Source organism: Streptomyces sp. NPDC001668, from assembly GCF_042893155.1.
Lineage (GTDB): Bacteria > Actinomycetota > Actinomycetes > Streptomycetales > Streptomycetaceae > Streptomyces.
Map to the genome: position 1 here is coordinate 55,699 of NZ_JBIAUQ010000006.1, position 228,463 is coordinate 284,161.

At 70.2% G+C, this 228,463-nt stretch carries 209 protein-coding genes, 1 tRNA gene and 7 pseudogenes (1 of these 217 cut by a window edge); 105 read left to right on the top strand and 112 right to left on the bottom strand.

The window, feature by feature from the left end:
- The 6 genes from ACFYZ8_RS19890 to ACFYZ8_RS19915 all read left to right on the top strand — a co-directional run.
- Positions 1–482, top strand: the 3' end of a protein-coding gene (locus tag ACFYZ8_RS19890; protein WP_388537419.1) for a phosphatidylglycerol lysyltransferase domain-containing protein. It extends 1,330 nt beyond the left edge of the window; the window shows 482 of its 1,812 coding nt (coding positions 1,331–1,812); its start codon lies off the left edge, out of view; the stop codon is at positions 480–482.
- A gap of 110 nt (positions 483–592) precedes the next feature.
- Positions 593–1,498: a dihydropteroate synthase gene (gene folP, locus ACFYZ8_RS19895; RefSeq protein WP_388537421.1), complete on the top strand. Its 906-nt coding sequence runs from the start codon at positions 593–595 to the stop codon at positions 1,496–1,498.
- Entirely contained in the window at positions 1,495–1,998 is a 504-nt protein-coding gene (locus ACFYZ8_RS19900; RefSeq protein WP_359030800.1) for a nuclear transport factor 2 family protein, read from the top strand. The genes folP and ACFYZ8_RS19900 overlap by 4 nt, the downstream gene beginning before the upstream one ends.
- 235 nt (positions 1,999–2,233) lie before the next feature.
- A complete protein-coding gene (gene folB, locus ACFYZ8_RS19905; protein WP_359030799.1) occupies positions 2,234–2,593 on the top strand; it encodes a dihydroneopterin aldolase in 360 nt (119 codons plus the stop codon).
- Positions 2,590–3,201 (top strand): 2-amino-4-hydroxy-6-hydroxymethyldihydropteridine diphosphokinase, encoded by a 612-nt coding sequence (gene folK, locus ACFYZ8_RS19910; RefSeq protein ID WP_388537423.1) that lies wholly within the window; start codon positions 2,590–2,592, stop codon positions 3,199–3,201. Before folB ends, folK begins: the two co-directional genes overlap by 4 nt.
- Positions 3,202–3,269: 68 nt before the next feature.
- Positions 3,270–3,755 carry a DUF3180 domain-containing protein gene (locus ACFYZ8_RS19915; protein ID WP_359030797.1) on the top strand — a complete coding sequence of 162 codons (486 nt, stop codon included), beginning with the start codon at positions 3,270–3,272 and terminating at the stop codon, positions 3,753–3,755.
- 25 nt (positions 3,756–3,780) lie between these two features.
- On the opposite strand, the gene folE is transcribed toward ACFYZ8_RS19915, so the two are convergent.
- From folE to dacB, 6 genes are all read right to left on the bottom strand, one after another.
- On the bottom strand, positions 3,781–4,386 hold the full coding sequence (gene folE, locus ACFYZ8_RS19920; RefSeq protein ID WP_359030796.1) for a GTP cyclohydrolase I FolE: 606 nt from the start codon (positions 4,384–4,386) through the stop codon (positions 3,781–3,783).
- A gap of 121 nt (positions 4,387–4,507) precedes the next feature.
- The gene (gene ftsH, locus ACFYZ8_RS19925; protein WP_388537425.1) at positions 4,508–6,541 is read right to left on the bottom strand and encodes an ATP-dependent zinc metalloprotease FtsH; all 2,034 of its coding nucleotides are present in this window, start codon (positions 6,539–6,541) and stop codon (positions 4,508–4,510) included.
- A 185-nt stretch (positions 6,542–6,726) separates the two neighbouring features.
- Positions 6,727–7,287 (bottom strand): hypoxanthine phosphoribosyltransferase, encoded by a 561-nt coding sequence (hpt, locus tag ACFYZ8_RS19930; protein ID WP_020122574.1) that lies wholly within the window; start codon positions 7,285–7,287, stop codon positions 6,727–6,729.
- Between the two features lie 53 nt (positions 7,288–7,340).
- Positions 7,341–8,375 (bottom strand): tRNA lysidine(34) synthetase TilS, encoded by a 1,035-nt coding sequence (gene tilS, locus ACFYZ8_RS19935; RefSeq protein WP_359030794.1) that lies wholly within the window; start codon positions 8,373–8,375, stop codon positions 7,341–7,343.
- Between the two features lie 192 nt (positions 8,376–8,567).
- On the bottom strand, positions 8,568–9,695 hold the full coding sequence (locus ACFYZ8_RS19940; protein WP_359030793.1) for a zinc-dependent metalloprotease: 1,128 nt from the start codon (positions 9,693–9,695) through the stop codon (positions 8,568–8,570).
- 64 nt (positions 9,696–9,759) lie between these two features.
- Complete coding sequence (dacB, locus tag ACFYZ8_RS19945) at positions 9,760–11,397, bottom strand: D-alanyl-D-alanine carboxypeptidase/D-alanyl-D-alanine-endopeptidase (RefSeq protein WP_388537428.1); 1,638 nt, start codon at positions 11,395–11,397, stop codon at positions 9,760–9,762.
- A 79-nt stretch (positions 11,398–11,476) separates the two neighbouring features.
- On the opposite strand from dacB, the gene ACFYZ8_RS19950 reads away from it, so the two are divergent.
- Together ACFYZ8_RS19950 and ACFYZ8_RS19955 are read left to right on the top strand one after the other, a co-directional pair.
- Complete coding sequence (locus ACFYZ8_RS19950; RefSeq protein ID WP_007383738.1) at positions 11,477–11,968, top strand: inorganic diphosphatase; 492 nt, start codon at positions 11,477–11,479, stop codon at positions 11,966–11,968.
- A 101-nt stretch (positions 11,969–12,069) separates the two neighbouring features.
- Positions 12,070–13,737, top strand: coding sequence for a threonine/serine exporter ThrE family protein (locus tag ACFYZ8_RS19955; protein ID WP_388537429.1), 1,668 nt, complete (start codon positions 12,070–12,072; stop codon positions 13,735–13,737).
- A 7-nt stretch (positions 13,738–13,744) separates the two neighbouring features.
- Here the strand turns inward: ACFYZ8_RS19955 and ACFYZ8_RS19960 are convergent, their stop codons facing one another.
- Positions 13,745–14,662: a DedA family protein gene (locus ACFYZ8_RS19960; protein ID WP_388537430.1), complete on the bottom strand. Its 918-nt coding sequence runs from the start codon at positions 14,660–14,662 to the stop codon at positions 13,745–13,747.
- Positions 14,663–14,792: 130 nt separating this feature from the next.
- On the opposite strand from ACFYZ8_RS19960, the gene ACFYZ8_RS19965 reads away from it, so the two are divergent.
- A complete protein-coding gene (locus tag ACFYZ8_RS19965; protein WP_355750649.1) occupies positions 14,793–15,158 on the top strand; it encodes a YbjQ family protein in 366 nt (121 codons plus the stop codon).
- A gap of 7 nt (positions 15,159–15,165) precedes the next feature.
- Here ACFYZ8_RS19965 and ACFYZ8_RS19970 read toward each other — a convergent pair whose 3' ends face one another.
- Entirely contained in the window at positions 15,166–15,936 is a 771-nt protein-coding gene (locus ACFYZ8_RS19970) for a MerR family transcriptional regulator (RefSeq protein ID WP_388537432.1), read from the bottom strand.
- A gap of 117 nt (positions 15,937–16,053) precedes the next feature.
- Between ACFYZ8_RS19970 and ACFYZ8_RS19975 the strand changes: the two genes are divergently transcribed.
- Both ACFYZ8_RS19975 and ACFYZ8_RS19980 read left to right on the top strand, forming a co-directional pair.
- Complete coding sequence (locus ACFYZ8_RS19975; RefSeq protein ID WP_388537433.1) at positions 16,054–17,337, top strand: ion channel protein; 1,284 nt, start codon at positions 16,054–16,056, stop codon at positions 17,335–17,337.
- 30 nt (positions 17,338–17,367) lie between these two features.
- Complete coding sequence (locus tag ACFYZ8_RS19980; RefSeq protein ID WP_388537434.1) at positions 17,368–18,774, top strand: glutamate decarboxylase; 1,407 nt, start codon at positions 17,368–17,370, stop codon at positions 18,772–18,774.
- Between the two features lie 320 nt (positions 18,775–19,094).
- On the opposite strand, the gene ACFYZ8_RS19985 is transcribed toward ACFYZ8_RS19980, so the two are convergent.
- The 4 genes from ACFYZ8_RS19985 to ACFYZ8_RS20000 form a co-directional block, all read right to left on the bottom strand.
- Entirely contained in the window at positions 19,095–19,736 is a 642-nt protein-coding gene (locus ACFYZ8_RS19985; protein ID WP_359030786.1) for a PadR family transcriptional regulator, read from the bottom strand.
- Between the two features lie 21 nt (positions 19,737–19,757).
- Positions 19,758–20,294 carry a DinB family protein gene (locus ACFYZ8_RS19990; RefSeq protein WP_359030785.1) on the bottom strand — a complete coding sequence of 179 codons (537 nt, stop codon included), beginning with the start codon at positions 20,292–20,294 and terminating at the stop codon, positions 19,758–19,760.
- A gap of 121 nt (positions 20,295–20,415) precedes the next feature.
- Positions 20,416–21,876: an aldehyde dehydrogenase family protein gene (locus ACFYZ8_RS19995; RefSeq protein ID WP_388537436.1), complete on the bottom strand. Its 1,461-nt coding sequence runs from the start codon at positions 21,874–21,876 to the stop codon at positions 20,416–20,418.
- A gap of 113 nt (positions 21,877–21,989) precedes the next feature.
- The gene (locus tag ACFYZ8_RS20000) at positions 21,990–22,814 is read right to left on the bottom strand and encodes a helix-turn-helix transcriptional regulator (protein ID WP_359030853.1); all 825 of its coding nucleotides are present in this window, start codon (positions 22,812–22,814) and stop codon (positions 21,990–21,992) included.
- 365 nt (positions 22,815–23,179) lie between these two features.
- Between ACFYZ8_RS20000 and ACFYZ8_RS20005 the strand changes: the two genes are divergently transcribed.
- The gene (locus tag ACFYZ8_RS20005) at positions 23,180–23,680 is read left to right on the top strand and encodes an ATP-binding protein (protein WP_388537438.1); all 501 of its coding nucleotides are present in this window, start codon (positions 23,180–23,182) and stop codon (positions 23,678–23,680) included.
- Positions 23,681–23,771: 91 nt separating this feature from the next.
- Here ACFYZ8_RS20005 and ACFYZ8_RS20010 read toward each other — a convergent pair whose 3' ends face one another.
- The 9 genes and pseudogenes from ACFYZ8_RS20010 to rpmG all read right to left on the bottom strand — a co-directional run bounded on the left by ACFYZ8_RS20010 (position 23,772) and on the right by rpmG (position 27,703).
- Positions 23,772–24,014 carry a DUF397 domain-containing protein gene (locus tag ACFYZ8_RS20010; RefSeq protein WP_123990825.1) on the bottom strand — a complete coding sequence of 81 codons (243 nt, stop codon included), beginning with the start codon at positions 24,012–24,014 and terminating at the stop codon, positions 23,772–23,774.
- Between the two features lie 148 nt (positions 24,015–24,162).
- A pseudogene (locus tag ACFYZ8_RS20015) lies at positions 24,163–24,625 on the bottom strand (SRPBCC domain-containing protein).
- On the bottom strand, positions 24,622–24,990 hold the full coding sequence (locus ACFYZ8_RS20020; RefSeq protein WP_388537440.1) for an ArsR/SmtB family transcription factor: 369 nt from the start codon (positions 24,988–24,990) through the stop codon (positions 24,622–24,624). Before ACFYZ8_RS20020 ends, ACFYZ8_RS20015 begins: the two are co-directional and overlap by 4 nt.
- Before the next feature lie 10 nt (positions 24,991–25,000).
- Positions 25,001–25,156: a VOC family protein gene (locus tag ACFYZ8_RS20025; RefSeq protein WP_388537442.1), complete on the bottom strand. Its 156-nt coding sequence runs from the start codon at positions 25,154–25,156 to the stop codon at positions 25,001–25,003.
- A gap of 126 nt (positions 25,157–25,282) precedes the next feature.
- The gene (gene rpsR / locus ACFYZ8_RS20030) at positions 25,283–25,516 is read right to left on the bottom strand and encodes a 30S ribosomal protein S18 (protein ID WP_359030780.1); all 234 of its coding nucleotides are present in this window, start codon (positions 25,514–25,516) and stop codon (positions 25,283–25,285) included.
- Positions 25,516–26,055: pseudogene (locus ACFYZ8_RS20035) on the bottom strand (GTP-binding protein); the annotation flags it as partial. The pseudogene ACFYZ8_RS20035 and the gene rpsR, both read right to left, overlap by 1 nt.
- A gap of 632 nt (positions 26,056–26,687) precedes the next feature.
- Positions 26,688–27,279: pseudogene (locus ACFYZ8_RS20040) on the bottom strand (GTP-binding protein); the annotation flags it as partial.
- Entirely contained in the window at positions 27,279–27,533 is a 255-nt protein-coding gene (locus ACFYZ8_RS20045) for a type B 50S ribosomal protein L31 (RefSeq protein WP_359030779.1), read from the bottom strand. The gene ACFYZ8_RS20045 and the pseudogene ACFYZ8_RS20040, both read right to left, overlap by 1 nt.
- Before the next feature lie 5 nt (positions 27,534–27,538).
- On the bottom strand, positions 27,539–27,703 hold the full coding sequence (gene rpmG, locus ACFYZ8_RS20050; protein WP_020141033.1) for a 50S ribosomal protein L33: 165 nt from the start codon (positions 27,701–27,703) through the stop codon (positions 27,539–27,541).
- Positions 27,704–27,765: 62 nt separating this feature from the next.
- Here rpmG and rpmB point away from each other — a divergent pair, with 62 nt between their 5' ends.
- The 4 genes from rpmB to ACFYZ8_RS20070 all read left to right on the top strand — a co-directional run bounded on the left by rpmB (position 27,766) and on the right by ACFYZ8_RS20070 (position 29,607).
- Positions 27,766–28,002, top strand: a complete 237-nt coding sequence (gene rpmB, locus ACFYZ8_RS20055; protein ID WP_388537444.1) for a 50S ribosomal protein L28 — start codon at positions 27,766–27,768, stop codon at positions 28,000–28,002.
- Positions 28,003–28,023: 21 nt separating this feature from the next.
- A complete protein-coding gene (gene rpsN / locus ACFYZ8_RS20060) occupies positions 28,024–28,329 on the top strand; it encodes a 30S ribosomal protein S14 (protein WP_359030777.1) in 306 nt (101 codons plus the stop codon).
- A 67-nt stretch (positions 28,330–28,396) separates the two neighbouring features.
- Entirely contained in the window at positions 28,397–28,918 is a 522-nt protein-coding gene (locus ACFYZ8_RS20065; protein WP_388537446.1) for a hypothetical protein, read from the top strand.
- Positions 28,919–29,055: 137 nt separating this feature from the next.
- Positions 29,056–29,607: a DUF4232 domain-containing protein gene (locus tag ACFYZ8_RS20070; RefSeq protein WP_388537448.1), complete on the top strand. Its 552-nt coding sequence runs from the start codon at positions 29,056–29,058 to the stop codon at positions 29,605–29,607.
- On the opposite strand, the gene ACFYZ8_RS20075 is transcribed toward ACFYZ8_RS20070, so the two are convergent.
- A complete protein-coding gene (locus ACFYZ8_RS20075) occupies positions 29,588–30,730 on the bottom strand; it encodes a DUF2786 domain-containing protein (protein ID WP_388537754.1) in 1,143 nt (380 codons plus the stop codon). The two genes, ACFYZ8_RS20070 and ACFYZ8_RS20075, sit on opposite strands and share 20 nt — an antisense overlap.
- Before the next feature lie 157 nt (positions 30,731–30,887).
- Here ACFYZ8_RS20075 and ACFYZ8_RS20080 point away from each other — a divergent pair, with 157 nt between their 5' ends.
- The gene (locus ACFYZ8_RS20080; RefSeq protein WP_388537449.1) at positions 30,888–31,634 is read left to right on the top strand and encodes a Clp protease N-terminal domain-containing protein; all 747 of its coding nucleotides are present in this window, start codon (positions 30,888–30,890) and stop codon (positions 31,632–31,634) included.
- 420 nt (positions 31,635–32,054) lie between these two features.
- The gene (locus ACFYZ8_RS20085) at positions 32,055–33,746 is read left to right on the top strand and encodes a bifunctional 3'-5' exonuclease/DNA polymerase (RefSeq protein ID WP_388537451.1); all 1,692 of its coding nucleotides are present in this window, start codon (positions 32,055–32,057) and stop codon (positions 33,744–33,746) included.
- On the opposite strand, the gene ACFYZ8_RS20090 is transcribed toward ACFYZ8_RS20085, so the two are convergent.
- From ACFYZ8_RS20090 to ACFYZ8_RS20110, 5 genes are all read right to left on the bottom strand, one after another.
- The gene (locus tag ACFYZ8_RS20090; RefSeq protein ID WP_388537452.1) at positions 33,747–37,205 is read right to left on the bottom strand and encodes a BTAD domain-containing putative transcriptional regulator; all 3,459 of its coding nucleotides are present in this window, start codon (positions 37,203–37,205) and stop codon (positions 33,747–33,749) included. It lies immediately after the preceding gene.
- Between the two features lie 363 nt (positions 37,206–37,568).
- Positions 37,569–38,462, bottom strand: a complete 894-nt coding sequence (locus ACFYZ8_RS20095) for a glycosyltransferase family 2 protein (RefSeq protein ID WP_388537454.1) — start codon at positions 38,460–38,462, stop codon at positions 37,569–37,571.
- A 301-nt stretch (positions 38,463–38,763) separates the two neighbouring features.
- Positions 38,764–39,186 (bottom strand): DUF3052 domain-containing protein, encoded by a 423-nt coding sequence (locus tag ACFYZ8_RS20100; protein ID WP_388537456.1) that lies wholly within the window; start codon positions 39,184–39,186, stop codon positions 38,764–38,766.
- Between the two features lie 112 nt (positions 39,187–39,298).
- Positions 39,299–39,496, bottom strand: a complete 198-nt coding sequence (locus ACFYZ8_RS20105) for a hypothetical protein (RefSeq protein ID WP_359030769.1) — start codon at positions 39,494–39,496, stop codon at positions 39,299–39,301.
- 202 nt (positions 39,497–39,698) lie between these two features.
- Complete coding sequence (locus tag ACFYZ8_RS20110; protein WP_388537458.1) at positions 39,699–42,761, bottom strand: protease pro-enzyme activation domain-containing protein; 3,063 nt, start codon at positions 42,759–42,761, stop codon at positions 39,699–39,701.
- 826 nt (positions 42,762–43,587) lie between these two features.
- Between ACFYZ8_RS20110 and ACFYZ8_RS20115 the strand changes: the two genes are divergently transcribed.
- The 12 genes from ACFYZ8_RS20115 (at position 43,588) to ACFYZ8_RS20170 (ending at position 55,271) form a co-directional block, all read left to right on the top strand.
- Entirely contained in the window at positions 43,588–45,528 is a 1,941-nt protein-coding gene (locus tag ACFYZ8_RS20115; RefSeq protein ID WP_388537460.1) for a hypothetical protein, read from the top strand.
- Entirely contained in the window at positions 45,525–46,139 is a 615-nt protein-coding gene (locus ACFYZ8_RS20120; protein ID WP_359030766.1) for an NAD(P)H-dependent oxidoreductase, read from the top strand. Before ACFYZ8_RS20115 ends, ACFYZ8_RS20120 begins: the two co-directional genes overlap by 4 nt.
- The gene (locus ACFYZ8_RS20125) at positions 46,136–46,843 is read left to right on the top strand and encodes an O-methyltransferase (RefSeq protein WP_388537462.1); all 708 of its coding nucleotides are present in this window, start codon (positions 46,136–46,138) and stop codon (positions 46,841–46,843) included. Before ACFYZ8_RS20120 ends, ACFYZ8_RS20125 begins: the two co-directional genes overlap by 4 nt.
- Positions 46,844–46,896: 53 nt before the next feature.
- On the top strand, positions 46,897–47,916 hold the full coding sequence (locus ACFYZ8_RS20130) for an ABC transporter ATP-binding protein (protein WP_388537463.1): 1,020 nt from the start codon (positions 46,897–46,899) through the stop codon (positions 47,914–47,916).
- Entirely contained in the window at positions 47,913–48,692 is a 780-nt protein-coding gene (locus tag ACFYZ8_RS20135) for a hypothetical protein (protein ID WP_359030763.1), read from the top strand. The genes ACFYZ8_RS20130 and ACFYZ8_RS20135 overlap by 4 nt, the downstream gene beginning before the upstream one ends.
- 20 nt (positions 48,693–48,712) lie before the next feature.
- Positions 48,713–49,495, top strand: coding sequence for an ABC transporter permease (locus tag ACFYZ8_RS20140; RefSeq protein WP_359030762.1), 783 nt, complete (start codon positions 48,713–48,715; stop codon positions 49,493–49,495).
- Positions 49,492–50,538: a pyridoxal phosphate-dependent aminotransferase gene (locus tag ACFYZ8_RS20145; protein WP_359030761.1), complete on the top strand. Its 1,047-nt coding sequence runs from the start codon at positions 49,492–49,494 to the stop codon at positions 50,536–50,538. The genes ACFYZ8_RS20140 and ACFYZ8_RS20145 overlap by 4 nt, the downstream gene beginning before the upstream one ends.
- On the top strand, positions 50,535–51,452 hold the full coding sequence (locus tag ACFYZ8_RS20150; protein WP_388537465.1) for an NAD-dependent epimerase/dehydratase family protein: 918 nt from the start codon (positions 50,535–50,537) through the stop codon (positions 51,450–51,452). Before ACFYZ8_RS20145 ends, ACFYZ8_RS20150 begins: the two co-directional genes overlap by 4 nt.
- A gap of 25 nt (positions 51,453–51,477) precedes the next feature.
- Positions 51,478–52,044: an NADPH-dependent FMN reductase gene (locus ACFYZ8_RS20155; protein ID WP_388537467.1), complete on the top strand. Its 567-nt coding sequence runs from the start codon at positions 51,478–51,480 to the stop codon at positions 52,042–52,044.
- Entirely contained in the window at positions 52,041–53,390 is a 1,350-nt protein-coding gene (locus tag ACFYZ8_RS20160) for a M16 family metallopeptidase (protein ID WP_388537469.1), read from the top strand. The genes ACFYZ8_RS20155 and ACFYZ8_RS20160 overlap by 4 nt, the downstream gene beginning before the upstream one ends.
- A gap of 233 nt (positions 53,391–53,623) precedes the next feature.
- Positions 53,624–54,187, top strand: a complete 564-nt coding sequence (locus ACFYZ8_RS20165) for a hypothetical protein (protein ID WP_388537471.1) — start codon at positions 53,624–53,626, stop codon at positions 54,185–54,187.
- A 97-nt stretch (positions 54,188–54,284) separates the two neighbouring features.
- On the top strand, positions 54,285–55,271 hold the full coding sequence (locus ACFYZ8_RS20170) for a hypothetical protein (protein WP_388537473.1): 987 nt from the start codon (positions 54,285–54,287) through the stop codon (positions 55,269–55,271).
- Between the two features lie 651 nt (positions 55,272–55,922).
- On the opposite strand, the gene ACFYZ8_RS20175 is transcribed toward ACFYZ8_RS20170, so the two are convergent.
- The 4 genes from ACFYZ8_RS20175 to ACFYZ8_RS20190 are packed head-to-tail and all read right to left on the bottom strand — an operon-like array spanning position 55,923 to position 59,493.
- Positions 55,923–57,188, bottom strand: a complete 1,266-nt coding sequence (locus tag ACFYZ8_RS20175; RefSeq protein ID WP_388537475.1) for an MFS transporter — start codon at positions 57,186–57,188, stop codon at positions 55,923–55,925.
- Between the two features lie 40 nt (positions 57,189–57,228).
- Positions 57,229–58,560: a condensation domain-containing protein gene (locus ACFYZ8_RS20180; RefSeq protein WP_359030755.1), complete on the bottom strand. Its 1,332-nt coding sequence runs from the start codon at positions 58,558–58,560 to the stop codon at positions 57,229–57,231.
- The gene (locus tag ACFYZ8_RS20185; protein WP_359030754.1) at positions 58,544–58,807 is read right to left on the bottom strand and encodes a phosphopantetheine-binding protein; all 264 of its coding nucleotides are present in this window, start codon (positions 58,805–58,807) and stop codon (positions 58,544–58,546) included. The genes ACFYZ8_RS20180 and ACFYZ8_RS20185 overlap by 17 nt, the downstream gene beginning before the upstream one ends.
- Positions 58,808–58,842: 35 nt before the next feature.
- Positions 58,843–59,493, bottom strand: a complete 651-nt coding sequence (locus ACFYZ8_RS20190; RefSeq protein WP_359030753.1) for a class I SAM-dependent methyltransferase — start codon at positions 59,491–59,493, stop codon at positions 58,843–58,845.
- A 348-nt stretch (positions 59,494–59,841) separates the two neighbouring features.
- Here ACFYZ8_RS20190 and ACFYZ8_RS20195 point away from each other — a divergent pair, with 348 nt between their 5' ends.
- From ACFYZ8_RS20195 to ACFYZ8_RS20220, 6 genes are all read left to right on the top strand, one after another.
- On the top strand, positions 59,842–60,663 hold the full coding sequence (locus ACFYZ8_RS20195; RefSeq protein WP_388537478.1) for a thioesterase II family protein: 822 nt from the start codon (positions 59,842–59,844) through the stop codon (positions 60,661–60,663).
- 139 nt (positions 60,664–60,802) lie between these two features.
- Positions 60,803–61,756, top strand: a complete 954-nt coding sequence (locus ACFYZ8_RS20200) for a beta-ketoacyl-ACP synthase III (RefSeq protein WP_359030850.1) — start codon at positions 60,803–60,805, stop codon at positions 61,754–61,756.
- 64 nt (positions 61,757–61,820) lie between these two features.
- Complete coding sequence (locus tag ACFYZ8_RS20205) at positions 61,821–62,060, top strand: phosphopantetheine-binding protein (RefSeq protein ID WP_359030751.1); 240 nt, start codon at positions 61,821–61,823, stop codon at positions 62,058–62,060.
- A gap of 7 nt (positions 62,061–62,067) precedes the next feature.
- Positions 62,068–65,202: an amino acid adenylation domain-containing protein gene (locus tag ACFYZ8_RS20210; RefSeq protein WP_388537480.1), complete on the top strand. Its 3,135-nt coding sequence runs from the start codon at positions 62,068–62,070 to the stop codon at positions 65,200–65,202.
- 33 nt (positions 65,203–65,235) lie between these two features.
- Positions 65,236–66,264, top strand: coding sequence for a class I SAM-dependent methyltransferase (locus ACFYZ8_RS20215; RefSeq protein WP_359030749.1), 1,029 nt, complete (start codon positions 65,236–65,238; stop codon positions 66,262–66,264).
- Between the two features lies 1 nt (position 66,265).
- Complete coding sequence (locus ACFYZ8_RS20220) at positions 66,266–66,994, top strand: 4'-phosphopantetheinyl transferase superfamily protein (RefSeq protein ID WP_359030748.1); 729 nt, start codon at positions 66,266–66,268, stop codon at positions 66,992–66,994.
- Positions 66,995–67,760: 766 nt separating this feature from the next.
- Here the strand turns inward: ACFYZ8_RS20220 and ACFYZ8_RS20225 are convergent.
- From ACFYZ8_RS20225 to ACFYZ8_RS20245, 5 genes are all read right to left on the bottom strand, one after another.
- A complete protein-coding gene (locus tag ACFYZ8_RS20225) occupies positions 67,761–69,416 on the bottom strand; it encodes a protein kinase (protein WP_389049862.1) in 1,656 nt (551 codons plus the stop codon).
- Positions 69,417–69,491: 75 nt separating this feature from the next.
- Entirely contained in the window at positions 69,492–72,713 is a 3,222-nt protein-coding gene (locus tag ACFYZ8_RS20230) for a type I restriction endonuclease subunit R (protein ID WP_389049863.1), read from the bottom strand.
- 12 nt (positions 72,714–72,725) lie between these two features.
- Positions 72,726–73,952, bottom strand: coding sequence for a restriction endonuclease subunit S (locus ACFYZ8_RS20235; RefSeq protein ID WP_389049866.1), 1,227 nt, complete (start codon positions 73,950–73,952; stop codon positions 72,726–72,728).
- Positions 73,949–75,979: an N-6 DNA methylase gene (locus ACFYZ8_RS20240; RefSeq protein WP_389049868.1), complete on the bottom strand. Its 2,031-nt coding sequence runs from the start codon at positions 75,977–75,979 to the stop codon at positions 73,949–73,951. Before ACFYZ8_RS20240 ends, ACFYZ8_RS20235 begins: the two co-directional genes overlap by 4 nt.
- 57 nt (positions 75,980–76,036) lie before the next feature.
- Complete coding sequence (locus ACFYZ8_RS20245; RefSeq protein ID WP_389049871.1) at positions 76,037–77,743, bottom strand: N-6 DNA methylase; 1,707 nt, start codon at positions 77,741–77,743, stop codon at positions 76,037–76,039.
- 186 nt (positions 77,744–77,929) lie between these two features.
- Between ACFYZ8_RS20245 and ACFYZ8_RS20250 the strand changes: the two genes are divergently transcribed.
- Entirely contained in the window at positions 77,930–79,621 is a 1,692-nt protein-coding gene (locus ACFYZ8_RS20250; RefSeq protein ID WP_389049874.1) for a DUF6119 family protein, read from the top strand.
- 249 nt (positions 79,622–79,870) lie between these two features.
- Positions 79,871–80,797, top strand: a complete 927-nt coding sequence (locus ACFYZ8_RS20255; protein ID WP_389049876.1) for a DUF5655 domain-containing protein — start codon at positions 79,871–79,873, stop codon at positions 80,795–80,797.
- 103 nt (positions 80,798–80,900) lie between these two features.
- On the opposite strand, the gene ACFYZ8_RS20260 is transcribed toward ACFYZ8_RS20255, so the two are convergent.
- Positions 80,901–81,647 carry a DNA-methyltransferase gene (locus ACFYZ8_RS20260; protein WP_389049878.1) on the bottom strand — a complete coding sequence of 249 codons (747 nt, stop codon included), beginning with the start codon at positions 81,645–81,647 and terminating at the stop codon, positions 80,901–80,903.
- A gap of 579 nt (positions 81,648–82,226) precedes the next feature.
- Here ACFYZ8_RS20260 and ACFYZ8_RS20265 point away from each other — a divergent pair.
- From ACFYZ8_RS20265 to ACFYZ8_RS20390, 26 genes and pseudogenes are all read left to right on the top strand, one after another.
- Positions 82,227–83,372: a C40 family peptidase gene (locus tag ACFYZ8_RS20265; protein WP_389049880.1), complete on the top strand. Its 1,146-nt coding sequence runs from the start codon at positions 82,227–82,229 to the stop codon at positions 83,370–83,372.
- Positions 83,373–83,457: 85 nt separating this feature from the next.
- Positions 83,458–83,766, top strand: coding sequence for a DUF6112 family protein (locus ACFYZ8_RS20270; RefSeq protein WP_046913952.1), 309 nt, complete (start codon positions 83,458–83,460; stop codon positions 83,764–83,766).
- Positions 83,766–84,452: a hypothetical protein gene (locus tag ACFYZ8_RS20275; protein WP_389049882.1), complete on the top strand. Its 687-nt coding sequence runs from the start codon at positions 83,766–83,768 to the stop codon at positions 84,450–84,452. The genes ACFYZ8_RS20270 and ACFYZ8_RS20275 overlap by 1 nt, the downstream gene beginning before the upstream one ends.
- 26 nt (positions 84,453–84,478) lie before the next feature.
- Positions 84,479–85,870: an ATP-binding protein gene (locus ACFYZ8_RS20280; RefSeq protein ID WP_389049885.1), complete on the top strand. Its 1,392-nt coding sequence runs from the start codon at positions 84,479–84,481 to the stop codon at positions 85,868–85,870.
- A 139-nt stretch (positions 85,871–86,009) separates the two neighbouring features.
- Positions 86,010–87,482, top strand: a complete 1,473-nt coding sequence (locus tag ACFYZ8_RS20285) for an SCO6880 family protein (protein ID WP_389049886.1) — start codon at positions 86,010–86,012, stop codon at positions 87,480–87,482.
- Positions 87,483–87,516: 34 nt separating this feature from the next.
- Positions 87,517–87,969 (top strand): DUF6238 family protein, encoded by a 453-nt coding sequence (locus ACFYZ8_RS20290; RefSeq protein ID WP_389049888.1) that lies wholly within the window; start codon positions 87,517–87,519, stop codon positions 87,967–87,969.
- Positions 87,970–87,996: 27 nt separating this feature from the next.
- Positions 87,997–89,568 (top strand): ATP-binding protein, encoded by a 1,572-nt coding sequence (locus ACFYZ8_RS20295; protein WP_389049889.1) that lies wholly within the window; start codon positions 87,997–87,999, stop codon positions 89,566–89,568.
- Complete coding sequence (locus tag ACFYZ8_RS20300) at positions 89,565–90,086, top strand: hypothetical protein (RefSeq protein ID WP_389049891.1); 522 nt, start codon at positions 89,565–89,567, stop codon at positions 90,084–90,086. Before ACFYZ8_RS20295 ends, ACFYZ8_RS20300 begins: the two co-directional genes overlap by 4 nt.
- 28 nt (positions 90,087–90,114) lie before the next feature.
- The gene (locus tag ACFYZ8_RS20305; protein ID WP_389049892.1) at positions 90,115–90,813 is read left to right on the top strand and encodes a hypothetical protein; all 699 of its coding nucleotides are present in this window, start codon (positions 90,115–90,117) and stop codon (positions 90,811–90,813) included.
- A gap of 143 nt (positions 90,814–90,956) precedes the next feature.
- Positions 90,957–92,102, top strand: coding sequence for a hypothetical protein (locus ACFYZ8_RS20310; protein WP_389049894.1), 1,146 nt, complete (start codon positions 90,957–90,959; stop codon positions 92,100–92,102).
- Positions 92,103–92,199: 97 nt separating this feature from the next.
- Positions 92,200–92,973, top strand: a complete 774-nt coding sequence (locus tag ACFYZ8_RS20315) for a hypothetical protein (RefSeq protein WP_389049896.1) — start codon at positions 92,200–92,202, stop codon at positions 92,971–92,973.
- 26 nt (positions 92,974–92,999) lie between these two features.
- A pseudogene (locus ACFYZ8_RS20320) lies at positions 93,000–93,444 on the top strand (hypothetical protein).
- 259 nt (positions 93,445–93,703) lie between these two features.
- Positions 93,704–94,981, top strand: a complete 1,278-nt coding sequence (locus tag ACFYZ8_RS20325; protein ID WP_389049898.1) for a hypothetical protein — start codon at positions 93,704–93,706, stop codon at positions 94,979–94,981.
- Between the two features lie 70 nt (positions 94,982–95,051).
- Entirely contained in the window at positions 95,052–95,726 is a 675-nt protein-coding gene (locus tag ACFYZ8_RS20330; RefSeq protein WP_389049901.1) for a hypothetical protein, read from the top strand.
- Positions 95,727–95,842: 116 nt separating this feature from the next.
- Positions 95,843–97,627 (top strand): type IV secretory system conjugative DNA transfer family protein, encoded by a 1,785-nt coding sequence (locus tag ACFYZ8_RS20335; protein ID WP_389049902.1) that lies wholly within the window; start codon positions 95,843–95,845, stop codon positions 97,625–97,627.
- The gene (locus ACFYZ8_RS20340) at positions 97,624–98,640 is read left to right on the top strand and encodes a hypothetical protein (protein WP_389049904.1); all 1,017 of its coding nucleotides are present in this window, start codon (positions 97,624–97,626) and stop codon (positions 98,638–98,640) included. The genes ACFYZ8_RS20335 and ACFYZ8_RS20340 overlap by 4 nt, the downstream gene beginning before the upstream one ends.
- Before the next feature lie 257 nt (positions 98,641–98,897).
- Complete coding sequence (locus tag ACFYZ8_RS20345) at positions 98,898–99,143, top strand: hypothetical protein (protein WP_389049907.1); 246 nt, start codon at positions 98,898–98,900, stop codon at positions 99,141–99,143.
- On the top strand, positions 99,140–100,306 hold the full coding sequence (locus ACFYZ8_RS20350; protein WP_389049909.1) for a DnaB-like helicase N-terminal domain-containing protein: 1,167 nt from the start codon (positions 99,140–99,142) through the stop codon (positions 100,304–100,306). The genes ACFYZ8_RS20345 and ACFYZ8_RS20350 overlap by 4 nt, the downstream gene beginning before the upstream one ends.
- Before the next feature lie 70 nt (positions 100,307–100,376).
- Positions 100,377–100,961 carry a hypothetical protein gene (locus ACFYZ8_RS20355; protein WP_389049912.1) on the top strand — a complete coding sequence of 195 codons (585 nt, stop codon included), beginning with the start codon at positions 100,377–100,379 and terminating at the stop codon, positions 100,959–100,961.
- Position 100,962: 1 nt separating this feature from the next.
- Positions 100,963–101,136, top strand: a pseudogene (locus tag ACFYZ8_RS20360) (DNA cytosine methyltransferase); the annotation flags it as partial.
- Between the two features lie 121 nt (positions 101,137–101,257).
- Positions 101,258–101,536 (top strand): annotated as a pseudogene (locus tag ACFYZ8_RS20365) (DNA cytosine methyltransferase); the annotation flags it as partial.
- A gap of 315 nt (positions 101,537–101,851) precedes the next feature.
- Positions 101,852–102,160 (top strand): hypothetical protein, encoded by a 309-nt coding sequence (locus ACFYZ8_RS20370; RefSeq protein ID WP_389049913.1) that lies wholly within the window; start codon positions 101,852–101,854, stop codon positions 102,158–102,160.
- A 153-nt stretch (positions 102,161–102,313) separates the two neighbouring features.
- Positions 102,314–102,904 (top strand): DUF4913 domain-containing protein, encoded by a 591-nt coding sequence (locus tag ACFYZ8_RS20375; protein WP_389049915.1) that lies wholly within the window; start codon positions 102,314–102,316, stop codon positions 102,902–102,904.
- Complete coding sequence (locus ACFYZ8_RS20380; protein WP_389049917.1) at positions 102,901–103,668, top strand: glycosyl hydrolase; 768 nt, start codon at positions 102,901–102,903, stop codon at positions 103,666–103,668. Before ACFYZ8_RS20375 ends, ACFYZ8_RS20380 begins: the two co-directional genes overlap by 4 nt.
- Entirely contained in the window at positions 103,665–104,153 is a 489-nt protein-coding gene (locus tag ACFYZ8_RS20385; RefSeq protein ID WP_389049918.1) for a hypothetical protein, read from the top strand. Before ACFYZ8_RS20380 ends, ACFYZ8_RS20385 begins: the two co-directional genes overlap by 4 nt.
- Positions 104,150–104,317 (top strand): hypothetical protein, encoded by a 168-nt coding sequence (locus tag ACFYZ8_RS20390; protein WP_389049919.1) that lies wholly within the window; start codon positions 104,150–104,152, stop codon positions 104,315–104,317. Before ACFYZ8_RS20385 ends, ACFYZ8_RS20390 begins: the two co-directional genes overlap by 4 nt.
- A gap of 73 nt (positions 104,318–104,390) precedes the next feature.
- Here the strand turns inward: ACFYZ8_RS20390 and ACFYZ8_RS20395 are convergent, their stop codons facing one another.
- Positions 104,391–104,573 (bottom strand): hypothetical protein, encoded by a 183-nt coding sequence (locus tag ACFYZ8_RS20395; RefSeq protein ID WP_389049922.1) that lies wholly within the window; start codon positions 104,571–104,573, stop codon positions 104,391–104,393.
- Here ACFYZ8_RS20395 and ACFYZ8_RS20400 point away from each other — a divergent pair.
- From ACFYZ8_RS20400 to ACFYZ8_RS20420, 5 genes are all read left to right on the top strand, one after another.
- On the top strand, positions 104,563–104,811 hold the full coding sequence (locus ACFYZ8_RS20400; protein ID WP_389049924.1) for a hypothetical protein: 249 nt from the start codon (positions 104,563–104,565) through the stop codon (positions 104,809–104,811). The two genes, ACFYZ8_RS20395 and ACFYZ8_RS20400, sit on opposite strands and share 11 nt — an antisense overlap.
- Positions 104,812–104,981: 170 nt before the next feature.
- Entirely contained in the window at positions 104,982–105,527 is a 546-nt protein-coding gene (locus ACFYZ8_RS20405) for a hypothetical protein (RefSeq protein ID WP_389049927.1), read from the top strand.
- A gap of 48 nt (positions 105,528–105,575) precedes the next feature.
- A complete protein-coding gene (locus ACFYZ8_RS20410) occupies positions 105,576–106,412 on the top strand; it encodes a winged helix-turn-helix transcriptional regulator (RefSeq protein ID WP_389049929.1) in 837 nt (278 codons plus the stop codon).
- Between the two features lie 174 nt (positions 106,413–106,586).
- On the top strand, positions 106,587–107,477 hold the full coding sequence (locus ACFYZ8_RS20415; protein ID WP_389050079.1) for a DUF317 domain-containing protein: 891 nt from the start codon (positions 106,587–106,589) through the stop codon (positions 107,475–107,477).
- Positions 107,478–107,548: 71 nt separating this feature from the next.
- Positions 107,549–108,037, top strand: coding sequence for a hypothetical protein (locus ACFYZ8_RS20420; protein WP_389049931.1), 489 nt, complete (start codon positions 107,549–107,551; stop codon positions 108,035–108,037).
- Positions 108,038–108,041: 4 nt separating this feature from the next.
- On the opposite strand, the gene ACFYZ8_RS20425 is transcribed toward ACFYZ8_RS20420, so the two are convergent.
- A complete protein-coding gene (locus tag ACFYZ8_RS20425) occupies positions 108,042–108,425 on the bottom strand; it encodes a hypothetical protein (protein ID WP_389049933.1) in 384 nt (127 codons plus the stop codon).
- 102 nt (positions 108,426–108,527) lie between these two features.
- On the opposite strand from ACFYZ8_RS20425, the gene ACFYZ8_RS20430 reads away from it, so the two are divergent.
- The 5 genes from ACFYZ8_RS20430 to ACFYZ8_RS20450 all read left to right on the top strand — a co-directional run bounded on the left by ACFYZ8_RS20430 (position 108,528) and on the right by ACFYZ8_RS20450 (position 110,900).
- A complete protein-coding gene (locus ACFYZ8_RS20430) occupies positions 108,528–108,884 on the top strand; it encodes a DUF317 domain-containing protein (protein WP_389049935.1) in 357 nt (118 codons plus the stop codon).
- 349 nt (positions 108,885–109,233) lie between these two features.
- Positions 109,234–109,446, top strand: a complete 213-nt coding sequence (locus tag ACFYZ8_RS20435) for a hypothetical protein (protein ID WP_133910646.1) — start codon at positions 109,234–109,236, stop codon at positions 109,444–109,446.
- Positions 109,447–109,537: 91 nt separating this feature from the next.
- The gene (locus tag ACFYZ8_RS20440; RefSeq protein ID WP_389049937.1) at positions 109,538–109,867 is read left to right on the top strand and encodes an esterase; all 330 of its coding nucleotides are present in this window, start codon (positions 109,538–109,540) and stop codon (positions 109,865–109,867) included.
- 133 nt (positions 109,868–110,000) lie between these two features.
- Positions 110,001–110,234 carry a hypothetical protein gene (locus ACFYZ8_RS20445; RefSeq protein WP_381208669.1) on the top strand — a complete coding sequence of 78 codons (234 nt, stop codon included), beginning with the start codon at positions 110,001–110,003 and terminating at the stop codon, positions 110,232–110,234.
- A gap of 234 nt (positions 110,235–110,468) precedes the next feature.
- A complete protein-coding gene (locus ACFYZ8_RS20450) occupies positions 110,469–110,900 on the top strand; it encodes a hypothetical protein (RefSeq protein WP_389049939.1) in 432 nt (143 codons plus the stop codon).
- Positions 110,901–111,042: 142 nt separating this feature from the next.
- Here ACFYZ8_RS20450 and ACFYZ8_RS20455 read toward each other — a convergent pair whose 3' ends face one another.
- The 11 genes from ACFYZ8_RS20455 to ACFYZ8_RS20505 all read right to left on the bottom strand — a co-directional run bounded on the left by ACFYZ8_RS20455 (position 111,043) and on the right by ACFYZ8_RS20505 (position 120,395).
- Complete coding sequence (locus ACFYZ8_RS20455; protein WP_389049941.1) at positions 111,043–111,627, bottom strand: DUF6082 family protein; 585 nt, start codon at positions 111,625–111,627, stop codon at positions 111,043–111,045.
- A 360-nt stretch (positions 111,628–111,987) separates the two neighbouring features.
- Positions 111,988–113,229 carry a DUF6236 family protein gene (locus tag ACFYZ8_RS20460; RefSeq protein ID WP_389049944.1) on the bottom strand — a complete coding sequence of 414 codons (1,242 nt, stop codon included), beginning with the start codon at positions 113,227–113,229 and terminating at the stop codon, positions 111,988–111,990.
- Positions 113,230–113,338: 109 nt separating this feature from the next.
- Complete coding sequence (locus ACFYZ8_RS20465; RefSeq protein WP_389049947.1) at positions 113,339–113,734, bottom strand: hypothetical protein; 396 nt, start codon at positions 113,732–113,734, stop codon at positions 113,339–113,341.
- Positions 113,735–113,848: 114 nt separating this feature from the next.
- Positions 113,849–115,618 carry a relaxase/mobilization nuclease domain-containing protein gene (locus ACFYZ8_RS20470; protein ID WP_389049949.1) on the bottom strand — a complete coding sequence of 590 codons (1,770 nt, stop codon included), beginning with the start codon at positions 115,616–115,618 and terminating at the stop codon, positions 113,849–113,851.
- On the bottom strand, positions 115,618–116,076 hold the full coding sequence (locus ACFYZ8_RS20475) for a plasmid mobilization protein (protein ID WP_330348757.1): 459 nt from the start codon (positions 116,074–116,076) through the stop codon (positions 115,618–115,620). Before ACFYZ8_RS20475 ends, ACFYZ8_RS20470 begins: the two co-directional genes overlap by 1 nt.
- Before the next feature lie 203 nt (positions 116,077–116,279).
- Positions 116,280–116,504 (bottom strand): hypothetical protein, encoded by a 225-nt coding sequence (locus ACFYZ8_RS20480; RefSeq protein ID WP_107444253.1) that lies wholly within the window; start codon positions 116,502–116,504, stop codon positions 116,280–116,282.
- 103 nt (positions 116,505–116,607) lie between these two features.
- Positions 116,608–117,666: a DUF2637 domain-containing protein gene (locus ACFYZ8_RS20485; protein WP_389049951.1), complete on the bottom strand. Its 1,059-nt coding sequence runs from the start codon at positions 117,664–117,666 to the stop codon at positions 116,608–116,610.
- Positions 117,663–118,229 carry a WhiB family transcriptional regulator gene (locus ACFYZ8_RS20490; protein WP_389049953.1) on the bottom strand — a complete coding sequence of 189 codons (567 nt, stop codon included), beginning with the start codon at positions 118,227–118,229 and terminating at the stop codon, positions 117,663–117,665. Before ACFYZ8_RS20490 ends, ACFYZ8_RS20485 begins: the two co-directional genes overlap by 4 nt.
- A 117-nt stretch (positions 118,230–118,346) precedes the next feature.
- Entirely contained in the window at positions 118,347–119,054 is a 708-nt protein-coding gene (locus ACFYZ8_RS20495; protein ID WP_389049955.1) for an ATP-binding protein, read from the bottom strand.
- Positions 119,054–120,073 carry a hypothetical protein gene (locus tag ACFYZ8_RS20500; protein ID WP_389049957.1) on the bottom strand — a complete coding sequence of 340 codons (1,020 nt, stop codon included), beginning with the start codon at positions 120,071–120,073 and terminating at the stop codon, positions 119,054–119,056. The genes ACFYZ8_RS20495 and ACFYZ8_RS20500 overlap by 1 nt, the downstream gene beginning before the upstream one ends.
- 1 nt (position 120,074) lies before the next feature.
- Complete coding sequence (locus tag ACFYZ8_RS20505) at positions 120,075–120,395, bottom strand: transcriptional regulator (protein ID WP_389049959.1); 321 nt, start codon at positions 120,393–120,395, stop codon at positions 120,075–120,077.
- Positions 120,396–120,782: 387 nt separating this feature from the next.
- Here ACFYZ8_RS20505 and ACFYZ8_RS20510 point away from each other — a divergent pair, with 387 nt between their 5' ends.
- The 4 genes from ACFYZ8_RS20510 to ACFYZ8_RS20525 all read left to right on the top strand — a co-directional run bounded on the left by ACFYZ8_RS20510 (position 120,783) and on the right by ACFYZ8_RS20525 (position 123,835).
- Positions 120,783–121,223 carry a helix-turn-helix domain-containing protein gene (locus tag ACFYZ8_RS20510; protein WP_389049961.1) on the top strand — a complete coding sequence of 147 codons (441 nt, stop codon included), beginning with the start codon at positions 120,783–120,785 and terminating at the stop codon, positions 121,221–121,223.
- A 300-nt stretch (positions 121,224–121,523) separates the two neighbouring features.
- Complete coding sequence (locus ACFYZ8_RS20515; protein ID WP_389049963.1) at positions 121,524–122,054, top strand: hypothetical protein; 531 nt, start codon at positions 121,524–121,526, stop codon at positions 122,052–122,054.
- Positions 122,055–122,066: 12 nt separating this feature from the next.
- Complete coding sequence (locus ACFYZ8_RS20520; protein WP_389049964.1) at positions 122,067–123,260, top strand: MAB_1171c family putative transporter; 1,194 nt, start codon at positions 122,067–122,069, stop codon at positions 123,258–123,260.
- Positions 123,257–123,835 (top strand): phosphatase PAP2 family protein, encoded by a 579-nt coding sequence (locus ACFYZ8_RS20525; RefSeq protein WP_389049967.1) that lies wholly within the window; start codon positions 123,257–123,259, stop codon positions 123,833–123,835. The genes ACFYZ8_RS20520 and ACFYZ8_RS20525 overlap by 4 nt, the downstream gene beginning before the upstream one ends.
- A gap of 12 nt (positions 123,836–123,847) precedes the next feature.
- Here ACFYZ8_RS20525 and ACFYZ8_RS20530 read toward each other — a convergent pair whose 3' ends face one another.
- The 11 genes from ACFYZ8_RS20530 to ACFYZ8_RS20580 all read right to left on the bottom strand — a co-directional run bounded on the left by ACFYZ8_RS20530 (position 123,848) and on the right by ACFYZ8_RS20580 (position 134,171).
- Complete coding sequence (locus ACFYZ8_RS20530; RefSeq protein WP_389049969.1) at positions 123,848–124,624, bottom strand: phytanoyl-CoA dioxygenase family protein; 777 nt, start codon at positions 124,622–124,624, stop codon at positions 123,848–123,850.
- Positions 124,625–124,963: 339 nt separating this feature from the next.
- The gene (locus ACFYZ8_RS20535; protein ID WP_389049972.1) at positions 124,964–125,614 is read right to left on the bottom strand and encodes an L-threonylcarbamoyladenylate synthase; all 651 of its coding nucleotides are present in this window, start codon (positions 125,612–125,614) and stop codon (positions 124,964–124,966) included.
- 32 nt (positions 125,615–125,646) lie between these two features.
- Complete coding sequence (locus ACFYZ8_RS20540; protein WP_389049974.1) at positions 125,647–126,414, bottom strand: phytanoyl-CoA dioxygenase family protein; 768 nt, start codon at positions 126,412–126,414, stop codon at positions 125,647–125,649.
- On the bottom strand, positions 126,398–127,228 hold the full coding sequence (locus tag ACFYZ8_RS20545; protein WP_389049977.1) for a creatininase family protein: 831 nt from the start codon (positions 127,226–127,228) through the stop codon (positions 126,398–126,400). The genes ACFYZ8_RS20540 and ACFYZ8_RS20545 overlap by 17 nt, the downstream gene beginning before the upstream one ends.
- Positions 127,225–128,019, bottom strand: a complete 795-nt coding sequence (locus tag ACFYZ8_RS20550) for a class I SAM-dependent methyltransferase (protein WP_389049979.1) — start codon at positions 128,017–128,019, stop codon at positions 127,225–127,227. Before ACFYZ8_RS20550 ends, ACFYZ8_RS20545 begins: the two co-directional genes overlap by 4 nt.
- Entirely contained in the window at positions 128,016–128,684 is a 669-nt protein-coding gene (locus ACFYZ8_RS20555) for an HAD family hydrolase (RefSeq protein ID WP_389049982.1), read from the bottom strand. The genes ACFYZ8_RS20550 and ACFYZ8_RS20555 overlap by 4 nt, the downstream gene beginning before the upstream one ends.
- The gene (locus ACFYZ8_RS20560) at positions 128,681–129,085 is read right to left on the bottom strand and encodes a hypothetical protein (RefSeq protein WP_361922683.1); all 405 of its coding nucleotides are present in this window, start codon (positions 129,083–129,085) and stop codon (positions 128,681–128,683) included. The genes ACFYZ8_RS20555 and ACFYZ8_RS20560 overlap by 4 nt, the downstream gene beginning before the upstream one ends.
- A gap of 20 nt (positions 129,086–129,105) precedes the next feature.
- Positions 129,106–130,176, bottom strand: a complete 1,071-nt coding sequence (locus ACFYZ8_RS20565) for an enolase C-terminal domain-like protein (protein ID WP_389049984.1) — start codon at positions 130,174–130,176, stop codon at positions 129,106–129,108.
- On the bottom strand, positions 130,176–132,233 hold the full coding sequence (locus tag ACFYZ8_RS20570; protein ID WP_389049986.1) for a hypothetical protein: 2,058 nt from the start codon (positions 132,231–132,233) through the stop codon (positions 130,176–130,178). Before ACFYZ8_RS20570 ends, ACFYZ8_RS20565 begins: the two co-directional genes overlap by 1 nt.
- Positions 132,230–133,327 carry a hypothetical protein gene (locus tag ACFYZ8_RS20575; RefSeq protein WP_389049987.1) on the bottom strand — a complete coding sequence of 366 codons (1,098 nt, stop codon included), beginning with the start codon at positions 133,325–133,327 and terminating at the stop codon, positions 132,230–132,232. Before ACFYZ8_RS20575 ends, ACFYZ8_RS20570 begins: the two co-directional genes overlap by 4 nt.
- A 151-nt stretch (positions 133,328–133,478) precedes the next feature.
- Positions 133,479–134,171 (bottom strand): HAD family hydrolase, encoded by a 693-nt coding sequence (locus tag ACFYZ8_RS20580; protein WP_389049989.1) that lies wholly within the window; start codon positions 134,169–134,171, stop codon positions 133,479–133,481.
- A gap of 87 nt (positions 134,172–134,258) precedes the next feature.
- Between ACFYZ8_RS20580 and ACFYZ8_RS20585 the strand changes: the two genes are divergently transcribed.
- Together ACFYZ8_RS20585 and ACFYZ8_RS20590 are read left to right on the top strand one after the other, a co-directional pair.
- Positions 134,259–135,029, top strand: coding sequence for a helix-turn-helix domain-containing protein (locus ACFYZ8_RS20585; RefSeq protein WP_389049991.1), 771 nt, complete (start codon positions 134,259–134,261; stop codon positions 135,027–135,029).
- Positions 135,016–135,483, top strand: a complete 468-nt coding sequence (locus ACFYZ8_RS20590; RefSeq protein ID WP_389049993.1) for an NUDIX hydrolase — start codon at positions 135,016–135,018, stop codon at positions 135,481–135,483. The genes ACFYZ8_RS20585 and ACFYZ8_RS20590 overlap by 14 nt, the downstream gene beginning before the upstream one ends.
- 7 nt (positions 135,484–135,490) lie before the next feature.
- On the opposite strand, the gene ACFYZ8_RS20595 is transcribed toward ACFYZ8_RS20590, so the two are convergent.
- The 15 genes from ACFYZ8_RS20595 to ACFYZ8_RS20665 form a co-directional block, all read right to left on the bottom strand.
- Positions 135,491–136,060, bottom strand: a complete 570-nt coding sequence (locus ACFYZ8_RS20595) for an HD domain-containing protein (protein ID WP_389049995.1) — start codon at positions 136,058–136,060, stop codon at positions 135,491–135,493.
- Between the two features lie 132 nt (positions 136,061–136,192).
- The gene (locus ACFYZ8_RS20600; RefSeq protein ID WP_389049998.1) at positions 136,193–139,171 is read right to left on the bottom strand and encodes an RNaseH domain-containing protein; all 2,979 of its coding nucleotides are present in this window, start codon (positions 139,169–139,171) and stop codon (positions 136,193–136,195) included.
- Between the two features lie 93 nt (positions 139,172–139,264).
- Entirely contained in the window at positions 139,265–142,564 is a 3,300-nt protein-coding gene (locus tag ACFYZ8_RS20605; protein WP_389050000.1) for a hypothetical protein, read from the bottom strand.
- Positions 142,561–143,811 (bottom strand): hypothetical protein, encoded by a 1,251-nt coding sequence (locus ACFYZ8_RS20610; protein WP_389050080.1) that lies wholly within the window; start codon positions 143,809–143,811, stop codon positions 142,561–142,563. The genes ACFYZ8_RS20605 and ACFYZ8_RS20610 overlap by 4 nt, the downstream gene beginning before the upstream one ends.
- Positions 143,812–143,864: 53 nt before the next feature.
- Positions 143,865–145,091, bottom strand: coding sequence for an XRE family transcriptional regulator (locus tag ACFYZ8_RS20615; protein WP_389050002.1), 1,227 nt, complete (start codon positions 145,089–145,091; stop codon positions 143,865–143,867).
- Between the two features lie 146 nt (positions 145,092–145,237).
- Positions 145,238–147,208, bottom strand: coding sequence for an ATP-binding cassette domain-containing protein (locus tag ACFYZ8_RS20620; protein WP_389050004.1), 1,971 nt, complete (start codon positions 147,206–147,208; stop codon positions 145,238–145,240).
- Positions 147,209–147,404: 196 nt separating this feature from the next.
- A complete protein-coding gene (locus tag ACFYZ8_RS20625) occupies positions 147,405–148,451 on the bottom strand; it encodes a phosphotransferase enzyme family protein (RefSeq protein WP_389050007.1) in 1,047 nt (348 codons plus the stop codon).
- A 64-nt stretch (positions 148,452–148,515) separates the two neighbouring features.
- Entirely contained in the window at positions 148,516–149,400 is an 885-nt protein-coding gene (locus ACFYZ8_RS20630; protein ID WP_389050009.1) for a phosphotransferase, read from the bottom strand.
- 134 nt (positions 149,401–149,534) lie between these two features.
- Positions 149,535–150,035 carry a LuxR C-terminal-related transcriptional regulator gene (locus tag ACFYZ8_RS20635; protein WP_389050012.1) on the bottom strand — a complete coding sequence of 167 codons (501 nt, stop codon included), beginning with the start codon at positions 150,033–150,035 and terminating at the stop codon, positions 149,535–149,537.
- 34 nt (positions 150,036–150,069) lie between these two features.
- Entirely contained in the window at positions 150,070–151,494 is a 1,425-nt protein-coding gene (locus ACFYZ8_RS20640) for a glutamine synthetase family protein (protein ID WP_389050014.1), read from the bottom strand.
- Positions 151,494–153,026: an amino acid permease gene (locus ACFYZ8_RS20645; RefSeq protein ID WP_389050017.1), complete on the bottom strand. Its 1,533-nt coding sequence runs from the start codon at positions 153,024–153,026 to the stop codon at positions 151,494–151,496. The genes ACFYZ8_RS20640 and ACFYZ8_RS20645 overlap by 1 nt, the downstream gene beginning before the upstream one ends.
- Before the next feature lie 79 nt (positions 153,027–153,105).
- Complete coding sequence (locus ACFYZ8_RS20650) at positions 153,106–154,110, bottom strand: hypothetical protein (RefSeq protein WP_389050019.1); 1,005 nt, start codon at positions 154,108–154,110, stop codon at positions 153,106–153,108.
- Positions 154,111–154,321: 211 nt separating this feature from the next.
- Complete coding sequence (locus tag ACFYZ8_RS20655) at positions 154,322–154,516, bottom strand: hypothetical protein (RefSeq protein WP_191846794.1); 195 nt, start codon at positions 154,514–154,516, stop codon at positions 154,322–154,324.
- Complete coding sequence (locus tag ACFYZ8_RS20660) at positions 154,516–154,956, bottom strand: hypothetical protein (RefSeq protein WP_361922631.1); 441 nt, start codon at positions 154,954–154,956, stop codon at positions 154,516–154,518. Before ACFYZ8_RS20660 ends, ACFYZ8_RS20655 begins: the two co-directional genes overlap by 1 nt.
- A 109-nt stretch (positions 154,957–155,065) precedes the next feature.
- Positions 155,066–156,304 carry a helix-turn-helix transcriptional regulator gene (locus ACFYZ8_RS20665; protein WP_361922628.1) on the bottom strand — a complete coding sequence of 413 codons (1,239 nt, stop codon included), beginning with the start codon at positions 156,302–156,304 and terminating at the stop codon, positions 155,066–155,068.
- A gap of 427 nt (positions 156,305–156,731) precedes the next feature.
- Between ACFYZ8_RS20665 and ACFYZ8_RS20670 the strand changes: the two genes are divergently transcribed.
- Positions 156,732–157,463 carry an HAD family hydrolase gene (locus ACFYZ8_RS20670; RefSeq protein WP_389050023.1) on the top strand — a complete coding sequence of 244 codons (732 nt, stop codon included), beginning with the start codon at positions 156,732–156,734 and terminating at the stop codon, positions 157,461–157,463.
- Positions 157,464–157,480: 17 nt separating this feature from the next.
- On the opposite strand, the gene ACFYZ8_RS20675 is transcribed toward ACFYZ8_RS20670, so the two are convergent.
- Together ACFYZ8_RS20675 and ACFYZ8_RS20680 are read right to left on the bottom strand one after the other, a co-directional pair.
- A complete protein-coding gene (locus ACFYZ8_RS20675; protein WP_389050025.1) occupies positions 157,481–158,125 on the bottom strand; it encodes a DUF6886 family protein in 645 nt (214 codons plus the stop codon).
- A 129-nt stretch (positions 158,126–158,254) separates the two neighbouring features.
- Positions 158,255–159,751: a LacI family DNA-binding transcriptional regulator gene (locus ACFYZ8_RS20680; protein WP_389050028.1), complete on the bottom strand. Its 1,497-nt coding sequence runs from the start codon at positions 159,749–159,751 to the stop codon at positions 158,255–158,257.
- A gap of 762 nt (positions 159,752–160,513) precedes the next feature.
- Here ACFYZ8_RS20680 and ACFYZ8_RS20685 point away from each other — a divergent pair.
- The 8 genes from ACFYZ8_RS20685 to ACFYZ8_RS20720 are packed head-to-tail and all read left to right on the top strand — an operon-like array spanning position 160,514 to position 169,002.
- On the top strand, positions 160,514–161,635 hold the full coding sequence (locus ACFYZ8_RS20685) for a glycosyltransferase family 4 protein (RefSeq protein ID WP_389050030.1): 1,122 nt from the start codon (positions 160,514–160,516) through the stop codon (positions 161,633–161,635).
- Positions 161,632–162,624, top strand: coding sequence for a D-2-hydroxyacid dehydrogenase (locus ACFYZ8_RS20690; RefSeq protein WP_389050032.1), 993 nt, complete (start codon positions 161,632–161,634; stop codon positions 162,622–162,624). Before ACFYZ8_RS20685 ends, ACFYZ8_RS20690 begins: the two co-directional genes overlap by 4 nt.
- Positions 162,611–163,732 (top strand): radical SAM protein, encoded by a 1,122-nt coding sequence (locus tag ACFYZ8_RS20695; RefSeq protein ID WP_389050034.1) that lies wholly within the window; start codon positions 162,611–162,613, stop codon positions 163,730–163,732. The genes ACFYZ8_RS20690 and ACFYZ8_RS20695 overlap by 14 nt, the downstream gene beginning before the upstream one ends.
- Entirely contained in the window at positions 163,729–164,829 is a 1,101-nt protein-coding gene (locus ACFYZ8_RS20700; protein ID WP_389050036.1) for a hypothetical protein, read from the top strand. Before ACFYZ8_RS20695 ends, ACFYZ8_RS20700 begins: the two co-directional genes overlap by 4 nt.
- 15 nt (positions 164,830–164,844) lie before the next feature.
- Positions 164,845–165,660, top strand: a complete 816-nt coding sequence (locus ACFYZ8_RS20705) for a radical SAM protein (protein ID WP_389050037.1) — start codon at positions 164,845–164,847, stop codon at positions 165,658–165,660.
- A 23-nt stretch (positions 165,661–165,683) separates the two neighbouring features.
- The gene (locus ACFYZ8_RS20710; RefSeq protein WP_389050040.1) at positions 165,684–167,411 is read left to right on the top strand and encodes a carbamoyltransferase C-terminal domain-containing protein; all 1,728 of its coding nucleotides are present in this window, start codon (positions 165,684–165,686) and stop codon (positions 167,409–167,411) included.
- On the top strand, positions 167,408–168,013 hold the full coding sequence (locus tag ACFYZ8_RS20715; RefSeq protein ID WP_389050042.1) for an HD domain-containing protein: 606 nt from the start codon (positions 167,408–167,410) through the stop codon (positions 168,011–168,013). The genes ACFYZ8_RS20710 and ACFYZ8_RS20715 overlap by 4 nt, the downstream gene beginning before the upstream one ends.
- A complete protein-coding gene (locus ACFYZ8_RS20720; protein WP_389050043.1) occupies positions 168,010–169,002 on the top strand; it encodes a glycosyltransferase in 993 nt (330 codons plus the stop codon). The genes ACFYZ8_RS20715 and ACFYZ8_RS20720 overlap by 4 nt, the downstream gene beginning before the upstream one ends.
- A gap of 11 nt (positions 169,003–169,013) precedes the next feature.
- Here the strand turns inward: ACFYZ8_RS20720 and gltX are convergent, their stop codons facing one another.
- Both gltX and ACFYZ8_RS20730 read right to left on the bottom strand, forming a co-directional pair.
- Entirely contained in the window at positions 169,014–170,381 is a 1,368-nt protein-coding gene (gene gltX, locus ACFYZ8_RS20725; protein ID WP_389050082.1) for a glutamate--tRNA ligase, read from the bottom strand.
- 140 nt (positions 170,382–170,521) lie between these two features.
- Positions 170,522–170,824: a hypothetical protein gene (locus ACFYZ8_RS20730; protein ID WP_389050045.1), complete on the bottom strand. Its 303-nt coding sequence runs from the start codon at positions 170,822–170,824 to the stop codon at positions 170,522–170,524.
- A gap of 351 nt (positions 170,825–171,175) precedes the next feature.
- Between ACFYZ8_RS20730 and ACFYZ8_RS20735 the strand changes: the two genes are divergently transcribed.
- Entirely contained in the window at positions 171,176–171,301 is a 126-nt protein-coding gene (locus ACFYZ8_RS20735; RefSeq protein ID WP_389050047.1) for a hypothetical protein, read from the top strand.
- A 215-nt stretch (positions 171,302–171,516) separates the two neighbouring features.
- Here ACFYZ8_RS20735 and ACFYZ8_RS20740 read toward each other — a convergent pair whose 3' ends face one another.
- Complete coding sequence (locus ACFYZ8_RS20740) at positions 171,517–172,083, bottom strand: ATP-binding protein (RefSeq protein WP_389050048.1); 567 nt, start codon at positions 172,081–172,083, stop codon at positions 171,517–171,519.
- A 207-nt stretch (positions 172,084–172,290) separates the two neighbouring features.
- Positions 172,291–172,575: a hypothetical protein gene (locus ACFYZ8_RS20745; protein WP_389050050.1), complete on the bottom strand. Its 285-nt coding sequence runs from the start codon at positions 172,573–172,575 to the stop codon at positions 172,291–172,293.
- A gap of 92 nt (positions 172,576–172,667) precedes the next feature.
- Between ACFYZ8_RS20745 and ACFYZ8_RS20750 the strand changes: the two genes are divergently transcribed.
- From ACFYZ8_RS20750 to ACFYZ8_RS20760, 3 genes are all read left to right on the top strand, one after another.
- The gene (locus ACFYZ8_RS20750) at positions 172,668–173,327 is read left to right on the top strand and encodes a helix-turn-helix domain-containing protein (protein ID WP_389050051.1); all 660 of its coding nucleotides are present in this window, start codon (positions 172,668–172,670) and stop codon (positions 173,325–173,327) included.
- Positions 173,324–174,934: a tyrosine-type recombinase/integrase gene (locus ACFYZ8_RS20755; protein WP_389050054.1), complete on the top strand. Its 1,611-nt coding sequence runs from the start codon at positions 173,324–173,326 to the stop codon at positions 174,932–174,934. The genes ACFYZ8_RS20750 and ACFYZ8_RS20755 overlap by 4 nt, the downstream gene beginning before the upstream one ends.
- 228 nt (positions 174,935–175,162) lie before the next feature.
- Positions 175,163–176,005, top strand: a complete 843-nt coding sequence (locus tag ACFYZ8_RS20760; protein WP_389050055.1) for a hypothetical protein — start codon at positions 175,163–175,165, stop codon at positions 176,003–176,005.
- A 914-nt stretch (positions 176,006–176,919) separates the two neighbouring features.
- Here ACFYZ8_RS20760 and ACFYZ8_RS20765 read toward each other — a convergent pair.
- From ACFYZ8_RS20765 to bldG, 14 genes are all read right to left on the bottom strand, one after another.
- Positions 176,920–177,228 carry a recombinase family protein gene (locus tag ACFYZ8_RS20765; RefSeq protein ID WP_389050058.1) on the bottom strand — a complete coding sequence of 103 codons (309 nt, stop codon included), beginning with the start codon at positions 177,226–177,228 and terminating at the stop codon, positions 176,920–176,922.
- A gap of 10 nt (positions 177,229–177,238) precedes the next feature.
- On the bottom strand, positions 177,239–177,871 hold the full coding sequence (locus ACFYZ8_RS20770; protein ID WP_389050060.1) for a hypothetical protein: 633 nt from the start codon (positions 177,869–177,871) through the stop codon (positions 177,239–177,241).
- A 1,000-nt stretch (positions 177,872–178,871) separates the two neighbouring features.
- Positions 178,872–178,945 (bottom strand) — tRNA-Thr (locus tag ACFYZ8_RS20775).
- Positions 178,946–179,052: 107 nt separating this feature from the next.
- Complete coding sequence (locus ACFYZ8_RS20780) at positions 179,053–180,759, bottom strand: alpha/beta hydrolase (RefSeq protein WP_388537482.1); 1,707 nt, start codon at positions 180,757–180,759, stop codon at positions 179,053–179,055.
- Positions 180,760–180,854: 95 nt separating this feature from the next.
- Positions 180,855–182,060 carry a DNA polymerase III subunit delta' gene (locus ACFYZ8_RS20785; RefSeq protein WP_388537484.1) on the bottom strand — a complete coding sequence of 402 codons (1,206 nt, stop codon included), beginning with the start codon at positions 182,058–182,060 and terminating at the stop codon, positions 180,855–180,857.
- A gap of 132 nt (positions 182,061–182,192) precedes the next feature.
- Positions 182,193–185,330: a dTMP kinase gene (gene tmk, locus ACFYZ8_RS20790; RefSeq protein ID WP_388537486.1), complete on the bottom strand. Its 3,138-nt coding sequence runs from the start codon at positions 185,328–185,330 to the stop codon at positions 182,193–182,195.
- A gap of 124 nt (positions 185,331–185,454) precedes the next feature.
- A complete protein-coding gene (gene topA / locus ACFYZ8_RS20795; RefSeq protein WP_388537488.1) occupies positions 185,455–188,283 on the bottom strand; it encodes a type I DNA topoisomerase in 2,829 nt (942 codons plus the stop codon).
- A gap of 259 nt (positions 188,284–188,542) precedes the next feature.
- Entirely contained in the window at positions 188,543–188,740 is a 198-nt protein-coding gene (locus ACFYZ8_RS20800) for a hypothetical protein (RefSeq protein ID WP_359030649.1), read from the bottom strand.
- 307 nt (positions 188,741–189,047) lie between these two features.
- Complete coding sequence (locus ACFYZ8_RS20805; protein ID WP_388537490.1) at positions 189,048–191,384, bottom strand: protein kinase; 2,337 nt, start codon at positions 191,382–191,384, stop codon at positions 189,048–189,050.
- A 194-nt stretch (positions 191,385–191,578) separates the two neighbouring features.
- Positions 191,579–193,105 (bottom strand): methyltransferase, encoded by a 1,527-nt coding sequence (locus ACFYZ8_RS20810; RefSeq protein WP_388537492.1) that lies wholly within the window; start codon positions 193,103–193,105, stop codon positions 191,579–191,581.
- A gap of 183 nt (positions 193,106–193,288) precedes the next feature.
- Positions 193,289–193,888 (bottom strand): small secreted protein, encoded by a 600-nt coding sequence (locus tag ACFYZ8_RS20815; RefSeq protein WP_388537494.1) that lies wholly within the window; start codon positions 193,886–193,888, stop codon positions 193,289–193,291.
- Between the two features lie 215 nt (positions 193,889–194,103).
- On the bottom strand, positions 194,104–196,512 hold the full coding sequence (locus tag ACFYZ8_RS20820) for a sodium-translocating pyrophosphatase (protein ID WP_359030645.1): 2,409 nt from the start codon (positions 196,510–196,512) through the stop codon (positions 194,104–194,106).
- 287 nt (positions 196,513–196,799) lie between these two features.
- The gene (locus tag ACFYZ8_RS20825) at positions 196,800–197,237 is read right to left on the bottom strand and encodes an ATP-binding protein (protein ID WP_359030644.1); all 438 of its coding nucleotides are present in this window, start codon (positions 197,235–197,237) and stop codon (positions 196,800–196,802) included.
- Positions 197,238–197,354: 117 nt separating this feature from the next.
- Positions 197,355–197,696, bottom strand: coding sequence for an anti-sigma factor antagonist BldG (gene bldG / locus ACFYZ8_RS20830; RefSeq protein ID WP_006132569.1), 342 nt, complete (start codon positions 197,694–197,696; stop codon positions 197,355–197,357).
- Between the two features lie 80 nt (positions 197,697–197,776).
- Between bldG and ACFYZ8_RS20835 the strand changes: the two genes are divergently transcribed.
- A complete protein-coding gene (locus tag ACFYZ8_RS20835; RefSeq protein ID WP_388537496.1) occupies positions 197,777–200,374 on the top strand; it encodes a DEAD/DEAH box helicase in 2,598 nt (865 codons plus the stop codon).
- A 40-nt stretch (positions 200,375–200,414) separates the two neighbouring features.
- On the opposite strand, the pseudogene ACFYZ8_RS20840 reads toward ACFYZ8_RS20835, so the two are convergent.
- Positions 200,415–200,615, bottom strand: a pseudogene (locus ACFYZ8_RS20840) (Rv3654c family TadE-like protein); the annotation flags it as partial.
- Here ACFYZ8_RS20840 and ACFYZ8_RS20845 point away from each other — a divergent pair.
- Positions 200,517–200,759, top strand: coding sequence for a hypothetical protein (locus tag ACFYZ8_RS20845; protein ID WP_359030856.1), 243 nt, complete (start codon positions 200,517–200,519; stop codon positions 200,757–200,759). The pseudogene ACFYZ8_RS20840 and the gene ACFYZ8_RS20845 overlap by 99 nt on opposite strands.
- Positions 200,760–200,797: 38 nt before the next feature.
- Here ACFYZ8_RS20845 and ACFYZ8_RS20850 read toward each other — a convergent pair whose 3' ends face one another.
- The 6 genes from ACFYZ8_RS20850 to ssd all read right to left on the bottom strand — a co-directional run bounded on the left by ACFYZ8_RS20850 (position 200,798) and on the right by ssd (position 205,855).
- A complete protein-coding gene (locus tag ACFYZ8_RS20850; RefSeq protein ID WP_388537498.1) occupies positions 200,798–201,163 on the bottom strand; it encodes a TadE family type IV pilus minor pilin in 366 nt (121 codons plus the stop codon).
- Positions 201,150–201,371, bottom strand: a complete 222-nt coding sequence (locus ACFYZ8_RS20855) for a DUF4244 domain-containing protein (protein WP_359030639.1) — start codon at positions 201,369–201,371, stop codon at positions 201,150–201,152. The genes ACFYZ8_RS20850 and ACFYZ8_RS20855 overlap by 14 nt, the downstream gene beginning before the upstream one ends.
- Before the next feature lie 98 nt (positions 201,372–201,469).
- Positions 201,470–202,261 carry a type II secretion system F family protein gene (locus tag ACFYZ8_RS20860; protein ID WP_388537499.1) on the bottom strand — a complete coding sequence of 264 codons (792 nt, stop codon included), beginning with the start codon at positions 202,259–202,261 and terminating at the stop codon, positions 201,470–201,472.
- Positions 202,258–203,364 (bottom strand): type II secretion system F family protein, encoded by a 1,107-nt coding sequence (locus tag ACFYZ8_RS20865; protein ID WP_388537501.1) that lies wholly within the window; start codon positions 203,362–203,364, stop codon positions 202,258–202,260. Before ACFYZ8_RS20865 ends, ACFYZ8_RS20860 begins: the two co-directional genes overlap by 4 nt.
- 68 nt (positions 203,365–203,432) lie before the next feature.
- Positions 203,433–204,749: a TadA family conjugal transfer-associated ATPase gene (locus tag ACFYZ8_RS20870; protein ID WP_388537502.1), complete on the bottom strand. Its 1,317-nt coding sequence runs from the start codon at positions 204,747–204,749 to the stop codon at positions 203,433–203,435.
- Complete coding sequence (ssd, locus tag ACFYZ8_RS20875; RefSeq protein WP_388537504.1) at positions 204,746–205,855, bottom strand: septum site-determining protein Ssd; 1,110 nt, start codon at positions 205,853–205,855, stop codon at positions 204,746–204,748. Before ssd ends, ACFYZ8_RS20870 begins: the two co-directional genes overlap by 4 nt.
- Positions 205,856–206,473: 618 nt before the next feature.
- Here ssd and ACFYZ8_RS20880 point away from each other — a divergent pair.
- Positions 206,474–207,307: an HAD family hydrolase gene (locus ACFYZ8_RS20880; protein WP_388537506.1), complete on the top strand. Its 834-nt coding sequence runs from the start codon at positions 206,474–206,476 to the stop codon at positions 207,305–207,307.
- Between the two features lie 379 nt (positions 207,308–207,686).
- Here the strand turns inward: ACFYZ8_RS20880 and ACFYZ8_RS20885 are convergent, their stop codons facing one another.
- Positions 207,687–208,511 (bottom strand): oxidoreductase, encoded by an 825-nt coding sequence (locus ACFYZ8_RS20885; RefSeq protein ID WP_359030634.1) that lies wholly within the window; start codon positions 208,509–208,511, stop codon positions 207,687–207,689.
- A gap of 100 nt (positions 208,512–208,611) precedes the next feature.
- Here ACFYZ8_RS20885 and ACFYZ8_RS20890 point away from each other — a divergent pair, with 100 nt between their 5' ends.
- Positions 208,612–209,592, top strand: a complete 981-nt coding sequence (locus ACFYZ8_RS20890) for an ATP-binding protein (protein ID WP_388537508.1) — start codon at positions 208,612–208,614, stop codon at positions 209,590–209,592.
- A 37-nt stretch (positions 209,593–209,629) separates the two neighbouring features.
- On the opposite strand, the gene ACFYZ8_RS20895 is transcribed toward ACFYZ8_RS20890, so the two are convergent.
- Positions 209,630–210,907, bottom strand: a complete 1,278-nt coding sequence (locus ACFYZ8_RS20895) for a hypothetical protein (protein WP_359030632.1) — start codon at positions 210,905–210,907, stop codon at positions 209,630–209,632.
- A 296-nt stretch (positions 210,908–211,203) separates the two neighbouring features.
- Here ACFYZ8_RS20895 and ACFYZ8_RS20900 point away from each other — a divergent pair, with 296 nt between their 5' ends.
- On the top strand, positions 211,204–213,675 hold the full coding sequence (locus ACFYZ8_RS20900; protein WP_388537509.1) for a bifunctional SulP family inorganic anion transporter/carbonic anhydrase: 2,472 nt from the start codon (positions 211,204–211,206) through the stop codon (positions 213,673–213,675).
- Between the two features lie 46 nt (positions 213,676–213,721).
- On the opposite strand, the gene ACFYZ8_RS20905 is transcribed toward ACFYZ8_RS20900, so the two are convergent.
- Positions 213,722–214,324 (bottom strand): hypothetical protein, encoded by a 603-nt coding sequence (locus ACFYZ8_RS20905; RefSeq protein ID WP_388537510.1) that lies wholly within the window; start codon positions 214,322–214,324, stop codon positions 213,722–213,724.
- Entirely contained in the window at positions 214,321–214,926 is a 606-nt protein-coding gene (locus tag ACFYZ8_RS20910) for an RNA polymerase sigma factor (RefSeq protein ID WP_388537512.1), read from the bottom strand. The genes ACFYZ8_RS20905 and ACFYZ8_RS20910 overlap by 4 nt, the downstream gene beginning before the upstream one ends.
- Positions 214,927–215,163: 237 nt before the next feature.
- Between ACFYZ8_RS20910 and acs the strand changes: the two genes are divergently transcribed.
- The 5 genes from acs (at position 215,164) to ACFYZ8_RS20935 (ending at position 220,495) form a co-directional block, all read left to right on the top strand.
- Positions 215,164–217,122 (top strand): acetate--CoA ligase, encoded by a 1,959-nt coding sequence (acs, locus tag ACFYZ8_RS20915; RefSeq protein WP_359030628.1) that lies wholly within the window; start codon positions 215,164–215,166, stop codon positions 217,120–217,122.
- A 165-nt stretch (positions 217,123–217,287) separates the two neighbouring features.
- Positions 217,288–218,706, top strand: a complete 1,419-nt coding sequence (gene nhaA, locus ACFYZ8_RS20920; RefSeq protein ID WP_388537514.1) for a Na+/H+ antiporter NhaA — start codon at positions 217,288–217,290, stop codon at positions 218,704–218,706.
- A gap of 73 nt (positions 218,707–218,779) precedes the next feature.
- Positions 218,780–219,286, top strand: a complete 507-nt coding sequence (locus tag ACFYZ8_RS20925) for a phage holin family protein (protein WP_359030626.1) — start codon at positions 218,780–218,782, stop codon at positions 219,284–219,286.
- The gene (locus ACFYZ8_RS20930; protein WP_359030625.1) at positions 219,283–220,224 is read left to right on the top strand and encodes an alpha/beta hydrolase; all 942 of its coding nucleotides are present in this window, start codon (positions 219,283–219,285) and stop codon (positions 220,222–220,224) included. Before ACFYZ8_RS20925 ends, ACFYZ8_RS20930 begins: the two co-directional genes overlap by 4 nt.
- 85 nt (positions 220,225–220,309) lie before the next feature.
- Positions 220,310–220,495 (top strand): hypothetical protein, encoded by a 186-nt coding sequence (locus tag ACFYZ8_RS20935; RefSeq protein ID WP_078936341.1) that lies wholly within the window; start codon positions 220,310–220,312, stop codon positions 220,493–220,495.
- A gap of 22 nt (positions 220,496–220,517) precedes the next feature.
- Here the strand turns inward: ACFYZ8_RS20935 and ACFYZ8_RS20940 are convergent, their stop codons facing one another.
- From ACFYZ8_RS20940 to nth, 3 genes are all read right to left on the bottom strand, one after another.
- Positions 220,518–221,717, bottom strand: coding sequence for a MarP family serine protease (locus ACFYZ8_RS20940; protein WP_359030624.1), 1,200 nt, complete (start codon positions 221,715–221,717; stop codon positions 220,518–220,520).
- Positions 221,718–221,836: 119 nt separating this feature from the next.
- Positions 221,837–222,526: an NUDIX hydrolase gene (locus tag ACFYZ8_RS20945; protein WP_388537517.1), complete on the bottom strand. Its 690-nt coding sequence runs from the start codon at positions 222,524–222,526 to the stop codon at positions 221,837–221,839.
- Positions 222,527–223,343: 817 nt separating this feature from the next.
- Positions 223,344–224,312, bottom strand: coding sequence for an endonuclease III (gene nth, locus ACFYZ8_RS20950; RefSeq protein WP_388537519.1), 969 nt, complete (start codon positions 224,310–224,312; stop codon positions 223,344–223,346).
- Positions 224,313–224,648: 336 nt separating this feature from the next.
- Here nth and ACFYZ8_RS20955 point away from each other — a divergent pair, with 336 nt between their 5' ends.
- Both ACFYZ8_RS20955 and ACFYZ8_RS20960 read left to right on the top strand, forming a co-directional pair.
- Positions 224,649–225,323: a Crp/Fnr family transcriptional regulator gene (locus tag ACFYZ8_RS20955; protein ID WP_015658871.1), complete on the top strand. Its 675-nt coding sequence runs from the start codon at positions 224,649–224,651 to the stop codon at positions 225,321–225,323.
- A gap of 236 nt (positions 225,324–225,559) precedes the next feature.
- Complete coding sequence (locus ACFYZ8_RS20960; RefSeq protein WP_388537520.1) at positions 225,560–226,384, top strand: nucleotidyltransferase; 825 nt, start codon at positions 225,560–225,562, stop codon at positions 226,382–226,384.
- Here the strand turns inward: ACFYZ8_RS20960 and ACFYZ8_RS20965 are convergent.
- Both ACFYZ8_RS20965 and ACFYZ8_RS20970 read right to left on the bottom strand, forming a co-directional pair.
- On the bottom strand, positions 226,377–227,207 hold the full coding sequence (locus tag ACFYZ8_RS20965) for an MBL fold metallo-hydrolase (RefSeq protein ID WP_388537522.1): 831 nt from the start codon (positions 227,205–227,207) through the stop codon (positions 226,377–226,379). The genes ACFYZ8_RS20960 and ACFYZ8_RS20965 overlap by 8 nt on opposite strands.
- A complete protein-coding gene (locus ACFYZ8_RS20970) occupies positions 227,204–228,073 on the bottom strand; it encodes an NUDIX hydrolase (RefSeq protein WP_388537523.1) in 870 nt (289 codons plus the stop codon). The genes ACFYZ8_RS20965 and ACFYZ8_RS20970 overlap by 4 nt, the downstream gene beginning before the upstream one ends.
- Between the last annotated feature and the right edge of the window lie 390 nt (positions 228,074–228,463).

Here is a 228,463-nt window from a genome sequence, read left to right on the forward strand (position 1 = left end):
CGATCCTGCACTTCGTGCCCTGGGGCACCGACGGCGCCTCCCTCGACCTCATGCGCCGGGACCGGGCCGCCGACCCCGGTATGAACGAACTGCTCATCGTCGCCGCCCTCCAGGCGGCCCCGAAGTTCGGCATCACGCGCGTGTCGCTGAACTTCGCCATGTTCCGCTCGGCCCTGGCGCGCGGCGAGAAGATCGGCGCGGGGCCGGTGCTGCGCGCCTGGCGGGGCCTGCTGGTGTTCCTGTCCCGCTGGTTCCAGATCGAGTCCCTGTACAAGTTCAACGCGAAGTTCCAGCCCCGCTGGGAACCCCGCTTCGTCGTCTACCGGGCCTCCGGCGACCTCCCGCGCATCGGCTTCGCCGCCATGCAGGCGGAGGGCTTCGTCAACCTGGCCCTGCCGCTGCCGCGCTTCCTGCGCCGCCGCTCGCACCCCGCACGCACGTGTGCCCACGCGGTCGCCGAACGGGACGTACGAGCGGCGTGACCGGCCGCTCCGGGACAGGCCCGGCCGGAAGCCCCGCCCCTCCTCCAGCCCGGGGGCTTCCGTCCGGGCCGCGCGGCCCCGCGGCCACACGCTGGGCCTAGGCTGAACGCATGAGCAAGCAGAGCGGACGCGGGCGCGTCGCCGGCCTTCCGGAATGGGACCGCTGCGCGGTCATGGGGGTCGTCAACGTCACCCCCGACTCCTTCTCCGACGGCGGCCGCTGGTTCGACACCACGGCCGCCGTCAAGCACGGCCTCGCCCTCGTCGAGGAGGGCGCCGACCTCGTCGACGTCGGCGGCGAGTCCACCCGCCCCGGCGCCACCCGCGTGGACGAGGACGAGGAGCTCCGGCGCGTCGTCCCCGTCGTCCGCGGCCTCGCCGCCGAGGGCGTCACCGTCTCCGTCGACACCATGCGCGCCCGCGTCGCCGAACAGGCCCTCGCCGCCGGCGCGGTCCTCGTCAACGACGTCAGCGGCGGCCTCGCCGACCCCGCGATGATCCCGGTCGTCGCCGAGGCGGGCGCCCCCTTCGTCGTCATGCACTGGCGCGGCTTCCTGGAGGGCGGCAACGTCAGGGGCGTCTACGCCGACGTCGTCGCCGAGGTCGTCGACGAGCTCCACGCGCGCGTGGACGCCGTCCTCGCGGGCGGCATCTCCCCCGACCGTGTCGTCGTCGACCCGGGGCTCGGCTTCTCCAAGGACGCCGAGCACGACCTGGTCCTCCTCGCCCACCTCGACCGCCTCCTCGGCCTCGGTCACCCCCTCCTCGTGGCAGCCTCACGCAAACGCTTCCTCGGCCGTGTCCTCGCCGGTCCCGAGGGGCCCCCGCCGCCCGCGCGGGAGCGCGACGCCGCCACGGCCGCCGTCTCCGCGCTCGCGGCGCACGCCGGCGCCTGGGCGGTGCGTGTGCACGAGGTGCGCGCCACGGCCGACGCGGTACGGGTCGCCCGCGCCGTGGAAGGAGCGCGCACCGAGGGCGCGAGCACCGCGGACAACGGCGGGGAAGGAGCCCGGTGAGCGCCCCCCACACCGACGTGGAGCAGGTGGAAGCCGCCAACACCGCCTTCTACGAGGCACTGGAGCGCGGCGACTTCGAGGAACTGTCCTCGCTCTGGCTCACCCCTGCCGACCTGGGCGTCGACGAGACCTACCACGACCCGGCCGACGTCGGCGTGGTCTCCTGCGTGCACCCCGGCTGGCCCGTGCTGACCGGGCGCGGCGAGGTCCTGAGGTCGTACGCGCTGATCATGGCGAACACCGACTACATCCAGTTCTTCCTCACCGACGTGCACGTCTCCGTGACCGGCGACACCGCCCTGGTGACCTGCACCGAGAACATCCTCAGCGGCGGCCCGGCGCCCGAGGGCGGCGGAGAGCTCGGCCCGCTGGTCGGCCAGCTGGTGGTCGCGACGAACGTGTTCCGCCGCACCGGCGAGGGCTGGAAGATGTGGTCCCACCACGCCTCCCCGGTCCTGGCCGAGAACGACCAGGACGAGGACGAGGACACCCCCTCCTGAACCCGTCGGAACCAAGAAGTGGTTGGAATCACCAACCCCTGGGTAGGGGCGGCTACCAACCCGTGAGCCGCCGGGTTCCCCGGGGGAAACACAGGGTGAAACCTCCGGCCCCCGGCACCGGCCCGCGCCCCGTGGGCCCGGCCGTGTCCGTGCTCGCAGGTAGATTCGTTCGAGGCCGGTCACCCGCCGCACGCGGTCGGACCGGCCGTCACCGACGATTGCAGGAGTGATTCGCGTGGATCGTGTCGCGCTGCGCGGCCTCAAGGCCCGCGGGCACCACGGGGTGTTCCCCAGGGAGCGCGAGGAGGGCCAGACCTTCATCGTGGACGTCGTCCTCGGACTGGACACCCGGCCCGCCGCCGCCGACGACGACCTGACGAAGACCGTGCACTACGGCATCGTGGCGGAGGAGGTCGTGGCCGTCGTCGAGGGCGAGCCCGTCAACCTCATCGAGACGCTCGCCGAGCGCATCGCCCAGGCCTGTCTGAAGCACCAGGGGGTAGAGGAGGTCGAGGTCAGGGTCCACAAACCCGACGCACCGATCACCGTGCCCTTCGACGACGTGACCGTCACCATCATCCGGAGCCGAGTATGACCGCGTCCTTCGCCGCGGGTCACAGCGACCCGACCGTACAGCCGGTGCCGGCCTCCGTCGTGCAGCGGGTGGACGCCGCCGACACCACCCTCCACAACCCCAAGCGCGCCGTGCTCTCCCTCGGTTCCAACCTCGGAAACCGGCTGGAGACCCTCCAGGGAGCCGTCGACGCCCTGGAGGACACGCCCGGCGTCCGCATCAAGGCCGTCTCCCCCGTCTACGAGACGGAGCCGTGGGGCGTGGCCGCCGACAGCCAGCCGTCGTACTTCAACGCGGTGGTCGTGCTGAAGACCACGCTGCCCCCGTCCTCCCTGCTGGAGCGGGCGCACGCGGTCGAGGAGGCCTTCAACCGGGTGCGCGACGAGCGCTGGGGCCCGCGCACCCTCGACGTCGACATCGTCGCGTACGCCGACGTGGTCTCCGACGATCCGCACCTCACCCTGCCGCACCCGCGCGCCCACGAGCGCGCGTTCGTGCTCGTCCCCTGGCACGACGTGGAGCCCGAGGCCCAGCTGCCCGGCCGCGGCCCGGTCGCCGAACTCCTCGACTCGGTCGCGCGAAACGGCGTGGAAGCCCGCAAGGACCTGGAACTCCGGCTGCCCGAATAGCCGTTAAGGTCAAGACGACCACCGTCCGTGGGACCGCCCAAGGACCTCGGGGGAGCTGAAGGGGCACCGTGAGAGAGCTGCGCATCAGGTTGCTGGCCGGCGTCTTCGCCGTGGCCGGACTCCTGTCCTGGGCGGGCGCCCGCCTGTGGAACTCGATCGGGACCCTGCCCAGCGTCCCGCTGGCCGCCCCCATCGTCCTCGCCCTGATCGCCGTGGTCCTCACGGCCACGGCGCTCTCCCTGCGCGCCCGCCTCAAGGCCCAGCGCGAGCGCGTCCCCGAGGCCAAGGGCGTCGACCCCCTGATGGCGGCCCGGGCGGTCGTCTTCGGCCAGGCCAGCGCCCTGGTCGCCGCCCTCGTCTCCGGCATGTACGGCGGCGCCGGCGTCTTCCTCCTGGAGTCCCTCGACATCCCCGCCCGCCGCGACCAGGCCATCTACGCCGGCTTCTCGGTCCTCGCGGGCATCGCGGTGATAGCTGCGGCGATCTTCCTGGAGCGCGTGTGCAAGCTCCCGGAGGACGACGACCGGAACACGGGGGCCGCGTCGGCGGCGTGAAGCCCCCTCACCGGGCGGGCGCGCGTCAGCGGGCCATGATCAGGCTCATCGCCTCGTTGCGCGTCGCCGCGTCCCGCAGCTGACCGCGTACCGCCGAGGTGAGCGTCTTGGCGCCGGGCTTGCGGATGCCCCGCATCGACATGCACATGTGCTCGCACTCCACGACGACGATCACGCCGCGGGGCTCCAGGATCTGCATCAGGGAGTCCGCGATCTGCGTGGTGAGTCGTTCCTGCACCTGCGGCCTGCGGGCGTAGACATCCACGAGCCGGGCCAGCTTGGACAGCCCGGTGATCTTGCCACTGGTGGCCGGGATGTACCCGACGTGGGCGACGCCCCGGAACGGCACGAGATGGTGCTCACAGGTCGAGTACACCTCGATGTCCTTCACGAGCACCATCTCGTCGTGCCCGATGTCGAACGTGGTGGTCAGCACGTCCTCGGGCTTCTGCCACAGCCCCGCGAATATCTCCTTGTAGGCCCGCGCCACCCGTCCCGGAGTCTCCCGCAGCCCCTCGCGGTCCGGGTCCTCGCCGACCGCGATCAGGAGTTCGCGGACGGCGTTCTCGGCTCGCTTCTCGTCGAACTCGCCGATGGAGCCCTCGCTGTCCAGCGTCACGGGGTCGGTCATCTGGTGCCTCGTTCCTAGAGTCCCTCGCGGCCGAAAAACGCCGCGCCCCCCAGGCTAAAACCTGGGGGGCACGGCATCCATTCCGGTCCCGGTGCGGGCACCGGGGCGGGACAGGTGAGCGTCAGCTCTCGGGGCGCTCCTCGGGAACGGCTTCCGTGGCCGGCTCCGACGCGGTGGACTTGGCGGTGGTGATCGCCGGGGTCGCGCCGTTGGCGCCGTTCGTCAGTGCGAGCTCCTTGGGGGAGAGCACCGGCGGACGGGTGGAGGGTGTACGCCGGGAGGAACCGGTCCAGGCCGGCCGCGGCGGACGCTTGACGATGGGGGCGAAGATCTCGGCGATCTGCTCCTTGCCCAGCGTCTCCTTCTCCAGCAGCTGGAGCACCAGGTTGTCGAGGACGTCGCGGTTCTCGACCAGGATCTCCCAGGCCTCGTTGTGCGCGTTCTCGATGAGCTTCTTGACCTCTTCGTCGACCAGCGCGGCGACCTCTTCCGAGTAGTCGCGCTGGTGAGCCATCTCACGTCCGAGGAACGGCTCGGTGTTGTCGCCACCGAACTTGATGGCGCCGAGACGCTCGGTCATGCCGTACTGCGTGACCATCGCGCGGGCCGTCGCCGTGGCCTTCTCGATGTCGTTCGCGGCGCCGGTGGTCGGGTCGTGGAAGACCAGTTCCTCGGCGGCGCGGCCGCCCAGCATGTAGGCGAGCTGGTCGAGCATCTCGTTGCGCGTGGTCGAGTACTTGTCCTCGTCCGGCAGGACCATCGTGTAGCCCAGAGCACGGCCTCGCGAGAGGATCGTGATCTTGTGGACCGGGTCGGAGTTGGGGGAGGCCGCCGCGACCAGGGCGTGTCCGCCCTCGTGGTACGCGGTGATCTTCTTCTCCTTGTCCGACATGATCCGGGTCCGCTTCTGCGGGCCCGCCACCACGCGGTCGATCGCCTCGTCGAGCATCGAGTTGTCGATCAGCTTCTTGTCGCTGCGGGCGGTGAGCAGGGCGGCCTCGTTGAGGACGTTGCTCAGGTCCGCGCCGGTGAAGCCCGGCGTGCGACGGGCGACGGCCGACAGGTCGACGTCGGGCGCGACCGGCTTGCCCTTCTGGTGGACCTTGAGGATCTCCAGACGGCCCTGCATGTCCGGGCGGTCGACCGCGATCTGGCGGTCGAAGCGGCCGGGGCGCAGGAGGGCCGGGTCGAGGATGTCGGGCCGGTTCGTCGCGGCGATGAGGATCACGCCGCCCTTGACGTCGAAGCCGTCCATCTCGACGAGCAGCTGGTTCAGCGTCTGCTCGCGCTCGTCGTGACCGCCGCCGAGGCCGGCGCCGCGGTGGCGGCCGACCGCGTCGATCTCGTCGACGAAGACGATCGCCGGGGCGTTCGCCTTGGCCTGCTCGAACAGGTCACGGACCCGGGAGGCACCGACACCGACGAACATCTCGACGAAGTCGGAACCGGAGATCGAGTAGAAGGGGACACCGGCCTCGCCCGCGACGGCGCGCGCGAGCAGGGTCTTGCCGGTGCCGGGAGGGCCGTACAGCAGTACGCCCTTGGGGATCTTGGCCCCGACCGCCTGGAACTTCGCCGGTTCCTGGAGGAACTCCTTGATCTCCTGGAGCTCCTCGACGGCCTCGTCCGAGCCGGCGACGTCCGAGAACGTCGTCTTCGGGGTGTCCTTGGTGATGAGCTTCGCCTTGGACTTCCCGAAGTTCATGACCCGGGAGCCGCCGCCCTGCATCTGATTCATCAGGAACAGGAAGACGACCACGATGAGCACGAAGGGGAGCAGGGAGAGCAGGATCCCGACGAAAGCGTTCTGCTTCGTCGGCGAGACGGTGTAACCGTCGGGGATCTGCTTCTGCTCGAACTTGCTCTGAAGGTTGTTGGCCAGGGCCACGCCCTGGTCGCCGATGTAGCTCGCCTGGATCTTCGAGCTGCCCTCGACCTTTTCGCCGTCCTTGAGCTGGACCTTGATGATCTGCTCGTCGCCGGTGGTCAGCTTGGCCTGTTCGACCTTGTTGTCATTGATCGCCTGGACGACCTGGCCGGTGTCCACCGTCTTGTAGCCGCCGGACGAGCCGACGACCTGCATCAACACGACCACGGCAAGGACGGCCAGCACGATCCACATGACCGGCCCACGGAAGTATCGCTTCACGTCCATCCATACGGAGCGGTGTCGCCCCGTCCCTCCTGCCATAGTGAGTTTGATAAAGACAGTTCTTCTGACGGTACCCCAGCATCGTGGGCCGAAGCCGCACGGGAGGGCTGGCGAACCCGTCTGCATGCTCCAACGGCGCGAAACCCGCTGGGGTTCCCGATCGTCTTACAGGGCTTGGGCTGTTTGGCTCAGCCGCCGTAGACGTGGGGCGCGAGCGTACCGACGAACGGGAGGTTGCGGTACTTCTCGGCGTAGTCGAGACCGTAACCGACGACGAACTCGTTCGGGATGTCGAAGCCGACCCACTCGACGTCGATGGCGACCTTGGCGGCGTCCGGCTTGCGCAGCAGGGTGCACACCTTGAGCGACTCCGGCTCGCGCGAGCCCAGGTTGGACAGCAGCCAGGACAGGGTCAGGCCGGAGTCGATGATGTCCTCGACGATGAGGACGTGCCTGCCCTTGATGTCGGTGTCGAGGTCCTTGAGGATCCGCACCACGCCGGAGGACTGGGTGCCCGCGCCGTAGGACGACACGGCCATCCAGTCCATCGTGACGGGGGTGGACAGCGCCCGGGCGAGGTCCGCCATGACCATCACCGCGCCCTTGAGCACGCCGACGATCAGGAGGTCCTTGCCCGCGTACTCCGCGTCGATCTTCGCGGCGAGCTCCACGAGCTTCGCGTCGATCTCTTCCTTGGTGATGAGTACCTCTTTGAGGTCGGCACCCATGTCTTTCGCGTCCACCCGCATCACTTTCGGTCGTCCCAGCGGCCGCCCGGCACCCCCGGAGGGGAGCCAAGGGTTCAGCCTTGCCGAATCACCAGTCTGCCACCCTGCCGCTGGGCGACGACTTTGCCCGGGAGATTGATGGCTCCCTGGCCGCGCCAGCCGGTGATCAGCCGGTCGACTTCCTCGATGTGGCGGGCGAACAGCGATCCGGCCGGGGCGCCGGCCTCGATGGCCGCCTGGCGCAGGATGCGGCGGCGCACGGCGGGCGGCAGGGCGTAGAGCTTGGCGCACTCCAGGAGGCCGGCGGCGTCGCGCACGGAGGTCGCGGCCTGGCGGGCCCAGGCGTCGAGGGCGTCGGCGTCGTCGCGGGAGAGCTGGGCCGTGCGCGCGAGGGCCTCGACGACTCCTTTGCCGAGCGCCTTCTCCAGGGCGGGCAGGCCTTCGTGGCGCAGCCGGGAGCGGGTGTAGGCGGGGTCGGCGTTGTGCGGGTCGTCCCAGACCGGCAGGGACTGGACCATGCAGGCCTTGCGGGCGGTCTGCCGGTCGAGTTCCAGGAAGGGGCGGCGGTAACGGCGGTCGGCGCCGGGGCCCCCGGACACGGCCGCCATTCCGGACAGGGAGCGGATGCCGGAGCCGCGGGCGAGGCCGAGCAGGACGGTTTCGGCCTGGTCGTCGCGGGTGTGGCCGAGCAGGACGGCGAGCGCGCCGTGGCGTTCGGCGGCGGCGTCGAGGGCGGCGTAGCGGGCGTCCCGTGCGGCGGCCTCGGGTCCGCCTTCGCGGCCGACGGTCACGGCGGTGGACTCGACGGGGTCCAGGCCGAGTTCGCGCAGCCGGAGGACGACTTCGTCGGCGCGCAGGTCGGAGCCGGGCTGGAGACCGTGGTCGACGGTGACGCCGCCGGCGCGGAGGCCGAGTTTGGGGGCTTCGAAGGCGAGGGCGGAGGCCAGGGCCATGGAGTCGGCGCCGCCGGAGCAGGCGACGAGCACGAGCGGCGACGGCGGGCGCTCGTGCGGCTTCTGCTCGGTTGCGGCATGGTGGTCGTTGAGGATGTCGTGGAGGACGCGGCGGACCGCCAGGCGTATCGCCGCGACCGCAGGATGGGGACCCATGTCCGGTTCCCTTCATGAAGTTTTCGGGGGTGAGCCCGAGGTTCGGTCACTCAGAGTGTGTAGATGGTGACAGAACCGGGGCGTTCCCCGAGCATTGCACGCCTACCCCTGGCTCACGGTCCCTCGGACGGGTGATTGAAGGGGCGTTCGCCTGCCGTCGGCCGGATTCCTCTCACCACTTCCGCGCGCGGCTCACTGCTCGGCCTTGCGGTGCACCCGCGCGACCCAGTCCGCCGGTTTGGCGATCTCCGTCTTGGTCGGGAGTGTGTTCGGAGAGGTCCATACGCGGTTGAAGCCGTCCATGCCGACCTGGTCGACGACGGCCCGTACGAAGCGCTCACCGTCGCGGTACTGGCGGAGCTTGGCGTCCAGGCCGAGCAGTTTGCGCAGGGCCATGTCCAGGCGGGAGGCGCCCTTGGCCCGCCGCTGCTGGAACTTCTCGCGGATCTCGGCGACGCTCGGCACCACGGCCGGGCCCACTCCGTCCATGACGAAGTCGGCGTGGCCCTCCAGGAGGGACATCACCGCGGTGAGGCGGCCGAGGATCTCCCGCTGGGCCGGCGTCTGCACGATCTCCACGAGGGAGCGCCCGCCGTCCTCGTCCTCCTCGCCCTCGGGCCGTCCGCCGGCCAGTGACTGGGCGGCCTCCCGGATGCGCTCCAGGACGGTCATGGGGTCGACCTCGGTCTCCCCGAGGAACGACTGGATTTCGCCCTCCAGGTGGTCGCGCAGCCAGGGCACGGCCGTGAACTGGGTGCGGTGGGTCTCCTCGTGCAGACACACCCACAGGCGGAAGTCGTGGGGCTGGACGTCGAGTTCGCGCTCCACGTGCACGATGTTCGGGGCGACGAGGAGGAGTCGGCCGCCGCCGTTCTCTCCCGCCGGGAGTTCGCGGGTGGCCGGGGCGAAGGTCTCGTACTGGCCGAGGACACGGGACGACAGGAACGACAGCAGCATGCCGAGTTCGACGCCGGTCACCTTGCCGCCGACGGCGCCGAGGACCGCGCCGCCGGGGGTGTTGCCGCGCCGCTCCTGCATCTTCTCCAGGAGCGGTTTGAGGATCTCCCGGAACCCGGCGACGTTCGCCCGGACCCAGCCGGGGCGGTCGACGACGAGTACGGGAGTGTCGTGGACGTCCTCGGTCGCCATCCGGGTGAAACCGCGGACGTGTTCCTCCGAGGCCTTGGCGTGCCGGCGCAGTTCCGCGACGACGGCCCGGGCCTCGTCGCGGCTCACGTCGGGCCCCGGCCGTACGAGCCGGGTCGCGGTCGCCACCGCGAGATTCCAGTCGACCATCTCGGCACCACCGATGCTCGTCATGCGTCAACCGTACGTGAGCGGTCCCGCTTGGGGCAGGCCGCGCGGGAGGGCAACGCGCGCGTGGTCAGCCGCAGCCGCAGGCGGCCAGTGCCGAGGCCGTGCGGTCGAGCGCGCTCTGGGCCGCCGCCGGGTCGGTCGTCTCCGAGGCCAGGAACGCGAAGGCGAGCAGCCGGCCGTCCTGGTCGACGACCGTCCCGGCCAGGGTGTTCACCCCCGTCAGGGTGCCCGTCTTCGCCCGTACGACGCCTGCCGCGCCGTCCGTGTAACGGCTGGTCAGGGTGCCGGTGAAGCCGGCCACCGGAAGCCCGGTGAGGACGGGCCGCAGCTGCGGACGGTCGGGGTCGCCGGCCTTCACCAGCAGGGCGGTCAGCAGGTCGGCGGTGAGCCGGTCGGCGCGGTCGAGTCCGCTGCCGTCGTGGAAGGCGGCGCCGGCGAGCGGGAGTCCGAGTTTTTTCAACTGGGCGCGGATGGCCTTGCCGCCGCCCTCGAAGTCGGCGCGCTGCCCGTCCGCCACGGCGGTCTGGCGGGCGAGGGCCTCGGCGATGTCGTTGTCGCTGTTGGTCAGCATGCGTTCGACCAGGGCGGACAGGGGCGGTGAGGAGACCTCGGCGAGGTTCTCGGCGCGGCCGGTGGCCTTGGAGGGGCCGGGGGACGAGGTCCTGATGCCGTCGTCGGCGAGGAAGCGGGCGAAGGTGCGGGTCGCGTCCGCCGCCGGGTCGCTCACGCGCGCGACGGGCCCGCTGGAGGAGTCGTCGGTGCGGGCCTCGTCCGCCATCAGGGCGCTGACGGGGGCGAGGTTGTCGTTGACCCCGATCGGGTGGATCTCGGGGCCCGCGTAGAGGGTCTTGTCGTAGGAGAGGGTGACCGTGGTGAGGTCCCGCTTCTTGAGGGCCGTGGCGGTCTCCTGGGCCAGTTCGCGCAGGCTCGCCCAGCCGTCGGTCGCGGCGCGGGCGGTGAGCGTGGGGTCGCCGCCGCCGACGAGGACGAGCTCCTTGGTGTCGGGTTCCAGGGCCGCGCGCGTGGTGAGGCGGTGGTCGGCACCGAGGGCGGACAGGGCGGCGACGGCGGTGGCGATCTTCGTGGTGGAGGCGGGGATCAGCGCGGTCCCGGCACCCGCGCCGTAGAGCCGCCTGCCGCCGGCGACGTCCACGACGGACGCCGTGTGGCGGGCACCGAGGGCCGGGTTGCCGAGGAGTGGGCCGAGGACACCGGCGAGGGCTTTTCCGGTGGGGGCCGACTTGACGGTGTTGGCCCCGCCGCCGAGTCCGACGAGCACGGACGCGGCGCTCGGGGCGGGTCGCGGCCCGGCGGCCGTCGTACCGGAACCGGCTCCGTGATCTGTGCCACCCGTCCGCCCGAGCGCGACCGCCCGGTCCCGCTCGGCCGTACGCTGACCCGTGGAGTCCCACGGACCGGCGGCGGTCACCACGGTGGCGGCCAGCGCCAGACCGGCGGTGGCGGCGCCCGCGGTGTACTGCCAGGTCTTGACGGTCCCCGGCCGGGAACCCCCGGTAAGCCGTGTGACCTGCGGTTTCATGGCGGCGGCGGTCCGTGCGAGATAGGGCCGTACGGTGTCCGTGGCCCGGGTCATGCCGGGGCGTACGGCGTCCGCGGCGCGTGCCAGACGCGGTCGTACGGCGTTCGCGGCCCGCACCACATGCGGTCTCGCGGTCCGCCAAAGCCTCGGTTCAGGCACGACCAACAGCCCCTTTCGCGATCACACACCTGCGTGAGGGACACTTAACCACCAGAACTATGTGTTGATCATGGAGGAGCCACCGGTGGAGTTCGACGTCACGATCGAGATCCCGAAGGGTTCGCGGAACAAGTACGAGGTGGACCACGAGACCGGTCGGATCCGCCTGGACCGTCGACTCTTCACCTCGACCGCCTACCCGACCGACTACGGCTTCGTCGAGAACACCCTCGGCGAGGACGGCGACCCGCTGGACGCGCTGGTCATTCTTGACGAGCCGACGTTCCCGGGCTGTCTCATCAAGTGCCGTGCGATCGGCATGTTCCGCATGACGGACGAGGCCGGCGGCGACGACAAGCTGCTGTGCGTCCCGGCGACGGACCCGCGCGTGGAGCACCTGCGTGACATCCACCACGTCTCGGAGTTCGACCGCCTGGAGATCCAGCACTTCTTCGAGGTCTACAAGGACCTGGAGCCCGGCAAGTCCGTCGAGGGCGCCGACTGGGTCGGCCGCGTCGACGCCGAGGCCGAGATCGAGCGGTCCTACAAGCGCTTCAAGGACCAGGGCGGCCACTGAGCCCCGTGTCACGGACGGGCCGCACGCACACGCGTGCGGCCCGTTCGTATGCCCGCGCATACTGAGGCTTACGGAATGTGTCGTTCAGGGAGCGTTACGGAGTGACGGAGGCGGAGCACCGCAAGCCGCAGTCGGACGAGGCGAGGAGTTTCTACGACTCCGAGATCACGTCCGAGTTCGCCCTTCCCGACGGGCTCGCCGTGCCGAGAACCGTCGGCGGTGAGCCGGAGACCACGTCCGAGTTCGCGCTGCCGAAGGGGCTGGACGTGCCGCAGCCGACGGCCGCGGAGCCGGAGGGGTCGGCGTTCAGCATGCCCCGCACCTACAGCGCGAAGGACGCCCCGCCCGCGTTCACCCCGCCGACCGGCATACCGGTGGTCAGCCTGACCAAGGACGTGCCCTGGCAGGACCGGATGCGCACGATGCTGCGGATGCCGGTGGCCGAGCGGCCCGCCCCGGAGACGGTGCAGAAGTCCGAGGACGACACCGGCCCGGCCGTCCCGCGCGTGCTCGACCTGACCCTGCGTATCGGCGAGCTGCTGCTCGCGGGCGGTGAGGGCGCGGAGGACGTGGAGGCGGCGATGTTCGCCGTCTGCCGGTCCTACGGCCTGGACCGCTGCGAGCCGAACGTCACCTTCACGCTGCTGTCGATCTCGTACCAGCCCTCACTCGTGGACGACCCCGTGACGGCCTCCAGGACGGTACGGCGGCGCGGTACCGACTACACGCGCCTCGCGGCCGTGTTCCAGCTCGTGGACGACCTCAGCGACCCCGAGACGGCCATCTCCCTGGAGGAGGCCTACCGGCGGCTCGCGGAGATCCGCCGCAACCGGCACCCGTATCCGACCTGGGTGCTCACCTCGGCGAGCGGGCTGCTGGCGGGCGCGGCCTCCGTGCTGGTCGGCGGTGACCTGCTCGTGTTCGTCGCGGCCATGCTGGGCGCGATGCTCGGCGACCGGCTGGCGTGGCTGTGCGCGGGGCGCGGGCTGCCGGAGTTCTACCAGTTCACGGTCGCCGCGATGCCGCCCGCCGCGATCGGGATCGCGCTGACACTGGCCCACGTGGACGTGAAGGCGTCCGCGGTCATCACCGGTGGGCTGTTCGCGCTGCTGCCCGGGCGGGCGCTGGTGGCGGGCGTCCAGGACGGCCTGACCGGCTTCTACATCACCGCGTCGGCCCGGCTCCTGGAGGTCATGTACTTCTTCGTCGGCATCGTGGTGGGCGTGCTGGTGATGCTCTACGTCGGGGTGCAGCTGGGGGCGCATCTCAACCCGGACGAGGCCCTGTCGACCCAGTCGCGCCCGCTGTGGCAGATCGGGGCGTCGATGCTGCTGTCGCTGACGTTCGCGGTGCTGCTCCAGCAGGAACGATCCACCGTGCTGGCCGTCACCCTGAACGGCGGTGTCGCGTGGTGTGTGTACGGCGCCATGCGCTACACCGGCGAGTTCTCCCCGGTCGCCTCCACGGCCGTCGCGGCGGGGCTGGTCGGCCTGTTCGGGCAGTTGCTGTCCCGGTACCGGTTCGCCTCCGCGCTGCCGTACACGACCGCGGCGATCGGACCCCTGCTGCCGGGATCCGCCACGTACTTCGGGTTGCTGTCGATCGCCGGGAACCATGTCGACGAGGGGCTGGTGTCGCTGTCGAAGGCCGCGGCGCTGGCCATGGCCATCGCCATCGGGGTCAACCTGGGGTCCGAGATCTCCCGGCTGTTCCTGAGGGTCGGCTCGGCGGGGAAGCGGCGGGCCGCCAAGAGGACGCGAGGGTTCTGACGTCCGGTCAGTAGCCCTCGTTGTACGGGTATTGCTGCTGGTTCTGCTGGGGCTGGCGGCCGTACTGCTGGTTGCCGTGGTTCTGCGGGTACTGCTGGGCGTACGGCTGCTGTTGCTGCGGCCGGCCGTACGGCTGCTGCTGCTGAGGCGGCGGCTGCTGGCCGTAGTACTGGTCGTAGCCGTTGTACTGCTGCTGAGGCGGCTGCTGCTCGTCGTCGGACGGGATGCGGCGGAGCTGGGTCGTCGCGTCGTCCATCGGCTGGTACGGCTGCTGGGGCGGGGCCGCCGGGGTCTGCTCCCCCGCCCGCTTCTTCTTGGAGCGTTCGCGCAGGTACTCGATGAGGATCGGGACCACCGAGACCAGGACGATCAGGACCAGGATCGCCTCGACGTTCTTCTTGATGACATCGATCTGGCCGAGCCAGTAGCCGGCGAGGGTGACGCCCGTGCCCCAGGCCACGCCGCCGATGACGTTGTACGTCAGGAAGGTGCGGTACTTCATCCGGCCGGCGCCCGCCACGATGGGGGCGAAGGTACGCACGATCGGCACGAAGCGGGCCAGGACGATGGCCTTGGGGCCGAACTTCTCCATGAACTCGTGGGCCTTCTCCAGGTTCTCCTGCTTGAAGAGCCTGGAGTTGGGGCGGCTGAAGAGCTTCGGGCCGAAGAACTTGCCGATCATGTAACCGACCTGGTCGCCGAGGACGGCGGCCGCCACGATGAGCGCGCACACCAGCCACAGGGGCTGGCTGATGAAGTTCCCCTCCGCCACGAACAGACCCGCCGTGAACAGCAGGGAGTCACCCGGCAGGAACGCGAAGAGGCCCGACTCGGCGAAGACGATCAGCAGGATGCCTGGCAGGCTGAAGGTCTGGATCAGATAGTCGGGACTGATCCACTCGGGGCCGAGCGCGAGCGTGGTCACGGGATTGTGGCTCCTGCTGGTGGGGCGGGCGGGGCGGGCTGCCCAAACGTATCAACGCTGCCGTCGGGGCCCAGGTTCCATGGAGCTCCCCAGGATGCACTGTGCGCCGTCCGGGACAAAGCTGTGAGCCATGGGTATTGACGAATACGGCGGCGGCCAGGGGCCCCGGCCCGATGTGCTCGTGGTGACCACCAACGACGTGCCCGGCCACCGGGTCCAGGAGGTGCTGGGCGAGGTGTTCGGGCTGACCGTGCGCTCCCGGCACCTCGGCAGCCAGATCGGCGCCGGGCTGAAGTCGATGATCGGCGGCGAGCTCAGAGGGCTCACCAAGACGCTGGTGCAGACCCGCAACCAGGCCATGGAACGGCTCGTCGAGCAGGCACGCGCGCGTGGGGCGAACGCCGTCCTGATGTTCCGGTTCGACGTGACGGAGGCGGCGGACGTGGGCACGGAGGTGTGCGCCTACGGCACGGCGGTGGTCCTGACCCGGGAGTAGCCCCGGGTCAGGAGCTCTGGGCGGTGTGCCGGGCCGCGTTCGCCGCGATCGCGTCCCTGAGGTGCTCGGCGAGACCGGGGCGCATGGAGTCGTAGAACGCCTTGAAGCGCTCGTCCGAGACGTACATCTCGCCCAGGCACCGGTGCATCTCGAAGGGGCAGTCGTAGAACCAGCGGCAGATGTGCTGCCGGTGCTCCTCCGCCATGTCCATGGCCGCCGGGGAGGCCGGCGCGTCACCGGCGGCCATCAGGGCGTCGTAGCGCTCGCCCCAGTCGGCGACCTCGGCCTGCATGCGTTTCCAGTCGTCCTTGGTGTAGCCCGCGGTGCGGCGCTGCGACTCGGCGTACGCCTCGGTGTCGCCCCAGCGCTGTTCCGCCTCCTCGGCGTACTGCTCGGGGTCCTTGTCCCCGAACACCTCGAACTTCTCCTCCGGCGTCAGATCGATCCCCATCTTGCGTGCCTCCATGGCGTGTTCGACGGCCGTCGCCATCTTCTGCAGCTTCTCGATCCGGGCGGTCAGCAGTTCGTGCTGCCGGCGCAGGTGCGCGCGCGGGTCCGCGGCCGGGTCGTCGAGCAGGGCGGCGACCTCCTCGAGCGGGAAGCCGAGCTCGCGGTAGAACAGGATCTGCTGCAGCCGGTCGAGGTCGGCGTCGCTGTAGCGCCGGTGGCCCGCGTGGCTGCGCCCGCCGGGCACGAGCAGGCCGATGTCGTCGTAGTGGTGCAGCGTGCGCACCGTGACGCCGGCGAAGCCCGCGACCTGTCCCACGGAGTAGCCCACTTCGTCCGCTCCCTTCTCGGTACGCGCTCCACGGTGGCTCCTCACGCCACGTGAGGTGCAAGCCCGGCACGGACACCTCCGGATGTCACGCCCGTTTTGTCCGCTTATCGTGAGCTGGTGGCCCAGGACACCGAGCAGCAGGCAGCCGCCGCCCCGGCGACCCCGGCGCGCACCCTGCTGCCGTTGATCCTCCCCGCTCTCGTCGTCGGGGTGGGAGCGGGTCTGCTGCTCCTCGGGATCAGCGCGGCGGCCGAGGAGCTCCAGCATGTGCTGTGGCGGAACCTGCCGGACGCGCTGGGAGTGGGCCGCTACTCCGTGCTGTGGATGCTGGTGATGCTCACGGCGACCGGGGTGGCCGTGGGGCTGGTAGTGTGGAAGGTGCCGGGGCACGCCGGGCCGGACCCGGCCACCCTGGGACTCGACGCTCCGGTGCTGCCGCTCACCGTCCTGCCGGGGCTGCTGCTCGCGACCGCCCTGATGCTCGCGGGCGGGCCGAGCCTCGGGCCGGAGAACCCGATCATCGCGGTGAACGTGGCCCTGGCCTTCTGGCTGGGGAGCCGGCTGATCCCCCGGATGCCGCGCGGGCTGTGGCCGGCGCTGGCGGAGGCGGGCACGATCGGCGCGCTGTTCGGGACGCCGGTGGCGGCGGCGCTGGTGATCTCCGAGGCGCTGGCCGGGCGGCAGCTCAGGGGCGCGCTGTGGGACAACGTCTTCGGACCGCTGGCCGCCGCGGCGGCGGGGGCGCTGACGGTCACCCTGCTGGACCATCCGTCCTTCGACCTGCATCTGCCGGCGTTCGGGCACCCCGGCTGGGGCGATCTGCTGGCGGTCCTGGTGGTCGCGTCGGCCGCCGCACTGCTCGGCATGGCGGCCGTGCTGGCCTTCCCGTACGTCCACGGCGCGTTCGCGCGGCTGCGGCACCCGATGGTGGCGCTTCCGGTCGGCGGGCTCGTCCTGGGGCTGCTCGCGGCCGTCGGCGGCCGCCTGACGCTCTTCAAGGGGCTCGACGAGATGGGGGAGCTGGCCGCCGACCCCGAGGGCTGGTCGGCCGGGCAGTTCGCCACCATGACGGTGGTGAAACTGGCCGCGCTGCTCGTCGCCGCCTCCTGCGGCTTCCGGGGCGGGCGGATCTTCCCGGCCGTGTTCGTCGGCGTCGCGTTCGGGCTGTGCGCCCACGCGCTCGTGGACGCCGTACACCCGTCCCTCGGCGTGGCGGCCGGGGTGCTGGGCATGCTGCTCGCCGTCACCCGGCAGGCCTGGGTGAGCCTGTTCGTCGCCGCCGTACTGGTGGCCTCACCCGCGATCCTCGCCCTGTTGTGCGTCGCCTCGCTGCCGGCCTGGCTGCTGGTGACGGGGCGGCCGCAGATGCAGTTGCGCGCGGACGGAACCTCGGTCCGCTGACCGACGTTGATCCCTTCAGGAGGCACGCCCATGGCACTGCACAAAGGGCCCGAGAAGCCCGATGAGCGCCCGCTGTCCGTCAACCCCTTCTACGGCGAGGCCGATCCGGTCGGCGGAATGACCGAGGCCCCGCCCAAGCACCGGCTCCCCACCGCTCCCCTGCCGCCGTCGACCGCCTACCAGGTGGTCCACGACGAGCTGATGCTCGACGGCAACTCCCGGCTGAACCTCGCCACCTTCGTCACCACCTGGATGGAACCGCAGGCCGGGGTCCTGATGGGTGAGTGCCGGGACAAGAACATGATCGACAAGGACGAGTACCCGCGCACCGCCGAACTGGAGCGGCGCTGTGTGGCGATGCTCGCCGACCTGTGGCACGCGCCGGATCCCTCGGCGGCGGTGGGCTGTTCGACGACCGGGTCCAGCGAGGCGTGCATGCTCGCGGGCATGGCGCTCAAGCGGCGCTGGGCCCAGCGCAACGCCGACCGCTATCCCGGCGCCCGCCCCAACCTCGTGATGGGCGTCAACGTCCAGGTCTGCTGGGAGAAGTTCTGCAACTTCTGGGAGGTGGAGGCCCGCCTGGTGCCCATGGAGGGCGACCGCTTCCACCTCGACCCGCAGGCCGCCGCCGAGCTGTGCGACGAGAACACCATCGGGGTCGTGGGCATCCTCGGCTCCACCTTCGACGGCTCCTACGAGCCGATCGCGGACCTGTGCGCGGCCCTGGACGCCCTCCAGGAGCGCACCGGCCTGGACATCCCCGTGCACGTCGACGGGGCGTCCGGCGCCATGGTCGCGCCCTTCCTCGACGAGGACCTGGTGTGGGACTTCCGGCTGCCGAGGGTGGCCTCGATCAACACCTCGGGGCACAAGTACGGGCTGGTCTACCCCGGTGTGGGCTGGGCGCTGTGGCGGGACAAGGAGGCGCTGCCCGAGGAGCTGGTGTTCCGCGTGAACTACCTGGGCGGCGACATGCCGACCTTCGCGCTGAACTTCTCCCGCCCCGGCGCCCAGGTCGTCGCGCAGTACTACACCTTCCTGCGGCTGGGCCGTGAGGGCTACCGGGCCGTGCAGCAGTCCACGCGGGACGTGGCCCGGGGTGTCGCCGACCGCGTGGAGGCGCTCGGGGACTTCCGGCTGCTGACCCGGGGCGACGAACTGCCGGTGTTCGCGTTCACCACGGCTCCGGACGTCGAGGCGTACGACGTCTTCGACGTCTCCCGGCGACTGCGCGAGCGGGGCTGGCTCGTCCCGGCGTACACCTTCCCGCCCAACCGCGAGGACCTGTCGGTGCTGCGGGTGGTGTGCCGCAACGGCTTCTCGACCGATCTGGCCGAGATGTTCGTGGAGGACCTGGAGAGCCTGCTGCCGGAACTGCGCCGCCAGCCGCATCCGTTCACGAGGGACAAGGGCGCGGCGACCGGCTTCCACCACTAGGGCCGGACCGGCCGCGCCATCAGGGGGACGCTGAGAGTGCCGGCCATGTCACTCCCGTCACTCCCTCTCGGCGGACCTCCGGCCCCTGCACGGCCGCTCGGCCGTGTGACCCGCACTGCCGACCGGGCCGACCGCGAGAAGGAACACGGCCGCGCCGAGCGAGGGGGCGATGGGGTGCTCCCCCCGTCCGCGCCCCCTGGCCCCTGGCCCCTGCCCCCTGGCCCCTGCATGGCCGCCGGGTGGGGCCCCGTCGCCGTCCACACCTGCCCGAGCCCCACCGCGTCCCCCGTAACGCCGCCGACCGCACTCGTCGAACTTGATCAGCCGGCGTCCCCGGGATGCCTCTCCCCCGTCGCGTACGGGTTCTCCTCGCCCTCGGCGAGGACCCCGACGAACGGCTCGCCCTCCCCCGCGAAGGTGTACGCCCCGTCCTCGATGCGGGCGATGAGCCCCTGGGTCCACTCGGCCTCGGCGTCGGCCGTGTGGATCCAGAGGTTCATGATCTCGCCGATGTGGCCCAGCTGCTCCGGGCCGTCCTCGGGCACGTAGTGCTCCGTGACGGCGGAGCGCCACTCCTCGATGCGCCGGACGCGCTCCTTGAGCAGCGACACCGCCTCCGCGCGCGGCAGGTCGACCATGAAGCCGATGGCCGCCGACTTGATGTCCATCTTCTGGTCGTAGGAGGTCAGCGCCTCCCGTACCAGCCGCAGGAACTCCTCGGTGCCCACGTCGGTGATCTCGTACTCGGTGCGCGGCGGGCCGCCGGCCGTGGAGGGCGCGATCTCGTGCGCGTACAGCAGTCCCTGCTTCGCCATCTGCTTCAGGGCGTGGTAGATCGAGCCGGGCTTGGCGTTGGACCACTCGTGCGCGCCCCAGTACTCCAGGTCGTTGCGCACCTGGTAGCCGTGGGCCCGCCCGTGCTGGCGCACCGCGCCAAGCACGAGGAGACGGATCGTTGACATGCGGTCCAGGTTATGGCTTCGTCACTTCGCGGCGAGTGCCACCAGCTCGAACGCCGTCTTCCCGTCCAGGGACTCGCGGATGATGTCGGCGTGGCCCGCGTGCCGGGCCGTCTCCCGGATCAGGTGCAGCAGCACCCAGCGCACGGAGACCCGGCCCCCGGGCGGGAACCAGGGCTGGTCCGGCAGCGGGAAGGTGTCGTCGAGGCTCGGCACCGAGCGGGCGAAGGCCTCCGTCTCCGCGGCCACCTTCTCCCAGTACGCCAGCTGCGACTCGACGCTCTCGCCGTCGACCAGGGCGAAACACTCGTGCCAGTTGGACGGCTCCCGGTGTACGGCGGGCTCCTCGCCCCTGGCCCGGGCGATCCAGCTCTGCTCGACCTCGGCGACGTGCTTGAGCAGGCCACCCAGGGAGAGCTCGCTCGCGCTGGGCTTGGCGGCGGCCTGCTCGTCCGTCAGCCCGAGCAGCGACCGGCGGATCCCGCCGCGCTGCTCCTCCAGGAAGGACAGAAGCGCGCCGCGCTCGTCGCCGTACTCCTCCGCGGGAACGTGAGTGACCATGACAGCCGCCTTTCGTCGGGCTCGGGGCTTCCCCCGGCACCCTTGAAGCTACGGGCCCTTGAGGACAGGTACGGTCCTGAAGGGCCCGTGGCGGCCGTCGTACGCGGACATCAGCCGGACATCAGAACGGGAAGCGGCTCCGGCCGTGCTGGACCGAGATCCACTTGGTGGTGGTGAAGGAGTCCAGCATGGTGTCGCCGTTCAGGCGGCCGATGCCGGAGTGCTTCTCGCCGCCGAAGGGGACGATCGGCTCGTCGTGGACGGTGCCGTCGTTGACGTGGAACATGCCGGTGTCGATCTGCTTGGCGAAGGCGACACCGCGCTCGATGTTCGCGGTGTGGACGGCGCCGCTGAGGCCGTACGGGGTGTCGTTGACCAGGCGGACGGCCTCCTCCTCCCCGTCGAAGGTGACGAGGAGGGCGACCGGGCCGAAGAGCTCCTGCTTGAGGAGGGGCGAGTTCGCGGGGAGGTCCGTGAGGACGGAGGGCTCGACCAGGTTGTCCGTCGTGGTGCCGTGCACCAGCGCGGTCGCGCCGTCGGCGATCGCCTGCTCGACGGCGCCCGAAAGGGCGTCCGCCTGGGAGGAGTTGATGACCGGGCCGATGACCGTCTCGGGGTCGCGCGGGTCGCCGGCCTTGAGGGTCCGCACCTTGGCGACGAACTTCTCGGTGAACTCCTCGGCGACGCTGCGGTCCACCAGGACGCGGTTGGCGGCCATGCAGACCTGGCCCTGGTGGACGTACCGGCTGAAGACGGCGGCGTCGACCGCGTAGTCGATGTCGGCGTCGTCCAGGACCACCAGGGCGCTGTTGCCGCCCAGTTCGAGGACGGAGCGCTTGAAGTTGGCCGCGCAGACGGTCGCCACGTGGCGGCCGACCTTGTCGGAGCCGGTGAAGGAGATGACCTTCGGGACCGGGTGCTCCAGGAAGGCGTCGCCGATCTCGGCGATGTCGGTGATGACGACGTTGAGCAGACCGCCGGGCAGTCCCGCGTCCTCGAAGATCTTCCCGACCAGGGCGCCGCCGACGATGGGCGTGTTCTGGTGCGGCTTGAGGACGACGGCGTTGCCGAGCGCGAGCGCGGGGGCGACCGACTTGATCGACAGCAGGAAGGGGAAGTTGAAGGGGCTGATCACGCCCACGACGCCGACCGGCACTCGGTAGACGCGGTTCTCCTTGCCGTCCACCGGCGAGGGGATGATCTTGCCCTCGGGGCGCAGCGAGAGGTTGATCGCCTCGCGCAGGAACTCCTTGGCGAGGTGGAGTTCGAAGGCGGCCTTCAGGCGGGTGCCGCCGAGCTCCGCGATGATCGCCTCGGCGATCTCCCCCTCACGCTCCTCGATCAGCCGGAGCGCCTTCTCGAACACCGAACGGCGGGCGTAGGGGTTGGTCTCGGCCCACTTCTTCTGCGCGCGGGCGGCGGCCTGGTACGCCTCGTCGACCTCGTCGACCGTGGCTATCGTGATCGACGCCAGCTTCTCGTCGTCGTACGGGTTGAAGTCGATGATGTCCCAGGAGCCGGTACCCGGGCGCCACTCACCGTCGATGTACTGCTGGGCCAGGTCGGTGAAGTACGACGACATGTGATCCCCAAATCACTAGCAGACACACGATCAACGTCACGGTCTGATCACACGTCATCGTACTTGCGCGACACGCCAGTTGGGCACGCTGAGCAATCTTCTGGGGAGAACCCTCAGGAGAGCTGGAGGAGACCTCGCAGAAGGTCCCGGCTCTCGTCCGGGCCCGGGCTGTCCTGCTGGAGTTCCTTCATCGCCTTCTCGTACTGCGTGACGTCCTCGCGCTTGTCCAGGTAGAGCGCGCTGGTGAGCTGCTCCAGGTACACGACGTCCGTCAGGTCGGACTCGGTGAAGCTGAGGATCGTGAAGGCACCGCTCTCACCGGAGTGGCCACCGAAGCCGAACGGCATGATCTGCAGCCGTACGTTGGGGCGTTCGGAGATCTCGATGAGGTGCTGGAGCTGGCCGCGCATCACCGCGCGGTCGCCGTAGGGGCGGCGCAGGGACGCCTCGTCGAGCACCACGTGGAACTCGGGACCGCCTTCGTCGACCAGGTGCCTCTGCCGCTCCAGGCGCAGCGCCACGCGCTTCTCCACGTCCGCCTCGCTCGCGCCCTTCATACCGCGCCGCACCACTGCACGTGCATACGCCTCGGTCTGCAACAGGCCGTGGATGAACTGGACCTCGTAGACACGGATGAGGGAGGCCGCGCCCTCCAGGCCCACATAGGTGGGGAACCAGCTCGGCAGGACGTCGGAGTAACTGTGCCACCACCCCGCGACGTTGGCCTCGCGGGCGAGGGAGAGGAGCGAGGCCCGCTCCTGCTCGTCCGTAATGCCGTACAGCGTCAACAGGTCTTCCACGTCACGCGTCTTGAAGCTCACCCGGCCCAACTCCATCCGGCTGATCTTCGACTCGGACGCGCGGATCGAGTAGCCCGCCGCCTCGCGCGTGATGCCCCGTGCCTCACGCAGTCGCCTGAGTTGCGAGCCGAGCAGCATCCGCCGCACCACCGATCCGGGCTCTCCCGCGCTCACGTTCGCCAGCCTCCCCAACGTCTTCAGGGGCCGAAGTCTGCCACTAAAACACTCCGAGCAGTACTCGTCCGATTACAGATATGGAAAGAAGCCAAAGTTTCCGCACAGGGTCGAGAGCAAGAGTGGGGAGGAAGAGACAAGAAGCTGTGGAGAAGATGGCGGAAAAAATGGCCAACAAGCGGTACGGGTAGGGCCAATTCGGTCACGTGCACGTGCATCTGCACCTTGCATCTGCATCGCTCATCCGAAACCATGGTCCCGCGCAACCGCTGCATCGCAACGACCGCGAGTTCCCGGGAGTGCCTCGCATGGGGATGAATGGATCGACCATGCTCGAGCCGTTAAGGCAGGGCCTTCCGCCGCTTGATCCCGCGGCCGTGTCCGACGCCGCCTCCTGTTCCCTGCCCGCCCGCTACGAAGCGGTGGGCGACGCACGGAGGTTCACCCGCAGAACGCTCGACCAGTGGGAACTGGGCGACCACTTCGACGACATCTGTCTCGTGGTCTCCGAGCTGGTCACCAACGCGCTGCGGCATGCCATGCCGGCGAACAGCGTGCACGCCCTGGAGCACAATCCGCCCGTGCGGCTGCACCTGATGCGGTGGACCGGCCGGTTGGTGTGCGCGGTGCGCGACCCCAGTCAGGAGAGTCCGGTCGCGCGCGACTCCGACGACTTCTCGGCGGAGTCGGGGCGCGGGCTGTTCCTCGTCGACTCCTTCAGCGACAGCTGGGGCTGGCACCCGATGACGGGGACCCTGGGCGGCAAGATGGTCTGGGCGGTGTTCCGGCTCCAGCCGCACGCGGGCCCCGCCGTCAATTCTTCCGAGTGACGCACCGCGGCGTTTTACGACGCCGCGGTTCTACGCGCGTTACACGGTGCGTAAGTACGGTTACCCCGGGTCACCCGCAGGTGACCCGGGCTCAGCCCGCTATCAGGTGGTCGAACTCGCCGTCCTTGATGCCGAGGAGCATCGCCTCGATCTCCGCGCGGGTGTAGACGAGCGCGGGGCCGTCCGGGAAACGGGAGTTGCGAACCGCAACTCCCCCGTCCGGCAGGCGGGCGAACTCCACGCAGGAACCCTGCGAGTTGCTGTGCCGGCTCTTCTGCCAGGCCACCCCGTGCAGAGCCGTGGCCGTCATGCCGTTGTACACGTCGAGGTCCACAGGTCGCTCCCCGGTGGTGCGGTGGCCTTGTGGCCAGTGATGCAGCGGTCAACTGGTCCGGATCATAGCTCTGTTCACGTGCAGATGCATGAGCAGATGCACGTGCACAAGGGGTGTTCCCGCGGTTACAGATGTGACGTGTGGGGCACTAGATATGTTCCATCGTCTGCCCCAGAGCCCGCATCACATGTGTCCGCCAGCCCCCGTCCATGATCGTCCGGGCCATCGGCTGAGCGGGGTCGTCGGGATCGAATCCCTCGTGCACTAGGAAGAGACGCGTACCGCGCCCTTCCTGTTCCACCTTCCATGTGACGTTCCAGTCAGCGGAGTTGGCCGGATCGGCGTCGGTCCACCGGAGGCCGAGCATCCGCTGCGGCTCGTAGGCGAGAACCTCCACGTCGACGGTGCCGGGGAAGTTCGAGTGGGGCCGCGGCACGGAGGTCATGGTGTACCGGTGTCCCATTCTCGAGCCGGAACGCCTCCGCCCCCTGCATCTGCCACTGCACGAGCAGTGCGGGCTCGGTGAGGGCACGCCAGACCTTGGCGGGCGGGTGCGGAAAGTACTGGTCGACACGGATGACCGTGAGGTCGTCGTCGGGTGCGTTGCTCATGCCGGGTCATCGTCGGGCATGCGGTCCAGCAGGGCGCCCAGGTCCCGCAGCCGGCCGCGCCAGAACCGCTCGTACGGATGGAGCCAGTCCCGCACCTCGGCGAGCGGGGCGGCCTCAAGGCGGTAGATGCGCTGCCGGCCGGAGCGCTGCTCGGAGACGAGTCCGGCCTCGCGCAGCACTTTCAGATGCTCCGACAGGCTCGGGCGCCGCATGTCGAAGTGGTCGGCCAGGGCCTGGACGGGCTGCGGTCCGCCGTCGCGCAGCAGCCGCAGCACCTCGCGGCGTACGGCGTTCGCGAGCGCGGCGAAGACGCGGTCGGCGTCGGCCTCGGTGGTCCCGTGCCCGACGGCCCCAGGTGCGGTCATGCCGGCCTTCCTACTGGTGTGCCTCGGTGAGCAGCATCAGACCGTTGCCGTCGGGGTCCGTGAAGGAGGCCATGCGGCCCCACGGGAGCGCGTCGGGTCCCTGGACGGGGGTCCCGGCCTCCGTGAGCCGCGCACAGTCCGCGTCGACGTCGGTCGTGACCAACATGATCCCCCGGGCCGAGCCGGGCTCGAAGCCGCCCCTGCCGGGGCCGGAGAGCGTGAAGACGGTCTGGGCACCCTCGGGGGCGACCTGGAGCCGGCGCCCCTGGGGCAGGTGCCTACCTGTATGGCTTCACCTGCTGGAGTAGGGCAGCAGAGCCATCTCGCGGGCGTTCTTGATGGCGCGGGAGAGCATGCGCTGCTGCTGGGCCGACACGCGGGTCACGCGGCGGCTGCGGATCTTGCCGCGGTCGGAGATGAACTTCCGCAGCAGGTCGGTGTCCTTGTAGTCGATGTAGGTGATCTTGGCCGCGTCCAGCGGGTTGGGCCGGTTCTTGGCGGGCTTGCGGTCGGGTTTGCGAGGCATCAGACCTCCAGGAGGGTGTCGAAGGCGGGCGGGAGGCGTTTCCAGGCGTCGCGCCCGGCGGCGTACTCGGCGTCGGTGAGCAGGCAGGACTCCAGGAGCCTTTCGAGTCCGTCACGGTCGAGTCCGGGCGAGGTGAAGACGAGGTGCTGGCAGCAGTCGCCGTGCTCGGGGTGCCAGTCCATCGCGGCGGCCGCGCGGCGCACCGGCGGGACCATGTCCCACGCCGCGTCCGGGAGGGACGCGAGCCAGGGGCCCGCGCTCTCCACGCACAGGGCGCCGCCGGCCGCGTCCCAGTGCAGCAGCACGTCCGGCTTGTCGGCGAGCCAGAACCGGCCCCGGCTGCGGGCGGCGGCGCAGGTGATGTCCTCCAGCGCCTCGTAGAGCCGCTCGGGGTGGAAGGGCCGGCGCCGGTGCCAGACGAGCGTGCAGACGCCGTGTGCGTCCGCCTCGGCGGGGAGCAGGGCGCAGGCGGGGTGCTGGGCCGCCGCCGCGGACTCCACGTCGAATCCGGCGAGGGCGGCGCGGGCCAGCGGGGAGTGCGCGGGCGCGGACGCCTTGCCGGCGAGGGAGCGGGCGAGCTCGGCGAAGGCCTCCGGCAGGTCGGAGAGGGTGGGGTTGGCGAACACGTCTGACGGTGCGGGGAGTTGGGGATGTTCGGGGAGTTCGCCGACTGGACGGTCCTCGGGGTTGCCGGGTTGGCCGGCGGGGACGGGGACGGTGGGCTCGTGCGTCGGGGCGTTGGGCGCGGGCGGGGACGCGGGCGCCGGGGTGTCGGGGTCGCGCGTCGAGTCGTCGGTGTCGTTGTCGGGCTGAGCGGCAGGGGGATGCGCCGGGGCGTGGGACAGGCCCGCGGAAGCGGCGGCCTTGTCCGTCACGGCGTTGTCGACGTCCGCCGAGGCATCGGACTCGTCCCGCAGGGCGGCGGAGGAACCCGCGGACGCGTCGGCCAGCCCCGCGGAGGCGGCGGCGTTGCCTGTCACGGCGTTGGCCACGTCCGCCGGGGCATCGGCATCACCCCACACGTCGGCGGAGGAACCCGCCGGACCGTCGGCCAGGGCCGCCGGAGGGGTGGGCGCATCCGCGTGGGCGTCGGTCGCAGTACCACCGAACGCCTCCCCCTGTCCTGCCGACCCGGCGCCGTCACCCGCCGCGGGGCGGGTGGAGTGCGGGCCGCCGTGGACGATCGGGACCCGGTGGGCCGTCGGGTGGAGCTGGGAGAGGAGTTCGTGGTCCTCCTCGTCGGCCTCCGGGGAGTCGAGGACGGCGAGGACGGGGGCGTACTCCAGCTGGCGGGCGAAGGTGTCGGCGACGGTGCGCTGGTCGGTGGCCGCGGCGGCGAGGCCACGGTCGGCGAGGTCGTCGCCGTTGCCGAGGCAGGGCAGGACGAGCGCCGGGTCGACCGCGGTGATCACGCCGGTGACCGTGAGGCCGCCGGCCGCGACCACCTCGGCCATCGCCTTGGGCTCGACGGAATCCCACAGCTCGACGATGGCGAGGCGCGGCGTCCCGGCCGCGTCCAGGCGGCGCAGCTCCGGGACCAGGTCCTCCCGGAGCGCGCAGCAGGCACAGTCGTTGACCAGCGGCGTCTCCCCTGCCGAGAGGATGCCGTCCGCGTCGCGGACCGTTCGTACGACGGTGCCGGCCTCGGCGGTCGCCAGGTCGTGGTGGAGGACGACGCTGCCCGGCACGTCGGCGAGCAGCTGCCCGACGGCCGCCTTGCGCGCGTCGGCGTGCAGCCCGCCGACGATCACGACGGAGAGCATCAGCCCTTCTGTCCCTTTCCGTACCGGCGCTCGAAGCGCTCCACGCGGCCCGCGGTGTCCAGGACCCGCGCGGTGCCCGTGTAGAAGGGGTGGCTGACGTTCGAGATCTCGACGTCGACGACCGGGTAGGTGTTGCCGTCCTCCCACTCGACCGTCTTCTCGCTCGTCATCGTCGAGCGGGTCAGAAAGGCGTGGTTCGCGGCCCGGTCGCGGAAGACGACGGGACCGTAGGCGGGGTGGATGCCCTGGCGCACGAGGCTCAGCGCTCCTCTCGGAAGTCGACGTGGCGGCCGGCGACCGGGTCGTACTTCCGCAGGGTCATACGGTCCGGGTCGTTGCGGCGGTTCTTGCGGGTCACATAGGTGAAGCCGGTCCCGGCGGTGGACCGGAGCCTGATGACCGGGCGGAGTTCGTTGCGTGCCATGCTGCTATCTTACTGAAAATGAATTCCATTTACACAACTGCTCCGAGAGAGGTGCATCACCCGTGTCCGCCCACTGCATGCTGACCGGCGCCCGGCCCGGCTTCGGCAACCGCATCTCCCACTCCCACCGGCGCACTTCGCGCCGCTTCGACCCCAACATCCAGTCCAAGCGCTACTGGCTGCCGAGCGAGGGCCGCTACGTGCGGCTGCGACTGAGCACCAAGGGCATCAAGACCGTCGACACGATCGGCGTCGAGGCGGCCGTGGCGCGGATCCGCGCGCGCGGTGTGCGGGTCTGAGGATTCGAGGAGAGAACCGGTATGGCCAAGAAGAGCAAGATCGCGAAGAACGAGAAACGACAGGAGACCGTGGCGCGGTACGCCGTGCGGCGGGCCGAGCTGAAGGAGATCATCCGCAGGCCGTCGTCCACCGCTGCCGAACGGCTCGCGGCGCAGGAGGAGTTGCGCCGGCAGCCGCGGGACGCGAGCGCCACGCGCGTGCGTAACCGGGACCAGGTCGACGGGCGGCCGCGCGGCTACTTCCGGGCCTTCGGACTGTCCAGGGTGGGGCTGCGGGAGCAAGCGCACGCGGGATACCTGCCAGGTGTGCGCAAATCGTCCTGGTAGTTCTCACGGGTGGGGCTGGTAGCTTGCTGCGGTCGTCTGGCCGACCGCTACACCTTGGGAGCTTCCAGTGACTTCGGCGATCTTCTGGCGCACCGTGTCGGGTCGGCGGGCGGGGCTCGCGGCCGCGGGGCTGGTGGGCGCGCTCACCCTGACCGCGTGCGGCGGCGGGGGCTCGGACGACGACGCGTCGCCGAGTCCCAGCGCCTCCGTGTCGTCCTCGGCGTCGGGCTCCGCCCCGGCGCCCGGCGGTACCTCGTCTTCCGGCGGTACGTCGTCCTCCGCGGCCGGTGACGTCGCCGGCAGCTGGCTCGCCACCACCGACGGCAAGGCGGTGGCGCTCCTGGTCAACGGCGACCAGGCCGGGCTCTTCGTCACCGGCGGCACGGTGTGCAGCGGCAGCGCGAACACGGAGACGATCCGCCTCAAGTGCACGGACGGCAGCAAGGAACGGGCCGACGGGACGGTCGTCTCGGTGGGTAGGACCACGCTCAAGGTGAAGTGGGCGGGCGGTGCCGGCACCGAGACCTACACCCGGGCCCAGGGCGGCCGGCTGCCGAGCGGGCTGGCGAGTGCGGGCTCCGGGTCGTAGCGGAGGGCGCCGGGGCCGTCGTAGCGGGTCGTAGCGGAAGACGCCGTGGCAAAGGCCGTCCGTGGGGGCGGGCAACCGTGGTGCTCCGGGATGCGTGATGATCCATGCACCGGATCGCTCACATCAGAGGACTTCACATGCGCGCCGCCCCCCTCGCCGTCACCGCCCTCGCCGCTGCCCTGCTCCTGACCGGCTGCTCCAGTGACAGCGACAAGGACAGCTCCGGCTCCGGCGGTGACAGCGCCGCCGCCAGCCCCGGCAACGGCACCACGTGCCGGATCGGTGACATGGACGTGGAGGTCGGGCCCGCCAACGTGGCCCCCGGCGCCGGTGACACCGGCGACCTCCCCGTCACACTCACCAACCAGAGCGCCGAGTGCACGCTGGCCGGCTTCCCCGCCGTCGACCTGAACGCCGCGGACTCCTCGGCGAGCCTGTCCCGCGCGGAAGGCGCCACGTCCGCGAAGCTGACCCTGGCCAAGGGCACGGCCGCCACCTTCACCCTCACGTACACGCGTGGCGAGGCCGGCGCCAAGGCGAGCCTCGACGTGAAGACGCTGGAGATCGGCCTGCCGGGGGCGGACGCCCCGAAGAGCTTCAAGTGGTCGTACGGGCCGGTCCAGGGCCAGGGCGGCAGCGCCGATCACCCGACCGCCTCCGTCGGCGCCTTCACTCAGGCCGGGGACTGATCCGGGGCCGGTTGCCGACCTGCGCCCGGTCGGCCGCCCGGGCGCCCTCGGTCCAGCCCGCCTCGTCGCTGACGCCACGGAGCCGGGTCGTGGTGGTCTGCGGGAACATGCGTTCCATGCGGTCGGTGACGGCTACCTCGCGGGAGGCCAGCACCGGCAGCAGGTCGTCGGTCACCGGGGCCTCGGCGGCGGCGCGCAGACGGTCGCCGACGCGGTGGGCGTAGGCCGCGAGGAAGGACTGCCGGAAGGTCTTGGTGCGCTTGCGGCCGCCCGCCCGCTGTACCGCCTCCGCCTTCGCCATCGCGGACTGCGCCTGCACCAGCAGTGAGGTGTACAGGAGTTCGACCGCCGCCAGGTCGCCCTCGAAGCCGACGACCGTGGAGAAGGCGAACGGTTCGTTCCACACCGCCCGGCAGTGGTTGGCGGTGGCGACCGCGTCGAGGAGCACCGCCTTCGCCTGCTCGTACGGCGGCTCGACCCCGATCCGGCAGGCGCCGGGGGTGTCCTTCGCGGGCGCCCGGGCGTCGAGCAGCGCCTCGTCGACGCTGTGCCGGGCCATCAGCTCCTGCGCCTTGGCGGTGAGCGCCTCCGCCTCCTCCGGAAAGCCGGTCGCCTCCGCCTTGGCGAGCAGGGCGCGAATACGGCCGAGCATGCGGGCGTCACCTTTATGCCCCCCGTGCCCCCTGTGCTCCCGTCGGGGATCCTCCAGCGGCTCCAGCGCGGGCAGGCGCAGCAGCAGGCGGTACAGCTCCAGTACGGCGGTGGCGTGCGTGAAGCGGTCGGCGCGCAGGGAGTTCTCGTCGGGCTGTTCCAGTTGGGCGAGCTGGGCGGCCCAGCGGTGGCCGCGCGGGCGGTCGTTCGGGGCCTGTGCGCGGATCAGGGCCGTGGCGAGCTGTACGTGCGTGTCCTCCAGTTCCCGTCGCACGATCCGTACGACGTCGGCGGGCTGCCAGCCGCGCCGCCAGGCCTGCGCCACGAACTCGGCGCCGCGCCGGGCCAGTTCGGCGTCCGTCGCGGGGTCGGCGGCGAGGAGGGAGGCGCCGGTGTCGAGTGCGGTGTCGTCGTCGGCGTAGAGGGCGGCCCGGAAGGCGCGGTCGACGGTGGCGGTCGTGTCCCCGTTCACACCTTCGCTCTGGTTGCCGTTGCCGTTGCCGCTCGCTCCGCTGCTCCTGCTGCTGCTCACGGGGCGATCGTCTCACTGCCCGAAAACCGGTCGCCCCCACGCACATAGAGGCAACCTCGGGTTGACACTCCACCCCTGTCAACCTAAGGTTGACAGCATGACGACGAACCCCGACATCACGTCATCCGTACGGCTCGACGACCTCATCACCGCCATCAAGAAGGTCCACGCCGAGCCCCTCGACCAGCTTCAGGACGCGGTGATCGCCGCCGATCACCTCGGGGAGGTGGCCGACCACCTGATCGGTCACTTCGTGGACCAGGCCCGGCGTTCGGGTGCCTCCTGGACGGACATCGGCAGGAGCATGGGGGTCACCCGGCAGGCGGCGCAGAAGCGGTTCGTGCCGAAGGAGTCGTCGGACCTCGCGGCCGACCAGGGCTTCAGCCGCTACACCCCGCGGGCCCGCAACGCGGTGATGGCGGCCCACAACGCGGCCATCACCGCCCGCAACCCCGAGGGCCGCCCCGAGCACCTCGTCCTCGGCCTGCTCGCCGAACCGGAGGGCCTCGCCGCCAAGGCGCTCGTCGCGCAGGGGGTCACCCTCGACGCCGTCCGCCAGGCCGCCACCGACGCACTCCCGCCGGCCGCCGACCAGGTCCCCGAACTCATCCCCTACGGCTCCGACGCCAAGAAGGTCCTGGAACTCACCTTCCGCGAGGCCCTCCGGCTCGGCCACAACTACGTCGGCACCGAACACCTCCTGCTGGCCCTCCTGGAGTTCGAGAACGGCACGGGGGTCCTGTCGGGCCTCGGCATCGAGAAGGAATCGGTGGAAGGTGCCGTCGCCAAGGAGCTGGAGGGGTTGGTAGCTGCTCAGCAAGGAGTGCGCACAACGGCGAATTAGCTCGATCGTGTGCGGATCGACTTCTAGGCTTGCGGCGCCCTGGGCCGTTTGGGTTAGCGTGGTTGTGCGACCTGGGACACCGGGTACGGCGTCAGCGTGCGGGGCCCCTGCTCCACCGGAGTGATGGTTCAGGGCCTCCCCGTCGCCTCTGGCCGTACCCACTGGCCAGGTCGCACAGGGAACTGGCCTCCCGGGCCAGGACCACGCACAGGATGCGTGTCGCCACCCGGGGTCGAGTACGCCGGGGACCAGCTCGCCCAAGACCGTTCGGGGCGCGCGGCTGAGCGGACTCACTCCCGCTCAGTCCACAGGAACGGTATGTGAAGGCGCGGGAGGGACAGGGCCAGCAGGGCTAGCGGGGCCCCCACCCGTCGATGTCCCAAAAGTCCGTTGTCAGACCTGCCTGGCAGACTCGCCGTCATGACCGACCGCTGGGCTCTCGCGCCGGCCGAGGACGGTGGTGTGGAGGTCGCCGCCCTCGGGGCGGACGGGCTGCCCGTGGGGCCGGTGCGGTGGGAGGAGGATCCCGCCGAGGCCGTGCGGCGGCGGCCGGAGGTGGCGCGGTGGGTGTGGCGGTCCACCTCCGAGGTCTATCCGCGGCTGCTCGCCGCGGGGGTCCGGGTCGAGCGGTGCTACGACGTCGAGGACGCCGAGACCCTCCTGCTCGGCCACGAGGGGCGGCACGGTGAGCCGCGTTCGGCCGCCGCCGCCCTGGCCCGGCTGCGCGGCGGCCCCGTACCCCCCGACCCGCCCCAGCGCGCCGCCGAACCGGGATCGCAGTCGTCCCTGTTCGAGCCGCAGAGCGTCCATCTGCCGCTGACCGACCTCCTGGAGGTCTACGCCGGCCAGCTGCGCCGGCACGACAGCACCGCGCACCCCGACCGGATGCGGCTGCTCACCGCCGCCGAGTCGGCGGGGATGCTGGTGGCCGCCGAGATGAACCGCGCCGGGCTGCCGTGGAGCGCCGAGACCCACCGCCGGGTGCTGCACGAACTGCTCGGCGAGCGCTACGCGGGCGGCGGTGAGCCGCGCAGACTGGCCGAGCTCGCCGACGAGGTGTCCGCCGCCTTCGGGCGCCGGGTGCGGCCCGATCTGCCCGCCGATGTCATCAAGGCGTTCGCACAGGCGGGCATCAAGGTGAAGTCGACCCGGCGGTGGGAGATCCAGTCCCTCGACCATCCGGCCGTGAAGCCGCTGATCGAGTACAAGAAGCTGTACCGCATCTGGGTCGCCCACGGCTGGTCCTGGCTCCAGGACTGGGTGCGGGACGGCCGCTTCCGGCCCGAGTTCCAGGCGGGCGGGACCGTCACGGGCAGATGGGTCACCAACGGCGGCGGGGCCCTTCAGATCCCCAAGGTCATCCGGCGTGCGGTGGTCGCCGACCCCGGCTGGCGGCTCGTGGTCGCCGACGCCGACCAGATGGAGCCGCGGGTGCTGGCGGCCATCTCCCGCGACCCGGGGCTCATGGAGGTGGCGGGCCGGGAGAGCGACCTCTACCAGTCCGTCTCCGACCGGGCCTTCTCCGGCGACCGCGGCCAGGCCAAACTCGCCGTGCTCGGCGCGGTCTACGGCCAGACCTCCGGCGACGGCCTCAAGAACCTCGCCGCGCTCAGACGCCGCTTCCCCAAGGCGGTCGCGTACGTCGACGACGCGGCCCGCGCGGGCGAGGAGGGCCGGCTGGTGCGGACCTGGCTGGGGCGGACCTGCCCGCCGGCGGCCGGGGCCGGTGACGCGGAGGAGGCGGGCATCCCCCAGGACGAACCGGCCGGGCAGCCCGGTTCCGGCGAGGACGGCTGGGTGCCCGGGTACGCCTCGACCAACACCCGTGCCCGCGGCCGGTTCGCCCGGAACTTCGTGGTGCAGGGCAGCGCCGCCGACTGGGCCCTGCTGCTGCTCGCCGCGCTGCGGCAGGCCGTGGCGGGGATGGCGGCCGAACTGGTCTTCTTCCAGCACGACGAGGTGATCGTGCACTGTCCCGAGGAGGAGGCCGAGGCGGTCGTGGCGGCGATCAGGGAGGCGTCGTACCTGGCCGGGCGGCTGACCTTCGGCGAGACGCCGGTGCGGTTCCCGTTCACGACGGCGGTGGTGGAGTGCTATGCGGACGCCAAGTGATCACCGTAGGCCGGAGTCGTCGAGCAGGGCGATGAGCTCCTGGAGCACCGTCTTGTCGTCCGTGCCGTCCAGCGCGTCCAGAGCGGCCCGCCACTGCGCGTACGCCTCCTCGGTCCTGCCCCGCTCGCGCAGCAGGAGTCCGTGCTGGTGGCGGGCGAGGGCGCCGGTGTAGCGGTCGGCACGGGCGTCCGCGCGGCGCAGCAGTTCCGCGCACTCGGCGGCGGCGCGTGCGGCGTGGCCGGTCAGGCGCAGGGCGCGCACCAGGCCGAGGCGGCTCTGCGATTCGCCGTGCCAGTCGCCGGGGCTGCCGAGGATGCGCAGGCTCTCCTCGAAGTGCCCCACGGCGGCGGCCGGTTCGCCGAGCGTGAGGTGGGCGTAGCCGATGTTGCAGTGCGCCGAGTGCCGTACGACCACGCTGCCGGTCCGCGCGCCGATGGCGAGCGAGCGGCGGTGCTGTTCGATGGCGGCGCGCGGGTCGGTGTGCTCGTACAGGTTGCCGAGGTTGCTGTGGGTCACAGCCTCGCCGAAGGGGTCGTTGAGCCGCCGTGCGTAGGCGAGGCTCTGCCGCAGTGCCTCGCCCGCCTCGGCGTACCGGCCGAGGCCTTCGAGGAGCAGACCCCGGTTGTTGAGGCAGCGGCGCGTCCAGGAGTCCCGGCCCAGCCGCCGCCAGAGCGCGAGGGCCTGGTCGTTGAGGGCCAGGGCGTCGCGGTGCCGTCCGGTCAGGAAGTGCAGCCCCGCGAGGTCGCCCAGGGCGCATGCCTCGGCCTCCTCGTCACCGAGCCGCCGCGCCACGGTGAGCGCGGCCCCGCCGAGGGCCTCGGTCTCGGCGACCCGGCCGCTGCGCTGGAGGAAGGGCGAGAGCAGGCGCAGCAGGGTGGAGAGATGGGCGGCGGTGCGTTCGTCGGGGGTGTCCGTGTGCCGTTCGACCAGGGTGACGATGTTCTCCAGCTCGGACTCGCCCCAGGCGTAGGCCTTCTCGGAGGAGGGGAACGGCGGGATGGCCAGCACATGCGCCGCGTGCTCCGGCGGCTGCGCGGCGGTCGGGCGGCGGCGGTCCTCCAGGTCGAGGCCGGGTTCGAGGATCGCGGTGAGGGCGCGTTCGGCGACGGCCGCGTACCAGCGCAGGGCGGTGCGGGCGATGTCGGGGGCCTGCGCGGGGCCCGCGAGTTCCCGCGCGAAGTCGCGGACCAGGCCGTGCGGGGCGTAGCGGCCGTACGCCGTCTCCTCCAGGAGGGCCACGTCGACGAGGCGGTCGAGCGCGTCCTCGGCGCGGGTCTCGTCGGTGGCGTCGGTGCCGAGGAGGCGGGCGACCAGGGGGACGCCGTAGGTCGGCAGGTCGAGGGCGCCGATGCGGCACAGGGCGAGGGCGGCGTCGCGGTCGGACCTGCGGCCCGAGGCGGCGAGGGCGTCGTGGGCGACGGCCAGGGAGCGGCGGACGGAGAGGTCGTCGTACTCCAGGTGCCGCAACCGGTCCTCGGCGGCGGCCAGTTGGTCGGCGAGGACGTCGGGGGTGAGGGCCTGCCGGGCGGCCAGGCGGGCGGCCACGACGCGGAGGGCCAGGGGGAGGCGGCCGGTGAGTTCTATGAGGGGGTGGGTGGCGTCTATGGGGGTCGCGTCCATGGGAGTGGCGTTCATGAGGGCGGCGGGACCGGGGGTGGCTGGACCGGGGGTGCAGGCGGTGCCGCCCATGGGGTCGCCCGCGGCGCTGCGGCCGTCCCGGCCCGACACCGCGCGGAGCAGCTCCGCGCTCTCCTCGGCCGAGAGCGGGGCGAGCGGGAAGCGGTGCGCGTCGTCGAGGGCGGTCAGCGGGGAGCGGCTGGTGACGATCACCGCGCAGCCGTCGCCGGCCGGCAGCAGTGGCCGTACCTGAGCGGCGCTGGCCGCGTCGTCCAGCACCATGAGCGTGCGGGTGGGCGCGAGCAGCGAGCGCAGCAACGCGGCCGCCGCGTCCGGGTGTTCGGGGATGCTGCGCGGGTCGGCTCCGAGGTCGCGGAGCAGGGCGGTGAGGGCCTGGGCCGGGGTGAGGGGGGCCATGCCCGGGGTGGCGCCCTGGAGATTGACGTAGAGCTGGCCGTCAGGGAAACGTTCCCGCAGCTCGTGGGCGACGTGCAGCGCGAGCGCGCTCTTGCCGACGCCGGCCATGCCGCTGACGACACCGACGGCGGGGCCGCCGTCAGGGGTGAGGGCGCGGCGGAGGTCGTCGCGGGTGGTGTGGCGGCCGGTGAAGTGACCCGGGGGCGGGGGGAGTTGGGCGGGGCGGGGCAGGGGGAGCGGGACGGGGGCCTCGGGGGCAGGGGGTGAGGGAGGGAAGGAGGGGCGTGACGAGTGGAGGGCAGGAGGTGGCGGTGGCGCGGGGAGATGGGGCGGGGTGGACGGGGTGGACGGGGTGTCTCCGCGCGTAGCGTCTGCGGGAAGCGCGGTGGGTGAGGCCGGCAGGCTCCCCTGGCGCGCCGCGCCGAAGTCGACCGCCCGGTCCGGACGTTCGGTTGCGGTCGAGCGGACCGCCGGCCCGTCGGCCCGATCGGCGTCGTCTTCCACCGCGTCGCGTTCCACCGCGTCGGATTCCACCGCGTCGGATTCCACCGCGTCGGATTCCACTGTGTCGCCGTCCGCCGAGGAGGCCGGCCGGAGCTGCCGGCCACGGTCGGAAGCCGGCTGGTCGGCCCCGGTGTGGGCCCGTCCCCCGCCGTCTCCCCCGCGCAGCACCTCCACATGTGCCCGGCCGACCGCCGGGCCCGGTTCCACGCCGAGTTCCTCGACCAGGCGGGTGCGCAGGTCGCGGTGGACGGCGAGGGCCTCGGCCTGGCGGCCGGTGCGGTGGAGGGCGAGCATCAGCTGGCGGTGGTAGGACTCGCGCAGCGGATGCTCGGCGGCCAGTGCGGAGAGTTCGGGGACGAGGGCGTCCGGCCGGGTGTCGGCGAGGGCGAGCTCGGCGTCGTAGTGCCACTCCAGGAGCAGCAGCCGGGCCTCCTCCAGGCGCTGGACCAGGGCGTATCCGGCGAGTTCGGAGGGGACCCCGCTGAGCGGCGCGCCCCTCCACAGCGCGAGCGCCGCCGCGCACGCCTGGACGGTCCCGGTCCAGTTCCCGTCGGCGTGCGCGCGGCGGGCCCGGGCGGCGTGGCTCTCGAAGACCTGGACGTCGAGTTCACCCGGCGCGACACGCAGCAGATAGCCCGGGGCCACCGCCTGCAGTCGTTCGGGATCGTCGAGCAGCCGTCGCAGCCGGGAGACATGGTTGTGGAGCGAGGCCTTCGCCGAGGCGGGCGGGGTGCTCCCCCACAGCGCCTCCTTGAGGGACTTGGTGGAGACGACCCGGCCGGCTTCGAGGAGCAGCGCGGCCAGCAGGATCCGCTGCTTGCGGCTGCCGACGACGCGCACACCGGCGCCGCCCTGACCGTCGTACAGGATCGGCGGCCCGAGCAGACCGAACCGCAGCCCCGACTGCGATCCGCGCCCCATCACGCCGCCCACTTCTGGCGGATTTCCGCCCTCTCAACGGCGGTTTCCCGCCAGCCCGTCCGACGCCGGCCACTGCCGGAATCGGCTACCGCCCCCGCGGTCGCACACCGTCTGTTCCCATCGCCGCCGTCGACTTCACGCCAACCGGCGAACGACGAAACGTAGATGCGTTGGCCACATGTTAGCGATTTGTTGGCGCAACCTGATGTGATCACTACATCGGATCTGGCCCGAGGGCGCGCGCGTACGACGCGCAGCTCGGGGGAGTGTCGCCGTCGCGGCCGGATCCGGGGACGCGAGAGGGTCCCGGTCGGTGGAGGTGAACGACCGGGGCCCTCGTCCTGTGCCCGGGGCTGTCGGCCCTCAGATCACGGGCGGGCGCCCCAGCCGGGTGAGCCGCCACACCGTTCGCCAGCGCATCGGCCGCCGTTCGCCCGCCGGTTCCCGCAGGCCCTCGGCGAACCCGCCGAACCAGGCGCGCAGTCCGCTCGACGACCGGGTCCGCAGCACGGTGAGCGCCGTCCACACGCCGAGGTGCACGGGGATGAGCGGCAGGGGCAGCCGGCGGCGGACCAGCCAGACGCGGTTGCGGGCGTTGACCCGGTAGTAGATGGCGTGCCGGGCCGGTGAGGTCCTCGGGTGCTGGAGCAGCAGTTCGGGCGCGTACAGGATGCGCCAGCCGTGGTCGGCGGCCCGCCAGGCCAGGTCGGTCTCCTCGTGCGCGAAGAAGAACTCGGCGGGCCAGTCCCCGGTCTCGTCGAGCATGGCCATGCGAAGGGCGTGGCCGCCGCCCAGGAACCCGGTGACATAGCCGCCGCGCATCGGGTCGGAGGCGCCGACACGGGGCACGTGCCGCTGCTGGGTCTCGCCGCTCTCGTCGGCGATACGGAAACCGACGATGCCGAGACGCTCGTCGGCCGCGAACAACTCCTGTACGCGGCGCAGCACATCGGCGTCCACGAGCAGGCCGTCGTCGTCGAGTTCCACCACGACGTCCACGTCGCCGAAGTCCCGCAGCCGGGCGAGCGCCACGTTCCGCCCGCCGGGGCAGCCGAGGTTCTCCTCGACGTCGAGGGAGGTGACCTCGCCGGGCAGGGAGAGCCGCTCGGCGAACTCGGGCAGCCGGCAGCCGTTGCCCACGATCACGATCCGGGCCGGGGCGATGTCCTGCTTGGCCACGGAACGCAACAGGGCGTCGACCTCCTCGGGCCGGTTCCCCATGGTCACTACGGCCACGGCGATCCTCGGCGCGCCCATGTCCCACCTCGTCCCGTACGTCCCCTTGTCCCGGTCGTCCCGAGGGGCATCAACCGGCGCGATGCTAGCCGTTCACGGTAAGGACTTCTCGGGTATGGGGATGCGTGGGCGGGGCGGGGCGGCCTCTGCCGGGTATGTATCGGGCTCTGGTCGGCACGGCGGGGGTGGGCTGTTGTACGCGGCCGCCGCCGGTCCTGCCGTCGTGCCGGTCCTGCCGCAGCCCCGCAGCCCCGCAGCCCCGCAGCCGGAACGCCTCGACAGACCCCGCGCCCCTTGCTCCCGCCGAATCACCGCCACCGGATCACCCCCGCCGGTTCTCCCGTCGCCGTACGAACTTCAGCCCCGACCAGTCCTCCCCCAGCGCCGCGACCTTGACGTCTACGACACCGAGCGGCAGGAAGACCTCCCGCAGGGCGTTCTCGGTGATGTCGCTGACGTGCCCGGCGGCTCTGCGCGGCCAGGCGATCCAGAGTGCGGCTTCGTCCGCGAGGCCGGCCACCAGTTCGTCCGCCTCGGCCGCGAGCCGTGCGTACTCGCGGTGGAAGGTGAGGACGACGTCCGCGCCGCGCGAGCCGCCGACGGCGACCTCGCAGCCGTCGGGCAGACCGGGGATGTCCCATCCGTCGGGCGCGCCGTCCAGCCGTACCCGGTGCCCCGCCTTGATGCCGAGTTTCCTGGCGAGGGGCGTGGCGGAGTAGCCGCCCGCCGGCCCGGTTCCTGACATACGGCACCTCCGCGCACTGGTCCAGCCCGTCCGCCCCATCGTGACGGCCCGGACGGGGGATGTCCGTCCGGACACGGCGTCACCCGGGAGATACGGCGGCGCCCCGGACCGGCTACCGCACCACCCGCGCCAGCAGCGTCGCGAGGTCTGCCAGGAACTGCAGCCAGGGCCGGGCCTGCTCCGCCCCGCGTCCGAAACGTCTGCGCCAGCCGCCCGGCCGGACGTCGTCCCGCCGCTGGATCGCCCTGTCCCGCACGCGTCGTAAGGACATGGCACGGTTGTTCGTTCCGATGCGCCTGCGTCGCCTCATGTCCGGACGCTAGCCGGGCCGCATCCGGTGGCGCAGGGCGGCGGACCGCCAAAGCGGGCGGGCGGTTATTGGCGGTAACCCGTAAACAACCGTCCGGTGGACTGGGCCCGCGTCGTGGACCGACCACCACGATGCCCCGCCGACAGGCGTGCTCGGCGGGGCATCGTGGTGGTCTCGGCCGTGGTCGTCTCGGCCGTGGCGGTCAGCCGATGTAACCGGCCACGTCCGCGAGGACGTTGGTGGTGCTGCTCGTGTAGAAGTCCACCTTGCCGTCGGCACCGACGGGCACGATCACCTGGTTGGCGATCGTCTTGCCCTGCGCCCAGTTGAGGTTGGAGGCCGTGGGACGGCTGCCGCCGTCGGCCCAGGCGGCGAGGTAGCCGCTGCCGGTGGTGCCGGTGACGGTGACCGTCAGCACGACGGCCTTGACGCCGGTGGACGGGATGGCGTCGCGGCCCGAGATCTGCACGGCCAGCGTCTTGCCGGAGCCCAGCGCGGTCGTCTGGCGGGTGTCCAGCAGGCGCAGCGGGGTGACGGTCTGGAAGGTCGCGCCGCTGGTGGAGAAGTAGCCGGAGACGTCGGCGATCACATGGCTGGTGCCGTGCACGTAGACGCTGACGTTGCCGTCGCTGCCGATCGGCACGACCACCAGGTTGGGGATGGTGGTGCCGGTGGCCGACCAGTTGACGTTGGACGCGGTCGGGCGGGTGGCGCCTTCGGGGTAGGCCTCCAGGTAGCCCCCGCCGACGGTCTGGGTGGCCGTCAGGTTGAGCACCACGGAGGTGGCGCCGGTCGGTACGCCGCCATGACCGCGGACCTTGAGGCTGATCACCGCGTTGGTGATCTTGCTGGTGGTGGAGATGCCGACCTTGGAGCGGGTGTCCAGCAGGCGGGCCGGTGTCAGCGCCGTGTACTTCGAACCGGTGGTGCCGCTGGTGTAGTAGCCCTGGACATCGGCGATCAGGTGGGTGGTGCTGCTCGTGTAGAGGTCCACCACGCCGTCGGCGGCCACCTTCACGGTCGCCGACGCCGCGATGGTCTGGCTCGCGCCGGTCCAGTTGAGGTTGCTGGTCGACGGCCTGGTGGTGCCGTCGGCCCAGGCGATCAGTGAGCCGGAACCGGTGGTGCCGGTGACGGTGAGGTTGAGCACGACGGCGGTCACGCCGCTGCTGGGGATCCCCCCGGCGCCCTCGACCTTGACCGGGGCGGTGCCGCCCGCGACCAGGGGCTTGGTGGCCGGGATGGAACTGAGGCCCCAGCCGGTGCCGTTGCGGGTGTCCAGCAGGCGCTTGGGGCTGCTGAGCGCGTGGAAGGTGGAGGCGCCGGTGGCCGCGGTGCCCCGGGCCGGGCACAGGGCGGAGGTCAGGCCGGCCTCTCTGGGCGAGCCCAGGCCGGTCACCTCGTCGTAGCCGGCCGCCGCCGTGTAGCCGGTGGCGTAGACGGAGTTGTTGCCGCTGGTGACGTCCCAGAAGCTCGCCAGGTAGCTGCTGCGTGCGGCCCGGTAGAGGGCGTTGTTGAGGAAGCCGACCTGCCCGTTGGCCTGGCAGGCCGTACCGGCGTTCGCCTGGACGATCGCGGCGGCCCAGGTCGGGGCCGCGGCACTGGTGCCGCCGACGATGCCGGGAACGGGGTTGGCGGACTGGCTGTCGTCCTGGAAGTAGACCGGGTATCCGTTGGCCGGGTCCGCCAGGGCGGAGACGTCCGGGACGGCCCGCTTGGTGGTGGTGGCGACACCGCCCTGGTAGACGACGGGCGCCCAGCGCGAGGAGACACCGCCGCCGGTGCCGCCGTCGGCGTTGCCCCAGGTCGTCTGGGTGGTGGTGCTGCCCGAGGTGGTCATCGTGGTGCCGCCGACCCCGGTGACGTAGGGCTGGCTGGCGGGGTCGTCGACGGCCTTGGCCGTGGAGCCGGTCGCCTGGTAGCAGTCGCTGGATCCGTCGTCGCCCGAGGCGGCGACGACGCTCTGCCCCTGGGCGGCGGCCTCCGCGAAGACGGTGTTCTCGGCGTTCGCGGTCGCGCTGCTCTCGAGCGACTCGCACTCACCCCAACTGGTGGAGATGACCTGCGCCTGGTCGTCGGTGACCATCCGCTGGTAGACGTCGAGCACGTTCTGGTCGGTCGCGGACCCGGCGTCCGGGCCCTGGTAGTCGATGATGTTCGCGCCGGGCACCAGACCGATCAGGTCCTCGATGTCGAGCGCCGACTCCACACCGACCGAACCGTCGGTGGCGGGAGCGCCCGCACCGGCTGTCGTGTCGACGTACACATGGGACACCGAGGTGGTGGTGCCGGCGCAGGCCTGGTACGCGGCGATGCTGCCCGCGTCGACGTTCTCCAGCTCGAACACCGCCACGGTCTGCCCCGCGCCCTCGGTGGCCGAGCTGGTCATCCCGTAGGCGCCGGCCAGCTTGCCGGGGCTGTAGTAGTCGGTGCCGTCGGTCAGGCCCGAGCCGGTGAAGTCGGCGCAGAGTGCCGGGTTGTACGCGTCGGCGGTCGCCGCGCTCGAACTGCGTCCGGAGACGGCCGCGGAGGTGGCGGAGCGGGCGGAGGTGGCGGAGCGGGCGGTGGCGGCGGAGTCGGTGGAGGCGTGCCGGCTCGTGCGACGCACCGCGGAGTGGTGGCTGCTGACGGTGTTGACGCTGCTCAGGCCGACGATCCCGGTCACCGAGGACGCCACGTTCGCGGGCAGCGAGGGAGCCGAGGTGTTGAGGTAGTCGGTGGTGCCGTCCTTCAGCCGGACGTTGCGGAAGCCGGTGCCGAAGGCGTGGGACGCCTGCGCGGCGGTGGCGGTGACCGGGATGGACAGTCCGTCCGGGCTGACCTTGCCGGGAGACAGACCGGCCGCCCGCAACGCCCCTGTCACTCCCGCGATGGTGGCCCGCGTGGGGCCGAAGACCGAGGCGAACTGCCCCCTGGCCAGGTAGTGGTGGTACTGGGCGTTGCCCGGTGTGGACACCGCGGTGACGAAGTCCGCCAGCGCCTGCGGGTCACGCGGGGCCAGGTTCACGCTGAGGTGCAGCCTGGTTCCCGACGCGGTGGTACCGGTCACCGTCGCACCCGCCGGGACATGCGGGGCCGCCCCTATTCGCTCGGGTGCGCCCGGTCCGGCGGTTCCCCCCTGGGCGACCGCGCCGGTGGCGGTCGCGGTGACGGTGATGAGGGCGACGGCGGCGGTGGAGGCCGCGGTGAGCGCCCTGACCCGTCTGCCGGTCTTGGCTGCCGCGCGCGCGGGACGTCCCGGGGCGGCCTGGACCTTCTTGGCCATGCAGAAATCTCCTAGAAACTGACGCACCGTCAAGCCGCGGCGGCCGTGAGGGCGGTCGAAGGGGCACTCAGGCCGACGGGTGCATCCGCGCCACAAGGCGCACAGGAGTTATCCCTCTTAACCGAAGTGTGGGCATTTCCTATCAGCACAAGACAGTTGCTGTCTCCGGTCGCCGGAGAACCATGAGCGGATCTTTACGCCGGGGCGGCGAGGGTGCGCGCCCCTCGTCGCCGTGCACCGACGGTCGCTTCCCGCGCCGCGGCCCCCAACTCTGCGCACAGCAAGGGAACTTGATCGCGCCGCCCAGTGGAAGATCACATTCCGCTATGCGCACTCACCCTCCGTGAAGGCAAACCCCACCATCCTTCAATCTTCCACCAAGGCGTGACCATGACAGGTAAGCAATGAGTGCCGAAATATCCGACATCCCTACCCTCACAGCAAACAGCGCGAAAAATTGAAAGATCAATGCGGCACACACCCATCAGAAATGCTTCTATGGATTGGTGCCGTCGCTCGAATGCACATCGAGTGCCGACGCGGCCATCAGGGCACCGTCGGCGGGTATTCAATCCGGCGCACAAGAAAAAGAAAGAGGTGCAGAGATGAACGACGAGACCCTGGCAGCTGCCCTTGAAGAAGTCCTGGCCTCCATGGGCACGAAGGACGAAGAGCTCACCGAGTCCGAGTACGAGATGACGGTCGCCGCCATCGCCTGGTAGCCGTATCTCTTTTCTGGCCGGCTGCAATCCCGGTCTCCCGGCCGGCCGACGCAATCTCGTCGGCCGGCCGGTCGAGAGGTGGAGGAATAGTGTCCAGAACGTCATTGCCCATCGCTACCTGGCCCGCCCGGGAGCGCGCCTTTCTCATTTTCTTCGGCACCCCAGGTCTCCCCGGCGGCTGGCGCGACCAGCTCCCCGCCGACGCGGGCGCGGCCCCCGTGCTGACCCTGGAGGAGCCACTCCCCGGCTATGCCACCTTCGGCGCGCTCGACCGCGCCCTGGAGAAGGTGCTGCCCGTGGCCCGGCGCGAAGCGCCCGAGCTCGTGGCGCAGTATGCGCGAACCCTCGTGCTCTTCACCGACCCGGCCGAACGGACCGCGTTGGGGCGGCTCGTCCCGCTCGCCGAGTCGGCGGCGCTGGGCACCACCCGCCGCATCAGCCGGGAGTCCCACGACAGCGCGAAGATCATCGACGCGGTGGCCCGCTTCCTCGCCCTCCTGCCGGGCCGTACCGCCGCGTTCCGCCGGGGTCTCGTCCTCGTGGTACCGGGCCTCGACGCCTGGGACCGCCCCTCGCTGCGGGTGCTGTACCGGGCGTCACTGCTGGCCCGGCCCGAGGCGCCGTTGACCGTCGTCGGTCTGTGCCCTCCCCGCCTGACCCGGGAAACGGGACAGCCGACCACCCTGAGGCAACGGATGGACGCGCTGCGCCGCCGCTTCCTGTCGGGCCTGGCGGAGCGGGACGGGGTTCACACCGTCGACCTCGACACCCCCCACGCCCCCTCCTTCCCGCACGACCTCGTCGACGTCACGCACGCCCTCCCGGGCCCGGGCACGGCGACGGACCGCGGGGACGCCCTGCTGCGCGCCATGGGCGAGGCCCTCTCCTTCCAGAACTTCGAGCGCGTCCTCCTCATCTCCGAAAGCTCGCGGCGTCTGGTGGACGGTGAGCTCGCCGTCCAGCTGGACCGGCTGTCGGCCATCGCCGATGCGCAGAGCGGTGATCTGGAAACGGCGAAGGCCCGGCTGACCGCCGCACAGAATTCCTCCCGGGACCCGATCGCCGTCGCGCACCTGCATTATCTGATCGGGCTTCTGCTCACCAAGAGGGCTTACGATCTCGATGCGGCCATGCGGCAGTACGCAAAAGGCCGAGCAGTCATTTCCGACCTCTACGAGAACACACCGCAAGCGCGTGTGGAATATGCCTGGCTACTCAATGGGGAGGCTCTCATATCCGCGATGAGAGCACGCTCGGCCGGGCATCCTGAAGAGCGTGACGCTCTGCATGAGGAAGCTTTCCGGAAGGCTTTCCAGGCTTTCCGTCTGGTGCGTGGGACGAGCGGCCTCAGCGCCTTCTACCTACGGCACAACCTCGCCGCGAACCTCACTTTCCTCCTGGAGATCACCTCACGCGTGAAGGAAGCGCGAACATTCTGGGAGCGGGCCATGGAGTCGCCCAGCGAGAACGAGAAGAAGGCCTTCACTCTGCCGTACCGGATGCGCACCGGTCTGCTGCTGCACAAGGAGGGCGACACGGACGGTGCGCTCGTAGCCCTCGAGGAGGCCCTGGAGGTGGCCCGCGAGATCGAGGACCCCTTCTACGAGGAGCGCGTACTCGCGGCTCTCGGACATGTGGCGGCCACGACGGGGCACCTGGAGCGCGCCGCGGCCGCGTACACCGACGGACTGGCCGTCGCCGCCCATCTGCGGGACGTCGGCGCCCAGGAGGTCCACGCGGCGGGGCTGCTGTGGGTGGCGGCACGCGCCGACCTCGGTATCGACGGCTCCTGGATCCACTCGGTCCACGCCTGGCCGACCACCGCCCGCGAGCGTCTCGCCGGGGCCCTCGCCGACGGCTCGCTGGCCGCCGTACTCGACGAACTGGGGCTGCGCCCCCAGGTGCCGGGCCCCAAACTGCCGCCGTACATTCCGGGGGTCGACCTGGAGGGAGCCCCGAAGAAGGACATCAACCGGCTGCTCGTCGGGGCCGACGCCGAGCCCGCGCCGGGCACCGCGATGGTGGGCGCGGGAGGTACCGCGTGAGCGCGGCCGGAGCCGGTGTCGTGGTGGTCTGCGGCAGCCGCAAGCCCGCACCGGGACGCGAAGGCCGTTCCGCCGCGCGGGAGTTGCTCAAGCCCGTCCTCGCGGGCATCGTCCAGGCGGGCGTCGTGCCGTCCGTCTTCGACCTGCGGGAGATGGAACTGCCCCTGTTCGACGGACGGACCGGCGGGGAGTACGGCTGTCCCGACCTGGACCGTCTCACGGCGGCCCTGGATTCGGCACCCGTGGTGCTGTTCTCCGTGCCGGCCTACTGGCAGGCGCCCTCCGGCCCGCTCGTGAACCTGCTGGACGTGCTGGGCGGCGCGGCCTACGACCGCCCACCGGGCCTGCCCGCGCCCTTCCTCGGGAAGACCGCGCTGCAACTGGTCGTGGGCGCCGACCCCGCCTCGGCCTACGTCGGCGCCGGCATCAGCAGGGACATGCTCGCGGCGCTGGGCTTCACGGTCGACGCCCGCGAGGTGGTGGTCGCCGACCCGCGTGCGGTCCAGGACGTGCGGGCGCTCACCACGAGCCTGCGCGAGCTCGGCGGCCACGCGGCCGCACTCGTGGGGGCGGGGTCGCCGGCGCCGAGCATCCCGGAAGGGGCACGATGACCACGCTTCCCCCGCTGACGTCGAGACAGGCGGACGCGCTGGCCGACCGGCTCCTGGAGCACTGTGCGGCGGCCGGGGTGCTGCCACCGGCAGCCGGCGAGCCGTGGGAGGAGTTCCACCGGCTGCGCGCGCATCTGACCCCGCGCGTCGACGTGCCCATGACCTCCCTGACGCCGCTCCTCGCCCGGATCCTGTTCGCCGTGGGCGGTCGGGCGCGCCCCGCCCGGATCGCGGTCCTGGGCTCGTACGCGGGAAACCTGATGATGTGGCTGACCGCCCAGGGCTTCGGCCCCCACCGGTCCTACGAAGGCCTGGAGGCGCTGGGCGCCGACGTCGACGAGGAGGCCGTGGCACTGGCCCGGCGAAACCTGGTCGCCGCCGGGTTCCGGGGCACCTCGGTGCACACCGCCGACGCGTTCGACGCGGAGCGGCTCTCAAAGGGGCGGGGGCCGTTCGACGCCGTGCTCATCGACATCGACGAGCCGGTCCGGCGCAAGGCGGGCTATCTCCCCCTGCTGCGGCGGTGGCTGCCGCATCTCGCGCCGGGCGCGCTGGTTCTGGCTCACGACGTGCTGCACCCCCGTTTCGCCGGGGAGCTGAAGAACTATCTCGACTTCGTCTCGGGACCCGGCTTCGCCGCCTTCACCACCCTGCCGGTGGACGAGTGCGGGGTGGCGCTGAGCGTGCTGGACCCGAACGGCTGAGGTCCGGTCCTGCATCCGCCGGACCGGAGGGCGACTACAGAGGAGTGGACGACGTGCGTGACAGGGGCGACGGCGGACCCGCCGTCGAGGTGCGGAACCTGCGGCGGGTCTATCGGGTCAAGGCCGGCGAGCGGGTCGCCCTGGACTCGGTCTCCTTCAGCGTCGAGCTGGGTGAGCTCTTCGGCATCCTCGGCCCGAACGGCGCCGGCAAGACCACCCTCGTACGCGTCCTGTCCACCCTGCTCCACCCGACCTCGGGCACGGCCCGGGTCCTGGGCCTGGACGTGGTGGGGGGACAGCGGCAGCTGCGGCGGCGCATCGGCATTCTCTTCGGCGGCGAGCGGGGCCTGTACACCCGGGTCACCGCCCGGCAGAACCTGCGGTACTTCGCCGGTCTCTACGGCATCCCCCGCCGGACCGCCGATCCCCGCATCGACCGGCTCCTGCACGATGTGGGGCTCGCGGACCGGGCCGACGAGAAGGTGGAGACGTACTCACGCGGCATGAAACAGCGCCTGCACCTGGCGCGGGTACTGGTCCACGACCCCGACATCGTCTTCCTCGACGAGCCGACCATCGGCCTCGACCCGATCGTCGCGCGCGAGGTGCGCCGGCTCATCACGGGCCTGCCGCAGCGCGGCAAGACGGTCCTGCTGACCTCGCACTACATGTTCGAGGCGGAGGCGCTGTGCCGGCGCGTCATGGTGGTCGACTCCGGACACGTGGTGGCCCTGGACACCCCGGAGGCGCTGCGTCGCGGCCACCCCGACATGGCGTGTGTCGACGTCGATCTCCTGGAGTCCGCGCCGGACGTCGAGGCCCGGATGCGGCGCCTGGTCGGTGCCGAAGGGGCGGTGTCCCTGCGCACCGAGGGAGAGCGGCAGATCCTCACCGTCCAGTCCACGAAGGGGGCCGATCTGGTGCCGGAGCTGCACCACGCGCTCGCCGACTGCCGACTCGGCGTGGTGTCGGTGCGCGAGCCGACGCTGGAGGACGTCTACGTCCGCCTCGTCAGCGAGAGCCGCCGCGGCGCGGCCGTGGACGGCCGGGCGCCCGAGAGGACCGGCCGGTGAACGCGTCGGGGCCGTTCGTCGCGGCCGCGCGCATGCATCTGCTGTCGTACGGGCTGCGCCAGACCAGGCTGGTGTCGGTCCTGCTGGTGCCCGCGGCACTCGCCACCGTCGCGGTACTGCTCCAGCGCTCGTCCGGCGCCGCCGTCCCGATGGCCAGGCTGCTCACCGGAGCGGGACTGTCGTCCCTGTGGGGGTCGCTGCTGGCGACGGCGATGTTCAGCCTGCGCCGCGAGCGCGACTGGTTCGGGACGCTGCCGCTGATCAGCGTGGTGCCCACTCCGATCCCCGTGGTGCTGGGCGGCTATCTGGCCGCGGAGGCCGTCCTCTGCCTCGGCGCGGTCGTCGTGGGGCTGGTCACCGGATGCCTGTGGCTGGGAGCGGTCCCCGCCGGGGTGTCCTGGGGACTGCTCGTACCGGGTGTCGTCCTGACCGCGCTCGTCGCGGCGGCGTCGGTCACCCCGCTGATCCCGCTCGTGATGCGCTGGCCCGTGCTCACCCAGTCGATCAACGGCCTGGAGTATCCGATGGTGATCCTCGCCGGCTTCCTGGTGCCGGTGTCCGCGCTGCCGGACGCGGTGCGGCCGGTGTCGGTGCTGTTGCCGCCCTACTGGGCGCTGGAGGCCGTCGGAGCGGCCGCCACCGGCGGCGGGTTCACACACGTCGCGGGCGACTGGGCGCTCGCCGTGCTGACCGCCTGCGGCTACGCCGCGGCCAGTCTCGCGGCCGTCGTCCGGGTACAGAGCGCGCTGCGCGCCGACGGCGGACTCGCCCGGTGACGGCGAGAGAGAGGACGGCCATGCCGTATCAGTTCTTCTCCGACTCGTGGATCGCCTTCCGCGCCCTGTACCGGTACTTCAACCCGGTCGCCTACCTGGCCACGGCGGTCCTGCTGCCGGCCGAGCAGATGCTGCTGTACGTGCTGCTCGGCCGCTACGCCGGGGGCCCCGACCGGGTGCAGTTCCTCGTCCTCGGCTCCTGCATCGTGATGGCGGGCATCTCCGGCCTGTCCGCGGCGAACCTGATGGCGGAGGAACGCGCGGGCGGCACACTTCCGCTGATCCTCGCCTCTCCTGTGAGCCGGACCCGGGTCTATCTTCAGCGGGCGGTGTTCTTCGTGGCCGACGCCCTCTTCGCGGTCGCCGTGTCGCTCCTGGTCGCGGCGGGGATCTTCGGCCTGGACGTCAGCCGGGCGAATCTGCCGGTGTTCGGGGCGGCGGTGCTGGTCTCCGTGATCAGCAGTCTCGCGACGGGCCTGTTCCTCGGGGCCATCACCCTCGCGTCGGCGGAACTGCACCTGGTGACCAACGGCGTGTTCCAGCTGATCGTCGTCGCGGCGGGCGTCCTGGTACCGGTCACGTCGCTGCCTGCCCCGTTGGCGGCCGTCTCACAGGTCCTGCCCTTCAGCCACGGGGTCAGGGCGGCGCGCGCCGCCTTCGACGGAGCCTCGCTGCACTCCGTGGCGGGCCCGCTCGGCCTGGAGCTCCTCGTCGCGGCCTGCTACGCGGCACTGGCCGTGGGAGGACTCCGCCTGTTCGAACGTGTCGCGGTACGCCGGGGCACCCTGGAGGCGACCTCATGACCATGCGCCCACTCGTCATGGACCTCGGGGCCCCGGCGCACCGGCCCCCGGCCGCGACCGGTACCGGAGCCGTCGGATACGCGGCGCCGGGAGGGCTCCCGGAGCTCCGCGCGGCCTTCGAGCACCGGGTGCGGGAACGCTCGGGCCGGGAACTCACCGCCACTGTGACGGCGGGCGCCGCCCTGGCCTTCACGTCCGTCGTGGCCGCGCTCACCGCTCCGGGCGACCGGATCCTCATCCCCGACCCCGGGTTCCCGGCGTACCGCAGCACGGTCGAGGCCCTGGGCCGGGTGGCCGGGCACTACCCCTTGGCCGAGGCCGGCACCCCGGCTCTGGCGGACCGCCTGGCCGGCGCCCGCCTCCTCGTCCTGAACAGCCCGTCGAACCCCACCGGGCAGGTGCTGTCCCGGCAGTCCCTCGCCCGGATCGCCGCCGCAGCCCGCGCCCACGACGTCCTCGTCGTCGCCGACGAGGTCTACGCCGATCTCGTCGGGGACGGTTACGCGTCCATGGCCCGCGAGGCTCCCGAGCGCACGGTGGTGCTCGACAGCGTGTCCAAGTCGTTCGCCCTGGCCGGGGCGCGGGTCGGCTGCGCCGCGGGCCCCGCCGAACTGATCGACCGGGTGACGCGGACGCACTGGTTCCTGGGCATGAGCGTGGCCACCCCGTCACAGCGCCTGGCGCTGGCGGCGCTGGACGCGGGCCCCCAGTACCTCGCGGGCATGCGCGAGGAACTGGCCGGCAAACGCCGGCTGTGCGCCCGGATCCTGAAGACCCACGGCATCGAGGCGGACGTACCGGAGGCGGGTCTCTTCCTGTGGCTGGACGTCTCCGCCCTCGGGTCGGGACACGCCGTCGCCGAGCTGCTGCGCAGAGCGGCGCGTGTCACGGTCTCCCCCGGCGAGCCCTTCGGCCCGTCCGGCGCGGGCCACATCCGCCTCAGCCCCGCGGGAGACGCGGCCGACGTGGCCGAGGGCGCCGAGCGCATCGGGCAGACCCTGGCCCACCTCGCCGGGCGGACCGTCGCGGAGCGCGTGCGATGAGGACACTGCTGGTCGTCGGGGTCGGCCTGCTCGGTGCGCGGGTGGCCCGCGAGGCGGCGGAGCGGGGCTGGCGGGTCGCCGCCGCCGACCGCGATCCCGCGGCGCTCGACGCGGTACGGCCCTGGGCCGCCTCCGGCACCGCGGAGGTGGACGTCACCGACACCGAGGGGGTCCGCCGGGCCGCCGGCCGGTTCGCGCCGCACACCGTCGTGCACACCGCCTCCCGCATCGACGTCCCCACCGGCCCCGGCGACCCGGCGGACCGGCTGCGGGAGTACGGCAGGGGGGTGGCCGCCGTCGCCGGGGCCGCCGTCACGCACGGGGCGCACCGGCTCGTTCTCGTGTCCAGCCTGGCCGTGTACGACCTGGCGGGTGCCCGGGAGCCGGTGCCGGAGTCCGCTCCCCCGGGGCCCCGCTCGCTGTACGGACGGGGAAAACTCGTCGAGGAACTGCTCGCCGCACGGCTCCTGCACGGCACGGACACCCGCCTCTCGGTCCTGCGCCCAGTGGGCCTCTACGGCCCCGGCCCGGGCGGCGGGCGACTGCACCGCCGGCTGGCCGACCTGTGCGCACGGGCCCGCTCCGGCGCCGAGGTGCGGGTGGACGGCTACTTCCACGGCCGCGAGTACCTGCATGTCTCCGACGCCGCCCGTGCGGTGGTGTCGGCGGCCGGTCCCGGTCGGCCGGACGGGGTCTTCAACCTCGCGACGGGGCGCATCACGACCGGTGAGGACATCGCCGCCGCGGTCCGTGCGGCGGGCTTCCGGGCGACGGCCGGCCCGCCGCCGGGAGCGGCCCCGCTCCTGGACACCTCCCGCGCCGAACGGTTCCTGGAGTTCCGGGCCCGGGTGGGCGTGGCCGACGGGATCGCCGAGTTGCTGGGCCGACCGCGGACAGCGGGGTCCGCATGCTGATGACACCGAGGTGAGGATCCAGGACATGACGAATGTGCTCGTACTGCCCGGCAGTTCCCGGAGCGGATCGTTCAGCACCGCGCTCGCGCGCTACGCGGCGGACCGGGTCGCGGAGGCCGGTGCCGGCGCCTGGTTGTGGGACCACCGGCAGCGGCCGCTGCCGCCGGCCGACCCCGAATACCACGACCGGCCGGCGGACCACCCGGACCGGACCGTACGCGAACTGGAGCACCTCGCCTCGCGGTGCGACGCGTTCGTCCTGGTGACGCCGGTGTACCACAACTCGTACTCCGGGCTTCTGAAGAACTGCCTCGACCACCTGACCATGCATCACTTCCGGATGAAGCCGGTGGTCCTGCTGGGCCACGGACCGCGGTTGACGGCCGTCCAGGCCGTGGACCACCTGCGCACCGTCGTCCGGGGGCTGTACGGCCTGGCGCTGCCCGCCCAGGCGGTGACCACACCGGCCGACTACGGCTCCGACGCCGAGGACCGGCCCCGGCTGAAGGATCCGGCGCTGTGCGGACGGGTCACGGAAGCCGTCACGATGCTGTTGAGGACAGCCGGGCACCGCGCCGAGGGCCGGTCATGACGGCTCCCTGGACGCCGGACCTGCGGACGTACTCGAACGGCGCACGCTCGGTGGCCCTGCACCGTCCCGGCAGTGGACTGGTGTGCGCGGTCCTCGCCGTGTCCGCGGGATCCGCGACGGAGCCGCCGCACCAACCCGGCTGTGCGCACTTCGCCGAGCACGCCTTCTTCGCGGGCAGCGCGCGGTTCCCGACCGCGGCCGTGGTCGCCGAGGTCATCGGCGCGCTCGGCGGGGTTTTCGACGCGGTGACCCACCGCGACCACATGCTCTTCCACATCAAGGCGCCCGCGTCGGCGGGCGGGGCGCTCCTCGAACTCCTCGGCGACCTGCGCGCCCACACCCTGCTGTCGCCCGGGGAGATGGACCGGCAGCGCACGGCCGTCCGGCACGAGATCAAGGCCGCCGCCGGCCAGCCGCAGCGCGCGGTAAGGGAGTTGGCGGGCCTCGCCCTCTACGGGGACACCCCTGTGGGGCGTTCCCCGTTGGGCGATCCGGACGTCGTCGACCGGCTCACGACCGAGGACGCCCTGTCCTATCTGCGGGGGGCGGCCGGTCCGGGACGTTCGGCGCTCGTGGTCGTCGGGGACATCGCACCCGACCGGGTGCACGCCGCGGCGGAAGCGGGCCTGGGCACTGAGCGGCCCCCGGCCGAAGCGTGGTCACGGAGTTCCGGGTCGTTCGTCCCGCCCGTGGGCCTCTGGCGGGAGACTGCGGCGGAAACGGTGCTCGGCTGCTGGTCCGTGCCCGCCTGCGGCTATCTGCTCAGTCATCGTGAGATGCAGTGCATGCGCCTGTTCAACACGGTTCTCGGAGGCAGCGCGAGCAGCCGGCTCAGCCGCGTGCTGCGCGACGAGCTCGGTCTGACCTACCGGGCCAGGTCGGTCCTCGAACCCCTCGCCGACGTCGGCGCGCTCCTGGTGCTGTTCAACTGCGACGCCGAGGGCGTGTCCGCCGTGCTGGACACCGTCCGCCGTGTGCTGTCCCGGCTGCTCGACGAAGGAGTCTCCGAGCGGGAGATCGCACGGGCTCGCGCTCTGGTCAAGGGTGTGTACGCGCGCGAGCGTGAGGACTCCCACGCCCATGCGCGCCTGCTCGCCCTGGAGTTGTTCCGCCGCGGCCGTTTCACCTCGCAGGACGCCGAGTCGGAACTGCTGGAGTCCCTGACCGCGGCCGAGGTCGTGGAGGTCGCCCGCCAGGTCCTGGCCCCGGAACAGGGTCGCTGCGCGGTCGTAGGCCCACGACCGCCGGCCACGCGCCTGACGGAACCAGGCCATCCCTGGCGCACCGCGCCTGCCACCCGCTCCCTGGCGTCCCCCGTCCCCGGGGCGCTGCCGCTCACGCTGTGACGCGAGGCCGCCGAACGGCGAGAAGGCCGCCTCCTGCCGCGGAGGGACGACGACGATCTCATTCCGCGGACCACCACGAGAACCCGGCCACCCGCCCGCGGGAAGACGACGCCTGTCCCGCCCCCGGACCACCATGAGAATCCCGGCCACCCGCCCGCGGAGGGACGACGCCCATCCCGTCGGTGGACCACCACGAGAACCCCGGCCACCCGCCCACAGATTGCGAGCCACCCGTGTCATCGCGTTCCGCGACCGCCCCGCCGTCCCCCGCCCTCGTCGTCGGCGGCACCGGCATGCTGTCCGGTACCGTCCAGGCGTTGGCGGACCAGGGGTGCACCACCGCCGTCCTGGCCCGCCGGCCCGGCCCGCCGGCCCGGACGGGTCCGGTGGTTCCGGTGCCGGTCGACTACACCGACCCCGCCGCCCTCAAGGACGCCCTGTTCAAGGCCGTACGCGACACCGGCCGGTTCCGGCTCGCGGTCCTGTGGGTACACACCCCCGCCCAGGCGTCGGCCTACGGCGTCATCGCGCAGGCACTCACGGACGACGCGCTGGTCGTCGAGGTGCTGGGCAGCGCCGCCGCCGCGCCGTCGGCGCCACCCGCGACCGCTCCCGCGCCGTTCCACGGGCATCGCTACCGCCGTGTCGTGCTGGGCTTCGCGGACGGCGACGACGGCACCACCCGCTGGCTGAGCCACCGGGAGATCAGCGAGGGCGTGACCGCCGCGCTCCGCACACCAGAGGATCTCCGGATCATCGGCCGAGTCCGCCCCTGGACGGACCGCCCGCGAACGTGAACCGTCCCCTCCGGCCGACCCGGTACCCCTCCGCCCCCCCACGACGACCACGGCACAGACAGCGACCGGACGCACGACGAGATCAGGATGTGACGAGATGGCGACAGCGACGCTGCGGACCCGCATCGCCGACGAGAGCGTCGACGAGATGAGAGAGATCGTCACGGCCTCCTCCCGGACACGCTCCCCCGACCCGGAGCGAGCCGTCAAGGATGCGCTCGCCGCGTACATCCGGCAGAACACGGCGCTGGGAGACGGTCGTAACGTGCTGGCCGACCGGCTGGACCACTACCTGGACGTGCGCCGGATGCGCGAATCCTCCTTCTGGGAGCACCAGGAACTGCTGCGGAAGGCAGTCCTCGGCCAGGCCCCGGAAGCGGCCCGGAACATGGCGCGCTACCTGCCGCCGAGCCCCCCGGACGAGACGGGCGAGACGACCGTCGGCATCAGGCTCCTTCCCGGTGTCCGCCTCTGCTACGGGCTCGACGGCGGAGGCCAGGTGTTCGGCCTCTACGACGGCGCGACCCCCGCGGAGACCGTGCTGTTCCTGGAGCACACCTACTACCACGACCTGTCCACACGCTGGAACACCCCGCGGCTGGACCGGGCCGAGCGCACCGCACAGACCGCGGAGGGTCTCCTGGTCTGGACCCTGGGCCTGATCCGCAACGAGGGCATAGCCAACATCGCCGTCCTCGACGGGCTGGAACGGCTGCGCCGCGAGCAGACCGGCTTCTCCTACTTCACCTACGCCGGTCTCATCGGTGAGGAGGCCGCCACCGCGAGGGCGATGACGGCCTTCCGCACCCTGGTCGCGGACCTCAGCCCGGCCACTGCCGCACGGATCGCCGTGAACATCTCCCGGGTCCTCAAGAACCCCCGGCTCCCGGTCATCAACCTCATCGGGATCCACATGGCCCGGGCCGTCATCGCGCACCACGGACTGCCGACGCTCCTGAACGTCGACGGCCAGGAACCGGAGGACTTCTTCGCGCTGTACGCCGCCACCGGTGACTCCCTGGTTCCGGAACTGCTCGGCCCGCACCGGGAACTGGAGGAACGGGTGTGCCGGGTGCGGGGCTGAGGGTGCCGACCCTTGTGCCTCAGTACTGTCCGACCTGCCGCATCCAGGAGTTCGAGCTCTTCCGCTGCGGAGTAGCACCGGCATCGGCATCGGAGCTCTGCCTCAAGGACCGCGCCGTCCTGACACGCGCCCGACAATCAGCCAACGGAACGCTAAAAGCCCAGGTCATAAACTATGACCTGGGCTTCTCAGAGCCGCCTTCGGGATTCGAACCCGAGACCTACGCATTACGAGACCATGAGCGATCGTGTTGCGTGGTGCCTCGTCGTGCTGTCTGGTGACGTCTTTCGTGATCAGAGCACATGCAACAGGTTGACCCATGCCACCCCGTGACGCACCGTCCAAAGGCGTCTGTCCACCGGCTGTCCACCGATGAGGGGTGTCACCGTCACGCCGGCGAGACCGGATCCGGGCTCCCGACGTCGCGTTCGACCGATCGTAGAATCGAACGGAAGCCTCTGTGGAACCTCCACAAACGGCCTTTCGTTGAGGTTCCGACACTGTGCCCCCGAGTCACCTTCTCCGCGGTCCTGCAAGAAGAAGTTGGCCGCAAAGTTCGGCGCCACCTGTTGGTCGTGACTCAGCCCGCCTCGATCGGTACCCTCCCGAGCGCTGCGCTCGTCGGAACTCACGAGGGCTGGGGCGGCGTCGTCACGCTGCCTCCCCGAGCGGAACCTCCTCGGGGATGGGCGGCTGACGCCGCGGCATAAGGAGGGCCGTGCCGGCGGCGAGTGCGATGGTGACGCAGCAGAGGTTCATCATCGCCACGACGCCCAGCGCCTCGCTCAGCAGTGAGCCGGCCACCATGCCCAGCAGCGAGGCCGCCGCCTGAACGAAACCGCTGGTGGCGCTGACCCTGCCCAGTACCGCATCAGGGGTGTGGCGGGCCACGAACGTCCCGCTGGTGATGGTGAAGCAGACCATGGGCGTTCCGATGGTGAGGAACAGCACGGCGCTCCAGCCGATCACAGGGATGTTGAACGTCGCCGCGAAGGTCACGGCGAGCGCCATCAGTGAGCCCACCAGGACGGTTCGGTCACTGAGCCTCCCGATGAGTGCGCGGCTGAGGGGCACCCCGAGCAGGAACCCGGCGCCGAAGGCCCCGAAGAGCAGCCCGAGAATCTGCGGTGAGGCGTGCAGAACCTGGTCCATGTACGGCACGAGGCCGACGTTCACGGCCGAGGTAGCAGCCTGGAAGAGCGCGCCGGCCGCCAGCAGCGCGGCAAGCCAGGTGCTGCGCCGTACCTGCTCGGCTCCGGCACGGATGTCGCCGACCAGCCTGCGCACTTGTCCGCGCCCCGCCCCCGTTCTTCGGCTCGCCTCGGCACTCCGACTCTCCGCGGCTCGGGGCCGGTGCCGGATCAGGGACAGGCACAGTGCCGAGCACGCGTAGCTGATCGCGTCGAGGGCGACGACTGCCGTGAAACCCAGGCCGCCGTAGACGGCGCCCCCCAGCGGGCCGCCAACGAGCCGGATGGCGCCGACGATCAGGGCGCTCAGGGAGTTGGCCGAGTGCAGGTCGTCTCCGCGGCCGACCAGTCCGGGCAGCAGGGCAGCAGAGGCGGGATTGAACAGCTGGCTCAGGGATGACTCCAGTACCAGCGCGACGTAGATCAGCCACACCTTGTCCGGGCTGTCCACCCAGAGCATCAGCGAGACCGCCATCATGCGGACGAGGTCCGCGGTGACCATGACGCGCAGCCGGTTCCAGCGGTCGACCAGCGCACCGGCCAGCGGGCTCAGGAGCAGCGCAGGAATCGCCCCCGCTGCCAGCGAGAACCCTGAGGCCATGGCGGAACCGGTCAGATCGAGGACGTAGTACGGGACCGCGAGCAGCAGGAACCAGTCGCCGAGGCTCGACAGCAGTTGACCGGACGCGAGGAACCGGTAGTCCCGGATCCGCAGCACACTGAACAAGACTGTTCCTCCATGAGCGGGGCCAGGGTCAGCCTGGCGCTCACATCGCTTCGACGAGCACGGATTCCAGGGAGTTCTGAAGAGTTCCGAGTTCGGCCGCCGAGAACGCGGCCCGGTCTCCCATCATCATGAGGTGGTCCGCGCCGAAGACGGAGAGACCGAGGCTGAAGTACTGGGGGTCCTCACCGAGGTCCAGCACTTCGACGGCTGACTGCGTCTGCAACTCCCTCACCCGCCGCGTCTGCTGGTTCGGAGACGTCGTCGCCGGTGTCGCGGCCACGTCGTTGCGGGAGTTGACCAGGTACGGCAGGGCGGGGTCCAGCGGGAGGCCGGCCAGGGTGATGCTCTCCCTGTGGCGCGACGGGTCGTGGTGACCGTTGCGGTAGGCGTGCAGGGCCGCCAGCGCCGTGCTTCGGCAGACCTCCCGGAAGTCGACCGGCCGTACGTCGACGACCGCCGGGACGAGCTGGCTGAGGTTCGCCACGGAACAGCGCAGCTCCGGGCGCCCCCGGTTGCCGACGGCGAGCAGCAGCGCGTACCGGTCCCGCTCGATGAGGCGTCCGAGCGCTGCGGCGAAGCCGGCCGTGATGACGGACGGCACGCTGGTCGCGTATCGGCGCGCCAGGACGTCCGCTGCGGCCGCCACGGCCCGCGACCGCAGGGTGGCCGCGACGAACCCGTGGGGAGCGCCGGTGCCCGGCCGGGCCACCGGGCCGAGCGCCGCGATCTCCCGCCACAGGCCCCGCAGCCGCTCGTCCGCGACATGGGCCTGTCGGCGACCAGCCTCACTCGCCTCGAATTCCGCGATCTCACGGGGTTGCCAGGCGGCTGGGAAACCGGCCCGGGGATCGGCGCTCAGCCGACGTATCCGCTCGTGGAGCAGAGACAGAGCCGCGCCGTCCGCGGACAGGTGATGCACGTACAGGACGAGCCGTCTCGGCACGCCCCGATCCGTGATCACGGCGGCCCTCAACGGCAGGTCGTCCTCGCCGAACGACTCGCCAGACAGCGCCTCGATCACCCATGCCGCCATCTGTGACACCTCAGTGCCGTCCGCCTCGTACACGCGCACGGTGATCTGCCCGTCCCCGGCCACGATCGCCACGACACCGTCGTCCGCGTCGGATCGGTACCGCGTGCGCAGGCTGTCGTAGTGCTCGACCGCGAGGCGGATCGCCCGCAGTACGTCAGGCAGCGCGGCGGCCTCGTCGAGCGGACCGTCGAAGCGTGCGTGACTGCCCTTCCTCTCCAGAAACCGCGCGCTCCGCTGGAGCATCAGGCCTTCCTGCTGCGCCCAGGTCGGCTCGTGGCGGCCTGCGTGGCAGCCCGAGAAGGTGACGGTGGACGACAGGGCGTCAGGCAGTCGGCCCACGGCGGGAAAGGAGGTCACGATGCCTGCGCTCGCATTCGTCGACGATCTCGGACAGTGCGCGACTGCTGAACAGCAGCTCCACGGGGAACTCGATCCCCAGACTCGACTCCACGCGGGTCATGAGCTCGACCGCGGACAGCGAGGTACCACCCAGCGTGAAGAAGTCCTCTTCGCCGCTGCTGCCCTTCCCGAGCGCCGCAGACCACGCCTCCTCGACGGTGCCGCGGACCTCACCGGTATCGGGCACGGCTTCTCCTCTCCCGAATCCCGCCCCGGCCACTCCTACTTGACACGTCCCTGAGCCCAGACACGGTCGGCGGGCCCTTCGATGCGGTCGGCCAGGACACCGTCCAGGTAGATCTCCTCCGGCTTGATGTCGCCGGCCTCCACCGCTTCCGTCCACGCGCGGGTGGGGCCGACGCCCCAGGGCACCCATGGGGTGAGGTCGTCGACGACGATCAGGCTTCCCGGCCGGCACAGCACTCGGCAGTGCTCGATGTCGGCCTTGGCCACGTCGTAGTCGTGTCCGCCGTCGACAAAGGCGAAGTCGAACAGGGCCTCGCCGTGCTCCGCGACGTACTTCGGCAGGGCGGTGCGCGAGTCCTCGGTGATCAGTCGGTGGCGGCCGGGGAACCGGCGGTCGATGAACTCCTTGCCGATCAGGGCCGCCTTGTTCTCCGGCAGGTCGAAGGACACCACCTCGACGCTGTCGGAGGCGGCCAGGAAGGCGTGGCTGGAGAAGCCGATGTTGAACCCGACCTCGAGGACGGAGCGGACCTCGAACGTGTCGACCAGGTGCATGAGGTGCGCCAACTCCGGCACGCTCGCCGACAGTTCGGAGATCGATGTGCCGCTGTCCAGTACGTGGTCCCACAACTCCTTGGTGAAACCGCGGACGCTGTCGAACCAGCGAACCAGGTGGGTTTCTTCCATACCGGTCTCCAAACCGTGCTTCCGAGGCTGGGAAAAGTGAAGGAAAGCGAATGAAAACGGCGCGGACGGAAATTCGGAGCCCGTCATCGCGGGCGGCAGAAAAAGACAGCCGAAGGCGAATTTATCCAGAACCGTAGAACGCGCTTTCACTGACTGTCAACCCCCGACGGGCATCAAGAAAAAGGTGGACATTTTTGACGAATCCGGTCCCCAGTCAGGGGATGAACGGAAACCCGTTGACATCAATAATCACCCGGTGTGAGGATAGATCGTCGAAGCGCTTCGACACGCCTTCGACAACTTCGACCGTCTTTTCCTAGCGACCCCCACGACCAGGAGAGCGGCAACGTGACCGAAGCATCGAGCCCTGCCGGCACCTCCACCCCCACGGATTCACTCACGCGACGCTTCCTGGTGCGCGAGGACCATGACGCGTCGGCCCCATACGTCGTCTATGCCCTCGGTGACGCCGGCCACGGCGCGGCAGGCTGGCACGGGGTGACGCAGGCCCTGAATCCCGTAGTCGCCCTGCGCGCGGTGCGTCTTCCGGGCCGCGAGAACCGGCTGGCGGAGGCTCCCCGCGAGACGCTCGCCGCGCAGGTCGACGACCTCGCGGCCGGGATGTTCCCGCTCATCGCCGCGGATCGGCGGCCGTATCACGTGGTGGGCGTCTGCTCCGGCGCGGCCACGGCCCTGGAAGCGGTCCGCCGTATCGAGGCGTCGGGGCTACCTGGGCCCGAGTCCCTGATCGTCGTCGGTCAGCTGGCGCCCCAAGCGGTGCGGCCATCCGCGTTCGGCCGTGGTGAACTGGGCCGGGACGAGCTCGGCAGCTGGCTGCTCGGCCGCGGCCGACTCCCGCCGGGTCCGTTCGGGGAGCGGCTGCTCGATTTGATGATCCCGGCCTTGCGTGCCGACATCCGCGCCTTCGAGTACCACGACCACACGGCGCTCCCGACCGTCCGGTGTGACGTCGTGGCGGTCCACGGCACGGACGACGAGATCGGCGCCGAGGACGCCGCCGCCTGGGCGGCCGTCACCTCGGGTGCCACCCGCGTCTTCGCGGTACCGGGGGGACATCACCTGCTCGAGTCCGCACCCCGCGAGCTGGCCCGGCTGCTCGAGTCCCTGTGTCCAGGAGACGCCCGGGCAGAACAGGCTGTCCTTTCCTAACTATTTCGAAGCGCTTCGATTACTTATCGCTCGTTGGGCCCTCACCTTCGGATTTGCATATCCGTTGTTTCTCACCCACCGCACCGCGTACGCGGCCCGGCGCTGGATTGCCGACCTGTTTTCTCGGAAGGAATGTCACGTGTCCACATTTCCTGGCGCTCGCATCAGCGGGATCGGCGCGTATCGGCCCGAGACGGTTGTCACCAATGCGGAAATATCGCGTCGCGCGAATGTGAGCGATGAGTGGATATCTTCGCGCAGCGGAGTGAAGGAACGGCGCCACGCCACGGATCAGGAATCACTCCCCACCATGGCCGCCCGGGCCGGACGCGCGGCGCTGGCGGACGCCGGGGTAAGCCCGCAGGACGTGGATCTGCTGATCGTGGCGACCGCCACGCACCAGCGGCCGATGCCCGCCGTGGCTCCACAGGCCGCCCACGCACTGGGATGCGAGCGGGCCGGGACGTTCGACCTCAACGCGGCGTGTGCGGGCTTCACCTACGCCCTGACCACGGCCTCCTCGTTGGTGCGCACTCGAGCGGCACGCACCGCCCTGGTCGTCGGCGCCGAGCGGCTGACCGACTGGACCTCGCCGGCGGTGACCGACACGTTCGCCATCATGGCCGACGGCGCCGGCGCGGTGGTGGTGGAGGGGTCCGGCCAGGACGACATCAGGCCCGTCGTGTGGGGGAACGACGGAGGGCGGGCGGACTACATCGAGATGCCGGACGACGACGCGGCACCCGAGGTGCGGATGCGTGGCCCGCTCGTCTACAAGTGGGCCGTGGAGGCCCTCCCGGACGTCGCCCGTCGCGCCTGCGATGCCGCCGGCGTGGCGCTGGAGGACATCTCCTGGCTCGTCCCCCACCAGGCGAACGTACGCATCCTCGACACGGTGGCCGCGTCTCTCGGGATCCCTTCCGAGCGGGTGGCTCGCGATCTCTCCCGCACCGGGAACACGTCCTCCGCCTCCATCCCGCTGGCGCTGTCCGCACTTCGGGAGCAGGGCCACGCGCGCGACGGCGAGTACGTCCTGTTGCTCGGCTTCGGCGCCGGGCTCACCTACTCCGGCCTCGTCGTACGCATGCCGTGAGTCCCGCTCCTCCACCCGTCTCGTTGTACCCGCGCTCACCCGCCCCAGAAGGGAAGTCCCGGCGTTGACCCGCAACCAGGTCCTTGAGGAACTCACCCCGCTCATCCGCGAACTCACCCGGTCCGCACCGGACGACATCGCCCCGGCGCACCACCTGGAGAACGATCTGGACCTGGATTCACTGACCCAGATGGACCTTGTCAGCAGCCTGGAACGGCACTTCTCGATCAAGGTGCTGGACGCGGAACTCACCGGGCTCCACACCGTCGGCGACCTGGTCGATCTCGTCGTCGGCAAGGTGTAGGGACGACATGGATCAGTCCCCCCTTCTGTCTCCGGGACAGGAAGACCTGTGGCTGCACCATCAGGCTCACCCGGAGAGTACGGCGTACAACGCCGCGTTGGCCCTGCTGGTGGCCTCTCCCGTCGACACCGCGGTACTCCGCGCGGCGTTCTCGGCCGTGCTGGCCCGGCACGAACAGCTCCGCAGCGGCTTCCAGCAGGGCCCGGACGGGCGCCCTCGGCGTACCGTTCCCCCCACGTACGAGGCGGAATTCGCCGTACACGACACCGACGGCAGCACGGCCCACACCGTCAGGCCGCGGGTGCAGGAGTTCGTCGACCGGCCCTTCCGCCTGGAGGAGCCCGCCGGCTGCGTCAGGGCGGGCTTCTTCAGGCTGTCGGCCGACGAGGGCGTCCTGGTGGTGGTCGCCCACCACATCGTCACCGACTTCCTGTCCCACGGCAGGATCGTCGAGGACCTGCTGACCCTCTACGGCGCGCTGCGCACCAGTGCGGAACCGTCCCTTCCACCTCTCTCCTCCTCCTACGCGGACTTCGTCCTGGAGGAGATCCGCGACGCGGCGGCCCCGGACACCACACGGCACGCCGACGCCGCGCCGGAGGGACCGGACCCCGGGACAGTGGGCCTGCCCGGCCTCGTACCCCGTCGGCGCCGGACCGGGACCGGCACCACAGAACTGGACCTTCCCGCCGAACTGCTGCCACGGCTACGGGCGGCCGCACGCTCTGCGAATGCGAGCCTGTTCCCCGTCCTTCTGACCGCTTATCAGGAGGTCCTGCACAGACATGCCGGCGAGCCGTCCGGCGGCGTCACGCTGGTCTGTCCCGTCACCTCCGCGCGGCGGCGCCACTTCCCCGGCGCCGTGGGGTACTTCGTGAAGCCGCTGCTGGTGCGTGCGGCCAACCGGACCGAGCAGCCGCTCGCGCATGCGGTCCGGAACGCCCAGACCCTGGTGGAGTCCGCACGGGTGCGGCCTCAGCCGTCCCTGGCGCAGATCGCCGCCCGCCTCGGGGGCGGCGCCGGCGCCGGGCCGGTCGAACAGTTCGGCTTCGGCTACCAACGCACCACCACGCGCCTTCCGCTACTCGACCTCTTCGCCTCGGGCGAGTCGCCACGCAGGCTGGAACTTGCCGGTCTGACACTCGGCGCCTACGACGTCCGGCACCAAGAGGGACAGTTCGACATCGCCGTCGAGGTGGTGGAGACCTCCACCACCTCAAAGCTCGTCGTACGCCACCGTCTCGACGTGTGCGGAGCGGACGGAGCGCGCACGCTCGCCGCGCACTTCGCGGCCATGCTGCGGGCGGTGCCCGACCACCTTCACACGCCGCTGCGGTCGGTCCCCATACCGGTGCCGGAGGAAGACGCACTGCTGCGCTCCTGGTCGACCGGAGCAGCCGCCCCGGCACCCGGCCCGCAGGTCCACGAGCTCATCGCCGAACGCGCCGGGCGGGATCCGTCCGCTCTCGCGGTCCGCGCCGCGGGCGCGGAGTGGAGCTACGCCGAGCTGCACCGGCGGGCGGAGCAGATCACGAAGTTCCTGCGCGGACGAGGGGTCCGGGCCGGAAGCCGGGTCGGCATCTGTCTGCCCCGGTGTCCCGAGCAGGTTTCCGTCATGCTCGGTGTCCTGCACGCCGGGGCCGCCTTCGTCCCCCTGGATCCCGCCTATCCGGCGGACCGGCTCTCGTACATGGCCCAGGACGCGGACGTGCACTGCGTCGTGGCGCGCCGGGACGCGGTGCCGGAGGGTGCCTTCCGGCCGGAGAAGCTGGTCTTCGAGGAGGAGTGGGCGCACGAAACCGGCCCGGTCGCTGCGGTGCCGACGGCGGCGGGCGGTGACGACGCGTACGTCATCTACACGTCGGGGTCGACGGGCCGCCCCAAGGGTGTCGCGGTGGGCCACGTCCCGCTCTCCCATCTGGCTTTGTGGCAGCGCCGCCACTTCGGGTTGCGCCCGCAGGACGTCGTCCTGCGCTTCGCTCCTGCGAGCTTCGACGCCTTTGTCTGGGAGGTGCTCCTCGCACTGACGGCCGGCGCCTCGCTGTACGTGCCGGATCCCGAGGTCGTGCTGGCGGGCTCCGGCCTGGCGGAGGCGATCCGCGCCGGAACGGTCACACATGTGGCGCTGCCTCCGTCCGTTCTGTCGGGGCTCGACCCGTCCCAGGTACCGAGCCTCGCGGACATCGTGGTGGCCGGGGAGGAGTGCGCGCCCGCGCTGGCCGCCCGCTGGGTCGCGGACGGCCGACGGGTGTCGAACGTCTACGGGCAGACCGAGACCACCATCGGCGCCACCCTCTACCGCGTCGAGGGCGACGAGCAGTTTCTGCCCCTCGGCCCTCCGAACCACAACGTGCGGGTCGAGGTCGTCGACGGCGAGCAGTCCGCCGTGCCCGTCGGGGTCCCGGGCGAGATCCTGGTGTCGGGGGCGACCGTGGCCGGCGGGTACCTCAACCAGCCAGAGCGCACGGCCCGTTCCTTCCTCCCGGCGACGGCGCAACGGGAACGCGGCTACCGTACGGGCGACCTGGGCTGCTGGACCGCCGAGGGGGAGCTGCGCTTCCTGGGACGGTGCGACAGCCAGGTCAAGGTGCGGGGCTTCCGCATCGAACCCGGCGAGGTCGAAGCCGTGCTCGCCACCCATTCCTCGGTCCGCGACGCCGCGGTGGTGGCCGTGGGCGAGGGGGGACACCGGCACCTCGTGGCCTTCGTCACAGGGCCCCGCGGGCAGGCCGTACCGGATGCCGCGGTGCTGCGCGGATGGCTGGCCCGCCGGTTGCCCTCCCACTTCGTGCCTTCGGACATCGTGGCGATCGACGACATGCCCCGAACCCCCAACGGGAAGATCGACCGGGCACGGCTGGCCGCTGCCGCGCCCGCCGAGGGGGCGACCCCCCGGTCCGCGACCTGGGCCACGGACCTGGAGGCTGCCGTGGCGTCCGTATGGACGTCGCTGCTGCACCGCCCGGTCGGTCCCGACGACGACTTCTTCGCCCTGGGCGGCCACTCCCTGCTGGCCGTGGAGGCCGTAGGACTGCTCCAGGAGACCCTGGGCCACGAGGTCCCACTGCGGCTCGTCTTCACTCATCCCACCGCGGCCTCGCTGGCCGCGGAACTGCACGACGCACGGCCCGCCGCCACCTGAAGGCCTTTGGAACGAGATGACGGGAATCCAGACATGACCTCTGTTCAGACCCACTCGCCCGACCCCGCCACCTGGACGCGTGGCCCGGTCGCGGACATCTTCTCCTCCTACGTGGCGGCCACGGCCCTGTCGTCCGCACAGGAGCTGGGACTGCTCGACCTACTGGCGGAGACGGGCGCGGCACCGTTCGGGAACGGGGGCGACGAGCGACTCAACGACGAGGTCGTGCAGAGCGTGTATCGCGCCCTGCACTGGGCCGAGGTCGTGGAGATCAAGGACGAAGAGACCGTCGTCACCGGCCCCGCGTTCGACGCCGCTTTCGCGGCCCGTGGGTACTTCTACTGGCTCGTCCGTGGATGTGGCGAGGCGTTCTCCGAGGCGCCCCGCCTGGCCCTGGAGGAGGTCCGCAGCGGCGCCTTCTACCGGCGGGACATGCGGGCGGTGGCGATCGGCTCACGGCTCATCGGCGACGGCGAGGTCGAGGCGCTCTTCGACGAGATCCTCACGCGTACTCCGGTCCGTAAGATCGCCGACCTCGGCTGCGGTTCCGGACAGCGGCTGGTGCGCGTGGCCGGCCGCCATCCCGAGGCCCGCTGCGTGGGTGTCGACATCTCCTCCGCCTCGGTCCGACTGGCCGCGGACGCTGCCCGGGAGGCCGGACTCGGCGAGCGTATGACCGTCCACCAGGGCGACGTGCTCCGGCTGGAGCCCCGACCCGAGTTCGCGGATGTGGACACCATCAGCTGCGTGTTCATGGGCCACGACTTCTGGCCGTACGACTCGTGCGTCGCGACCCTCGAACGACTGCGACGAGTGTTCCCCCGGGCCGAACGGCTGCTGCTGTGCGACGTGGTGCGCACGCAGGAGGTCCCGCGGACGGACACCCCCATCTTCCAGCTCGGGTTCGAGACGATCCACGCCCTGATGGGGGTGTACCTGCCCGCCTTGGAGGAATGGCACAAGGCGTTCGCGGAAGCCGGCTGGCGATGCGACGCCGTGCACTCAACCACGACGCCGCCCAACGGACACCTCTTCGAGCTGTCGCCCACGACCCGGAACTGAGATGCCGACAGAGGCGGCACTCACACCGCCGCGCGCGGGTGACTGCCACCTCTGGGTGTTCCAGGCCGAGCACCTTCCGCCCCGGCTCGCTGCCCGGGCCGGGTGGCCGGACGGTACGGCACACGAACCGAGCCGCCCGGACCCGCGGACCGCCTCCCGCGCGATTCAGCGTCTGCTGATCGCGCGGTACCTGGCCATGGACCCTCGGACCCTGCGCGTGGAACGCACGTGCACACGCTGCCGTGCCCCGCACGGCAGACCCTTCGTCCGCAACGGAGTGGGACTCGACTTCTCCGTCACTCACGGCGGCACGGTGCTGGCCATCGCCTGCACCGTCGGAGGCGTGGTGGGCCTCGATGTGGAGCCCCTCGACAACCGCTCGCACGCGGCGACGGCCCGCCGTGTACTGACCGCCCGGGAACACGGACTTCTGGAGCGGCAGCAGCGATTCGGGCTGCGGGGCGCCTTCCACCGGCTGTGGACGAAGAAGGAAGCGGTCGTCAAGCTGACGGGTCACGGTCTCGGCCTGGGGCTCGGCGGCTTCGACGTAAGCGCGCCGGACGGAGTCGTGCGCTGCCCGCACCCCGTGGCGGGGTGGCCGACGGAACCCATCCACGTACGCAATCTCGACATAGACGGCTCCCATGTGGCGGGACTCGCCCTCACCGGCACGTCACAGCGGGTCGTCCTGGCCGACGGCGACACCGCGCTCCGCCGATGGATGGCCTGACGAGGCGCGTCGAGCGTTACGCGGGCGGGATCAGGCGCACGCCCCAGGACCCGAGCCGGACTTGATGAGACCTGTCAGGACCGGACAGTCCCGCCTCTACCGATCGACCCGTCGAAGGCGATCGCATTTCACCCGTCGCCCCAGGGGCACTGGTAGGCCACTGATGGAGCGTCATGCACGCCTGTCCACCGGTTGTCCACCGAAACCCATTGCGTATGCCTGACTCGCCCCTCCACGATGAGCAAAAGCCCAGCTCAGAGGCTCAGACCTTCCACGCGGTCACGAAAACCACACCTCCGACCTACGCATTACGATGCAGAGACCCCAGGTGCCCGATTTACCCGAATTCCAAGGTGAACCAAAACAAGAAACCCCAGGTCAGAGGCCTGACCTGGGGTTCACCATGGAGCCGCCTTCGGGATTCGAACCCGAGACCTACGCATTACGAGACCATGAGCGATCGTGTTGCCTGGTACCTCGTCGTGCTGTGTGGTGACGTTTTTCCTGATCAGAGCACGTGCGACAGGTTGACCCGTGCCACCCTGTGATGCACTGTCCAAAGGCGTCTGTCCACCGGCTGTCCACCGGCGGAGTCGCTGCGGGGCCGCCAGAGAAACGCCCTGAAGCTAAAAGCATAGCTGTTCCGGGGGCCGGTAGCGCGGCCAGGATGCCTTGTCAGTCCCCTACAAACCAGGGTCGCCCGAAGACCCGGGGCACCAGGAACACGCGCCTGTCAGCCCTGACGCCGCCGGAGACGTCAGGCTGGTCAGCCCAGGTCTTGACGAAGACGGCGGAGGTAGGCGTCGATCTGCCCCAAGCCGGGCCAGTCGCTTCCCCGGAGGCGGGAGGTCTCCGATCGCAGCCGGTCGCCTACGTGCAGTGCCTGGGGGAGGCTTTCCGCCGCGGCATGCAGACTCATCAATCGTGCGAGGGCGTCCAAGTAGCGGTTGACGGCGTCCTCATCGTCGGGCGCAGGCGTGTTCTCGCTGACGCGGTCGAAGGCTTGGATGGCGGCGGTGGCTTCGCCGAGTTCCATCCGGCACTGCGCGGCGTAGTACCAGCACAGCTGGGCTTGCTCGTCGCGGTCGCCGTAGCGGTCGGTGTAGTGGTGGGCGAGCGGCTCGAAGAGCGCGAGAGCCTCGCGGTGGCTTCCGGCCAGAAACTTCACCTGGGCGAGGCTGAACTGCATGCCCTCTCGTAGCTCCGGGTCAGCGGCTCTCGCGATGGCCTCGGCGAGTGCGTCTGCGGCCTGGGTGAACTGGCCATCCTGAGCCAGCCGCGCTGCCCGGTCGGAGACCGCGTCTGCCTCCTGCTCGGTCAGTGCGGCAGGGCCTGGCTCCGGCCCCTGCGGTGCGGCTGCTGGTGGAGGCGCAAGCGGCGAGCGAACGACGACAGTGGGGGTGTACGAGGCGGCGCCCCTGGGGCTGTGAGCTCGGCCGCCGAAGGGTCGCAGGAACGGCAGACGGGGGTCGAGGATGCCCTCGTCGGTCGTGGCGGGGGTGCCCGTGGAGGCATGAACGAAGGGCAGAAGGGCGTCATAGACCTCCATCGCGTCCATGCGTTGCTCGGATTCCTTGGTGAGCATCCCCAGCAGGAGCTTCTCGATGTCGGCAGGCACATCCGGGCGCAGGACGCGGATGGGCGGGGGCGGGGTGTGGACGTGGTGCCACATGTGGGAGCGGCTGTCGTCGGGGGTGAACGGCGGTTTGCCGGTGAGGAGTTCGTGGAGCACGCAGGCGAGGGCGTAGACGTCTGCGGCGGGGCCCACGGCGTTGGCCAGGCTCTGTTCGGGGGACATGTAGGGCGGGGTGCCTACGGTCATGCCGACCTGGGTAAGGCGGGGCAGGGTACCGACTCCTCGCAGGGCGGCGACGCCGAAGTCAAGGACCTTGACCACGCCGCCGGGGGTGAGCATCAGGTTGGACGGTTTGATGTCGCGGTGAACGACGTCGTGATGGTGCACGGTGTCAAGGACGGAGGCGATCTGGGCGCCGACGGCCGCGGCCCAGGAGACGGGGACCGTCTCGCATTCGTAGTCGGTCTCGTCGATGAACGTCTGCAGTTCGCGTCCCTGCAGGAGCTGCATAACGACGAACAGCCGTCCGGTGGCCTCGTCGGCTCCGGTGTCGTAGACGGCCGGCACACCCAGGTGCTCGATGCCAGCGGTGATCTGGACCTCGCGCAGGAATCGGGCGCGGCGGGTCTGCAGGGTCTCCTCGAAGGCCGCGCCCTGGAACCCGGGCGGGACCGGGCTCTCGGCCAGCATCATCTTGACGGCAACCCGGCGGTCCAGTCGCTCGTCGTACGCCTGCCAGACCTCGCCCATGCCGCCCGCGCCGATGGGCGTGTGCAGCCGGTACCGGCCCGCGATCACGCGGGCCGGTACGCCAGCGTCGAAGCTCGGCGTGCCGCCCTGCACCATGCGAGGTCCCTCTCTGTGTGGTCGGAGCGTGACCACCCCGTTCGGCCTCTTGCCTGACGTGCTGCAGAGCACAGGCTATGCGGTCGGTGGTTCCGCCCGACGGCTTCCGGACGACTTGAGCTCGGCGGCCCGCTGCTGGGTGGCCCGGCGCTCGGCCTCGCGTCGGACCGGCCGCCGGATGAGCTGGTACGCCTGCTGGGTCGCGACCTGCTTGAACAGGCGGTTGACGTCGGCGTCGTCGAAGTAGCGGACCATCAAAGCGTCGTTGGACGCCGCTTGGTCGATGACGATCCGGTCGAGGTCCTTCTCCAGTTCTCCGCCGAAGACGTCCTGGTCCTGGTGCAGGGCGATAGCCCGAAGTTCGGGGTCCTCGCTGACGGCGACAACGAGCTGACCGAGCAGGATCTGGTCGGTGGTGGAGAGCCCGGTCCCGTACTCGTCGTTGACGGACTGGATCACTTCGGCCAGTGACATCTCCTCCGCCTCGGCCACCGCTCCGGCAGCCTCGGGTACCAGGCCAGGCAGTACCTGCGCGCCCGCTGCCTCCAGGCGCAGTTCCGGGGTGCCCGTCTGAGCGATGCGCATGTGACTCGGTGCTGCCGTCCCTATGTCGGCGCCGGCACTACGAGGGGGCGCCGGCAGGCGGCGCAGTAGGAAACGTCCGTACTGGTAAAGCCGTTCCAGTTCGAGGTTCTCAAATCCGATCACGTGGGAGAGCCAGCCGTATGCCTTGGTGTAGGAGTCCAGGGCGCGGCGGAACTCGGCAGCGGTGTCCGGTTCTGTGGCGTTGAGGGCGTTAAAGCGGTCCAGAGCCGGCTGCAGGTAGCCGTAGAGGCGGGCGTGGGCCTTCATGATGGCGGTGTCGGTGGCCGAGCCGCCCTGGAAGGCTGCGAAGTACGCGGTGACGAAGGCTTCCATCTCGGCTTCGACCAGGAGCTGGTAGGCCATCACTTCGCGTTCGCGGTCGAACAGCAAGTTGGGGTCGGTGGGCTCACTGACCGACGCCTCGTAGTACTGCTGGAAAGCCTGCTCGATGTCTTCGGGCCGGTTGGCGAAGTCGAGGATGAACAGGTCCTCAGTGGTCTTGAGCCGGTGGGTGCGGTTGAGCCGGGAAAGCGTCTGCACCGCGGCCAGCTTCACCAGGATCTTGTCCACGTACATGGTGGTCAGCAGCGGCTGGTCGAAGCCGGTCTGGTACTTCTCGGCAACGACGAGGATGCGGTGCTCGGGCTTGGGGACGGAAGGCGGGTTCGGGTCGTCCGCGCGGGTGTAGCCGAAACGTGCCGGCAGTTCGCGTTCGGGGAAGCCGTTGAGCTTGGCCTCGGTGTACTCGATCCCGTCGAGGGTCAGTGCCCCGGAGAACGCGACCAGGGTGCCGCAATCGGTGAAGCTCCGCTGGTCGATGTAGGCCCGCATGGCCTGGTACAGCCGAACGGCGTGGTCACGGCCAGAGGTGACCACCATCGCCTTGGCCCGGCCCCCGAGACGCGGGCTCGAGTGCGAGCGGAAGTGGTCGACGATGATCTTCGCCCGGGAGGCCATCGACGCCTCCGACATCAGCGCGGCCCGCACCAGCTTCGAACGGGCCTTGCGCGGGTCCACCTGCTGCTCCGCCTCCTCGGCGGCAGCTTCCTGGAGCTTGAAGTACGTAGCGTAGGTGATGTAGTTGCCGAGCACGTCGAGGATGAAGCCTTCCTCGATGGCCTGCCGCATCGAGTAGACGTGGAACGGCCCCTTCTCCTGCTCCCCCGAGCCGGGCTTGGCGTAAGGGGTACCGAACAGGTCGATCGTCTTCGCCTTGGGAGTGGCCGTAAACGCGAAGAAGGACAGGTTCGGCTGCTTGCCGCGCGCAAGGGCCGCGGCCGTCAGCGGGTCGCCGTCCTCGTCCACCGCGTCCGAGCCGAGACGTCCCAACGCCTTCTTCAGCGCCGCCGCGCTCTCCCCACCCTGCGAAGAGTGCGCCTCGTCGATGATCACTGCGTAGCGCTGCCCGCCCAGCCCCGCAACCTTGTCCAGAACGAAGGGGAACTTCTGCACCGTGGTGATCACGATCCGGGCCGTCGGCCCGGTCAGCGCGTCCGCGAGCTGCTGGGAGTTCTCGTCGATCCGCACGACCACGCCAGCCTTGTGGTCGAACTGGTAGATGGTGTCTTGGAGCTGCTTGTCCAGTACCCGCCGGTCGGTGATGACGATGACCTTGTCGAAGACCAGCTTGTTCGCCCCCAGGCCGGAGGCGAGCGCGGCGGGCGCGATCAACCCAGGGTCGTGGGAGGTGTGCAGGCTGGACAGGTGGTGCGCGAGCCAGGCGATGGTGTTGGACTTGCCCGAACCGGCGGAGTGCTGGATCAGGTAGTTCTCCCCCGCGCCGTGGCGGGCCGCGTGAGCGATGAGCTTGCGCACCGCGTCCCACTGGTGGAAACGCGGGAAGATCAACGGCTGCGTGTGCGCGCTGCCCGGCTTGTGGGACGGCGCCCGGCCGGCCTTCGCGGCGGCGTCCTCAACGTGCAGGAACCGCTGCAGCAACTCCAGCCAGTTGTCCCGAGCCCATACCTCGTCGAAGAGGTAGGAGGTGGGGTACTTTCCATCGGTCGAGGCCGGGACGTTTCCCGCTCCGCCCATCTGGCCAGGGCCACCGGATCCGGTGTTGAAGGGAAGGAAGCGGGTGGCGTCTCCGGCCAAGCGAGTCGTCAGAAATGCCAGCGTCGGATCGACCGCGAAGTGGACCAGGCTGCGCTTGGCGAAAAACAATTCCTTCGGGTCGCGGTCGCGGCGGTACTGGCGCTTGGCATCCTCGACGGTCTGGCCGGTCAGTCCGTTCTTCAACTCCACCGAGGCAACGGGCAGTCCGTTCAGAAAGAACGCCATGTCGAGGCTGTCGGCCGGGCGCGCGGCGGAGTAGTGGAACTGGCGCACGAAGGTGAGCCGGTTGGCGTTGTACTCGTCCAAGGCATCGGCGGCGAGGGTGTGCGCGGGGCGGAAGTACGCAAGCTGGATCTTCACGTTGCGGTCGTTCACGCCCCGACGCAGCACGTCCAGCAGGCCGCGGGAGTCAATCTCCCGCGCCACCCGCTTGGCGAACCGGCCGATGGCCTGCTCTTCGTCCTCGCCGTAGGCGGCCTGGAGCGCCAACCACGCGTCGTTCTGCGACGCGCCGAGGAACGCAGCCAGCTCGGAGGTGTCGATGCCGAGCGTGGGGTTGTAGGTGTTCGACAGCCCGCGCTGCCAGCCGCTGCGCAGCAGCGCCGCTTCCACGGCGCTCTCGAAAGCCTTCTCGGTGTACACGCGGGCATCATTCATCTGAAATCCCCCTCAGAGGCCGTGGTCGTGCGCGGGGCGGGCGGTGGTGACGTCGAGCTGACCGGTGACGGCAGCGGTGATGAGCGCCTGGCGTCGATCGGCAAGCAACTTTTCCTGCTCGTTCAGTTTTTGCTCCAGAATGTCCAAGGCACCGGTCTTCTCATCCAGCGCAGCAACGATCTCTTCCTGCTCGACGAGAGGGATCGACGGGATGGAGACCTGCTTCATCGACCCGACATTGAAATGCGCCTGAATACTCCCAACGGAGTTTTTCGCAACCTGCATTCGAACCCAATTTGAATTGAGCGCGTACTGCAAGTAAGCGGAGTTCAGCTTCCTGCCGGGACGCACAAGGATGAGGTCAATACAGTTGGCGCCATCCAATTCCTCGGGAACGACTGCCGCAGCCCCGGCCTGGCCCGTTCGAACGATTACCACGTCACCAGCAACGAGCCGTGACTTAACGTTCTCGGCATTCCCCTCACTGCTGATCGACACAAGATTCTCGGTGTCGATCAGACCTGGCTTGACGTTCAGTCCACGCAAAGCTGGAACCCCGCCCGATTCCACGTACCACTTGGCCGGCGTGATGACAATGCCAACGGTCACTTTTTCCGCCAGATATTTTAGCGGGGTCATGTACCGCCGGGCGTTTTGGTCAATCCCCAACTCCGACTCGACGATCCGCTCCCGCCTGAGCGCCAATAGATCTCGCATCTCGCTGCGCTTCGCCACGAGTCGGTCGATGCGAGCAGTTTCGACGTCGAGAAATTCGGCGATCCGACGCTGTTCTTCCAGCGCGGGAAGCGAAATGGGGAGATCACCAATCTCGCTCGGGCTAATGGCCGGGTAGCTGACGCCAACAGAGCGTGCAACTACGGCATCAATGAACTGACTCGAGCGACAGTGGTACGCAAGATACCTGGAATCCACTCCCGCCATCGCCTCCAGGACAGCAAACCCCGTCGAAAAGACCAACGGGTCGTCGCCCTCAGGCACTGACGCGATCGCTTTAAGATAGGTCCGCACAGTTGAGACGATGACAGACCCTGCTGGCGCGAGTCGTCTGGCGCGGGACGGCGCATTCTCGAATGCTACGTCTTCTTCCGGGATAAGAACATTCCCCAATCCGTCCACTGCACTGATATCAATGTAGCGGAACCGGAATTCCTCATCGGTTCCCTCCGGGAGGACTCGAGAATTAATGCGAGCAATGTTCTTGATTCGGTAGGAAGTCACCTAGTCACCTCCCCTAGCAACTCCTGGATCTCGGCCTCCAGCGTCTTCAGTCTCTCATCGATCTCGTCCAGAGGTTTAGGTGGATTGCTGACGTAGAAGGTGCGGGTGAAGGGGATCTCGAAACCAATCTTGAATCGCTCGACCTCCTTCGTCTTCGGGTTTTTGATCTCCGCGATCCAGGCATCCGGCGCATGCGGGAGGACTTTCCGGGCAAGGTACTCGTCGACGTCCTCGTGCAGCGGGACGTTCTCGTAGTCGCGCAGATCGGGGTCGGGCTCAGGCTTGCCCTTGACGAGCTGAACCTCGCCCTCCGGGTCGGTCACCCCCACGGCATCACGCAGGGCCTTCTGGAACGGCGCAGCGGAGGGCCACAGCACGCCGCTGGCCACCATCGCCGTCCGTAGGGCGTCCCATGCCTCAGCCTTGGTGGACCACTGCGATCCGAGCAGCGGCTTGAGCGCGCCCAGCAACAGCTCGACCGCCGCTTCGCCCCCGACTGCCTTCTTCACGGCGGCCGACGCACCGAGTTGAGCAAGGCTGTGATCAGTCAGCTCGAAGCGGAGCTTGAGCGGCCGATCCACGGTGATGCGCTGGTAGCCGAAGTCTCGGTTGGCGAAGACCTTCACCCGCGCGTGATCCGGATGGGCTTCGTCGCTGGCGATGTTGAGCGCGTCGCGGTAGGTCGCGCAGATGTACCCGATCTGGGCCCGAGTCATTTTCTTGCGCTTCTCGCCGAGGGACTTGCGCATCCTGGTGCACTGATCGCGGGCGTCGAGAAGGATCACGCGGCCCTTGCGGTCGGCGGGCTTACGGTTGGTGACGATCCAGAAGTACGTGAAGATGCCTGTGTTGTAGAAGAGCTGGTCCGGGAGAGCGACGATCGCCTCCAGGTAGTCGTGCTCGATGATCCACCGGCGGATCTCCGATTCACCCGACCCCGCGCCGCCGCTGAACAGCGGGGAGCCGTTGAAGACGATGGCCAGGCGGGTGCCGCCGACCTCGTCGCCCGCCGCGTCCTTCTTGAGCGGCTGCATCTTGCTCATCATGTGCTGCAGGAACAACAGCGAGCCGTCATTGATCCGGGGCAGGCCGGCTCCGAAGCGGCCGTCGTAACCGCGGTCTTCGTGCTCCTGGCGTACGACCTTCTCGACCTTCTTCCACTCCACACCGAAGGGTGGGTTGGCGAGCATGTAGTTGAAAGTCTCGCCGTCGTGGCCGTCCTGGCTGAAGGAGTTGCCGAAGCGGATGTTCTTGGCGGTATGGCCTTTCAGCAGCATGTCGGAGCGGCAGATAGCGTACGACTCGGCGTTCAGCTCCTGTCCGAACAGGTTCACGCGCACGCGCGGGTTCAGTTTCCGGATGTGTTCCTCTGCCGCCGAGAGCATGCCGCCTGTGCCGCAGGCTGGGTCGAGAATCTTGACGACCTGGCCCTCCCCCGTCAGCCGGTCGTCGTCCGGGGCGAGCAGCAGCTCGACCATGAGCTCGATGACCTCGCGCGGGGTGAAGTGCTCACCGGCGGTCTCGTTGGAGGCATCGGCGAACTTGCGGATCAGCTCCTCGAAGACATAGCCCATGTCGTGGTTGTCCACGGCTTCGAAGCTCAGGTCCAGGCCGGCGAACTTCCGCACCACCTGGTAGAGCAGGTCGGCGTTGTCCAGACGGTCGATCTGGAGGTGGAACTCGTAGCGGTTGATGATCTCGGTGGCCTCCGAGGAGAATCCCCGGATGTAGTCCTTGAGGTTCTTCGCCACATTGGCCGCGTCGCTGCTGATGGTGTCGAAGGTCTGCTCGGAGAGGTTGTAGAACTTCAGCTTGGAGGCTGCCAGCAGCAGTCCGTCCTTGTTCTCTCCGGTGTAGGAGGCCGCCCGGTCCCACACCGCCTGCCGGGTCGGGGCCATGACGCAGTCCAGCCTGCGCAGCACCGTCAGCGGCAGGATGACCTTTCCGTACTCCGAGCGCTTGTAGTCACCGCGCAGCAAATCGGCCACCGACCAGATGAAGTCAGCCAGTTCCTGGTTCTTACTCAAAGCGTCCTGTCCTCTCGCCCCACTGCGGCGTCTCCGTCGTTTGTCGTGCTTTGGTGTTCACCGTTGGCGCCCGTCACAGGCCGGCGGCGGATCGAGTGCACCTCCGGTGAGGCCGTCGCGGGCGAGCCGCGCAGCCCGGTCGCCCATGCTGGCGAGTTCGGCAAGTTCGCGCTCGAAGGCGCCCAACGAGCGAAAGGCGTCGCCGTAGCGGTGCTGTCGCTCGACGTCCATGCGGGGTAGGCGCGCCGCCTGCAGGTCCGCTCGGAACGTACCCGAGGAGGACGTGCTACGACGGGCGTTCGCCGCGCTATTGGCGAATCCGCGTACGTAGTCGGGGTCCAACTGGTCGCTGGCGGAGATGAGCTCGTCACCGTCCAGGCTGACCAGGCCGGCGGCCAGTAGGTCACTCACCGCGACCGGGACGCCTTCGTCCAGGGCGTCAGCCCGGCCGCGTGGTGGCAGCTCGGGAAGTAGCGCCCGCAGACGGCTCAGGCGAGTGTCGAGATCCTCGCGCAGCTTGGCGTACTCCACCGCGTAGTCGGGTTCCGGCTCGCGTACGTAGCGGCTGGGCGTGAGGTCCACCTCGTTGTCCAGCAGATCAATCAGCTGCACCTCCGCCTCTTGGTGCGGCTGAGGCTCCCATGGTCCCTCCGGGCTATTGGTGCTGAGATCCACCATGCGTACGGTCCCCGCCGCCCGCCCAGGGCCAGAGGGGCGACTCAGCAGCCACAGGTGTAGCGGAAGTGCGTGGCTGGCGGCGAGGCCCGGCGGTAGAGCCACCACCGCGGCGACGCAGCCGCGACGCACCAACTCCGCCCGGATTCTGCGACCGGAGCGGCGATGGGCGACCGATGTCGGCAGAACCACCACGGCTCGCCCGCCGGGTGCCGTGTGGTGGTAGCAATGCTGAAGCCAGGCGAGTTCGCTCTCCCCTCGCGAGGGCACACCCGCCTCCCAGCGCGGATCGACGAGCAACTGCTCGCGACCCCAGTCAGCCACGGCGGTCGGTGGCTCGCACACGACCACGTCCGCGCGGAGCTCGGGGAACGCGTCAGCCCGCAACGAGTCGCCCGCCACGATCTGAACCGGCGCCGCCGCCCCGGTGGCGGCCAGGGCCGCGCGCACCCGGGCCACGCGCGTCGCGTCCATGTGCGTGTCTTGCCCCAGCCTGCTCCCGACCGCATCACCACCCACCGCAACGAGAAGGGAGCCGATGCCACACGCCGGGTCGAAGACGGTGCCAGAGGTCTCACCGGCGAACTCTCGGACGGCGCGGGCCAGCTGCAATGTCGAGGCCCCGTCCAACGCTGCGCGCGCGGTGGAATCCAGCAACCGAGCGACCAGACCGTCCATCACCTCGGTGGGCATCCGGTCGGCGACCAGCCCAGCCACTGCGTCGCGGGCGGTCTGGTCGCTCAGCTCGTCCGCATCACCCCGGAGATGTTCCCCGACAGCAGCCAGCGCCCTGACCATTTCCTCGCCGTAGGTGCCACGCAGCGCCTGCCAGAGCCGGACCTCCCCACTGACTTCTCGCCCTTCGCGCTGCCCTTCCAGCCACTGCCGTACCTCGGCGAGCGAGAACAGGGGACTCGCCGAGGTGCCGCCGACGGGTGCGGGAAAGTCCGAGCGGCGCCTGCGCCAGTTGGACACCGCAGCGCGCGTCACGCCCGCCAACCTTGCGATCTCCGCAGCGGTCACCGTGGCATCGGATACCTCGTTTTCTCCGACCATGGCACGACCGTACACCGACAGCACTCCGATCACCAAGTTACATTCAGTTGACGGCGCTAACACACTCCTGTTCACTGGGTATCACGCGCCAGGAACTCCGACGCACCGCACAGCGCCCAGCGCCGAGAGGAGATCCGGGCATGAGCACGAAGTCACGCGGATCGAGGAGAACGGCCCCGCGGACACCGACTCCGACACCTCGACTCGAAGGAGCATGACGTGACCGCCAAGCAGAAGAGCAGCACCGGCACCCGCAAGTCCACGCTGCACCGACTCACTGTTCCCAACGGTGACGAGGTAGAACTCCGCGCCCTTGTGCGCCCCCACTATCTCGACAGACCCGGTTACCAAGTCCGCGAGTTCGCCCGGGAGGGCGTCACCGGGCTCCTGGTGAACGGGGGAATCCCCAGGGACCGCGCCGACTGGTGCCCGGCCGTCGAGCGGATCACTGGCCTGGAGGTCAACGAACGGAATCACTCCGCTGCGGGCCTGGTGCTCATGCGCACCGAGCGCGGCCTGTACGCCCTGAGTTACGGGGTCGGCCAGCACATGCTGGACCCGTACTACCGCGATGATGAGTTCGGCCTGGAGTTCGCCACCCGCTGCCTCGACGAGGACGGCATCATCAAGGTGCGCAACCAGATCATGGACGGACGAGGGCGTGTCGACGAGTACTCCGTCGCCCGGGGGGAGCGTATCGACGGCTTCGGGCTCGACCGGTTCGGCGCAGTCGTACGCCGCATCTGTGGAACGGTCAGCGGCATCCCGTTGACTTCACTGCCTTCCGGTACCTCCAAGCATGTTCGGGTCGAGTGTTCCGAGTCGACCATCAAGCTGCCGCTGGCCACCACCCCGGAGGAATTCCTCAACGACCTGCGCGCGATAGAGGACGTCTGCTCACGCCCGGATCCGCTGCCCGAACTGGGCTTCGTCGATCGGCTCCGCACACTGGACAACCGCAGCCGCAAGGCGGTAGACGCCCAGGCAGTCCTTGAGCGCATGCTCGCCGACCCGAGTCACCCGCGGCTCACGCTGGGAGTTCCGGAGAGCTGCCAGGAGGGCTTCGGCTCCGCCCAGGCGTTCCGGATCACCTCGGGTAGCCGCAGCATCGACGTCACCGACCTAGACCTTCCTGTCCTCCTCGAGTTCGTCTCGGACAAGACCGAGGGCGAGCGCCTCAAGGCGCTCGGTCAGGTACGGGTCGTCATGTTCAGCGACGACGACCTGAAAACGCCAGCCAGCGCCGCGACCACCGGCAAGGAGTGGCTCATCGCGGACGTTCCCGTGGGAACCACGCGGTACTTCTACGGCCACGGAAAGTGGTACGAGGTGGGAGCCAGATTCCTCGAGACGTTGGAGGAAGAGCTCCGGGAGCTACTGGGCAAGCCGTCCAGCGTCCAACTGCCCGCCTGGCCGAAGGGAGTACCGAACGCCAAGAGACGAGACTCTCACGATGAAGATTGGTACAACAAGCAGGCAGCAGGCCAGGAGGGCTACCTCCTCTTCGACAAGAAGAACATCGTCACGGACAAGTTCAACGGTGGCGGACTGGAGGTCTGCGATGTCCTCGGCCCAGACAACCAGCTGATCTGCGTCAAGAAGGCCACTAGCAGCGACGGGACCGCGCCGCTGAACCACCTCTTCGCCCAGTCGGTCACCGCCGTTGAAACCCTGCGCAGCGACGAAGCCATCCGTAGCGCCTTCCTGAGGCAGGTTGCGGACCGTACCCCCGACCACCGCCTCCTGAGCGACTTCGGCACGCTGAAAGTCGTGCTTGCCATCCTCCTCAAGGACGGAAAGGAGATCACCGTCGACTCGCTCTTCGCCTTCGCCCAGGTCTCCCTACTCCAGTCGGCACGTCGCTTGCGCGCGATGAACGCAGAGGTCGAGGTCGTCGCAATCCGACGCTGAACCCACGCCGCCCTGGGGAGACGATCCCCATACCCCCTTCGCGAGCGCCGTGACGCGTCCAGCACCTGTCCGAATCGGACAAGCGCGGCCCAGCTGATCGTCTTCCCTAAAACAACGCCGAGGTGTCCACACCGGCCGAGAACAGCGAGGGGACAGCCCCCGACGAGGCATGACGCGCAGGCATCCATAGGAATACCCGCAGGCCGGTTTCGATTGCTCTCCCTGTAGTGATCACGAAGGGGGACGCTGGTGAGCGAACTGAAGCTGTTCCGGCTCGATGCCGACGGCCGGGATGTCGAGCTGCGCGGTTCGACGGTGGCGCTGGAGGTCGAGTTGCAGCGCCGGATCGAGGCTGGCATGGAGGCCATGCTCGGCATCCGGTTCCTCGCGTCCGAGTACCCGACGGGGCCTTGGCACCGAGGCCGGATCGACTCGCTCGGCCTGGACGAGAACGGCACACCTGCGCTGATCGAGTACAAGAAGGGCGCCGATACCGGTGTCCTGTCTCAGGCCGTCTCCTACCTGTCGTGGTTGGACTCCGCACGTCACGAGTTCGAGGCACTGGTCAAGGAGAAGCTGGGTTCCGAGGCCGCCAAGTCGATCGACTGGCGGAACCCGCGGATGGTCTGCATCGCGGCCAGCTTTTCGCATCACGACCGGGTCGCGGTAAAGCGCCTGCGCGAGCGGGTCGACATGGTGCGCTACCGCATCTTCGACGGCGGGCTGCTGAGCTTGCTGCTGGTCGAGTCCGCCTCTGGGTCTCCCAGCCCCACTCCACCTCGGCGACAGAGTCGGCATAGAGAGGTGGCGGTCGGCGCTGGCGTCGGTTCGGTTCAGCCGCCCCCGGGGGCGGCTCCCGCGTGCCTGCAGGACCTGTACGCCGAGCTGGACGAGGCCCTCACCGCCTGGGGCGAGGTCGAGGTGGCTCAGCTTCGGCACTACATCGCCTACCGCCGAATGGTGAACGTCGCCTCTGTCATCTTCCGTCCGAAGCACGAGGCGATCCTGGTCTACCTGAAGGTCGACCCGGACACGGTCGAGTTGGAGGAGGGCTTTTCGCGCGACATGCGCGGCATCGGCCACCTCGGGACCGGGGACCTGGAGGTGCGTATCGCCTCGGCAGCCGACCTGGAGAAGGCGGGCCCGCTGATCCGGAGGGCGTTCGAGGCGGCGTGACGCCTGACGCAAGAGGAAGGGCGGCGGGTGCATCGGTTTCTCGATGCACCCGCCGCCCTTGTCCGTCTGCGGTCCGTTGGCCCCGGTCCGGTCGCTCTCATACTCATGCCTCCGGTCCTGCCAGGACGAAGTCGTCCTGGGTCAGCTCCGCGCGGAGCCTCGCCTCAGCGACTTCTGCGTAATGCGCGGACAGCTCGACTCCCACAAACTGCCGGCCCTCGCGCAAGGCTGCGACGCCTGTGGAGCCGCTACCGGTGAAGGGATCCAGGACGGTGCCGCCTTCTGGGCAGATCTGCACGAGCTGCTGCATGATCTCGACCGGCTTCTGGGTGATGTGGACGCGGTCCTTGCGCGGCTGGGAAGCGATGAAGTGGCCGGGCAGGTAGAGGTCCCGGTCCTTTTCGAGGCTGCCCTTGACGCCCCAGACGATGAACTCGGCCGACTGCTTGAACCCGCCCTTGCGGGGCCGGCTGGCGGGCTTGATCCAGGGGATCGTGCCACTCCAGGTCCAACCCGCCATCTGCAGGGCGTCGGACGTGGTGGGCTCCTGGCGCCAGTCGGAGAAGACCATGGCGACGGAGTGCTCGGTCGCGGCCCGGTACGCCTCGGTGAGCAGTGCGGTCAGCCAGCTTCGATAGCTCCGCTGGTCCCGGTTCTCGCCGGGGAAGTTCTGCAGGTCGTGCGCCGATCCGGCCGTGACGTACTTGGCGCGGGCGGTGCGGCCGGTGCGGTCCGAGCTGGTGCGTCCGCCGGAGTTGTACGGGGGATCGGTGATGACGGCGTTGACGCTCTCGTCCGGGAGGGTCTTCAGCACGGTGAGGGCGTCGCCTCGGTGCAGCGTGTAGCTCATGTGCGGGGCCTCTTTCAGGGCACGACGGGACTGAGCCCGCTCCGGACGGCGGTCAACAGCAAGCGGCCGGAGTGGGGTTGCGCCGGAGGTTAGCCGCGATTTCCGGCCGCACCTAACGAGCCTGTGCCGTAGTTCGGGCCCGGGTTCGGCGGTCGTTTGGTGCGGCCGGAATCCCGGTCTACTGTCTCGCCACGTCACCGAGGCGGAGTCCAACTCCACCCCTGCTGACCTGTGCTGATCCGTGTTTCCGCGTCCAAAAACGCGGAGCAGAAGGCACGTTGACTCCCCGTTCCCGAAGCCGTGAGGAGGCCCGGTGCACCGCCTGAGATTACGAGCGCGGCTGGCTGCCGCGCATGACCTGAACCCGGTGTCCGGGAGCTACCAACTCCCCTGACCCGGGCCCGCCCTGAGAGGCGGATTCACATCGGCGCGGTGTCGACGGCTTTGCACGAGAAGTCGGCACCGCGCCTCCTACGAACCGTGAGGAGCCGCTGCGATGCAGCACGCCCTGATACGCCCACGCCCTGACCCAGCTCCGCTGCCCGGCCGGGTTCTCCGCCCCGGCGAACGGCGGCGGCGATGAAGAAGACCACCGGAGCGGTCGTAGGTCTCTTCGCCTCCGGTCCGCTCCTGCTGGCCGTTCCGGTTCTCGCCGTCGGGGCCGGGACTGCTACGGCCTCCTGCTCGACCGGCGGTCCACAGGCTGTGGATACCTCGGCCGTTGCCGCTCAGGTGAAGGCGATCCTGGACGGCGGCGGCAAGGGCACGGTCTCCGTGCCGGGCCTGGCCGACCCGGCCGAGCAGATCCCCAACGCCAAGACCATCCAGGCCACCGGCGTCGCGATGAACATCCCGGCCCGCGGCCAGATCGTGGCCCTGGCGACCGCGCTGCAGGAGAGTGGCCTGCGGAACCTCACCTACGGCGACCGCGACTCGCTGGGCCTGTTCCAGCAGCGGCCGTCGCAGGGGTGGGGCACCGCGAACGAGATCCTCGACCCGGTGCACGCCTCGACGAAGTTCTACGAGGCGTTGGGAAAGGTCTCGGGCTGGCAGTCCCTGTCCGTCACCCAGGCTGCCCAGGCGGTGCAGAGGTCTGGCTTCCCCGAGGCTTACGCGAAGTGGGAGCCCTTGGCCACCGCCTTGCAGCAGGCGATCGAGCCGCTGTTGTCGAAGGCCGGCGGCACGTCGCCGAGCCCTTCGCCGTCTGGCTCGGACAGCACGGCCAGTGCTGCGTCGAGTACCGCGGGCGGCTGTACGGCCGGCGGGGACGGCACCGACTTCGGAACCATCCCGCCCGGCGCGGTGCCGGCCGGATACAAGATCCCGGCAGACGCTCCGCCCAAGGTTCAGACGGCGATCCGCTGGGCGCTCGGCCAGCTCGGCACGCCGTACCAGTGGGGCGGGAGTTGCACCGACTCCCACGGGAGCGACCCCATGGGCCGCTGCGACTGCTCCTCGTTGATGCAGCAGGCGTACAGGGCCGCCGGGGTCACCCTTACGCGGACGACGTACACGCAGGTCAAGGAGGGCAAGCCGGTATCGGTGGACGCTCTCCGGCCCGGTGACCTCGTCTTCACCGAAGGGACCGCCAAAGTCCCGGAGCACGTCGGGATGGTCGTCGGCCAGGGCTTGATCGTGCACGCCCCGCGCACCGGGGACGTGGTCCGCCTCACGACCCTCGCGTCCTGGAAGTCGCAGATTCTCGCGGCCCGCCGAGTCGTCTGACCGGCGCTTTTCCCTCCCCCTCCTGCACTGGCGCTTCGCCCCCTCGGGCTTTGGCGTGCACTAAATCAAACTGGAGTTCACAACTATGTACCTCGTCGACAAGGTCGTCCAGCTCGCCTACGACCCCGGGATCAAGCCGAACGAGGGCGGGCTGCCGGGTCTGTCGGTCCTCAAGCAGGTGATGGGCTCGATCAACCTCTTCGGGATCATCGCCGTGGTCGGCGCACTCGCCGTCAGTGCGGGTGTGTGGGCCTGGGGCCACCACTCCGGCGGTCACCAGGCCGAGGCCAACGGCAAGAAGGGCGTGCTGGTCAGCGCTGGCGCGGCCCTCCTGCTGGGCGCCGCGAACGGCGTGGTGGCCTTCTTCAGCACGCTGGGGAGCCAGGTCCGCTGATGTCTCCCCGCTCCACGAACCCCGGCGGCGCTTCTCGCGTGCGCCGCCGGGCGCTGCTCGGCACCGCTGTCCTGGTGGTGCTCGTCGCCCTCGCCGGCCTGGCCGCCTACCTCACCCGCGACGGCAGGACCTCCTCCAAGGCTCCCGCACCGCAGGTGAGTTCGGCTTCCCCCTCCTCGACCGCTTCTGCTTCCGCTTCGTCACGACCGCACGGCAGCCGCGGCGACCTGCCTGTTCCCCCGTCCACGCACGACCCGATCGCCTTCGGCAAGGCGGCAGCCGCGGCGCTGTGGTCGTACGACACCCGCGCCTACTCCCAGCGCGAGCTGCTGGCTGCCCTGCGCGGGTGGCTGACCAGCGAGAGGAAGTACGCCGACACCGCCTCGGTCGACGCGCTCGTCCCCTCGCGCGTGCTGTGGAAAGAGATGGCCGCCAACGGCCAGTTCGCCACCGCCAAGGTGAACGAGGCGCACTTCCCCGACTCGTTCACCCAGGCCCTGCAGGCGGACCCCGGGGCGATCACCACCGCGTACGTCTACGCGGTGACGGTCTCCGGCAAACAGTCGATCGCCTGGAAAGGCTCGTCGCACGGCGGCGCCGAGAACCGCGTCACCACCCTCGCGGTCCAGTGCCGCCCCTCCCAGCCCTGCGCCCTGGCCGGTGTCCTGTCGGCCGTCGCTCCCTGACCCCAACCCAGAAAGGAGGTACCGCCATGGGAGTCTGCGACTTTCCGCTGATGGACAAGGTCTGCGGCGCCGTCGACTTTGCCGCCAATCCCGCCGGGACCGTCACCGACGGCATCGGGGCGTGGATCGCGAAGTCAGCGGGTGAGCTTGCCGCCAGCGCGGCCGATCTCGCTGCCAGGGCCGTCAACGAGACCACCGCCATCGATCTCAACGCCGGTTGGTTCCGGGACAACTACGAGCTGCTGTTGCCCATCGGTCTCGCCTTGACCGTCGGCACGTTCTGCATCCAGTTGATGCTCGCGGCCTGGCGACGGGACGAACGCGCACTCGCCCAAGCCGCGATCGGCACGATGACCGGCGTCCTCTTCTCCTTCTGCGCCGTCGCCTTCACCTCCGTCGCCATCACGGTGGTCGACGCCCTGTCCGACGGCCTGTTCCAAGCGGCCAACAGCTCAGTGGACGACGCGATCCGCCGCGTCATCAAGGTCAACCAGTTGGGGCCGATGTACGCCCTCGGCTGGACCATCCCATCCCTGGTCGCCTTCGGCTGCGCGATCGGCGCGTTCATGTACTGGGGCGTGATGGTCGCCCGCAAGGTCGGTGTCCTGATCATGGTCGCCCTCGCCGTCTTCGCCGGAGCCGGTGGTGGCTGGGAGGTCGCCAAGCGCTGGCGGCGGGGGTGGATCGAGGCAACCGCCACCCTGGTCGTGTCGAAACTGCTGATGACCGTGGTCTTCCTGATCGGCGTCTCGGCCATGGGCAAGTCCGACGCCACGGACGGCATGGCTGCCCTCTCCGACGCGATGGCCGGCATCGTCGTGATGGTCCTGGTCCTGCTCTGCCCGTACGCCACCTACAAGTTCGTCCACTGGGCGAGTGACGGCGGCGGACACGACGACCTGCACCGTACCGGCGTCGCCGGCATGGCGGTCGCCGCAGGCGCGGCGAAGACCGCGGGCAGCCTCGCGATGCAGGCCAGCACCGGCACTCCCGCTCCGCAGGGGCCTAGCAAGGTCCCCGGCGCGGGCAGCGACGGTGTCGCCTCCGGCATCAACCCCACCGGCGGAAACCTGAGCAAGGAGGGTATCGACGCCGGACCTCCGAAGCCGCAGACCCGCTTCCGGTACGGCGAGGACCCGAACGCCTCCGGCGACAAGGGCCGCGCCCTGATCCAGCGCCCCGGCATCCCCGCGCTGATCACACGGCCTGCCGACACCGAAGCAGGGGACTCCGAGGGCGCTCCCTCCGCCCCTCAGCCCGCTGGCGCGTCGATTCCGGGCGGCAGCCTGACCCGCGTAGGTGCCGCTCCGCCTGATGGTCCCGCCGCACCACCGCCGCCCTCCACCGGTCCGTCGGCGACCGGCTCCCCGACTCCGACGAGCTGGGTCTACCCCGACCAGCCGCCGTCCGGGTCCTGACCCACCACCACCGAGGGGGCGGGCTGCTTCCCTCCAGCCCACCCCCTCCCCCGACCACACGGGTGGAGTCCTGCGATGACCTCCAGAAGAGCGCCACGCCTCCGCCCCTGCCCGCCCGCTCCCACTGTCTGGAACCGCCATGTCTGACAACCGCCAGGCCGAAGCCACCACGGCCACCGTGAAGTTCCCGCACCGCAGCAGGCGCGGCATCCTGCTCGGCCTCACCGCCCCACAGCTGATCGTCGTGAGCCTCACCGGCCTGCTCCTGCTCGCCGTGATCCTCGCCCGTGGCGTGGTCGGCGCTCTCGAACTCATCCCGCTGTGGGCCGCCATCGCCCTGCTCGTCTTCGTCCGCTACCGAGGCCGGGCCCTGGCCGACTGGGCGCCGATCGTCACCCGGTACGCGCTCCGCCGGATGCGGGGCCAGTTGATCTGGCTCGTCCGACCCTCCCGCCGACCGGTCCGCGAAGGACTCCTCCACCTGCCCGGAACCGCCGCAAGCCTGCGCGTGGTCACCGCACCCGACCGCCGGTACGGCGCCGTCCACAACCCCCACACCGGCACTCTGACCGCCGTCGTCAAGGTGTCCTCCCGCGCCTACGCGCTGCTCGACCCGGGCACCCAGAACGCCAACGTCAACGGCTGGGGCCGTGCCCTCGCCGCACTGGCCCGCACCGGCCAGGTCGCCCGGATTCAGGTGATCGAGCGCACCGTGCCGGACTCCGGCGACGCCCTTCGCCGGTACTGGGAGGAGCACGGCCGGCCCGACGCCCCGGTGGCCGGCCAGGTCTACAGCGAGCTGATCCAGAGCGCCGGCCCGGCCGCTGCTCCGCACGAGGCATACGTCGCGGTCTCGCAGGACGCCAAGGCCGCCAGGCGGCTGATCAACCAGGCCGGTGGTGGTCTGACCGGGTCCTTCAGCGTCCTGGCGCAGTTGACCTCGACCTTCGACCAGGCCGCGCGCACCGCCGGGCTCAACCCCACCGGCTGGCTCACCGCCCGCGAGATCGCGGCAGTCGTACGAACGGCGTACGACCCCAAGGCCCTCTCCGCACTGGACCGTTGGTCCTCTTCCGGGCGCCCCGAGGCCGACGCAGCCGCGGCCGGCCCGGTCGTGGTCGTCGAGAAGTCGGACCACATCGCGACCGACTCCGCCGTCCACTGCACGTACTGGGTGGAGAACTGGCCCCGCACCGAGACCTCAGCGGGCTTCCTGCACCAGCTGCTGTTCACCGCCGGAGTGCGGCGGACCCTGTCGCTGTCGTACGAGCCGAAGGGGCTGGACGCCGCCCTGCGCGATGTCCAGCGCAAGAAGGCCAGCGTGATCGCGGACGCAGCCGAGCGAGCGCGGCGCGGCCAGGTCGACTCCGAAGCGGACTCCATCGAGTACCACGACATCAAGTCCCGAGAGCGCCAGCTCATCGCGGGCCACGCGGATGTCGCCCTGACCGGCCTGCTGACCGTCTCGGCCGACTCCGAGGAGGAACTTCGTTCCGCCTGCGCGGTCGTGGAGACCGCGGCGGTCGGCGCCCAGCTCGACCTCCGGCCGCTCACCTGGCAGCAGGCCGAGGCGTTCACCGCCGCCGCCATGCCGCTCGCCCTCGCCGTCTGATGCCGGCCCTCCCCCCTTCCGAAAGAGCACCCCCATGTCCCGCACCGCCAGCCCGACCGCGCAGGACTTCGTGCCCTTCGCCACCGCCGCGCTCGACTTCCACCGCGCGCTCAACGTGCCAGGCGGTCCTCTCGTCACCACCCGAGCCGAACTGGACGCCCTGCACGCCCACCTCGTCTCGTTGCACGGCCTGCTCGACGCCCACGCCGCCCGAACGGGCCAGCTCACGCCGATCGAGGGCGACCAGCTCAGCGCCGCCCGCACCCGGATCTGGCAGGCCGCCGACCATGTCCACGCCGCCTACCACGCGGCACCTCGGCCGGACTCCGGCAAGGTCCCCGAACGCGAGGCGTGCCAGGCCGGCCTGCCGGAAGGCGCACCGGAGCTGACCATCTGCCAGCGCCACCAGCGCACCGCGCACCTGGTCCGACGCCGTACCACCCCGGCCGACCTCCACGCTCCGTTCACCGGCCTCGTCCGCCACTGACCCTGCCTTCCGTCTGGAGAATCGTTCATGCCCCGTACTCGCGCCAGCGCCTCCCCCTTGTTCGTTCCCCGCAAGTCGTCGCGGGCCGAGCAGCGCGCCGCCCGCGCCGGTTTCGCCGAGGCCCGGCGCCAGGCCCGCCTCGCAGGGACCCCGCCCAAGCGCCGCGACGAGGAGACCCTCGACCCGGAGCTGCGGCCGACCTATCCGCCGTCTGGACGCCCCGGCCCGGCCTCGGCACGAGGTGGCAAGCTCAACCTGCCCGCCCACCGGATGACCACCGCCACCGTGTCCGGGGCCTATCCCTTCCTCGCCGAGGGCGGACTGGGCGCGGAGGGCATCTTCATCGGCCGCGACGTCCACGCGGAGGCCGCGTTCTGCTACGACCCGTTCTCGCTGTACAGCAGCGGCCGGGTCGAGGGCTTCACCAACCCCAACGCGGTCCTGGCCGGAATCATCGGCATGGGCAAGTCCGCACTGGCCAAGTCCATCGCCACCCGGGCGATCGCCCACGGTTACCGGGTCTACGTGCCCTGCGACCCCAAGGGCGAGTGGACGGCCGTCGCGCAGGCTCTCGGCGGCTACAGCATCGCGCTGGGCCCGGGGCTCCCGGGCAGGCTGAACCCCCTGGATGCCCCGGCCCGGCCCGCCTCGGTGAGCGAGAACGACTGGTCAACGGAGGTCCGCAAGCGCCGTCTCCTGCTCCTGGCCGGCCTCGCGCGCACCGTACTGAAGCGCGATCTCCAGCCGATGGAACACACGGCCCTCGATCTCGCGCTGGACCTGGTCGTCACCGAAGCCGAGGCAGGCGGCACCGTGCCCCTGCTCGGCGAGATCGCGCACACCCTCGGCGCGCCCGAGCGCCTCGACCGGGCTCTCGGCGACCAGGCCGGGCGCATGGGGCCCGCAGCGCAGGACCTCGCGCATGCCCTGCGCCGTCTGGTCCACGGCGACTTGAGCGGCATGTTCGACGCGCCCTCGACCGTCGCCTTCGACCCGACCACCCCGATGCTGTCCATCGACCTCTCCCGCCTCGGCGGCTCGGGCGACGACACCGCGCTGGTCCTCGCGATGACCTGCGCGAGCGCCTGGATGGAGTCCGCGCTCGCCGACCCGGCCGGCGGCCGACGCTGGGTGATCTACGACGAGGCATGGCGCGTGATGAGGCACGTCGGCCTGCTGGAGCGCATGCAGAGCCAGTGGAAGCTCAGCCGAGGGCTCGGCATCGCCAACCTGATGGTCATCCACCGCCTCAGCGATCTGCTGAGCGCGGGCGACGCCGGCTCGCGTGGCCGGGTGCTGGCCGAGGGTCTCCTCGCCGACTGTTCCACCCGCATCATCTACCGCCAGGAGCCCGACCAGCTCACCGCAGCCGCGTCGCTGCTCGGCCTGACCGGTATCGAAACCCAGGCCGTGTCCGCCCTGACCAAGGGCCGGGGCCTGTGGAAAGTCGCAGGCCGGAGCTTCATCACGCAGCACATCCTGCATCCGGCCGAGCGCGAACTGTTCGACACGGACGCCCGGATGCATGCAGACCCCCGTGAGTTCACAGTAACTGACGGGTCCTCAGTTCCTGGATCAAGCAGGGAGGCGCGACAGTGAGCCCCCATGGGGTGTCGGGTCCCCGGTCCGGGCTCGCCCCTGGTCTCCGGTTCGGTGCGGTCGAGGATGCCGCCCCGCTCCAGCGCCACCCGACGGCCGGCCCGGCCACGAGTCCGGACGGCGGCTCACCGGCAACTGACGGGAACGACCGCCTCGCCGCAGCCCGGACCGAGGAGTTCACTGACCTGTTCCGCGAGGCCGTCACGGAGGACTTCGGCGCGGTGGCCCGCCTGCACCAGATGCTCGAAACCGCCTCCGAGTGGTGTCGCGTCCACGGTGCCCGAAGCAGCGCGTCCGAGCTGGACGCCATCGCCTCCCGGTTGACCGACCTCGGCGAGGAGCTGCATCTCGTCGCGGAGAACGTCGACCACGAGGTCCGCTCCCGGGCGTACCAAGCGGCAGCAGCAGCCCGTCTCTCGCCAGCGGCGTCGGCCCGGGGAACCTCCCCCGGCCAGCGGAACGACGCTCCGGCTCCGGTCCCACCTTCCGTCACGCGCTCGCTGCCGCGTTCGCGGTGAGGCACCCGTACAGAAACGAGTAACGACCATGCCTACCTCTCCCGGCTCCTCCGCCACCCCTGACTGCCAGCCGCAAGACGCCGACAAACGGGCGGCATGGCGGGCGCGTGTCCAGGCCCTGGCCTCCGCCGCCGACGGCATCAGGCAGGCTTCGGACCAGTGGGACGCGGTCTCCGACTCGTACTGCGACGAGGACGGCTGGCCCGTCGATGAAACCGGGTACGCCGACGGCAAGGTGGCCCGGGACGCCGCCGCCTGGGAGCACGTCGAGACCTTCCTGGCCCACGGCCCCGAAGTCCTCGCCAGTGTCCGGGCCGCCGCGCAACCGGCCGACTACGTGGACGGCCCGATCAGCGCCGACCTGCTGCGCCTGCGGGGGATCGACTCCGTACTGGAGCGAGCAGGCGAGATCCGCCACGAGTGGGATCAGGTCATCGCGCTCATGGAGGGGTCCATGCCCGGGTCGCGGGAGCTCTACGAGCAACGAGCCCGCGAGATCCGCAACTCCGAAGGCTGGCACTACGCCGACGAACTCAGCTACGGCGGAGCGGCGTTGGCCAGGGCTGCCGATCACCTGACCGACCGGATCGGCGATGACCAGTCCGCGCACACCGGGCGTGTCCAGGCGGCCCTGGCCCGATCCGCCTCCGGCCAGCACGGTACCTCTCCCACTTCGCCGCCCGCCTCGGCGACGTCCGACGCCCCTGCCGTGCGCCGCTCGCGCTGACGCATCTAGCACCGACGTCCGGCGGGGCCAAACCGTCCGATCGCCGGATCCTCGACGAACGCCACCACCCCTGCAGTCCCCGCCCGGCTGCGGCTTGCCGCCGCCGTCGACCGCTGGGGACGGCCGGCCACGGAGAAGCCCACATGCGCCCCGATCAGACCCTGGTCACCCTCCAGCGGGAGGGCACACGCATCACGGCGCGCACCAGCGAACGCTGCATCCAGGAAGCCACCGCTGGCACGTCGGAGCATGACCACCCGTACAGCCACCTGACCACGCCGCTTCGGCAACGCGGACTGTCCTGCACCGTCGAGTACGGCCTCAGCGACTACATCGTCCACGCCGAACTCCCCGACGGCAGCGCCCTGATCATCTCTCCGCCCCAGGAACCGCCCACCGACCACCCACCCGGGTATCCGGAGAGCTGGTTGGTGACGCGCGGGCATCCCGACGACTCCACGCTCCACGAAGTGATCTACGACTCGGAGCCCGACGGTCCCCATGTCCGGTACGGCGGCAGCATCCCCCGCCTGCTCGCCGCCATCGACACGCGCCTGGATCAGCTCGGCCTGCCGCCCCGACCGGAACCGCGGCGACCTGCCCAGGAGAGCGGCGCCGACGCGGTGCTCCACCGTGCGGGCTTCGTCCCGGTCGTGCTGTTCCGCGAGCGCTTCCACCGGCTGCCCTCCGCCATGACCGACCCGGTCGAGCAGCGGCAGATGGTGACCCGGGCCGTCGACATGCTTCAGGCCGAGGGCTTCGACGTCTCGTGCGATCCCGGCCTGCTCGACCCCAGCCTGCCGCCCCCTGACCATCAGGGACTCAGCATCGGTGACCGTCTCGGCCACCTGACCCATTCCATCCAGTCGGCGTCGCACACGGGCGAGGTCGTCGCCGCACTGAGCGAGCTGACCGCTCCCGGTGACGGCGTTCTCCAGCGCGTCGTGGAGTCCCTCAACACGACGGCCGGCTGGTGGGAGGGCCTGGGCGAACCCGCCGATCCCCACTACGCGAACCGGCTCCGTTACATCGCCCAGAAGCTCGACTCCTACGCGTTGGACATTCGGTCCATGCGCGGCGTGCTGGCCGACCGGCACACCAACCACCCCGGCAGGCTCCAGGCCCGGGTGGACCAGCTCGCCCCGGAGGAACCGGCGGCGTCCCGGGTCGCCGCCGCTCTCGCGGTCTCACCGACCGCACAACGCACGACCCCAGCCGCGCCGCCGTCAGCTTCAGCCGCACCTCCCTCCCTGCCTCCCGCCCGACCCTCGTCCGCGCCCGGTCGCTGACCGCCGCCCACCTTGGAGCCCGCCATGTCCCGCACCAGCAGAACCGTCCCCGCCCTCGACCGCCCCGCTCCCCCTGCGCCCATCGGATGGACCCGCCATGCCCACCCCCGAGCACGACCCGCTTCCCGACATCGCGGTCGGCCGCCACCCCGACTTCGGCATCGTCGCCGCCAACCCCAAGCAACTGGCGGCAAGCACCTGGATGTTGAAAGGTTTCGACTTCCACCCCGTCCCCGACCACCCCAACCTGTACGCGCTGGCCAACCAGCAGAATGATGGGCAGGGCCGCACCACCCGGGCCATCGCGCTACTGCGCAAAGCCGGCTACCGGGTCGACGTGGACGCCGCGTTCGACCCCTCGCTGACCTCCGGACCAGCGCCCGTCCTCGACCGGCCCGCGCGCGTCGAGCCGGACGTCGCGTTCGCCGAGCACCCGCAGCTCGGTGTGGTCGCCGCCACCGCCGACGGTTCCTCTGCTCTCGGCGGCCCGCTCATCCTGGAAGAGCACGGCTGGCGGCTCAACCCGGGCCTGGACATCTACACGCTGCACATCACCACGCACCGCAGCGAGGCGCTCGACAAGGTCGCCACCGCCACGCTGGCGATGCACCGGGCCGACCTCCAGGTGGCCGTACAGCCCCTCCTCGCCCAGGAGATTACTGCGCGCCAGTCACCCGCGCCTACGACGGCAGCGCGCCACCAGCGCGATCAGGGCTTCACCACTCAGAAGCTCCCCATGAGCGCCGCCGCGCTCGCCGCCAGTCCCGCCCGCGCCGGCCTGCCAGGTAAGGCGCCGGTGGCCGCGCCCGCCGCCTCCGGCCCGGGAACCCGCCCGGTGGACCCTCGCATCGCGTTCTCCCGTAACCGCTGACCCAACTCCCGTAAGGAGCAGTTCCCATGGCCGTGAAAACTCTTTGGCAGATCACCCATTCTTGTGGGCACCAGGCTGAGCGAAACCTGTCCGACCGGGCGGCCGACCGTCGCGCGGGGTTCGCCGAGTGGGCTCTCCAAGCAGGAGTGCACCGATTGCTGGCGGGCCGCGAAGGATGGCCACGAGCAGGAAAAGGCCGCCTGGCTGGAGGCCAATCGCGCCGAAGAGCAGGCCGAGTCCGCAGCCTGGTCGCAGCAGTACCGAATGCCGCCCCTCGAAGGCCGCGAGCGGGCCGTCGCCTGGGGCGTGCGGTGCCGCCACCGGGTCCTGGCTGCCGCGTACACCGCTCTGGTCCTCGAAGGCGAGACCAGCGAGGCGGAGTGGGAGGAGATCGAGGACGCGGCTCGCACAATCACCCGCGCCGGCTGGTGGATTGATCAACGCTCCTCCGAGCCCGGCGACCTGACCTAGCTTCTCGAGGCAGCCACCGGGGCCGACCGGCCCACGGAGAACCCCCACTTCTGACGCCCGGTGCCCCGCTTCGGCGGGCACCGGATCGCTCCGCCTGCGCGGACTCCGCCTACGACCAGGGCCTCAACGAGCCGCAGTGACATCAGGCGTCTACCACCCATCTCCGGCCGGGCCAAACCGCGGATTCCGCGGATCCTCTCTCCCCCAACGGCCCGACCACCCGGGCTCCCGTTCACCACTCCCCTTCGAGGTAGACGCCGTGATCGCCCACCTGCAGCGTGCCAGCCATACCGCCGGCCTCCTGGAGTACCTGTACGGGCCAGGCGAGCGCGGCAACCACACCAACCCCCGCCTGATCGCGGGGGACGGCCACGGTGCCCCGATCGAGATGCTCGCCCAGACCGACGCGCCGGCGTACCTGGCCCACGCCCTCGACGCACCCGTCGAGCGCCTCGGGACCCGAGCTCCCGAGCGGCCAGTGTGGGTCTGCTCGGTCCGCTCCGATCCCCGGCACCCCGACCCGACAGACGCGCAGTGGGCCGAGGTGGCCCGCCGGATCGTGGCGGCCACCGGCATCGCGCCGGAGGGCGATCCGGACGCCTGCCGGTGGATCGCCGTGCGCAACCAAGCACGGCAAGTGCACGTCGTGGCCACCCTCGCCCGCGAGGACGGCAGCCTCCACAACACCTACCGCGACGCCTTCCGTCTCCAGACCGAGTGCCACCGCATCGCCAGCGAACTCGGCCACCTGCCCCCGACCCCGCGCCCGACACCCCGCGCCCAGGAGAACCACGTGCCTGCCTCCTACATCACCATCAGCGCAGAGCCCAGCGGTAGCGTCTCGGCGAAGGGCGCCAGCGACGACCTGTCCGCCACGCTCCTCAAGCACGCCGGTTTCCAGCAGATCGAGGACTGGTACGGCCGCCGCCACCGCCTGGCGACCACCACCCCGCAGGCTGAGCGCGTCGCCATCGCCTCCCACGCAGCCGAGATGCTCCGCGCCGCCCGGTACAGCGTCGATCTGGACCCCGACCTCGACACGAGGCGGTTGACCAGCCCGGCCAACCCTCTCGGGCTCTACACCGCCAGCGCCGAAGTCCTGCGGCTGACCGACCAGATCAGGGCCGCCGAGAACGGTGCCGACCTTGCCCAGGCGGTCGGTCACCTCCTTCATCCCGAACACGGCGTCCTGGAACGCCTCCGGGAAGCTCTGGAGACGGCAGGCGAACAGATCACCGACCTCGACGACGAGTCGTACGCGCTCGCCGACCGGTTCGGCTTCGCTGCGGAGTTCGTCAGCGCGGCGCAATCGGAACTCGTCGGAGCGGGACGCGAACTGCACCGTGTCAGCGGCTCGCGCCAGGACCACACTGGGGCGCAGACGCAGTCCCCATCCCCGCCCGACGCACGAAACGCGGCTCTCGCCACGTCACCCGCGGCGGACAGGGCCAAGGCGTCTTCGGCGCTTGGAACTCCGTCGCCGGAGGTCGGTACAGCCGTAGGTGCGCCGCAGGTCACAAGTCCTCGGACCCGTTAGACCGGCCAAGGTCCGAGGGATCTGTCCAACCCACCCGGCACCGACCCAACTCCCCGCCCAAGGAGGAACAGTGCCCGAGTTCTACCCGAGCATCGGCGACGCCGTAGGCGCCGCGATGCAGCACAACATCCGGCTTGCCTACAGCGGCAAGGCGCCCGGCTCCGACACGCCCCCGCAGGTCCGACACCTGCCCCACCCGTCGGCCGACCCGTACTCCGTCCCGGGGATGACAGCCCGGCTCACGGAGACAGCGACTCCCCATGAGGTCGCCGGAATCATCAAGGAGGTCAACGGAGCGCTCGGGGCCCTCCCCCAGCTGACCGAACTCGTGGCCGCAGCGGCCGACTGGACCCGAGCCCGGCTGACCTTCGAGAACCCGCACCACAACCCGACCTTCGAGACGTGGACACGGCTGGCCGCCGCCACTCGCATGCTGCGGGACGTCCAGGAGGAGCTGGTGGTCGCCGAGGACATGATCGGCACGTGCCCTGTGCAACTCAGCGACCCCAAGTACCGCGACGAGGTGCCTGCCCTGCGGACCGGGGAGCCGCTCAGCGATGTCCTCGGCAACGACGCGGTCGCGGACGAAAAGCCGCCCGCCACCCAGAACCCGGAAGCGGACCGACAGCGAGCCGCCCGCGCCTCCTCCCCACACGCCGGCACCCAGCGGACCGCGCCCTCCGTCGACGCGACATCCGAAGCACCCACCAGCGCCTCACCGCCCCGGTCGCCGCGCACGCGATGACCTCGGCCTGACTTCGACCGCCGCCCCCTTCCCGGAGCAGGAGCTGCCCCGATGACCAGCAGAAGAGCGCCGCGCGCCCCGCCTCGCCTTGTCCGTTCTCCCCCCTTGGACCCGCCATGTCCGCACCACGTACCAGCGCGCCCTCGACCACCACCGGCTCCGACGCGCTCCTCTACCTCCTGTTCGGCGTCCTCGGCGCCGCCATCGCCTTCGGCTCCCTCGCCTGGCTGACCGGCAACCTCACCAACTCTCTCGTCGGCACCGGCCCCTGGGCGCCGTTCGAGGCCACCAACTCGCTGTTGCACCCCGACGCGCTGTGGCCGCACCTGAGCCCCACCGCTCTGCTGGTCGGCGCGCGGCTCGTTCCCGGACTGCTCTCCGTCTGCCTCACCGTCACCGGCCTGGTTGTGTGGCTGCGGCTGCGCGGCGGTGCGAAGAACGGCCTCGCCCGCAGGCGGGATCTCGCCCCTCTGATGAACAAGGAGATCGCCGCCAAGGCGAAGAGCCTGCGGCCGAGCCTGTCCGGCCTCAAACCAAAGGAGGTCGCTCCCGCGGACCGCGGGATCCTCGTCGGCACGCATTCCCCGGGCCGGGCCGAGGTCCGTGCCTCCTGGGAGGACGTGATCGTCGCGATCATGGCCCCGCGCTCCGGCAAGACGTCCGGGCTGGCGATCCCCGCAATCCTCGCCGCTCCCGGCCCGGTACTGCTGACCTCGAACAAGGCGGCGAACGACGCCTTCACCGCGACGGTGGACGCCCGTGCCGAGGTCGGCACGATCTGGACGCTCGACCCGCAGCAGATCGCCCACCACCCGCGCGAGATGTGGTGGGACATCCTGGCCGACGCCCGTGACCTGGCTGGGGCGAAACGTTTGGCCGGGCACTTCGTCGCCGCAAGTGTCGACGAGTCCAGCGGTGCCGACTTCTGGTCCACCGCCGCGAGCAACACGCTGGGCGCGTTGTTCCTGGCCGCCGCGAGCCATCGGCGCCCGATCACCGATGTCCTGGCCTGGCTCGCCTCCCCCGCCGACCGCACGCCGGTGGACCTGCTCACCGATGCCGGACACGAGGCGGTCGCCGCCCAGCTCCAGGGCACCGTCAGCGGGGCCACCGAAACGCGGGACGGCATCTACGAGACCGCTCGGCAGTACGCGAGCTGTCTGCTCGACCCAGACATCGCCGCCTGGGTCACACCCGACAAGCGCCTTCCCGAGTTCAAGCCCTCCGCGTTCGCCACCTCCCGCGACACGTTGTACCTGCTCAGCAAGGACGGCGGCGGCTCGGCATCGGCGATCATCGCGGCGGCGGCCGACGCGGTGATGCGCGCGGCCGTGGTCGTCGCCGAGCGCTCCGGCGGGCGGCTCGACCCGCCCGCCCTGTGCGTCCTCGACGAGGCCGCCAACGTGTGCAAGATCTCCGATCTCCCCGACCTGTACAGCCACCTGGGCTCACGGGGCGTGATCCCGATGACGATCCTGCAGTCCTACCGGCAGGGCCAGCGGTGCTGGGGCGAGGCCGGCATGGACGCACTCTGGAGCGCCGCCACGGTCAAGATCGTCGGCTCCGGCATCGACGACATCGACTTCGCCGACAAGCTGAGCCGCGCGATCGGGGAGCACGAGGTACGGACCGTCTCCGTCTCCCGCTCCGACAGCGGCAAGTCGACCTCCGTGTCCATGCGCACCGAGCGGATCCTCGCCCCCGACGCGATCCGTGCGCTGCCCAAGGGCAAGGCACTCCTCCTGGCCACCGGCCTACGCATCGCGCTGCTCGACCTCAAGCCCTGGTACAAGGAGCCGTCGGCGAAGACCATCGCACCCGCCTCCGCCGCCGCCACGGCCACCATCACCGACCGCGCACTCGCGAAGGCGAACGACTCCGGCTTCGGGCGTGCGGCATGAGCGGGGTCTGGGACGTCCCCGCCGCCGAACGCGTCGCCGCCCTCCGGCGCGAAGCAGCCCACCATCCCGAGTCCGGAGCGCGGGAACTGTCGGATCTGGAACTCCTCAACCGGGCCTACGAGTCCGTCGTCCGCGACCGGATCGACACCCACGACGCCTACATGCGCCTGCTCACCGATCTACGCCACCACGACGACCAGGTCCGCACCGGGGCCGTGGCCGGCTTCCGCCCCCAGATCGACCGCATCGCCCGCCACGTCGTCAACGAACACCTCAAGCCCTACTGGCAGTTGGTCCACCGCGTCGAACACCTACCTGAACGGCTCTCCGCCAGGGACATCGAATCGCTGCGGTCCCAGGCGGCGTCGGTGCGGCACTGGCTACGCCAGGACGGGCCCGCCGAGGACCGGCTCGACCCCGGCGACGCCCGGGAACACCTCAGCACCCTGCGCACCGTCCTCGCCGCGCTCAAGGGACGCCAGGACGTCTCCACGGACGATGCGCTGCGGCTCATGGACGCGGCACTCAGCGACGGACCGCTGCTCGACATGTTCGAGGTCGGCACACCCGAACCGCTGCCCAAGCCCGCCCCACCCGCCTTCGCCGGAACCGGCTGGACAGTCCACGCCCACATCTGGACCTACCAACCGGCACCCGACGACGGCTTCGTCACCGCCGTCCGACTCGGCGACGAATGGCGTATCGACCTGTGGTCCCCCGCCGGCCCCCTCCTCGCACGCGGCACCGCACCCGAGAACGACGTCGCCGCCCTCGCCGAAGCCCTCGTCGCCCAGGCGCCAGCCTGGACCGCGGACCGCTCCGACTACGCCTGGCGCCGCTTCACCGACACCGCCAACGCCCTCCAGCACACCGACGACACCTCCCCACGAGTCCGAGCCGCCACCACACGCACCACGACACCCCACCGCCCCACACCGCACACCCCACCGCCCACCACGTCACCCCTCCCGGCATCCGCGCAGACGGCTCTCGACCGCGGCCGTCGCCGCTGACGGAGGTCACGCCGCTACTCGGCCAGGCGTATCCGCACCGCAGTCGCCGGCCTCTGGACCAGGCACCGATCGACCGGGTCACCGCCCACGAGTGGTCCGGACATCAGGGCGACATCTCCGACGCGCTCACGGACGCCGAACCGGAGAACGGCCATCCGGACGGCTTCCTGCCTAGTCCTGCCGCTCCGGCACCCCCGTCCGGGCCGACATCGGCTTCACGGCCTGCCCCTCCCCTCTACCTGCTCAGGAGTCCCCTCATGTCCTCGCGCACTCCGTCCCCTCCTCCGACGCGTTCCGAACGCCTCGCCCGGTCACCGGTCGTCCGACGCGGTGGCCAGTGGTGGCTCGTCACCGGTTCCGAATCGATCCTCGCCAAAGACCCGACGTTCACCAGCGCGCTGGACCGCTTCGCCGACGCGATGACCGCCGCCGACCAGACCGTCGCCGATCTCCACTCGCAGCAGGACGACCCGCCGACTCCCCGCCCCGGGCGGCGGCGATGAACCCGCTGCTGAGTGCCGAGCAGGCGGTGCTCGGCTCGGTGCTGCTCGACCCCAGCCAGCTCGCGCACCTGGACTGGCTCGCGCCCGATCACTTCTACCGGCCCATCCACCAGGCGCTGTTCGCCGCCTTGCGCAAGCTCCGGACCGAGAGCCATCCCGCCGTGGCGACCGGAGAACGCGTGCCGCTGTCCTGGGTGACGGACGCCGTCGCCGAGGCCAGTCACCATGTCCGAGGGCTGACCGCCGTGTATCCCCACATCCTGATTTCGGCCTGCCCGCGACCCGAGCACGCCCCGGTGTACGGCCGGATGGTGCTGGAGGGAGCGATCCACCGCAGCGTGACCGCGCACGCGATCCGCCTCCACCAGGCAGCCCGCGCCGACGCCCTCCAAGGTGAGGTGAAAGGAGCGCTGCACCATGCGGACGTCCTGGCCGGGGTGCTCGAAGACCTCGCGCGCCGCTGGGGGTCCGAACCGCGCCCGGTCGCCCCGGCGACACCGCCCCCCACAGCTCCCGTCGCGCCGCCGCCGGTACGAGCGGACCAGGTCGCCGAGGACGAGCAGTTCCTGCTGGCGGTCCTGGTCGAGCAGCCGAAGGCGATGGACGAAGTGGTCGGCTGGCTGCGACCCGACGACTTCGCCGACCCCGCCCACGGCCAGCTCTACCGCTGCCTGGGAGCGCTGCACCACCGCGGCGAACCCATCGACCGGATCACCGTGCTGTGGGAAGCCCAGCGGCGCGGTCTCCTCGCCGACGGCACGCTGACCGCCGAACAGCTCACCGCCATCTGCGACGGCGTCGGCGCCGGCAGCGCCGAGTGGCTCGGCGAGCAGATCATGCGCTCCTCCGTCGCCCGTACGGCCGCCGCCTCCGCCCGCGCCATCCGCGCCCTGGCCGAGAACGAGACCCTGGCCCCCGGACGGCTCATCAGCCACGCCCTGCACGCACTCGGGCCGCTCGACAACGTGCGCGCCCGCTGGCAGACCGCGAACGGCCACCCCACTCCGGCGCCGCCCGCGCCGCCGACCGAGGGGCCCCCGACTGCGCAGGTCCACGCCGCCCTCGCCCGCAGCACGGCGCGACCGGCCGCACGGCCCTCGGAATGCCCAGGCTCTGCCTCCACATCATCAGCAGCACGACCGCCCTCGCGCACCCACGGCTGAGCCGTCCTCCGCCCTCACCCAATCACCAACCAACCCAGCCCATCCGACCGTCCCCACCTTGGAACGCCCCGTGGACAACACCCCACTCTCCGACGCCCTGGCCCTGCGCGCCACGGCCTCCGCCTTCGACGCCCAGCGCGGCAAGCTGCCGGTGCCGGGAGACCCACACCGCTCACCCGACGTCGTCGCCGTCGCCCGCCAGATCTCCGAACTAGGAAAGCTGGTCACCGCTCTGGGCGACGAGGTCCTCTTCCGCGCCGCCGACCAAAACCAGGCGCCCCACACCGCTCGCGTGATCACCAACTTCGCCGCCGCCGTCGAGCCCGCGGGCGAAGCGGCTTCCGCCCTGGGGGCGGTAGCCCACCAGCTCGCCTTCCTGAACCAGAGCGAGAGTCTGCGCGACCAGCCCGACGCCAGGGATGCCCGGGAGGCAGCAGTACGGGTGATGGAGGAAGCACTCGCCACCGCCGGCGCGGCACTGCACGACGGAGCCAACTCCCTGTACGCCGCATCGGCAACGGTCTCTCCCCCGTCCGCGCGGCTCCAGGCTGCCCGCAGCCGGTCCGCGACCACCGCGCGCTCTCCGGGGCCTCCGCCGCCCAACGTCACCACGGCCCCGGCGGCCCCCTCGGACCAAATCGCACGGGGCCGGTGACATGGAGACCACCACCGCACAATCGCCGTTGATCGGCTCGCTCTGCTCGGGTTACGGCGGTCTGGACCTCGGGGTCCAGACCGCGCTCGGCGGCAGCCTGGCCTGGCACGCCGAGATCAACCCCGACGCCGCGCGCATCCTGGCCCGGCACTGGCCCGGCGTGCCCAATCTGCAGGACATCACCGCAGTCAACTGGGCCGATGTGCCTCGGGTGTGCGTCCTGACGGCCGGCTTCCCCTGTCAAAGACGTCTCCGTCGCCGGCCGCCGGGCCGGACTCAACCCCCACACCCGCTCGGGGCTGTGGCTGCACGTCGCCCGTGCGGTCGAAGCCCTCCGACCCTGCTTGGTGGTGATCGAGAATGTCCGCGGACTCCTCACCTCGCCCGCCGGTTCCCCTGGCGACGTGGAATTCTGCCCGTGGTGTCTGGGAGACGACCCAACCCAGCCTCCTGTGCGGGCACTTGGTGCCGTACTCGGCTCCCTGGCCGATCTCCGGTACGACGCGAGGTGGCTCGTGCTTCGTGCCTCCGACGTCGGAGCCCCCCATCGTCGCGAGCGCACCTTCCTCGCCGCCTGGCCCACCGAGCACCCTGCTCAAGACCCCCACGAGCAACATCGGCAAGAACGGCGGCTCCCAGCACCCGTCGAAGAGGAAGAGCGGCGGCCACGGCCCGAACCTGGCCGACGAGGTGGAGTGGCTGCTGCCCACGCCGAAGGCGTCGGACGGGACCAAGGGCTCGCCGAACCAGCGGCACGGCAACGGGGACATGACGCTGCCGAGCGCGGCAGCGTCGCTGCTGCCCACCCCGAAGGCGAGCGACACCGGCACCCCGGGCCGCCGTCCGGGCAAGGACTGGCGCCCGCCTCTGTCGGCGGTGGTCCTGCCGCTGTGGGCGGAGGCGGCCCCGGAAGCGGAGGGACCGACGAGCGATGGGGAGCGTACGCCTCCGCCATCGCCCGATGGGAGAACCTCACCCGCCCCGCGCCGACGCCCACCGACTCCGCCGGACGCCTGCGCGCCGACTTCGTGGAGTGGATGCAGGGCCTGGCCCCCGGCTGGGTGACCGCCACTCCGGGACTCGGCCGACCGGCTCAGCTCACCGCGCTCGGCAACGGCGTGGTCCCCCAACAGGCCGCCCGCGCCGTGCAGTTGCTGGCACCGGCCTTGCCGGACTGCCCCCGCTGCACCGCGCCGTAGCGCCCCAATAGCCGGTTTCCCCGGCCGCGCCAAATCGCGGAATCCCCGCATCCTCCTGCCCATGCCGACCTGCGAAGGGAGCACCACCGTGACCTCCAGAAGAGCGCGCCGCACCTCGCCCCCGCCCTGCTCGCTCACTCCCTTGGATCCGCCATGTCCGACCCCAGCAAGGCCACCCCCGAGCCGTTCCGCGTTCCCGACGGCGACCTCGACGATCTCGCCAGCACCCTCGCCAAGACCATGGCGGAGGTACGCCAGCACGGCGTCATCCTGGACCGCCTCGGCTCCGAGCCCGTCTCCACCCCTCAACCCACCGCGGACACCTCCACCGCAGGTGCCGTCGGCGCCGACAAGGCCGCCGCCCCGGCCTCGGTGTTCATCCTCGCCTTGGGCGGCGAGGCGTACGCCGTCGAGCTGGCCGCGCTCAGCGACTGGGTGAACTACCTGTTCCTGCCCGTCTACGGACGGGAGATCAGCACCACCCGACCGTGGTGCGACCAGTGGCACGAGCACCCCGAGGCCGTTGCCCGGCTGCACGCGCTCTGGCTCGCGTGGCAGCAGCTCACCGACGCCGAGGCCGGCCTGTCCGGTCCCTCGACGTGGCACCGCGACCACCTCGACCAGGCCCTGGTTCATCTCCGTGCCCCCGACGGCCCCTTCGCCGCATGCACGACGAGCCCGACCCGGCCCAACCACCGCGTGCTGGCCACCCCGGCGCCCGAGCTGACGGGAGCCACCCAGTGATCGCCGAACCCGACTTCCGCCTCGCCGACTTCGAGCCTGCCGACGCCGCCTCCGAACTCGCAGAGAGCAGCATCTGGGCCGGAGACCTGACCGTGCTGGCCGAGCACCACACCGCCCCGGAGGGGACGCACAGCTACCTCGTCGCCCACGACAGGTCGATGACCTGGGGCGTCCCCGGTGATCCGGCGCTCGTTGCCATCAAGATCACGCGGGACTTGCGCGAGCGCACGTTCACCTTCGAGACCGCGAACCACGCCAGCCTGGCGTTCGCCCAGAACTGGCTGATCGAGCGTGGCTGCCCGCCCGAGCGGATCGCCCAGGCCAAGGGGGACTTCCTGAAGCCCGCCGACGATCTCACTCTCTGGGTCGAGCGGCAGATCCGGGAGTCAGGCTCTCGTTACAAGGTCCTCGACAGCTGGACCTCGGACTTCGCCCCGTCCGAGACGTGGACGTTGACCCGTGACTCCCGCGCCGCTCAGGCACCGATTCGTGTCTTTCTCGAAGAGGTGAACCCCGACGCCCATACGTACACGATGCGCGAGGGCGCCTTCGCCGACGAGGCCGCTGCCCGGCACTGGCTGGAAGACCGCGGCAGTCCGCTGCCGCAGCCGCCGGACTACCGCGGTGAGGCCGCCGCCCGGCTGACCCGCGCCGCCCTCACCCGTTCAGCGGGTGCCTCCGCGATCCCGAAAGCCGGCCTCGACACGGGCAACGCGCCGTCGGCAGGAACGGGTCAGCGCCCGACTCCCCGGAGGCCGATGTGAGCCGCGCCCGCTTCGCCTTCGCCGCCCACCCGGACGCCATCGCGGACCTGCGTCAACTCCCCGACGAGATCCGCGACTTGGCGCTGCTGGAACTGCAGAACCTGGTCCACGGCAGCGACGACTGCCTGCCGCTGACCGGCCGCCTCGCGGGCTTCCACAAGGTCTACGTCGACCCGGGCGTCTCCTACCGGATGGTCATCCAGTTCCGCCCGGCCCCGCCCGCCTCGACCCACAAGCGCGAGATCTACCTCGTCGCGGCCGGTGCCCGGGAGGACTACGCGGTCTACCGCACGGCCCAGCTCCGCACCAACCGGACCGGCCTCAACCGGCCCGCCGACACCGACGCGGCGGCCGAGATACGGGTCCAGGCGGCCCGGTCCCGATCCCCCCACGCGATCGACCCGACCGCGTCCCTCCCAGCCACCGCACCGGCGGCAGCCAGCCCCGCCGCCCCGGCCGCCTCCCGAAAGGCCTCCATGCGATGACCGCCGACCGTGCGTTCCTCGACCGCACCGAACTGGCCGGGCTGCTCACCGACGCCGCGCGGAGCGTCTCGGAGGTCCTGACGACCGAGTACCCCACCTCCGCCGGCCGCTCCTATCTGCATCCCGTCCTCGGTCCGCCGGTCCCCGGGTTGTCCGCGAACTGAACGACCGGCTCGAAGAGTTCGTCGTCGAGGAGTCGCTGCCTTCCACCCCCGCCGGCCTGTTCACCCTGGCGTCCTACGCTTCCGCGCTCGGCTGGCTCACCGAGTCTCTCGCCGAGCTGACCGCCTCCGTCGACCAGATCTGCACGCGCGTCGGCATCCCCGCCGAGCCGCCGGACCCGGCCTTCGTCGCGCCCTCGCCAACGGACCAGGACGACGAGTTCGACTTCGCGTTCAGCGCGCTGGAGTTGGCCGCCATCCGCACAGCCGCCGAGGCTGCCGACCTCAGCCCCGGCGACTACGTCGAGGTGCTCTCGCGGTCCCTGCTCGCCGCCTCCCGGATCACCGACGCCTGCATGGAGATCTCCAGCGGCCTCCTCGAAGACGCCGCGTACGTCCTCAGTGAGGCAACCGATCACGTCCGAATTGGCGAGGGCCCCGACAGCCTGCCCACCCTGGTGCGCTCCCTGCTCGCCCGGATGGACGCTGCCGAATGAACCCCCACGACAGGGCGAAGCGGCCCGGCGCGCACCTGGTCGCCGAGAAGTTCTGCGTCGAGGCCCCTTGGCGCTGAGCGACGACCGTCCACCCCGCGACCCGCGTTCCCCCGCCGGCCCGACCGCCAAGCCCTCCCGCTCCCGCTGAAATCCTCAGGAGGAAGACCCCCATGTCCACCGTGATCTACACCCGCCACCTGGTCGAGCACCGGTACGGCCGACCGCTGGAGGACCTCCAGCGCCACAGCGCGCATGGCGGTTCGGGAGATCCCGTTCTGCCCATCGTGCTGCGGCGGCTCGACGGCCTGGCCACTACGAACGCCCATGCCCGTGCCGCCCGCCGCAATCTCGACGCGGCCTGGCAGCGCTGCCGCTCCGGCCACCACGCCCTCGACGACCTCGTGCTGCGGTACGCGGCCGAAGTCGTGGACCTCGAACGCCGCGAGCAGTCGGAAGCCGAGGCAGTCTGGGACCTGCTGGACGTCCGCCTCCTCCTGGACCAGCCTGCCGCCCGTCGGCCTTCGACCGCCCGGCGAACCGGCCCCGCGCCGGGCGATGAGGACCTCATAGCCGTAGCCCGCCAGGTCGCCGCCCGTCTGCCCCGGCTCAACCGCGAAGCTCTGCGCCAGGGCCTACGCGCCCGCGGCATCCACGTCAGCAACCGCCGCCTCGGCGCGGTGCTCCAGCGTCTCCGTGCCGAGCGCGACCTCCACTGATCCGCACCCCGCCGCCCGATTCCCCTTCGCCCTAACGGAGTTACCGCCATGTCCACCCCCACACAACCCGCAACCTCCCAGATCGGCTCCGTCGACGCCCAGCGCGTCGAGGACGCACTGTCCCTGATAGCGCCGAAGTGGACCACCTGGTCGGCACAGACTCTGGCCCAGCAGGGCGGCCCCATGCGTGTGCGTGATGTCGCCGCCCGCCTCCCCTTCGTCAGCGAGCAGTTCGTCGGCAAGCGGCTGGCCCAGATGCACGATGACGGGCTGGTGATCCGAGCCGGTGATCGCCACGGTGCCCCGTACCAGCTCAGTGGGTTCGGCAACGCCCTGTCTTCGGTACACCGTGCGCTGTCCGACTGGTCCCACGCGCACCTGCCGCTAGGCAAGGTGGCCGGTGCCGAGCGCGTCGAGGACGCCGTGCGCCGGCTGCACCTTCGCCACTCGACCGCCGTGATCCAGGTCCTCGACGCGGGCGGGCCCATGCGGTTCGTCCACATCGCCGAACAGGCAGGACTGGACAACAGCTTCACCCGGCAGCGCCTGATCCGGCTTCAGCTCGACGGCCTGGTCACCCGCACCGGACCGCGCCACGGCGATCCGTACGTCCTGACCGCAGCCGGGCGGGCGCTCGGCCCGGTCTACGCAGCCGTCGAGCACTGGAGCATCCCCGTCGCCGCACCGCGTCCCGCCCCTGTCCGGGTCGCGGCGGCCACGCGCACCCACACGGGCATCCCGCCGGGGTCGGACGGCATCCGTACCTCAGCGGCCCTGCGGCGGAGCACCGCCGCGCCCAGCTCCCTGTTCAGCCACGCCCCGCAGCCACAACCGCGGGTGCCGGTGGCCGTGGCCGCTCAGTCGGCCTCCTTCCGGGGCCGGTGATCCGGGTGGCGCTGAGAGTCAGCCGCTTCACGCCGTTGCCACGGCGCCCCCGTGCAGTCCAGCCGTTCGTTCCTCTGCGCACGCGGGCGCGTTCCCCTCCTACACCTCGGAGTCTCGACCGTGAACACCCAGCCCTACGACCAGCATCCCTATCAAGAGGTACTGGTCAGCCCCATGTACCTGGCCGGCTCCAACGGGACCGGGGACGCTGGCTTCGCCCCTGTCAGTCACTGGCCGCACCACTATCTCGACGAGGGCCCCTGCCAGCTCCTCGTCACCTCGCCCGACCAGCGAATACGGATCGGCTGGTTCGGCGACGACTTCGAACTGTGGAAGATCACCGCCGCCGAGGACGCCGTCTCCGCACCCCGCTGGACGGCAACCTTCAACCACGTCATCCCTGCCGAGATCGTCGCCGGGCTCACCAGCGCTCTGGCCCGCGACTACGCCGAAGCCGAGGCCACCGAAGGCAACGCGCGCTTCTTGACGAGCCCGTCGTTGTACTGGGCTGGTGCCGTCCGGCCGCTGACCAATGCCGGCTGGACCACCGACGGGGCGGCCGAGCGCGGCACTGTCGAGATCATCGCCCCCGACGGACAAGCGGGCGTTCTGATCGACAACCGCCTCTCTGACTGGGACGCCGAAACCGTCAGGCTGTGGGCCGGTCCTCCGGGTTGGGGCACGCGCGCGGAAGCGGTCTTCACAGCCCGCACCCCGACCCACCTGATCGCGGCGACCGCAGCCGCCATGTCGGACTCAGCCCCGGCGATTCGTGAGCGGCACCAGATCAACCGCAAGGTGGAGCACCTGGTCACGCTGGCTCCGGTCGGCCAAGCCGCCGATCCTCAGATCTCTCGTGCTCCGACCCCACTCGACGTGCGCCGCACCGCTGTCGCCCAGGCCGTCCACCGCGCCGCACGCGCCCCGCAGACAGCAGCCGACCTCCGCGTGGTGGCCGCTCGCAGTCGCACCGCGACTTGGGCACAGAATCTATCGGGCAACCTCGCACACGCAGCTGCGGCCAGGCCGCCGGCCAGCCCGTCGGCCCCACGGCACAGCCGCTGACTCCCGTCCCCAGCCCCTCCGAGACGTCGCCTCTGACCGAAGCAGCACCTCCGAATACCGGGAGTTCCGCCATGCCCGACGCCACCGCACTCGACCAGGCCGACGCGATGATCGAGAAAGCCTGGGGCCGCCCCATCGAGGCGCTGGAAACCCTCGCGGTTCGCCGCCCCGTCGAGGATCCGCTCCTGCGCTCGGCGATGCATATCCGTTCGAGCCTCGTCGTCTCGAACAACGCGGTCGCCGTCCACCAGGACCGTCTGCACGCCCTCACCCGGCCCGATCATGTGCCGGCCTTCCACGCCCTGGAGCGGATCACCAGCTCGGCGGTGGACCTGCGCGTCGCGCAGGCCGAGAGCCGCATAGCCCTGCAGGCGATCAGCCACGTGATCGAGGCCCGCGAAGCCGCCGTGACCACGGACCGGGCGCCGTCGCTCAGCCTGGTCCAGGCCGCTGTCGCCCGCTCCGCGCACGCGCCGCGTGCCCTGGGCCAACCACCGGACCAGCCCGCCCCGTCGGCCGCTGTCCGCCCCACGGTGGCCACGACCGGGCCCGGAAGGTAACCGGTCAGCGGGAGTCTTCGTCGCGATGGGCCGCGCCGGACCAGGAGTCCATCGCGCGGGCCAGCTCCACCAACGTCAGCTCGACGCGCCGGCCGTCCGCGATCCGACGCTCCACCACGGCTTCCCCGCAACGCTGCCTCCGCGCCTGGATGCCCACGGCCCACTGCCTGTCGGCCACCATCGCTATGTCGCCCACCGTCCACGGCCGTCCGGCGACACAGATCTTGCGCTCCAGCCCGGCACCGTCCCAGTGTCTGCTCGACTCCGCCATGGCCTGCCCCTTCTGCTCTGTACGGCCCCGCGCCGCAACCCGGTTACGACAACCGGTCGCGCCGGTCCATTCCCCGGCCCGCCGGCCTCCGCTCTCCTCGACGGCCAGTTCGCCCACGGCAGACCTCACCTTCCGGGAAACAACTACGTACTTCGGCACACCGCATGTCAACGTACGGACGTCGGGAAAACCCGCAGGTCAACGAAGGGACGCCCACTCGTGAACGCCTCCAGCACCCTCCTGCCAGCCGTCGTCCGCCCCGCCGTGGAGGAACGCGCCTGGCTCTCCAGCGACCACTGTGCAAGCCCGGTACTCGAACTGCTCGGCGGGCTCGGCTGGGCGATCGTCGACACCCCGGAGGCCAACGTGCACTGCACCAGCCCGGACGGCCGGGTGTACGTCGGCTGGCTCCCCGAGGACACCGCCGCCTGGAAGCGCGGCATCGTCTGGCAGGTCCGGGTCTGCCCCTCCGACGCCGAGCCCTGGATCCAGGAGTTCGGCCCCGACACCCCTTCCGAGGGCGTGGCCGGTTTCCTCGCCGCGCTCATCGCCGCACTTCCCCGGACCTCTCAGTAACGACGGCCAGACCGCCGCACTGCCGTCCGGCCCGACCTCGCGAAGGAGTCATCGTGGCCCGCACGCTCGGCGCTACCCGCCCCTACCGCCGGACCTGCCGATACGCACGGAAAGGCTGCACTTGCTACCTCTACCCCTCCACCATCGGATCGAAGGCGAAGGTCCTGCGCCGCCGCGCACAACGGCACGCAGAGAAGCGACGACTCCGCACCTTCTGACCTCGTCAAGCAAGCCCCCCACCAGCGCAGACCCGTTGCACATGTGCACGGTGACCTGCTCCGCCTCGACGCCTGGTGACCATCCACCAGCCGCACCGCTTCACCCTCTATCTCGCTCTCGGAGATCTCCCGTGCCCCAGTGCCTGACCGTCGGCCACCTGCTCCGCCAACTTCAGAACCTCGACCCCGACCTGCCGATCCGCCTGGCCGTCAACCCCGACTGGCCCTTCGCCCACTACGTCGGCACCGACGTCGTCGTGGGCGACGGCATGGCGTTCATCGCCGAAAACGGCCAAGAGGGCTACCTCCCGGCATCGGTCCGCAACGCCCTCGCCTGGGCCTGACCCGCCGTACGGACCTGTCCAGGAGGCCCCGATCTCACCGCGACACCGCCCTTCCACCGCCCACCCTCTGCACGCCCTCGCCGTGCGGCCCATGCCGCCGGGAGCGAGCGGCGCACTGGTCCAGCGCGTCTCCGCCCTCCCGGAGGGACCGCTCGACGTCTCCTGGCTCCCAGCGGACACCCATGAACTCCCGCTCGGCCGTATCCGTCTGCACTGGGAGCCCGCCTCCCGCGCGGGCTGGGACGTCACCGCCCACCTCGGCCTGGCCACCACCGAGGTCCTCCTCGCCTCCTGGCCCGCCGCCCCCGACGACTGGCCGCGCCTGGTCCGCCCCACCATCCACGAGGTGACCGGCCTGTGCGCCGCCCTCGCGGTCGCCACCAGCGCCCTGGACCTCTCCAACCGCCTCGCCGGGGTATGACCGCAACCGCGCTGGAGGCCCGCCACCTGGCAGGGCTGGCAGCCGGTCGGCCGAGGGTCCCGCAGCGACCCGCCCGACCCGACGGCACCGCATCCGACTGACCGGCAGTCGGTCCCACCCATAGGCTGCGGCCATGACGACCGACTCGCCGATGCCGTCCCCACCGTTCCCCTCGCCCGACAGCGCCGTACTCCGGCTGATTGTCGGCAACGCCATCGCGGCGGTCCGCAGCGGCGAAGCCTCGGTGGAGGAGGCGATCCTCCACGCAGCCGTCCACGGTTGGTACGAGGGCCACGTCCAGGGCGAGGACAAGTGCCCCGGCTGCGACTTCCGGGGCGAGCTACCCAGGTACGGCAACCGCGGCTGAGCGTGGCCGGATCCGTTCACTCCTGCTCTTCGTGCTCGACAACAAGAGGGTCGTTCCGTGGCGCGCCATGGGCCCTGGGAGCGTGGACGGCATAGCCCACAACCAGCGGGCACGCACGCCCGTGTAGGCGCGCGTCCTTCCCCCAGCGCCGGTGGGCGTACGAGGACGACCAAGTGGGCGTCGGAGCCACGTGACCTGTGGCAAGCTCATCTCCTCGGGGGAGAGGAACAGCTGATGACCCATTACCAATGCGGATCGTGCTCGTTTCAGAGCGACCATCTCGGCGAGACTGAACAGCACTCGCAACAGACGGGCCACGTTTGCATCGGCAAGGACGGTGCCGGGCCGGCCGGAGGTAAGTTCGGCAAAGCCAAGGTCCTGGTCAAGGCCGGCGTCGGCGTTCTGGCCACCACCGCCATCGGGGTCCTCGCCTGGAAGTACAAGGGACTTCAGGAAGAGCACGAAGGGCTTCAGGAAGAGCACGAAGGGCTTCAGGAAGAGCACGAGGAACTCCAGACGAAGCACGAGGGGCTCCTGTCCATGGCTGCCGGCCTGGTCACGCAGTTGGCGGAGTCGACGGCGGAGAAGGAGAGTCTGAAGTCGGAAAACGACTACCTGAAGTCAGCCACCGGTGCCTCGAAGACGCTCAAGAGCTACGACTGCTGAGTGAGAACTTACCGCGGGTGGTGCCACTGGGTGGACGGGTGCCCCAGTGCTCGATGCCGTTGAAGGGTCAAGTGGGTTGTGATCTCGTGGACCCCCGGTCGGGGAGGGACGGGGGCCACGAGATCACAACCCCGCACAGACCCTAGGAGGGCCTGTCTGTCCGTTCTTGGAACTCTGCGAGGGCGGGTGCTGGCCCTGCCGCCACGGCGGCCTGGTAGCGCTCCTCCACCAGGTTGACGAACGTACGGTCACGGCGATCACCCGCGCTCATGGTGCGGCGCCATCCAGGCCCTTCGCGCTCCCACTGTTCGCGCGCGATCTCGCCGCGGAAGTGGCTGTCGAGCTTCACGGCGAGCTTCTGAGCGGGTAAGTGACCGATGCGGAAGCGCTGCAGCAACTCGCCGAGAGCAAGGGACGTGATCAAGTGCTGCTGGTGCCTCTTCAAGGAGACCGGCGCGTTGGGCGGTGACCACGCTTGGAGCAGATCCGGGTTGCTCAGCGCAAGCGCCGCGAGTTGGAGGTGGCTATCCCTGATGGCCTGCTCGTTGCTCGTACGGGCCTGGCGAACCTGGTAGAGGAGCGAGAGTGCCACGCCGGCAAGGGCTACGGCCGAGAACACGACAGAGACGGCCCCGTACGTCTGACTGACGTCACTGAGCTTTCCCCAGTCCGTGCCTGCGGGAGCCATCGCGGCCAGCAGGAACGGGGTGAACGCGATCAGTCCCATCACCCCGAGTCCGAGTAGGCCGTACGCCAAGCCCGTCGAAAGCCTCCGGGCGCGTTGAGTGCTGCCCCTGCCGGTCGTCACATGTCCCCCCTGGATACCCGATTGGCGACGCTCGCCGACCAGGATGAAGCTGGCTCCGACCCGCGACAAGTAGGCCCGGCGAGCCAGCCAGGGAGCTGACGATCAATAACTCCTCTGTTTCTGTGGCCTGTTGGTCCGTAGGGTGCGGGTGTTACGGAGGGGTTGAAGCGGCACCGTAGGCGCGCACGCGAACAACGAGATCAAGGAGTTGTTGATCGACCGCTCCCTGCCGTGATCAAGCTCAGAAGCTGCGCAAGAGAGTCACCCGTGAAGTACGAGCTAGATTCCGGTGCCCGCGGCTCGGCCAAGCGCTCGCGCCACCCGCCGCACCAGTGTGGTCGGCTTCAGGTTCCGTTCCACCCTGAGCAGGTAGCTGACCGGAGAGCCAGCAAGCTGAGTGTCGCGTGCCTCCACGGTGGCCTGGCGCAGGGTCGCGGCGGCGATCGCGAGACTTCCTCCGGCGATCGGCACGTTGCCTGCCCAGCCGCTCGCCGCCGCGGCGAGGGCGGGCACTTCGAACTTGTAGTTCAGCGCGCTGTAGAAGGTTTTGAGGTTGAGGCCGCTCATAGCCTTCCGCAGGTCCTCAAGTGGCTGGGCGATGCTCTCGTCGAATGTCATCCGGAGGTGGTGTTCGAAGGCTGCGCGGTCTTCGATGCCTCCCACCTGCTCCCGCAGGTCTGCCGCAGCCTTGTCGACTGCTCGCCTGAAGGCACTGAATTCTGCCTTGTAGTCGTTCCGCAGTTGGATGATCTTCGCCACCGGCACCGAGCGCAGGCCGTCCGGGAGGACGCACTGCACGGCCATCAGCCCGAGTCGTGTTGTCTCGCCGGAGCTTGCCGGTCGGGGCGGCTCGCCCAACATGGCGGCAGCGATCCGGTCGCTGTCCCAGCCGTCCGTGGCGCTGTGGGCCGCGACCTGGTCGGTGATCGGCGCGTAGCGCGTACGGCGGGCCAGCTCCTCGGTGAGCACGCACTTGTAGATCCAGGCCAGGACCGGGTCCATGGCCAGCCACGTCACGTCTGCGGATCTGGCGATGCGCGACCGCATGGCCGACACGGCGAGACCGGCACCGCGTAGGGCGCCGGCAAGCCCTGCGTCTACCTCGTGCGGGTAGAGGCCGGCGAGGGGGCGTTCGTCGCGCGGAAGCGTTCGCAGGTCGTCCGGCGAGGTCGGCTCGGCGTTGATGATGCGCTCTCCCATCAACAGCTCAGGCCGGTTCCCCTGATGCGTGTGGAAGGGTCGTGTGTCGGCCGTTGCCAGAAAGCGCTGCCTCAGTTCGGTGCCGTGGTCCTCGACAGCCTTCAGGAAGGCTGGGGCGACAGCGGCTGCCGCCTCCCTGGGGTCCACGTCGGTGAGGAAGTTGTCCAGCCCGTCGCGCAGGGCCTTGACCAGGTCCGAGTCGTTGACACGAAAACCGCGTGGTACGACTCGGGCCAGACCCGGCCAGTAGAGGGCGGCGGCCTTGATCCACTGCTCCTTGCGGAAGTGCACGTACGGGTAGTAGAGGCCGATCCGCTGCACTGCTGCCCTTTCACCGCGTCATGTCGGCCTCACCGGATGCGTCCGGGGGCCGACAGCATGCTACGCAAGCGGTGTTCGCTGCTGGTGCAGGGAGCGGAACCGCGCTGCCCTACTCCAGGTAGGTGCCGGCGAACGCGCCGTCGAAGCCGAGTGCGATCAGGCCCTGTCCGACGCTGGGGTACGTCGTCCCGTCCGGGATGGCGATCATGGCGTCAAAGTCGGCGCGGCTGATCTCGGGCTCGAGCCACTGGTTGCCGCAGCGGCAGCGAACCCAGACATTGCGGCCGTGGTTGATGAGCAGCCAGTCGCGCCGGGCCCGGCAGGCCGAGCACAGCACGGGGATGCCGCGCAGGGCCAGCTCCGGCGGGTGGCTGAGGCATCGCGTCGTTCCGGGTCCGCTGGGCGGCTGCGTCTCGTACTGGAGTTGCAGCAGCGGATCACTTCCGGCGGGGGCGGCGGGCAGGACGGGGGCCGTCTCTACGTGGTTGTCGGTCGTTCTGAGCACGAGCGTCGTCTCCCGGTCGAGGGCCTTCTCTTCATCCGTAACAGCCGGTGGAGCGGGTTGTCCAGGTGTTTCGCGCAGTCCGGCAGAATGGTGGCGGGCTTGCCGGACTGCTGGTCAGCGACGCGGCGGGCGGCTGTGCGGGTCCGGTGCGGCGGGCCGAGGCGAGGGCGGGGGCGCGGTCCGGACGCCGATCCGATTGGAGGGAGGTTTGGCGCGGCCGGTGCCGAATTGGGTTCGTCGAGTGGCTTCGCCTGGGTGGGCGGGGAGCTGGGCGAGGCGGCGCAGTCGCCAGACCAGGACGTCGTTCACGTCCTCGGCCGTGTCGAGTTCGCGCATGGCGATGGCCTCCTGCAGGAGGGCCTTCGGGTCGTGGCCTGCCTGCTCGGCCTGAGCCAGGGTGGCGGCCAAGGCGTCGTTCTTCGTGCTCGTGCGGGGTCGGGTGCGGTTCTCGGGCAGGGCGGCGCGGATGGTGGTCTCGTAGGTGCGGCGCTGGGCTTCGGGCAAGGCTCGGCCCTGGTCGCGCAGGGCCTGCATGGGTGCGGCGGCGGCATGGCGGTAGGCGGCGCGAAGGTGCTCGGCGGCCTGTCGGGAGGCTTCGGCCTGCTGGGCGTGACCGCGTGCGGAGTGCCAGCGTGCTGCGGCCAGCGCCACCAGGACCAGGGTGGAGACGAGCATGGCGGTGGTGCCGCCGTCTTCTCCCCGGCCGAGCGCGCCACCGGCCTGGATGATGCCCCGGGCCGCCGAGCGGATCGCCCGGGTGTCGGCGCGTTCGGCTCGGACGTGGCTGCGGGTGGCGCGTTCGAAGGAGCGGGCGGCAGCGCCGAGTTCGGCGCGGGTGGCGGCCGGGGAGGTCTGGGCGACGGCGTCCAGGAGTTCACCGACTCCGACGAGTTGGGCTGCGGCTTCGTCGTCGTCGCTGTCCAGGAGGACTGCGGCGCGCTCGGCGATCCCGGTCGCGGTGCGTCGCCCCCGTGCGGACGGCGACCAGTCCAAGCGGACGCTGTCGGCTTCCAGCAGCGGGCCCGTCTCGGGGGTTCCGTCGGCAAGGCGGCGCTGGATCCTGGGATAGGAGAGGTCGGGGGCCAGGGTCGAGCCCGCGAACCAGACCGGCTCGCGATCACGGTTGCGGTCTCCGGGCAGCGCGACCGTGTAGCCGAGGACGGCCCCGGAAGGCGCGTGCCGCAGCTTGACGCGCAGGCCCGCCTCGCGAAGGCGGGTGAAGAACTCGGCCTCGCTGGCGGCTCCGGCGACGGCCTGACGGACGGCTTCGCGCAGCGTCTCGCGCGCTGTCTCGGGTCGGCCGACCCGCTCGGCCTTGAAGCGCTCGGCGCTGGTGGGCGTCTTGGCTCCGGTGCCGTCGCCGGGCTTGAGCCGACGCAGGCCCATCTCCTGTTCGATACGACGGCATTCGGCCTGGGCCTTCTTGAAGTCGTAGTTCATCCTCGGGCGGCGCAGGTCGCCTCGGACCATGGTGGCGAGGATGTGGATGTGGTCGTCGGCGTGGCGCACCGCGACCCAGCGGCAGCCGTCAGGATCGCCTTCGGGGGCGAGGTTGACCGCCTGGACCAGGCGGCGGGCGACGGTGTTCCACTCGTCGTCGGTCAGGGTCCGGTCGCCGGGGTCGGTGCGGACCGAGCAGTGCCAGACGTGCTGGGTCGGCGCCTTGTCGCCAGCCTGCTTGACCCGCAGGTCCAGGGCGGCGGCGAGCCGGGCGAGGGTGACCTTGGGGTCGGGGTCGGGGCTGGTGTCGCGACCGGGGTCGGGGGCGAAGCCGTCCCAACTGCCGACGAGGTGGGGGTCGGTGTGCTCGTCGCGCTTGCCGGGGCCGTACAGGTAGACGAGCAGGCCATGGGTGCGCGAGCCGCGTCGGATCTTGGGGACCATCAGAGGCGCTTCTTCACCAGGGTGTCTGCCGCGTCGTCCACGCGGGTCAGGACGCGGTTCACGGTCGTCAGGGCGCGGTCGAGTTCGCCGGGGAGGGGCTGTCCTCCGGCGTTGTAGACGAAGGCGATCTGGTTGATGTTGTTGCCGACACGGGAGATGGCGGTGCGCAGGGCGGCCAGCTCGTCGATGGCGGCGTCGAGCTGTTCGTTGGTGTGCACGGTGGTCGAACCGCGGGCGACGGCGAGGCCGGCGGCGGCGAGGAAACGGGCGACGGTGACGGCGCGCTGCTTGGCGGCGGCAGTGATCTCGCTCTTCTCGGTGTCGGACAGGCGGGTGGTCGTCTTGTGGGTGCGCTGGCTCGGGTTGCGGGTGCGTCGGCGCGGCTTGCGGTCGGGGAACGCGGGTTGGCTCGGGCTCTGCTGCTCGCGCGGGGCGCGGTCGTCTGCTTCTCCTCCCACGACCGGCGCCCCCTGGTGCCGGGAGTCCGGCCGGTCCCCGTGCGCCCTCGCTCGGGGAGCAGCCGGACTTCCCCCGCTCCCCTGGGCGGGGGCAAGTGCGTACGACGGGCCGTAGGACCGTCGTACGCGACAACTTGCTCCGCCTGGAGCCGAGTTGGAGTCACGCGGCGGTCCGGAGGTGCTGGCCGTCGGGTCGTTGGCGGTCACCGGCCCGTCTCCGCGTCCTGCTGGTGGATGTCGCGGACGATGTCCTCGATCCAGTCCATGGCGAGGACCGGGTGGTGCAGGGTCCAGGGGCGGCTGTGTCGATGTCGTTGCACGGTCCAGGTGTTGTCGGGACCGGATTCGGCGCGGTGGAGGTGGCCGCGCTGGTGCAGGACCGTCAGCCAGGTGTCCACCTCGGCGGGTGTCGCGGGTTTCGTGCGCATGGCGGTGCTCTCCGGTTCACGGGAGGACGTCGTGGGGCGGGCCGTCCGGGCGGGTGACCGACCGAGGTGTCCGACTCGGTCACCCGCCCCATGGGGTGTGCGGTCAGTTCCGGGGGGTGGTGACCGTCTGTCCGTGCTGCTGGCGGAGCTGGACCATCAGGGCGGTCAGCGTGTCGCTGGACAGCGGGATCTGCTGACCGCGGATCGCCTGGGCGACCACCTTGCGGGTCAGTTTGTCCTCGGCCCTGACCGCTGACCGGGCGATCTCCAGCAGCTCCTCGGTGTCCGGGTCAGGTCGCCGGCCACCGGTTGCCCGGGGGGTGCCGTCAGCGACCGGTGCCGGAGTGACCGGCCGGTCGTTAACCGGCGAGAGGTTGTTCGGGTAACCAGTGACCGGCTCGGTGACGGTCTGTCGGTCACTGACCGCCGGGGTGGTGTCCGGCTGTCCGCCCAGGTCAGCGGCCTTGGGCTCCCAGCCATGGTGACCAGTGTCCGGACTGCTGCTGTCCGCCGGGGTGCTGTCCCCGCTCGGTGTCCGGGCATCCGGGGTTTGCTTGTCCAGAGACAGGCGGGGCCGGTCGGTCAGGGCGGTGACCGGCTGTCCGGCGCCGACCTGACCGGGCTGCGGCTGCTGCTGACCTGCCCGGTCAGTCCGAGTGACCGCGATGCGCTCGGGCTGACCGGCCTGACCGAGGTCATCGCGGTCACCTCGGTCACTGTCCTTGACCGGCCCCCGGGCGATGAGGATGTACAGGTGCACCGCACCGGCCAGGGCCAGCGGGGCGATGGTGGACAGCACCGCGACCACTGCGTCTCCGAGCCGCAGGCCGGTGGCCGAGGTGTTCTCTTCGTTGAGCCTGACCGCGTGCAGCGCGTTGGCCCAGATGCTGGCGGCGGTGGCCGTGCCGAAGAGCGTCCACACGTAGAACCGGGCTCGCAGGGGGGCGTTGCGCAGGACCAGCAGGGCACGGATGCCGTACGCGATGAACCCGTCGATCACCAAGGGGAAGAGGTAGGTCAGCAGACCCCGCACGTGGATGGCGACGGCCATCTGCTGCAGGGCATCGTAGGACAGGGCGCATCCTGCGCCGCCGAGGGCTATGACGACCGCGCGGTCCCAGCCGGTGACGTGCGCCGTACTTGGCGCGCTCGCGATACTCACGCCGCCGTCCCGAAGTCGTCGCGGCCCAGGTGCTTGCCGTCGGTCTCAGGGGGTGAGGCGGTCTTCGTGTTCTTCTCCAGGTCGCGGTTGCGCAGGGCTCGGCGGGTCTCGCGGTAGAGCTTCTGGGCGTGCTCCTCGCTGATCTTCAGGAGCCAGGCCAGGCGTTGTTCGGTGATGCCGTGGCGGTAGGCGGCGCGCACGACCGCGCGGCGCTCGGCCTTGGTGAGGTGCACGTCGCGTCCGGCGATGGTGGCGTTGACCCGGCTGTAGTCGAGGCGGCTGGCGAGTTTCCCGTGCAGCAGCTCGCGCTCCTCCTCGGTCATCCCGCCCCGGATGCCGTGGGTGTCGCCGCCTTCCAGGGCGGCGTCCAGGCAGGTGCGGCGGACCGGGCACTGGCCGCACAGCGTCTTGGCTGCTGTGATCTTGACGGTCTCGTCGGGCTCGGGGAAGAAGATTTCGGGGTCCACCGGGTTGTACTCGGTGCTCTGGCAGACGGCCTGGTCCTGCCAGGTGTGGTCACCGAGCGAGCGGTGGCGGGCAGGGCTGATCGTCGTGGTGGTCATGCGGGTTGCTCCGATCGCTCTCCGCGCGCAGGGGCGTCGGCGGAGGGGTGCGCTTGGTCGGGAGGTGCATGGGGCGGCGCGCTGAAGGCGCGGCCCGGCGGTACGGCCGGCGGTGGGTCAGGCGGCGGGGCGGTGGCGTCTGCGGTCGACCGGCTCGAACTCGACCCGGGTGGTCATCTGCGCGAGCCGGGAGGTGACGCGGTCGCCGAGGTGGGCCCGGAGGTCCTTGATCGCGAGGTTGGTGGTGATCAGCGTCGGGAGCATGTGGTTGTACCGGCGGTTGATCAACCGGTAGGTCACTTCCTCGACCCACTCGGACGCCTTCGCCGCGCCGAGGTCGTCGATGATCAGCAGTGGGCACCGGCTGACCGCCGCCAGCTCCTGCTCACTGTCCACCCCGGGGCGAGGGCGCAGGTCGGCGTACAGGTCGGCGGCCGTGGTCGCGCGCCACCGCACGCCCACTCCGGTCTGCACCAGCTGTCGGACCGCCCCGTACGCCTGGTGCGTCTTGCCCGCGCCGACCACCCCGGCCATCAGCAGGCTCGGGCCGGTGGTGACCTGCCGCCGGGCTCCCCGGCTGGGGGCGACGGCCTGCTGCGCGACGTCCCGCGCCCAGGCCAGGACCTGCGGGTGGTCGGCGACCGCGCCCTGGTAGCGCGGGGGCATCGTGGCCAGCAGGGCGTCCAGCGGGGAGAAGGGTTCGGGCTCGTCGGCCAGGGCAGCGACGGCGGCAGGGTCGATGTTGCGGGCGGCCAGGATCCGGGCCATCCGGTCCAGGGTGCCTGCGCCGCCGAGGGTCTGCGGGTCGCGGGTACGGGTGCGCATCACAGCTCCTCGGCGTAGGCGGCGGCAGCGTCGACCGGGTTGGTCCACGCCTGGTGAGCGGGCACGTTAGGCCGGATTCCCGGCCGCGCCAAACCGGCCGATCGAGCGTTCATGGCGTCGTTGACCAGGCTCGGCAGGCGGCTGGGGTGGCCCTGGATCTCCGCGAAGCGCTTCAGCCCGGCGCGGACGTGCTCCGAGGCAATGCCCTCGCCGAGGAGCTTCTTCGCGATCCGGCCAAGGTGTCCGATCACGTCGCTGGGCGGACGCTCGTCGCATGCGGCGACGTACTCGCCGATCAGGTCGTTGGCCGAGACGGTGGTGGCGGGCGCTGTGCGCCCCGTAGGGAATGAAGATCCAGGATCCAAGATCCTTGATCCAGGCGCCGAGCCCTCCGCGAGACTTCGGGGAGGCTTCGGGGAACCTTCGGCGAATGCCTCCCGACCTGCAGCTTTCTTGTCACGGCGATCAGGGGTCTCGGCGAGGCCGACCAAGGGGTCCTGCCGGGCGGCCGGGGCCCCGCTTCGGGGTATGGGAGGTGTCGGAGCGGCCTGCGTGGGCGGGTCGAGGGTTCGGGGAGCGTTCGCCGAAGTCTCGGCGACTTCTCGGGTAGGGGTGGGCGACGCTTCGGGGTGCCGGGTGCAGGTCCCCTTACAGGGACCGCACCGGGCTGCCGCGTGGTGCTGCGGGCAGGAGGGCAGCCGGGACTGGCTGGGCTTGTCGATCTTCTGGTGCTCGGACCAGGTCACGACGTGGAGGTAGCGGCGGCCGTCGCAGCCGGTGTACCGGCAGAGCAGGCCGGCGTTGGCGAGCTGCTGGAGGTCGTCCTCGACGTGGACCGACGTGTGCTCGGCCCGCAGGGGCCAGAGCAGCCCCGCGATGATCGCGGCGTTGTCGCGATGGCGGCCGTGGTCGTCGGCCTGGGTGAGGAGGCCGAAGAAGGTCCGCTCCGCCTCGACGCTCACCTCGGCGAGCGACTCGGAGAAGAACGCCTCCGGCTTGATGGTCCGGATCCGTGCCATGTCAGCAGCCCCGACCGACAAGGTCGCTGCGGGTGAGGGTCGCGGTGGCGAGGTCGAAGGTGTGAGGGCGGGTCCAGTTCACGTCCGGCCAGACCCGCATGATCCAGCGTGCCGCGACCCTGGCGGTCGTCCGGCTCAGCTCGACCGTTGCCCCGCCCGCGTCCTTGGCGATGGTGTGGGGGTGGGGCCACGTCTGTGCGGGGTCGGTGAGGCTGACCCGGATGGTGGCCGCGCCGGGGATCATGTCGGCGAGCTGGGCAGCAAGGCGGTGCTGGCGAGCCGTGTCCGGGCATGCCGGCGTTTCGCTCGGCGTGGCGAGCATGCGATACTCCGTTGTTCGTAGGAGTGCGGTGCGGCGGTTCTCGTGCAAAAGCCCCGCCGCCCGCGAGATGTGAATCGGTGCCCTTCGGGGCGCCGGCCCGGCGCTTGGGAGTTGGTAGCTCCCGGGCGCCGGTTTCATGTTCGGCTCGCACTGCGGCCTCACGGCCCTCTGAGCGGCGGCGTTCGCACCCGCTTCCCCCTTCGCTTCGGTCTGCTCCTCGGAGGCCACAGCCTCCTCATTCGCGCCAGTCGATGGCGACGCGACGACACTAGACCAGCAAATATGGATCACGTCAACTGAGGAGAATGGAACGACCACAGCAGGACGTGTATCGTCCACAGCAGTCGATACAACAAGAAACCAAGCGAGCTACCGAAGGACCCCGAAATGAGCGACGGAGCGCCCGCCGAGCCGCGCACCCTCGCGCAGAAGCTCGACCATCTCTTCAAGACGGTCCACCCGAAGAGCCGCGGTGAGTACACCTACGAAGAGGTGGCGCAAGCGATCCAGGAGTCAGGGGGGCCAACCATCTCGGCGAGTTACATCTGGACCCTTCGGAAGGGCAAGAAGGACAACCCGACCATGAAGCACTTGGAGGCTCTCGCCGGCTTCTTCGGTGTCGCCCCCGCCTACTTCTTCAACGACGAGTCCTCCGAGCGGATCGCCGCCCAGCTGGAGCTGATCGAGACCATACGAGACAACGATGTGGTCGAGGTCGCCACCAGAGCCTCCGGCTTGTCGGTGGAGACCCTCAAGACGATCAAGGGATTCATCGAGCGGGCCCGCCAACTGGAGGGGCTGACCGACAGCGAGGCGTCCAGCCAGTGAACCCGCGGCGACGCCGGGATGTCGGTATACAATCCGACAGAAGGTGTGACGCAGGTCACCCATGCGGGTCCATTTACGCAGTTCGCGGAGCCATCCACGTGCACGGCCGCCCAATTCAGCCTTGATCAAGTGACGCCGAATCAGGCCCATTTCTTGATCGTCGCGGCGTTGAGCATGATTTGAGCATGCTCCCGGCATATTCCCTTGAAGGTTGCCGTATCGTTCCCGTGCCGGAATGTTGGATTCCGGGGCGGCCTCTGCCGCAGACACGTACAGCGCACCTGCGGAGCCGAGTTGTCGTTGCGTAGCCGAAGACAGCAACCGGACGACGGACGTCAGGACCGCCCGGACATCGGGGATGTGCTCGCGTCAATCGACATCCCGGACCCGTTCGACATCCAGGTCCTCTGCGACCGGATCGCTGCACAGCGCGGTCGTCCGCTCCATCTGCACAGTGTCCCCGGCGTCTCCGGCACCGACGCCCCGTGCGGGGTATGGATCGCCACCGAGAAGGCCGACCACATCTTCCACGAGGCGGCGACCAGCCCGCTCCACCAAGACCACATCATCCTGCACGAGATCGGTCACATGCTCTTGGGCCACCGGTCGATCCTCGACGGCGTCCAGGCAGACGGCGGCGGCCTGTTCCCGGACATCGACCCTGCCACCGTGGTCAGTCTCCTCACCAGAGCCAGCTACGGTACCGAGGACGAACGGGACGCCGAACGTCTCGCAGGGCTGATCGCCGGCAGAGCCGCAGCCTCCCGCTCCAGCAAGACGCCACGCAGCAGTGTCCTGCGGCGCCTGGGCGACGCGCTCAGCGACTCGTAAGAACGCCCCGGAATGATCGACATACTTCCCGCGGTCCTGCTGTGGCTGGTCACGGCGTGGCGCACCCCGGCCGCATGGCGCGATCCCAGCAAGAGAGTCCTCTGGATCGCCTTTCTCGCTCTCGCCGTCGCCATCACTCTCAGGGTGCCCTCCGTCGCCGCCCCGATGGACGCCGCAATCGGAGTCAACAACCTGAGCGCCCTGGTCAAGCACCTCGGCTGCATCGTTGCCGCACATGCCGTGCTGACCTTCGTCCACGACATGGCCCAGGAGAATGCATCCGGACTGAAGTCCTCCCGCCTGCACCTCGTCTTCCCGTCGGCCGCGGCATCCATCGTCATGGTGCTGTTCTTCGCCACTCAGCAGCCGCGCGAAGCGGTCGACCTGCTGACCGAGTACTCCTCCGACTGGCGCATCGCCGCCTACGGAGGGGTGTGGACGGCGTACCTCGGAGCGGCTCTGTTCAGCGCCTCCCGGCTGTGCTGGCGCTGGGGCCGACAGCCGGACGCCGGCCTCCTCGGCCATGGCCTGCGTCTCACCGGCATGGGCACCACCATCGGCATCGTCTACGCGACGCAGCGCGTGGTCGTCATCGTCCTGGGATTCCTGGGGTTGAGCCCCGTTCCGGCCAGCACGAGCGAGATGATCGGCGGCCTTCTGCTCTTCGGTGCGCTGCTCTTCATCGTGACTGGCAGCACGCTGCCCGCCGCCGGGCGACTGCGCCGCTGGAGCCGCGAGTACCTCGACCTGCTGCAGCTGTACCCGCTCTGGCTCAGCCTCACGGAGGCCGTGCCCTCCGTACGCCTCGACCCGGCGCGACGCAGAACCACCGAGATCCTCCACCCCCGCCGCGTTCAGGACCGGCTGTATCGCCGCACCATAGAGATCCGAGACGCCGTCCTCACCCTCAGCGACCACGCACCCAGCAGCCTGCGTGACCAGGCCCGCGACCACGTCGTGGCCTCCGGCCTCATCGGAGCCCAGGCGGACATCGCCGCCGAAGCCTGCTGGATCATCGGCGCCCAACAAGCCCGGCAGCGCAACGAGCCCTTGTCCGGTGAGGCTCTCCCGCCCGCCAGCGGCGGCCGAGACCTGCCCAGCGAAATCCATGCGCTCAAGCAACTCGCCGAGGCCTACGCCTCCGATCTCACCCGCGCCTTCGCCGCCAAGCTCGACGATGCCCGAACCCTGGAGACGACGCAGTGACCCTTTCCCGCACGGCCCGCCTCATCACCGACACCCTCGCGCCGGCCAACCTCGTCATCGCGATACTTCTGATCATCGGCTGGCACAGCACAAGCAGCGTCACGGGGCTCGGGTGGGGCGTGCTGGCGGCCCTGTTCTGCGGCGGTATCCCGTTCGCCGTCATCATGCTTGGCGTGAAGCGCGGCAACTGGACCGACAAGCACATACGAGTCCGTGAGCAGCGCGCCGTCCCCCTCCTCGTCACGATGACGTCGGTGGTCGTCGGCATCTCGCTGCTTGTTGCCTTCAAGGCGCCCCGCGAGGTGTTCGCCTTGGTCGTCGCCATGCTCGTCGGCCTCATCGTGACCATGATCGTGACCGTCTGGTGGAAGGTCTCGGTGCACACCGCCGTCGCCAGCGGGGCGGTCGTGATCTTGTTGCTCGCCTACGGCATGAGCATGGCGCCGTTGCTGCTCGGAATCGCCGCCATCGGCTGGTCCCGTGTCGCCCTCCGCGATCACACCCCCGCTCAAACCGTTGTCGGCGCCCTGCTCGGCGGGCTGGCAGCCGCCGTTGTGTTCAGCCTTCTGCGCTGACACGCCCGCCCTTCAGCCTGACCGCAGCACCACTTCTGACGAACGGAATTCGGCGAGCGGATTGGTGACGGCCTCCCGCCATCGCTCCCGGTGACCGTTGGCGTGGAGCCGGTAGTACACGGTCTCGCGTCGCCCCTCGCCGGCCACGCCGTCGTGACCGCCGATGTTGTGAGCAAGTAGGTAGTGTGCGAACAGGACGCTGCCGGTGGGACCGACCGCCTGCGTCGGCTCGCCGAGCTCGATCTTGGGATACGGGCCCGGATTCATCTCCTCGACGCGCGCGAGGGTGTCGGCGCCGCGTTCGGCGAGGTACTGACCGAATCGCAGATGGGTGCCCGGCCACACCCACAGGTTTCCCCGGTGCCGGTGGTCATGGCCGGTGAGCCACACGCCAGCCAGCAGTGAGAAGGATCCGGGACGTCCGTCCGGTTCGGTCGGCGTCAGACCGTCGACGTGTGGGCCCCCCGGCCGATGCGGCCAGGGCGGAATCGTGGTGGCCACCTGCGCGAAACCAGGGTCCTGCACATCCAGATCCGAACGCAGCAGCTGGCCGGCGAGAGCCCCGACGCCTGTCTCCCGGTAGAAGTCAAGCAGTGGATGGCCCTCCACGGCGAAGCGCGGCCACAGGAAGTACGGTCCAACGTGATCGTCGGCGTGAGGCTGCCGCTCCAGCAGCGCAGCGACCAGTTCGCGCCCGTCGGCAATCTGCTCGGCGCTGAGAACCTCGGGAATCACAACGAACCCCTGTTGGCGGAACGCGGTCCTCTGCTCGGAGGTGATCGTCACCATGCGGTTCAGTGCAGCAGGCGGCTCCTTCTCCAGCAATCGAATTATCGAGCGGGCGCTGCCCGCTACGGAGCTCTCCGCAGTTCTTCGCCATCTGTGCCGATCGGCGCACTAGATGTCGGCTTCACCATCAGGGTCTACCACTTCGCCGGCCGCCCAGCGGTCTCGCTTCCCATGCCGATGACCCTGCTGTCCACCAGCTCCGGAGAGCACGTGCGCCTCGTTCCGTTGGGACGACGCTTATCAGGTTCCGAGCAACCGTGGCACGCCGAGGCCGCACGCCTGATAGCGGAGTTGATCCCTTGCGAAGCCTTGCTGGTGGTAGTTGAACGCTTCTGCGTCTCAGGTGCCTCGGACGTCGCGTCCCAAGGCTGCCGAAATGGCGCGCTGATGGACAAGGCCGGTTCGTACCAGCTGAGCCTCTGGCGTGAAGCAGTCCACGATCGTCATGTGGTTGGCAGCCGGGCAGATGCCGCCGTCCACGATCACCGATGCGACCGCGCCCGTTGTTGTCAGGAAGTGGTTGACCTCGTCGAGGGTGATGGCCGGGCCGGGGTCGTCGGGTCCCGCGTCGCCGGAGATATTGACCGTGGTCGCGGCGACGGGGGCGGTGGAAAGGGACGCCAGTCGGCCGAGGAGACTGGAGTCGTAGGTGGTCAGCGCGGGGGAACCGACGGCTGTATGCCTGGCGGCGTCGGCGGGATCGCGCCATGCCAGGAGGAGTGCGAGATCTCCGGGCCAGAACGCGTCGGCGAGCCGCCTGGCCTCCGCCGTGAACTGGAAGCGTTCCTCGCATGCCTCAAGGGAGGGCAGGACGAACGCCAGTGACTTGCCGGGCGGGCGCTTCTTGCCGTCGAAGATGCGCTTGCAGGCATCCGGGTTTCCGGCGTCGGCGCAAATCATGTACCAGCGCTTGGTCGGCACGATCACCAGCTCGCCAGCCTCGATCGCGCGTGCGGCGATGTCGAGGTCGGTGGGGTGAATCAGGCGCATGGATGGGCTCCTCACAAGGTCGCGGTCGGTGGTCATCGGGCCGTCGGGGCGGTAGCCGTGACGGCGGCGAGGGGTGGGTAGTCGAGCCACGGGTCGCGGAGGGCTTCGAGGCGGTGTTGGGCGTGGCGGGGGTGCGACACGCGGAAGTACGCCATGACTCTCGACGTCGAGGTGTGGTTCCGTCCCACCGAGTGCGGGACGAGGTGGTGCATGAGCAAGACGTCACCCGGCTTGCCCAGGAAGGGTGTTCCGCTCTCGGTGTCGATCTGTGGCGGAACCTGCTCGGTGACGCCGAGGGACCACTCGGTGCCGAACCACCGGGCCATCGTCTGGTGCCCGCCGGGCAGGTAGCGCAGCGCCCCGCCGTCCGGATCGCTGATGTCGGAGAGCACCACGCCGACGAGCAGCGAGAACGTGCGCAGTTCCTCAGGATCCAGATGCGGGCAGGCGACTCCGTCGACGTGCATCGCCTTCTCGGGCTGCGATGTCGCCAGCGCGTCCTCGGGTAGCCGGATCTGGATCTGCGTTGAGGTGACCGGCTGGATGTCGCCGAGTAGCTCCGTCGCCAGTTCCTCCGCTCCCGAATTCGAGAACAGCGCCAGCAGGTCCGGGTGTTGGCCGAGTTCGGGTGCGAAGGTGCGTTGTGTGTATGCGGAGATCTGCGAGGAGTCCATCTGCTCGCGGACCCAGCCGTCGATGAGGGACGCGGCTGGGGCGATCAGGTCCTCGGGGACGAGGCCGCGTCGGACGGCGACGCCGTCCCGTACGAAGCAGGTCTTCTCTTCAGGGGTGAGGGACATGGGTCCTCCGGAGGGTGTCCGGGACATCGGTGATGGGGTCTGTGAGGCGGGCGAGGACCTCGGCGCCCGCTTCCAGGGCGCTTGCGATGATCGAGTGGCCAGCGGCGGCGCTGGCTTTTCGGGGGTCGCCGCCGATGATGCCGAGTGAGGAAATGGCCGGGTCTCCGGATGACCATGGCCATGTGGTGCCGCGTCGGAGTATGAGCCGCTCGATTTCCTCGCGTCGGCCCGGATCGGGGGTGTGGTCGGCGGGGATGCGGCCGAGGTGCACCGTGTCCGGGGCGAGGGCGAGCATCATCGAGGTCTCGCGGACGCCTGCGTGGATTTCGGGCAGTTCGCTGTCAGTGGCCTCGGGCGACAGAGAGACAGGGTGGATGACGCAGACTGCGATGGAGTGGGTCCGCTGGAGTTCGTAGGCCAGCGTTTCAAGGACGCCGCGGTTTCCGCCGTGACCGTTGACGATGAGGAGCCGACGAGCGGTGGTGGCGCTGACGTACTGACCGACGAGGGTGTCGAGCAGGCTGCTGAACGTGGCGATGTTCAGCGAGACGGTGCCGGCTGCCCAGGCGTGCTCAGGGGAGAGTCCGTACGGCAGGGCGGGCAGAGCCCACAGGTCGTGGTGGTCGCCGTAGCGTCCGACCAGCATCTGGGTGAGTCGGTCGGCTATGACGGTGTCGGTGTTGAGCGGCAGGTGGGGGCCGTGCTGCTCCGTCGAGCCGATCGGCAGGACCAGGACCGAGTGGCGGCTGAGCCGCGCCGGGATGTCCGGCGCGGTCAGCAGGTCGTACCTGCGGGATCTCCCGGTTGCGCTCATGTCCGGTTCCGGCGGCCGATCCTGATGAGGAACTCGTTGTCCTCGCCGAAGGTGTCGTTGTCGCTGAACTCGGTCAGCGTCGTCTTGACCCTCGACTCGAACTCGTCCAAGCGGGTGCCGAACAGGTGCGGGGCCGCGAAGGAGGTCGAGTACAGGTATCCGAGGATGCTGTCGGTCGTCCAGGTGCGCTGGACCGGAACTCGTACTTCCTCGACCTGGTTGAAGGGTGACTCCTCCATGATCTCGCTGTAGGGGCGTTTGTGGTGCTGGAAGGTCCCCTGCCCGGCCCGCCGTTCCTCGCCGAGGAACTCCTTGATGACGCCGCGCACGGCTTCCTTCCAGGGGCTTCCGGCTGCCCAGAAGCTGTTGTCGCCGAAGACGGCGACGGCTCCGTTGGGGGCGACCTGTGCGTCGAGACCGGCCAGGACGGCTGCCTGGTCGAGCCAGTGGAAGGCCCGGCAGATCGTCACGAGATCCGCCCTCCACCCGGACGGCGGGGTGAACTCCTCGGCCGTGCATTCGACGAGCGACAGACTCGCGCCTTCCGGAAGTGCCGGGCGGAGCGCCGATTCGGCGGCGGCGAGCATGTCGGCGTCGTTGTCGATGGCGATGATGTCGTCGAAGCGTTCCAGGAGCGCTTCCACGACAAGGCCCGTCCCGGTACCGACGTCCAGCAGCCGGCGTGGGCTGTTGGTGGCCGTCGCCCGGTCCAGGACGTCGGCCACTTCGGCCGGGATGCCCGGACGGTACTGCCGGTAGTAGCCGACGGTGCCGGTGAACAGGCTGCTCATGGGTTTTCCTCCATGCGTGAGAGTGCTTGGACGTGCTGGGCCGCGGCCGAGAGGTCCTCGACGACGAGCACACGGTGATCAACGATTAGATCCGGCTCGGGAGTTGGACGGCCACGCGATATCCAGACGGCCCCGACTCCGGCGTTGACGGCCCCGACCACGTCGCAGGCCCAGTCGTCACCAATGTGGAGGATGTGCGCCGGATCTACCGCGCAGTGTTCGGCTACTGCGTGGAATGCTCGCCGGTCCGGCTTGGCGTACCCGATACGGCACGAGGGGAAGAAGTCGCTCACCCATGGCGCTGTTCGGCGCCGGAGCCCGTCGGTGTCGGCGTCCGCGCAGGTCACATTGGACAGGGTCACGACCGTCGCCACTTCGCTCAGCATGCGCAGGGCGTCCATGGTCCCGGGGAACAGCGTGAGGGGAGCCGGTGGTAGATCCCGGGGGAAGTCGGCGGGTGCGACCTGAAGGGCCTCGCACACGTCGGCCACGACGGCGTCGCCGAGTGACGGCTGCGTGTGCAGGCGGTCGCGCATGATCTCGCGCGCCTGCTGCGCCGGCAGGGGGGATGCCGCGGTCAGCCGCATCGTGAGGCCGGGGCCTTCCGCGGTTCCCAACGTTCCGCCGACATCGACGCTGATGAGATGGGGGCGTCGGCGGGTCACGCGGCGCTCCTCGCGGGAGGCAGTGCTGAGATGATGGCCGCGATACGAGCCGTACGGATCTCGCGCGTTGTGGCCTCGGACAAAAAGGTGAGGGCGTAGCGCAGTTCCGCGTCGTCCAGGGCCCCGAGGGTCCGCCCCTCGGCTTCGGCGGCCGACTCCAGGTCCCCCGGCGCCGATTGCGGACGCAGGCCATGCGGCAAGTGCAATGTCCCGGACCAGCATGCTCGGAGCACGGGCAGGGTTTCGGGGTCCGTGGGGTGCAGGACGGTGACGTCGTCCAGGGTCATGATGCGTACCGGGATGTTCGTACCGTCCAGGTCGAGACGTCCGGACAGAAAGGTGTCGTGCCCGCCGAGGCGTTCGGCCAGCACCAGGAGCGGCCCGTCAGGCGTGCGCCCCACGGATCCTTCCACTGGGAGGCTTACGGATGTTCGCGGCATGAAGCCCTCCTCGGGGTGGTGCCGAGACCGGGAGATTCCGGCAGGCGTAGGTGTCCGTGTTCGGGAAGCCAGGCGTGGTCGTAGATGCGTTGTCGGCCCGGCTCCCACTGGAGGCGGTACTCGGTCGCGGGGACGGCCTGGGGGAACGCGGCGGCAAGGTGGATGCCGGGGATCAGCGAGCGGCCGTGCGGATAGACCGGCACCTTGCGGGCGCGAGCAGCTGCCAGGACGTCGAGAGTCCTGGTGAGACCGCCGCATCCGACGACGTCGAGCGTCAGGGCCACAGGGCGAATCGTGTCGAGGACGGTGGCGGGGTCCTCGCGGAGCGAGAGGCGCTCGCCTATGGCTACGGGCACGGGCGTCGCTGCCAGTTGACCGTATACCCGGAGGTCGTGGCGTGGCAGAGGATCCTCCAGCCAGATCAACGCGGACGGATTGACCCGTTCGGCGAATGCCAGGGCCAGGGAGGGTGTCCACGTGCCCACAGCGTCCGCGGCAATCCGGACCCCTGTTTCCTCGGCCGCGTGTTCCACGGCCCGGACGAGAGTCCGCGCCGCCTCCGTCGGGCTGTGCGGTGATCGGCAGCGGAGCCCCCACTTGGTGAAGGCCCAACTGCCTGCCAGGACTTCGCTCAGGACGTCAGTCTCGACAGAGTCGGTCAGTTCCTTCGTCAGCCACGACGCGTACGCCGGTACGGTTCGGCGCGCGGTCTTCGGAGTCAGGAGGTCCGCCACCGGATGACCGTCAAGGCGCCCGTGCAGATCCCACGCCGCGCAATCGATGGCGCCCATGGCCCACGGGGCATGCGGGTCCGGACTCGCGACCGCCGGCCCCAACAGGCGCTGGAGGAGGGCCTGATGGTCTGTGGCATCGGCTCCGATCACGGTCGGCGCGAGGACCTTGTCGGCGTAGGAGGCGATGGCAGCGCTGACGGGGCCGTACCAGCCCGTCTCACCAGCCGCGTGCAGGGCGATGAAGGCCGTGTCATCCCCCGCGGGTTCGTCATCCCGTACGTCGACGACTTCGATCCGGTCGATGCAGATCGCGCTCATCAGGCCGGCTCCCGGGACGCGAGAAGACGATTCGCCGCCTGGACCAGGCCGGTGGGGGTCAGGCCCAGCTTGTCGGCGAGTTTCGCCTGGGGCATCGGGCCCGCCGGCTCCTGCCAGCCGATGACCTCGGTCGGACGGCGGAGCCTTCCCGCCAGCAGCCCCCAAACAGCGGCTGGATGGCCGAGGGTGACCACGAGTACAGCGGCGTGCCGGCCGAAGTATTGAGCGATGTCCCTGTCGGACAGCCCTCGCGGCCAGGTCGCGGGATCACCCAGCACGGTCAGGTCGAGGAGATTCACCGCCCGGACGCGGTAGCCACGGTTTCCGCGAAGCAGCGGGATCGCTTCGGCGGCGACGGTGGCCGGGAGGTCGCCCGCGGTGACGATGGTGATGTCCGGTTCGCCGTCATCGCTCAGATGTGGCCAGATGGCGAGGCCGTACGCCTGCTCCTCATGCATGGTGTCTGTGGGGTGGGCGGTCGCGGTGTGCTTGCCCGCCACGACGACGTTGACGCGTCCGTCCGAATGGAGCGCCTCTTCCAGAGCGGCTGCGGTACGGGTCGGGTCGGCGGGTGTGAGAACTCGGACAGTGGGGTCGCCCATGGCCAGGAGTGCTGTGGCGAAGGACGGATCGCCGTGTGTGAAGACGTTGTTCCAGCCGTACGACGTCAGCAGCAGGTTCAGGCTGGGCAGAACCGGCGCCCCCGTGAGGCGGCGCTGTTTGAGGTGAGCGGCGACCCCGCTCAGGAGCAGCGGAGCGAAGGCTTCGTAGGAGACCAGGACTCCGCGACGACCGCTGGCTGTCCAGCCGGCGAGCCACTCCAGCAGGACCTCCTCGGCCAGCAGCTCCTTGGTCCACGGTTCATCGGCCAGGCCCCCGAGACGGTTGGAGGCCAGCTCGTCCGGGCTGAACACCTGGAACCCGCCGTCCGCGGCGTGGTCGCGGAGCACGGTGGTCACGGCACCGGCGAACGTGCCGAAGCCCTCGCAGCCGAGCGGTGTTCGGCGCTCGGCCGGCCCCTGTTCGGCGTGCGTCGGGCGTAGTCGGCACCACCTGGCCGCCGCCATCGCACGAGCCAATGAGCCCTGCGGGCGGCCGTCGGGATCGAACAGCTCGTGGGGCGCGTACCGGGCGAGCCACCGCTCTAGGAGTTCCAGCTGGTCGACGACGCGTCCGGGGGCTGACAGCGGGGTCTTGTGGGCGCGCGGGGTGCCGAGAACTCGGCGGCCCTCCACCGTCTCCGGCCCACCCCAGCCCTTCGTGCACCGCAGGAAGACAGCGACACGGCAGCCACGGATGGTCGCATCCAGGGCCTCCTGGAACACCTCGTGAAAAGCCGCGTGCTCCTCCTCGGAGCCCTCGACGACATGCACCACTCGGCCGTCCCAGCCCTGGCCGGTGGCGTACGCGCGCAGCTGGTCGTCGGTCATTCCTCCCAGCAGGCTTCGACCACCCATCCGGAATCCGTTGACGTGGATGACGGGGAGCACCTGTGCGTCCGGCACGACGCCCGCGGCCAGCCACGAGGCCGCCGTCGTGGGCGTCTCGCATTCACCGTCTCCGACGACGGGGACCAGAACGCGGTCGGGCGTGTCGAGCGCGGCACCCTGGGCGAACGCGAGCGCACCTCCGAGCCGTCCTCCGAGGTAGTCACCGGCCCACAGGGCGGGATGGGCCTCGGCACCAAGTCCGTCGACGTGTGGGAACGCCCGTACAAGCCGGGTCAGGCCGTCCGCATCGGGCGTGAACTGGGGGCGGATCGAGTGGAGTTCTCCGCTGAGCCAGGCCATCGACAGCTGGACGATCCCCGCATGGCCGGCGCCGAGGATCGGCACCACGACCCGTTCCGGGGACGTTTGGCCTGCGGCCAGCGCGACATGGGCCAGTGCCCAGGCTGTTCCCGGAACGGTGCCCCAGTGACCGGAGGGGTCGGGCTTCACGTGCTCGTGGGACAGGGGCTCGGAGAGCAGCACGTTCCCACGCAGGTGCAGCTGGCACACCGAGGCGTATGTCGTGGCTCGCCAGAGGGCGTCGGCCAGGACCGCGACGTCGGTCATCGCCCACCGACCAGGCTCTCGTCGGCGAAGGTGAAGTACCACAAGGGCCGGTAGCACTCCCAGGCCACCGGACGCAGACCGCTGGAGCCCATGATCTCCTCGATGGCCCTGCGGGCCTGGAGGTAGAACTCCAGGTCCTGGGCGCCTTCGGACCGCAACCCGGCCATGATCGAGTTGTGGGCCTGGTACACCTGGAAGTTCGGGAACTCGGTGACGTACGGCGCGAGAGCCGCGACGCCATCGCGGAGTGCTTCGAGGCTGTCCAGGCCCACGATGTACGTGAACGAGGTGCCGTGGCCGACGCGCAGCGCGCGCTGGAGTACCTGCGCCATCTCGGAGGTCGCGAGTGTGGCCTTGCTGGCCTTGAGCAGCAGGTCGCGCCGGGTGAAGCACTCGGCGGTCAGGCGCAGCACAAAGGGGGACGCTTGCGCGGCGATCTCCTCGAACGCTTCCTCGGTGCGCAGCACCGAGGTGAGGAAGCCGATCCGTGCGTTGATGTTGTGCTCGGTGAGCACGCTCCGGAGCGATCGGAGGTGGTCGGTCGCTGCCCGCTCGCGTTCGAAGCAGCCGGTCGAGACTGTGATCTCACGGAGTTCGGTCAGGTCACCGCGAGGATGCTGTTCCGACATCGCGGCCAGCAGTTCGGTCAGCTCCCGCTCCTCCGACAGGCGGGGATCGGCAGCGGCCTCCAGGGTGTTGGGGCAGAAGGCACATCCGACGCAGCGGCTCCGGGCGTTCGGGTTGAGCGTCGCCGCTCGGCCGCCGTCACGGAAGTACCCGCCAACGGCTTCGTCAGCATCGATGCGTTCGACACTGCCGATCAACTCACCGCCGATCGTCAGCTGTCCGCTCTCCAGACGGAACGGCGAACGATCCGCGTTCAGCGGGACGATGACCTGCCAGGGCACGGACGGAGCGGTGGCGAGGCGCACCAGCACACGTGCCCGATGGCGTGGGATGTCCGACGAGATCCCGTGCAGGTTGATGGAAATGAGCAGCGAGTCCTCGATGGGAACGCCGTATCGGGCCGCGAGGCGCTCAACAGACGTGAGCGAAGCCGTTGATGCGGGTAGTTCACCAAGCACTGCGGACATGCGCACACTCCATCCCAGCCAGCCGTAAGGGAGTTCTGGTCCTGCATCGGCGGCCCGTTCCACCTCGGGGCCGATGAGAGAAGAGCGTGCAAGAGAACACCGGGACGGCTAAACCGCCTCCCGGGACGATCCGAGGACGTCTTGGGACGTTTCAGGGGCGAGCGAGCGCGCGAAGGTGAGCCATGAGGGCGTCGACGTCGCTCAGGTCCGGGAGAACAAGGTGGGCGCCGGCTTGTCTCAGCTCGTCTTCACCGTGGACGCCGGATGCCACCGCCACGACGTGCGCGCCTGATGTGAGGGCTGCATCGACATCGCGGGGAGTGTCGCCGACGAGCACCACGGCGGTGTCGTCCGGAAGGTCGTAGACGGCCCGGACCCTGCTCCTCGCTACGTCCACCAACGCCGCCCTGTCAGAGGAGTCGGCGCCGTAGGCGCCGACTGCGAGGTCCAGGAGGGCGTCCAGGCCGAAGGCACCGAGTTTCACCCGCGCGTTCGCGGCGATGTTCCCCGTAAGGACGGAGGAGACCATGTCGTCCTCCTCGGACACCGCCTTGAGAGCTTGACGGACACCAGGAAGAACCCGGCCGCGCAGGTTGAGGTCCGCCTCGCGGCCCGCTCCTGCCGCCTCCAGCGCGGCCAGCGCGTCTTCCCACGCAGGCGGTTGCAGTCCGTGATCGTGGAACATGTCCACGATGATCAAGCGGTCTGTGCGCCCCTCCGTGCGTGCGGGACGTACCGGCGCCCGACCGGCGAGAGCCGCGAACGCGGCGGCGTAGATCTCTTTGCTGACCCCGGAGTTGTCGATGAGGGTGTGGTCGATGTCCCAGAGCACGATGAGCGGCATCCTGCCAGCGTAAGCACACCGCCCGCGTACTCTCGATGAGCCGGTCGTCCTTGCGAGTGCGACCACGGGTGCGATTGGATTATCCGAGTGAATGAACGATTGCGCTCGGCACTCGTCCAGCGGGGGATCACCGAAGAAGATCTCGCCGAGCTCTGTTCCGTCGACCCCAAGACCGTGGGCCGCTGGCTCTCCGGCCGGGTGCCCCATCGCCGGCATCGCTTCGTCGTCGCCAAGCACCTGCAAGTGGACGAGGTGTACCTCTGGCCGAACAACCGCCAGAGACCCGTGCACCTCGAAGCCCTGAGGTCGGAGATCGTCGAGGTCTACCCGAACCGGGCCAGCGTCCCCAGGGACGTCTGGATCTCTCTCCTGCTCGGAGCCGTGAAGCACATCGACGTCCTCGTCTTCTCCGGTACGTTCTTCGCCCAGACCAACCCGCACATCGCCCGCATGCTGCAGGAACGTGCGCAGGCCGGAGTCAAGGTCCGGCTGTGCTTCGGGGATCCGTACGGAGAAGCGGTAGCCGTCCGGGGCCGTGAGGAAGGGATCGGCGACACCCTCGCTGCGAAAATCCGGGCCTCGCTGACGTATTACCGCGGCCTGGTCGGCGCCCCCGGCTGCGAGGTGCGGCTGCACGACACGACGCTGTACAACTCGATCTTCCGGTACGACGACCAGTTACTGGTCAACCCGCACATCTGGGGCCAGCCGGCGAGCGCCAACCCTCTCTTCCAGCTCCGGCGCACGGACGGCACCGACTGGTACGACCGCTACACCGAGAGCTTCCAAGCCGTATGGAACACCGCGCGCCCCTGGGCGCCCGACCGTCAGGAGCACAACCAGCGTGGGCAGGACTGAGTACTACAACGACCCGAAGGCCCCCAAGCCCAACACCCTGATCCCGGCCAGCAACCTCCTGGTCGTCAACAGCGAGGGCGCCATCCTGCTCCAGCGGCGCCGCGACACCGGGCAGTGGGCCCTGCCGGGTGGCGCCCAGGACTTCGGGGAGAGCCCCGCGCAGTGCGCCGTGCGCGAATGCGAGGAGGAGACCGGCATCGTCGCCGAGATCACCGGGTTCCTCGGCGTCTACTCCAACCCCGCGCACATCATCGAGTACTCCGACGGAGAGATCCGGCAGCAGTACGAAGCCGCCTACATCGGCCGCCCAGTCGGCGGCACACCCACGGTCAACGAGGAGGCCGACGGCGTGCGCTGGGTACTGCCAGAGGAACTCGACGGCCTCGACATCCACGCCAGCATGCGGGAACAGATCGGCCACTACCTCTCCGGCGACTACCCCTACCTGGGCTGAGCACGACCTATGCCGTCAGCCCGGCTGCGTCGGCTCGCGCCCGCACCCGCACCCGCGCCACACTCTCGTGGATGGAGGGTGCGGCCCGACGGATGAACCGTCCGACCACGCTGTCCGTGCCGTAGCGACCGAGGATCTCGTCGATCCGCGCGTACGACGTCGTCGGCGATCCGTCGGGAGTGGTGGTCATGTCGCAGTACACCAGGGCATCCACCAGGACTTCGTCGTCCAGCTGCGGAAACTCCGCCTCCAGGGTCTCCCGCAGCCCACGCTCCTCGGCTTCGAGCAGAGCGAAGGAGTGGTTGGCCACCAGCCGCACGACCCGCTCGTCCAACCCAGGCAGCATCCGCAGGTGACGAGCCCCGTCCAAAGGGTGAAAGCCCGTCACCGCCATGACCGGCGCATACCCGATGTCGTGCAGCACCGCGGCCGCAACCAGCGTCTCGGCATCATCTCCGAGGACTGGCGCCAGCGACTCGGCGCGGGCCGCCACCCCGCGGGAGTGAGCCCACCGGCGAGGCAGGGGCTCAGCGAGCAGGGACTCCGCGAGTTCGTATGCCCAACCGACCACAGCCATGGCAGCGAGCGTACCCATCGATCGGCTGTGAGCACTGCGAGGGGAGCCTCCGTCATTCTTTCCCGCGTCCGCTGTACGGGGTCGCCCGTGCCCCGATGCGGGACACGGGCGGCTGCGTGTTGGGCTCAGCGTCTACGCGTCGATTCCGTTGGCTGCGTTCAGGATCTCGACGCTCTCAGGGTCCTTCGGCGCCGAGCGTCGGTACTGGGGGTGGCCGAGGTCCATCTGGAGCGCCGCGTGGAGCGGAGCGGGGTATCGGGTCCGGTCTGACCAGGAGATGGCCTGGTGGCTGAGCCGGGCCGCGGCGACGGCCAGGATTTCCCGGTCGTACCCTTCCCGCGTGTACATGGGGGTGATCTCGCGCGTGGTCATGCTGTACCACGGCGAGTTCAGCTCGTTCTCCCGGCGCTCATCGGCGTTCTTCGACGCCTTGCCCGGGTCGGCGCGCCAGCGGGTCTTCCACTGTCCGTGGCGCTTCTTGCCGTAGTTGCGGGGCACGGTGAACAGGAACCAGGGGTGGCCTTCGGGTCGCTCTTCCGGGTAGTACAGGTCGCTTGAGGTCTTGAGGGTGACGGTCTTGCCGTTCTTCAGTTTCTCGGTGACGGAGACCAGTCGCGGCATCTCTGCCTGCATGCAGTTCATCCGAAGGATGCTGACGGGGTTCCAGGAAAGAGGAAGCCCGGTTCCGGGAAGCCACAGGCGGGGATCGTCGGTCTCCTTGCTGAGGCCCTGCTTGTTGTTGTGAAGGCCGGGCCATACACGGCGGCATGCGTGGCCGTCGATCATCAGGGCATACGGGAGTCCGTCGAGTTCGTCGTGAAGCTCCTTGAGAGCCGCTTGGACGTCTTCGCCGGCCTGTGCCCAGCGCTGGAAATCGCTGTCCCCGTCCTCCGTGTGAAGGGGGTAGTTGGCGGCGTGGAAATTGCTCTGCGCCAAGGCGTAGTGCTCCCACTCCGGGTGGATGTTGCTCCAGCCGAGCATGCGCCAGGGGCCGCCGGATTTCCGGGAGGGGATGATCGCGCTGGCGCAGATGATCCTCTTTGGCTCCCCCTTGAACTTGCGATCGGTGGCCTGCTTGCGGATGTGGATACCGACGAACGCCATGCGGGGCAGCGGGTAGGGGTCGTCGTCCGGGTAGAGGGCCCGTTCGAAGCGGTCGTCCACGACCCCGCACGACCGGTAGAGATCCAGCAGGCCCATGTAGACGCGATGGTCCTCAAAGGCCTTCTTGGGCCTCTTGACGATGCTGAAGGTCTTGGTGAAGGGGTCGTACACCCTGCCGATTAGGAACTGGGACGGCACCGTGACCTTGGCCAGTTCGCGCACGACCTGGTGCTTGGCGTCGCTTTCCTCAAGGGCCTTCTTCACATCGGCGGGCTTCATTCCCTCGTGCTCTTCGCCTCGCACGGGGATCTCGGTCTCGCACCAGGCGGCAAGAAGAACGCCGGGCTCCGCGAACCTGCTGGTGATCTTTTCTGTGTTCGAGGCCCGCTGGGTGGCGGGACCGTGTGCCAGAAGCTCCTCGGCGTTGCAGAAGACGGCCTCGATCCCAGGCGCGAGGGGGACGGATTCACCGTCGATGGGGTCGAGTTCGTCCGGGTCGAGCCCGTAGGGGTGGGCCAGGCCGTGGATCATCCGCATCCGGGTCTCGTCCCGGTACCACAGGCACAGGATGCGCAGGGTCTTGTACCCGGCCGTCTCGATTGAGCGACGGATGCTCTCGGGCGAGGGCTTGCCAACGAGGTCGACGTACTCGCCGTTCTCCTTCTTCCGCGTCTTGTCCCTGCCCTCGGCGGAGGTTGCCGGCTCATGGGCTCGCTTGCCGAAGATGTTCCCCTTCGACTTCAGCTCAAGGGCGGACACCTTGTCACCAAGAGCACGACCGATGTGCTCCTGGAGCAGCGCCAGGTGGTGGGTGCCGGCGCCGGTGCCGACGGCGAAGGAGTCCGTCTTCGGCATCGTCGGCCGGATCGCCCCGGGCGATGGCGTCAGGATGTCGATCCTCTTGCCGTTCTCGTCCCGGACGTTGAGCAGGCTTCGCTCGTGAGCGACGCGTTCCTCGATGGCGTTGAGCGAGGTCCTGTCGGCGTCCATCTTCGCCAGGATCTCCAACGCGTGCCTGTTCGTCTGACGCAGGCCACGCCCGTCCAGGGACAGGGAGAGCAGCGGCCGGTCCTTCCCCTGGTCCACCAGGACCGTGCTGGAGTGGATCACGGTGTTGTTGACACGGCGGATGTGGGCGTTCAGGTTCAGGACGGGGTTGGGCTCGGCCGTGTAGGTGGCCATCTTGACCGACAGGCGGGAGAGCGCGTACTGGACCTGCGCCCGGGTGGGTTTCTCAGGCCGGGCCTTGACCGCATCACCGAGGTCCACCGGATGGGCGAGACCGGCGAAGACCGGACCGATGGGGTTGTCCCACGCGATCAGGTCACCGTTGCTGACAGGCCGGTAGTCCAACGACGCGACGTTTCCTGAGGGCTGCCAGTCGACGGTCCTGTGCTTGATCTCACCGTTCTTGCCCTCGTACTCCTCAAGGACCGGCTCCATCTCCCGGTCCTGGAACGACACGGAAGCCAGCTTCTTGGCGATGTGCCACCTCACCGCCTCGTAGGCCCAGCTGTCGGGGCTGGCGGGCTTGCCGTCGTCCTTGGGCAGGATGTTGTCGGCGAGGCTCAGGCGTTGGGGAATGGTGTCCGCGATGCGCTTGGCCAGGTCGGGGACGTCCCTCAAAGGGATCTCGTCCACAGGAACCTTGCGGACGATTCCTTCCAGGTAGGCGAAGACATCCCTGAGGATCTCGGGCTTCACGGGGTTGAGCGTCACCATGAACGCCAGATGCTTGTCCAGGTAGACATAACCGTCAGTGATCTGCTGGAGAACGGTGACGGCGATGGAGTACGGAACGAGGAACGGGTCGGATTCCTGTTCGTTCTTGATCCATTTACTGTTCTGCGCGGCCGTACCCCTCAGTTCCCTCCACGCCTTGCGTGTAGGCGAGTGGTAGTCCCCGAAGTCCCAGACCATGGCGGTCATGCCGTCCAGGAGTTCCCTGGTGCACCTGATCGAGGTGGTGCGTGCGGTGAGATCCCGCTGGTTGTTGCTTCGCCCCATTGGGCGTTACCTCGCCTTTCTGGTTCCTCTCCCCGGGCAGAGGGAAGCGGTCGCGACTCCGTCTCGAAAGGACGGAGACTGGCAGTGGGCGGTTCAAATCATGTCGCGGTCGAGACCCGCATAGGTCAGGAATGCCTGAAGCGCTTGACCGTAGAGCTCGTTCATGATCTCGCGCTGCTCCAGATTCCAGTCGGCGTAGATCTGTTTGATGATCGTGGCCAGGTCCGAACTGAACTTCTTGTCGTGGATGGAGTGGTCCACGATGTGCAGGGTCATGTCGGTCTCGCCGCGGCGGGCTCGGCCGGCGAGTTGGATGAGCAGGACGAGCATGCCTGCCACGAGTTCCTTGCGGAGGTCGTGGTCCATGTTGGAGAACCGGGCCGGCGAGCGAAGGATCTTGGAGAGCTGCTTCCACGAGGCTTCGCTGGCTTTCCGCAGGACGGGAAGGGGCTCATCGCTACCGTCCACGGGAAGGGCGTTGACTCCGGCGGCGTTGACGCTCGCGTGCATCCAGTCGGTGTCCTCGATGCTGAGGACGGGACGCACGCACAGGTAGATGTCGCGGACCGCCGAGCGGGTACCGACCACGATGTTCAGGCCTCGCCCGATGACTGCGAGCGGGGCGATCAGGATCTCACCGCGGTCGGGGAACTCCTTCAGCTCCTCCCGGACCATCCTGTCCACGTGGGCGGGGAGATGCTCCTCGTAGTTCTGCTTCTCCGGTTTCTTCACCAGCAGGCAGACCCTGTGGTTCAGGCCGTCTGCCTGCGCCACCCCCGAGGCGAGGTAGGCGGCCTGCTCATAGGAGTTGACGGCGAGGATGACGCGGGCTCGTTCCGGTTCCTGCTTCTCCAGGCGGGCGAGGCGCTTGGCGAGTTGCTGCTCGTACAGACCCCTGCCGAGGTCGCGCAGAGCGTTGGGTTTCAGCTCGGGCGGGAGTCCTCCGATCCTCATGGCGTCGCCGTTGCCGCCTCGAACCGGGGTGGGAACGGTGACGATGGACTCGGGGCGGGTGTCGGGCAGCCACCAGCGCACGGGGGCATGGATGTGCTCCTGTACGGCCTGAGGAAGGTAGGCGGTCGCGGACAGGCCCATGACCGATCGCTGCACTCCGGCGGTCAGCAGAGCGGTGAGGCCGCCGAGTTCGGAGACGAAGGTGTGCGGGTCACCACCGAAGGAACGGGAGAGGAGTTCCGCCTCCTTCTCCTTGTTGTCCATTCCCTTCACCTGGTAGCCGTGGATGGACCGACCCAGCATCGCCAGGGGGTAGAGGGTGGCGACCGTACTGCTGCGCATGGTTTCGAGGATCTTGCGGACTGACCCGAGGTCCAGGTAACGCAGGGTCTGTGCCCGCTCGCGCAGACTGTCTAGCGCAGCGTCGAGTTCCTGGAGCACAGTACGAGTGACCAGTAGGTTCACCACCGCTGACCGCTTGTACGCATCCGGCACGATGGCGGCTAGGAGCTTGCGCATCTCCTCGCGTGTGTCGGTGAGATGGTCTTGGCCCCGCTGGGCGGTAAGCACTGTCAGGGCTGTCTGGACGGCCTCCCAGTCGGCTCCCTCGGGGAGTTCGGACTCCTCATGAAACTCGGACTCATGCCGGTGGGCAGGCATGACCTCTTCGAGAAGGACGAAGAGCTCCGGGGGGATGTCCTCGCCGGCCGTCTGGTCGGGGAAGAGGAGCTGGAGGATTTCGCGGTCCCGGGAGCGGGCCAGGCGCCAGCCGGTGTTGTCCCGGCTGGCGCCGTCGGGGTTGTCCGTCTCGTTGCCCGGGTTCAGCTTCAACCCGCTGCCGGAGCAGAGCCACAGCAGCAGCATCTCGGCCATCAGCCGGGCATGGCTGACCGGAGACACCAGGTCCATCTCGTGGACGATGGGAAGGTTCTTGGCGTCCTGGTCGATCTCCCGAAGCGCGGTCGTCCGCTTCCGGGACGCCAGGGTGATCTCCGAGGTGCAGCGGCTGACCGCGGCCGTCTGGAAGGCGTCGATCTCGTCGATCAGCATCACGTCGCAGGCCCGCAGCGTCATCTCCAGCACGCTCATGCCCCTCGTACCGCGTGCCTTGCCGCGGAACTCCTGCCCGTCCAGCACGACACCGATGCGGGTCCGGCCTTCCAGCAGGTTCGCGTGGTTGGTGACGACCACGGCCGCGTCGGCGGCCCGGTAGAACTGCTGGAACTTGCCGCACACAGGGGCGAAGGAGCAGGTGTGCCGGGTGGATCCGGTGGCGGCGGAGGTCAGCGACGTGCAGTTCTCCTCACCGTAGGGGTACAGGTTCGGTGGGTCCATGAGGGCCCGCTGCGCGCAGCCGGCCGACAGGAGCCCGATGTCGGTCCTGGCACGACGGTCCCACTGGTCGATCTGGGTGGAGGGGCTGAGGGCGGCGTAGTCCATGGCCCGGCGGTGCATGCTCGTCGGCGACATCAGTGGAGTGCAGTGTGCGGGCTCGGGGAGATGCCTCTCCCTGTGCAGGTAGGCCAGGTCGTTGTTGATGTCCCAGGCCATGTCGAGGGTTGCGCGGACGTCGGTGACCGCGAGGGCGATCCGGACGTCGTTGAGCGCCGCCCAGGACGCCATGACCCGCACCAGGACCGTCTTGCCGCTTCCCGTGGGGGCGTTGAGGACCTGGAGGTCCCCCGAGGTCAGGTCGAGTTCTGTCAGCGCGCCGTCGGTGGTCTTCATGCCCTTGAAGAAGCGCTTCAGGGTCTTGTGGAGGTAGGCGACGCTCTTGTCCTGGCCGCTGAGGATCTTGGCGACCTTCAGGAGTTCCTTCACCGTCGGTGCCACACGGTCGCGCTGCGGACGGGTCCTCACCTGTGGCAGAGCCTCGTGACCGGGCGCTTCGAGGAAGCCGGGGGTCTCCTGGATGTGGATGTCACGGCTGGTCGTGCCGTGCTCCTTGCCCAGGTAGGCGGTTCTCGTCCTGTGCGTGCCGGGACCGACGAACGCCTGCGCCTTGGGGCGCTTGCCGAAGGTGAAGAAAGGGCCGACAACACGCCGCGCATAGTCGAGGCAGTTCCCTCCCACCCGGGGGATCACGGCGTCGGCCGTTTCGGGTTCCCTGGTCGGCAGTCGCAGCGAGCCACCTGTCCTGTCGGCCATGTCGGCGTCGGGAGCGAAGGCTCCGAGCAACGCGAGGGCCGCCGCCTTGAGCTTCTTCGGGTCCGTCCACTCCGGCGACATCAGGACCATCACCTGACGGATGACGTTCCTCTCGGCCACCGGCAGCCTCGCCCATTCCGACCACGCCCGCGGCTTGCGGTGGGCGAAGAAGGAAGCCTCTTCGAAGCCGGCCAGCACCCGGCCCTCGTCGTCCTTGCGCGGAAAGTAGTGCGCCGCCAGTGCGAGTGCCCCTGCCAGGCCGGCTTCGCGGCCCGTCATCTCCCCGCTCACGCCCGGCCCTCCTTGACTCCCATGATGACCATCTCGACGTAGTCGGTGGCGGTCATCGCCGCCTTCATCCCGTACATGCGGCACACCATGTCGAGCTGGGCCACCTGCTCCTGGCGGTGGTCAGGCACGACCAGGTACTCCGCTCCTCCTCGGTCGCCACCGTCCATGTGGAGCTTGCTGACCAGGTGGTTCACCCAGGTGTAGTCCTTGAAGTCGGCGGGGAACGCTGGCTTCTCGCTGTCCGGGTGAGTGATCCAGTGATCGCACTGGTCTCCGTTGGGCCACAGGTGTGACGTCCAGGCCGTGCCCTCAAGGTCCGCTGAGACAGCCCGGTGAAGAGCCAGTTCAGGGAGGCCAGGGACGACGGTGTAGCGCCACACCGGCCGCACCAACGCCACGTACTCCTCGACCGGCTGAGCCTCCGGCAGCTGCGGAACTGCCCCGGTCCACAGTGCAGCGAAACGTCCGGATGGGACTCTGCACCCAAACGTCGGGCTCAGGGTGGGGGCCGACTTCTTCCGAGCGGTCACGACGAACTCGTAGGACGCGCCGGTCTCCTCGTGCCAGGGGTACAAACACCGCACCCTGCCCTGGATGCGTGCACCGGCACGGGTGGCTGCCACCTTCATCGGCCACTTACAGGCGGGACAAGGCCACCACCAACCGTTGTACTGCGCGTATTGGGAGATCGGCTTGTAGAAGTCGTTCGCCCGGGACGGCAGCTTGAGGTCGGGGAGGCTTCCCTTCGGGACCGTCGGGTTCTCCACCAGCGTGGTGCGGTGCCTCTCGTAGAAGGGGCCTTTGATCGCGCTGAAGACGGCTTCCTGGCTGTACTCGTCGTCCAGCTTGGGTTTCGTCACCTGGCCGCTGAACTTGCCGACCTTCTGGGCGGCCCGCATGACGCGCTGGGCTTCGTGCCGGAAGTCGAACCCGTCCTCGGTGGCGACTCCCTCGCTGTCCATCAGCCGCACGCCGGCGAGAGCTTGGGTGTCGATCCAGTCCGGCAGCAACCCCTCCAGGGAGCCGGCGCGGTCACCGGTGAGCCGTCCCAGCAGTTCCTCAAAGCGGATCAGATGCCCGGGGCCGCACGCCGCCATCAGGATCCCGTGGGCCTCGATGAGCCGGTCCAGACGCTTCGGACCGTCCAGTTCTTCACTGGCGATCGCGTGCTCACACACGGCGAACGCCTTGACGATTTCCAGCAGGGCATGCGTCTGCTGAATGCCTGTTGTGTCGTCAGCTTGCATCACGAGCCGGAACCCTACGACAGGGCACTGACAGCGGCCCTCCCCCGAAGGCCTTAATCGAAAACGCCTTCGAACCCCTGAGTGTCGATGCCGGGATACAGAGCACGGTAGGCGTCGAGGTGGTCAGTGATGTGGCGCCGGCCTGAGTCGGTGAGAAGCCACCGGTACGGCCCGTGGGTCACTCCGTCAGGGTGTCGAAGGACGATGAAGCCTCTGCTCGGGGTACGCCCGTCGGGGCTCTGCCCCACCGCGAGGTAGTGCGGTCCACGTCCGGCAAGACTGCCGTCCACTCCCTGTGCCCCAGCGCGTGCGACACGGACCATGATCTTCCACAACCACGGCGACAGAAGCGGCGCGGGCGGTCCCGCTTCGCGGGAGACACCCAGCGCCGTGCGGGTCACCGCTCTGCCACGCCGGGTCATCTCAACCCTGGTGCGGGGCACGTCCCCCAGTCCGTCGAGATGTACCCGGTCCCGGTACACGCGGATCAGACCGCGTCGTTCCAGAGCGGCCACGGAAGACCCGGCGCCGGGATCATGCACCCCGGCCTCGCGCAGCCGCTCCTGAATGCGGGTGTAGCCGACGACGTCGGACGGGACGGAGAGGGCGAGTGTCATGCGCCGCCACTCGACTGCGGGCTGCCGCCGCGCTCCCGCGTAGCGGTTCTGTCGCTGCTCCGCCTCAGCCTCCTGGTCTTGCCGGAAGATACAGGTCAGGTAGGTGCGCTGCCGGTCGTTGAGAGCCTGCCAGGCGGTCATCGACTCCTCGGACGGCCGTCGCGACTGCCGCTCGGGGAGTACCGGGAGGGGGTCCTCCGGGCGGCTGCGGAGCCAGGCATCCACCACCACCCGGACGGGAACCCCGTAGACCTGGGCCAGCATGCGCGCCACCTGCCCCAGAGTCTCGGGAGAGCGCCACATCCAGCCGCGTACGTGTCTGCCGCGTTCCAGGTCCCGGATCTTCTCAGCGTTGAGATGCAGACCCTGCGCGCCCCGCTTGCGCCGCAAGGCTGAGGCGGCCTCTTCCGTGCTGATGCCCGCGTCGCGGCGCAGGTCCGCGAGGGTCTCGGTGCCGGTCTCACGGCCCGTCAACTCGTGCGCATCGCAGCGCAACACCTCCAGCAGCCGACCGAAAGCCCGATCACCGACGGCCCGTGCTCCCGTCTCCCAGTGGCGCACGGCACGTGACGTAACACCGACCGCCTCAGCGAGCTCCTCCACGCTCATATCCCTGAACAGTCGCTGGCGTACCAAGGCTTGGGGAGAGATGGGCTGCGCCATACCTCCAGCAAAACGCAGTGAACAGTTCACCGCAACTGTTTTCAGAGCCCGGCCGCCAAAGGCACCACGACGCTGGGGCCTCGAAGACGTGCACGCCTGCCGTGGGCCAATCCGATCTCGTGGAACCTCCGATCCGTACCGCCTGTTCAGAACAGGACAGACTGGTTCGACGCGACGTTTTCGTCCGAGTCGGCCTGGGCAGGGACCTGCCCGGTGCGCTCGTTCTGCAGATCCCACAACTCTCGGAACAAGCCGTCCCGCTGGGCCAGCAGTTGCTCCGGGGTGCCGTGCTGGATGACACGGCCCTGGTCCAGGACAACAATGCGATCGGCGATGGTCACATTGGTGAGCCTGTGAGTGACCAGGACGACCGCGCGGTCGGCGGCGAGGCGGCGTAGTCCGGTGAAGATGCGGTGCTCGGCCCTCGGGTCGAGAGCGGCGGTCGGTTCGTCCAGGACGAGCAGTCCGGCCGGCCGGTGGAACGCTCGGGCTAGCGCGATCCTCTGCCACTGTCCGCCGGACAGTTCCTGGCCGCCCCACCATTCTTTGGCCAGCAGGGTGTTCAGCCCGCTGCGCAGTCCGTCGACGACCTCGTCGGCGCCCGCGGCCTGCGCAGCGGCGAGCACGGCGGCGTCTCCCTCCTCGGTGGCCTGGCCGAGGGTGATGTTCTCCCGCGCCGAGAGAGGCCAGGCCGCGTAGGACTGCGGCACGACGGCGACACGCGCCCAGGTGGCGTGCGCGTCCAGGTTCCTGGTGTCGGTGCCGTCCCAGATGACGGCTCCTTGGTCGGGTAGGTACAGGGCCGAGAGGATCTTGCTGAGAGTGGTCTTGCCGGAACCGTTCTCGCCCACGAGTGCGACGACCTCGCCGCGCCGGACCTCCAATGAGACGTCGTTAAGAGCGGGACGGTCGGCGCTCGGGTACTGGAAGGTGATGTTCTCCGCGCGTACGACGGCGGGGGCGGCTGGCGCCTGGGAGCCCCGGTCGATGCGGTGTCCGCCGGCCTCGTCGATGAAGTCCGCCCAGTCGTCCAAGAACATGCCGGTACGGAAGAGCTGGGCTCCGTAGCCGACGATCCCGTCCAGTCCCGCGCTGACGCGCCCCAGCGCGAGGAACGCGGTACCGAGGGCGGCGACGGAGATCTGCCCGGCAAACACCAGCAGCGCGAGGGCCACCCACACCACCGCGTGGGCGAGGCCTCCCGTGGCCCCGCCCAAAAGGGAGATCCTGGCGGAGCGCCAGGTGGCCTGGTCGGTGGTCCTGTCGATCCGCGCCCCGGCCGTGCGGTACTTGTCGAGGAGGAACGGTGCCATGGTGCCGGAGCGGACCTGGTCCGCGGTCTGCTTGTCGACCATGTACCACCGCAGCATGCCCAGGAGCCGCCGGTCCTTCGACGTGGCGAGCGAGGCGATGTAGCTGATGCGCGCTGCGCGGACGCTGGCCAGGCCCTTCGGCAGGGCCGCCAAGACAAGCAGAGGCAGAAGGATCGGGTGCACGGCGGTCAGGACGCACGCCGAGGCGATCAGCGATGCCGATGCGGCGAGGATGTACTGGGCTTGGGTGAGAAGGTCCCTGGAGACCTCCACTCCGCGGTCGGCCGCGTCCCAGCGGTCGTTGTATCCGGGGTTGTCGTACGCGGCCAGTTCCGCCTTGGTCGCCGCATCGAGGAGCTTGAGTTCGGCTTCCCGGGCGATGCGCGGGGCCAACCGGGCCGACAGCGCGGTGGAGGCAATACCCAGCAGGGCACGCAGACCGATGGCACCCGACAGGACGACGAGGGAAGGTACGGCGGCGCGGAGCTGGTCGCCGCTGATGTGCTGCGAGGCGATCAGCGGCTTGATCACCCCGGTGGTGGCCATCAGTCCGAACGCCTCCAGTACTCCGGAGAGGAGCTGGACGCCGAGCAGGGCAATGACCGCGGCGCGGTCTACCTGCCAGCCCAGTGCGAGGGACCTGCGGATCAGCTGGGGCAGGCGCCGGGCCATCGAACGGGTCGTGATCGCGTTGGCGGCCTCGATACGACGGTCACCGGGGATGACGAACTTCAGTTCCTCGTCCGAAACCTCCGCCTCGTCCGCCGGCGCGGCTGTCCCGGTGGGCTTCGGGATGGTTGTCATCGGCTCCAGCCCTCCGTGGACTTGCGGTGCCCGACCAGGGGCGTACGGGTTCCCAGCGGCGCACGCCGTTCGCGAATGAGTACTGGATGCTGGCCGATCACGGTTCGATGTGCCAAGACGTCCCCCTCTGTGCATTGTGGATGAGGTTGTCGCTGGTCAGTCGTTTCGTTTGGCGCGGTCAGAAGCTGACGGATGGTCACGCCGTGCCTCCGCTCGCTCCGAGGGCGCTGAGCTCGTCTTCAAGATCCTCAAGCTCACCGAGCAGGTGGCGGACGGCGACCTGACGCTCGCGCCAGTACCGCCTCAGATCCGCCTCCGCCTCCCCCGGCAGGTCGTACTCCGCGGTCGTGGCCCCGTAGAGGCTGGACAGCATGTACAGCAGCGCGATCCGAGCGCAGGCCCGCACTTCCCGAATCGGAAGGCTGGGGTGCTCCGAGCGGTAGGCCCTGGCCATGGCCAGGGCGCAAGTGGCCCACTCGGTGCTGGTCGCGACCGTGCGCGGGTCGAACGCCGCCCGCCCCAGCTCCCAAGCCGGCAGCGCGCCGGCGCAGCGGAAGTCGATGACGCCGGTGACGGCATCGGCGAGCGTGATCAGATTGGTGCGGGTCAGGTCCGCGTGCAGCGCCTGTTCGACCAGAGTCTCGGGGAGATGAGCCCTCAACCGGGGGACGTGTGTGCGCAGGTCCTCACGCCGCTGGTCGAGGTCGGCACGCAGTTCATCCAGATGGTCGTGGCCTTGGCGCCTGGCCCTGGCCATCACGGTGTCACATCTCGCTACCGCCTCCTCGACGGGCTCGGTCCGCCAGCGGGTGTGCTGCACGCGCCTGGGCATCGGATACGCGGCGAGCGCACGGTGCATGCGCCCCATGACGACGCCGATGTGCTCGGCGAGCCGGATCGTCATCGCCGACGAGGTCACCCGGCCGGGAGCCTCGTCGACCACGGCCCATGCGCTGCCTCCCGCGATGGTGACCAGGTTGTCGTCGGCATCGGGCCACACCCGTGGAACGGGAAGCCTCGCGGCCCGGCAGTACTCCGACATGTCCCACGCGTTGCGTGCCGCGTCCAGGTCGGCCATCGAGCGGTACTGCTTGACGAACAGCCGTACCCCGTCGTCCGCCAGGACTCGCCGGTTGATGGTGTCCGTGCCCATGTGCACCGGTTCGACGACATCAGCGACCAGCCCGTACCTTTCCTCCAACACTTCAGCGGCGAGCGTCTCGCCCCAGCCTGCTGCGTCCATTCAGATCACCGACCGCCGTGCACAGGGAGACAGCGGTCCGTGCGAACCGTTCCAGAGACGCTGTTCACGCACGCCACCCGCCCCACACGCACTTGCCGGTCTCCAGACGCAGGTTCTCCAGCATGGTGTGTGCCTCGTCGACCAGTCCGATGTCGCGCTGCCTGATCCCCCAATCCAGGCAGTCCAGGGCATCCAGTGCCCCGTACGTCCGGCACGCGATCTGTTCCTCCTCGGTGAGTGGGCGGCCGTATCCGTGGTGGAAGGCGGCATTGAGGTCGGGACGGTTGCACAGGATCCGGTAGCGCAGTCGGCTCAGGTCGCGGTAGGCGGCAGGCCGAAGTTCGGCGCGTTCGAAGTCGATGACCCGCAGGCGCTGCTCGGTCTCGTCCCACATCCAGTTCTTGGGCATGTAGTCGCCGTGCTGCGATACCGGAGGCAGGCGTGGAGGGGCCTCCCCGGCGAGCGTGCGCACCATCGCGAGGTCGTGTTCCGGCACGTTCCTCCCCGTACGGCCCAGCAGTCGGGTGATCGTCTCGTCCCAGGCCTCCTCGGTCACTTCCGGCATCGACTCGTCGGCCGCCGCGGTGTGGAACCGGGCGAGCAGTTCACCGGCCTGCTCGTAGGCCGCCCGTTCCTGCTCGACCGGCAGGCGCAGCGAGTCGAGGCCGCGTCCGGGCACGGCGGTGACCAGGACGGTGCGCGTCTGCGTGTCCGCGGAGACCAGCTCGGGGGCGCGGTCTGCGCCCAGGGCCACGGTCCACTTCTCGTACGCGGTCACCTCGCGTCGGTGGAGCTTCGCGCCCGCGTGACACTTCCCGAACCACCTTTGGCCGCCAGGCCCATTGACCTCCCAGACGGAAGGCCGGATGTCTCCGGGCCGGGGATACTCGGCGACCACCGTGTACGTGTCGGTCGCCGACTCCACCAGATGGTGGAGCGCGCTGGGCATGTCGGTCAACGGTGCGCCCTTCCGCTCGCCGGGCCGCCCGACCGTGCCACGATGAGTGACAGGTCGGACGCGCTCAGTGTCCTGTTGTGGGTGGGTAGCTTGCCAAGTGCCACTGACAATGCGCTCTGAACTGGTCATTTGCCTGCCCGGAGGCGAAGGACGGCGCCGGAGGCCATCTCGAGGAGGGACTCGCTCAGAACTCCGTACCGCCAGCCGAGCGTCACCAGGTGCGGGTCGTTTTCCGCCTCGACGCGCTGCCGCAACGCCCGTACTCGTCCCAGGGCTTCTTCGTGGCTGATGCGGGCGCGCGCCGCGTACTCCTTTGACGTCGCACCGATGGCGACCATGCGCCACGTCTCGATCTCCGCCTCCGAGAAGGCTCCCGGGAGCGTGGCCATCTCGGGGCGCCGGAGCTGCTCGGTGACGAAGCCGGCGTGGACGACTGCGGCCCGGCCACGGGTGCCGAACTTCTGTCCGCAGTGCTTCAACTGCACGTTGATCGTGCCAGCCGTGATCGTGAGGTCGGTGGCGATCGCGTGGGTGCTCTTGCCCTCCGCGACCTGCTGGACGATCCGAATCTGCGCGGGTGTCAGGTCGAGCGACGTCGAGGACGGGCGCGCCGGTCGGGCACTCACGGGAGTTCTCGGTCCTTTCGGGGAGGAACGGCGGTCAGGCGCGGGCCAGCCACCGACGCCGCTCGGCGTCGGTGACCAGGCTCCGCTCGTGGTCCAGTTCCAATTGGGCAAGACGGGTGTAGTGCTCGACCACATCGGTTCCGAAGGCTTTCCGCGCGAGGGCGCTGTTCTGGAAGGCGACGAGGGCGTCGGCCAGGGTGGGCGGGACGGAGGTGCCGCCCACCCGGTAGGAGTTGCCCGTCTCCGCCGGACCGGGGGTGAGTTTCTGTTCGATGCCGTGGTCGACGGCCGCCAGGGCGGCGGACAGGGCCAGGTAGGGGTTGGCATCCGCGCCCGGCACGCGGATCTCCAGATGGAGGCCCTCGCCGTGGCCGACGACGCGGACGGCACAGGTGCGGTTGTCGTAGCCCCAGCTGAACGTGGTTGGCGCGAACGAGTCGGGCGTGAACCGCTTGTAGGAGTTGGCGTTCGGGGCGTAGAGGGGAACCAGCTCCGGCAGGCCGGCGAGCAGGCCCGCGATGGCGTGCCGCCCTGTCTGGGACAGTCCGCCGCCGGACTCGTCGAGCTGGCTGATGGCCTTCGACCACAGCGACACGTGGAGGTGCAGACCGTTGGCACGGCCGGTTTCCGGGGCGGCCATGAAGGTGGGCGCCAGTCCAGCACGCGAGCCGAGGGTGCGCACCGCGTGCTTGAACAGCAGGTGCCGGTCGCAGGCGGTGAGGGCGGGCCCGTACGGGAAGGTCACCTCGACCTGGCCGGGCCCGGCCTCCGTCTTGATCGCTTCCACGGGCATTCCGGCGCCCGCGAGCGCGCGCTGAAGGCGGCGGAAGAAACGGTCGGAGACCGGATCATGGTCGAGGGCGTAGTCCAGGTTCTCCGTGGCCACCGGTCGTAGGCCCTGGTATCCGGCCTGTTCCGCCTCCGCGTATGTGCCCCTGTAGAGGACGAACTCGGTCTCGATCCCCGCCTTGGGGTGCAGCCCGTGGCGCGCCATCCGGGTCAACTGGCGATGGAGGATCTCACGGGGGGCGATCTCGATGGGTGTTCCGTCGTGGGTCACGGCGTCGCCGAGCACGACCGCGGTACGCGGCAGCCACGGCACCACCCGCAGGGTCGACAGCGCCGGCTGCACGGACAGGTCCTGATAGCCGGTCTCCCACGAACTCAACGCGAAGCCGTCCGCCGGGCTCATGTCGATGTCGGTGGCCAGGACGTAGGCACACACCTCGGCGCCGTGATGCGCGACGCGCTTGAGGAAGTGGTTCGCGTCGTAGCGCTTCCCCTTCAGCCTCCCCTGCATATCGGGGACGGCGAGCAGCACCGTGTCGATGGCACCCGCTTTGACGAGGTTACGCAGGTCCGACAAGGAGAACGCCTTCTCGGGGCGCCCGCCCCGCTCGGGTCCGGAAGCGACAGCCAGACGCGCCACGGTGCTGTCGCCGCTCGTGGTGCCGGGCATCAGACGACCTCGTCTTCGTACGCGCTCGTCGAGCGGTCGAAGTGCTGTGCCGGCACTTCGTACGAGCTGCCCTTCGCCCGCCACCACCCCCAGGCCAGGGCGAGGACCACAAGCAGAGCGAACGGCGCGTAGTTGAACGTCTCCACCGACACCAGGCCGCCGCCCGCGGGACGCGTCTGCGGGAGGCAGAACAACACCGTCACGAACGCCACCCAGAGAACCGCGATCGTGCCCACGATCACGCCCCAGTTGCCGAGGTTCCACGGTCCGGGCCGGAACCGTCGGCGGTTCTTGACGCGCAGGAAGATCGGGATCGCGTAGGCCGGGGTGATGCCAACCACGTTGATGCTGGTGATCGCCGCGTAGGCGACCGGGCTGTACAGGCTCGGCAGGGCCAGTACGGCGGCGCACACCACGGAGAGCAGCACCGCCATGCGCGGCGTGCCAGTACGACGGTCCACCCGCCGCCACAGGTGCGAGCCCGGCAGCGCCCCGTCACGCGAGAACGCGAAGACCATCCGGCTGGCCGCAGCCGTCTCGGCGTTGCCACAGCACAACTGCGCGACGATGACGACCAGGAGCAGTGCCTTCGCCCCGGCCACGCCGAGCGCGTCCAGGAAGATCTGTGCCGGCGGCACTCCGGTCGCGGTGCCGACGGTGCCCGCGTAGTCCTGGATCGCGAAGGTGAGTCCCGCCAGCAGGACGAACCCGGCCAGCCACGACCAGCCGATGGCGTGGATGATTCCGCGGGACGCGGACACCTGGGCGTCGGTGGTCTCCTCCGACAGGTGCGCGGAGGCGTCGTAGCCGCAGAACGTGTACTGGGCCAGGAGCAGACCCAGCACGGCCACGTAGAGCGGGCTCGACCAGCCCGTGTTGTTGACGAACTCGCCAAACACGAAGTCGGCGGACCGGTGGTGGGAGGGCACGATCGCGAGCGCGCCGACAATCAACGTGACGCCGGCGAGGTGCCACCAGACGCTGATGCTGTTGAGGATGCTGACCAGCCGGACCCCGAACAGGTTCAGGGTGAGGTGGAGGGCGAGGATGCACAGGAAGATCACCATGATCCTTCCCGGCGTCGGCTCGAAGCCCCACTGCAGGTTGAACAGGGCGCCCGTGAAGAGCGCGGCCCCGTAGTCGATGCCGGCGATCGCACCGAGCAGGCCCAGCAGGTTCAACCAGCCCGTGTACCAGCCCCACTTCCGCCCGCCGAGTTGCTCCGCCTGGTAGTACAGGGCTCCGGAGGTCGGATAGGCGGAGGTCACCTCGGCGAGCGAGGCACCGATGAACATGACCATGGCGCCGACGACTAGCCAGCCCCACAGCATCACCGACGGGCCACCGGTGTTCAGGCCGAAGCCGTAGAGGGTCATGCAGCCGGACAGGACGCTGATGACGCTGAAGGAAATCGCGAAGTTCCCGAACGGCCCCATGCGTCGGGTGAGCACGGGCTCGTAGCCCAGTTCGCGCAGGTAGGTGTCATCGGACTTCCGTGGTGTCGCGTGGCGGTTCGGACTCGGACGGGACATGGATCGGCCTCCAAGACTGCGGGTGGTGGGCAAACTAGACAGGTTCATGCCAATACATGCTTGCGATGGCGGCTGTAGATCACGGGTGCGGCCCGGCGCGTGGCCTACGGGTACGGGCGTAGGAGAGGGACTCGGCGCGCGCCCGAAGGAGCAGTGCTTCACCGGGATCCGGCCCAGCGGCTCCGTCGTGCACCGATGCCCATGGCTCGCGAGCCGCGTACGAGCCCATCGCCTCGAACACCTCGGCGGCCTCCAGGTACCGGTGTCCCGCCCACAACGCGTATGCGAGCAGGTTCAGATCGGCCACCGAACGGTGCCCGACGGATGCCTTGTGGAACCAGTCGTGGAAGGCGGTCAGGGTGTAGTCGAGCGTCGACTCCTGTGCCCACTGCCGCCGCCACAGCGGATCGGCGCGCGACTGTCGTCGCTGCTCGACCTGTGCGTACGCCGGCAGAAGCAGCAGCGGCGATCCGACCGGTCGCTGCGAGGCCACGGACCGGCCGAAGTCGAAGACCGCGGCCAGGGAAGCGCCCGACGGACCCTCAAGAGCGAGCATGAACTGCACCACGCGGTGGTAGGCCTCGCGGTTGTACGGATCACGCTGGTTGACCTCGTAGAGCAGTCCCCACGGGCCGCCCGGCAACATCGGTTCGGCGGACCTCACGCGGTGTTCCGGCCGCAGTTGGCGGGTGTCGACCTGGGCCAGGGCGACAAGACATACCCACGGCACGGGATCGTGGGGCGCACGGCGGGCCGCCAGCAGCGCGGCACGACGCGCCCGCATCTCGAACTCCAGGGTCTGCGGGTGGTGTTGGCGGTGGGCACGCAGTGCCCTTTCGACGGCGACACGTACAGACATCAGCTGCGCGTCGTAGCTGTCGGACTCCTCGGCGAGCCACACGTCGACGACGTCCGACCGGGCGGCTGCCACGGCCAGCAGCTGGGTGCGTGCCGTTCGCAGTGCCCAGTGCGTACCCGTCTGCCAGAGCAGCTCCCGCGCCTGCCTCCAGCGCCCCGCCTGTAGTTCGACCAAGGCCACACGGAGGTCGTCGTCGTGACCCGCCGGGTGGTAGACAAGACGCATCAGAGTCCCTCGGAGGGGACCGTGCGCCGTCGGCAAGCCGGGGCGGGCCAGTTCGTCCGCTGCGGACGGACTGCGGGGGTTGACGTGCTCTGCGAGCTGGACGGGAAGGTCATCGGGAGCCTCGGGCAGGTTGGGGGGAGGGCCGTGAAACGCATGAAGGCGGACCGTCGGCCGAGCCGGGAGATGGGGCTCGTGCGCCGGTTCGAGCTCGCTAGAAACGGATCTGTCCGATCATGTCGGCGACGCCCGTCAGGAACCGGTTGATGGTCGGGGCCATGGACGTACTCGCCAGGAAGAACCCGAAGAGCACGCAGACGACCGCAGGACCGGGTTTCACGGATTTGCTGCGGATGAGGACGACCACGAGGATGCCCAGCACCAGCACGAAGGAGATGCTGAGCGCCATCAGGAGGCCGCCTCCTCCGCGGACCCGCGCCGTTCCCGCCGAGCCTGGCTCAGCGCGCGCCGCAGAGCGTCTGACTGGGTCAACGCACGCGGGCCTCGGGGGAAGACGTGCCAGTGCATCCCGGGAGGCTCCGTGCTCTCGGCGGACGGCACGACGACGTGGCACTTCTGCCCCAGGGCGACGGTCCCCGGCTCCTCCCAGCGGGCCGCGGTACCCACGGGAACCAGGAAGTACAGCCGGGGCTCCGGACCGTCGTGGTCGAGGATCACCGGGCCGACCGGTTCGTCCCCCTCGTCGAGGATCTCGATCGCGCGCCGACCCACGGCCTCCACGGCGCGTACGGCGTCCCACCACTCCCCCGCCGAGCACAGCTCGGGCTCCTCGCCGATGGGCATCCAGCGCGGCGGGTTCGCGCGAGCTGCGGGATTGTCGTCGGACATGGAAAAGGCCTCCTCACCACTGGGTGTGAGGAGACCATTCCATTCAGCAAGCTGTCCTGCGCGGACAGTCTGTCCGTGGGCTCCGCTCGCCAAAGCCCTTGACACAACCTCAGGTTGTGCTAATACCCGTCCAACTACCGAATGCGGACAGCTCGTTGGAGGGGTGAGCGTCCATCCTGAGCAGCGCCGCAGTGGTCTCGCGAACGGACGGGTGGAACCGCGTGTGGTTGGGCGCGACCTTCCGCGCTCGCTTGAGGTCCGCGAAGGCACCGTCCCGGTCGTTCTCCGCGAGCTTCGCGGAGGCCACGTCTATGAAGTGGTGGCTCGACCGCTCGCCGACGGTTGTAGCGGGCGGCGCCCACTCACCGCCGGCGACCGGAGACCATTCGACGAGACGGGCGAGGGCCTGCTCGGTGTCTCCCGTGTCGATCATCGCGTGCACCTCGTGGATGCGGATGTTCGTCGGGCCGAACGACATCTCGTACGCCAGCGAGTCCCGGTTTCCCGCCATGCGTGCGACCTGCTCCGCCTCCCGCAGGTACGAGTCGGCGCGGTCGGCGCTGTTCTCCCGGGCTTCGAGGACGGCCAGCTTCAGCAGCAGCGCACCGTCGACGGCGAGCGCGTCCTCCGTGAAGGAGCGTTCCGGCTGGAGCCGCTCCAACTCCGTCCGCAGCGCGAGCAGCTTGCGGCGCGCCGGCGAGTACGCCCCCTGGCGGAGCATGGCCCCCGCCACAAGGTAGCCGGCCGTGAACTGCATCAGCGGATCGCCGCTCTGGTCAGCGGCCCAACGAACGCGCTCCAGTGCCGTGTTCGACAGGTCGTGGTGACCCATCTTGTGGGCAAGAGAGTTCACGGCCCGGTAGGCGCGCGCCAAGTGCCAGAAGGCCTTGCTCCGGTCACCGTTGCCACCACCGAGGGCCACGTGCGTCAGTTCGGTGATGATCGGCGGCAGCAGGGGCCCCATCGGCGCGTACCGGGCGTCGCGACGCAGGGCCGCCACCTGGTCGACCTCGGAGGCGAGCACGGGAAGCGCCCGCGGAGCGATCTCCAGGTCGTCGGGGCTGTCGTAGCAGAGCAGGAGGCGGCGGAGCTCGGGTATGACGGCGTGGACGCCGTCCTCCGCCTCCGGCTCCCCGTAGTACGGCTGGCCGGTCAGGACCTCGGGGCCGAAGCGCAGCGCCTTGGCGAGAGCCAGCACCAGCGAAGGTGAGGCCTTGCGCGCCCCCGACTCCAGCTTCTGCACGTAGCTCGGGGAGACCGCGACCTTCTGCGCCAGCTGGGCGGCGGACAGCTTCCGTGTCCTGCGAGCGACGCGGAGACGGTCTCCCAGTGTCAGGTTTTCACTCATCGGTGGAGCTGTCCCTTCGCGATGAAGCACTTCGTTCAGAGTACGGATACGGTCCAAGCCTGCGCCCCTGGTCGCCAACTGTTAACAGAGCCGATGGCCGAGCGCCCACGACGTGGATCTGCTGCGCGGACCGGACGTACGTTGCTGTTCCCACCTGAGCCTCCGGTCACACGACCGAAGCGGGGCATATCGCGAGGAAGCGGGTGCGGGATGAGTACGGTTGCCGCCCCCTGGTCAAGAGGTAGGCGTCGAAGTACCTACGGACAGTTTGTCCGCGCGAATCCTGCAGGCACCGGAGAGCCGCCCTCACCGTCGGCCGCAGACAGTAGCCGAGCCCTTACGGCGAGATGAGGTTGGGGTGGCCTCACGTACGCTCGCAGCCACAGGGCGGTTCCGCCCTGGTCGAAGGTGAGGAGTGAGGTCGGGAGTGGCTGAAGCCGAACAGTCCCTCGTGTTGTGGGACATCGACCGAACGCTGCTGTACGTCGGTGAGATCGATCGGCAGGTCTACCGCGAGACCTTCGCCGAGATCGTTGGGCGCCCCGCAGAACGCCTTCCGGCCCGGGGAACCGGCGTCACCATGCCCCTCGCAATCCAATCCCTGCTCCTGCACAACGGCGTTCCGGCATCGGACGTCCCCCGACTGCTGCCGCGCATGGTTGAACTCCTGCCGCGGTGTCTCGCCACGCATGAGGAAGCCCTTCGCGAGCGGGGTGTCCTCATGCCGGGTGCCGTGTCCGCCCTGAAGGCGGTGCACGAGCAGGCGCACTGGGTGCCGACCGTCGTCACGGGGAACCTCAGGCCCAACGCGCTGCTGAAGCTCGAAGTGTTCGGCCTCGACGCCTTTCTGGACACGGAAATCGGCGGGTACTCCTCCGACGACGAGCACCGTCCCGCCCTCGTCGCCGTCGCACAAGAACGAGCTCAGGCCAAGTTCAGGGCAGCCTTCACCCGCTCCAACACCGTCATCATCGGGGACTCGCTCGAAGATGTCCGCACCGGAGTCGAAGGCGGTGCTTCGGTGATCGGAATCGCGTCCGGCAAGACCACCGCCCGCGAACTGGCGGCAGCAGGAGCCGACGCGGTACTCGACAGTCTTGAGGACGTACCGCGGCTCATGGAGGAGATCACGACGTTGACGCGTTCGACGATGAAGTGACGGGCAATCAATCCGAACTATGACTCCCCGTGTTGTCCTGCGCGCTCTCCTCGTTGCTGTTCAACGTAGGCCCCACCGGAGGCCACTTGGCCGAGGAGGATTCGCGGCCGGGCCTCAGGCCTGTGAGCTGGGTGCCCGTGTGAGTTGCGCAGCCGGATGCCGTTGAAACCGCAGGTGCTGGAGGTGATGGTCTCCCAGTACGGCCACAGGATGTCCAGGACCCGCAGCTGGATGCCGGCCTCGGCGTGCAGGGCCAGGAGGTCGCCGACGGGCTCGGGTGGTCCCAGCGGCTCGACGGGTTCCTCCGCGACATGGGCGCGCGGGACGGGCCCCCCGAGGGGGCGGAAAGGCGTGGAGTCGAACCGGTAGGCGTAGAGGCGAACGTTTCGGATCTCCTCCAACCAGTCGTACTCGATCGCGTGTACTCGATCTCCGCCTCCCGGACCGATGATCCGCTCGCGGTCGTCTGGGGACGTGTCGGGTGTCACCCATGCCATCGCCCGGGGACACTGCTTAGGGAACCAGTAGTCGGGGGCACGAACCGCGTCGACGGCCCAGACGAAGGCCCCCTGGTCCTTCGACGTCGGGGAGACGCGGGGGACGAAGCGGGTGATGGTGGGGTCCTCGGAGAAGTGCAGTAACTGTCCAGGCTCTGGCCGCATCGGGGCATCGTAAGTCCCCATGCGCCGTTCTCGCCTTCGGCGATTCCAGGCGCACCACCGCAACGCATCGGAACAAGCCACCAGGTGGCATACGAAAAGCACCGTGCGTCGGGGACCAATGAGATCGCCTCAACGACTGCGGGCCTGCCGCCGCCATCGTGATCGGCGGCAGGGTGCGGATCGATGGCAGGGAGATCGCACGATGGACGCCCGTGCCCGCAGGAGGTCGTTGAGCGCGCGCACCGGAGACGCTGGGGACGAGGCCAGTCGGGTGTCGAGCGCTGTCTCCCACTGCTCGGTCAGCCCGAGCATCAGGCGTTCGCGCATGCCGGGGGTGACGTGGGCGTAGCGCGCCGAGACGGAGCCGTCGATATGGCCCATCCGTTGGTCCATGAGGACCTTCTCGGTGCCGAGGTCCTCCATCACAGTGCGGTGGGTGTGGCGGAGGCCATGGGGTGTGAGGCCCTTGGCAATCGGAAGCCAGCAGGTGTCGGCCCGGTCGCCGGCGCCGCGCCCTCTGGCCGGGACGCCCGGCCACGGCTCTCCCAGCAGCGGTACGGGGCGGGCCTGCTGCGGCGCCTTCTTCGGGTACCAGCCGGAGACCGCAGGGGTGAACAGCCAGGTCGCGAAGCCATTTCGGCGCCAGTGGGCGGCATGGCTCAACACCGCGCCGCCGCGCATGAACCCCAGGTCCGCGATGGCCCGCTCCACCCTCATACGCTTGGCCTCGGTGACGCGGTCAGGGTGATTCAGGACGTTGGACACGGTGCCCGTGGAGACGTCGGCACGGCGTGCGACGTCGACGAGCTTCGCGCCTTGGTGGCCACCACCGCGAGTCCCGCCCTGTCCGCGGAAGACGTAGGTCCTGCCGTGACACGGGCATGGATTCGGCTTCGTACGGGCGATGTGGTTGGCGACCAGGGCCGACAGCCAGTCCATTAAGTCGATGGTCCGGTAGCTGTCGTCCTTGGGTGGGCAGCGCACGATCTCGCCGGTGTCGAGTTCGTACAGCTGCCACTCGACCCGGATGGAGCCGGGGCGGGCGAGTTCCGTCTCCAGGCCGACGATTTCGCCCCAGCGCATGCCGGTGTAGCCCTTGAGGACGACGGCGACGAACTCGTCGTCGCGGCCGGAGAGCAGCGCAGCCCGTTCGGCGGTGAGCAAGATGCCGAGTGCGTCGGTGACGACCTTCTCCGGGCCGCGATTACGGGAGCGTCCGGCACGCTTGCCGCGTCCGCGCCGCCTGGTAGCCGGGTTGGTCGTGATCAGGCCCTCGTCGATCGCGTCTTCGAAGATCAGATGGAGCGTCGAGCGCCAGGTTCTGACGCTGGAGGCCGCGTAGACGGCCCGCTCTTTCTTCTCCCACAGGTCGACGTCTGTGCGCAGGATGTCGGCGAGTGCCTTGTCCTCGAAGTCGGGGAGCAGGTGCCCCTCGATGTGGCGCTTGTAGTTCTGCATGGTCGAGGCTGCCAGGTCCTGAGCCTTGTACCAGCGGTTCGCGTACTCGCCGAAGGTCGCTTGGCCGAGTTCCGGTTCGGGCCGGCCATCGCCCGGTTCCTTGTTCTCAGCCACGGCCGCAGTCCGGTGCCCCTCGCCCTCGTCCCTGGCGATGCCGAACGTGAGCATCTACGTCCTCCTCCCGCACGACCTCATGGCTCACGCAGGTTTCCCATGGAACCCCAAGGCCAAATCGACACGCCGGAGAAGATCACGCGGAGAGACCGAACAAGGTCACACGAAGGGTGCGGAGATCAGCAGAGAAGGTTTGCTCGCGGCTTCCAGCACGCTCTGCCTGCGGCTTTCAGCCGAGTTCGTCCAGGCAGCCAACAGGACCTCATCACACCTGTCGAGGGCATTCGCGAGGAGTGGCAGGACGTACGGCCCGACCAACACCTACCGGCTCCGAGCAATCGTTCAAAGCCTCGATGACCCTCAACACGCCTGCAAACAAAGCCTGTTGTTGTCAATGGGTCGTCAGCAAATTCCTGCGGACACTTTGTCCGCTCGTCGCACTCGCGTAGTGGAATCGTCTTTTCACGCTCCGTTGCGCGAATCCCCGACGGACCGCACCACCCCTGCGCGAGCCAGGTGCCTCCCTGCCCGAGACACCGTTCTCCCCCGCCTATCCCGCACTGGAGGAGTCTTCCCATGGCAGCCCGTACAGGCAGTTCACAGGGCGTGGCCCCCGTCCCGACGACCAAAGCGGTCCCTCTTCAGCGTCAGAGAGGTGAAGAGGGAGCCGTCGGGCCGGCCACAACCACAATCCCGCCGAAGATCGCCGTCGCGCTGCATGACGGCTACTACGGGTGCACATCGGGTACGGGCTTCAGCAACAGGGCCTTCCTTGAGGTACTCACGCGGGCACTGCCCCGCGGACGCCTCCTGGTCATGCCCGTTCACATCTCACGCTCCGACCCCAGTTACGACCCCACCTGGGTGGCCGAGACCGAGGGAATGCTGCGGCAGGCCGGGGCCAAGGTCGTTCCGGTTCCGGGTGGTCGCGCGGCGACCGCCGCCCTCGCGGGCTGCGAAGCACTGTGCGAGCGGGTCACGGAAACCGCCCGGGCCCGCCTTGCCGATGCGCCGATGGCCCAGCTGATCGGCCTCGACATACCCTTCCTCGGACTCGGACCCCATCGACGCGCCGACGATCCGTTCAGCCTCCTTCTCCTGCCCCGGTCGACGAGTGAACTCGCCTCCCCGGAGGACCGGCGACGCATCGGCTGGGAGCACAGGGGGCTGACGGCGGCGGTGGGTGACGGTGCACGCGTCGCCGCCATCTCGCACCACATGCGCGGCCACCTTGAGCAGGTCTACGGCGTCCCGCGACACGCTGTGGTCGATCTCCCCAACGGCCTGCTCCTGAGCGACCACGAGGACGTGGTGCCGGCTCCGCTGCCGCCGCAAGCCGAGACGGGGTTCCTGCTGGCCATGGGCCGGGCGGTGGAGAGCAAGGGCTTCGAGGACCTGTTGGAAGCCGTCCGAATCCTCGGTACGCAGGGCGAACGGGTGCCCCACCTCCTGCTCGCACCCACAACACACACGGAGACCCTGACCGGCTACCAGCAGCGGCTCCAGGCGATGGTCCGCGACTACGCGATCGACGCGACGTTCCTGCCGCGGTTCTCCCCTCGGTACCGCTCCTGGCTGCGGAGCCCGGCGCTCCGGGGAGTGGTGGTGCCCTCCCGGGCCGAACCGTTCGGGAGGATCCCCCTCGAAGCCTTCGCCTCGGGGGCCGCGCCGGTGATCGCGACTCGGGCAGGCGGGCTCACGGAGACCGTGGTCGACGGGGTGACCGGGTTCACGGCCGGAGCCCGTGACCCCATGGACCTCGCCCACGCGATCAGGCGATCACTTCACATCAACGTCCGCGAGCGTGAGCAGATGCGTGCGCGCGGCAGGGCCCTGCTCATGGCCCGGCACGACTACGAGGCCACGATCCGCTCCTACCTGCGCCAGTACACCCCTTGGGCGATGGCGCGCAGCGTCCCCTTGAGGGGTGGAGCGTGACAACCACCGCACTGGTTGCCCTCAACTCTCCTTATCCCTTCTGGCAGTTATCCGATCGGCACGCCGGACATCTGAGGTCCGCCTTTCCGGACGTCCGCTTCCGACTCGCCCAGGAGCAGGATGTCCCCGTCGAGATCCGTACCGCTGACGTCTATTTCGGCTGGTCCTTCGACGCGGAGTGGCTCAAGTCCTCCCCACGGCTCCGCTGGACGGCCACCCCGTCCGCAGGCATCGATCACTGGCCGGTCACCACGCTCGACACCGCGGGCATCACGCTCACCCGCGGGTACGGCTACCACGGGAGGCCGATGGCCGAGCACGCGATCGGCCTGCTCCTCGGCTTCTCTCGAGGCCTGTTCACGAGTGCACGACTTCAGCCCCGGTCCGTCTGGTGGAAGGACGAACTCGCCGACAGCTTCTTCGACCTGTACGGCGAGACGCTCACGATCGTCGGCTGTGGCTCTGTCGGCATCCGCCTCGCCGAGGTGGCGCGTGCCTTCGGAATGCATGTGATGGGAGTACGCCGCAACGCTCCTAGCTCCGAACCCGGCGGGATCGAATGGGTACCGTCACACCGCGTTCGTGAAGCACTCCCGCGTTCGCGTGCCGTCGTCAACCTGCTTCCCGCGACCGACGAGACGCACGGCTTCTTCGACGAGAACACCTTCAAGGCCTGCCGCCCCGGGACGGTCTTCATCAACCTCGGGCGGGCCAGCACCGTCGACCACGACGCGCTCCTCGACGCCCTCGACCAAGGCCCGCTGGTCGGCGCCGCCCTCGACGTGCAGCCGCACAAGCCGCCCGCGCTCGACGATCCGCTCCGCCGCCACCCGCGGATCGTGCTCACGCCGAAGAGCGCCGTCTTCAGCCACACCTACATGGACGAGGCGGTCGCCTTCTTCATCGACAACCTCCGGCTTTTCCTCGCCGGCCAGCCCCTCAACGGTGCTGTCACCCCAACCCACGGAGGGACACATGATCCCCACTGACCAGCGATTTTCCAGGACCAGCCTGTTGCGGCAGTTCGCCGAGTCGGGTCGGAACCATCCCTACCTGGCCTTCACGCTGAACTCCATCTGCAACCTTGACTGCGTCTTCTGCAAGCCGCGATGCATGCCCGACTACGGGCACAAGGACAAGACGCTCGCGGTCTCCGACTACGCCGGCATCGCGAAGGAGGCCGGGCTCTGGGGTATCCGCAAGGCGCACACCTCGGGCGGGGAGCCGACGCTGCGCGCCGACATCCTCGACATCATCGGAGCGCTCTCCGACGGTCTCGGCGACACAGCGACCATCGGCATGACCAGCCACGGCAACCTGCGCCGCGGCCTGACCGTGGACGCACTGCGCGACGCCGGGCTCACGTACCTGAACATCAGCCTGCACAGCCTCGATCCCGCACGGTCCACCGAGATCATGGGCGGCGGCGACCCACGAGTCTCCCGTGCCACCATCGACCGGGCACTCGAACTCGGCCTCAAGGTCAAGATCAACTGCGTGCTTCAGCGGTCGTACCTGGACGACGCCTTCGGTGTCGCCGAACTCGCCAGGCGGCTGCCCGTCGCGGTACGGCTGATCGAGCTGCAGCGCATCGGACCGGCGGAGGCCCTGTTCCCCACCGAGTTCGTGCCCGAGGCGGAGGTCCGCGAACGCCTGCACACCTGGTTCGAGGAGGCCGGCGAGATCTCCCGCACCGAGCTGGGAGTGCGAAGCCCGGGACGGTACCTGCAGCCGACCGGCTGGGCCGGCTCCATCGGGTTCATCTCCAACTCCTCCTGTGCCACCTGCTCCGACGCCAACCGCATCAAGATCACGCCCACCGGTATCGCCCGGCCCTGCATCCTCCACAACCGCGACATCCCCCTGAAGCCGCACCTCGCGGACGGCACCATGGCCGACGCCTACGCCCACCTCTTCCGCGCCATGCTCGAACGCGACAGCAACGAGGCCTGGCAGGGCTTCCACTACGTCGACTACGACCTGCGCTGGGACCGCATGGAGCGACCGCAGGGCGTGCCCGTGCTTCCCCTGCTGCCCGTGGCCGGCAATACGGGCGGGGGCTGCTCGCTTCGCCGGCCCGGAGGTGAATCCGAGTGACGACGGCCCGTTCCACCGCGTCGTACCCGCAGCTCGGCGTCGTCTACGCCGAGCAGTTGGCCGCCCAGGACGTCACCGCGAGCATGCTCACCCACAAGTGGCAGGCCGGAGACCTCATCGCACCGCACTCGGACATCGACATCCGCGTCGTCCTCGACCAGGCCCCCGACTCTTGGTGGGAGTGGAACGAGCGGCTGGCCACCGCCCATCACCAGGCGGTACTCCTGAACCCGACCCACAGCCGACTGCTCGAACATCCGCCCGGGTTCGCGTTCACCGCCGACGAGCTCGACCGGAACCAGGTGTCGCCGGCCGAGATCTCCACCTGGAGCCTGGTCACGGGCAGCGCGGCCACCCTCGGGCGGTGGCAGTCCCGTGCGCGGATGATGCCGTGGAGCCGAGCGGACGAGAGGTTCTACCGCGGGATCCTCGACGCGAGGATCGCAGGCCGCTACCAACTCGACAAGGACAGCACCGACAACGTCCACCACGACCTCGACGGCTACCGAAGGCACTGCGTCGCCTGGCACTACGTGGCGCCGTGCTGGTTCGCGTCGGCGGCCCTCGCCACGCGCACCAGGTGCCCCGGGAAGACCGCGGCCCTCAACCAGTGGCACCCCGGCGAACTCGAATCACATGCCGAGAAGTTTCTTCGCCTGTCCGCCGCCACCTCGGATCCGGACCTCTCCCCCACGCAGGTACTGCGCACGGCCCACGTAACCGTGGACGCCGTACTGCGCCGCACACCGCCTCCCAGGCCGCTGCCGGAGGCGGTGGCCGCGGAAACGGCGGCCTGGATCACGGCCGCCGGCATGCTCCGTGTGCGCGTCGCACGCTGGATCTACTACCTGAACCCGCCGCCGGAGACCGTGACCGGCTACTTGATCGCTCGCGAGGAGAAGGAACTCCGTTCCGCCCGGAACACCTTGACCCGTCTCGCCGACCGAACCTCCGGTGACGACGCGCTGCTCGTCAAGGCCATGACGGAGCTGCTGCCCCCAGGCCCGACCACGACAGGCAGCCTTCGCGACCTCCTCGCCCTATGGGGGCGTCACCGCTCCGTCGTCGAAGACTTCCTCTCCGCCCACCCCGAGTGACCAAAGGGGCTCCCCATGACGTCGTCCCCCGTGCTGTCCGCCACGCAAAGGACCCTCAAGACCGCGAAGATCAAGATCACGACCAAGTGCAACCGCCACTGCGACTTCTGCATCTTCGCCGAGGGCGGCCAAGGCGAGAACATGCCGCTGGGGACGTTCAGGCAGGTCCTCGACCGCCTCGGACAGATCCCGTTCCGGCAGCTGCACATCAACGGCGGAGAACCCACCGTTCACCGCGACTTCAGCGAACTCAGCGGCCTGGCTCGTGACCGGTTCCCGGAGCAGGTCATGGTGCTCGGCTCCAACGCGATCACCCTGGCCCGCAACGAGCGCCTCCTCCAAGCGACCCTCGCGCACTACGACCAGGTCCTGATCGGCTGCGACGAGGAGCACGACAACTACGACGAGGTCAGCGCCGTCGTCCCCGTACTCCGTGAGGCCGGAAAGACCGTCGTCATCAACAGCGTCCTGGAGGCCATCGCCCCGGACCGCCTCAGTCAACTGGCCGCCCTGTGCGACGAGTACGGCGCCATCCACGTCACCAACCACGTCCACCACATCGACGTCGGCCAGCCCGCCAACGATCTCGGTGGCCTCTGCGACCGCAACGTCGACCAGCACCTCATGATCGAGGTCGACGGCGACTGCTACCGGTGCTTCAACGCCATGGCCAAGAAGGACAGCGAGTTCACGGTCTGGGACGACGACTTCGCGGCCAGGGTCTTCGCGCCACGCCGCAAGCACTACGAATTCTGCCTGAAGTGCCACGAGTACAGGGACTCGGGCCTTCAGATCGTCCCCGCTCCCGCCCTTCGCACGGCTTCCGTCTGACCGCCCTCTTCCCGGAGGTCCCCATGCCCGCAGCGCTCGGTCTGAACTTCCACCACGACACGTCCGCCTGCCTCGTCGTCGACGGCCGCATCTACGCGGCCGAGGAGGAGCGGTGGAGCGGTGTGAAACACAACCGCACAACACGCAAGGGGGTTCTCACCGCCCCCACCCATGCACTCGACTGGTGCCTGCGGTCCGCCGGCATCACCGTCGACGACATCGACCACGTGTGGACCCCGTCCATGCGGCCCAGCCCCCGGCACGGGTCGTGGGCGTCCACGGAGCAGGACGAACTCGCCGGCCTGCTCCCCGAGGCGCTCGGGCAACGGTTGAAGCTCATCTCCCATCACACCTCGCACATCCTGTCCGGCTATCTCCTCTCCGGCGAGGAGCACGCCGCCGGCCTGGTCATCGACGCAGGCGGTTCCGTCCTCGGCACGGACATCGCGTCGGGGCGCGAACGGATCACCGGCTACGACCTGACGCCGGACAGCATCGACCGCGTCCACCAAGTCGCACCGGCCATCACTCCCGGCCCCTCCGGGCCTGTGCGCACCCACCCGTCCCTCGGCCACTTCTACCGCAACCTCGCGATGCGGGTGATTCCGCCGGGCAACGAGGTCGAGGGCAGCATGATGGCCCTGGCCGCCTTCGGTGACCCGGACCGCTACTACAAGGAACTTCGCGACCTCGTCCATCTCGGCGAGAACGGGCACGTACACATCGCAGCGCCATGGGGGTCGTACGACGCCGAGACCCCGCTCGGGATCGAAGGCGCGGTCTGGACCGCGCGGTCCGCCGACTCGAAGCCGCTGGACGCCCGGGCCGACCTAGCCGCGGCGGCGCAGCGGGTCTTCGCCGAGGCGGTCGTCCACGTGGCCCGTCACCTGCGTCACCTCACGACCGCCCGCACGCTGGTCTTCTCCGGCGGCTGCGCCCTGAACTCCCATCTCAACGGCACGCTCGCCGAGCAGTCCGGCTTCGAGAACCTCTTCGTCGCCCCGGCGCCGCACGACGCCGGCACCGCGGTCGGCGCCGCCCTCTACGCCTGGAACTACGCCCTCGGACAACCCCTCCTGCCGACACCCGAGGACGCCGACTGGGGCCCGCTCGCCGGCCCCCTGTCCGACGGAGGACTCGCGGGCGGCTACCAGACCGTGTCCGGCCTCGGTGAACGGCTGATCCCCACCGTCGCCGCGCTCCTCGCGGACCACCACGTCGTCGGCTGGGTGCGGGGCGGCATGGAGTTCGGGCCGAGGGCCCTCGGTCACCGCTCGATCCTCGCCCACCCCGGCAAGGCAGAGACCAAGACACGCCTGAACGCCCTCAAACAGCGAGCCGACTACCGCCCGCTGGCGCCCCTGGCACTCGCTGAGGAAGCCGACGCGTGGTTCCTCGGCAACGGCGACCCGTTCATGAACCGGGTCGTACGCGCCCGGCACTGCAAGTCCGACCGGATGCCCGCGGTTGTCCACCACGACGGAACCGCCCGCCTCCAGACCGTTGGCCGACGGCACTCCGGCGTCCGCCCGCTGCTGGAGGAGTTCCACCGGCTCACCGGAGTGCCCGTCCTCCTGAACACCTCCCTGAACTTCAAGGGAACGCCCATCCTCCGCACCGCCGAACAGGCCGTCACCGCCGCGGTCGAACTCGGTCTTGACGCCCTGGTCGTCGAGGACGCGTTGATCCTCGCCCCGCACATGCGCATCGACACGGTCCTGGCGGCCCCTTACGGAACGGACCGCGCATGACCAGCACCCCCGCCTTGACGGACGAACTCGGCCTCAACGACTGGCCGGAGCCGGAACGAGCGCAAGGCCGGCTCGCCGCGACCCTCGCCACGACGATCTACGCCGGTCACGTCCGAGACCAGGGCACGCCCTATATCAACCATCCGGTGCGCGTCGTGACCGTCCTGAAAGCAGAACTCGGCGTCACCGATCCCGAACTGCTGATCCTCGGCCTGCTGCACGACGCGCTGGAGATCGCGCCAGCGGCGGAGCGTCTCGTAGCATCCGGCCTGGGCTCGGCCCTCACGCAACGGCTGCGTTCCATGACCCCCGACCACCGGCTGGAGCAGCGTCCCAAGCAGCCATGGGACTCGGACGTCTGGCACAACAAGATCAGGTGCCTCGGTCCGGCGGAACTGCTCATCCGTCTCGCCGACCGCATCGACAACCTGCGCGACCTGCGGCACTCGCCGGACCCGGACCGCCGGGCTCGCTTTCTCGACAGCCTGACCAGCACCTACCTGCCGCTCGCCAAGGAGTCCCGCGACGTGAGCGCGCCACTACGAGCCGCGTACGGAGTGCTCTACGCCGAGTACCAACAGCAGGTGGAGGCGGGCACGTGACCCCGGTCGTCCACTCCATGTCGCCGCAGGGCCGCACCGGAGGCCGCGTTTACCTCCGCATGATCCACGAGGTCACAGCCGACTCGATCGAGTGGCGGACGGTTCCGGACTACAAGCGTGCCTACACCGTCCGCCGAGGCCGGAAGGTGCGCCACCTCGCCCGCCTCGCGCCTCACATCCGCGAACTCAGAGACGCGCCGGGCTCGTTCCTCTGGGACGACCTCAGCATCCTCTTTTTCACCCCGGAGATGCGGGCCCGGACCGTCTTCGTCTTCCACCACTACGAGCCGCTCCAGTTCGACTCCTGGCCCCTCGAACCGCTGCTGTGGCGCAGGCTCTTCGCGGTCCTGCCCCAGTGCCGCGCGGTCGTGTGCGTCGCCCCGTCCTGGGCAGCGTTCCTCGGGGAGCGCGGCGTGGACAACGTCCAGGTGATCTACAACGCCTTCGATCTCGCCGAGATCGACAGAGTCCGCGGCATGGACCCGGCCGAGTGCAAGGCCCACTTCGGTCTCCCTCAAAACGAGATCATCGTGTACGCGGGCAAAGCAGTGCACTGGAAAGGCATCGAGACGGTCGCCACGGCCATCGAAACCGATCCCGGGCTCCGTCTCGTGACCACCGGAAGCAACACCATCGGCTCTCCGGGACACCATTTCGACCTGACCCGTCCCCGGTACCTCGAACTGCTGCGGGCCTGCGACGTCGGGGTCTTCACTCCGCGCATGCGGGAAGGGTGGAGTCGATGCGCCGCAGAGGCCCTGCTCCTGGGCCTGCCCTGCCTCATCCAGCCAGTCGCCGGGCTCGGTGACCTCGCGCGTCTGACCGAGCAGCCGCCTCCGGATCCACGCCGGCTGGCCCAGCAGATACGGGAGCGGGCGAACACGGCGCCCGCCGAGTCGAAGACCGTGTACGAGACGCTGGCCCGTTTCGACACCGCGTACTTCGCCGAGGCCTGGTCCCGCCTCCTCGCACAGGCGACGGGACCGTGATCACCAAGTAGTCAGCCGGCGAGCTTCGCCAGCGCGGCGTCGATCCGTGCGAGCGTGCGGTCCTTGCCGAGGACCTCCAGGGATTCGAAGAGGGGCAGACCGACCGTGCGGCCGGTGACCGCGACGCGCACCGGGGCCTGGGCCTTGCCCAGCTTCAGGCCGTGCTCCTCGCCGGCGGCCAGGACCGCCTCCTTGAGGGACTCGGGGCTGGTCCAGTCGGCCGTCTCCAGCTTGGCGCGGGCCGTGGTGAGGAGAGCCACCGGGTCGCCCTTCATCGCCTTGTCCCAGGACGCCTCGTCCTCCACCGGCTCCTTCAGGAACAGGAAGTCGACGTTGGCCGTGATGTCCGACAGGACGGCCACGCGGGTCTGGGCGTGGGGGGCGATCGCCTCCCACGCCGCCTGATCGAAGTCCTCGGGCGCCCAGTTGGCGTACGGGGCGCGCAGCCACGGCTCACAGGCCTCGACGAACTTCCCCAGCGGCAGGGCGCGGATGTACTCGCCGTTGAAGGCGGTCAGCTTCTTGATGTCGAAGAAGGCCGGCGAGGTGTTCACGTCCTCGACGCGGAACTTCTCCTCCAGCTCTGCGTACGGGCGGAGCTCGACGTCGTCCCCGGGGCCCCAGCCGAGCAACATCAGGTAGTTGGTCATCGCCTCCGGCAGGAAGCCCTCGGCGAGGTAGTCCTCGAGAGCGACCTTGTCCCGGCGCTTGGACAGCTTCTGCCGCTTCTCGTTGACGATCACCGGCAGGTGCGCCCACACCGGGGCCTTCGCGCCGAGCGCCTCCCACAGCAGCTGCTGCTTGGGCGTGTTCGACAGGTGCTCGTCACCACGGATGACCAGAGTGATGCGCTCGTCGAGGTCGTCGACCACGTTGGCGATCAGGAAGACCGGAGAGCCGTCGCCTCGGGCGATGACGAAGTCCTCGATCGCCGAGTTCGGGAAGGACGGCTCGCCCCGGATCAGGTCCACGACCACCGTCTCGCCCTCCGTGGGCGTACGGAACCGCAGCGCCCGGCCCGCCACGTACTCCAGCCCCCGGTCCCGGCAGAAACCGTCGTAGCCGAGGTGCTGCGAACCGGTCCGCTCCTGGAGCTGCTCCCGGGTGCAGTCGCAGTAGTACGCGTGGCCCTGCGTGTAGAGCTGCTGGGCGGCCTCACTGTGACGGTCGGCGTTCTGCGACTGGAAGTACGGACCCTCGAAGGCGGGATCGTCCTTGTGGATGCCGATGGCCGCGAGCGCGCTGATGATGCCGTCGATCCACTCCGGCTTGTTGCGGGCCGCGTCGGTGTCCTCGATACGCAGGACGAACTTGCCCCCCGACTGTCGCGCGACGGCCCAGTTGTAGAGAGCCGACCGGGCCCCGCCAACGTGGAACATTCCAGTCGGGGACGGGGCGAAACGCACGCGCGTGGAGGCTGTAGACATGCGCGCAAGCCTACCGATTCCCAGCATGTGCTCGCCCGCACGCACAGGAGCGGGCGTCACCCTTCTCGTCGCACCTGGCGAGCACACGCTTTTCAGTCCGTCGCCGGGCGACGGCTGCGTTCGCACACGTGCCAGGCTGTGGCCTCGCTGACCCCGAACGCGGCGCCGAGCTGGGCGTACGTGGCTCCGCTCTTCTCACGCATCCGTACGAGATCGGCTTCCTGCGCACTGGTGAGTGCGTGCCGGCCACCTCGACCGGAGGCCGGCACAGGAGGTGGATCGGTGAGGTGGCGCCAGGTCGTCCCCTGCACGGCCGCCCGGACCGTCGCGTACTTCAGATGGAATTTGTCAGCGAGCGATCGCAGGGAAGCGCCGCCGGCGTGCGCACGCCGCATCTCCCCCACTGTGGCCGCGGTCAGGAGTACACCTGGGCGGCACGCCTCCCCGGGGAGTATCTCCTCAGACACCTGTTCATCAACGTGCGCCCAGGTGACGCCGCGGATCGCATCATGAACGGTGTTGTAGGTAAGTCCGTCTCTCGTCGCGAGATAGCGCACCGACGCACCACCCGCATGCTCGCGTCGCAGCCTACGTACATGATCTTCGTTCAGAACGGTGGGGCTGGGCTGGTCTGGATCGGCGGGTCGGGGTCGGCTGATCGGCGGTGGGTTGTCCACTCGGCGCCAGGTGACCCCGTAGACCGCCTTCGACAGCGCCCTGCTGCTCACTCCGATCGCACGCGCAAGATGATCGACCGAAGCCCCGTCTCGCACCTTCCGGCGGGCGTCACGTACCAGCTCCGCAGTGAGTACCCTCCGGCCGCCGAGGTGCCCCCGCCCTGGACCGTCGGCATGCCGTTCCAGGGCACGTGACGTCACCTGTACACACCCCACTCCGAGCGGCTGGACCGCGCGCCGACCTCCAAATGCGGCCCCTGTCGCCATTCGTGCGTCCAAGGATCACAACGACGAGAGGCACGGTCTGACCGTACCCGTTTCCACATCCCAGGGGCCCGGTAGAACGCCCAGCTACGCCTGTGGCGACATCCGATCAGGCCACGGGCGGCTGGCCGATTCGACTCACAGCGTCAGGCAGCCTGATGCTGCTTCCCCACCGTTGCTGGGGCCAACGACGACCGCGGGTTGGCCGACGACGCCATGGGAGCTTGGCACTCTGTTCGTCGCACGGCAGGTTCACCCGCATGAGGGGAGAACGGTGCATCTGCGGAGCTGTTGCCCAAGCCGTCGGTCGACGGCTCCGGCGCGATCTCAAACCATGTCGTCTTGCCCGGGGGCTCCGGTTGCGTTCCCCAGTCGTCCGCCAAGGCGTTCACGAGCAGGAGGCCCCGACCGCCTTCGTCACTCGGGCCGGCCTCAACAGCGCTCGGCAACGATGCGTCCGCGTCCGTGACCTCGACACGAAGCCGTTCATCGGCCCGTGTCACAGAGACTCCGCACGGAGCATCCGTGTGCAGGACAGCATTGGCGATCACCTCGCCGGCCAACAACTCAACGGTCTCCAGCGTCTGGTCCGACAGGGGGAGGCCCAGATTTCGGGCCAGAGAGACAACTCGGCGACGTGCTGCCGGTACCGCGTCGACAGCAGCCGCGACCGTGAATCCGTACGTCGGACGTTCGGGACTGCGACGCGCCATGACGACAACCTCACCCTGGTAGTGGCCTCAGTGAAAGAAGCCTTCCACCCGACAAGCGCTGTGTGAGGACACTCTGTCCGTAGGCCAGCCCGGCAAGTCACCTTGCTTCTTCGGCGAGTTGTGGTACGTGGGGCAGCTTCCGTCGGGGGAGACACCGTGAGTCGCGTGGCGAACAAACCGTACCCCTCCACACCTCGCATCAGGCCTCTAGGCACACAGGCCGTGCCGCCGGCTTCCGGCTTCGAGGTCGCCGTCCGACGGCTGACGCTCCAGCCCGAGCAGCCTCAGCAGGTCGGCGGTCACTACCCGGTAGGCATTGCCGAGCCGCAGCACCTTGACCGGGTACGCCCCTTGCCTGGCGAGCCCGTATCCGGTTGAGCGGCCGATCATCAGCGCCCGGTTCGCGGTGTCGAGGTCGATGACCGCCGGAAGAGCGAGCAGCTCGTCACTCGTCAGCCCTCGCACCTCACAAGAAGAAGCGGGTGCCTTCATGATGCCCTCCTGATGCCTTCAGGTGCCGCAATGTCGAGCCCAGGTGTATCACGGAGTTGCGGCGGCACTTTTCTACGTCCTAAAGTGCACCCATGAAACACGATCACTGGCCGGCGGCGTTCACCGCACGGATCGCCCAAGAGATGCGCGAGGCGCGCAAGGCCGCCGGCCTCACCATGGGCGAGGTCGCCCAGGAGTGTGCCGACCGCGGACTGACGGAGATCACCGAGCAGTCCGTGAAGAACCTGGAGTCCGGCCGTAAGGCGAGCATGACCATCGCCGACTTCGTCGTGCTGGCTGACGTCCTCGGCGTCCCGCCTGTGACCCTCCTCTTTCCGCTCGGTTCCTCCGCCACGGTGGAGGTCCTCCCGGGACGGGAGGTCTCCACCTGGGACGCGCTCGCGTGGTTCACCGGCGAGACCCCCATGGACCAGCCCGCTCCCGAGGGCACCGCCCGCGATGTCCTCGACGTCTTCCGCAACCACGGCGACCTGGTGTCCGCCGCGACGGCCTCCACCGCTCTGGCCAAGGAGAGGCGGCGCGCGGCGAGCACCACCTTGGACCGGGCTCGCAGAGCCACGCTTCTGGAGCGCGCCGAGGGCTACGAGGAGCACGCCTTCGAGGACTGCCAGGAGCTGCGCGCGTTCCGAGGCCGGATGCGTGAACGCGGCCTCGTACCGCCAGCCCTGCCCGACGAACTGGCCTTCGTCGACCAGCCCGACACACCGACCCACCCGGAGGACAGCGAGTGAAGAACGGCACCATCACCCGGCGGTGCCGGTGCACCGATCCCGCGACCGGCAAGGACTACGGGGCCTCATGCCCCAAGCTCAAGTCGCGGCGACACGGCGTCTGGAGTGTGTTCCAGGAGCTGGACCCCGCTCAGGATGGCCGCCGTCGCCGGTTCCGTCGCGGCGGCTTTGAAAGCTCGGCCAAGGCCCAGGAGGAGCTGGACAAGGTCCGTGCTCTCATGGCCATACCCGAGGAGGACGACGCCTGGGGCAGGACCCAGATCAGCGACCTCATCGAGAGCTGCCTCAAGGAGAAGGAGCCGCTCCCGGACTACGACGAGACCCGTCGCCGCTTCCAGACCGGGCAGACCCTCAACTCGAAGACCACCGTTGCCGAGTGGCTCGACACCTGGCTCGCCGGACGCAAACGCCTGCGTCGCGGCGGGGCGGCGCGCTACGAGTGCGACATCCGCGTCCACCTCAAGCCGCACCTGGGCCACCTGCGGCTGGACAAGCTCCGCGTGCACCACATCAACACGATGTTCGACGCGATCAACGAGCGCAACATCGAGATCCAGGAGCAGAACGCCCAGCGGCGCGCGGTGCGCGACGAACTCAAGGCAACGCCGTGGAAAGGCGCTGAGAACCGGGCCCGTCGCAAGTGGCTGCAGGCGCAGCTCGACGCCATGCCGCCGTTCCGGCGCATCACCGGCCTCAACACCCAGCCGCATATCCGCGACACCCTGCGGGCCGCGCTGAACGTCGCTATCGCCCAGCAAGTGATGCCCGCCTTCAATCCGGCCGCCCACGTCGAGCTGCTGCCCGGAACCAAGCCGAAGGCCCTCATCTGGACCGACGAGCGGATCGCCCACTGGCAGGAGACCGGCGAGAAGCCCTCCCCGGTCATGGTCTGGACACCCGAGCAGACCGGCCAGTTCCTCGACTTCGTCGCCGAGGACCGGCTGTATCCGCTGTGGCGGCTCATCGCCTTCCGGGGAACACGACGCGGCGAGGCTTGTGGCGTCCGCTGGGTGGATCACTCGGCCGCCGCGCAGTCCCTAGCCATCGCCACCCAACTCGTCCAGGACGGCTGGGAGATCCACGAAGGTGCCCCCAAGACCGACAGCGGCATCCGTCTGATCGCCCTCGACGACGAGACGCATCAGGTCCTGCTCAGGCACAAGGCCGGCCAGGAGCAGGAACGGGAGGCGTGGGGCGATGGCTGGCAGGACACCGGCCGCATCTTCACCCAGGAGGACGGTTCCCTTCTCCACCCCGGCAAGGTCTCCGACCTCTTCGAGCGTCTGGTCGCCGCTGCCGGTCTGCCTCCGATCCGGCTCCACGACCTGCGCCATGTCTCCGCGACGCTCATGCTCGCGGCCGGAGTCGACATCAAGGTCGTCTCCGAGACCCTCGGGCACTCGGACACCCGTATCACCCGCGACATCTACCAGGCTGTCCTGGACGATCTCGCCCACGACGCCGCCGAGAGGGTCGTGCAACTCGTGCCTCGGGCGCGGAAACCCCTCAGTGTGGTCCAGGACTCCGAGGCTGCGACTCGCAACCGTAGGCCAAGGATGACACCGCCTCGGAAGGCCAAGGAGTCGGACGAAGAGCGCTCCGCCTGAGTTGGCGATGAAGAGGAGCCCCGGTCAGCGGCAATCTGACCGGGGCTCCGGCATGTGGCGGCGACCGGACAGGGCCCAGTGCTGTCATTGCTGCAGGGTAATTGGACGCCGCAGTTGTCGAGCACCCGCACGTCCTAGAGTCCCGCTCGGGCACCGTATCTCGCGGGCGTCGATGGGTAGTTGACGGGGGAAGGGAGAGATGTCGGCCCTTCCTGCAACACTGCCGGCATGTCTCGGAAGAAGCCCACCACAACTACCCTTCGACGGCTATTTGCGAACTCCGGCAACGAGTGCGCCATGCCCGAGTGTGACAGCCGGATCGTGGACAAGCACGGCAATCTCATCGGCCAAGCCGCCCACATCGAGGCAGCCGAGAAGGGAGGAGAGCGATACAACCCCGGCCAAGACGACGACGAGCGCCGTCACTACGACAACCTGGTGATGCTCTGCTACCCCTGCCATGTCCTGACCGACGACGTGATCGCCTACCCGGTGGAGAGATTGCGGCAGATCAAGGCCAACCATGAGGCCCGCTTCGCGAACGCAGGCGTGCGCCTCCAGCATGCCCTGATCGACCTCGCGAAGAACCAGCAGGTTCACGGCGCCCTGGCGCTTACCCTTCTCGCCAAGGACCTCGACTGGGCGGATGCTCCTGAGGGCGAGGCGGAGGAGGTCTCTTACTTCCGCGAGCATCTCGACTCGCTAATCCCGGTGCTGCGCGACCTTCCGCTCGCGGACCGCAGTGTCCTTGGTATCCTGCTGCGACGCGGCGAAGCGTGCAGCCACATGCATCACATGGGTGATCCGGCGTACGGCATGCCGGTTCGCGAACTCCAGCGCGTGATCGGACTGACCGAGACCGAGATGGTCGACCACCTTGACACTCTGGCGCGGCACAGGTTGGTCTACTGGGACCGGGACAGCGACGAGAGGCCCGCGTGGGCGGAGACGACCACCCGGCCTGGAAAAGAAGACGTCTTTCTTATGGACCGTATCAAGACGTTCTGCAAGGGCCGTGGCCTCGACGTCGACATCATGATCCGTGACCTGCGCTTCGACTGGCTCGGCTGACGACACAGCGCGCCGCCACAACTCGGCCCTGTAGCACTAGCTCGGACGCCAGGGAACAAGTAACCCGCCAGTAGGTTCGGTTCCAAACGGTGGGAACCCGGTGGCCCGAGATCTCCTCGGGGCCACCGGGTTCCGCGTCTACACGATCTTCATGGCAATCGGTCAGTTCGACGGAGCTGCGGGCGCGACGTTCAGGGTCATCTCGCGCATCAACTCCTTCGCACACCGACACGGCTGTCGCAGGTACACCGCGACGGTGTTCCCGAATACGTCCTCGTCGGAGAAGTCGACGTATCGGAAGCGGCGGCCTCCGCACGACTGGCAGGAGTGTGCCCAGTGGTCTCCCGGGAGGAAGGCTTCGCCGGCGTGGACTCCGGCGGTGCAGGCGTTGTGTTCTGCGCGACCACAGCCCTGGCAGAGTCCGCACACGATGTCCAGGAGAACGGGACGGTCAAGCCGTTGTGCGGGCACCATCGCCTGCTCACCCGGCTTGCTTCCGCGACCGGCGCACACGGGGCACGGCTCGCTCTCGCCCAGGTCTGGCGCGGGGATGTCGAAGACATACATCTTCGGCTGCTGTTCCGAGGCGGACTTCGCGAGGGCTCGTACGGCGGCCTGGTGGCCCTCACCGGTCGTCTCGCGTCGCCGACGGGCTTCATTCTTCCGAGCGTGATGCTTCACCACGGCTGTCCCAGCTTCCGGCGCACCGGTCCCGTGATCCTGCGCGCCTGTTCGGGGAGACGCGTTGGTGGAGTTCGCCTTGTTGATGCGGGGCACCTTCGGGCCGTTATCGCCGCACGGTCACGGGCCGTTCGACTGGGCCGCAGCCGCCGCAACGGAGCGGCTGGGAGGTCAATGATAGCGGCCGACTGTCCCTAGCTCCGTCGCTGGCAACATATGCCCGCCGGAAGCGATCAGCACTTGCCGGTCGTCGTCTTCTTCGGCTGGCGGGGAACGGTCTTGGCCTTGTCGAGGTGCCCATACACCGTCGAACGGGGCACGTTGAACATGTCGGCGATCTGCTGGGCGAGCTCAGCCTGGTCGGCTGTGAGCTTCGGCCGGCGCCCACCGACCCGGCTGCGGGCCCGCGCGGAGGCGAGCCCGTCGTTCGTGTTCGCCACGATCAGCTCTCTCTGGAGCTCCGCGAGCACGCTGAGCATCCCGAACATGGCCCGGCCTTCCATGGTGGCCCTGTCTCCGAAGTCAGTTTGTGTACCGTTCATCTGGCAGCGATCAGTCTCTTTCGCTGCCGTTGAGGAGCTGACGGACCAGCGATCGAAAATCCCGCAACGCTACGTCTGCTTCCCCGATAGCTCTTTGGTAGCGCAGCACCATGTCTTTGAGGAGGAGCCCTTCGCGTAGATGCACCCAAAGGAAGCAACCTCCCATTCGCTGAACGCATTCCATCGCGTCATGGGCCCGCTCTTCAGCAATGTGCACGTGCGCATTGATGTCCCCCTCAGCCCATTGGACCGCGATCGCGACTTTGTCGAGGGCGGTTCGTTCGTCGGCGTTGAGGTGGGAAATTGCAGCGCAGCACGCTGCAGAGTCGGGTAGCAGGCTGAGGAGTAGACGGACGGTACGGGCGGCCTTCAAGACCTCCTCGGGTCCCGTGCTGTCGAGAGTGTTGAGCGCGTCTTCAACACTCGGCCAGGACTCCGGCAGGCATGCTCTCTCGGTAGCTGCCATACGAGCGTCTCGTAGAACATCGGTAGCGGCCTTATCGAATGCGTCAGCGGCGTCGCGCTGGGCTTGTATGCGGTCGACGGCGAGAGCCGCGCGGACCGCCGCGTCCGCAGTGGGCGCCTTGTTGATGGTGATGCCGCGCCACACCCAGAGTTTGCGGACGTAGCCGCTAATCGACATGCCGTATGGCCCGGAAGTGGCTGAACCCGTTTCCCGAACCTCGATACCCCGCCGTTTCACTGCACCACCCCTACTGGTGTTACTTCCCGCTGTATCCGCTGATGGCGTCGCCTTCCCCTGATGCCTCGGCGTTACCGGTCCTCTCTACAGTGACGGGGCCTGCGGACCTGCGCGCTTGGTATCCAGTAACCGCGTTACCAGCTCCTGCTGTCTTGGCGGCACTGGTATCGCGTACGACAATGCCTGCTTGGCCGGCGCTGGCGAGCGCAGCCCAGATCCCGATGCCTACCGCCGCGACCCCCGCCAACGCGGAGGCTACCGTCGCGATCCGGTTCGCTGTCTCCCATTGCGAGACGGCGAACACCCATCCCAAGACTGCGACCACGACGCACGTCACGACTGCCACCACACGCCTAATCGTCATCCCGTCATCGTCGCTCAGTCTTGGTCCGGGCGGGAACGCTTTGGGCTACCTATTGGGGGCTGACGGACGGCATCCTCGGTCGCGGTGAGGCGAGTTGGACGCCTGACAGGGCGGGGTCACCGTCTCTGCCCTACGGATTCCGGTGCCTTGATCCCCTACACCACCTGGCGGACACCTGGCGGGAGGCCATCGTGAACGAAGCCAGGACGTCGAGGACAAAGTCCCCGACGCCGGCATCGAAGCGCATAATGATCACGACCGGCTCCCCCGTAGTAAAGCCCCTGGCCGGTTCTTCACCTAACGCCGTCGCCGCTCCCCCGTTTTATGGAAACCCTCCAACGTCACCGTCGCCGACTGCCGACACACGCAGCCGTGCCGCCCGTTGGCATGTGACACGACGGTGCTCTGCTCGCAGGCCCGTCCGTCCACCGCTCTGCACGCCTGCTGCACGCTTGTCCACCGGTTGTCCACCGGTACCCCCCAGCGGCGGCCACCAGACCGGGTAGGCACCGTAAGGAAAAGCCAAGAAAAGGCAAAAGACCCAGGTCAGCGGCGATCTGACCTGGGTCTTCATAGAGCCGCCTTCGGGATTCGAACCCGAGACCTACGCATTACGAGTGCGTTGCTCTGGCCATCTGAGCTAAGGCGGCACGCCGTCCGCACCATGGTGCGATCAGCAACGTCGGTAAGTCTACACAGTTTCCGGGGGTGCTCCGCACCAGCCCCGGGGCGCCCCCGGACGCCCCGGTGACCCATGTCAGGAGCAGCGTTTGCCGTTCGTGGGCGGGGTGCCGCGGAGCAGGTAGGTGTCGATCGCGGAGTCGATGCAGGCGCTGCCGCGGCCGTAAGCGGTGTGGCCGTCGCCCTCGTAGGTGAGCAGGCGGGCCGAGGAGAGCTGGGCGGCCAGGGCGCGAGCCCAGCGGTAGGGGGTGGCCGGGTCGCGGGTGGTGCCGACCACGACGATCGGGGCGGCGCCGCGCGCCTCGATGCGGTGCGGGGCGCCCGTGGCCCCGACCGGCCAGTACGCGCAGGTGAGAGAGGCCCAGGCGAGACCCTCACCGAAGACGGGGGACGCCTTCTCGAAGGTCGGCACCGCTTTCTCGACCTCCTCGGGGGTGTCGTAGGCGGGCGGGAGGTCGAGGCAGTTCACGGCCGCGTTGGCCGACATCAGGTTGCTGTAACGGCCGTCGCCGTCCCGCTCGTAGTAGCTGTCGGCGAGCACCAGGAGGCCGGCGCCGTCCTTCTCCTTCATCGCCGACGTCAGCGCCTCACGCAGCTGCGCCCAGGAGCTCTCGTCGTACATCGCCGCGATCACGCCGGTCGTGGCGAGGGCCTCGCCGAGCCTGCGTCCGTCCGCGTCGCCGGTGGGGATGGGGTGCGCGTCCAGTTTGCCGAAGAACGCCTTGAGGTTGCGGCCGACCTGGGCTGTCGTCGTGCCCTTCGTGCCGAGGGGGCAGTCCGGCTGCTGCACGCAGTCCTTCGCGAACGACTGGAACGCCGTCTCGAAGCCCGCCGTCTGGTCGAGGTTCATCCGGCGCGCGGGCAGCGAGGGGTCCATCGCGCCGTCCAGCACGAGCCGCCCCGAGCGGCCGGGGAACAGGCCCGCGTACGTCGCCCCGAGGTACGTCCCGTACGACGCCCCCACGTAGTTCAGCCTCGCGTCGCCCAGCACCGCCCGCACGATGTCCATGTCCCGGGCCGTCTCCACCGTCGACACATGCCGCAGGAGCCTCGCCGAGTGCGCGCCGCACGCTTCCGCGAACTTCTTGTAGGCGTCGACGAGTTCGGTCGTCTCACGCGCGTCGTCGGGGGTGGTGTCCGTCTGGGTGTACGTGTCCATGTCCCGCCCGTCGAGGCATTCGACGGGCTCACTGCGGGCGACGCCCCGCGGGTCCACCGCGACCATGTCGTACCGGGCCCGGACGGCGGCGGGGTAGCCGATCCCGGCGTACGCCTGGAGGTAGCCGATCGCCGAGCCGCCCGGCCCGCCGGGGTTCACGAACAGCGACCCTAGGCGCTTGCCCGGACCGGTGGCCTTCTTGCGGGCCACGGCGAGCCGGACGTCCCCGCCGGCCGGCTTGTCGTAGTCGAGCGGCGCCTTCAGCGTGGCGCACTCGAAGCCGGGGACCCCGCAGCTGCGCCAGCGCGCCTTCTGGCCGTAGTACGGCGCGAGGGCGGCCGGTGTCGCCTTCGGCAGCGCGGTCAGCGCCACCTCCGCGGCGGCGGTGGCCGAGGTCGCCGTACTGGTCGAGGCGCCCGCGGAGCAGGCGGAGACGAGCAGTGCGGCGACGGCGAGGAGGGCGCCGCCGGTACGGGCCGTGCGCGTCTGCCTCCGCGTCTGCGTCTGCGTCTTCGTCTGCCTCTGCGTCTTCGTCTGCCTCTGCGTCGGCGACGGTGTCCGTGCCTGTGTCGGACGCGCGGGGAGCTTCCTGCTGGTGCGGCGGGGATTGCGCCTGAGGTGCATCGAACGAGCGTAACTCTCCGCGTTGGATCACGTGCTCTCCGTGCGGGATCCGGCCCGTACGAGTGACACCGTCAACCTGTGATCACCCGCCGTCCTCAGCCCGCTCTGAGCGCCATCGTCATGGCCTCCACCGCGAGCAGCGGGGCCACATTGCGGTCGAGGGCCTCGCGGCAGGCGCCGATCGCCTCGATCCGGCGGAGCGTGGTCTCCGGGGAGCTGCCGCGGGCGAGCCGCTCCAGGGCGTCCTCCGCGTCCGCGTTGGCGATCGCCACCCGGGAGCCGAGCTGGAGGGCGAGGACGTCACGGTAGAACGCGGTGAGGTCGGTCAGGGCGAGGTCGAGGCTGTCGCGCTGGGTACGGGTGCGGCGGCGCTTCTGCCGGTCCTCCAGGTCCTTCATCACGCCGGCCGTGCCGCGGGGCATCCGGCCGCCCTGGGAGGCGCCCATCGCCGCCTTCAGCTCCTCGGTCTCCTTGCCGTCCATCTCCTCGGCGAGCTGCTTGGCGTCGTCGGCCGCCGCGTCGACGAGTTCCTGCGCCGCCTTCAGGCAGCCGCCGATGTCGTCGACGCGCAGGGGCAGTTTCAGCACGGCGGCACGGCGCGCGCGGGCGGCCGGGTCGGTGGCGAGGCGGCGGGCCCGGTCCACATGGCCTTGGGTGGCACGGGCGGCGGCCATCGCGGCGGCCGGCTCGACGCCCTCCCGGCGCACGAGCATGTCGGCGACGGCCTCCACGGAGGGGGTGCTCAGGTTCAGGTGGCGGCAGCGGGAGCGGATGGTCGGCAGGACGTCCTCGATGGACGGCGCGCACAGCAGCCAGACCGTGCGGGGAGCGGGCTCCTCCACGGCCTTGAGGACCGCGTTGGCCGACTTCTCGTTCAGCCGCTCGGCGTCCTCGACGAGGATGATCTGCCAGCGGCCGGTCGCCGGCGAGGTGAACGACTTCCTGACGGTGTCCCGCATGTCGTCGGCGAGGATCTGGGTGCCGACGGCGGCCACGGAGGTGACGTCGGCGTGGGTGCCGATGAGCGCCGTATGGCACCCGTCGCAGAACCCGCAGCCGGGGGCTCCCCCAAGGGCCCGGTCGGGACTGACGCACTGCAGCGCGGCGGCGAAGGCCCGCGCCGTCTGGTTCCGGCCCGCTCCGGGGGGTCCCGTGAACAGCCAGGCGTGCGTCATCTTCGACGCCTCGGGGGGCGGGGCGCCGGTGGCGATGGCGGTGACCAGGGCGTCGGCGTCCCGAGCGGCGGCCGCGAGCTGCTCGCTCACCCTCTCCTGGCCGACCAGGTCGTCCCATACGGTCATGGGTCACGCCGCCCTTTCGTCATGCTTCGTGCGTTGGGTCCATTGTGGGGGCGACCACTGACAACGGGCCGACGGTCGGTGGGCGGGCACGGTCCGGGTGGGGGCGACGAACCCCCACCCGGAAGACGGCCCTTACCGCCCCCGACGCCGCCCGTCTCCATACCCGTCGTCATGCGGCCCGAGCAACTCGTCGGCCAGCGAGGGCAGATCGTCCAACGGCGTCTCCTCGGCCCAGTCCGACCGGGCCCTCCGCCGAGGTGTCCCCTGCTCGTCGACCTGCGGCAGCTCCCGCGTCCGCTCCTCGTCCCGGAAGTACCCCGGCGGCACCCGGTCCGCGGGGCCGTCCCCCGACACCGGCGGCAGCACGGCCGTCTCGTCAGCGGCCCCTGGAGGAACCGGCGGCAGCACAGCGGTCTCCTCCGCAGCACCCGGAGGAACCGGCGGCTGAGGCAGCTCGGCCGTCACCTCGGAGTCGGCCGCACCGGAGCCGGAGTCCGGCTCACCGCCGTCCTCCTCGCCCTTGTCCATCCGGATCCGAGGCAGCACCGCCGTCTCGTCCGCCGGACCGCCCGACGCGTTCGTCGGCGTCACGACAGGCGTGGGCACGGTGGCCGCGTCCATCCCCGCAGCGGGAGTGGCGGCCTGCTTGGGCCCCTCCTCCGCCGCCGCGGCAGCGGCCTCGGCGAGCCGCCGGGCCTCCTCCGCCCGCAGCAACGCCTCCTCGGCCTTGCGCTGCTTCTCCAGCCGCCGCTCCTCGGCCTCGGCGCGCAGTCGCGCCTCCTCCTCGGCCCGCTTGCGGGCGGCCTCCTCCTGGGCCTTGCGCCGAGCCTCTTCCTCCGCGCGTGCCTTCTCCTCGGCGAGGAGCCGTGCCCGCTCCTCCTCGGCCCGCCTGCGTGCTTCCTCGGCCCGCAGCCTGGCCTCCTCGGCCTGGCGTTCGGCCTCGCGACGCTGGGCCTCCTCCAGCTCGCGCCGCTTGCGCTCCTCCTCCTCGGCCTTCAGCCGGGCGAGCTGCTCCTGGCGCTCCCGCTCCAGGCGCTCCTCCTCGGCCTTGCGCGCGGCCTCTTCCTCGGCCTTGCGCCGCGCCTCTTCCTCCGCCTTGCGGCGGGCCTCCTCCTGCTCCCGGATCTCCTGCTCGGACAGCGGCAGCATCTGGTCGAGGCGATGGCGTACGACGGTACTGACGGCCTCGGGCTCCTGTCCCGCGTCCACGACCAGGTACCGGCCGGGGTCGGCGGCGGCCAGCGTGAGGAATCCGGACCGCACGCGCGCGTGGAACTCCGCGGGCTCCGACTCCAGCCGGTCCGGCGCCTCGGTGAACCGCTCGCGGGCGATCTCCGGGGACACGTCCAGCAGGACCGTCAGATGCGGCACCAGACCGTCCGTCGCCCAGCGGTTGATGCGGGCGATCTCCGTCGGGGACAGGTCGCGCCCGGCGCCCTGATACGCCACCGAGGAGTCGATGTACCGGTCGGAGATCACCACCGCGCCGCGCTCGAGGGCGGGCCTGACGACGGTGTCCACGTGCTCCGCGCGGTCCGCCGCGTACAGCAGCGCCTCCGCGCGGTGCGAGAGCCCGGCGCTCGACACGTCCAGCAGGATCGACCGCAGCCGCTTGCCCACCGGGGTCGCCCCCGGCTCGCGCGTCACCACGACCTCGTGCCCCTTGGCCCTGATCCACTCGGCGAGCGCCTCGGCCTGGGTGGACTTCCCGGCCCCGTCCCCGCCTTCCAGGGCGATGAAGAAGCCGGAGGAGGCGGGCACCGTCTCCGGGTCGTCGCCGCCGAGCAGCGCGTCCCGCAGGTCGTGCCGGAGGGGGACGCCGGACCGGTCGTCGACCTTGGCGAGCACCAGCGCGGCCACCGGCAGCAGCAGGGCGCCGACCAGCATCAGGGTGAACGCGGCGCCGCCGTGCGCGAACACGAACTTGCCGTTCACCAGCCGGTGCGGTCCGATCGCCGCGGCCACCACGGGGGCGACCAGCGCGCCGAGCGCCACACCGACCCGCACGACCGCGTGCAGGTGCTCGGTGGTCCGCGCCCGCCGGTACTCCTCGGTCTCCTGGTCGAGCAGGGTGTGCCCGGTGTTGGCGGCCACGCCCGCGCCGACACCGGCCAGCGCGTCGATCAGCAGCACGGTGGTGACGTCCGGGACGAGGCCTGCGGCCAGCAGGGCGATGCCGGTGAAGGCGATCGCCAGCGCGAGCAGCCGGCGCCGCGACAGCGAGACGAGCACCCTGGGCGCCGTACGGACACCGACCACGACACCGCCGGTCAGCGCGAGCACCATGAGCCCGTACAGGACCGGGCCGCCGCGCAGGTCCTTGGCGTGCAGCACGGAGACGGCCACGGCGGCCGCGATCGCCCCGGCGACGGCCGCGCAGGCCGGCACCAGCAGCGGGATCGCGCCGGTACGGCCCTTGTCGACGCCGGTGCCCGTCTTGGGCCGGCGCAGCCCCTCCAGCGGCGAACGCGCGCGCGGGGTGCGGGTGTCGGGCAGCTCCAGGAAGGTCAGCACGGACAGGGACGCGGCGAACAGCCCGGCCGCGACGTACGAGGCGAGGGCCGCCTGGTGCTGGCCGAACCAGTCGATGCCGGAGCCCAGCAGGTTGTTGAGCAGGCTCGCGGCGACGAGCGCGGCGCCGGCGAGCGGGATCGCCACGAAGGCCGTCCGCAGCGACAGGCGGCGCAGTGCGTCGAGGTGGTCCGGCAACGGCCGTACCGTCGCCCCCTCCGGAGGCGGGGCCGGCAGCAGGGCGGGCGCCGCGCTCTCGCGGCACACGGTCCAGAAGCGCTCGGCGACCCCGGTCACGAAGCCGGTCACCAGGATCATCGCGAGGGCGTCGGCCGGCATCCAGTCGATCCACAGCGGCGCGACGATGAACAGCGCGAGCCGGACCCCGTCCGCGCCGACCATGGTCCAGCGGCGGTCGAGCGGCCCCTCCTGCGAGGTGAGCGAGGTCAGCGGGCCGAGCAGGACGGCGCCGAAGAGCAGCGTCGCCAGGATGCGCGTACCGAAGACGGTCGCCACTGCGAACGCCACGCCCCGGTAGCCGCCGCCGAACGAGCCCTCGGCGATCGCCGCCTGAAGGGCCAGCAGCACCAGCACCAGGAGTGCGAGGGTGTCGCCGATCCCTCCGACGAGCTGGGCGCTCCACAGGCGTTTGAGCTGGGGCCTGCGCAGCAGGGCGCGGACGGCGCGCTCGCGGGAGTCCGCGACCAGGGCGTCGTCGGGGGCCGGGTGAAGGGCCGTTGGCTGCTCGGCACGGGTCATGCATTCAGCCTATCGGGAGCCACCGACAGCCCGGAGGGCCCGTCCTGACGTGCGCACGTCCCGACACCAAAGTGATGCCGGGACGTTCGCATTGCGAAGCCTCAGTGGAGATGCAGCGCCGGACTCAGTCCTCGGACGCCGTCTTCGAGGCCGCCGCCTTCTTCGCGGTGGCGGTGGTCTTCTTCGCAGCCGTCGTCGTCTTCTTCGCGACGGTCTTCTTGGCCGCCGTCGCCTTCTTGGCGGGCGCCTTCTTGGCCGGTGCCTTCTTCGCGGGCGCCTTCTTCGCCGTCTTCTTGGCGGGGCCCTTCGCCCGCTTCTCGGCGAGCAGTTCGAAGCCGCGCTCGGGGGTGATGTCCTCGACGCTGTCGCCGGAGCGCAGGGTCGCGTTGGTCTCCCCGTCGGTCACATACGGCCCGAAGCGGCCGTCCTTGACCACGACCGGCTTCTCGCTGACCGGGTCGGTGCCCAGTTCCTTCAGCGGCGGCTTGGCGGCGGCCCGGCCACGCTGCTTGGGCTGGGCGTAGATCTCCAGCGCCTCTTCGAGGGTGATCGTGAAGAGCTGGTCCTCGGTCTGCAGCGAGCGCGAGTCCGTGCCCTTCTTCAGGTACGGGCCGTAGCGGCCGTTCTGCGCGGTGATCTCCTGGCCCTCGGCGTCGGTGCCGACGACGCGCGGCAGGGACATCAGCTTGAGGGCGTCCTCCAGCGTCACCGTGTCCAGCGACATCGACTTGAACAGCGAGGCCGTACGCGGCTTCACGGCGTTCTTGCCGGTCTTCGGGGTGCCCTCGGGGAGCACCTCGGTGACGTACGGGCCGTAGCGGCCGTCGCGGGCGATGATCTGGTGGCCCGTCACCGGGTCGGCGCCGAGCTCGAAGTCACCGCTCGGCTTGGCGAGCAGCTCCTCGGCGAGCTCGACCGACAGCTCGTCCGGGGCCAGGTCCTCGGGCACGTCGGCGCGCTGGTGGTTCTCGGAGTCCTTCTCGCCGCGCTCGATGTACGGGCCGTAGCGGCCGACCCTGAGCACGATGTCGTTGCCCACCGGGAACGAGGAGACCTCGCGCGCGTCGATCGCGCCCAGGTCGGTCACCAGTTCCTTGAGGCCGCCGAGGTGGTCCCCGTCGCCGTTGCCCGCCTCGGCCGCGCCGCCCGTGGCCGTGCCCTCACCGAAGTAGAAGCGCCTCAGCCACGGCACTGACTGCGCCTGGCCGGCCGCGATGCGGTCGAGGTCGTCCTCCATGCGGGCGGTGAAGTCGTAGTCGACGAGCCGGCCGAAGTGCTTCTCCAGGAGGTTGACCACGGCGAAGGACAGGAAGGACGGCACGAGTGCCGTGCCCTTCTTGAAGACGTAGCCGCGGTCGAGGATCGTGCCGATGATCGAGGCGTACGTCGACGGGCGGCCGATCTCGCGCTCTTCGAGCTCCTTGACCAGGCTGGCCTCGGTGTAGCGGGCCGGGGGCTTGGTGGCGTGCCCGTCGACCGTGATCTCCTCGGCGCTCAGGGCGTCGCCCTCGGCGACCTGGGGCAGCCGGCGCTCGCGGTCGTCCAGCTCGGCGTTCGGGTCGTCGGCGCCCTCGACGTAGGCCTTGAGGAAGCCGTGGAAGGTGATCGTCTTGCCGGAGGCGCTGAACTCGACGTCGCGGCCGTCGGCGGCGGTGCCACCGATCTTCACGGTCACGCTGTTTCCGGTCGCGTCCTTCATCTGCGAGGCGACGGTGCGCTTCCAGATCAGCTCGTAGAGCTTGAACTGGTCGCCGGTCAGGCCGGTCTCGGCGGGAGTGCGGAAACGGTCACCCGAGGGGCGGATCGCCTCGTGCGCCTCCTGCGCGTTCTTGACCTTCCCGGCGTAGGTGCGCGGGGACGGGGGCAGGTAGTCGGCGCCGTAGAGCTGGGTGACCTGGGCGCGGGCCGCGGTGATGGCGGTGTCGCTGAGGGTCGTGGAGTCCGTACGCATGTAGGTGATGAAGCCGTTCTCGTACAGCTTCTGGGCCACCTGCATGGTCGCCTTCGCGCCGAAGCCGAGCTTGCGCGAGGCCTCCTGCTGGAGGGTCGTCGTACGGAACGGGGCGTACGGCGAGCGGCGGTACGGCTTGGACTCGACCGAGCGGACCGCGAACCGCGTCTGCTCCAGGGCGGCGGCCAGCGCGCGGGCGTTCGCCTCGTCGAGGTGGAGGGTGTTCGCGCTCTTGATCTGTCCCAGGGAGTCGAAGTCGCGGCCCTGTGCCACTCGCCTGCCGTCGACGGTCTGGAGGCGGGCGACCAGCGACGACGGGTCCGACGAATCCCCCGCGCGGCCGGTCGCGAAGGTGCCCGTCAGGTCCCAGTACTCGGCGGAACGGAACGCGATGCGCTCGCGTTCCCGCTCCACGACGAGCCGGGTGGCGACGGACTGGACACGGCCGGCCGACAGGCGCGGCATGACCTTCTTCCACAGGACCGGCGAGACCTCGTAGCCGTAGAGGCGGTCGAGGATGCGGCGGGTCTCCTGGGCGTCGACCAGCTTCTGGTTCAGCTCGCGCGGGTTGGCGACGGCGGCCTGGATCGCGGCCTTGGTGATCTCGTGGAAGACCATCCGCTTGACCGGGACCTTGGGCTTGAGCACCTCCTGGAGGTGCCAGGCGATGGCCTCGCCCTCGCGGTCCTCATCGGTGGCGAGGAAGAGCTCGTCGGAGTCCTTCAGCAGGTCCTTGAGCTTCTTGACCTGGGCCCGCTTGTCGGCGTTGACGACATAGATCGGCTCGAAGTCGTGCTCGACGTCCACGCCGAGGCGGCGGACCTCGCCGGTGTACTTCTCGGGCACCTCCGCGGCGCCGTTGGGGAGGTCGCGGATGTGCCCGACGCTCGCCTCGACGACGTATCCGGGGCCGAGATAGCCCTTGATCGTCTTCGCCTTGGCAGGCGACTCGACGATGACGAGTCGGCGGCCGCCCTGTGCGGTCTCGCTGGTCGGGGACAACTTCGCTCTTCTCTCCGGTCGACACTGGGGTCTCCCCAGGCCTTGGTTCCCGGGGTCGGGTCATACGGACGCTTGCGGAGTGTGACGGTACATCCCGCCCCCGTGTCAAACGGGAAAAGCCCGCAACGGCCACTCGAACGGTAACCCGACTACCGCCATTCCTGCCGCCCGGAGTACCCACCGGCCTTTTCGGGCTCATCCGGAGGGCGATCCCCCAATTACTGGTCGGCCCGCTCGCGAAGTGGTCCCGGCAGCCGCCCTAGAGGCGGGTGAAGCACCATGCGCCTAGGGTCAGCGCGATCGACGCGGCCAGCGTCGCGAGGGTCACGGATGCGACGGGACTCACACCGTGGGCGACAGGCCGGCGGTGCCGTACCCGGGCCGCGGTCCACACCAGCAGCCCTCCGCCGAACAGGGCGAACACCGTTCCCGCGAAGATCGCCGGTTCGCTCTCCATGGTCCCCGTGCCCCTTTTCTCCCGTCCGCCCGTGTGTCTCCGACGGAGACTGGCACGTGCGGGCGGCGGGCAGACGAACCCCGGGTGAACGCCGCGCCGACACGGCCGCGGGCTCCCCCTGACCGGCCGTCGACCGGCCCGCGACCGGCCGTAGGACCGCCGCCCCGGCTGCCCCGACCGCCCCAGGACCCCGTCCGGATCCCGTCCGGATCTCGCCCGAATCCCACTCGGTTCTCGTCCGCCTCTCACCCGTCCCGCACTTCTGTGACCGGGTGCGCACCGGATTCGGCACGAAAACCGACCGGATTCAGACCGCGCCGGGCGGGGGTATCTTCCCGCTCGACTTCTTGTTGTCGGTCAGGCTGACCGTGCACACGATCTTGTTGAATCCCTTCTTCCAGTCGTCGTCGTCGGCCACCCAGCCGTACACAAGACGCTCCTGGTCAGGTGCCCAGGCCGACTCGAATTTGTTGCCGCACAACTTGGTCGCGTTGTCGGTGCCCTTCTTGTGGCTCATTTCGGCCGGGGCCTGAACGGTGCCGATCACCTGGTCGGTATGGGGCTTCGAGCAGTCGGTGAGCGGCGCCTTGTAGCCGTCGTCGAGCGGCTGGTAGACCCAGCAGTCGCCGACGCTCATCTGACCGACCCACAGGTCGGTGCCCAGGTCCCGGAAGCGGCCCACCTCACCGCCGATAGCGGCATGGCGGCCGAGGACGAGACATGCCGTACCGCCGCCGGCCGCGCCGAAGCCCTGCTGGGTCGGTACGACGGCGTAGCCGGCCGCGTCCGGCAGCGCGTCCACGACGGCCCGGCTCAGGTTCGCGCAGCGTTTCGCGCCCTGGGCCCTGGCCTCGGCGAAGTCGCCGGCCGTGTCGACCGCCACGACCTGGCCGTCCGGCCAGTCGTCCGCGCAGTCCACGACCCCCAGGTTCGGCGCCGACCTGAACGGCGCCCCCGACCACACCGCCTGTACACAGTCGCCGGTCTCCAGGGGCTGGTCGAGCCCGACCACGTCGCCGTACGGCAGCACGGGTCCGGTGGGCGACGCCCCCTGTGACGAACTTGCCCGCGCGCTGGGCGAGGACTTGGTCGCGGTGTCCTTCTTGCCGTCGTCCCCGGTCAGCGACACGACCGCCCACGCCCCGCCGGCGACGACGAGGAGCAGGCCGACGACGAGAGCGGTGAGCGCGAGGCGCTTCTTGGCGGCGGGCCGTGGGGGCGGGAGCGGGGGCGGGTGCTGGATCCCGCCCCCGGACAGCGAGAACGGCGGTCGGTCCCCGGGAGTGCCGGGGGTGTGAGAGGCACCAGGAGCGCCGGGTACCCCCGGGCCGGCGTATCCGCCGACGGACGCCGTAGTGCTGTAGGGCTGCGCGTACGGCGAGGGAGCGCCGCTCCCGTAAGGACCGGCCTGGCCCTCGCCGCGCGCGTACGGGGAACTCGCCTCCTGGGCATAGGGGTTGCCCGGTTCCGGAGCCTGTCCCGCGGCGGGTGGCCAGGTGCGGTACGGCGGTGCCGAGCCGGGCGTCGCCCCCGGTGTGGCCGGTCCTGCGGCTCCGAGGCCGCCGTCGGCCGGATCTCCTGCGGCCCCTGCGGAACCGGCCCTGTCCGCGCCCGCCGGAGTGTGCGGCGTCCGCGGAGCACCCGGCGCGGCGCGCCGGCCCCCGCCGGCCGACGGCCCGAACCCACCCCCGCCGGGCCCGAACCCCGGCCCCTGCCCCTGCCCCTGCGCCACCGCACCCGCGACCCCGCCCCACGCGCCTGAACCACCCTGCGCGACCCGCTCCAGCCCCCGCTTCACCCCCTCCGGCGAGAGCCTGCGCACGGGGTCCTTGACCAGCAGTCCCAGCAGCACCGGCGTCAGCTCGCCGGCCCGGACGGGCGGGGTGGGGTCCTCGCCCAGCAGGGCTGTCAGGGTGGCGAACTCGCCGTGGCGGTCGAAGGGGCCGTGGCCCTCGACGCCGGCGTACAGCGTGGCGCCGAGGGAGAACAGGTCGGCGGCCGGCGTGGGCGGCTCGCCCCGCGCGCGCTCCGGAGCGAGATAGCCCGGGGTGCCGAGGATGCCTGCGGTCGCGGTGAGCCGGGGTTCGCGGGACTCGGGCTGGAGGGCGATGCCGTAGTCGGTGAGCAGCACGCGCGCGTGGGGGTCGCCCGAAGCGTCCGGCGCCAGAAGGATGTTGGCCGGTTTCACATCCCTGTGGAGGATGCCGACGCGGTGTCCCGCGGTGAGGGCGTCGAGGACGGCGAGACCGATACGGGCCGCCTGCCGGGGTGACAGCGGCCCGGAGCGTCGTACGAGAGCCTGGAGGTCGATCGCGTCCGGTACGAACTCCATGACGATCCACGGCAGTCCCTCGTGCACCACCACGTCGTGCACCGTCGCCACATGCGGATGGCCGCGCAGCCGGGCCGCGTGCCGGGCCTCGCCGCGGGCCCGGGCGATGCGCTGGGCTGTGTCACCCCTGTCCGTCGGCGCGTCAGGCGCTGCGATCGGAAGCGCGATCTCCTTCATCGCGACCTCGCAGGCCAGCTCGTCGTCGTACGCCAGCCAGACACGGCCCATGCCACCCGCGCCGAGCGTGCGCAGCAGCCGGTACCGGCCGTTGATGATCCTGCCTTCACCCTGATCCGGCGTATCCCCCGCCATCACGCCTCCCCCCGAGACCTGAGATCCGAGACAGCGCGCCTCCCCCGAGAACACGCGTGGTTCGTCCCTAGAAGGTAGCTTCGCACGCCCCACTGACAGGAGCCCTTTTCGGGGCCAATCCCGCCAGACCGGACGCATGGGTCTCAGGGGTCTCAGGGGTGCGGGGCCGCCTCGGAGGGCACGCCCCGCCGGAGTCACGCCGGTTCCAGGAACCCCTGCTCCACCAGCACCCGGATCTGCGCGGGCGTACGGTCGCGCAGCGACACCGGGTCCTCGTCCATGAGCTGGGCGATCGCGTCGAGAATGCGGCCCGCGCTCAGCGAGCCGTCGCACACGCCGGCGAAGCCCGCGCCGACGGTGTCCACCTTGGTGGCCCGGCGCATCCCTCGGTGCTGACGCAGCACGACATGCTCCGGGTCTTCCGCACCGGGCAGCCCGACCTGTTCCTGGACGATCTCGGGCGCGAGCTTGAAGTGCGCCTCCAGCAGGGCCGCGTCGTCGCTGGCACGCAGGTAGTCGAGGCGCTCGAAGTGCGCCCGTACGGTGTCGCCGAGCGGCTGCTCGACCGGGTGCGGCCACTCCTCCACGGTGACCGAGGGCACGGCGGAGCCCGTCCTGCGCAGCGTGATCCAGCCGAAGCCCACGGCCCGCACCTTGCGCGCCTCGAACTCGTCCAGCCAGGCGTCGTACAGCGCCTGGTACTCGGCCGGGTCGCCCCGGTGGTCGCCGGCGTCCCTGAGCCACAGCTCGGCGTACTGCGTGATGTCCTGCACCTCGCGCTGCACGATCCATGCGTCGCACCCGCGCGGCACCCACGACCTGAGCCTGTCCTGCCAGTCCTCCCCCGCGACGTGCTGCCAGTTGGCGAGGAACTGCGCGAACCCGCCCTCGTTCAGCAGCTCCCCCGCCCCCTGAACGACCGAGCGGCACAGATCGTCCCCGCCCATCCCGCCGTCGCGGTACGTCAGCCGGGCACCGGGCGAGATCACGAAGGGCGGGTTCGACACGATGAGGTCGTACGTCTCCCCTCGCCTGACCGGCTCGAACAGCGAGCCCTCCCGCAGATCCGCCGCGGGGGCGCCGGACAGGGCCAGCGTGAGCGCGGTGATGTGCAGCGCGCGGGGGTTGAGGTCGGTCGCCGTCACGCGCGTGGCGTGCTGTGCGGCGTGCAGGGCCTGGATCCCGGAGCCGGTGCCGAGGTCGAGGGCGGAACCGACGGGGGTGCGGACGGTGATGCCGGCCAGGGTGGTGGAGGCACCGCCGACCCCGAGGACGACGCCCTCGTCCCGGCTGCCGATGCCACCGGCGCCGCCGACGGCACAGCCCAGGTCCGACACGATGAACCAGTCCTCGCCGCCGGGTCCGCCGTACGGCCGTACATCCACCGTCGCGGCGACCTCGTCCGCACCGGCGCGGGTGAGCCAGCCGGTCTCCAGACAGGCGTCCACGGGCAGAACGTCCGCCACGCGCGCGTGGAGCACCGGTTGCTGAAGGAGGAACAGGCGTACGAGCACCTCCAGCGGAGTGTCCCCGCGGGTCGCCCGGAGCGCGGGCACGGTCTCGCTGCGGGCGAGCGCCGCGTACGCGGGCGCACCCAGCAGTTCGAGCAGGCCGTCGGCGGTGAAAGAGGCCCCGAGGAGGGCGTCCCGCAGCCGCGCGGTGACATCGGAGCGGCCGGAGGCGGGAGCGGTGGGCAGCGTGGGCAGGCTGGAGGTACTCACGCCCCCATTGTGGCCCGCGCCCACCGCACGACACGCCTCACCGAGCGACGCGGCTCACCAGCCCGCGCACCCCCAGCCATGCAGCCCGGCCGCAACCAGCCGTCCGACCCGCGCGCCCCCAGCCATCCAGCCCAGGCGCACCAGCCGTCCGGCCCGCGCCCCCGCCCCCGTCCCCGGATGACCTCAGCTGTCCGTCGCCGGCGCCGACGCCCCCGGCGAAGTCGACGCCTGCTTGCAACCCGGCTGCTCGGCCAGTGCCTGCTTGGTGTCGCCCGACTCCAGGTCCTTCAGCGCGCCGAGGGCGGTCTGGCGCTGCGTCTCCACCTTCTTCATCTCGGCGGACACGTCCTTCAGACCGGTCGCGAACTTCGCCTGGTCCTTGGTGTCGAGCTTGTCCACCTGCGTCTTCATGTCGGCGTACGACCCCGAGAGGGCCGTGAGCTGCTTGACGGCCTCCTGGAGCTTCTTCGCCCCGTCCTCGGCACCGGGAGGCGCCCCGGCGTTCTGGATGACCGTGGCACGCGCCTTGTAACCGTCGGAGAGGTCCTGGAAGGCCTGGGAGTCGGCCTTCTGGAGCTCCGCCGGGGTGCTCTCGGTGTCCTCGGCCGCCTTGGTGATCGCGTCGTAGGCCGCCGTGATCTTCTTGTTCTGGGCCGGCACCAGGTCACAGACCTTCTTGGCCCAGGCGTCGAGTTCCTTGTTGTCCTCGCTGCCACCGCATCCCGTCAGTGCCAGTACCAGTACCGCACCGCCGGACAGTGCGGCCGCGAGCTTCTTGTTCACCGGATCGGTCCCTTCCGTGGCCTCTCAGCCCCCGGACCTTACACAGGACCCGCACCGCACCCGCGAACCGAATGTTCCTTATAGACGCGTTTATGTTCATATACACCCAGCGAGAGAAGCCTCACGGCCGCGCGGCGCGCACGCACAGGGCGGGCGTGCGGCGCATGAACGCGCGCCGCCCGCCCGCCCCTTGAGCTGGGCCTGACGAGGAGGATCTACGAAACCACCGCGGGATCCGCCGACTTGGCCGCCTTCTTCTCGTTGCCTTCGTCACCCACGGCGATACCGCGCCGCTTGGAGACGTAGACCGCGCCGGCGATCACGAGGAACGCGAGGACGGCGATGAAGATCCGTACGCCGATGCTCTTGTCGTCGCCGTAACTGAACTTGATCACCGCCGGTGCGATCAGCAGCGCCACCAGGTTCATCACCTTCAGCAGCGGGTTGATCGCGGGGCCCGCGGTGTCCTTGAAGGGGTCACCGACCGTGTCACCGATCACGGTCGCGGCATGGGCCTCGCTGCCCTTGCCGCCGTAGTGACCGTCCTCGACGAGCTTCTTGGCGTTGTCCCAGGCACCGCCGGAGTTGGCCAGGAAGACCGCCATGAGGGTGCCCGCGCCGATCGCGCCCGCGAGGAACGAACCGAGCGCGCCGACCCCCAGCGTGAACCCGATGAAGATCGGCGCCATCACGGCGAGCAACCCGGGGGTGGTGAGTTCCCGCAGGGCGTCCCTCGTGCAGATGTCGACGACCTTGCCGTACTCGGGCTCCTCGCTGTAGTCCATGATCCCGGGATGGTCGCGGAACTGCCGCCGCACCTCGTAGACCACGGAGCCCGCCGACCTCGACACCGCGTTGATCGCCAGCCCCGAGAAGAGGAAGACGACCGCCGCGCCCGCGATCAGGCCGACGAGGTTGTTGGGCTGCGAGATGTCCATCATCAGGCTCATCGGCGCGCCCGGCCCGCTGAGCTTCTCGCCGACGTCCTGCGCGCCGGTCGTGATCGCGTCACGGTACGACCCGAAGAGCGCCGACGCCGCGAGGACCGCGGTGGCGATGGCGATGCCCTTGGTGATGGCCTTGGTGGTGTTGCCGACGGCGTCCAGGTTGGTGAGCACCTGCGCGCCCGCGCCCTCGACGTCGCCGGACATCTCGGCGATGCCCTGCGCGTTGTCGGAGACCGGCCCGAAGGTGTCCATGGCGACGATCACACCGACCGTGGTGAGCAGGCCGGTGCCCGCCAGCGCCACCGCGAACAGCGCCAGCATGATCGACGTACCGCCGAGCAGGAAGGCCCCGTAGACGCCGAGGCCGATGAGCAGGGCGGTGTAGACGGCCGACTCGAGACCGATCGAGATCCCGGCGAGGACGACGGTGGCGGGCCCCGTGAGCGAGGTCTTGCCGATGTCCTGGACCGGGCGGCGGTTGGTCTCGGTGAAGTAGCCGGTCAGCTGCTGGATGACGGCGGCGAGCAGGATGCCGATGGCCACGGCGACGACCGCGAGGATCCGCGGGTCGCCGTCCTTGCCCGAGATCGCCGTGTCGGTGACCCCGTCGAGGTCGGCGTACGTGCCGGGCAGGTAGACGAAGACGGCGACCGCCACCAGCACGAGCGAGATCACCGCGGAGATGAAGAACCCGCGGTTGATCGCGGACATGCCGCTGCGGTCGGAGCGGCGCGGGGCCACCGCGAAGATGCCGATCATCGCGGTGATCACGCCGATCGCCGGGACGAGCAGCGGGAAGGCGAGCCCGGCGTCACCGAAGGCCGCCTTGCCGAGGATCAGCGCGGCGACCAGCGTCACGGCGTACGACTCGAAGAGGTCGGCCGCCATGCCCGCGCAGTCGCCGACGTTGTCGCCCACGTTGTCGGCGATGGTCGCGGCGTTGCGCGGGTCGTCCTCCGGGATGCCCTGCTCGACCTTGCCGACCAGGTCGGCGCCGACGTCGGCGGCCTTGGTGAAGATGCCGCCGCCGACCCTCATGAACATCGCGATGAGCGCCGCGCCGAGACCGAAGCCCTCAAGGACCTTCGGCGCGTCGGCCGCGTACACCAGCACCACGCAGGAGGCTCCCAGCAGACCGAGCCCCACCGTGAACATGCCGACGACGCCGCCCGTACGGAAAGCGATCTTCATGGCCTTGTGGGAGACGGCGGTGAGATCCTTTTCCGGCTCGCCTTCCGCCGGAGTGGCTTCTCGCGCCGCCGCGGCCACGCGCACATTGCTGCGCACCGCGAGCCACATGCCGATATAGCCGGTGGCCGCCGAGAACGCCGCGCCGATCAAGAAGAACACGGATCGGCCTGCACGCTGATTCCAGTCGTCCGCGGGCAGCAGCATGAGCAGGAAGAACACGGCGACGGCGAATACGCCGAGCGTGCGCAGCTGGCGTGCCAGATAGGCGTTCGCGCCTTCCTGGATGGCCTTCGCGATCTTTTTCATGCTGTCGGTGCCCTCGTCGGCCGCGAGCACCTGACGTACCAGGACGCCTGCCACCACGAGCGCCGCCAGCGCGACGACCGCGATGACCGCGATCAGCACCCGGTTGTCGTCGGTGAGCACCGCGGCCGCGAGGGTTGTTGTGGGCTGGTCCAACTGATCAGGGGTAGAAAGCCCCGCCATTCGTCCTCCTTGACGCTTGGGCTGAGCTCAAGATGTGGACGGATTGTAGGTACCCCGCCCTGATCAAAACAGGGCGCGGTAAACGGAATTCGCCTTTACAGAACCTGAAAGCAGTAATGCCCCGGGGGCATTCATGACGGATTTCTAGATCGTGAACCAATTCACGACATGCATCGCGCCAGACCACTGTAGGCACAGAAAGCCCACGCCGACATGCGGAAGGGCCCCACCGGTATGGCGGGGCCCTTCCGCATGTCGAACAGAAATCTGATTCGAACGGGTGAAAATCAGGGAAGCACTGCGGCCGGCGGCGTGGTCGGCCAGGTCATACGGATCTGTCCGCCGTGCTCCCCTGCGGTGACCTCGACGTCGTCGACGAGGCCGCTGATGACCGCGAGGCCCATCTCGTCCTCCTCGGTCTCCACGTCGAGGTCCTCACCCGAAGCGCCCGGTGCCCGGTCACCCGGGGCCGAACGCGGCGCCTCGTCACCGACCTCGATGGAGAACTGCTTCTCCTCCTCGATCAGCAGCACCTTGACCGGCGCGGTGATGCCGCCGCTCTGGTGCAGTCCGACGGCACGGGTGCAGGCCTCGCCGACAGCGAGTCTGACCTCGTCCAGGACGGCCTCGTCCACTCCGGACCTGCGCGCCACCGCTGCCGCCACCAGTCGGGCGGTCCTGACGTGCTCGGGCAGCGCGCTGAAACGGAGTTCAACGGTGGCCATGCGTCCCCCTCGGAACTACGGGCGTGCTCTCGGGGGACCGGGCCGCCGAAAGCCCGGACCCCTCTTCTGCTTCTGTCGACGTCCTTCTGCCGATCCGGGCACGGGCCCGGGAACGGGTCAGTCGGTCGCCGCCACCGCTTCCTCGACCGAGGTGTGGATCGGGAACACCTTGGTGAGGCCGGTGATACGGAAGATCTTGAGAATGCGCTCCTGGTTGCAGACCAGGCGCAGTGAGCCCTCATGGGCACGCACACGCTTCAGGCCGCCGACCAGCACGCCGAGACCGGTGGAGTCGAGGAAGTCCACGCCCTCCATGTCGACGACAAGGTGGAAACTGCCGTCGTTCACCAGCTCGACCAGCTGCTCGCGCAGCTTGGGCGCGGTATATACGTCGATTTCGCCACCGACCCTGACGATCGTGCGATCGCCGACGGTCTCGGTCGACAGGGACAGGTCCACGGATCCTCCAGCACCTTGCTATCGAGCGGTCGCCCCTCGGGACACCTCGGCAGAGCCCCCGGGACGGTTCGCCAGCCGCGATGGCATTCAATCACTTACCGGCAGGCGTGCACGACGCCTTGGTCCCATTGTCCGTCACGCCAGTGACACACTCGGTGCCGATGGCCAAGAATCTCCGATCCGATCCACCCAAGACGGACGCCGGTTCCCGCCCTGCGCCGAGCACGGTCCTGGACCGGCTCGCCGCCGGGCCGAGCCGGGCTGCGCGCATCACTCATACGGAGCACTTGCCCCCACGTGCGGGTCGGCATGCCGTCTGGCCCGACCGGATCCGCCCGGAGGTCATCGCGGCCGTCCAGGCCTGTGGCATCGAGCACCCCTGGGCCCACCAGGCACGCGCGGCCGAACACGCCCTGGACGGCGAGTCGGTCGTCGTCGCCACCGGCACCGCCTCCGGCAAGTCCCTGGCGTACCTCGTGCCGGTCCTCTCCACGCTCCTGGACGGCTCCGAGGCCCCGAACGGCCGCGGCGCCACCACGCTCTACCTGTCCCCCACGAAAGCCCTGGCGGCGGACCAGTGCCGCTCGGTGAAGGAACTTTCACAACCGCTGGCCAATTCGGTGCGCCCCGCGGTCTACGACGGCGACACGCCGTTCGAGGAACGCGAGTGGATCCGCCAGTACGCCAACTACGTGCTGACCAACCCGGACATGCTGCACCGCGGGATACTCCCGTCCCACTCCCGCTGGTCCTCCTTCCTGAAGGCGCTCAAGTACGTCGTCATCGACGAGTGCCACACCTACCGGGGCGTGTTCGGCTCCCACGTCGCCCAGGTACTGCGCCGCCTGCGCCGCCTCTGCGCCCGCTACGGCTCCTCCCCCGTCTTCCTGCTGGCCTCCGCGACCGCCGCCGAGCCGTCGGTCGCCGCCCGCCGCCTCACCGGCCTCCCGGTGGTCGAGGTCGCCGACGACGCCTCACCGCGCGGCGAACTGGTGTTTGCCCTCTGGGAACCCCCGCTCACCGAGATGCAGGGCGAGAAGGGCGCACCGGTCCGCCGTACGGCCACGGCGGAGACGGCCGACCTCCTCACCGACCTCGCCGTGCAGGGCGTGCGCTCGGTCGCCTTCGTGCGCTCCCGGCGCGGCGCCGAGCTGATCTCCGTGATCGCCCAGGAACGGCTGGCCGAGGTCGACCGCACCCTGGCCCGCCGCGTGGCGGCGTACCGCGGCGGCTATCTCCCGGAGGAGCGCCGCGCCCTGGAACAGGCCCTCCACTCGGGAGAACTGCTGGGCCTGGCCGCCACCACGGCTCTCGAACTGGGCATCGACGTCTCGGGCCTGGACGCCGTACTGATCTCCGGCTACCCCGGCACGCGCGCGTCCCTGTGGCAGCAGGCCGGCCGGGCCGGACGCGGGGGCCAGGGCGCCCTGGCGGTCCTGGTGGCCCGCGACGACCCCCTGGACACCTTCCTCGTCCACCACCCCGAGGCCCTCTTCGACCAGCCGGTGGAGTCCACGGTCCTCGACCCCGACAACCCGTACGTCCTCGCCCCGCACCTGTGCGCGGCCGCGGCGGAACTGCCCCTGGTCGACCAGGACATGGAGCTGTTCGGCCCGGCCTGCGCGGACCTGCTCCCGCAGTTGGAGTCCGCGAAGCTCCTGCGCCGCCGCACCAAGGCCTGGCACTGGACCCGCCGCGAGTCGGCCGCCGACCTGGCCGACATCCGCGGGGAGGGCGGCCGCCCCATCCAGATCGTCGAGTCCGGCACGGGCCGCCTCCTCGGCACGGTCGACGCGGGCTCCGCCCACACCGCCGTCCACGAGGGCGCGGTCCACCTCCACCAGGGCCGCACCTATCTCGTCCGCTCCCTGGACCTGGAGGACTCGGTCGCCCTGGTCGAGGAGGCGAACCCGTCCTACTCGACGGTCGCCCGCGACACGACGGCCATCTCCGTCCTGGAGACGGACGTCGAAGTCCCCTGGGGCGAGGGCCGGTTGTGCTACGGCTCCGTCGAGGTCACCAACCAGGTTGTCTCCTTCCTCCGCAGACGCCTCATCACCGGTGAAGTACTGGGCGAGACGAAACTCGACCTCCCTCCTCGTACGCTCCGCACGCGCGCGGTGTGGTGGACCGTCACCGAGAACCAGCTCGACGAGGCCCGGATCAACCCGGAGATCCTCGGCGGCGCCCTGCACGCCGCGGAACACGCCTCCATCGGCCTCCTCCCGCTCTTCGCGACCTGCGACCGCTGGGACATCGGCGGCGTGTCGATCCCGCTGCACCCCGACACGCTCCTCCCCACGGTCTTCGTCTACGACGGCCACCCGGGCGGCGCGGGCTTCGCGGAGCGCGCCTTCCACACCGCCCACGCCTGGCTCACCGCCACCCGCCAGGCCATCGCCTCCTGCGAGTGCGACGCCGGCTGCCCTTCCTGCATCCAGTCCCCCAAGTGCGGCAACGGCAACGACCCGTTGCACAAGAGGGGGGCGGTGCGGCTCCTCACGGTGCTGCTGCGGGGGGCGCCGGAGGAGGTGCTCTCCGAGGGGCGGGAGGGCGCCCCTGGAGGAGCGGCGCCCGGGCTTCAGGAGGAGCGAGGGCCGGCGGAATCGGAGCCGTCCTCGGCAGCAGCGGAGCCGTCCCCGACGGAACCGGCCCCGCGGGTCCCGCCCGTGCCCTGATCTCCGCCGTGAACGGCCCCCGTCCCGAGGCCGCCGTCACGTCCGAGACCTCGCCGACCATCGCGCACCGCACCAGCCGCGTCCCCTGGTCCCGCGCCACCTCCTCGGCCCGGGCGCAGGCCACCGCGGACCCGTCGGCCCAGTGGTCCGCTGCCGCGAGCGCCGCGAGATCCGCGCCGCCGGCCGCCCGATGCCGTACGACGACGGCCTGCCCGAGAGCCAGCACGAACCCGGACACCACGCACAGCACCGCGATGGCACCGACACTCCAGACGGTGGCGGAACCGCGGTCCGAACGGCCGGCGGCGGCATGGCCACCCGCGAACCGGACGACAACGCGACGGACGCCGGCGAACCACTCACCGCCGGACCACCCACGTACTGACCGCGCATCGGTGACCGCGTGCTGGGAAGCCACGCCGCTCACCCCCCTTCCCCCACCGTCGCCTCCACCAGGGCCACGGCCTCCTCCCGCACCTCGAAGGGCAGGCCGTGCAGCGCGGGTGGTTTCGCCACGACCACGACACGGACCCGGTCGCCCTCCCGGGCGACCGTCACCTCCGCGTCGCGCGGGGCCGTGTCCCGGACCACCCGCACGACCGCCTCGTCGGGGTCCTCGCGGGCCGCCGCGCGGGCACCCGTCCTGGCCGCGTCCACGCACTGGATCTGCGCGGCCACCACGAGCAGCCCCCACACCAGCGCCATCGCGAACATCACCAGCACGGGCAGCACCATGGCCGACTCCGCCGTCACGAACCCCTGGTCCGCCGCCCGTTCACGCCTTCGCATCGAGCGCCCGTTTCACGATGGCCTGCAGTTCCGAGGTGACGGTCCCGCTCGTCACCACCTTGTAGAGCACCACCGCGAAGGCCACCGCCGCGACGATCCCCATCGCGTACTCGGAGGTGACCATCCCCTCGTCCCCGCGCATCGACCGCGCCCGGCACACCGTCCTGCACACCAGGGCCCGCATCCGTGCCCGTACCGCCTTGTACATCTCAACCCCCGTAAGGATCAGTCCTGTTGATTACCGTCTGACTGCTCGTCGGACCACTCGTCCGTCTGCTCGTACGCCTGCTCACCGACCGCCCGCCGTCATCGGCCACCCCCTCCCAGCACTCCGCCCGCGAGCCCGACCACGATCGGCAGCACGCCCACGGCGATGAAGGCGGGCAGGAAACACAGCCCCACCGGCGCGGTGACCAGTACGGCGGCCTTGCGTGCCCGTGCCGTCGCGGCGCGCCCCCAGTCGGCGCGGGCGTCCGCCGCGAGTCCGGCGACCGGTCCGGCCGCGGGCAGCCCGGTCACATCGGCGCGTTCCAGCAGCCTGGCCAGCGCACCGGCGCCCGGTGTGGCGGCGAGTCTTCGCCAGGCCTCGCCCGGTTCGCCGCCGAGCCGTACCTCCGCCGCCCCGCGCGCGAGTGCCTCTCCCACGGGCCCGCCCAGCGCCTCGCCCACGGCCTGTGCCGCGATCACCGGTCCTGCGCCCGCCGCGATACAGGCGGCCAGCAGGTCGGCGGCGAGCGGCAGTTGCCGGGCCGCCTCGCGCGCGTCGGCCTCCCCGGCGCCCACGTCGGCGGGCCGCCGGAGCCGCCACCGCCACAGCCCCGTCGCGACGACCAGCCCCACCACGACTCCGGCGACTCCGCCGACCAGTGCCCACCCCGCACACCCGACGCCGAGTACGGGCAGCCACCGCCGCACCAACTCCCGGCCCCCGAACAGCGGGCGGCCCGCGTCTGTGTCCTCCACGGCGGCCAGCAACTCTCCGAGCCGCCGTCGCACCGTCCGCTCACGCCGCACTGCCGCGGCCCACCGGGCGAGCCAGGCGACCACCATCGCGGCCCCCAGAACTTCCCCCAGCCTGTGGACAACTTCCGCACTCATACCGCCTCAGCCCCCCGCACGATCCGCGTCGCCCACCACATCCCGAGGCCCTCCAGCAGTCCGCCGACCAGCAGACAGCCCCACCCGGTCCCGGTGTGCAGGAGGACGTGCAGCGGATCGGCGCCGAGGGCCGCACCGAGGGCCAGTCCCAGCACCGGCAACGCGGCGAGCATCCATGCCGTGGACCGCGCCCCCGCCAACTGGGCGCGCAGTTCGGCCCGTTGGTCCCGCTCGGCCCGCAACGCCCCTTCGAGCCGCTCGAGCCCGGCCGCGAGCCCCGCGCCCTGGTCCACGGCCACCCGCCAGCACGCGGCAAGCCCCAACAGCCCCTCGGCCCCGGGCCTCCGGGCCGCCGCCGCGAGCGCCGCAGGAACATCCCCACCGAACCGGGCCGCCGCCAACAGGGCGGCCTGCGTCTCCCCGAGCCCGCCGAACGGCGGCGCTCCGAAAACAGACCCACCGGAGCCGACCCCACCGAACGCCGACCCACCGGAACCCCACCCGCGGGAGCCGGCCCCACCGAACGCCGGCGCACCAGACCCGGGCCCACCCGAGGTGCCCCGCCCGCCTCTCATCCCTCCGGGACCGGCCCCGGCCCTCGACGTCCCCCGGGCCGAGGGCTTCGCCCCACCGCCGACCGCGACCCCCGCCTCCTCGAAGTCCCGCACCCCCCGCACCAGCGCCTCCCCCGGCTGCCGCCCCGCACGTACCTCCCCGGCGACCACCGCGCACAGCGCGATCACCGCGTCCGCCCGCCGCTCACGCACCCGACGCTCCTCCCGGGCCAGCCGCACCCGCCGCAGCAACGGCACCCCGGCCGCCCCCGCGGCGACCGGCAGCACCGAGGCCCCCAGCACGGCGAGCACCAGCCCGCCGGCCGCCGCCCACCACTCGAACCCCAGCCGCCCACGGACCCGCCGCAGCTCCCCCGTCAGCCGTCGCCACGGCGGAGGCCCGACTCCCACCACCCCGCCGCCCGCCAGCAGCACCTGCGCCCGCCGCATCCCGGAACGCCGCCCGCCCCACAGCCACACGGCCGCCCCCAGGCACCCCATGGCCGCACTCATCGACGCCACCGACATCTCCCCCATCCCGATCACCACGTCCTCTCACCGTCCGCGCCGTCCAGCAGCCGTCCAGCAGCCCTCCAGTCCCTCCCGGCCCACCCGCGTCATCCGCCCTCCCCCGACAACCCCCGCGTCCCGCCCCCGAGCAGCTCCCGCAGCCGCTCCCACCCCCGCTCGTACGCGAAGGCCTCCGCTCCCCACCGCAGCGCCGGCACCGTCCGCACCAGCCCGGTGGAGTCGCGCTCCAGCACCCGCACCTCGGCGATCCGGCGCCGCCCGGTCCGGTCGCGCACGAGATGCAGTACGACCGACAGCGCGGCCGCCAACTGGCTGTGCAGCGCGGCCCGGTCCAGCCCGGCCGCCGTGCCCAGCGCCTCCAGGCGGGCCGGTACGTCGGCCGCCGCGTTGGCGTGCACGGTCCCGCACCCGCCCTCATGGCCCGTGTTCAACGCGGCCAGCAAATGCACTACTTCAGGTCCCCGCACCTCACCCACGACGAGCCGGTCAGGCCGCATCCGCAGTGCCTGTCGCACCAGGTCCTCGAGCGTGACGAGCCCTGCGCCCTCCTGGTTGGCGGGTCTCGTCTCCAGCCGGACGACGTGCGGGTGGTCCGGCCTGAGCTCCGCCGAGTCCTCCGCGAGCACGATCCGCTCGCCCGGCCCGACGAGCCCCAGCAGGGCGCTCAGCAGCGTCGTCTTCCCGGTGCCGGTGCCGCCGCTGATGAGGAAGGACAGCCGCGCGTCGAGCAGCGCCCGCAGCACCCGGTCCCCGCCCGGCGGGACCGTACCGGCCGCGACCAGCTCGTCCAGCGTGAACGCGCGCGGCCGTACGACCCGCAGAGACAGACAGGCGCAGCCGACGGCGACCGGAGGGAGCACCGCGTGCAGCCGCGTCCCGTCGGGCAGCCGGGCGTCCACCCAGGGCCGCGCGTCGTCGAGGCGCCGCCCCGCCACCGCGGCGAGCCGCTGCGCGAGCCGTCGTACGGCGGCGGCGTCGGGGAAGGCGACGGCGGTCAGTTCGAGTCCGCCGCCCCGGTCCACCCAGACCCGGTCCGGCGCCGACACGAGGACGTCCGTCACCGACGGGTCGGCGAGCAGCGGTTCCAGGGGCCCGCTGCCGACCAGTTCGGACCGCAACCGCTCGGCCGCGCCCAGCACTTCCGCGTCCCCGAGGACCCGCCCCTGCTCCCGCAGCGCCTGCGCCACCCGCGCGGGCGTCGGTTCGGCCCCGCTCTCGGCCAGCCACTGCCGTACGCCGTCCAGCAGCCCGGGAGCCATGTCCGCGCCGGGCGCCGAGGCCGCCGCAGGAACATCCGCCGAGGAGGCCCGAGCTTCACCGGCCACCGGATCACCGGCCCACGCCCCCTCCACAGACCCGCCGCCGACGCCGTCCACCCGTGCGCCCCCTGAGAACACCCTCATGCCGCTCCCGCCCCCGTCTCCGCCAACGCCCGCTCCCAGAACTCCTTGCAGAACCGCGCCAGCGGCCCCCGTACGGCGGCCCCCGGCGGTGACCCGCTGCCCTGTGGCCGCCGGAGCGCCGACTCGACCGGGACCTCGCCCACCAGGGGCAGTCCCAGCAGGCGGGCCACTTCCCGGTCGTCGAGGCCGGGGGCGTACGGGCCGCGCACCGCCACCCGCAGGTCACGCAGGACCATGCCGACCGCCGAGGCCACGCGGCCGGCCGCGGCGACGGCGCGCAGCTCGGCGGGGACCACGAGAATGCCGAGATCGAGCTGGGCGAGGGCCTCGGCGACGCCGTCGTCGAGGCGGCGGGGCAGGTCGACGACGACGGTGCCGCCCCGCCGCCTGGCCGCGGCGAGCACCGCCCGCACGGCTTGGGGCGGGACTGCGATGCGGTCGCCGCGGTCCCAGCTCAGGACCCGCAGCGAGTGCAGCCGCGGCAGCGACTCCTCCAGGGCGCCGCCGCCGACCCGCCCGCGCGAGGCGGCGAACGCGGGCCAGCGCAGTCCCTCGGTGCTCTCGCCGCCGAGGAGCACGTCGAGTCCGCCGCCCAGCGGATCGGCGTCCACCAGGAGCGTGCGCAGGCCCTCACGCGCGGAGGTGACGGCGAGGGCGCACGCGAGCGTGGACGCTCCGGCCCCGCCGCGGCCGCCGATGACGCCGACGGTGAGGGCGGGGCGGCCGACGCCCTCGGTGACGTCGGCGATCCGGTCGACCAGCCACTGCTCGCCGTCGGGCAGCATCAGGACGTGGTCGGCGCCGATCTCGACGGCCCGCTTCCACACCCCGGGGTCGTCCTGGTCCCGGCCCACGAGCACCACTCCGCGCCTGCGGGCGGCCCCGCGCACCCGCTGTGCCGCGTCGTCGCCGACCAGGATGAGCGGGGCGGCCTGCCAGCTGCCTCTGGGCTCCGGCACCCCGTGATGGACCTCGGCCTTCGCCCCGGCCGCCGCGCACAGGCGCAGCAGGTCGTCGAGCAGGTCCTCGTCCTCCGTGACGATCAACGGTTGTCCCGGCCGCCCTCCGGCGGTGGGCTGTCCCTCGTGTGTGACGGCTGCGGTCACTGGTCTCCATCCCCCTTCGCCGCGCCGCGCGAGGCCTCCTCGGGGCCCGCGCGGCGCCTCTCTCGCGCGGCCCCTTCGGCCCCGCGATTCCCAGACATGTGAAGAACCGGCAACCGGTCTCCATATGAGCGGCCGATACGAACCGGCCAAACACACCCGACTAACCAGAACCGGCCATGAAGTCGGCCGGAGCGGGACGTCTGGGAATCACGGTGCGGCGAACCCGGAAATCGTGTGGATCTTGGTCGATAACTGTGGACAACTCAGCGGTTGTGAATATCGCCGTCACCCATACCGGTGAGCCCGGTGCCCCCTGTGTACGACTTCCGCAGCGCAGCGCGACGACTACGCACCGTGACGAATCATGGACATGCAGAAGGGGCGACCGAAGCCGCCTCGAAACGGTCACAGAACCGCGCAAGAAAGGGGAAAACCCGCCAGGACATGCGACGACCCCCACCGGGGGGGAGAGTGGGGGTCGTCTTCACGGCCGACTCGGGGGGGGAGGAGCCGGACCGCGTTAGCACGGTCGCGAACGATCCGTGACTTCCATGGTGTACCCGAGAGCCCTCTCAGGCAAACCCACGCGCCTCACCTTACGCCGAATGGGCTGCGCCTATGCTCGGGGTCGTGGAAAACCACTCCTTGCCCCGCACAGCCGCCTTCTTCGACCTGGACAAGACGGTCATTGCGAAGTCGAGCACACTCACGTTCAGCAAGTCGTTCTACCAAGGCGGCCTGATCAACCGCAGGGCCGCCTTGCGGACCGCATATGCCCAGTTCGTCTTCCTCGTCGGTGGTATGGACCATGACCAGATGGAGCGCACCCGCGAGTACCTCTCCGCACTGGTGCGCGGCTGGAACGTCCAGCACGTCAAGGAGATCGTGGCCGAGACCCTCCACGACCTGATCGACCCGATCATCTACGACGAGGCCGCCTCCCTCATCGAGGAGCACCACACCGCCGGCCGGGACGTCGTCATCGTGTCCACGTCCGGCGCCGAGGTGGTCGAGCCGATCGGCGAACTCCTGGGCGCCGACCGGGTGGTGGCGACCCGCATGGTCGTGGGCGAGGACGGCTGCTTCACCGGCGAGGTGGAGTACTACGCGTACGGCCCGACGAAGGCCGAGGCGATCAAGGAGCTGGCCGAGTCCGAGGGGTACGACCTGGAACGCTGCTACGCCTACAGCGACTCGGCGACCGATCTGCCGATGCTTCAGGCCGTGGGCCGTCCGCACGCGGTCAACCCGGACCGGGCCCTGCGCCGCGAGGCCCTCGCGCGCGGATGGCCGATTCTCGATTTCCACCGGCCGGTCCGGCTCAAGCAACGGCTGCCCGGATTCGCCGTGCCGCCCCGTCCGGCGCTCGTCGCGGTCGCCGCGATAGGAGCGGCAGCCGCGACGGCGGGACTCGTCTGGTACGCGAATCGGCGGCGGGCGACCGTGGCCTGAGGGGATTCCCCCCGCTTGGCGATCCGCTTGGCAGATTCCGCCTACTTGGCGCCCATTTGAGGATAAAAGTAAAGAACGGCGGCCAGGGGTTCCGCTTGCCCGGGTCCAGGAGTACAAAGGGGTTAACGGCCCGCGAGACCAAGGACATCCGAGAGGATCACCTTAAAAACGCATTTGGCCCCACGGACCGAGCATGGACACCGAGCACCCACGCGACGTCGACCCGTCGATTACGGGCCAGCCGCACCAGGTGACGGGCAAAGTTCCCGACCTGATGGGCAACATATCGAGGACGCTTGGTAACCCGGTGAACATGCCAGCGGCGGTACGAGTCCTCGTACCGCCGCAACTCTGTTCCAGGGGGTTCCGTACCGCCCCGCTACGCCGCCCCGCGCTGGAGCGCCTCGCACACCGCCGTCGACTCGCGCGCGCCCAGTTCGATCGCGCGCCCGCAGTGGGCGATCCATGCGGCCATGCCCTCGGGAGTGCCGGAGACGTAGCCGTCGAGCGCCGCCAGATAGGCCGCGCGGCCCAGTTCGGCGTGACCGACCTCCGCCGGGCAGACCGACTTCGGGTCGAGGCCGCTGCCGACCAGGACGATCCGCGCGGCGGCGCGCGCGACCAGGCCGTTGTGGGAGACGAAGGGCCTCAGGGCGAGGAGTTCGCCCTGTACGACGGCGGCCGTGACCAGGGCGGGGGCCGAACTGCCCGCGATGATCAGCTCGGACAGGCCCTCCAGCCGGCCGGAGACCTCGGCCGCGTCCGGCAGGGGCAGTTCGATGAGCGGCTCGTCGACCCTCTCGCCGGCCTGGCGGGGCCGTCCGATCTCGTCCCCGTCGGTCGCCGCGGCGACCAGATGCAGCCGGGCCAGCACCCGCAGGGGTGACTGCCGCCAGATGGACAGCAGTTGGCCGGCCTCGGCGGTCAGCCTGAGGGCCGCGCCCATGACCCGCGCCTCGTCGTCGACGCCGAAGTCCGAACGCCTGCGGACCTCTTCGAGGGCCCAGTCCGCGCCGGACAGCGCGGCCGAGCCGCGGGCGCCGCGCAGGGCGGCCTCGGAGGTGATCTCGTTGCTGCGGCGCCGCATGACACGGTGCCCGTAGACCCGGTCCACGGACTTGCGCACGGACTCCACGGACTCGGCCACCCCGGGCAGCGAGCCCAGGGCCGCCAGCGGATCGGCGTTCGCGCCTGTCGTACTCATGAGTACGACCCTACGCAACCCGGCCCCGCCCCCTCGATGGAGTGGTCTTCTTCACACACCTATGCCACCTACAGTTATCACGCGACTACTCTTCGTGAACATGAAAATTGCTTTCGTCGGAAAGGGCGGCAGCGGCAAGACCACCCTGTCCTCCCTGTTCATCCGCCACCTCGCGGCCACCGGAGCCCCGGTGATCGCCGTCGACGCCGACATCAACCAGCACCTGGGTCCGGCACTCGGCCTGGACGAGGCGCAGGCGGCCGCACTGCCCGCCCTGGGCGAGCACCTGCCGCTGATCAAGGAGTACCTGCGCGGCGCCAATCCCCGGATCGCCTCGGCCACGGAGATGATCAAGACCACCCCGCCCGGCGAGGGCTCACGGCTGCTGCGGGTGCGTGAGGACAATCCGGTCTACGACGCCTGCGCCCGGCCGGTGGAACTCGACGGCGACGTGGTCCGTTTGATGGTCACCGGCCCCTTCACGGAAGCCGACCTGGGGGTCGCCTGCTACCACTCCAAGACGGGAGCGGTGGAGCTGTGCCTGAACCACCTGGTGGACGGGCCGGGCGAGTACGTCGTGGTGGACATGACGGCGGGCTCGGACTCCTTCGCCTCCGGCATGTTCACCCGCTTCGACATCACGTTCCTCGTCGCCGAGCCGACCCGTAAGGGGGTCTCCGTCTATCGCCAGTACAAGGAGTACGCCCGCGACTTCGGTGTCGTCCTGAAGGTCGTCGGCAACAAGGTGCAGGGCCAGGACGACCTCGACTTCCTCCGCGCCGAAGTCGGGGACGACCTGCTGGTGGCGGTCGGGCACTCCGACTGGGTGCGGGCCCTGGAGAAGGGCCGGCCGCCCCGGTTCGCGCTCCTGGAGGACGTCAACCGCCGCGCCCTGCACCGGTTGCGGGCGGCCGCCGACGCGACGTACGACCTGCGCGACGCGGAGCGTTACACCCAGCAGATGGTGCACTTCCATCTGAAGAACGCCCAGGCCTGGGGCAACGAGCGCACGGGGGCCGACCTGGCGGCGCAGATCGACCCCTCGTTCGTCCTCGGTGAGAGCGCGGTGGCGGCCGTCTGAGGACGACCGCCGCGCTACTGCTTCCTGGCTGCGGGGGCTACTGCTTCCGGGCCGCCGGCGCCCCCGGTACGCCCTTCGGTGCCGGGGCGGGCCGGTCGGAGAGGAAGGCCTGCCAGCCCTGCTTCGGCGCCTCGCCGACCCCCAGAGCGCGCAGCTTCTCCAGGGTGTCCGGGTCCTGGGCGTCCAGCCAGTCGGAGAGCTGCCGGAAGGAGACACAGCGCACGTCGGGCTTGTTGCAGACCTGCTCGATGGTCTCCTTGACGGCGCGCATGTAGGTGCCGCCGTTCCAGGACTCGAAGTGGTTGCCGATGATCAGGGGCGCGCGGTTGCCGTTATAGGCCCGGTCGAAGCCCTTGAGCAGGCCCTCGCGCATCTGGTCGCCCCAGAACGCGTACTTGCTCGGGTCGCCCTGGGTCCTGGTGCCGGACTGGTTGACCATGAAGTTGTAGTCCATGGTGAGCTGCTCGTAGGAGTGTCCGGGGAAGGGCACGAGCTGCATCGACAGGTCCCACAGGCCCTGCTTCTTCTTCGGCCACAGCTGCTCGTTGACCCCGCTGGTGTCGTAGCGGAAGCCCAGCTCGCGGGCGGCGCGCATGAAGTTCTTCTGGCCCTCCAGGCAGGGGGTGCGGGCGCCGACGAGCTCCTTGTCGTAATCGAAGGGCAGCGGGGACGCCTTCGTCATCCCGGTGTTGGTCTTCCAGGACTTCACGAACTTCTTGGCCTGGGCGATCTCGTCCTTCCAGTCCGCGACCGACCACTGGCCGACCCCGCCGTTGCTGCCGCAGAAGTGGCCGTTGAAGTGGGTGCCGATCTCGTTGCCCTCCAGCCACGCGAGGCGCAACTGCTTGACGGTGTCGGCGATGCCCTGCTCGTCGTTGAAGCCGATGTCGGAGCGGCCCGGGGAGTGCTGCGGCGGCTTGTACTCGTCGCGCTTGTCCTCCGGCAGCATGTACACGCCGCTCAGGAAGTACGTCATCGTCGCGTGGTTCGCCTTGGCGACCTCACGGAAGCGGGAGAACAGCTTCTGGCTGTCCTCGCCTGCGCCGTCCCAGGAGAACACGACGAACTGCGGGGGCTTCTGGCCGGGCTTGAGGCGTTCGGCTCTGGGCAGGTGCGGCTGCGCACCGGTGTACGCGGTGGAGCCGTCGCCGATCAGGCGGAACACCTTCTTGGGCGGGGCCGCGGCGGGCTTTTGCTTCTGCGGGCCCGCGGCTCCTCCCTCAGTGACGTCGGTGCCGGTCGCGCAACCGGCGAGCGAGGCGGCGCAGACCGCGGCGACCACGGCTCCCGCGGCAATCCTGTGGGTGGCGGCCATGTTCCGCCCACCTTCTTCCTTCTCTCGGGGCAACGACAGCGCCGTCAAGGTCGCATGGAGCCGAGAAGGAATTAATACGACAAGCCGATGAAATTGCCACTTCACCCATTCAGGTGAGTCATTCACCCTTTTGCCCGGAAAGTCTATGCCTGGCCTTTACTCTGCATTACGATCCATTTACCGAGCGTTGATTCATCCCGCCGCTGCACGCCGTGACCCACGGCCGCGACCCGAGCCCCGCCATCGACGGGGACCACCTGTTCCGCGACCGCGCTGCCCCGGAGGAGACGGGAAAAATGTCAGCCTGTGTTCCCACCCGCGCCACCGACCCGAGCGACTCGCACGACACGAGTCGCGTCCACCCACCCCACAGCCCCCCGCCGGCCCCGCCCCGCCGCTTGCGTGTCGCGGGCGCCGACGTGTCGGCCTCCATCGCGGTCTTCCTGATCGCCCTGCCCCTCTCCCTGGGCATCGCCCTCGCCACCGGTGCACCTCTTCAGGCGGGCCTCGTGGCCGCCGCCGTCGGAGGGATCGTCGCCGGCCGGCTCGGCGGCTGCCCGCTCCAGGTCAGTGGCCCCGCCGCCGGCCTCACCGTGGTCACCGCCGACCTGATCCACCGCTACGGCTGGCGGACCACCTGCGCCATCACCGTGCTGGCCGGAGTGGCCCAACTCGGCCTCGGCTGCCTGCGCGTGGCCCGCACCGCGCTCGCCGTCAGCCCGGCGATCGTGCACGGCATGCTCGCCGGCATCGGTGTCACCATCGCCGTAGCCCAACTGCACATCGTCCTCGGCGGCACCCCGCAGAGCTCCGTCCTGGACAACCTCCGCGCGCTGCCCGCCCAGTTGGCGAACCTCCAGCCCGCCGCCGTGTCGGTGAGCGCGCTGGCCCTGACGCTGCTCTTCCTGTGGCCGCGCGTCCCCGGCCGGGCAGGACAGCTCCTGCGCCGGATCCCGGCCGCGCTCGTGGCCGTCGCCGGAGCCACCGCCGCCGCCTGCCTCGCCGGGCTGACCGTGCCCAAGGTCGATCTGCCGTCCTGGAGCAGCCACGCCCTGGCCGGACTCCCCGAGGGCCCCGTGCTGGGCCTTGTCGCCGCCGTGCTCACCACCACGCTGGTGTGCAGCGTGCAGTCGCTGCTCGGTGCGGTCGCCGTGGACAAGCTGGTGTCGGGCCGCCCCGACCTGATCGCCGCGAGCACCGGCCCGGCCCGGGACACCCGGCTCGGCCGCTCCGACCTGGACCGCGAACTGCTCGGGCAGGGCGCCGCCAACATCGTCTCCGGCGCCCTCGGCGGACTGCCCGTCGCGGGTGTGGCGGTGCGCAGTTCGGCGAACGTGCAGGCGGGCGCCGTCAGCCGGAACTCCACGATGCTGCACGGCGTTCTCGTAGTGATCGCCGCACTGCTGATGGTCCCCCTCCTCGAATTCATCCCGCTCGCCTCGCTCGCCGCGCTGGTGATGGCCGTCGGCATCCAGATGGTGTCCCTGCACCACATCCGTACGGTGACCCGCCACCGAGAAGTCCTGGTCTACGCCGTCACCACCCTCGGCGTGGTCGTGTTCGGCGTCCTGGAGGGCGTGACGCTGGGGATCGCCGTCGCCGTCGGGGTCGCCCTGCACCGCCTCACCCGCACCCGGATCACGCACGACGAGAGGGAAGGAGTCCATCACGTCCACGTACGAGGGCAGTTGACGTTCCTCGCGGTGCCCCGGCTCAGTCGGGCCCTGCACCTCGTCCCGCAGGGGGCGGACGTCGTCGTGGAGCTGGACGGGTCGTTCATGGACCACGCGGCGTACGAGTCCTTGCAGCACTGGCAGAAGACGCACACCGCACAGGGCGGTTCCGTCGAGCTGACCGGGCGCAGTCCGGGGACGCGCATCGCCGAGCCGTCCGATTCCGCCGACTGCCGCTGCCGCCCCTGGACGGCCTGGCGCAACCACCAGTGCGAGCGCCCGCTTCCCGGCCCGGACGCCTCGGACACCGGTGCGCACGGCGGGAGCGGCAGACCGGACGGGTCGAGCAGGTCGAGTGGCTCCGGCAGCCCCCTGGGCGCCCCGGGTTCCAGCGGGCGTGAACTGGCGCGTGGCATCAGCGCGTTCCAGCGCAACACCGCGCCGATCGTACGGGGCGAGCTGGCCCGGCTGGCGCGCGAGGGACAGCAGCCGGACCAGCTCTTCCTCACCTGCGCCGACTCGCGGCTGGTCACCTCGATGATCACCTCCAGTGGTCCGGGCGACCTCTTCGTGGTGCGCAATGTGGGCAACCTCGTCCCTCCCCCGGCTGACGCCGGGAGGTGCCCCCAGCCCGGCGAGGAGAGCGGGGACGACTCGGTGGCGGCCGCGATCGAGTACGCGGTGGACGTGCTGAAGGTGCGCTCCATCACCGTGTGCGGACACTCCGGCTGCGGGGCCATGCAGGCACTGCTCAACTCCGAGCCGGGCGGCGCCCGGACCCCGCTGAAGCGGTGGCTGCGGCACGGCCTGCCCAGCCTGGAGCGGATGGCCGACCCCGCCCGGCCCTGGACCGGGCTCGCCGGGCGGGCCCCCGCCGACGCGGTCGAGCAGCTCTGTCTGACCAACGTGGTGCAGCAGTTGGAGCATCTGCGGGCGCACGAGTCGGTGGCCCGGGCGCTGCGGGAGGGGGAGTTGGAGCTGCACGGGATGTACTTCCATGTGGGCGAGGCGCAGTCGTATCTGCTCACCGAGGCGTCCGGCGCGGAGGTGTTCGACCTTGTGAGCGACGCGGAGAGCCTGCGCAGCCCCGCGTAGCCGAACCCCTGGGCGCGCCGACGCACCGGCGCGCCCAGCCGCCTGCTCAGCGGGGACCGGACGTCTCCGCCGGGCCGGTCCCCGGGGCGGGGACCGGCCGGCACGGGGCGACCTCACCGCGGACGAAGACGTAGCCGGTGACCGGCTGGAAACCCCCGTCGGGCCGGCGCTGCCCCAGCTTCTCGAGGACCAGGGAGTCCCCGCGCCGCAGGTCGAACACCCAACTGGGGCCCTCGCCCGGATCGGAGCGGCTCGGGGCCTCCTTCCCCCGGGGCTGGGTGCACTCGTAGCCGTTCGGCACGTCGTCCACGACCACGTGGATGCCGTTCTCCTTGAGCCGTGCGACGAGTCCGTCCGGCAGGGTGCCGCCGAGGCCGAAGTCGTTCATGGTGACCGTCACGCTCCCGTCCGGGTGCGACACCACGGCGTAGGCCGGGCCCTCGGCCGGGGAGCCCGGCATCAGCACCCAGACGCCCGCGACAACGGCGCAGGTCAGGGCGACGAGGCCGAGTCTCGGCGCGGTGAGGGCCGGGAGACGGCGGCGCCACCGGGGCGCCGGCGCCGCCTTCGTGGGGTCGGCCGCGCGCAGGTCGATCTCACGGCGCAGTTCCGCCAGCAGCCGGTCCTCGAATGTCGTCCTGGTGGTCATGCCTCTCCCCCGGTTCCTCCGTTGACGTATGACAAAGATGTGCCGCGCGGTCCGTCGGTGGGCCCGCCCGCCGCCCCGCGCAGCGACTTGCGCGCCCGGTGCAGCCGTACGCGGGCCGTGACCTGGGTGACGCCCAGTGCGGCGGCGGCCTCGGACACCGTCAGCTGGTCGACGGCGACCAGTTCCAGGACGGCTCTCTCCCCCGCGGGGAGCCGTTCCAGTGCGGCCAGGGCGCGGCGGCCCGGGCTCTCCGCGTCGAGCTTGTCCTCCAGGCGGGCGATGTCGTCGGGCTCCAGCAACCGCCGTCCCGAGATGCGCCGGTCGCGGTCGGTCTCGCGGGCGGCCCGCCGGCGCTCCCCCGCGACGATGTTGCGCGCGATGCCGTACAGCCAGGCCCGTTCGCTGCCCCGGGAGGGACGGTAGGTGTGGGCGGAGTCCAGGACGGCCAGGAAGGTCTCGGCCGTCAGGTCGGCGACCGTGTGCGGGTCCGCGACACGCCGGGCCACGAAGGAGGTCATCGCGTCCACATGGCGCCGGTAGAACTCCTCGAAGAGCTGTGGGTCGCGAGCCGCCGCCCGCGGTCCGCCCCGTATCCCGTCCACTCGGACTCCCCTCACCAGATGTCTCGACGGCGCTTCACCCGTACTTGGTCGGGAGTGTGAAAGGCGTTACAAGTGGTGAACTCTGCCTGGTCGGCGTACGTGGGTACGAATGACCAAGGCCGAGGGACTCGGCCCCCACAGGTCTAAACCAATTGAAGGTCGACCCTTGTCATCGCACCCCCGGTCTGATGAGCTGTGGCCTGGGACACAACGGACACCCTGGGAAAGGCAGATGCCGTGAGCAACGAAAGCCTGGCCAACCTGCTCAAGGAAGAGCGCAGGTTCGCGCCACCCGCCGACCTGGCGGCGAACGCCAACGTCACGGCGGAGGCGTATGAGCAGGCCAAGGCTGACCGGCTGGGTTTCTGGGCCGCGCAGGCCCGCCGGCTGAGCTGGGCCAAGGAGCCGACCGAGACGCTGGACTGGTCGAACCCGCCGTTCGCCAAGTGGTTCAAGGACGGCGAGCTCAATGTGGCGTACAACTGCGTCGACCGGCATGTCGAGGCGGGCAACGGCGACCGGGTCGCCATCCACTTCGAGGGCGAGCCCGGCGACAGCCGCGCGATCACCTACGCCGAGCTCAAGGACGAGGTCTCCAAGGCCGCGAACGCCCTGCTGGAACTGGGGGTCCAAAAGGGCGACCGGGTCGCCGTCTACATGCCGATGATCCCCGAGACCGCCGTCGCGATGCTCGCGTGCGCCCGGATCGGCGCCGCGCACTCCGTGGTCTTCGGCGGTTTCTCCGCGGACGCGCTCGCCACCCGTATCCAGGACGCCGACGCGAAGGTGGTCATCACCACCGACGGCGGCTGGCGGCGCGGCAAGCCCTCCGCGCTCAAGCCCGCCGTCGACGAGGCGGTCGGCAAGGTGGACAACGTCGAGCACGTGCTGGTCGTCCGCCGTACCGGCCAGGAGGTCGCCTGGGACGACAGCCGGGACGTGTGGTGGCACGAGATCGTCGAGCGGCAGTCGGCCGAGCACACCCCCGAGGCCTTCAACGCCGAGCAGCCGCTGTTCATCCTCTACACGTCCGGCACGACGGGTAAGCCCAAGGGCATCCTGCACACCTCCGGCGGCTACCTCACCCAGACCGCCTACACCCACCACGCCGTCTTCGACCTCAAGCCGGAGACCGACGTCTACTGGTGCACGGCCGACGTCGGCTGGGTCACCGGGCACTCGTACATCGTCTACGGCCCGCTCGCCAACGGCGCCACCCAGGTCATGTACGAGGGCACCCCGGACACCCCGCACCAGGGCCGCTTCTGGGAGATCGTCCAGAAGTACGGGGTGACGATCCTGTACACGGCGCCCACCGCCATCCGTACGTTCATGAAGTGGGGCGACGACATCCCCGCGAAGTTCGACCTGTCCAGCCTGCGCGTCCTGGGCTCGGTCGGTGAGCCGATCAACCCCGAGGCGTGGATCTGGTACCGCAAGCACATCGGTGCCGACAAGACGCCGATCGTGGACACCTGGTGGCAGACCGAGACCGGCGCGATGATGATCTCCCCGCTGCCGGGTGTCACCGCCACCAAGCCCGGTTCCGCGCAGACCCCGCTGCCCGGCATCTCCGCGACCGTGGTGGACGACGAGGCCAACGAGGTCCCCGACGGCGGGGGCGGCTACCTCGTGCTCACCGAGCCGTGGCCGTCGATGCTGCGCACCATCTGGGGCGACGACCAGCGCTTCCTCGACACCTACTGGTCGCGCTTCGAGGGCAGGTACTTCGCCGGTGACGGCGCGAAGAAGGACGACGACGGCGACATCTGGCTGCTGGGCCGCGTCGACGACGTCATGCTGGTCTCCGGGCACAACATCTCGACCACCGAGGTGGAGTCGGCGCTCGTCTCGCACCCGTCGGTCGCCGAGGCGGCCGTGGTCGGCGCCGCCGACGAGACGACCGGGCAGGCCATCGTCGCCTTCGTGATCCTGCGCGGCACGGCGAACGCCGAGGACGAGGGCCTCGTCGCCGACCTGCGCAACCACGTCGGCGCCACCCTCGGCCCGATCGCCAAGCCCAAGCGGATCCTGCCGGTGCAGGAACTGCCGAAGACCCGCTCCGGCAAGATCATGCGCCGACTGCTGCGGGACGTCGCCGAGAACCGCCAGCTCGGTGACGTGACCACGCTGACGGACTCCACGGTCATGGACCTCATCCAGGCCAAGCTGCCGGCCGCGCCCAGCGAGGACTGACGTACTCCTGAAAAACTGAGGTACTCCTGAAGAGGGCGCCCGGCACGCAAGCGCGCCGGGCGCCCCTTTTAGGTAAACTAAACAAAGCAGCGTGACCCTCAAGGTGTGCCGGGAAGTCTGGTCGGCAAGCAGCACTGCCGTGCCCACCGACCGGAGGTCCCCCCGATGCCCGCGCCCACTCGTAAGGTCCTCGGACGCCTCTCCCTCCCCGAGCGGACCTTCGTCGCGGACGCCCTGCGGACCGAGACGGTCGGCGGTGTGCTGCTGCTCGTCGCCGCGGTCGCCGCGCTGATCTGGGCGAACGTCCCCGCACTGCACGACAGCTACGAGAGCGTCAGCCACTTCCACCTGGGTCCCGCGTCCCTCGGACTCGACCTGTCGATCGAGCACTGGGCCGCCGACGGACTCCTCGCGGTCTTCTTCTTCGTGGCCGGCATCGAACTCAAACGCGAACTCGTCGCCGGCGATCTGAAGGACCCCAGGGCGGCCGCGCTGCCCGTGGTCGCGGCCCTGTGCGGCATGGCCGTACCGGCGCTCGTCTACACCCTCACCAACCTCACCGGCCACGGCTCCCTGTCCGGCTGGGCCGTGCCCACCGCCACCGACATCGCCTTCGCGCTCGCCGTGCTCGCCGTCATCGGCACCTGGCTGCCGAGCGCGCTGCGCGCCTTCCTGCTCACCCTCGCCGTCGTCGACGACCTCTTCGCGATCCTGATCATCGCGGTGTTCTTCACCGCCGACATCGACTTCGCCGCACTCGGCGGCGCCGCCCTCGGCCTCGCGGTCTTCTGGCTGCTGCTGCGCAAGGGCGTGCGCGGGTGGTACGTCTACGTCCCGCTCGCACTGGTGATCTGGGCGCTGATGTACAACAGCGGGGTGCACGCCACCATCGCGGGCGTCGCGATGGGCCTGATGCTGCGCTGCACCCGGCAGGAGGACGAGAAGTGCTCCCCGGGCGAGCGGATCGAACATCTCGTACGGCCGCTCTCGGCGGGCCTGGCCGTCCCGCTGTTCGCCCTCTTCAGCGCGGGTGTCTCCGTTTCGGGCGGCGCGATCGCCGACGTCTTCACCCAGCCGGAGACGCTCGGCGTGGTGCTCGGGCTGGTCGTCGGCAAGGCGGTCGGCATCTTCGGCGGGACCTGGCTGACCGCGCGTTTCACGCGGGCCTCGCTCAGCGACGACCTCGAGTGGGCCGACGTGTTCGCGGTGGCGACCTTGGCGGGCATCGGCTTCACCGTGTCGCTGCTCATCGGGGAGCTCGCCTTCGCCGGCGACGCCACGCTGACCGACGAGGTCAAGGCCGCCGTACTCCTCGGCTCGCTCACCGCGGCCACCCTCGCGACCGTGCTGCTGAAGCTGCGCAACGCCAAGTACCGCAAGCTGTACGAGGCCGAGGAGCGCGACGAGGATCTGGACGGCATTCCGGACGTCTACGAGGAGGACGACCCGGCCTACCACCTGCGGATGGCGGCGATCTACGACCGCAAGGCGGCCGAGCACCGCCGGATCGCCGAGCTCAAGACCGCCGAGCGGCTTGCCGAAGTGACGGGCGGGGCAGGCGAGGAGGACGACCGTCGGGCATGATCTGACGGGACGGTACAAAAGTCACGGCCCACAAGGGCCCTGGTGAAGAGTCGAAGTGAAGAGGGAGACCGCGATGAGCGCACCCGACGGCAGCCCGGTCGGCGCCGAACGCAGCATCGGCCAGCTGTTCGCCTCGGCGACGACCGAGATGTCGGCACTGGTGCACGACGAGATCGCGCTGGCGAAGGCGCAGCTCAAGCAGGACGTCAAGCGGGGCGCGGCGAGCGGCGGCGCGTTCAGCGTGGCCGGCGCGGTCCTGCTGTTCTCCCTGCCGATGCTCAACTTCGCGCTGGCGTACGGCATCCGGACCTGGAGCGACTGGAACCTCGCGGTCTGCTTCCTGCTGTCCTTCGCCGCCAACGTCCTCGTCGCGCTCGTCCTCGCGCTGATCGGCGTCGTGTTCGCGAAGAAGGCACAGAAGAGCAAGGGCCCGCAGAAGGTCGCCGCCTCGATGAAGGAGACGGCCGGCGTGCTGCAGAACGCCAAGCCGCACCCGCGCCCCGGCAACGACAACAAGGTCCTGGAGGAGCGAGTCCGGGAGACGAAGGCCATCGAGGCTGTGGCACGCTCGTCGTCATGACCGATCCCGCCACCCCTTCGGCGCAGCAGCCCGCCTCTCTCGTACGGCCCGACGGTCCCTGGACGCACCGGGACGTGGCCGCCAACGGCGCGCGCTTCCACATCGCCGAAATGGGCGACGGGCCGCTCGTGATGTTTCTGCACGGCTTCCCCCAGTTCTGGTGGACCTGGCGCCACCAGCTGGAGGCGCTCGCCGACGCCGGCTTCCGGGCCGTGGCCATGGATCTGCGCGGCGTCGGCGGCAGCGACCGCACCCCGCGCGGCTACGACCCCGCCAACCTCGCCCTCGACGTCACCGGCGTGATCCGTTCCCTCGGCGAGCCGGACGCCGCGCTGGTCGGCCATGGCCTGGGCGGCTATCTGGCGTGGACGGCGGCCGCGATGCGTCCCAAGCTCGTACGACGACTCGCGGTCACCTCGATGCCGCATCCCCGGCGCTGGCGCTCGGCGATGCTCTCGGACGTCAGACAGACGCGCGCCGGCTCCTACATCTGGGGGTTCCAGCGTCCCTGGATCCCCGAGCGCCGGCTCACCGCGGACGACGGCGCGCTGGTCGCCGAGCTGATCCGGGACTGGTCCGGCCCGCGGCTGCCGGACGACAAGGCGGTGGAGACGTACCGCGCGGCGATGTGCATCCCCGCGACGGCGCACTGCTCGATCGAGCCGTACCGCTGGATGGTGCGCTCCCTGGCCCGTCCCGACGGCATCCAGTTCAACCGGCGCATGAAGCGGCCCGTCCGCGTGCCGACGCTCCATCTGCACGGCTCGCTCGACCCGGTGATGCGCACCCGCAGCGCCGCCGGATCCGGTGAGTACGTCGAAGCGCCGTACCGCTGGCGGCTGTTCGACGGCCTCGGGCACTTCCCGCACGAGGAGGATCCGGTCGCGTTCTCAACAGAACTGATCAATTGGTTGAAGGACCCCGAACCCGATCGGTGACCGAACGGCCACTTGCCCGGCGCATAGGCCAATTGGGGGGCGTGGGGGCGGTTATCGACCTTGGGGCAGGGGCACACGTCCGGGTATGGGCTGGACGCACGACTACGGTGACGCAGCACGCAATCGACGCTCGGGCGCTGCCCTGAGCTCCCATCATCAGGGCGGTGCCCCGCAACTGCCGGGCGGCACAGACCTGAGGGTGGGCATTCCGCGCATCCTGCGCCGCCGGGCCCGCTGGGTCTCGGTACGGCTGCGTCATCCCCGAGGCTGACGCGCCCGCCTTCTGACACCTCTCACAGCGCGCAGCTGTCGCTGTCCACCTGCTGGTTCGCGGTGCGCCCCTTGGCGATGTCCTGCTGGATCTCGTCCGCGGTGAGCGCGTACCCGGTGTCGGCGTCGTCGCGCGACTTCGCGAAGACCACCCCGTAGACCTTGCCCTGCGGGGTGAGCAGCGGACCGCCGGAGTTGCCCTGGCGGACGTTCGCGTAGAGGGAGTAGACGTCGCGGCTGACGGTGCCGCGGTGGTAGATGTCCGGTCCGTGGGCGTCGATGCGCCCGCGCACGCGCGCGGAGCGCACGTCGTACGAGCCGTTCTCCGGGAAGCCCGCGACGATCGCGCTGTCCCCGCTGGCCGCGTCCTTCGACGTGAACTGCAGGGCGGGCGCGTCCATGTCGGGCACGTCCAGTACGGCGATGTCGCGCTCCCAGTCGTAGAGGACGACCGTGGCGTCGTACTTCCTGCCCTCGCCGCCTATCTGGACCGTGGGCTCGTCGACGCCGCCGACGACGTGCGCGTTGGTCATGACGCGGCGGTCGCCGAAGACGAAGCCGGTGCCCTCCAGGACCTTGCCGCAGCTCTGCGCGGTGCCCATGACCTTGACGATGGAACGCTGGGCGCGGGCGGCGACGGCACTGCCCGCGAGCTTGGGGTCGGGCGGCTGGACCTCCTTGATGGGCTCGTCGGAGAACGGGCTGAAGACCTGCGGGAAGCCGTTCTGCGCGAGGACCGAGGTGAAGTCCTTGAACCAGGTGTCGGCGTCGGAGGGCAGCGCCTCCTGCACGCCGAGGAGCACCCTGGAGCCGCGGACCTCCTTGCCGACCGTCGGCATCGTGGTCTGCGCGAGGGTGGCGCCGATCAGCCAGGCGACCAGGAGCATCGCCACGACGTTGACGAGGGCGCCGCCGGTCGCGTCCACCGCGCGCGCCGGGGACCAGGTGATGTACCGGCGCAGCTTGTTGCCGAGGTGGGTGGTCAGGGCCTGGCCGACGGAGGCGCAGACGATGACGACGACCACTCCGACCACGGCGGCGACCGTGCCGACCTCCGCGTGGTCGGTCAGGGCGTTCCAGATCACGGGGAGGGTGTAGACGGCGACGAGACCGCCGCCGAGGAATCCGATCACCGACAGGATGCCGACGACGAAGCCCTGACGGTAGCCGACGATCGCGAACCACACGGCGGCGACCAGCAACAGGATGTCCAGCACGTTCACCGGTTCGAGCCTCGCCTCATCACTTCGCGTCCATCACAGGTCGGCCGGGGGTCCGGCCCGCCGCGAAGCGGCAATCGGATACAGCGCCCCCGGTAAGACACCACACGGAGTTCACCCTGTCATGCGCGCCAGTCCAGCGGGACCTGCTTCTCGCGGTCCCAGGGGCGCTCCCAGCCCGCGTAGTGCAGGAGCCGGTCGATGATTCCGGCGGTGAAGCCCCAGACCAGGGCCGATTCGACCAGAAATGCCGGGCCTCGGTGGCCGCTGGGGTGGACGGCCGTCGCCCGGTTGCCGGGGTTCGTGAGATCCGCCACGGGGACCGTGAAGACGCGGGCGGTCTCGTTCGGGTCCACGACCGCGACCGGGGTCGGCTCGCGCCACCAGCCCAGGACCGGGGTGACCACGAAGCCGCTGACCGGGATGTACAGCTTGGGCAGCACGCCGAAGAGCTGGACGCCCGAGGGGTCGAGGCCGGTCTCCTCCTCGGCCTCGCGCAGGGCGGCCCTGAGGGGCCCGTCGCCCTGCGGATCGCCGTCCTCCGGGTCGAGGGCGCCACCGGGGAACGACGGCTGCCCGGCGTGCGACCTGAGCGAGCTCGCCCGCTCCATGAGCAGCAGCTCGGGCCCGCGCTCGCCCTCCCCGAACAGGACCAGCACGGCCGACTGCCGCCCCGCGCCGTTCGCCGGCGGCAGGAAGCGGCTCAGCTGGAGCGGCTCGACCGTCTCCGCGGCGTGCACCACCGGGTCCAGCCAGCTGGGCAGACCGTCCTTGCTGAGCGTCACGCCCTTCGTGTGACTCGCCCGTGTCATCGCCACCCCCGTCGTCCTGCACCGCTCAACGCCCGAGGGGCCCTAGATCGTTCCACCCGGGCATCGCACAGGCCCTCCACGGGTTGCGTCCCGCGCGTCGAGCCCGGAAGACCCGCCCGGAGCGGCACCCCGGCCGAGCCCGGCTTTCGGGCGGAGCCGGGCACGCTGGGTCGGCTGAGCCGGCTCTCTTTCGCGACCTCGGCGGGCTCCTTCACGGCCCCGGCCAGCTCTTTTGCGGCCCCGGCCAGCTCTCCCGTCCGGCTCAGCTTTCCCGTCTGGGTCAGTTCTCCCGCAGATCCGGGCAGTCCGGGCCGGCTCCGGCTGAGCTCTGCGGCCCAGCGCAGCTCTCCAGCCGTGGACAGCCCTTCCGCCGAGCCCAGCACGCCGACCGAGCCCGAGGCTCCCGCCCCGACCAGCACCTCACCCCAGCGCCACTGTCCGGCCGTGGACGGCCCTTCCGCCGAGCCCGGCACACCGACCGTGCCCGAGGCTCCCGCCCCGACCAGCACCGCCGCCCAGCGCAGCTCCCCGGCCCAGGCCAACTCGTCCGCGCGGCCGCGCTCTTCCGCGTGGCCCGGGGTCACCGCCCCGGGGGCCCCGCCCCGCCACCACCAAAACCCACCCACCCGGAACCACGGGCAATGGCCCGCACGGCCACCCCGCGAGGGTCGTTCGACCGGCCGCACCGCACAGACGGCCCCTGCGACCCGACAAGCCGTCCAAGCAGTCCGAGCTGACCAAGCCGTCCAAGTCGGCCGAGGCGCCCGCTCCTGCCCTCCGACCCCCGCCCATCCTCCCCGCGACGCCACCCGCACCCTCACCCGCCGGCCCCCAGCGGCGGAGCCGCCTTGCCACCCGCGTCCAGGTAGGCCTGCGGTGGGTTCAGCCGTTGCCCCGGGAAGCCGCCCTTCTCGTACTTGAGGAGTTTCCGCGCCTTCTCGGGGTCCGTCTCGCCCTCGCCGTAGGCCGGGCAGAGCGGGGCGATGGGGCAGGCGCCGCAGGCGGGCTTGCGGGCGTGGCAGATGCGGCGGCCGTGCCAGATGACGTGGTGCGACAGGTCCGTCCAGTCGCTCTTCGGGAAGAGCGCGGAGACGGCGGCCTCGATCTTGTCGGGGTCGGTCTCCGCGGTCCACTGCCAGCGCCTGACCAGCCGCATGAAGTGCGTGTCGACGGTGATACCGGGCCGTCCGAAGGCGTTGCCGAGGACGACGAAGGCGGTCTTGCGGCCCACACCGGGGAGCGTGACGAGGTCTTCGAGCCGCCCCGGGACCTCGCCGCCGAAGTTCTCCACGAGGGCCTTGGACAGCCCTATCACCGACTTGGTCTTGGCCCGGAAGAACCCGGTCGGCCGGAGGATCTCCTCGACCTCCTCGGGGTTGGCCGCGGCCAGGTCCTCGGGGGTGGGGTACTTGGCGAACAGCGCTGGGGTCGTCTGATTGACCCTCAGGTCGGTGGTCTGTGCGGACAGGACCGTCGCCACGATCAGCTGGAAGGGGTTCTCGAAGTCCAACTCGGGGTGGGCGTACGGGAACACCTCCGCGAGTTCGCGGTTGATGCGCCGGGCGCGACGGACGAGGGCGGTCCGCGACTCGTTCCGCACGGGCTTCACGGTGACGGTCTTCGGGGCGACGGTCTTCGGGGCGACCGTCTTCGTGGCCGAGGCCTTCTTCACCTCAGCCGCCGCCTTCTTGGGAGCGACGGTCGCCTCCTTCACGGCGGCAGCCTTCTTCACGGCGGCGCCCTTCCTCACGGGAGCCGCCTTCTTCGCCGAAGCCCTCTTCTCCACCGGAGCCTTCCCTGCCGCTTTTGCCGTTTTCTTTCCGCCCCCGGCGCCCTGTTCGCCCACGGCGGAATCCCGACGTGCAACCACCCGCGCAGCCCCCTCGGCCTGTGCTCTCACCGGCGTTTTGGACACCCGGCCAGCCTAGAGCCCGGCACTGACATCCGTCCCGGACCCCGAAGACCGGCCCCCAATTGGACCCCTGCCGCTTACCCCGGGACATGTGTGCGGCATCCTTGTGACAGATCACACTGTTTGGACCGTCCGGCAAAATGGGCACCGGGTTCCCCTGGTACCAAGGGGGAACAAGATCCCCTGAGCAGGTCGACAAGGAGAGAACTCGTGGACGACGTTCTGCGGCGCAACCCGCTCTTCGCGGCACTCGACGACGAGCAGTCCGCGGAACTGCGCGCCTCCATGAGTGAGGTGACCCTCGCGCGAGGCGACTCCCTGTTCCACGAGGGCGACCCGGGCGACCGGCTCTACGTCGTCACCGAGGGCAAGGTCAAGCTCCACCGGACCTCCCCCGACGGCCGCGAGAACATGCTGGCCGTCGTCGGCCCCGGCGAACTCATCGGCGAACTGTCCCTGTTCGACCCGGGCCCGCGCACCGCGACCGCGACCGCGCTGACCGAGGTCAAGCTGCTGGGCCTCGGCCACGGAGACCTCCAGCCCTGGCTGAACGCCCGCCCCGAGGTCGCCACCGCCCTGCTGCGCGCCGTCGCCCGCCGACTGCGCCGCACCAACGACGCGATGTCCGACCTCGTCTTCTCGGACGTCCCCGGCCGCGTGGCCCGCGCCCTGCTCGACCTCTCCCGCCGCTTCGGCGTGCAGTCCGAGGAGGGCATCCACGTCGTCCACGACCTCACGCAGGAGGAGCTGGCCCAGCTGGTCGGCGCCTCCCGCGAGACGGTCAACAAGGCCCTCGCCGACTTCGCCCAGCGCGGCTGGCTGCGCCTGGAGGCCCGCGCGGTGATCCTCCTGGACGTCGAGAGGCTCGCCAAGCGCTCACGCTGAGCGCGGATGGCCGTACGACATCGAAGGGCCCTGCCGCGCGGCGGGGCCCTTCTTCTCGTACCGCCGGGGCGGCCGGCCGACGTGATCGCCACGCCCGCCACTTTCAGGGCACCTCACCCCGCCCGTGAGGCGCTCCTGCCCCCCTTTTGTCACCACTGACCACGTTCGGCCCCACACGGGCCGCCCAGGGCCGTTAATGAGCTGCCTCCGGGTCCGCCCCCGGGCACAGTGATCCCATGGCCGCCGAAACCGTTCCCCCCATCGCCCCCAAGGGACTCGACGCCCAGGGCTACATCGAGCGCGAGGGCTCCCTGGGCCGGATCGCGCAGCCCTTCCGGCCGGTCGTCGCGGCCGCCCGTGACCGGGTGCTGGACCTGTTCGGGCCGGGGCTGCACAGCGCGTACCTCTACGGGTCGATTCCGCGCGGCACCGCGCGCGTGGGCCGCAGCGACCTCGATCTCCTGCTGGCCCTGCGGGACGAGCCGACCGACGCCGACCGGGAGGGCGTACGGCAGCTCGGGGAGGCTCTCGACAAGGAGTTCCCGCAGATCGACGGCGTCGGAACCCTGCTCTACAGCCGCGATCTCCTGCTGAGCGACCTGGAACGCCACGACCTGGGCTGGTTCGTGGCCTGTCTCTGCACCCCCCTGCTCGGCGACGACCTGGCGGAGTACCTCCCCCGCTACCGCCCGGATTCCCTCCTGGCGCGCGAGACGAACGGCGACCTCGCCCTCCTGCTCCCCCGCTGGCGCGAACGGATCGAGACGGCGGACTCCGACGAGACCCGGACCCGCCTCGTCCGCTTCATGTCCCGCCACCTGGTCCGCACCGGGTTCACCCTGGTCATGCCCCGCTGGAACGGCTGGACGAGCGACCTGGGCGAGATGGCGGAGGTCTTCGCCACCTACTACCCGGAGCGCGCCGAGCAGCTACGGGCGGCGGCCGTCCTGGGGCGCACCCCGACCGCCGACCCGGCCGTACTGCGGACGTACGCCAACGACCTGGGCCCCTGGCTCGCGGACGAGTACGCGCGCGTGCACGGCACGAAGGCCCCTAGATGAGCCCGTGCTCCTCCAGGTACTCCAGCTGAGCCCGCACCGACAGCTCGGCGGCGGGCCAGAGAGACCGGTCCACATCCGCGTACACATGTTCTACGACGGCCTCGGGCGTCCGGTATCCGTCCTCCACGGCCGTCTCGACCTGGGCGAGCCGGTGGGCGCGGTGGGCGAGATAGAACTCGACGGCGCCCTGGGCGTCCTCCAGGACCGGCCCATGACCCGGCAGGACGGTGTGGACGCCGTCGTCGACCGTCAGGGACCTCAGCCGCCGCAGGGAGTCCAGGTAGTCGCCCAGGCGGCCGTCCGGGTGGGCCACGACGGTCGTGCCGCGCCCCAGGATGGTGTCACCGGTCACGACGGCCTGATCGGCCGGGAGATGGAAGCACAGCGAGTCGGCGGTGTGCCCGGGAGTGGGCACGACCAGGAGCTCCAGCCCGCCGACGCGCACCACCTCCCCCGCGCCGAGCCCTTCCTCCCCGAGCCGCAGCGCCGGGTCCAGGGCCCGCACCTTGGTACCGGTCAGCTCGGCGAAACGGACGGCGCCCTCGGCGTGGTCGGGGTGCCCGTGGGTGAGCAGGGTGAGCGCGACCCGCTTGCCCGCGGCCTCGGCGGTGTCGACGACGGCCCGCAGGTGCCCCTCGTCGAGCGGGCCGGGATCGACGACGACCGCCAGCGCCGAGTCCGGCTCCGACAGGATCCAGGTGTTGGTCCCGTCCAGGGTCATCGCGGAGGCGTTGGGCGCGAGGACGTTGACGGCTCGCGTGGTGGCGGGGCCCGAGAGGACCCCGCCCCGTGGCTGGCCGGGGAGGGCTGCGGCGTCGGTCATGCGGGGGCTCCACCGGTCGGGATGTGTTTGGTGAACTCGTCGTGCCCCGGCCAGGAGAGCACGATCTCGCCGTCCACCAGCCGGGCCTGCGCGAGCACAGGGGTCAGGTCCCGGCCGGGCGCCGCGGCGAGCGCGTCGGCGGCGGTGCCGTACGCGGCGATCTGCCGCAACGTGGCGATGGTGGGCGGCATCATCAACAGCTCGCCCTTGTCGTAGCCGTCCGCCGCGTCCTGGGGCCTGATCCACACCGTACGGTCGGCCTCGGTGGAGGCGTTGCGGGTGCGCTGCCCCTCCGGGAGGGCGGCGACGAAGAACCACGTGTCATAGCGACGGGGTTCGAACTCGGGAGTGATCCAGCGCGTCCAGGCCCCGAGCAGGTCCGACCGCAGCACGAGGCCCCGGCGCGCCAGGAACTCCGCGAAGGACAGATCCCGGGCCACGAGGGCGGCTCGGTCCGTCTCCCACTCCGCGCCCGTGGTGTCACCGACCACCGACTCGGCCGTCGGGCCGGCGAGCAGGACGCCCGCCTCCTCGTACGTCTCCCGCACGGCCGCGCACACGATCGCCTGCGCCGTCGTCTCGTCCACCCCGAGCCGAGCCGCCCACCACGCGCGCGTGGGGCCCGCCCAGTGGATGTGGTGCTCGTCGTCACGGGGGTCGACGCCACCACCGGGGTAGGCGTACGCGCCCCCGGCGAACGCCATCGAGCTCCGCCTGCGCAACATGTGCACGACCGTCCCGGCCGACCCGTCCTTCAGCAGCATCACGGTGGCAGCGCGCCTCGGCAGGGCCGGCTGCAGCTCACCGTCCGCGAGCGCGCGGATACGGTCCGGCCATTCCGCTGGGTACCACTGCCCGTTTGCCATGGGCGGAGGCTAACTCGTGGGGGGCGGATGTTCGAGGGGCGGTCGCCTAGGGGGGTGCCGGGTGCGGTCGTCGGGCGGGTGCCGGTGCGTGGGGGCTGGTCGCGCAGTTCCCCGCGCCCCTGGGGGGTTGCAGTTGGCCTGCGCCACGACGGACCGTTCTCTCCCTCTGGCGCGCCACCGCGGGCCGTTGGCCGCGTACGGCGGGAAGGGGCCGGGGTGGGGGGTGTCCGCCCGCAGCGGCCGGCGTCCGTTATCCAGTACATCTCAAGGGACCGAGCCGCCGGACCGAGGACGGATACCCCCCCCCCCCCCCCCCCCCCCCCCCCCCCAAAAAAAAAAAAAAAAAACACCCCCCCCCCCCCCCCCCCCCCCCCGCCCCCCACGCCCCGG

Coding starts and splice junctions, on each gene's coding strand:
- folP (WP_388537421.1), top strand. CDS start 593: ATGAGCAAGCAGAGCGGACGCGGGCGCGTCGCCGGCCTTCCGGAATGG.
- folK (WP_388537423.1), top strand. CDS start 2,590: ATGACCGCGTCCTTCGCCGCGGGTCACAGCGACCCGACCGTACAGCCG.
- folE (WP_359030796.1), bottom strand. CDS start 4,386: ATGACCGACCCCGTGACGCTGGACAGCGAGGGCTCCATCGGCGAGTTC.
- ftsH (WP_388537425.1), bottom strand. CDS start 6,541: ATGGACGTGAAGCGATACTTCCGTGGGCCGGTCATGTGGATCGTGCTG.
- hpt (WP_020122574.1), bottom strand. CDS start 7,287: ATGCGGGTGGACGCGAAAGACATGGGTGCCGACCTCAAAGAGGTACTC.
- tilS (WP_359030794.1), bottom strand. CDS start 8,375: ATGGGTCCCCATCCTGCGGTCGCGGCGATACGCCTGGCGGTCCGCCGC.
- ACFYZ8_RS19940 (WP_359030793.1), bottom strand. CDS start 9,695: ATGACGAGCATCGGTGGTGCCGAGATGGTCGACTGGAATCTCGCGGTG.
- ACFYZ8_RS19965 (WP_355750649.1), top strand. CDS start 14,793: ATGGGTATTGACGAATACGGCGGCGGCCAGGGGCCCCGGCCCGATGTG.
- ACFYZ8_RS19980 (WP_388537434.1), top strand. CDS start 17,368: ATGGCACTGCACAAAGGGCCCGAGAAGCCCGATGAGCGCCCGCTGTCC.
- ACFYZ8_RS19985 (WP_359030786.1), bottom strand. CDS start 19,736: ATGTCAACGATCCGTCTCCTCGTGCTTGGCGCGGTGCGCCAGCACGGG.
- ACFYZ8_RS19990 (WP_359030785.1), bottom strand. CDS start 20,294: ATGGTCACTCACGTTCCCGCGGAGGAGTACGGCGACGAGCGCGGCGCG.
- ACFYZ8_RS19995 (WP_388537436.1), bottom strand. CDS start 21,876: ATGTCGTCGTACTTCACCGACCTGGCCCAGCAGTACATCGACGGTGAG.
- ACFYZ8_RS20000 (WP_359030853.1), bottom strand. CDS start 22,814: ATGCTGCTCGGCTCGCAACTCAGGCGACTGCGTGAGGCACGGGGCATC.
- ACFYZ8_RS20005 (WP_388537438.1), top strand. CDS start 23,180: ATGCTCGAGCCGTTAAGGCAGGGCCTTCCGCCGCTTGATCCCGCGGCC.
- ACFYZ8_RS20020 (WP_388537440.1), bottom strand. CDS start 24,990: ATGACCGCACCTGGGGCCGTCGGGCACGGGACCACCGAGGCCGACGCC.
- ACFYZ8_RS20025 (WP_388537442.1), bottom strand. CDS start 25,156: ATGTTGGTCACGACCGACGTCGACGCGGACTGTGCGCGGCTCACGGAG.
- rpsR (WP_359030780.1), bottom strand. CDS start 25,516: ATGCCTCGCAAACCCGACCGCAAGCCCGCCAAGAACCGGCCCAACCCG.
- rpmG (WP_020141033.1), bottom strand. CDS start 27,703: ATGGCACGCAACGAACTCCGCCCGGTCATCAGGCTCCGGTCCACCGCC.
- rpsN (WP_359030777.1), top strand. CDS start 28,024: ATGGCCAAGAAGAGCAAGATCGCGAAGAACGAGAAACGACAGGAGACC.
- ACFYZ8_RS20070 (WP_388537448.1), top strand. CDS start 29,056: ATGCGCGCCGCCCCCCTCGCCGTCACCGCCCTCGCCGCTGCCCTGCTC.
- ACFYZ8_RS20080 (WP_388537449.1), top strand. CDS start 30,888: ATGACGACGAACCCCGACATCACGTCATCCGTACGGCTCGACGACCTC.
- ACFYZ8_RS20085 (WP_388537451.1), top strand. CDS start 32,055: ATGACCGACCGCTGGGCTCTCGCGCCGGCCGAGGACGGTGGTGTGGAG.
- ACFYZ8_RS20090 (WP_388537452.1), bottom strand. CDS start 37,205: ATGGGGCGCGGATCGCAGTCGGGGCTGCGGTTCGGTCTGCTCGGGCCG.
- ACFYZ8_RS20095 (WP_388537454.1), bottom strand. CDS start 38,462: ATGGGCGCGCCGAGGATCGCCGTGGCCGTAGTGACCATGGGGAACCGG.
- ACFYZ8_RS20100 (WP_388537456.1), bottom strand. CDS start 39,186: ATGTCAGGAACCGGGCCGGCGGGCGGCTACTCCGCCACGCCCCTCGCC.
- ACFYZ8_RS20105 (WP_359030769.1), bottom strand. CDS start 39,496: ATGAGGCGACGCAGGCGCATCGGAACGAACAACCGTGCCATGTCCTTA.
- ACFYZ8_RS20110 (WP_388537458.1), bottom strand. CDS start 42,761: ATGGCCAAGAAGGTCCAGGCCGCCCCGGGACGTCCCGCGCGCGCGGCA.
- ACFYZ8_RS20125 (WP_388537462.1), top strand. CDS start 46,136: ATGACCACGCTTCCCCCGCTGACGTCGAGACAGGCGGACGCGCTGGCC.
- ACFYZ8_RS20140 (WP_359030762.1), top strand. CDS start 48,713: ATGCCGTATCAGTTCTTCTCCGACTCGTGGATCGCCTTCCGCGCCCTG.
- ACFYZ8_RS20145 (WP_359030761.1), top strand. CDS start 49,492: ATGACCATGCGCCCACTCGTCATGGACCTCGGGGCCCCGGCGCACCGG.
- ACFYZ8_RS20150 (WP_388537465.1), top strand. CDS start 50,535: ATGAGGACACTGCTGGTCGTCGGGGTCGGCCTGCTCGGTGCGCGGGTG.
- ACFYZ8_RS20155 (WP_388537467.1), top strand. CDS start 51,478: ATGACGAATGTGCTCGTACTGCCCGGCAGTTCCCGGAGCGGATCGTTC.
- ACFYZ8_RS20160 (WP_388537469.1), top strand. CDS start 52,041: ATGACGGCTCCCTGGACGCCGGACCTGCGGACGTACTCGAACGGCGCA.
- ACFYZ8_RS20170 (WP_388537473.1), top strand. CDS start 54,285: ATGGCGACAGCGACGCTGCGGACCCGCATCGCCGACGAGAGCGTCGAC.
- ACFYZ8_RS20190 (WP_359030753.1), bottom strand. CDS start 59,493: ATGGAAGAAACCCACCTGGTTCGCTGGTTCGACAGCGTCCGCGGTTTC.
- ACFYZ8_RS20210 (WP_388537480.1), top strand. CDS start 62,068: ATGGATCAGTCCCCCCTTCTGTCTCCGGGACAGGAAGACCTGTGGCTG.
- ACFYZ8_RS20215 (WP_359030749.1), top strand. CDS start 65,236: ATGACCTCTGTTCAGACCCACTCGCCCGACCCCGCCACCTGGACGCGT.
- ACFYZ8_RS20220 (WP_359030748.1), top strand. CDS start 66,266: ATGCCGACAGAGGCGGCACTCACACCGCCGCGCGCGGGTGACTGCCAC.
- ACFYZ8_RS20225 (WP_389049862.1), bottom strand. CDS start 69,416: ATGGTGCAGGGCGGCACGCCGAGCTTCGACGCTGGCGTACCGGCCCGC.
- ACFYZ8_RS20230 (WP_389049863.1), bottom strand. CDS start 72,713: ATGAATGATGCCCGCGTGTACACCGAGAAGGCTTTCGAGAGCGCCGTG.
- ACFYZ8_RS20260 (WP_389049878.1), bottom strand. CDS start 81,647: ATGAGCTACACGCTGCACCGAGGCGACGCCCTCACCGTGCTGAAGACC.
- ACFYZ8_RS20265 (WP_389049880.1), top strand. CDS start 82,227: ATGAAGAAGACCACCGGAGCGGTCGTAGGTCTCTTCGCCTCCGGTCCG.
- ACFYZ8_RS20270 (WP_046913952.1), top strand. CDS start 83,458: ATGTACCTCGTCGACAAGGTCGTCCAGCTCGCCTACGACCCCGGGATC.
- ACFYZ8_RS20275 (WP_389049882.1), top strand. CDS start 83,766: ATGTCTCCCCGCTCCACGAACCCCGGCGGCGCTTCTCGCGTGCGCCGC.
- ACFYZ8_RS20280 (WP_389049885.1), top strand. CDS start 84,479: ATGGGAGTCTGCGACTTTCCGCTGATGGACAAGGTCTGCGGCGCCGTC.
- ACFYZ8_RS20285 (WP_389049886.1), top strand. CDS start 86,010: ATGTCTGACAACCGCCAGGCCGAAGCCACCACGGCCACCGTGAAGTTC.
- ACFYZ8_RS20290 (WP_389049888.1), top strand. CDS start 87,517: ATGTCCCGCACCGCCAGCCCGACCGCGCAGGACTTCGTGCCCTTCGCC.
- ACFYZ8_RS20295 (WP_389049889.1), top strand. CDS start 87,997: ATGCCCCGTACTCGCGCCAGCGCCTCCCCCTTGTTCGTTCCCCGCAAG.
- ACFYZ8_RS20305 (WP_389049892.1), top strand. CDS start 90,115: ATGCCTACCTCTCCCGGCTCCTCCGCCACCCCTGACTGCCAGCCGCAA.
- ACFYZ8_RS20310 (WP_389049894.1), top strand. CDS start 90,957: ATGCGCCCCGATCAGACCCTGGTCACCCTCCAGCGGGAGGGCACACGC.
- ACFYZ8_RS20315 (WP_389049896.1), top strand. CDS start 92,200: ATGCCCACCCCCGAGCACGACCCGCTTCCCGACATCGCGGTCGGCCGC.
- ACFYZ8_RS20335 (WP_389049902.1), top strand. CDS start 95,843: ATGTCCGCACCACGTACCAGCGCGCCCTCGACCACCACCGGCTCCGAC.
- ACFYZ8_RS20340 (WP_389049904.1), top strand. CDS start 97,624: ATGAGCGGGGTCTGGGACGTCCCCGCCGCCGAACGCGTCGCCGCCCTC.
- ACFYZ8_RS20345 (WP_389049907.1), top strand. CDS start 98,898: ATGTCCTCGCGCACTCCGTCCCCTCCTCCGACGCGTTCCGAACGCCTC.
- ACFYZ8_RS20350 (WP_389049909.1), top strand. CDS start 99,140: ATGAACCCGCTGCTGAGTGCCGAGCAGGCGGTGCTCGGCTCGGTGCTG.
- ACFYZ8_RS20375 (WP_389049915.1), top strand. CDS start 102,314: ATGTCCGACCCCAGCAAGGCCACCCCCGAGCCGTTCCGCGTTCCCGAC.
- ACFYZ8_RS20390 (WP_389049919.1), top strand. CDS start 104,150: ATGACCGCCGACCGTGCGTTCCTCGACCGCACCGAACTGGCCGGGCTG.
- ACFYZ8_RS20395 (WP_389049922.1), bottom strand. CDS start 104,573: ATGGCGGCCAACTCCAGCGCGCTGAACGCGAAGTCGAACTCGTCGTCC.
- ACFYZ8_RS20405 (WP_389049927.1), top strand. CDS start 104,982: ATGTCCACCGTGATCTACACCCGCCACCTGGTCGAGCACCGGTACGGC.
- ACFYZ8_RS20410 (WP_389049929.1), top strand. CDS start 105,576: ATGTCCACCCCCACACAACCCGCAACCTCCCAGATCGGCTCCGTCGAC.
- ACFYZ8_RS20415 (WP_389050079.1), top strand. CDS start 106,587: ATGTACCTGGCCGGCTCCAACGGGACCGGGGACGCTGGCTTCGCCCCT.
- ACFYZ8_RS20420 (WP_389049931.1), top strand. CDS start 107,549: ATGCCCGACGCCACCGCACTCGACCAGGCCGACGCGATGATCGAGAAA.
- ACFYZ8_RS20440 (WP_389049937.1), top strand. CDS start 109,538: ATGCCGCCGGGAGCGAGCGGCGCACTGGTCCAGCGCGTCTCCGCCCTC.
- ACFYZ8_RS20445 (WP_381208669.1), top strand. CDS start 110,001: ATGACGACCGACTCGCCGATGCCGTCCCCACCGTTCCCCTCGCCCGAC.
- ACFYZ8_RS20450 (WP_389049939.1), top strand. CDS start 110,469: ATGACCCATTACCAATGCGGATCGTGCTCGTTTCAGAGCGACCATCTC.
- ACFYZ8_RS20455 (WP_389049941.1), bottom strand. CDS start 111,627: ATGGGACTGATCGCGTTCACCCCGTTCCTGCTGGCCGCGATGGCTCCC.
- ACFYZ8_RS20470 (WP_389049949.1), bottom strand. CDS start 115,618: ATGGTCCCCAAGATCCGACGCGGCTCGCGCACCCATGGCCTGCTCGTC.
- ACFYZ8_RS20480 (WP_107444253.1), bottom strand. CDS start 116,504: ATGCGCACGAAACCCGCGACACCCGCCGAGGTGGACACCTGGCTGACG.
- ACFYZ8_RS20490 (WP_389049953.1), bottom strand. CDS start 118,229: ATGACCACCACGACGATCAGCCCTGCCCGCCACCGCTCGCTCGGTGAC.
- ACFYZ8_RS20495 (WP_389049955.1), bottom strand. CDS start 119,054: ATGCGCACCCGTACCCGCGACCCGCAGACCCTCGGCGGCGCAGGCACC.
- ACFYZ8_RS20500 (WP_389049957.1), bottom strand. CDS start 120,073: ATGGCACGGATCCGGACCATCAAGCCGGAGGCGTTCTTCTCCGAGTCG.
- ACFYZ8_RS20505 (WP_389049959.1), bottom strand. CDS start 120,395: ATGCTCGCCACGCCGAGCGAAACGCCGGCATGCCCGGACACGGCTCGC.
- ACFYZ8_RS20510 (WP_389049961.1), top strand. CDS start 120,783: ATGAGCGACGGAGCGCCCGCCGAGCCGCGCACCCTCGCGCAGAAGCTC.
- ACFYZ8_RS20520 (WP_389049964.1), top strand. CDS start 122,067: ATGATCGACATACTTCCCGCGGTCCTGCTGTGGCTGGTCACGGCGTGG.
- ACFYZ8_RS20530 (WP_389049969.1), bottom strand. CDS start 124,624: ATGGTGACGATCACCTCCGAGCAGAGGACCGCGTTCCGCCAACAGGGG.
- ACFYZ8_RS20535 (WP_389049972.1), bottom strand. CDS start 125,614: ATGCGCCTGATTCACCCCACCGACCTCGACATCGCCGCACGCGCGATC.
- ACFYZ8_RS20540 (WP_389049974.1), bottom strand. CDS start 126,414: ATGTCCCTCACCCCTGAAGAGAAGACCTGCTTCGTACGGGACGGCGTC.
- ACFYZ8_RS20545 (WP_389049977.1), bottom strand. CDS start 127,228: ATGAGCGCAACCGGGAGATCCCGCAGGTACGACCTGCTGACCGCGCCG.
- ACFYZ8_RS20550 (WP_389049979.1), bottom strand. CDS start 128,019: ATGAGCAGCCTGTTCACCGGCACCGTCGGCTACTACCGGCAGTACCGT.
- ACFYZ8_RS20565 (WP_389049984.1), bottom strand. CDS start 130,176: ATGAGCGCGATCTGCATCGACCGGATCGAAGTCGTCGACGTACGGGAT.
- ACFYZ8_RS20570 (WP_389049986.1), bottom strand. CDS start 132,233: ATGACCGACGTCGCGGTCCTGGCCGACGCCCTCTGGCGAGCCACGACA.
- ACFYZ8_RS20575 (WP_389049987.1), bottom strand. CDS start 133,327: ATGTCCGCAGTGCTTGGTGAACTACCCGCATCAACGGCTTCGCTCACG.
- ACFYZ8_RS20580 (WP_389049989.1), bottom strand. CDS start 134,171: ATGCCGCTCATCGTGCTCTGGGACATCGACCACACCCTCATCGACAAC.
- ACFYZ8_RS20595 (WP_389049995.1), bottom strand. CDS start 136,060: ATGGCTGTGGTCGGTTGGGCATACGAACTCGCGGAGTCCCTGCTCGCT.
- ACFYZ8_RS20600 (WP_389049998.1), bottom strand. CDS start 139,171: ATGGGGCGAAGCAACAACCAGCGGGATCTCACCGCACGCACCACCTCG.
- ACFYZ8_RS20610 (WP_389050080.1), bottom strand. CDS start 143,811: ATGCAAGCTGACGACACAACAGGCATTCAGCAGACGCATGCCCTGCTG.
- ACFYZ8_RS20615 (WP_389050002.1), bottom strand. CDS start 145,091: ATGGCGCAGCCCATCTCTCCCCAAGCCTTGGTACGCCAGCGACTGTTC.
- ACFYZ8_RS20620 (WP_389050004.1), bottom strand. CDS start 147,208: ATGACAACCATCCCGAAGCCCACCGGGACAGCCGCGCCGGCGGACGAG.
- ACFYZ8_RS20625 (WP_389050007.1), bottom strand. CDS start 148,451: ATGGACGCAGCAGGCTGGGGCGAGACGCTCGCCGCTGAAGTGTTGGAG.
- ACFYZ8_RS20630 (WP_389050009.1), bottom strand. CDS start 149,400: ATGCCCAGCGCGCTCCACCATCTGGTGGAGTCGGCGACCGACACGTAC.
- ACFYZ8_RS20640 (WP_389050014.1), bottom strand. CDS start 151,494: ATGCCCGGCACCACGAGCGGCGACAGCACCGTGGCGCGTCTGGCTGTC.
- ACFYZ8_RS20645 (WP_389050017.1), bottom strand. CDS start 153,026: ATGTCCCGTCCGAGTCCGAACCGCCACGCGACACCACGGAAGTCCGAT.
- ACFYZ8_RS20650 (WP_389050019.1), bottom strand. CDS start 154,110: ATGCGTCTTGTCTACCACCCGGCGGGTCACGACGACGACCTCCGTGTG.
- ACFYZ8_RS20655 (WP_191846794.1), bottom strand. CDS start 154,516: ATGGCGCTCAGCATCTCCTTCGTGCTGGTGCTGGGCATCCTCGTGGTC.
- ACFYZ8_RS20660 (WP_361922631.1), bottom strand. CDS start 154,956: ATGTCCGACGACAATCCCGCAGCTCGCGCGAACCCGCCGCGCTGGATG.
- ACFYZ8_RS20665 (WP_361922628.1), bottom strand. CDS start 156,304: ATGAGTGAAAACCTGACACTGGGAGACCGTCTCCGCGTCGCTCGCAGG.
- ACFYZ8_RS20675 (WP_389050025.1), bottom strand. CDS start 158,125: ATGCGGCCAGAGCCTGGACAGTTACTGCACTTCTCCGAGGACCCCACC.
- ACFYZ8_RS20680 (WP_389050028.1), bottom strand. CDS start 159,751: ATGCTCACGTTCGGCATCGCCAGGGACGAGGGCGAGGGGCACCGGACT.
- ACFYZ8_RS20685 (WP_389050030.1), top strand. CDS start 160,514: ATGCCCGTTCACATCTCACGCTCCGACCCCAGTTACGACCCCACCTGG.
- ACFYZ8_RS20695 (WP_389050034.1), top strand. CDS start 162,611: ATGATCCCCACTGACCAGCGATTTTCCAGGACCAGCCTGTTGCGGCAG.
- ACFYZ8_RS20705 (WP_389050037.1), top strand. CDS start 164,845: ATGACGTCGTCCCCCGTGCTGTCCGCCACGCAAAGGACCCTCAAGACC.
- ACFYZ8_RS20710 (WP_389050040.1), top strand. CDS start 165,684: ATGCCCGCAGCGCTCGGTCTGAACTTCCACCACGACACGTCCGCCTGC.
- ACFYZ8_RS20715 (WP_389050042.1), top strand. CDS start 167,408: ATGACCAGCACCCCCGCCTTGACGGACGAACTCGGCCTCAACGACTGG.
- gltX (WP_389050082.1), bottom strand. CDS start 170,381: ATGTTCCACGTTGGCGGGGCCCGGTCGGCTCTCTACAACTGGGCCGTC.
- ACFYZ8_RS20730 (WP_389050045.1), bottom strand. CDS start 170,824: ATGCGGCGTGCGCACGCCGGCGGCGCTTCCCTGCGATCGCTCGCTGAC.
- ACFYZ8_RS20735 (WP_389050047.1), top strand. CDS start 171,176: ATGATCGACCGAAGCCCCGTCTCGCACCTTCCGGCGGGCGTCACGTAC.
- ACFYZ8_RS20740 (WP_389050048.1), bottom strand. CDS start 172,083: ATGGCGCGTCGCAGTCCCGAACGTCCGACGTACGGATTCACGGTCGCG.
- ACFYZ8_RS20745 (WP_389050050.1), bottom strand. CDS start 172,575: ATGAAGGCACCCGCTTCTTCTTGTGAGGTGCGAGGGCTGACGAGTGAC.
- ACFYZ8_RS20750 (WP_389050051.1), top strand. CDS start 172,668: ATGAAACACGATCACTGGCCGGCGGCGTTCACCGCACGGATCGCCCAA.
- ACFYZ8_RS20760 (WP_389050055.1), top strand. CDS start 175,163: ATGTCTCGGAAGAAGCCCACCACAACTACCCTTCGACGGCTATTTGCG.
- ACFYZ8_RS20765 (WP_389050058.1), bottom strand. CDS start 177,228: ATGAACGGTACACAAACTGACTTCGGAGACAGGGCCACCATGGAAGGC.
- ACFYZ8_RS20770 (WP_389050060.1), bottom strand. CDS start 177,871: ATGTCGATTAGCGGCTACGTCCGCAAACTCTGGGTGTGGCGCGGCATC.
- ACFYZ8_RS20780 (WP_388537482.1), bottom strand. CDS start 180,759: ATGCACCTCAGGCGCAATCCCCGCCGCACCAGCAGGAAGCTCCCCGCG.
- ACFYZ8_RS20785 (WP_388537484.1), bottom strand. CDS start 182,060: ATGACCGTATGGGACGACCTGGTCGGCCAGGAGAGGGTGAGCGAGCAG.
- tmk (WP_388537486.1), bottom strand. CDS start 185,330: ATGACCCGTGCCGAGCAGCCAACGGCCCTTCACCCGGCCCCCGACGAC.
- ACFYZ8_RS20800 (WP_359030649.1), bottom strand. CDS start 188,740: ATGGAGAGCGAACCGGCGATCTTCGCGGGAACGGTGTTCGCCCTGTTC.
- ACFYZ8_RS20805 (WP_388537490.1), bottom strand. CDS start 191,384: ATGGCGGGGGATACGCCGGATCAGGGTGAAGGCAGGATCATCAACGGC.
- ACFYZ8_RS20820 (WP_359030645.1), bottom strand. CDS start 196,512: ATGGCGGGGCTTTCTACCCCTGATCAGTTGGACCAGCCCACAACAACC.
- ACFYZ8_RS20825 (WP_359030644.1), bottom strand. CDS start 197,237: ATGGCCACCGTTGAACTCCGTTTCAGCGCGCTGCCCGAGCACGTCAGG.
- ACFYZ8_RS20835 (WP_388537496.1), top strand. CDS start 197,777: ATGGCATTCAATCACTTACCGGCAGGCGTGCACGACGCCTTGGTCCCA.
- ACFYZ8_RS20850 (WP_388537498.1), bottom strand. CDS start 201,163: ATGCGAAGGCGTGAACGGGCGGCGGACCAGGGGTTCGTGACGGCGGAG.
- ACFYZ8_RS20855 (WP_359030639.1), bottom strand. CDS start 201,371: ATGTACAAGGCGGTACGGGCACGGATGCGGGCCCTGGTGTGCAGGACG.
- ACFYZ8_RS20860 (WP_388537499.1), bottom strand. CDS start 202,261: ATGAGTGCGGAAGTTGTCCACAGGCTGGGGGAAGTTCTGGGGGCCGCG.
- ACFYZ8_RS20870 (WP_388537502.1), bottom strand. CDS start 204,749: ATGAGGGTGTTCTCAGGGGGCGCACGGGTGGACGGCGTCGGCGGCGGG.
- ACFYZ8_RS20880 (WP_388537506.1), top strand. CDS start 206,474: ATGCTCGGGGTCGTGGAAAACCACTCCTTGCCCCGCACAGCCGCCTTC.
- ACFYZ8_RS20885 (WP_359030634.1), bottom strand. CDS start 208,511: ATGAGTACGACAGGCGCGAACGCCGATCCGCTGGCGGCCCTGGGCTCG.
- ACFYZ8_RS20890 (WP_388537508.1), top strand. CDS start 208,612: ATGAAAATTGCTTTCGTCGGAAAGGGCGGCAGCGGCAAGACCACCCTG.
- ACFYZ8_RS20895 (WP_359030632.1), bottom strand. CDS start 210,907: ATGGCCGCCACCCACAGGATTGCCGCGGGAGCCGTGGTCGCCGCGGTC.
- ACFYZ8_RS20900 (WP_388537509.1), top strand. CDS start 211,204: ATGTCAGCCTGTGTTCCCACCCGCGCCACCGACCCGAGCGACTCGCAC.
- ACFYZ8_RS20905 (WP_388537510.1), bottom strand. CDS start 214,324: ATGACCACCAGGACGACATTCGAGGACCGGCTGCTGGCGGAACTGCGC.
- nhaA (WP_388537514.1), top strand. CDS start 217,288: ATGCCCGCGCCCACTCGTAAGGTCCTCGGACGCCTCTCCCTCCCCGAG.
- ACFYZ8_RS20925 (WP_359030626.1), top strand. CDS start 218,780: ATGAGCGCACCCGACGGCAGCCCGGTCGGCGCCGAACGCAGCATCGGC.
- ACFYZ8_RS20930 (WP_359030625.1), top strand. CDS start 219,283: ATGACCGATCCCGCCACCCCTTCGGCGCAGCAGCCCGCCTCTCTCGTA.
- ACFYZ8_RS20935 (WP_078936341.1), top strand. CDS start 220,310: ATGGGCTGGACGCACGACTACGGTGACGCAGCACGCAATCGACGCTCG.
- ACFYZ8_RS20945 (WP_388537517.1), bottom strand. CDS start 222,526: ATGACACGGGCGAGTCACACGAAGGGCGTGACGCTCAGCAAGGACGGT.
- ACFYZ8_RS20960 (WP_388537520.1), top strand. CDS start 225,560: ATGGCCGCCGAAACCGTTCCCCCCATCGCCCCCAAGGGACTCGACGCC.
- ACFYZ8_RS20965 (WP_388537522.1), bottom strand. CDS start 227,207: ATGACCGACGCCGCAGCCCTCCCCGGCCAGCCACGGGGCGGGGTCCTC.
- ACFYZ8_RS20970 (WP_388537523.1), bottom strand. CDS start 228,073: ATGGCAAACGGGCAGTGGTACCCAGCGGAATGGCCGGACCGTATCCGC.